Annotated in this window: 196 protein-coding genes, 1 tRNA gene, 1 other RNA gene and 2 pseudogenes; 99 read left to right on the top strand and 101 right to left on the bottom strand. The window is 66.4% G+C overall.

From position 1 onward, the window contains the following. Positions 1-691 precede the first annotated feature (691 nt). Together ACQR2C_RS20655 and ACQR2C_RS20650 are read left to right on the top strand one after the other, a co-directional pair. Positions 692-1,723 (top strand): alpha/beta fold hydrolase, encoded by a 1,032-nt coding sequence (locus ACQR2C_RS20655; RefSeq protein ID WP_434881982.1) that lies wholly within the window; start codon positions 692-694, stop codon positions 1,721-1,723. 14 nt (positions 1,724-1,737) lie between these two features. Then, entirely contained in the window at positions 1,738-2,700 is a 963-nt protein-coding gene (locus ACQR2C_RS20650) for a fatty acid desaturase (protein WP_434881981.1), read from the top strand. A gap of 238 nt (positions 2,701-2,938) precedes the next feature. On the opposite strand, the gene ACQR2C_RS20645 is transcribed toward ACQR2C_RS20650, so the two are convergent. Next, complete coding sequence (locus tag ACQR2C_RS20645; RefSeq protein ID WP_434881980.1) at positions 2,939-4,999, bottom strand: ATP-dependent helicase; 2,061 nt, start codon at positions 4,997-4,999, stop codon at positions 2,939-2,941. A 196-nt stretch (positions 5,000-5,195) separates the two neighbouring features. On the opposite strand from ACQR2C_RS20645, the gene ACQR2C_RS20640 reads away from it, so the two are divergent. From ACQR2C_RS20640 to ACQR2C_RS20595, 10 genes are all read left to right on the top strand, one after another. Further along, positions 5,196-7,508 carry a Tex family protein gene (locus ACQR2C_RS20640; RefSeq protein ID WP_434881979.1) on the top strand — a complete coding sequence of 771 codons (2,313 nt, stop codon included), beginning with the start codon at positions 5,196-5,198 and terminating at the stop codon, positions 7,506-7,508. Positions 7,509-7,673: 165 nt separating this feature from the next. Then, entirely contained in the window at positions 7,674-8,318 is a 645-nt protein-coding gene (locus ACQR2C_RS20635) for an NAD(P)H-binding protein (protein ID WP_315800549.1), read from the top strand. A 264-nt stretch (positions 8,319-8,582) separates the two neighbouring features. Next, on the top strand, positions 8,583-9,476 hold the full coding sequence (locus ACQR2C_RS20630; protein WP_434881978.1) for a TRAP transporter substrate-binding protein: 894 nt from the start codon (positions 8,583-8,585) through the stop codon (positions 9,474-9,476). Between the two features lie 35 nt (positions 9,477-9,511). Beyond that, positions 9,512-11,527 (top strand): methyl-accepting chemotaxis protein, encoded by a 2,016-nt coding sequence (locus ACQR2C_RS20625; protein WP_434881977.1) that lies wholly within the window; start codon positions 9,512-9,514, stop codon positions 11,525-11,527. Between the two features lie 59 nt (positions 11,528-11,586). After that, complete coding sequence (locus ACQR2C_RS20620) at positions 11,587-12,279, top strand: alpha/beta hydrolase family protein (protein WP_434846517.1); 693 nt, start codon at positions 11,587-11,589, stop codon at positions 12,277-12,279. Between the two features lie 109 nt (positions 12,280-12,388). Beyond that, a complete protein-coding gene (locus ACQR2C_RS20615) occupies positions 12,389-12,871 on the top strand; it encodes a hypothetical protein (protein WP_316183156.1) in 483 nt (160 codons plus the stop codon). A 190-nt stretch (positions 12,872-13,061) separates the two neighbouring features. After that, the gene (locus tag ACQR2C_RS20610) at positions 13,062-13,358 is read left to right on the top strand and encodes a hypothetical protein (RefSeq protein ID WP_434881976.1); all 297 of its coding nucleotides are present in this window, start codon (positions 13,062-13,064) and stop codon (positions 13,356-13,358) included. A 107-nt stretch (positions 13,359-13,465) separates the two neighbouring features. Beyond that, on the top strand, positions 13,466-14,467 hold the full coding sequence (locus tag ACQR2C_RS20605) for an ABC transporter substrate-binding protein (RefSeq protein WP_316239352.1): 1,002 nt from the start codon (positions 13,466-13,468) through the stop codon (positions 14,465-14,467). A 42-nt stretch (positions 14,468-14,509) separates the two neighbouring features. Then, complete coding sequence (locus ACQR2C_RS20600; protein ID WP_434881975.1) at positions 14,510-15,283, top strand: ABC transporter ATP-binding protein; 774 nt, start codon at positions 14,510-14,512, stop codon at positions 15,281-15,283. Then, positions 15,276-16,103 (top strand): ABC transporter permease, encoded by an 828-nt coding sequence (locus ACQR2C_RS20595; protein ID WP_316183152.1) that lies wholly within the window; start codon positions 15,276-15,278, stop codon positions 16,101-16,103. Before ACQR2C_RS20600 ends, ACQR2C_RS20595 begins: the two co-directional genes overlap by 8 nt. 10 nt (positions 16,104-16,113) lie before the next feature. On the opposite strand, the gene gtdA is transcribed toward ACQR2C_RS20595, so the two are convergent. After that, the gene (gene gtdA, locus ACQR2C_RS20590; protein ID WP_434881974.1) at positions 16,114-17,151 is read right to left on the bottom strand and encodes a gentisate 1,2-dioxygenase; all 1,038 of its coding nucleotides are present in this window, start codon (positions 17,149-17,151) and stop codon (positions 16,114-16,116) included. 102 nt (positions 17,152-17,253) lie between these two features. Here gtdA and maiA point away from each other — a divergent pair, with 102 nt between their 5' ends. Next, positions 17,254-17,886: a maleylacetoacetate isomerase gene (maiA, locus tag ACQR2C_RS20585; RefSeq protein ID WP_434881996.1), complete on the top strand. Its 633-nt coding sequence runs from the start codon at positions 17,254-17,256 to the stop codon at positions 17,884-17,886. After that, positions 17,876-18,385 carry a MarR family winged helix-turn-helix transcriptional regulator gene (locus ACQR2C_RS20580; protein ID WP_434881973.1) on the top strand — a complete coding sequence of 170 codons (510 nt, stop codon included), beginning with the start codon at positions 17,876-17,878 and terminating at the stop codon, positions 18,383-18,385. Before maiA ends, ACQR2C_RS20580 begins: the two co-directional genes overlap by 11 nt. 38 nt (positions 18,386-18,423) lie before the next feature. On the opposite strand, the gene ACQR2C_RS20575 is transcribed toward ACQR2C_RS20580, so the two are convergent. The 3 genes from ACQR2C_RS20575 to ACQR2C_RS20565 form a co-directional block, all read right to left on the bottom strand. Beyond that, on the bottom strand, positions 18,424-20,037 hold the full coding sequence (locus tag ACQR2C_RS20575) for a benzoate-CoA ligase family protein (protein ID WP_434881972.1): 1,614 nt from the start codon (positions 20,035-20,037) through the stop codon (positions 18,424-18,426). Then, complete coding sequence (locus ACQR2C_RS20570; protein ID WP_434881971.1) at positions 20,034-21,173, bottom strand: FAD-dependent monooxygenase; 1,140 nt, start codon at positions 21,171-21,173, stop codon at positions 20,034-20,036. Before ACQR2C_RS20570 ends, ACQR2C_RS20575 begins: the two co-directional genes overlap by 4 nt. 112 nt (positions 21,174-21,285) lie before the next feature. Then, positions 21,286-22,239: an ATP-grasp domain-containing protein gene (locus tag ACQR2C_RS20565; RefSeq protein WP_434881970.1), complete on the bottom strand. Its 954-nt coding sequence runs from the start codon at positions 22,237-22,239 to the stop codon at positions 21,286-21,288. A 288-nt stretch (positions 22,240-22,527) separates the two neighbouring features. Between ACQR2C_RS20565 and ACQR2C_RS20560 the strand changes: the two genes are divergently transcribed. The 6 genes from ACQR2C_RS20560 to ACQR2C_RS20535 all read left to right on the top strand — a co-directional run bounded on the left by ACQR2C_RS20560 (position 22,528) and on the right by ACQR2C_RS20535 (position 28,629). Then, positions 22,528-23,301: a ferredoxin--NADP reductase gene (locus ACQR2C_RS20560; protein WP_315715287.1), complete on the top strand. Its 774-nt coding sequence runs from the start codon at positions 22,528-22,530 to the stop codon at positions 23,299-23,301. A gap of 210 nt (positions 23,302-23,511) precedes the next feature. Then, positions 23,512-25,077, top strand: a complete 1,566-nt coding sequence (locus ACQR2C_RS20555) for an acyl-CoA synthetase (RefSeq protein WP_434881969.1) — start codon at positions 23,512-23,514, stop codon at positions 25,075-25,077. 213 nt (positions 25,078-25,290) lie between these two features. Further along, entirely contained in the window at positions 25,291-26,916 is a 1,626-nt protein-coding gene (locus ACQR2C_RS20550; RefSeq protein ID WP_316216793.1) for an FMN-binding glutamate synthase family protein, read from the top strand. Between the two features lie 81 nt (positions 26,917-26,997). Further along, complete coding sequence (locus ACQR2C_RS20545) at positions 26,998-27,684, top strand: RNA polymerase sigma factor (protein WP_434881968.1); 687 nt, start codon at positions 26,998-27,000, stop codon at positions 27,682-27,684. Positions 27,685-27,780: 96 nt separating this feature from the next. Then, the gene (locus tag ACQR2C_RS20540) at positions 27,781-28,302 is read left to right on the top strand and encodes a DUF4142 domain-containing protein (protein ID WP_315800533.1); all 522 of its coding nucleotides are present in this window, start codon (positions 27,781-27,783) and stop codon (positions 28,300-28,302) included. A gap of 9 nt (positions 28,303-28,311) precedes the next feature. Beyond that, positions 28,312-28,629: a cupredoxin domain-containing protein gene (locus ACQR2C_RS20535; protein ID WP_434881967.1), complete on the top strand. Its 318-nt coding sequence runs from the start codon at positions 28,312-28,314 to the stop codon at positions 28,627-28,629. Between the two features lie 11 nt (positions 28,630-28,640). On the opposite strand, the gene ACQR2C_RS20530 is transcribed toward ACQR2C_RS20535, so the two are convergent. The 6 genes from ACQR2C_RS20530 to ACQR2C_RS20505 form a co-directional block, all read right to left on the bottom strand. Continuing rightward, positions 28,641-29,942, bottom strand: a complete 1,302-nt coding sequence (locus ACQR2C_RS20530; protein WP_434881966.1) for an ABC transporter ATP-binding protein — start codon at positions 29,940-29,942, stop codon at positions 28,641-28,643. A gap of 14 nt (positions 29,943-29,956) precedes the next feature. Beyond that, complete coding sequence (locus ACQR2C_RS20525; RefSeq protein ID WP_434881995.1) at positions 29,957-31,690, bottom strand: ABC transporter permease; 1,734 nt, start codon at positions 31,688-31,690, stop codon at positions 29,957-29,959. A gap of 459 nt (positions 31,691-32,149) precedes the next feature. Further along, positions 32,150-33,460 (bottom strand): hemolysin family protein, encoded by a 1,311-nt coding sequence (locus ACQR2C_RS20520; protein ID WP_315800530.1) that lies wholly within the window; start codon positions 33,458-33,460, stop codon positions 32,150-32,152. Positions 33,461-33,856: 396 nt separating this feature from the next. Beyond that, positions 33,857-35,842, bottom strand: a complete 1,986-nt coding sequence (locus ACQR2C_RS20515; protein ID WP_434881965.1) for a carbohydrate porin — start codon at positions 35,840-35,842, stop codon at positions 33,857-33,859. A 349-nt stretch (positions 35,843-36,191) separates the two neighbouring features. Continuing rightward, positions 36,192-36,473 carry a hypothetical protein gene (locus tag ACQR2C_RS20510; protein ID WP_315752260.1) on the bottom strand — a complete coding sequence of 94 codons (282 nt, stop codon included), beginning with the start codon at positions 36,471-36,473 and terminating at the stop codon, positions 36,192-36,194. 147 nt (positions 36,474-36,620) lie between these two features. Further along, on the bottom strand, positions 36,621-37,463 hold the full coding sequence (locus ACQR2C_RS20505) for a creatininase family protein (protein WP_434881964.1): 843 nt from the start codon (positions 37,461-37,463) through the stop codon (positions 36,621-36,623). 109 nt (positions 37,464-37,572) lie between these two features. On the opposite strand from ACQR2C_RS20505, the gene ACQR2C_RS20500 reads away from it, so the two are divergent. From ACQR2C_RS20500 to ACQR2C_RS20470, 7 genes are all read left to right on the top strand, one after another. Beyond that, positions 37,573-38,562 carry an ABC transporter substrate-binding protein gene (locus tag ACQR2C_RS20500; protein ID WP_315800907.1) on the top strand — a complete coding sequence of 330 codons (990 nt, stop codon included), beginning with the start codon at positions 37,573-37,575 and terminating at the stop codon, positions 38,560-38,562. A 25-nt stretch (positions 38,563-38,587) separates the two neighbouring features. After that, a complete protein-coding gene (locus tag ACQR2C_RS20495) occupies positions 38,588-39,385 on the top strand; it encodes an ABC transporter ATP-binding protein (protein ID WP_315800528.1) in 798 nt (265 codons plus the stop codon). Positions 39,386-39,387: 2 nt separating this feature from the next. Beyond that, positions 39,388-40,194 carry an ABC transporter permease gene (locus tag ACQR2C_RS20490; RefSeq protein ID WP_315800527.1) on the top strand — a complete coding sequence of 269 codons (807 nt, stop codon included), beginning with the start codon at positions 39,388-39,390 and terminating at the stop codon, positions 40,192-40,194. Then, positions 40,194-41,180, top strand: a complete 987-nt coding sequence (locus tag ACQR2C_RS20485) for a 2-hydroxyacid dehydrogenase (protein WP_434881963.1) — start codon at positions 40,194-40,196, stop codon at positions 41,178-41,180. The genes ACQR2C_RS20490 and ACQR2C_RS20485 overlap by 1 nt, the downstream gene beginning before the upstream one ends. Positions 41,181-41,266: 86 nt before the next feature. Further along, a complete protein-coding gene (locus ACQR2C_RS20480; protein WP_315800906.1) occupies positions 41,267-41,863 on the top strand; it encodes an AprI/Inh family metalloprotease inhibitor in 597 nt (198 codons plus the stop codon). Positions 41,864-42,021: 158 nt separating this feature from the next. Further along, positions 42,022-43,674: a PAS-domain containing protein gene (locus ACQR2C_RS20475; protein ID WP_434881962.1), complete on the top strand. Its 1,653-nt coding sequence runs from the start codon at positions 42,022-42,024 to the stop codon at positions 43,672-43,674. A 106-nt stretch (positions 43,675-43,780) separates the two neighbouring features. Further along, complete coding sequence (locus tag ACQR2C_RS20470) at positions 43,781-44,110, top strand: hypothetical protein (RefSeq protein WP_434881961.1); 330 nt, start codon at positions 43,781-43,783, stop codon at positions 44,108-44,110. Between the two features lie 3 nt (positions 44,111-44,113). Here the strand turns inward: ACQR2C_RS20470 and ACQR2C_RS20465 are convergent. Further along, positions 44,114-45,570 (bottom strand): annotated as a pseudogene (locus ACQR2C_RS20465) (PLP-dependent aminotransferase family protein). Between the two features lie 103 nt (positions 45,571-45,673). Between ACQR2C_RS20465 and ACQR2C_RS20460 the strand changes: the two are divergent. Further along, positions 45,674-46,534 carry a DMT family transporter gene (locus ACQR2C_RS20460; protein WP_434881960.1) on the top strand — a complete coding sequence of 287 codons (861 nt, stop codon included), beginning with the start codon at positions 45,674-45,676 and terminating at the stop codon, positions 46,532-46,534. An 11-nt stretch (positions 46,535-46,545) separates the two neighbouring features. Here ACQR2C_RS20460 and ACQR2C_RS20455 read toward each other — a convergent pair whose 3' ends face one another. After that, a complete protein-coding gene (locus ACQR2C_RS20455) occupies positions 46,546-47,259 on the bottom strand; it encodes a hypothetical protein (protein WP_434881959.1) in 714 nt (237 codons plus the stop codon). A 90-nt stretch (positions 47,260-47,349) separates the two neighbouring features. Continuing rightward, complete coding sequence (locus tag ACQR2C_RS20450; RefSeq protein WP_434881958.1) at positions 47,350-49,023, bottom strand: PAS domain-containing protein; 1,674 nt, start codon at positions 49,021-49,023, stop codon at positions 47,350-47,352. Between the two features lie 560 nt (positions 49,024-49,583). On the opposite strand from ACQR2C_RS20450, the gene ACQR2C_RS20445 reads away from it, so the two are divergent. Then, positions 49,584-50,069 carry a Crp/Fnr family transcriptional regulator gene (locus ACQR2C_RS20445; RefSeq protein ID WP_316183133.1) on the top strand — a complete coding sequence of 162 codons (486 nt, stop codon included), beginning with the start codon at positions 49,584-49,586 and terminating at the stop codon, positions 50,067-50,069. Between the two features lie 89 nt (positions 50,070-50,158). Here the strand turns inward: ACQR2C_RS20445 and radC are convergent, their stop codons facing one another. The 3 genes from radC to ACQR2C_RS20430 all read right to left on the bottom strand — a co-directional run bounded on the left by radC (position 50,159) and on the right by ACQR2C_RS20430 (position 53,093). Continuing rightward, positions 50,159-50,872: a RadC family protein gene (gene radC, locus ACQR2C_RS20440; protein WP_434881994.1), complete on the bottom strand. Its 714-nt coding sequence runs from the start codon at positions 50,870-50,872 to the stop codon at positions 50,159-50,161. 70 nt (positions 50,873-50,942) lie between these two features. After that, the gene (locus tag ACQR2C_RS20435; protein WP_434838467.1) at positions 50,943-51,506 is read right to left on the bottom strand and encodes an MAPEG family protein; all 564 of its coding nucleotides are present in this window, start codon (positions 51,504-51,506) and stop codon (positions 50,943-50,945) included. A 36-nt stretch (positions 51,507-51,542) separates the two neighbouring features. Next, positions 51,543-53,093 carry an alpha/beta fold hydrolase gene (locus ACQR2C_RS20430; RefSeq protein ID WP_434881957.1) on the bottom strand — a complete coding sequence of 517 codons (1,551 nt, stop codon included), beginning with the start codon at positions 53,091-53,093 and terminating at the stop codon, positions 51,543-51,545. A gap of 147 nt (positions 53,094-53,240) precedes the next feature. Here ACQR2C_RS20430 and mddA point away from each other — a divergent pair, with 147 nt between their 5' ends. Together mddA and ACQR2C_RS20420 are read left to right on the top strand one after the other, a co-directional pair. After that, on the top strand, positions 53,241-54,020 hold the full coding sequence (gene mddA, locus ACQR2C_RS20425; RefSeq protein ID WP_434881956.1) for a methanethiol S-methyltransferase: 780 nt from the start codon (positions 53,241-53,243) through the stop codon (positions 54,018-54,020). Between the two features lie 212 nt (positions 54,021-54,232). Further along, on the top strand, positions 54,233-55,423 hold the full coding sequence (locus ACQR2C_RS20420; protein WP_434873447.1) for an MFS transporter: 1,191 nt from the start codon (positions 54,233-54,235) through the stop codon (positions 55,421-55,423). On the opposite strand, the gene ACQR2C_RS20415 is transcribed toward ACQR2C_RS20420, so the two are convergent. From ACQR2C_RS20415 to ACQR2C_RS20405, 3 genes are all read right to left on the bottom strand, one after another. Beyond that, entirely contained in the window at positions 55,424-56,227 is an 804-nt protein-coding gene (locus ACQR2C_RS20415) for an intradiol ring-cleavage dioxygenase (RefSeq protein ID WP_434881993.1), read from the bottom strand. It abuts the gene before it with no gap. A 97-nt stretch (positions 56,228-56,324) separates the two neighbouring features. Next, the gene (map, locus tag ACQR2C_RS20410) at positions 56,325-57,149 is read right to left on the bottom strand and encodes a type I methionyl aminopeptidase (protein WP_315800515.1); all 825 of its coding nucleotides are present in this window, start codon (positions 57,147-57,149) and stop codon (positions 56,325-56,327) included. A 98-nt stretch (positions 57,150-57,247) separates the two neighbouring features. Further along, the gene (locus tag ACQR2C_RS20405; protein ID WP_315800514.1) at positions 57,248-58,567 is read right to left on the bottom strand and encodes a mechanosensitive ion channel family protein; all 1,320 of its coding nucleotides are present in this window, start codon (positions 58,565-58,567) and stop codon (positions 57,248-57,250) included. A gap of 209 nt (positions 58,568-58,776) precedes the next feature. Here ACQR2C_RS20405 and ACQR2C_RS20400 point away from each other — a divergent pair, with 209 nt between their 5' ends. After that, positions 58,777-60,570 carry a potassium/proton antiporter gene (locus ACQR2C_RS20400; RefSeq protein ID WP_316183128.1) on the top strand — a complete coding sequence of 598 codons (1,794 nt, stop codon included), beginning with the start codon at positions 58,777-58,779 and terminating at the stop codon, positions 60,568-60,570. Positions 60,571-60,573: 3 nt separating this feature from the next. Here ACQR2C_RS20400 and ACQR2C_RS20395 read toward each other — a convergent pair whose 3' ends face one another. Next, a complete protein-coding gene (locus ACQR2C_RS20395) occupies positions 60,574-61,092 on the bottom strand; it encodes a hypothetical protein (protein WP_315800512.1) in 519 nt (172 codons plus the stop codon). 189 nt (positions 61,093-61,281) lie between these two features. Then, positions 61,282-62,223 carry a penicillin-insensitive murein endopeptidase gene (gene mepA, locus ACQR2C_RS20390; RefSeq protein WP_316216777.1) on the bottom strand — a complete coding sequence of 314 codons (942 nt, stop codon included), beginning with the start codon at positions 62,221-62,223 and terminating at the stop codon, positions 61,282-61,284. A 394-nt stretch (positions 62,224-62,617) separates the two neighbouring features. Between mepA and ACQR2C_RS20385 the strand changes: the two genes are divergently transcribed. Continuing rightward, the gene (locus ACQR2C_RS20385; RefSeq protein ID WP_434881955.1) at positions 62,618-64,831 is read left to right on the top strand and encodes a putative bifunctional diguanylate cyclase/phosphodiesterase; all 2,214 of its coding nucleotides are present in this window, start codon (positions 62,618-62,620) and stop codon (positions 64,829-64,831) included. Here ACQR2C_RS20385 and ftrA read toward each other — a convergent pair. Next, a complete protein-coding gene (gene ftrA / locus ACQR2C_RS20380) occupies positions 64,805-65,836 on the bottom strand; it encodes a transcriptional regulator FtrA (RefSeq protein ID WP_434881954.1) in 1,032 nt (343 codons plus the stop codon). The genes ACQR2C_RS20385 and ftrA overlap by 27 nt on opposite strands. A 96-nt stretch (positions 65,837-65,932) precedes the next feature. On the opposite strand from ftrA, the gene ACQR2C_RS20375 reads away from it, so the two are divergent. After that, positions 65,933-66,331 carry a rhodanese-like domain-containing protein gene (locus ACQR2C_RS20375; RefSeq protein ID WP_434881953.1) on the top strand — a complete coding sequence of 133 codons (399 nt, stop codon included), beginning with the start codon at positions 65,933-65,935 and terminating at the stop codon, positions 66,329-66,331. Between the two features lie 186 nt (positions 66,332-66,517). Here ACQR2C_RS20375 and ACQR2C_RS20370 read toward each other — a convergent pair whose 3' ends face one another. The 3 genes from ACQR2C_RS20370 to lepA form a co-directional block, all read right to left on the bottom strand. Further along, the gene (locus ACQR2C_RS20370; protein WP_434881952.1) at positions 66,518-68,485 is read right to left on the bottom strand and encodes a methyl-accepting chemotaxis protein; all 1,968 of its coding nucleotides are present in this window, start codon (positions 68,483-68,485) and stop codon (positions 66,518-66,520) included. Between the two features lie 79 nt (positions 68,486-68,564). Continuing rightward, complete coding sequence (locus tag ACQR2C_RS20365) at positions 68,565-68,726, bottom strand: hypothetical protein (protein ID WP_434881951.1); 162 nt, start codon at positions 68,724-68,726, stop codon at positions 68,565-68,567. 96 nt (positions 68,727-68,822) lie between these two features. Further along, complete coding sequence (gene lepA / locus ACQR2C_RS20360) at positions 68,823-70,634, bottom strand: translation elongation factor 4 (RefSeq protein WP_316183120.1); 1,812 nt, start codon at positions 70,632-70,634, stop codon at positions 68,823-68,825. Between the two features lie 116 nt (positions 70,635-70,750). Between lepA and ACQR2C_RS20355 the strand changes: the two genes are divergently transcribed. Beyond that, positions 70,751-72,355: a glycosyltransferase family 39 protein gene (locus ACQR2C_RS20355; protein WP_434881950.1), complete on the top strand. Its 1,605-nt coding sequence runs from the start codon at positions 70,751-70,753 to the stop codon at positions 72,353-72,355. A 60-nt stretch (positions 72,356-72,415) separates the two neighbouring features. Here the strand turns inward: ACQR2C_RS20355 and ACQR2C_RS20350 are convergent, their stop codons facing one another. From ACQR2C_RS20350 to ACQR2C_RS20330, 5 genes are all read right to left on the bottom strand, one after another. After that, positions 72,416-72,745 (bottom strand): HPr family phosphocarrier protein, encoded by a 330-nt coding sequence (locus ACQR2C_RS20350; RefSeq protein ID WP_315800505.1) that lies wholly within the window; start codon positions 72,743-72,745, stop codon positions 72,416-72,418. After that, entirely contained in the window at positions 72,742-73,143 is a 402-nt protein-coding gene (locus ACQR2C_RS20345) for a PTS sugar transporter subunit IIA (RefSeq protein ID WP_006611446.1), read from the bottom strand. Before ACQR2C_RS20345 ends, ACQR2C_RS20350 begins: the two co-directional genes overlap by 4 nt. A 195-nt stretch (positions 73,144-73,338) precedes the next feature. Next, entirely contained in the window at positions 73,339-73,800 is a 462-nt protein-coding gene (locus tag ACQR2C_RS20340; protein ID WP_315800504.1) for an HPr kinase/phosphorylase, read from the bottom strand. Next, positions 73,797-75,602, bottom strand: coding sequence for a stimulus-sensing domain-containing protein (locus tag ACQR2C_RS20335; protein WP_434881949.1), 1,806 nt, complete (start codon positions 75,600-75,602; stop codon positions 73,797-73,799). Before ACQR2C_RS20335 ends, ACQR2C_RS20340 begins: the two co-directional genes overlap by 4 nt. 226 nt (positions 75,603-75,828) lie before the next feature. Beyond that, positions 75,829-76,530 (bottom strand): response regulator transcription factor, encoded by a 702-nt coding sequence (locus tag ACQR2C_RS20330; RefSeq protein ID WP_006611449.1) that lies wholly within the window; start codon positions 76,528-76,530, stop codon positions 75,829-75,831. Between the two features lie 217 nt (positions 76,531-76,747). On the opposite strand from ACQR2C_RS20330, the gene ACQR2C_RS20325 reads away from it, so the two are divergent. From ACQR2C_RS20325 to ACQR2C_RS20315, 3 genes are all read left to right on the top strand, one after another. Next, positions 76,748-77,473: a HugZ family protein gene (locus ACQR2C_RS20325; RefSeq protein ID WP_316183117.1), complete on the top strand. Its 726-nt coding sequence runs from the start codon at positions 76,748-76,750 to the stop codon at positions 77,471-77,473. A gap of 298 nt (positions 77,474-77,771) precedes the next feature. Continuing rightward, positions 77,772-78,044 carry a hypothetical protein gene (locus ACQR2C_RS20320; protein WP_315800502.1) on the top strand — a complete coding sequence of 91 codons (273 nt, stop codon included), beginning with the start codon at positions 77,772-77,774 and terminating at the stop codon, positions 78,042-78,044. Between the two features lie 109 nt (positions 78,045-78,153). Beyond that, complete coding sequence (locus ACQR2C_RS20315) at positions 78,154-79,767, top strand: phosphoenolpyruvate carboxykinase (protein WP_434881948.1); 1,614 nt, start codon at positions 78,154-78,156, stop codon at positions 79,765-79,767. 252 nt (positions 79,768-80,019) lie between these two features. On the opposite strand, the gene ACQR2C_RS20310 is transcribed toward ACQR2C_RS20315, so the two are convergent. The 3 genes and pseudogenes from ACQR2C_RS20310 to ACQR2C_RS20300 all read right to left on the bottom strand — a co-directional run bounded on the left by ACQR2C_RS20310 (position 80,020) and on the right by ACQR2C_RS20300 (position 83,978). Continuing rightward, the gene (locus ACQR2C_RS20310) at positions 80,020-80,835 is read right to left on the bottom strand and encodes an acyl-CoA thioesterase (protein WP_434881947.1); all 816 of its coding nucleotides are present in this window, start codon (positions 80,833-80,835) and stop codon (positions 80,020-80,022) included. Between the two features lie 105 nt (positions 80,836-80,940). Continuing rightward, complete coding sequence (locus ACQR2C_RS20305; protein WP_434881946.1) at positions 80,941-83,448, bottom strand: glycogen/starch/alpha-glucan phosphorylase; 2,508 nt, start codon at positions 83,446-83,448, stop codon at positions 80,941-80,943. Positions 83,449-83,674: 226 nt separating this feature from the next. Further along, positions 83,675-83,978, bottom strand: a pseudogene (locus tag ACQR2C_RS20300) (GIY-YIG nuclease family protein). Between the two features lie 178 nt (positions 83,979-84,156). On the opposite strand from ACQR2C_RS20300, the gene ACQR2C_RS20295 reads away from it, so the two are divergent. Continuing rightward, positions 84,157-84,588, top strand: a complete 432-nt coding sequence (locus ACQR2C_RS20295; protein ID WP_315800497.1) for a hypothetical protein — start codon at positions 84,157-84,159, stop codon at positions 84,586-84,588. A 129-nt stretch (positions 84,589-84,717) separates the two neighbouring features. On the opposite strand, the gene ACQR2C_RS20290 is transcribed toward ACQR2C_RS20295, so the two are convergent. Both ACQR2C_RS20290 and pyrE read right to left on the bottom strand, forming a co-directional pair. After that, positions 84,718-85,533, bottom strand: a complete 816-nt coding sequence (locus ACQR2C_RS20290) for a DUF2865 domain-containing protein (protein ID WP_315800900.1) — start codon at positions 85,531-85,533, stop codon at positions 84,718-84,720. Positions 85,534-85,721: 188 nt separating this feature from the next. Beyond that, positions 85,722-86,279, bottom strand: coding sequence for an orotate phosphoribosyltransferase (gene pyrE, locus ACQR2C_RS20285; protein WP_316183115.1), 558 nt, complete (start codon positions 86,277-86,279; stop codon positions 85,722-85,724). A 167-nt stretch (positions 86,280-86,446) separates the two neighbouring features. On the opposite strand from pyrE, the gene ACQR2C_RS20280 reads away from it, so the two are divergent. Then, a complete protein-coding gene (locus tag ACQR2C_RS20280) occupies positions 86,447-87,073 on the top strand; it encodes a glutathione S-transferase family protein (RefSeq protein WP_315800495.1) in 627 nt (208 codons plus the stop codon). A gap of 222 nt (positions 87,074-87,295) precedes the next feature. Here the strand turns inward: ACQR2C_RS20280 and ACQR2C_RS20275 are convergent, their stop codons facing one another. The 4 genes from ACQR2C_RS20275 to ACQR2C_RS20260 form a co-directional block, all read right to left on the bottom strand. Further along, positions 87,296-87,931: a LysE family translocator gene (locus ACQR2C_RS20275; RefSeq protein WP_434881945.1), complete on the bottom strand. Its 636-nt coding sequence runs from the start codon at positions 87,929-87,931 to the stop codon at positions 87,296-87,298. An 85-nt stretch (positions 87,932-88,016) separates the two neighbouring features. Next, on the bottom strand, positions 88,017-89,216 hold the full coding sequence (locus ACQR2C_RS20270; RefSeq protein WP_434881944.1) for a glycosyltransferase family 87 protein: 1,200 nt from the start codon (positions 89,214-89,216) through the stop codon (positions 88,017-88,019). Positions 89,217-90,212: 996 nt separating this feature from the next. Beyond that, positions 90,213-93,290: a DNA polymerase I gene (polA, locus tag ACQR2C_RS20265; RefSeq protein WP_434881943.1), complete on the bottom strand. Its 3,078-nt coding sequence runs from the start codon at positions 93,288-93,290 to the stop codon at positions 90,213-90,215. Between the two features lie 282 nt (positions 93,291-93,572). After that, complete coding sequence (locus ACQR2C_RS20260) at positions 93,573-94,625, bottom strand: acyltransferase family protein (protein WP_434881942.1); 1,053 nt, start codon at positions 94,623-94,625, stop codon at positions 93,573-93,575. A 151-nt stretch (positions 94,626-94,776) separates the two neighbouring features. Here ACQR2C_RS20260 and ACQR2C_RS20255 point away from each other — a divergent pair, with 151 nt between their 5' ends. The 4 genes from ACQR2C_RS20255 to ACQR2C_RS20240 all read left to right on the top strand — a co-directional run bounded on the left by ACQR2C_RS20255 (position 94,777) and on the right by ACQR2C_RS20240 (position 101,053). After that, complete coding sequence (locus tag ACQR2C_RS20255; RefSeq protein ID WP_434846488.1) at positions 94,777-96,096, top strand: UDP-glucose dehydrogenase family protein; 1,320 nt, start codon at positions 94,777-94,779, stop codon at positions 96,094-96,096. Between the two features lie 129 nt (positions 96,097-96,225). Beyond that, positions 96,226-98,700 carry an ATP-dependent helicase HrpB gene (hrpB, locus tag ACQR2C_RS20250; RefSeq protein WP_434881941.1) on the top strand — a complete coding sequence of 825 codons (2,475 nt, stop codon included), beginning with the start codon at positions 96,226-96,228 and terminating at the stop codon, positions 98,698-98,700. Positions 98,701-98,861: 161 nt separating this feature from the next. Continuing rightward, positions 98,862-99,362 carry a TIGR02281 family clan AA aspartic protease gene (locus ACQR2C_RS20245; protein ID WP_434881992.1) on the top strand — a complete coding sequence of 167 codons (501 nt, stop codon included), beginning with the start codon at positions 98,862-98,864 and terminating at the stop codon, positions 99,360-99,362. A 191-nt stretch (positions 99,363-99,553) separates the two neighbouring features. Then, positions 99,554-101,053: a phosphomannomutase/phosphoglucomutase gene (locus ACQR2C_RS20240; RefSeq protein WP_434881940.1), complete on the top strand. Its 1,500-nt coding sequence runs from the start codon at positions 99,554-99,556 to the stop codon at positions 101,051-101,053. Between the two features lie 63 nt (positions 101,054-101,116). Here the strand turns inward: ACQR2C_RS20240 and ACQR2C_RS20235 are convergent, their stop codons facing one another. The 5 genes from ACQR2C_RS20235 to ACQR2C_RS20215 form a co-directional block, all read right to left on the bottom strand. Further along, the gene (locus ACQR2C_RS20235) at positions 101,117-102,583 is read right to left on the bottom strand and encodes a methyl-accepting chemotaxis protein (protein ID WP_434873461.1); all 1,467 of its coding nucleotides are present in this window, start codon (positions 102,581-102,583) and stop codon (positions 101,117-101,119) included. 20 nt (positions 102,584-102,603) lie between these two features. Continuing rightward, positions 102,604-102,933 (bottom strand): hypothetical protein, encoded by a 330-nt coding sequence (locus ACQR2C_RS20230; protein WP_315800486.1) that lies wholly within the window; start codon positions 102,931-102,933, stop codon positions 102,604-102,606. Positions 102,934-103,045: 112 nt separating this feature from the next. After that, on the bottom strand, positions 103,046-103,546 hold the full coding sequence (locus tag ACQR2C_RS20225) for an Lrp/AsnC family transcriptional regulator (RefSeq protein WP_315715344.1): 501 nt from the start codon (positions 103,544-103,546) through the stop codon (positions 103,046-103,048). 129 nt (positions 103,547-103,675) lie between these two features. Next, entirely contained in the window at positions 103,676-104,620 is a 945-nt protein-coding gene (gene nudC / locus ACQR2C_RS20220; RefSeq protein ID WP_434881939.1) for an NAD(+) diphosphatase, read from the bottom strand. Between the two features lie 3 nt (positions 104,621-104,623). Beyond that, complete coding sequence (locus ACQR2C_RS20215) at positions 104,624-105,043, bottom strand: HIT family protein (protein ID WP_315715346.1); 420 nt, start codon at positions 105,041-105,043, stop codon at positions 104,624-104,626. Between the two features lie 144 nt (positions 105,044-105,187). On the opposite strand from ACQR2C_RS20215, the gene ffs reads away from it, so the two are divergent. The 5 genes from ffs to ACQR2C_RS20190 all read left to right on the top strand — a co-directional run bounded on the left by ffs (position 105,188) and on the right by ACQR2C_RS20190 (position 108,737). Further along, positions 105,188-105,284: signal recognition particle sRNA small type (gene ffs, locus ACQR2C_RS20210), an RNA gene on the top strand. 146 nt (positions 105,285-105,430) lie between these two features. Continuing rightward, complete coding sequence (locus ACQR2C_RS20205) at positions 105,431-107,269, top strand: DNA polymerase III subunit gamma/tau (RefSeq protein ID WP_315800483.1); 1,839 nt, start codon at positions 105,431-105,433, stop codon at positions 107,267-107,269. A gap of 76 nt (positions 107,270-107,345) precedes the next feature. Beyond that, complete coding sequence (locus ACQR2C_RS20200; protein ID WP_315715348.1) at positions 107,346-107,666, top strand: YbaB/EbfC family nucleoid-associated protein; 321 nt, start codon at positions 107,346-107,348, stop codon at positions 107,664-107,666. 25 nt (positions 107,667-107,691) lie between these two features. Continuing rightward, positions 107,692-108,291, top strand: a complete 600-nt coding sequence (recR, locus tag ACQR2C_RS20195; RefSeq protein WP_315715349.1) for a recombination mediator RecR — start codon at positions 107,692-107,694, stop codon at positions 108,289-108,291. Between the two features lie 20 nt (positions 108,292-108,311). After that, complete coding sequence (locus tag ACQR2C_RS20190; RefSeq protein ID WP_434838668.1) at positions 108,312-108,737, top strand: hypothetical protein; 426 nt, start codon at positions 108,312-108,314, stop codon at positions 108,735-108,737. A 167-nt stretch (positions 108,738-108,904) separates the two neighbouring features. Here the strand turns inward: ACQR2C_RS20190 and ACQR2C_RS20185 are convergent, their stop codons facing one another. Together ACQR2C_RS20185 and ACQR2C_RS20180 are read right to left on the bottom strand one after the other, a co-directional pair. Then, the gene (locus ACQR2C_RS20185) at positions 108,905-110,287 is read right to left on the bottom strand and encodes an AmpG family muropeptide MFS transporter (RefSeq protein WP_434881938.1); all 1,383 of its coding nucleotides are present in this window, start codon (positions 110,285-110,287) and stop codon (positions 108,905-108,907) included. A gap of 43 nt (positions 110,288-110,330) precedes the next feature. Continuing rightward, positions 110,331-111,563 carry a DNA recombination protein RmuC gene (locus tag ACQR2C_RS20180; RefSeq protein WP_316239315.1) on the bottom strand — a complete coding sequence of 411 codons (1,233 nt, stop codon included), beginning with the start codon at positions 111,561-111,563 and terminating at the stop codon, positions 110,331-110,333. A 170-nt stretch (positions 111,564-111,733) separates the two neighbouring features. Between ACQR2C_RS20180 and def the strand changes: the two genes are divergently transcribed. From def to ACQR2C_RS20160, 4 genes are all read left to right on the top strand, one after another. Continuing rightward, positions 111,734-112,261, top strand: coding sequence for a peptide deformylase (gene def, locus ACQR2C_RS20175; RefSeq protein WP_315800481.1), 528 nt, complete (start codon positions 111,734-111,736; stop codon positions 112,259-112,261). Positions 112,262-112,398: 137 nt separating this feature from the next. Next, positions 112,399-113,334 (top strand): methionyl-tRNA formyltransferase, encoded by a 936-nt coding sequence (gene fmt, locus ACQR2C_RS20170; protein ID WP_434881937.1) that lies wholly within the window; start codon positions 112,399-112,401, stop codon positions 113,332-113,334. A 116-nt stretch (positions 113,335-113,450) separates the two neighbouring features. Further along, positions 113,451-114,188, top strand: coding sequence for a tRNA pseudouridine(38-40) synthase TruA (truA, locus tag ACQR2C_RS20165; protein WP_434881936.1), 738 nt, complete (start codon positions 113,451-113,453; stop codon positions 114,186-114,188). Between the two features lie 154 nt (positions 114,189-114,342). Next, the gene (locus tag ACQR2C_RS20160; protein WP_434881935.1) at positions 114,343-116,400 is read left to right on the top strand and encodes a methyl-accepting chemotaxis protein; all 2,058 of its coding nucleotides are present in this window, start codon (positions 114,343-114,345) and stop codon (positions 116,398-116,400) included. Positions 116,401-116,417: 17 nt separating this feature from the next. Here the strand turns inward: ACQR2C_RS20160 and dapE are convergent, their stop codons facing one another. From dapE to rpmH, 10 genes are all read right to left on the bottom strand, one after another. Then, a complete protein-coding gene (gene dapE / locus ACQR2C_RS20155; RefSeq protein WP_434881934.1) occupies positions 116,418-117,572 on the bottom strand; it encodes a succinyl-diaminopimelate desuccinylase in 1,155 nt (384 codons plus the stop codon). A 59-nt stretch (positions 117,573-117,631) separates the two neighbouring features. After that, positions 117,632-118,477, bottom strand: a complete 846-nt coding sequence (dapD, locus tag ACQR2C_RS20150) for a 2,3,4,5-tetrahydropyridine-2,6-dicarboxylate N-succinyltransferase (protein ID WP_315800476.1) — start codon at positions 118,475-118,477, stop codon at positions 117,632-117,634. A gap of 348 nt (positions 118,478-118,825) precedes the next feature. Continuing rightward, the gene (locus ACQR2C_RS20145; RefSeq protein WP_315800475.1) at positions 118,826-119,521 is read right to left on the bottom strand and encodes a pyrimidine 5'-nucleotidase; all 696 of its coding nucleotides are present in this window, start codon (positions 119,519-119,521) and stop codon (positions 118,826-118,828) included. A gap of 220 nt (positions 119,522-119,741) precedes the next feature. Beyond that, positions 119,742-120,800 carry a DUF1036 domain-containing protein gene (locus tag ACQR2C_RS20140; RefSeq protein ID WP_316239487.1) on the bottom strand — a complete coding sequence of 353 codons (1,059 nt, stop codon included), beginning with the start codon at positions 120,798-120,800 and terminating at the stop codon, positions 119,742-119,744. A gap of 125 nt (positions 120,801-120,925) precedes the next feature. Next, positions 120,926-121,822: an acetylglutamate kinase gene (gene argB, locus ACQR2C_RS20135; RefSeq protein ID WP_315800474.1), complete on the bottom strand. Its 897-nt coding sequence runs from the start codon at positions 121,820-121,822 to the stop codon at positions 120,926-120,928. Positions 121,823-121,897: 75 nt separating this feature from the next. After that, a complete protein-coding gene (locus ACQR2C_RS20130; RefSeq protein ID WP_434881933.1) occupies positions 121,898-122,269 on the bottom strand; it encodes a DUF423 domain-containing protein in 372 nt (123 codons plus the stop codon). Then, positions 122,266-122,925: a ribosome biogenesis GTP-binding protein YihA/YsxC gene (gene yihA / locus ACQR2C_RS20125; protein WP_315800472.1), complete on the bottom strand. Its 660-nt coding sequence runs from the start codon at positions 122,923-122,925 to the stop codon at positions 122,266-122,268. The genes ACQR2C_RS20130 and yihA overlap by 4 nt, the downstream gene beginning before the upstream one ends. A 184-nt stretch (positions 122,926-123,109) precedes the next feature. Further along, positions 123,110-124,975 carry a membrane protein insertase YidC gene (gene yidC, locus ACQR2C_RS20120; RefSeq protein ID WP_434881932.1) on the bottom strand — a complete coding sequence of 622 codons (1,866 nt, stop codon included), beginning with the start codon at positions 124,973-124,975 and terminating at the stop codon, positions 123,110-123,112. A gap of 22 nt (positions 124,976-124,997) precedes the next feature. Beyond that, positions 124,998-125,399, bottom strand: a complete 402-nt coding sequence (gene rnpA / locus ACQR2C_RS20115; protein WP_315800470.1) for a ribonuclease P protein component — start codon at positions 125,397-125,399, stop codon at positions 124,998-125,000. Between the two features lie 31 nt (positions 125,400-125,430). Beyond that, positions 125,431-125,565: a 50S ribosomal protein L34 gene (gene rpmH / locus ACQR2C_RS20110; protein ID WP_006609582.1), complete on the bottom strand. Its 135-nt coding sequence runs from the start codon at positions 125,563-125,565 to the stop codon at positions 125,431-125,433. A 500-nt stretch (positions 125,566-126,065) separates the two neighbouring features. Between rpmH and ACQR2C_RS20105 the strand changes: the two genes are divergently transcribed. The 3 genes from ACQR2C_RS20105 (at position 126,066) to hisC (ending at position 129,049) form a co-directional block, all read left to right on the top strand. After that, positions 126,066-127,541 carry a sensor histidine kinase gene (locus tag ACQR2C_RS20105; protein WP_315715364.1) on the top strand — a complete coding sequence of 492 codons (1,476 nt, stop codon included), beginning with the start codon at positions 126,066-126,068 and terminating at the stop codon, positions 127,539-127,541. Between the two features lie 270 nt (positions 127,542-127,811). Beyond that, positions 127,812-127,888 (top strand) — tRNA-Arg (locus tag ACQR2C_RS20100). Positions 127,889-127,981: 93 nt separating this feature from the next. Next, positions 127,982-129,049, top strand: a complete 1,068-nt coding sequence (gene hisC / locus ACQR2C_RS20095) for a histidinol-phosphate transaminase (RefSeq protein ID WP_434873465.1) — start codon at positions 127,982-127,984, stop codon at positions 129,047-129,049. 236 nt (positions 129,050-129,285) lie between these two features. Here hisC and ACQR2C_RS20090 read toward each other — a convergent pair whose 3' ends face one another. The 7 genes from ACQR2C_RS20090 to ACQR2C_RS20060 are packed head-to-tail and all read right to left on the bottom strand — an operon-like array spanning position 129,286 to position 137,800. Beyond that, positions 129,286-130,110, bottom strand: a complete 825-nt coding sequence (locus ACQR2C_RS20090) for an NAD(+)--dinitrogen-reductase ADP-D-ribosyltransferase (protein WP_434881931.1) — start codon at positions 130,108-130,110, stop codon at positions 129,286-129,288. After that, the gene (locus tag ACQR2C_RS20085; RefSeq protein ID WP_315800467.1) at positions 130,107-130,268 is read right to left on the bottom strand and encodes a hypothetical protein; all 162 of its coding nucleotides are present in this window, start codon (positions 130,266-130,268) and stop codon (positions 130,107-130,109) included. The genes ACQR2C_RS20090 and ACQR2C_RS20085 overlap by 4 nt, the downstream gene beginning before the upstream one ends. After that, positions 130,269-131,459, bottom strand: a complete 1,191-nt coding sequence (locus tag ACQR2C_RS20080; protein WP_434881930.1) for a VWA domain-containing protein — start codon at positions 131,457-131,459, stop codon at positions 130,269-130,271. Beyond that, on the bottom strand, positions 131,456-133,837 hold the full coding sequence (locus ACQR2C_RS20075; RefSeq protein ID WP_434881929.1) for a DUF5682 family protein: 2,382 nt from the start codon (positions 133,835-133,837) through the stop codon (positions 131,456-131,458). Before ACQR2C_RS20075 ends, ACQR2C_RS20080 begins: the two co-directional genes overlap by 4 nt. A 1-nt stretch (position 133,838) precedes the next feature. Beyond that, complete coding sequence (locus ACQR2C_RS20070; protein WP_434881928.1) at positions 133,839-134,942, bottom strand: ATP-binding protein; 1,104 nt, start codon at positions 134,940-134,942, stop codon at positions 133,839-133,841. A gap of 30 nt (positions 134,943-134,972) precedes the next feature. Further along, positions 134,973-136,367, bottom strand: coding sequence for a DUF5691 domain-containing protein (locus ACQR2C_RS20065; RefSeq protein ID WP_434838500.1), 1,395 nt, complete (start codon positions 136,365-136,367; stop codon positions 134,973-134,975). A 2-nt stretch (positions 136,368-136,369) separates the two neighbouring features. After that, complete coding sequence (locus ACQR2C_RS20060; protein WP_434881927.1) at positions 136,370-137,800, bottom strand: SWIM zinc finger family protein; 1,431 nt, start codon at positions 137,798-137,800, stop codon at positions 136,370-136,372. Positions 137,801-138,607: 807 nt separating this feature from the next. Between ACQR2C_RS20060 and ACQR2C_RS20055 the strand changes: the two genes are divergently transcribed. Next, a complete protein-coding gene (locus ACQR2C_RS20055) occupies positions 138,608-138,931 on the top strand; it encodes a hypothetical protein (RefSeq protein ID WP_434881926.1) in 324 nt (107 codons plus the stop codon). Positions 138,932-139,039: 108 nt separating this feature from the next. Here the strand turns inward: ACQR2C_RS20055 and ACQR2C_RS20050 are convergent, their stop codons facing one another. Beyond that, positions 139,040-140,596: a glycosyltransferase family 39 protein gene (locus ACQR2C_RS20050; RefSeq protein WP_315800460.1), complete on the bottom strand. Its 1,557-nt coding sequence runs from the start codon at positions 140,594-140,596 to the stop codon at positions 139,040-139,042. 433 nt (positions 140,597-141,029) lie between these two features. Here ACQR2C_RS20050 and ACQR2C_RS20045 point away from each other — a divergent pair, with 433 nt between their 5' ends. After that, on the top strand, positions 141,030-141,701 hold the full coding sequence (locus tag ACQR2C_RS20045; RefSeq protein ID WP_315800459.1) for a response regulator transcription factor: 672 nt from the start codon (positions 141,030-141,032) through the stop codon (positions 141,699-141,701). A 5-nt stretch (positions 141,702-141,706) separates the two neighbouring features. Next, positions 141,707-143,146: a sensor histidine kinase gene (locus ACQR2C_RS20040; protein ID WP_434863972.1), complete on the top strand. Its 1,440-nt coding sequence runs from the start codon at positions 141,707-141,709 to the stop codon at positions 143,144-143,146. A 31-nt stretch (positions 143,147-143,177) separates the two neighbouring features. Here the strand turns inward: ACQR2C_RS20040 and ACQR2C_RS20035 are convergent, their stop codons facing one another. Together ACQR2C_RS20035 and ACQR2C_RS20030 are read right to left on the bottom strand one after the other, a co-directional pair. Then, positions 143,178-144,341 (bottom strand): TAXI family TRAP transporter solute-binding subunit, encoded by a 1,164-nt coding sequence (locus ACQR2C_RS20035; RefSeq protein WP_315800457.1) that lies wholly within the window; start codon positions 144,339-144,341, stop codon positions 143,178-143,180. A gap of 280 nt (positions 144,342-144,621) precedes the next feature. Continuing rightward, a complete protein-coding gene (locus ACQR2C_RS20030; RefSeq protein ID WP_434881991.1) occupies positions 144,622-145,572 on the bottom strand; it encodes an aldo/keto reductase in 951 nt (316 codons plus the stop codon). A 249-nt stretch (positions 145,573-145,821) separates the two neighbouring features. Here ACQR2C_RS20030 and ACQR2C_RS20025 point away from each other — a divergent pair, with 249 nt between their 5' ends. Further along, a complete protein-coding gene (locus ACQR2C_RS20025; protein ID WP_434881925.1) occupies positions 145,822-147,066 on the top strand; it encodes an NF038122 family metalloprotease in 1,245 nt (414 codons plus the stop codon). 60 nt (positions 147,067-147,126) lie between these two features. Here ACQR2C_RS20025 and ACQR2C_RS20020 read toward each other — a convergent pair whose 3' ends face one another. Further along, the gene (locus ACQR2C_RS20020) at positions 147,127-148,314 is read right to left on the bottom strand and encodes a TCR/Tet family MFS transporter (RefSeq protein ID WP_434881924.1); all 1,188 of its coding nucleotides are present in this window, start codon (positions 148,312-148,314) and stop codon (positions 147,127-147,129) included. Between ACQR2C_RS20020 and ACQR2C_RS20015 the strand changes: the two genes are divergently transcribed. Beyond that, entirely contained in the window at positions 148,292-148,591 is a 300-nt protein-coding gene (locus ACQR2C_RS20015) for a hypothetical protein (protein ID WP_434881923.1), read from the top strand. The two genes, ACQR2C_RS20020 and ACQR2C_RS20015, sit on opposite strands and share 23 nt — an antisense overlap. 67 nt (positions 148,592-148,658) lie before the next feature. Here the strand turns inward: ACQR2C_RS20015 and ACQR2C_RS20010 are convergent, their stop codons facing one another. Further along, positions 148,659-150,728, bottom strand: a complete 2,070-nt coding sequence (locus tag ACQR2C_RS20010; protein ID WP_434881922.1) for an acyltransferase family protein — start codon at positions 150,726-150,728, stop codon at positions 148,659-148,661. Positions 150,729-150,928: 200 nt separating this feature from the next. On the opposite strand from ACQR2C_RS20010, the gene ACQR2C_RS20005 reads away from it, so the two are divergent. Further along, the gene (locus ACQR2C_RS20005; RefSeq protein ID WP_434881921.1) at positions 150,929-151,459 is read left to right on the top strand and encodes a hypothetical protein; all 531 of its coding nucleotides are present in this window, start codon (positions 150,929-150,931) and stop codon (positions 151,457-151,459) included. 308 nt (positions 151,460-151,767) lie between these two features. Here ACQR2C_RS20005 and ACQR2C_RS20000 read toward each other — a convergent pair whose 3' ends face one another. The 4 genes from ACQR2C_RS20000 to ACQR2C_RS19985 form a co-directional block, all read right to left on the bottom strand. Next, the gene (locus ACQR2C_RS20000; RefSeq protein ID WP_316183269.1) at positions 151,768-152,055 is read right to left on the bottom strand and encodes a type II toxin-antitoxin system RelE/ParE family toxin; all 288 of its coding nucleotides are present in this window, start codon (positions 152,053-152,055) and stop codon (positions 151,768-151,770) included. After that, a complete protein-coding gene (locus ACQR2C_RS19995; protein WP_316183268.1) occupies positions 152,052-152,342 on the bottom strand; it encodes a CopG family ribbon-helix-helix protein in 291 nt (96 codons plus the stop codon). The genes ACQR2C_RS20000 and ACQR2C_RS19995 overlap by 4 nt, the downstream gene beginning before the upstream one ends. A 931-nt stretch (positions 152,343-153,273) precedes the next feature. Continuing rightward, a complete protein-coding gene (locus ACQR2C_RS19990) occupies positions 153,274-155,298 on the bottom strand; it encodes a YgiQ family radical SAM protein (protein ID WP_434881920.1) in 2,025 nt (674 codons plus the stop codon). 117 nt (positions 155,299-155,415) lie between these two features. Then, positions 155,416-156,102, bottom strand: coding sequence for a hypothetical protein (locus ACQR2C_RS19985; RefSeq protein WP_315805265.1), 687 nt, complete (start codon positions 156,100-156,102; stop codon positions 155,416-155,418). 106 nt (positions 156,103-156,208) lie between these two features. Here ACQR2C_RS19985 and ACQR2C_RS19980 point away from each other — a divergent pair, with 106 nt between their 5' ends. The 4 genes from ACQR2C_RS19980 to ACQR2C_RS19965 all read left to right on the top strand — a co-directional run bounded on the left by ACQR2C_RS19980 (position 156,209) and on the right by ACQR2C_RS19965 (position 159,298). Next, positions 156,209-156,901, top strand: a complete 693-nt coding sequence (locus ACQR2C_RS19980) for an HAD family hydrolase (protein WP_316182805.1) — start codon at positions 156,209-156,211, stop codon at positions 156,899-156,901. Between the two features lie 121 nt (positions 156,902-157,022). Continuing rightward, the gene (locus tag ACQR2C_RS19975; protein ID WP_316182806.1) at positions 157,023-157,481 is read left to right on the top strand and encodes a hypothetical protein; all 459 of its coding nucleotides are present in this window, start codon (positions 157,023-157,025) and stop codon (positions 157,479-157,481) included. A gap of 131 nt (positions 157,482-157,612) precedes the next feature. Further along, the gene (locus tag ACQR2C_RS19970; protein WP_434847852.1) at positions 157,613-158,443 is read left to right on the top strand and encodes a hypothetical protein; all 831 of its coding nucleotides are present in this window, start codon (positions 157,613-157,615) and stop codon (positions 158,441-158,443) included. A 24-nt stretch (positions 158,444-158,467) separates the two neighbouring features. Then, entirely contained in the window at positions 158,468-159,298 is an 831-nt protein-coding gene (locus ACQR2C_RS19965) for a type 1 glutamine amidotransferase (protein WP_316182807.1), read from the top strand. 5 nt (positions 159,299-159,303) lie between these two features. Here ACQR2C_RS19965 and ACQR2C_RS19960 read toward each other — a convergent pair whose 3' ends face one another. Both ACQR2C_RS19960 and ACQR2C_RS19955 read right to left on the bottom strand, forming a co-directional pair. Continuing rightward, on the bottom strand, positions 159,304-160,014 hold the full coding sequence (locus ACQR2C_RS19960) for an LrgB family protein (protein ID WP_316182808.1): 711 nt from the start codon (positions 160,012-160,014) through the stop codon (positions 159,304-159,306). Continuing rightward, complete coding sequence (locus ACQR2C_RS19955) at positions 159,989-160,408, bottom strand: CidA/LrgA family protein (RefSeq protein WP_315805260.1); 420 nt, start codon at positions 160,406-160,408, stop codon at positions 159,989-159,991. The genes ACQR2C_RS19960 and ACQR2C_RS19955 overlap by 26 nt, the downstream gene beginning before the upstream one ends. 110 nt (positions 160,409-160,518) lie before the next feature. On the opposite strand from ACQR2C_RS19955, the gene ACQR2C_RS19950 reads away from it, so the two are divergent. The 4 genes from ACQR2C_RS19950 (at position 160,519) to ACQR2C_RS19935 (ending at position 165,475) form a co-directional block, all read left to right on the top strand. Next, complete coding sequence (locus ACQR2C_RS19950) at positions 160,519-161,400, top strand: LysR family transcriptional regulator (protein WP_315805259.1); 882 nt, start codon at positions 160,519-160,521, stop codon at positions 161,398-161,400. 192 nt (positions 161,401-161,592) lie between these two features. Next, positions 161,593-162,420, top strand: a complete 828-nt coding sequence (locus ACQR2C_RS19945) for a class II glutamine amidotransferase (protein ID WP_315805258.1) — start codon at positions 161,593-161,595, stop codon at positions 162,418-162,420. A 26-nt stretch (positions 162,421-162,446) separates the two neighbouring features. Further along, entirely contained in the window at positions 162,447-164,222 is a 1,776-nt protein-coding gene (locus ACQR2C_RS19940) for an N-acetylglutaminylglutamine amidotransferase (RefSeq protein WP_434881919.1), read from the top strand. Between the two features lie 20 nt (positions 164,223-164,242). Continuing rightward, positions 164,243-165,475, top strand: coding sequence for a carboxylate-amine ligase (locus ACQR2C_RS19935; RefSeq protein WP_315805256.1), 1,233 nt, complete (start codon positions 164,243-164,245; stop codon positions 165,473-165,475). A 7-nt stretch (positions 165,476-165,482) separates the two neighbouring features. On the opposite strand, the gene ACQR2C_RS19930 is transcribed toward ACQR2C_RS19935, so the two are convergent. The 3 genes from ACQR2C_RS19930 to ACQR2C_RS19920 form a co-directional block, all read right to left on the bottom strand. After that, positions 165,483-166,688 carry an amidohydrolase family protein gene (locus ACQR2C_RS19930; protein ID WP_434881918.1) on the bottom strand — a complete coding sequence of 402 codons (1,206 nt, stop codon included), beginning with the start codon at positions 166,686-166,688 and terminating at the stop codon, positions 165,483-165,485. 109 nt (positions 166,689-166,797) lie between these two features. Next, a complete protein-coding gene (locus ACQR2C_RS19925; protein ID WP_434881917.1) occupies positions 166,798-167,430 on the bottom strand; it encodes an alpha/beta hydrolase in 633 nt (210 codons plus the stop codon). Further along, positions 167,427-168,365, bottom strand: coding sequence for a ring-cleaving dioxygenase (locus tag ACQR2C_RS19920; RefSeq protein WP_316239438.1), 939 nt, complete (start codon positions 168,363-168,365; stop codon positions 167,427-167,429). The genes ACQR2C_RS19925 and ACQR2C_RS19920 overlap by 4 nt, the downstream gene beginning before the upstream one ends. Positions 168,366-168,500: 135 nt before the next feature. Here ACQR2C_RS19920 and ACQR2C_RS19915 point away from each other — a divergent pair, with 135 nt between their 5' ends. From ACQR2C_RS19915 to puuE, 3 genes are all read left to right on the top strand, one after another. Continuing rightward, the gene (locus tag ACQR2C_RS19915) at positions 168,501-169,406 is read left to right on the top strand and encodes a LysR family transcriptional regulator (RefSeq protein WP_316239437.1); all 906 of its coding nucleotides are present in this window, start codon (positions 168,501-168,503) and stop codon (positions 169,404-169,406) included. Positions 169,407-169,489: 83 nt separating this feature from the next. After that, positions 169,490-169,846 carry a hydroxyisourate hydrolase gene (gene uraH, locus ACQR2C_RS19910; protein WP_315805251.1) on the top strand — a complete coding sequence of 119 codons (357 nt, stop codon included), beginning with the start codon at positions 169,490-169,492 and terminating at the stop codon, positions 169,844-169,846. A gap of 5 nt (positions 169,847-169,851) precedes the next feature. Beyond that, complete coding sequence (gene puuE / locus ACQR2C_RS19905; RefSeq protein WP_316239436.1) at positions 169,852-171,279, top strand: allantoinase PuuE; 1,428 nt, start codon at positions 169,852-169,854, stop codon at positions 171,277-171,279. Between the two features lie 206 nt (positions 171,280-171,485). On the opposite strand, the gene ACQR2C_RS19900 is transcribed toward puuE, so the two are convergent. Next, a complete protein-coding gene (locus ACQR2C_RS19900) occupies positions 171,486-172,850 on the bottom strand; it encodes an amidase (RefSeq protein WP_434881916.1) in 1,365 nt (454 codons plus the stop codon). An 80-nt stretch (positions 172,851-172,930) separates the two neighbouring features. On the opposite strand from ACQR2C_RS19900, the gene uraH (ACQR2C_RS19895) reads away from it, so the two are divergent. Continuing rightward, positions 172,931-173,272, top strand: coding sequence for a hydroxyisourate hydrolase (gene uraH / locus ACQR2C_RS19895; protein ID WP_315805248.1), 342 nt, complete (start codon positions 172,931-172,933; stop codon positions 173,270-173,272). A gap of 550 nt (positions 173,273-173,822) precedes the next feature. On the opposite strand, the gene ACQR2C_RS19890 is transcribed toward uraH (ACQR2C_RS19895), so the two are convergent. The 8 genes from ACQR2C_RS19890 to ACQR2C_RS19855 form a co-directional block, all read right to left on the bottom strand. Further along, entirely contained in the window at positions 173,823-174,638 is an 816-nt protein-coding gene (locus tag ACQR2C_RS19890) for an ABC transporter permease (RefSeq protein ID WP_316216698.1), read from the bottom strand. After that, on the bottom strand, positions 174,635-175,504 hold the full coding sequence (locus ACQR2C_RS19885; RefSeq protein ID WP_434881915.1) for an ABC transporter permease: 870 nt from the start codon (positions 175,502-175,504) through the stop codon (positions 174,635-174,637). Before ACQR2C_RS19885 ends, ACQR2C_RS19890 begins: the two co-directional genes overlap by 4 nt. 4 nt (positions 175,505-175,508) lie before the next feature. After that, positions 175,509-176,555, bottom strand: coding sequence for an ABC transporter substrate-binding protein (locus ACQR2C_RS19880; protein ID WP_434881914.1), 1,047 nt, complete (start codon positions 176,553-176,555; stop codon positions 175,509-175,511). 25 nt (positions 176,556-176,580) lie between these two features. After that, positions 176,581-177,666, bottom strand: coding sequence for an ABC transporter ATP-binding protein (locus tag ACQR2C_RS19875; RefSeq protein WP_434881913.1), 1,086 nt, complete (start codon positions 177,664-177,666; stop codon positions 176,581-176,583). A 147-nt stretch (positions 177,667-177,813) separates the two neighbouring features. Further along, on the bottom strand, positions 177,814-178,563 hold the full coding sequence (locus ACQR2C_RS19870) for an aspartate/glutamate racemase family protein (RefSeq protein WP_434881912.1): 750 nt from the start codon (positions 178,561-178,563) through the stop codon (positions 177,814-177,816). Positions 178,564-178,628: 65 nt separating this feature from the next. Beyond that, positions 178,629-179,081 carry a DUF3429 domain-containing protein gene (locus tag ACQR2C_RS19865; protein ID WP_434881911.1) on the bottom strand — a complete coding sequence of 151 codons (453 nt, stop codon included), beginning with the start codon at positions 179,079-179,081 and terminating at the stop codon, positions 178,629-178,631. A 4-nt stretch (positions 179,082-179,085) separates the two neighbouring features. Continuing rightward, a complete protein-coding gene (locus ACQR2C_RS19860) occupies positions 179,086-179,265 on the bottom strand; it encodes a DUF2256 domain-containing protein (RefSeq protein ID WP_434881990.1) in 180 nt (59 codons plus the stop codon). Between the two features lie 205 nt (positions 179,266-179,470). Then, on the bottom strand, positions 179,471-180,946 hold the full coding sequence (locus ACQR2C_RS19855) for an amidase (protein ID WP_434881910.1): 1,476 nt from the start codon (positions 180,944-180,946) through the stop codon (positions 179,471-179,473). Between the two features lie 272 nt (positions 180,947-181,218). Here ACQR2C_RS19855 and ACQR2C_RS19850 point away from each other — a divergent pair, with 272 nt between their 5' ends. The 4 genes from ACQR2C_RS19850 to ACQR2C_RS19835 are packed head-to-tail and all read left to right on the top strand — an operon-like array spanning position 181,219 to position 187,108. Further along, positions 181,219-181,638, top strand: a complete 420-nt coding sequence (locus ACQR2C_RS19850; protein WP_434881909.1) for a hypothetical protein — start codon at positions 181,219-181,221, stop codon at positions 181,636-181,638. Positions 181,639-181,696: 58 nt separating this feature from the next. After that, positions 181,697-182,965 carry a divalent metal ion exporter subunit IhpA gene (ihpA, locus tag ACQR2C_RS19845; RefSeq protein ID WP_434881908.1) on the top strand — a complete coding sequence of 423 codons (1,269 nt, stop codon included), beginning with the start codon at positions 181,697-181,699 and terminating at the stop codon, positions 182,963-182,965. Then, entirely contained in the window at positions 182,962-183,948 is a 987-nt protein-coding gene (gene ihpB, locus ACQR2C_RS19840; protein WP_434881907.1) for a divalent metal ion exporter adaptor subunit IhpB, read from the top strand. Before ihpA ends, ihpB begins: the two co-directional genes overlap by 4 nt. Then, complete coding sequence (locus ACQR2C_RS19835; protein ID WP_434881906.1) at positions 183,941-187,108, top strand: efflux RND transporter permease subunit; 3,168 nt, start codon at positions 183,941-183,943, stop codon at positions 187,106-187,108. The genes ihpB and ACQR2C_RS19835 overlap by 8 nt, the downstream gene beginning before the upstream one ends. A gap of 61 nt (positions 187,109-187,169) precedes the next feature. On the opposite strand, the gene ACQR2C_RS19830 is transcribed toward ACQR2C_RS19835, so the two are convergent. Further along, positions 187,170-187,736 carry a hypothetical protein gene (locus ACQR2C_RS19830; RefSeq protein WP_434881905.1) on the bottom strand — a complete coding sequence of 189 codons (567 nt, stop codon included), beginning with the start codon at positions 187,734-187,736 and terminating at the stop codon, positions 187,170-187,172. Positions 187,737-188,078: 342 nt separating this feature from the next. Here ACQR2C_RS19830 and ACQR2C_RS19825 point away from each other — a divergent pair, with 342 nt between their 5' ends. Next, the gene (locus ACQR2C_RS19825; protein ID WP_316239429.1) at positions 188,079-188,474 is read left to right on the top strand and encodes a GFA family protein; all 396 of its coding nucleotides are present in this window, start codon (positions 188,079-188,081) and stop codon (positions 188,472-188,474) included. A 1,102-nt stretch (positions 188,475-189,576) separates the two neighbouring features. After that, the gene (locus ACQR2C_RS19820) at positions 189,577-190,833 is read left to right on the top strand and encodes an aminopeptidase (RefSeq protein ID WP_316239428.1); all 1,257 of its coding nucleotides are present in this window, start codon (positions 189,577-189,579) and stop codon (positions 190,831-190,833) included. 104 nt (positions 190,834-190,937) lie between these two features. On the opposite strand, the gene ACQR2C_RS19815 is transcribed toward ACQR2C_RS19820, so the two are convergent. Beyond that, positions 190,938-191,402 carry a DUF4399 domain-containing protein gene (locus tag ACQR2C_RS19815; protein WP_315805232.1) on the bottom strand — a complete coding sequence of 155 codons (465 nt, stop codon included), beginning with the start codon at positions 191,400-191,402 and terminating at the stop codon, positions 190,938-190,940. A gap of 327 nt (positions 191,403-191,729) precedes the next feature. Between ACQR2C_RS19815 and ACQR2C_RS19810 the strand changes: the two genes are divergently transcribed. Continuing rightward, on the top strand, positions 191,730-192,182 hold the full coding sequence (locus ACQR2C_RS19810; RefSeq protein ID WP_315805231.1) for a cupin domain-containing protein: 453 nt from the start codon (positions 191,730-191,732) through the stop codon (positions 192,180-192,182). Here the strand turns inward: ACQR2C_RS19810 and ACQR2C_RS19805 are convergent. Further along, entirely contained in the window at positions 192,179-192,997 is an 819-nt protein-coding gene (locus ACQR2C_RS19805; protein ID WP_434881904.1) for an MBL fold metallo-hydrolase, read from the bottom strand. The two genes, ACQR2C_RS19810 and ACQR2C_RS19805, sit on opposite strands and share 4 nt — an antisense overlap. Positions 192,998-193,104: 107 nt before the next feature. Between ACQR2C_RS19805 and ACQR2C_RS19800 the strand changes: the two genes are divergently transcribed. After that, the gene (locus ACQR2C_RS19800) at positions 193,105-194,010 is read left to right on the top strand and encodes an alpha/beta fold hydrolase (protein ID WP_434847829.1); all 906 of its coding nucleotides are present in this window, start codon (positions 193,105-193,107) and stop codon (positions 194,008-194,010) included. A 5-nt stretch (positions 194,011-194,015) separates the two neighbouring features. On the opposite strand, the gene ACQR2C_RS19795 is transcribed toward ACQR2C_RS19800, so the two are convergent. The 4 genes from ACQR2C_RS19795 to ACQR2C_RS19780 form a co-directional block, all read right to left on the bottom strand. Then, entirely contained in the window at positions 194,016-195,542 is a 1,527-nt protein-coding gene (locus ACQR2C_RS19795) for a permease (RefSeq protein ID WP_434881903.1), read from the bottom strand. Beyond that, complete coding sequence (locus ACQR2C_RS19790; protein ID WP_316182836.1) at positions 195,539-196,288, bottom strand: ABC transporter ATP-binding protein; 750 nt, start codon at positions 196,286-196,288, stop codon at positions 195,539-195,541. Before ACQR2C_RS19790 ends, ACQR2C_RS19795 begins: the two co-directional genes overlap by 4 nt. Before the next feature lie 145 nt (positions 196,289-196,433). Beyond that, positions 196,434-197,189 (bottom strand): transglutaminase-like cysteine peptidase, encoded by a 756-nt coding sequence (locus tag ACQR2C_RS19785; RefSeq protein WP_434881902.1) that lies wholly within the window; start codon positions 197,187-197,189, stop codon positions 196,434-196,436. Positions 197,190-197,424: 235 nt separating this feature from the next. Then, a complete protein-coding gene (locus ACQR2C_RS19780) occupies positions 197,425-197,658 on the bottom strand; it encodes a hypothetical protein (protein ID WP_434881901.1) in 234 nt (77 codons plus the stop codon). 137 nt (positions 197,659-197,795) lie between these two features. Here ACQR2C_RS19780 and ACQR2C_RS19775 point away from each other — a divergent pair, with 137 nt between their 5' ends. Together ACQR2C_RS19775 and ACQR2C_RS19770 are read left to right on the top strand one after the other, a co-directional pair. Then, positions 197,796-204,107, top strand: a complete 6,312-nt coding sequence (locus tag ACQR2C_RS19775) for an Npun_F0296 family exosortase-dependent surface protein (RefSeq protein WP_434881900.1) — start codon at positions 197,796-197,798, stop codon at positions 204,105-204,107. Between the two features lie 47 nt (positions 204,108-204,154). Next, positions 204,155-206,380, top strand: a complete 2,226-nt coding sequence (locus ACQR2C_RS19770) for a CHASE2 domain-containing protein (RefSeq protein WP_315805225.1) — start codon at positions 204,155-204,157, stop codon at positions 206,378-206,380. Between the two features lie 59 nt (positions 206,381-206,439). Here ACQR2C_RS19770 and ACQR2C_RS19765 read toward each other — a convergent pair whose 3' ends face one another. Beyond that, on the bottom strand, positions 206,440-206,835 hold the full coding sequence (locus ACQR2C_RS19765) for a hypothetical protein (RefSeq protein ID WP_315805224.1): 396 nt from the start codon (positions 206,833-206,835) through the stop codon (positions 206,440-206,442). Positions 206,836-206,917: 82 nt separating this feature from the next. Between ACQR2C_RS19765 and ACQR2C_RS19760 the strand changes: the two genes are divergently transcribed. Beyond that, positions 206,918-207,937 (top strand): hypothetical protein, encoded by a 1,020-nt coding sequence (locus ACQR2C_RS19760; protein ID WP_434881899.1) that lies wholly within the window; start codon positions 206,918-206,920, stop codon positions 207,935-207,937. A gap of 82 nt (positions 207,938-208,019) precedes the next feature. Here the strand turns inward: ACQR2C_RS19760 and ACQR2C_RS19755 are convergent, their stop codons facing one another. Continuing rightward, positions 208,020-209,615, bottom strand: a complete 1,596-nt coding sequence (locus tag ACQR2C_RS19755; RefSeq protein ID WP_434881898.1) for an ABC transporter substrate-binding protein — start codon at positions 209,613-209,615, stop codon at positions 208,020-208,022. Between the two features lie 247 nt (positions 209,616-209,862). Between ACQR2C_RS19755 and ACQR2C_RS19750 the strand changes: the two genes are divergently transcribed. The 10 genes from ACQR2C_RS19750 (at position 209,863) to ACQR2C_RS19705 (ending at position 221,306) form a co-directional block, all read left to right on the top strand. After that, positions 209,863-211,482, top strand: a complete 1,620-nt coding sequence (locus ACQR2C_RS19750; protein ID WP_316182841.1) for an ABC transporter substrate-binding protein — start codon at positions 209,863-209,865, stop codon at positions 211,480-211,482. Between the two features lie 170 nt (positions 211,483-211,652). Beyond that, a complete protein-coding gene (locus tag ACQR2C_RS19745) occupies positions 211,653-212,606 on the top strand; it encodes an ABC transporter permease (RefSeq protein WP_315805220.1) in 954 nt (317 codons plus the stop codon). A gap of 2 nt (positions 212,607-212,608) precedes the next feature. After that, complete coding sequence (locus tag ACQR2C_RS19740; RefSeq protein ID WP_315805219.1) at positions 212,609-213,511, top strand: ABC transporter permease; 903 nt, start codon at positions 212,609-212,611, stop codon at positions 213,509-213,511. Positions 213,512-213,733: 222 nt separating this feature from the next. Next, positions 213,734-214,783: an ABC transporter ATP-binding protein gene (locus ACQR2C_RS19735; RefSeq protein WP_434881897.1), complete on the top strand. Its 1,050-nt coding sequence runs from the start codon at positions 213,734-213,736 to the stop codon at positions 214,781-214,783. A 29-nt stretch (positions 214,784-214,812) separates the two neighbouring features. Beyond that, on the top strand, positions 214,813-215,010 hold the full coding sequence (locus ACQR2C_RS19730; RefSeq protein WP_315805217.1) for a hypothetical protein: 198 nt from the start codon (positions 214,813-214,815) through the stop codon (positions 215,008-215,010). Further along, the gene (locus ACQR2C_RS19725) at positions 215,007-216,419 is read left to right on the top strand and encodes an amidase (RefSeq protein WP_316216677.1); all 1,413 of its coding nucleotides are present in this window, start codon (positions 215,007-215,009) and stop codon (positions 216,417-216,419) included. Before ACQR2C_RS19730 ends, ACQR2C_RS19725 begins: the two co-directional genes overlap by 4 nt. Before the next feature lie 235 nt (positions 216,420-216,654). Beyond that, positions 216,655-217,638: an ABC transporter ATP-binding protein gene (locus tag ACQR2C_RS19720; protein WP_434881896.1), complete on the top strand. Its 984-nt coding sequence runs from the start codon at positions 216,655-216,657 to the stop codon at positions 217,636-217,638. A 124-nt stretch (positions 217,639-217,762) separates the two neighbouring features. Beyond that, positions 217,763-218,032: a GlsB/YeaQ/YmgE family stress response membrane protein gene (locus ACQR2C_RS19715; protein WP_316182845.1), complete on the top strand. Its 270-nt coding sequence runs from the start codon at positions 217,763-217,765 to the stop codon at positions 218,030-218,032. 194 nt (positions 218,033-218,226) lie between these two features. Then, positions 218,227-219,969 (top strand): type I secretion system permease/ATPase, encoded by a 1,743-nt coding sequence (locus tag ACQR2C_RS19710; RefSeq protein ID WP_434838535.1) that lies wholly within the window; start codon positions 218,227-218,229, stop codon positions 219,967-219,969. Continuing rightward, positions 219,966-221,306 carry an HlyD family type I secretion periplasmic adaptor subunit gene (locus tag ACQR2C_RS19705; RefSeq protein ID WP_315805212.1) on the top strand — a complete coding sequence of 447 codons (1,341 nt, stop codon included), beginning with the start codon at positions 219,966-219,968 and terminating at the stop codon, positions 221,304-221,306. The genes ACQR2C_RS19710 and ACQR2C_RS19705 overlap by 4 nt, the downstream gene beginning before the upstream one ends. A 211-nt stretch (positions 221,307-221,517) precedes the next feature. Here the strand turns inward: ACQR2C_RS19705 and ACQR2C_RS19700 are convergent, their stop codons facing one another. The 3 genes from ACQR2C_RS19700 to ACQR2C_RS19690 form a co-directional block, all read right to left on the bottom strand. After that, entirely contained in the window at positions 221,518-222,000 is a 483-nt protein-coding gene (locus ACQR2C_RS19700; protein WP_434881895.1) for a CinA family protein, read from the bottom strand. A gap of 87 nt (positions 222,001-222,087) precedes the next feature. Next, positions 222,088-223,398, bottom strand: coding sequence for an MFS transporter (locus ACQR2C_RS19695; RefSeq protein ID WP_316182847.1), 1,311 nt, complete (start codon positions 223,396-223,398; stop codon positions 222,088-222,090). A gap of 119 nt (positions 223,399-223,517) precedes the next feature. After that, positions 223,518-224,438, bottom strand: coding sequence for a transcriptional regulator GcvA (locus ACQR2C_RS19690; protein ID WP_434881894.1), 921 nt, complete (start codon positions 224,436-224,438; stop codon positions 223,518-223,520). A 113-nt stretch (positions 224,439-224,551) separates the two neighbouring features. Here ACQR2C_RS19690 and ACQR2C_RS19685 point away from each other — a divergent pair, with 113 nt between their 5' ends. Both ACQR2C_RS19685 and ACQR2C_RS19680 read left to right on the top strand, forming a co-directional pair. Beyond that, complete coding sequence (locus tag ACQR2C_RS19685) at positions 224,552-224,755, top strand: DUF1127 domain-containing protein (RefSeq protein ID WP_434881893.1); 204 nt, start codon at positions 224,552-224,554, stop codon at positions 224,753-224,755. Positions 224,756-224,832: 77 nt separating this feature from the next. After that, the gene (locus ACQR2C_RS19680; protein ID WP_315805207.1) at positions 224,833-225,453 is read left to right on the top strand and encodes a GNAT family N-acetyltransferase; all 621 of its coding nucleotides are present in this window, start codon (positions 224,833-224,835) and stop codon (positions 225,451-225,453) included. 260 nt (positions 225,454-225,713) lie between these two features. Here the strand turns inward: ACQR2C_RS19680 and ACQR2C_RS19675 are convergent, their stop codons facing one another. Together ACQR2C_RS19675 and ACQR2C_RS19670 are read right to left on the bottom strand one after the other, a co-directional pair. After that, complete coding sequence (locus ACQR2C_RS19675; protein ID WP_434881892.1) at positions 225,714-226,415, bottom strand: SDR family NAD(P)-dependent oxidoreductase; 702 nt, start codon at positions 226,413-226,415, stop codon at positions 225,714-225,716. Between the two features lie 95 nt (positions 226,416-226,510). Continuing rightward, positions 226,511-227,530 (bottom strand): glutathione S-transferase family protein, encoded by a 1,020-nt coding sequence (locus ACQR2C_RS19670; protein WP_434838537.1) that lies wholly within the window; start codon positions 227,528-227,530, stop codon positions 226,511-226,513. A gap of 110 nt (positions 227,531-227,640) precedes the next feature. Between ACQR2C_RS19670 and ACQR2C_RS19665 the strand changes: the two genes are divergently transcribed. Both ACQR2C_RS19665 and ACQR2C_RS19660 read left to right on the top strand, forming a co-directional pair. Continuing rightward, positions 227,641-229,425, top strand: a complete 1,785-nt coding sequence (locus ACQR2C_RS19665; RefSeq protein WP_434881891.1) for an acyl-CoA dehydrogenase family protein — start codon at positions 227,641-227,643, stop codon at positions 229,423-229,425. Between the two features lie 41 nt (positions 229,426-229,466). Then, on the top strand, positions 229,467-230,555 hold the full coding sequence (locus tag ACQR2C_RS19660; RefSeq protein WP_316239409.1) for a Zn-dependent alcohol dehydrogenase: 1,089 nt from the start codon (positions 229,467-229,469) through the stop codon (positions 230,553-230,555). The last annotated feature ends 131 nt before the right edge of the window (positions 230,556-230,686 follow it).

Genomic DNA, 230,686 nt, shown 5'->3' with positions numbered 1-230,686 from the left:
GTCTGTTGGCTTCAGGCACGTCATGCCCGGCCATGACGGTGGAGAGAGGGGGGAGAAGGCGGCTCCGGCCGCCGTGCGCGTGAAGGTCAAGGCGGCAAAAATAATTCTTTCGTTTTTCCAGAAAGTGTGCTCTATTGCATCTATCCTGCCTCATCGATGAGGGGCGTACGCGCGGTCGTCACGAGACGCGAGGCGGGGATGCGGTGGCCGCAGCGGGTCGCAGCGTGACTTTGTCGCGCCGACGAACGATCCGATGCGGACAGTCAAGTCGCGTGGTCCTGGCCTCCCGATGCTGAGGTCAAGCCGGATGGCGGTGCGGCAGCGCATCGCGCCGACGATGGGGGCAACACAGCCGGTCCCCAGGGAGATCGCGAAGCAGCTGTTAAGACCATCGCGCAGGGAAGGCCGGGATGTCTCAGCCGAACCTGTGGTTCCTGCCGCCTGCATTTTTTTCGCAGGCGGGCCATGGGGGCGGCGAGCTCCCGGTCTTCCCTGCGCCCTCACGTTTCGGAGGGCGAACGATCCGGACAAGGCTCGGGCTTGCGCGGCCGCGAGAGCGCGACCGCATGACCCCAGCCGATGCGATGGCCGCCTGCGCCTCTTGCGCGGTCATGCCATGCCAAAAAATGGGCGTGTGGCCCGGCCGCGCATCACCTAGGCTCTGTTCATCGATCAAAACGGGATGACGTGCATGGCGGCGGGCAGCGACTATCAGATCTTCGAGGCGGGCGACGTCGTGCTGCAATCGGGCGTGACGTTCCCGTCGCTGCGGCTTGCCTACAAGACCTACGGCACGCTGAACGCGGCCAAGGACAACGTCATCCTCTATCCGACCTCGTTCGGCGCCCAGCATGTCGACACCGAGTGGCTGGTCGCGCCCGGCGGCGCGCTCGATCCGAGCAGCTACTTCATCATCATTCCCAACCTGTTCGGCAATGGGCTGTCGTCGTCGCCCTCGAATACGCGCGAGCTGTTCGGCGACGCGCCGTTCCCGGCCATCAGCTATCACGATGCGGTCGCGGTGCAGCGCCGGCTCGTGGAAGAACAGTTCGGGATCAGCCGGATCGCGCTGGTCTATGGCTGGTCGATGGGCGGCATGCAGGCCTATCACTGGGCCGCCTGTCATTCGGACATGGTGGAGCGTGCTGCGGTGGTGTGCGGCAGCGCGCGCTGCTCGCCCTACAATCATCTGTTCCTCGACGCGGTGAAGGCAGCGCTGATGGCCGATCCTGCGTTCCAGAATGGCCGATTCGTGGAGAAGCCGGTGGCCGGCCAGCGCGCGATGGGGCGGATCTACGCGGGCTGGGCGATGTCCTATGAGTTCTACCGCGACGAGGTCTGGCGCGAGCAGGGTTTTGCCTCGCAGGAGGACTATCTCGCCGCGACCTGGGACACCGCGTTCGCGCATCGCGATGCCGACAATCTGCTGGCGCAGATCGCGATCTGGCAGGGCGGCGATATCAGCCAGTGCGCCGCGTTCGGCGGCGATCTCGATCGCGCACTCGGCGCGATCACCGCGCGGATGCTGCTGATGCCGGGCCGGACCGACCGCTATTTCGATTGGCGCGACAACGAGCGCGAGCTGCCCAAGCTGGTCGGTGCCCGCTCGGCGGAGCTGCGGCCGATCCCATCGATCCATGGCCATCGTGCCGGCAACCCGATCCGCATTCCCGCGGATCGCGACTTCATCAACGCCCACGTCTCGACCCTTCTCCAGAGCTGATGGCTGAGTTCGACATGACCGATGTGCCCGCCGACGAATTCGCGCCCCGCCCGAAGCTGCTGACACCGCAGGTATTGCAGCAGCTCTGCACGCGCTCCAACGCGCAAGGCGCGCTGCGCACGCTCAGCCATTACGGCGCGATCATCGGAGTGGGTGCGCTGATCGGAGTGATCGCATCAACGCATGGTGTGCTCTGGGCGCTGCCCTTGCTGCCGGTGCAGGGCGTGCTGATCGCCTTCCTGTTCATGGCGGTGCACGAGACCGCGCACAAGACCGCGTTCGACAGCCGCAGGCTCAACCTCGCGATCGGCAATCTCTCCGGTTTCCTGATCGGACTGCCCTATGACTATTACTGCCTGTTCCACTGGGAGCATCACCGCCACACCCAGGATCCCCTCCGCGATCCGGAGCTGATCGTCGGCCCCAAGCCGCGCTCGGAGACCCAGCTCGCCATCGCCTATTCCGGGCTGCTCCAGGTCGCCGGCCGGCTTCGGCTGCTGCTGAAGCATGCGGTGACGGGCGAGGTGACGGTGCCGTGGGTGCCTGCCGGTCGCCGCGCCACCATCGTACGCGAGGCGCGCGCCTATGCCATTGGCTACGCGCTGCTCCTGCTCGGCTCGGTCGCGCTGCACAGCGCGCTGCTGCTGTGGATCTGGGTGCTGCCGCTGCTGCTGGGCCAACTGATCCTCCGGCCCTATCTCTACGCCGAGCACACCGGCTGTGATCACACCAGGAGCGCCTTCCACAACACCCGCACCACCTTCACCACGCGGGTCGTGCATTGGCTCGCCTGGAACATGCCCTATCACGTCGAGCACCACGCCTATCCGGCGGTGCCGTTCCACGCGCTGCCGAAGCTGCATGCGATCGTCGACGGCGAAATCAAGTACCGCGGGCAGGGCTACATCGAAGTGACGCGGCAGACCTGGGCCTGGTTTCGCGATCAGTTTGATGGAACGAAGTTCGGAAGCAAATGAGTTTGTGCCCGACCTATCGCCGCGCAGACGGTGCACCCTCTCCCCTTGTGGGAGAGGGTGGCATGATCGAGCAACGCTCGATCATGCCGGGTGAGGGGTCTCTCTCCGCAGAGACGGTCTTGCTATGGAGAGGGACCCCTCACCCGAGCGAGTATGATGCTGATAGTATCGATGCCCTCTCCCACAAGGGGAGAGGGCGCAGTCATGAGCACCGTGCGAGCGCTGCTGCCCCGTTAGCTCACCGCCACCGCTCGCGCATGCGAGCACCAAGATCGATCCGCGGGCCCTGGCTCGCCACCGCCGCGCCCCTCTGCATCCGCGGCCAGCTGGTGCGCTCGAACAGCGGCACCAGGGCCTCCGGAATGAACCGCGTGCGCGAGGCATAGACATGACGATCGCCGCGCACCGGCTGGCCGTGGACGAAGAAGCGCTGCGGCACCAGGAGATGCAGATCGTCCTTGGCGCGGGTCATCGCGACATAGAGCAGCCGGCGTTCCTCCTCCAATTCGGCGCTGGAGCCGGCGCCGAGATCGGATGGCATGCAGCCGTCGACGACGTTGAGGACGTGTACGGAATTCCACTCCATCCCCTTGGCGGAATGGATGGTGGAGAGGATCAGATAGTCCTCGTCGAGCAGGGGCACGCCGGCCTGATCGGAGGTGGCGTCGGGCGGGTCGAGCGTCAGCTCGGTGAGGAAGCGCTCGCGCGAGGGATAGCCGCTCGCGATCTGCTCGAGCTGCAGCAAATCGGCGGTGCGGACCTCGGCGTCGTCGTGGACGCGCTCGAGATGCGGCTGATACCAGTGCCTGACGCGCTCGATATCTCCAGGCCATTGCGAGACGCGCAACTGCTCCAGCGTGCGCACGAACGCGGTCCAGTCCTCGCCGGCGCGCGCCGGCGTTGGCTGCTCGCACAGCCGCGCGATCGGGTCGGCGCTTTCACTCACGGCATCAAGCAGGCGCTGCGCCGACGCCGGGCCGATGCCCGGGATCAGATGCAGCACGCGGAAGCCGGCGATGCGGTCGCGTGGGTTGGCAACGAAGCGCAGGCAGGCCAGCACGTCTTTCACGTGAGCGGCATCGAGGAACTTCAGCCCGCCGAACTTCACGAACGGGATGTTGCGGCGCGTGAGCTCGAACTCCAGGGGACCGCTGTGCGACGACGTGCGGAACAGCACGGCCTGCTGTTTCAGCACGATGCCTTCCTCGCGCTTCGCCAGCACCTGCTCGACGATGTAGCGCGCCTGGTCGGTCTCGTCGCCGACGGTCACGAGCTGCGGCTTGCGCGAGCTCGTGCGGTCGGTCCACAGATTCTTGGTGAAGCGCTCGCGCGCCAGCCCGATCACGCCATTGGCCGCCGTGAGGATCGGCTGGGTCGAGCGGTAGTTGCGGTCGAGCGTGACGATGTCGGCGCGCGGGCTGAACTGATCGGGAAAGTCCAGGATGTTGCGCACCGTGGCGGCGCGGAAGGCGTAGATCGACTGCGCATCGTCGCCGACCACGGTGAGGCCCGCCCCAGTCGGCTTCAAGCCGAGCAGGATCTGCGACTGCAGCCGGTTCGTGTCCTGATATTCGTCGACCAGCACGTGATCGAATCGATCGCCGATCTCCCGCGCGATCGTGTCGTCCGCCATCATCTGCGCCCAGTACAGCAGCAGATCGTCGTAGTCGAGCACGGCATTGGCCTGCTTGGCCTCGACGTAAGCGGCGAACAGGCCCTTCAGCTCGCCGGCCCATTCCGCGCACCACGGAAAATGCCGCACCAGCGCTTCCTCCAGCGGCATGTCGGCGTTGACGCAACGCGAGTAGATCGCAAGGCAAGTGCCTTTGGTCGGGAAGCGCCGCTGCGTGTTGGACAGGCCGCGCTCATGCCGCACCAAATTCATCAGGTCGGCGGAATCCTCGCGATCATGGATCGTGAACACAGGGTCGAGGCCGACGCGCTCGGCGTAGTCGCGCAGCATCCGCGCGCCGAGGCCATGAAACGTGCCGGCCCAGGTCAGGCCCGCGGTAACGGCCTCGGCCTGGCCGCCCAGCACCTTGCGGGCGATGCGCTCGACCCTGCGGGTCATTTCGCTCGCCGCGCGGCGCGAGAACGTCATCAGCAGGATGCGGCGCGGATCGGCGCCATTGACGAGCAGATGTGCGACGCGATGCGCGAGCGTGTTGGTCTTGCCCGAGCCCGCGCCGGCAATGATCAGCAGCGGCGGGCCCGGCGCGGCGCAGGCACCGCCATGCTCGACGGCGCGGCGCTGCTCCGGATTGAGATCGTCGAGATATGTCGCAGCCGTGGCCTGCACGAATCGTCCCTCAGCCTGCAAGAATCAGTGATTTGCGCCGCATGTGCAACGCGATGGCCCGGTCGCGACAGCGTTTTACATGATTCGCAACCGGTCTTTTTTGCCACGGTTGCCCACAGAGCGTCCGCCAGCCGCTTGCGCTGGCGCGCGTGCACTCCTATCCAATCAGCCCCGTCACGAATCTCGGAAGAACACCGTGTCGAATTTTGCCTCCATCATTGCCGCTGAGCTCTCAGTCAAGGATGCCCAGGTCCAGGCCGCGATCGACCTGCTCGACGGCGGCGCGACCGTGCCGTTCATCGCGCGCTACCGCAAGGAAGCGACGGGCATGCTGGACGACACGCAGCTGCGCACCCTGGAGGAGCGGCTGCGATATCTGCGCGAGATGGATGCACGGCGCACCGCGATCATCGAGAGCATCAAGTCGCAGGGCAAGATGACGCCGGAGATCGAGCTGGCGCTGGCGACCGCCGACACCAAGGCGCGTCTGGAGGACATCTATCTGCCGTTCAAGGAGAAGCGCCGCACCAAGGCGCAGATCGCGAAGGAAGCCGGGCTCGAGCCGCTCGCCGACATGCTGATCGGTGATCCGATGAAGGCGCCGGAGGTCGAAGCCAAGGCATTCATCAAGAAGGACGGCGACAATCCGGTCAAGGACGTCAAGGCCGCGCTCGACGGCGCCCGCGCGATCCTGGTCGAACGCTTCGCCGAGCACGCCGACCTCGTCGGCTCGCTGCGCGAGGAGATGTGGACTCGCGGCGCTGTGAAATCGTCCGTGCGGCACGGCAAGAAGACCGAGGGCGCCAAGTTCGCCGACTACTTCGATTTCGCCGAGCCCTTCACCAAGCTGCCGTCGCACCGCATCCTGGCGATGCTGCGCGGCGAGAAGGAAGAGGTGCTGCAGCTCGATTTCGGCGATGGGGAGCCGGAGGATTCGAAGGATCCGTCGCTGTACGAGAACCGCATCGCGGTGACGTTCGGCATCTCGCGCCAGGGCCGCCCCGCCGATCAGTTCCTGTCGGACTCCGTGCGCTGGGCCTGGCGCACCCGCATCAAGACCTCGCTGGCGCTCGATATCCGCATGCGTCTTTGGCAGGAGGCGGAGAAGGAGGCGGTGCGCGTGTTCGCGGCGAACCTGCGCGATCTGCTGCTCGCCGCCCCCGCCGGCGGCCGCGCCACGCTCGGGCTCGATCCCGGCTTCCGCACCGGCGTCAAGGTCGCGGTCATCGACCGCACCGGGAAGTTCGTCGATCATGCGACGATCTATCCGCACGAGCCGCAGCGGCAGTGGAACGAGAGCATGCTGACACTGGCGCAGCTCTGCATCAAGCATCGCATCGATCTCGTCGCCATCGGCAACGGCACCGCGTCGCGCGAGACCGAGAAGCTGGTCAACGATTTGATGAAGTTGAAGCCGGATCTCAAGCTGACCAAGGCGATCGTCTCGGAGGCCGGCGCGTCGGTCTATTCGGCCTCGGAGTTCGCCGCCAAGGAATTCCCCAATCTCGACGTCTCGATCCGCGGCGCGGTCTCGATCGCGCGCCGCCTGCAGGATCCGCTCGGCGAGCTCGTCAAGGTGCCGCCGGCCTCGATCGGCGTCGGTCAGTATCAGCACGACCTCAACCAGTATGAGCTGGCCCGCGCGCTCGATGCCACCGTCGAGGACTGCGTGAACGCCGTCGGCGTCGATCTCAACACCGCCTCGGCGCCGCTGCTGGCACGGGTGTCGGGCATCGGCGAGAGCCTGGCGCAGAATATCGTCGCGCACCGCGATGCCAACGGTCCGTTCCCGACCCGCGACAAGCTCAAGGACGTGCCGCGACTGGGCCCGAAGGCGTTCGAGCAGTGCGCCGGCTTTTTGCGCATCCGCGATGGCGACAACCCGCTCGATGCCTCCGGCGTCCATCCGGAATCCTATCCGGTCGTGAAGAAGATTCTCGAGACGACCAAGAGCGACATCAAGGTGCTGATCGGCGACACCAAGACCTTGAAGACGCTCAATCCGGCGAAATTCGCCGACGAGCGCTTCGGTGTGCCGACCGTCACCGACATCATCAAGGAGCTGGAGAAGCCGGGCCGCGATCCGCGTCCGGAGTTCAAGACCGCGACCTTCCAGGAGGGCGTCGAGAAGATCACCCATCTCAAGCCCGGCATGATCCTGGAGGCGACCATCACCAACGTCGCCGCGTTCGGCGCCTTTGCCGATATCGGCGTGCACCAGGACGGCCTGATCCACATCTCGGCGATGTCCGAAAAGCGCATCAACGATCCGCGCGAGGTGGTGAAGCCGGGGCAGGTCGTCAAGGTCAAGGTGCTCGACGTCGATGTGCCGCGCAACCGCATCTCGCTGACGCTTCGGCTGTCCGATCCGCTGCCGGCGAAAGGCGAGAAGCGGACCAGCGCACGGCCGCCCGCGGCGCGCATGACCACGCGTGAGGAGAAGCCGTCCGGCGGCGGCGCGTTCGCCGCGGCAATGGCCAAGGCCGCAGAGCGGCGCAAGGGCGCCTGAGGCGGATGGTGATGAGGCGCCGCGGAGGGCATGTCTCGTCTGCGGCGCCATCTCTGCGGCGCCATGGCATTCGGCGTCGTGGCATTCGGCGTCGTGTCGTTGCCGCCTTCCCTATCTCCGCGGCCACGCGTACATTGGTCGGCGGGTTGTGAGTGGGGACCGCGCATGACGAACCGGACCGTGATCATGGCCGGCGCAACCGGGCTGGTGGGACGGGAGCTGCTTCGCGGTCTGCTCGCCGATCCGACCGTGGATCATGTGCACGTCGTCGGCCGCCGTGCGCCCCCTGACGTTTCACCCAAGCTGACGGCCCATGTCGTGGATTTCACCGCGCTGCCGTCCCTGCCGCCGGCCGACGAGCTCTATCTGGCTCTGGGGACCACGATCAAGGTGGCCGGGAGCCAGGCTGCCTTCCGCGCCATCGATCACGACGCAAACCTCGCCGTCGCCAGGGCCGCGCTCGCGAGCGGCACCAGGCGCGTCGGTCTGGTCAGCGCGATGGGGGCAGATAGCACGTCGCGCGTCTTCTATAGCCGGGTGAAGGGTGAGCTCGAGGATGAGCTCACCGCGCTGCCCTTCGAGGGACTGGTGATCGCGCGGCCTTCGCTGCTGGTCGGCGCGCGGACGGAGCTGGGACAGCCGAGCCGGCCGGGCGAGGAATGGGGCAACAGGCTGAACAACATCATCGGCTTCCTGATCCCGGCGAACTACAAGCCCATCGCCGCGGCGGACGTCGCCAACGCGCTGCTCATGGCTGTTCCTACAGTTGCCGGCAAGCGAGTGATGCTGTCAGGGGCCATGCGCCGATGATCGAGCCTGCCGCTCTTGCGTAGCGGCCTGGTCTCGCCATTTATGAAAAATCGAATTCGATTGGTGGGTTCGGCGATCTCCGTAGTTATACGGCTCATCGCCTGCGACTGTCGGGGTCTTAACATCTTAACCATATCTGGCTGTTAGTTGTGCATCGAGGAAAAACGAGCCCGGTGTTTCATGCGCAGACAGCTGCTTGAATTTTGTTTCTTGGCATTGGTGGGAACCCTGCTCGGATCCCAAGCGGCGACGGCGTCTCCGCGAATGGTGTCGCTGGTCTTCAACTCGCAGGTTCAGAATCCGCAGCAGGTCGGGTCGGACGAATTTCGCGTGAAGCTGCAGGCGCTGGCCGGCAAGCGGCTCATCATCGATGAGCGTGCGGGCAACGCATTCGGCAGCGAGGCGGCGGTGCTGGCTGCAACCCGGAGCGGCGCGGTGGACGTGGCCGTGGTGTCCGGCGGCATCGCCAGCGCGGTGGTGCCCGAGCTCGGCGTCTTCGACATCCCGTTCCTGTTTCGTGACACCGCGCATGCCAAGGCGGTTGCGCAAGGGCCTGTCGCCGCCGCGATCGGCGCCAAGTTCGCCGACAAGGGACTGGTGCTGCTGGCGCTCGGCAAGCAGGGCTTTCGCAATCTCACCAACTCAAAGCGTCCGGTCCGTACCGTCGATGACGTCAAGGGCCTCAAGATCCGCGTCATCCCCAATCCGGTCTACCAGATGACCTTCAAGGCGCTGGGCGCCGACGTGATGCCGATGGATTTCCCACTGGTCTATGCCGCGCTCAAGGACGGCCGGCTCGACGGTCAGGAAAATCCGGTCGCCACCATCGCGGCCAATCGCTTCGACGAGGTGCAGAAATATCTGACGCTCACCGGGCATTTCTTCGCGCCGATCGCTTTCGTCGCCAACCGCGCGATGTTCGACCATCTCGATGCGGCGGACCGTGATGCGCTGGTTGCCGCCGCCAAGGCGGCTGCGGAGGTCACCTGGCAGGCCCAGCTCGATGCGCAGAAGCTCGATGAGTTGCGCAAGGCCGGCATGGAGGTGATCGAGACGTTCGACCGCAAGACTTTCGTCTATGCGGTCAGGCCGCTCGATGCCGACTTCGAGAAGCGCTTCGGCAAGGAGCTGCTCGCCACCATCAGGTCCACTCCGTGAAACAGCCGGGCAAATCGATGAAACTGTCTTCTCTGATGTCTTGGATCGGTGTCCGCCCGCGAATCTTCGGCGGCTTCGCCCTAATCCTGAGCTTCCTGGTGTTGCTCGGCGTTTTCGCCATGATCCAGGTCGGGCGCATCGGCGGCACCGTGGATGAGCTCGTCACCAGCGCGGCCGGGGACGCCGGCATGTCGCAGGTGCGCGCCGCGCTGCTCGGTGCCAACGGCGCGGTCGAGAGATTCATCCGCACCTGGAACGTCGGTGACAAGGATGCGGCCAGCAAGGCGATCGACGCCGTCGGCGGTCTCGCCGATCAGGTCGAGAAGCAGTCCGGCCGTCTGAAGGTGCTGGCTGACGGCGTGGGACCGGTGCGAAGCGCGCTGGCCGCCTATCGCGCATCGTTCGTTGCCGCGGCCGAGGCCGTGGACCGGCTGCGCGCGGCGACCACCAAGACCGACGCATTGGGCGCCGTTGCCGGCATCAACATCGGCGGCATCCAGGTGGCCCTCGCCAATCGCGCTGGCAGCGAGCCGCTGATGAATCCGTTGCGTCTGGCCAGCGTCGTCGACGCGGTTCGCATCGCGGTGATGCGCTATACCAACACGTTGTCGAATGGCGATGCCGACGATGCCAGGCTCACCTTCGTCTATGCGAAGCTCGCGATTGCCGATACGGAAGCCGAGATCGCGGGTGTCGATGATGCCAAGCTGAAGGCGCTGGTTGCTGCGCTGAAAGAGGCTCTGACGGCGGATGCCGCTGCGCTCGAGGAAGTGATCAAGGTGGCCGCGGACCTGCGCGCCAAGCAGGCGGAACTCGCCAAGGCGAGCGCCTCGATCGATACCCAGGTCAGCCAGATCAACCGGCAGCTTGGGACCGCGCGTGCAGAGCAGGCCGCGAGGACCGGCGTCGCGGTCGAAGATACCAAGCAGACCGTCGTCGTGACGGCAGCCGCAGCGGTGATATTCGGAGCGGTGCTGGCCTGGCTGATCGGCGCCAGCGTGTCGGCGCCGATCCGCGGCATGACCGACCGCATGCAGTCGCTGGCGGCCGGCGAATTGGATCAGCCGATTCCCGGTGGTGAACAGCGCGACGAGATCGGCCGGATGGCGCGCGCCGTGGAGATTTTCCGTGACAATGCGCTTGCTGTCCGCCGCATGGAGCAGGAGGCCGCGGCACAGCGTGAAGTTGCGGAGGCCGAGCGCGCCCGCATGATGTCCGATCTGGCTGGCCGGTTCGAGCAGGGCATGCAGGGTGTCATCACCGGCGTCGGCGGGCGTGCGACCGAGATGGGCGAGAGCGCCAGCGAGCTGGCACGCGTCGCCGAACGCGGCCGTGGCCTTGCGGAAGCGGTCGCCAGCCGGGCCGAGCAGGCGTCCGTCAACGTGCAGACCGTGGCCTCGGCGACCCAGGAGCTCGCGGCCTCGATCAGGGAGATCTCCTCCCAGGTGCAGCGCTCGGTCACGGTGTCGACCCGGGCGACGCACGAGACCCAGCGGACATCCGAGCTGATCGACGGGCTGTCCAGCGCAGCGGAGAGGATCGGCACCATCGTGCAACTGATTCAGGCGATCGCGAGCCAGACCAACCTGCTGGCGCTCAACGCCACCATCGAGGCGGCGCGTGCCGGCGAGGCCGGCCGCGGCTTTGCGATCGTCGCGAGCGAGGTGAAGAATCTGGCGTCGCAGACCGCGCAGGCGACGGAGCAGATCTCGAGCCAGATCGCGACCATCCAGAGCGCGACGCAGGAGACGGTCGGCGCGATCGCCCAGTTCGGAACCACGGTGCGGGAGATCGCCGAGATCTCCAATGCGATCGCCGCCGCGGTGGAGCAGCAGGGGGCCGCAACCAGCGAGATCGCCCGCAACGTCGAACAGGCGGCCAGCGGCACGGCGGCGGTGACGCAGGAGATCGGCGACGTGCGCAACGTGGCCGGGCAGACCGATGCCGGCGCTGAAGCTGCGCTGGCGGCGGCCGCCGCGCTGCAGCAGCAGGCCGCTTCGCTGAGGAGCAATGTCGCCGACTTCCTGCAGACGATCCGGACCGCGGCCTGAGCCGCAAAGCCGGTGGTCACTGGAGTTGACGCAGGGAACGCCGGCTCGCACTCTGGGGCATGACCGAGCACCAGCCGCGCTCCCTTGCGCTTCCCGTCGACGGCGCGGGCGTCGTGTCCGCGCTGTTCATGGCCCCGCCTCGGCCGCGCGCCTGTTTCGTGTTCGCCCACGGCGCGGGCGCCGGCATGAGCCACGTCTTCATGAGCCAGACCGCCGCAAGCCTTGCCGCACGCGGCATCGCGACGCTGCGCTTTCAGTTTCCCTACATGGAGAAGGGAAGCAAGCGCCCTGATCCGCCCGCGCTCGCCCACGCCGCGGTGCGGGCGGCCGTGGCGGAGGCCGCGCGGCTCTGTCCGGGGCTGCCGCTCGTCGCGGGCGGCAAGTCGTTCGGGGCGCGCATGACGTCGCAGGCGCAGAGTGCAGCGCCGCTGCCGGGCGTGGCCGGGCTCGCCTTTCTCGGCTTTCCACTTCACCCCGCCGGCAAGCCCTCCATCGCGCGCGCCGATCATCTCGACGCGATCGAGGTCCCGATGCTGTTCCTGCAGGGGACGCGCGACAAGCTTGCGGAGATGGAGCTGCTCGCGCCCGTCGTGAGGCGGCTGGGACCGCGCGCGACGTTGCATTGGCTCGATCAGGCCGACCACGCCTTCCACGTGCCTGCGCGCTCCGGCCGGAATGATCAGGCCGTCATGGACGAATTGACGGGGGCATTTGCGGTGTGGCTTCAGGCGCTCGAAGCCCGTGCCGGCTGACGCCCCGCAGCGGCCGTTTCTGAAAAAGTGATATGAGAACAAAAATAGAACTTCCATGTCGTCAGAGGTTGAGGCATAGTCGTACTCAAGGGCATGGGAGGGGAGTCCGATGAAGTCAGCGGTGTTGGCAGTGTCGGTGTGTGCGCTCGGCGTGCTGATGCAATCTGCAACTCCATCGTTCGCCGATGCCCGGTTGACCGCCATGGTGACCGTGAAGGGAACTTGCCAGAAGCTCATCGTCGCTGGAAAGGATCGCAGCTCGGAATGCAAGGGCGCGCTGCTCAATACCGACTATGACGATCAGCGCACCGGCTTCTACTTCACCTTGCTCGACGGCAGCATCGTCACGTTCTCGAATCGTGGCGATCTGCAGGAGCAACCTGGCCCCGACAAGTTCGTCACACCGGTCGACATGATGATCTTTGGCCAAAGTCGGACGGCGATCAACAGGGTGATGGCCAAGGGGCAGTGCCGCCACGGCAATCCATTCAAGGGACCCGACCTGATCGAATGCGCGGCCGACAGCGAGATCGGCCGCTTTGAAGGGCTGTTTCTGTCCAATGGCGAGAAGCCGGTGATGCAGACGTTCTGAGGCCGTCACCCTGTGCACAAGCAGGATGAACCAGCGGGAGGCTTCGTCGCGACGTCGCCCATCGTCATTCGGCCACCGTGTGGTACTCGCGGCAAAGGACCGGACCGCCGACTGCAAGGGTGCCTTGCTCAATACGCGCTAGAGTGATGGACGAGCCGGCTTCTATTTCGTGATGCTCGACGGAGGGATGATGACCGTCTCGAGCCCCGGCGATGTCGAACAACGGCAGCCCGCGAACGCGCGCGCCTATCCCGTCGATATGATCATCTTCAAGGTGGATGGTGACATCCGCAAGCTCACGGCCAAGGGGATGTGCCGCGCGAAAAATATGGCCGGCGCTCTGTCGGGCTTGACCTGTCGGGCGGGCAGTGAAGCTGGGCGGTTCGAAGATGGGTTTTCCGCTGAGACCAAGGCAGTCGAGACCACGCCAACCGAGTCCAAGGCAGCCGGCACCAAGGCGGCTGGGAGCAAGATGCCCGGCCTCTGAGGCTGCGATCCCCTGAAAATTTGGCGCGACATCAGGCTCGAAATATTGCAACAAGTCGGCGTCATCGTTGGGCCGGGTGTGCGGGTCGCCAGATCTTGGAGAGTGTGATGTTCCGATGCGTTGGCTTCGTCCTGGGGCTGCTCTGGAGCCTCGTAGCAATCGGCACTGCGCTGGCCGACGACGCCAAGCTCCGGATCGGCGTTCTCCGGCTATCCTCGTCCGCGCCGGTGTTCATCGCGCTGGACAAGGGCTACTTCCGCGACGCCGGCCTCGACGTCGAGCTGAAGTTTTTCGATGCAGCGCAACCGATCGCCGTGGCGACGGCCACGGGCGACGTCGATGTCGGGGTGACCGCCTTCACCGCGGGATTGTACAACCTTGCAGGCAAGGGCGCGTTGAAGATCATCGCCGGCATGAGCCGCGACCGCCCGGGCTTTCCGCTGATCGGCTACTTTGCCAGCAACAAGGCCTATGAGGCAGGTCTCAAGACGCCGAAGGACATTGCCGGCAAGCGCGTGGCGATGACCCAGGTCGGGTCGAGCTTTCACTACTCGGTGGGGCTGCTGGCCGACAAATACGGCTTCAAGCTCGGCGACGTGAAGATCGTGCCGCTTCAGTCGATGTCCAACATGTCGGCCGCGATCAAGGGCGAGACCGTTGACGCGGCGCTGATGCCGGTTTCCGTCGCGCGCAAGCTGATGGAGGAGGGCGCCGTCAAACATCTCGGCTGGGTCGGCGACGAGACGCCGTGGCAGGTCTCCGGCGTGTTCGCCGGGCCGAAGACGCTGGCCAACACGGCCCTGGTCGGCAAGTTGCTGGCATCGCTTCAGCGCGCCGAGCGCGAGTATCATGATGTCGTGCTCGCCTCGGTCAAGGACGGCACTGCCGCCATCGACGACAAAACCAGGCCATTGCTGGAGATCATCGGCAAGTACACCAACCTGCCGGTTGAGCAGGTCGTGGGCAATTGCGCCTATATCGATCCCGACGGCAAGCTCGACGTGAAGAACATCGACAGCCAGATCAAATGGCTTCAGGCGCAGGGTTTCGCGGACCAGGGCTATGATGCGGCTGCGATCATCGCCAAAGACCTCGTGAAGCCGGATTGATGAAGGCAGGCGCGGTGCGGACCTGCAGCGGGATCGTCTGACATGGACCTGATCGCCGAGGCCATCAGCCACAGTTTCGACGCGCTCGAAGTGCTCGATGGCGTGTCGTTCACGGTGGGAGCCGGCGAGGTGGTGGCCATCGTTGGACCGTCCGGCTGCGGCAAGAGCACGCTGCTGTCGATCCTCGGCGGGTTGTTGCAGCCGAGCAAGGGGCAGGCGCTGCTGCGCGGAGCCCCGCCGCCCGGCAGCCTCAATCCCTTGACGTTCGTGTTCCAGGACTTCGCGCTGCTGCCGTGGGCGAGCGTCGCCGATAACGTCGCGTTTCCGCTCCTCCATACATCGCTGTCGACGCAGCAGCGCGCCGCCGCCGTCGACGATGCGTTGCAGCGGACCGGGCTGGCCGACTTCCGGACCGTCTATCCCAAGCAGTTGTCGGGCGGCATGCGCCAGCGGGTCGGCATTGCTCGGGCGCTGGCGGTCCGCCCGGCGATCCTGCTGATGGATGAGCCGTTGTCGGCGCTGGACTCGCAGACCCGCGAACTCTTGATGGAGGATTTCGTCGATCTCCTCGCGGACGGCACCATGGGGGCGATCTATGTCACGCATAATCTCGAGGAGGCGGTGCGGCTCGCCGATCGCATCGTCGTGCTGTCGCGCCGTCCTGGCCGCATCCGGAGGGTCGTCAGCGTCCCGGCGACGCGGCGCAGCCGCGGTGACGCCGGAGTGCGCGCGCAACTGCTGGACCTGCAGAACGAGCTCTGGGGGCTGATCCGGAGCGAGGCGATCGATGCCGAGCGCGAGGTTCAGAATGCTTGAACGGTCCCCGGCCGAACCGCCCGAGGTCGCCGGCAAGCAGGGCAAGAAGGTGCCGTTCCGCGGCGGCGGCTTCACGCCGGCCGCAAGCCGCTGGGCCGGCTGGCTGGCGCTCGCGGCGGTTCTCGGCCTGTGGCAACTGGTCGGCAGCCTCGGGCTGGTCAATCCCCTGTTCCTGCCGGCGCCGCTGACGATCCTGGGCGCGCTGTATCGATTGGCCGAAAGCGGCGCGCTCTGGCAGCATGTCTCGGCGTCGTTCGTGCGCATCGTATCCGGCTGGGCGCTCGGCACCGCCACAGGCATCGTCGTCGGCTTCGCGATCGGCCTCTGGCGCATCGCGCGCAGCATCGGCATCACGTTCGTCTCTGCGCTGTTTCCGATTCCGAAGATTGCCGTGCTGCCGTTGCTGATTCTCTGGCTCGGCATCGGCGAGCAGCCGAAGATCGCGACGATCGCGCTCGGCGTGTTCTTCTCGACCACGATCTCGGTCTATAGCGGCGTCGATGCGGTGCCGCGCAATTTGATCCGCATGGCGCAGAGCTTCGACGTGCCGTTCCCGACCATCGTCCGCCGCGTGATCTGGCCCGGGGCGCTGCCATCGATCCTCGCCGGTTTCCGCATCACCGCGTCGGTGGCGCTGATGCTGGTGGTTTCGGCGGAGATGATCGGCGCCGAGACCGGCATCGGCACTTTCGTGCTGCAGGCCGGCAACCTGATGCAGACCGATCAGCTGATGGCGGGGATCCTGATCCTGTCGCTGTTCGGCCTCGTCGTCGGCCGGCTGATCAGCATGCTCGAGGCGCGGCTGCTGCGCTGGCGGTGACGGACCGGCGTCACGCGTTGCCGCGATCCTCGCGGAACAGGTCGAGCTTCTGCTGCACCGGGCGATCCGAGAACGAGAACAGCACCGCATCCTCGTCCGGCTCGTGGCTGACCCATTGCCAGCTCGGAACGACGAACAGATCGCGCGGGCCCCATTCGAAGGTCTGGTCGCCGATGCGGCTGCGGCCCTTGCCCTCGATCGCGGTGAACACGGTCGCGTCGGTCGAGCGATAGCGCGCGGTCTTGAAGCCCTTCGGCAGCAGCTGGATGAAGGTGCCGATCGTCGGCATCGCAAAATCGCCGGTCTCGGGATTTGAGAATTTCAGCTTCAGCCCGTGGCAGGCATCCCATTCCTCGCTCCGCTTCGCGTTCTCCAGCGCCTCGCGCGTATAGACGTAGGGATAGTTGAAGATCGGCGATGTCCTGGATCTGCGCTTGGCGTCGACAGGCAGGAGGTTATGTCCGTAGCGCGCGAAGCTGTCGCCCGCGGGGCGCACGACCTTCTGCTGGTCCTCCTGCGCGCCCTGCGCGAACGATGCGTCGAGAAACTGCACCAGCGGAATGTCGAGGCCGTCCAGCCAGAACATCGGCTCGGTGGTCTCATTGCCGTGATCGTGCCAGGTCATCGACGGGGTGATGATGAAGTCGCCCGGCTCCATCAGGGTGCGCTCGCCCTCGACGGTCGTGAAGGCGCCCTTGCCTTCCAGCACGAAGCGCAATGCGGACTGGCTGTGCCGATGGGCGGGGGCGACGTCGCCCGGGATCACCATCTGAACGCCGGCATAGAGCGAGGTGGTGATCTTGGATTGCCCGCGCAACCCGGGATTCTCCAGGATGAGCACGCGCCGCTCGGCCTCCTTCGCCGTGATCAGCCGCCCGGCCTCGATCATATAGTCGCGGATCGCCGCGAACTGCCACAGATGCGGGCGACAGGCGCTCTTCGGCTCGGGCGTGATGAGATCGCTCATCACCGTCCACAGCGCCGTCATGTTTTCGCCGTCGATCTTCTTGTAGAACGCCTCGCGCTCTGGTGTCGAAACCGCGGCCATGCGTCCCTCCCATGATCAGATGTCGTTCTTAATTGACAGTATACTGCCAATTTGATTACCGTCAAATACAACCAGAGCCATCGCATCGGGAGGACTGCCATGATGAAGCTGCACGGCTATTTCCGCAGCAGCGCATCCTATCGCGTCAGGATCGCGCTCAACCTCAAGGGTCTCACGGCCGAGCATCTGCCGCATCACCTCCGCAAGGGCGAGCAGCGCGCGCCCGCCTATCTCGCGCTCAACCCGCAGGGGTTGGTCCCCGCGCTCGAGGACGACAGCGGCGTCGCGTTGATCCAGTCGCTTGCGATCATCGAATGGCTCGACGAGACCCATCCTGAGCCACCGCTGCTGCCGAAGGATCCGTTGCGGCGCGCCCAGGTCCGCGCCTTCGCGCAGGTGCTCGCCTGCGACACCCATCCGGTGCAGAACCTGAAGGTGCTGGCGCGGCTCCGGGAGCTCGGCCTGCCCGAGGACAAGGTCACGGCCTGGGCCGGCTGGGCCAATCGCGAGGGGCTCGCTGCCTGCGAAGCGCTGATCAAGCATGAGCCCGGACCATTCTGCTTCGGTGCCGCGCCGACCCTGGCGGATCTGTGTCTCGTGCCGCAGCTCGGCAATGCACGCCGCTTCGGCGTCGATGTCGCAGCGTTCCCTCGCCTGCTGCAGGTCGAAGCCGCGGCGAAGGCGCTGCCGGCCTTTGCCGATGCTGCTCCGGAGCGTCAGCCCGATGCCGAGTAGGCCGCCCGACATCACGATGGATGCAGTCTACACCAAGCCGGGCTATCTGTTCCGGCGGATGCAGCAGATTGCGGTGTCGATCTTCGTCGAGGAGTGCCGGGAGTTCGACCTGACGCCGGTGCAATACGCGGCGCTGGTCGCGATCCAGACGCACCCGGGCATCGATGCCACGCGGTTGTCGGCGGTGATCGCCTTCGACCGTTCGACGCTGGGCAGCGTGATCGAGCGGCTGGAGAGCAAGGGCCATATCGAGCGCAAGCCGTCGGCCGAGGACAAGCGCGTCAAGCTGCTTTATCTGACCAAGGCGGGCGGAGCACTGCTCCGTGCGATCATGCCGGCGGTCGATCGCGCCCAGGCCCGCATGCTGGCGCCGCTGAAGGCCGCGGATCGCAAGATGCTGATGGCCCTGCTGGCGCAACTCGTCGATCTCAACAACGAGGTCTCGCGGGTGCCGCTGCGCGCCGAGGATGCGCTGGAGCATCTCGGCAAGGCCGGCTGATCGCGGAGCTCCGCGGCTCTCGGGCGGACGGCGTCGATTCACAGCCGCATCACCGCCTGACGGTCGATCTTGCCCGTGCCCGTCTTCGGCAACTCGTCGAGGAACACGATCTCGCGCGGATATTTGTAGGGCAGCAGCTTCGTTTTCACGTAATCCTGCAGCGCCTTGACGGTTGCGGGCTCGTCCCTGGATCTGCCGTTGGTGACCACCACGGCCTTCAGGCTCATGCGACGATCCGGCAACTCGTGCGCAAACACGGCGCACTCCCGGATATCGGGATGCTCGGCGAGGCAGAGCTCGACTTCGAGCGGATAGACCCATTGTCCGGAGATCTTGACCAGATCGTCGGCGCGGCCGCGGAAGAAATGGAAGCCGTCGGCATCACGCACGAAGCGGTCGCCGGTGTAGATCCAGCCGCCATCGCGGATCGTCTCCGCGGTCTTGTCCGGACGGTTCCAGTAGAGCGGCGTGTTCGAGTCGCCGCGTACCCAGAGAATGCCCTCTTCGCCGGTGGCGACCTCGCGTCCTTCGCCGTCGCGCAGCGCGATCTCGTAGCCGGGGACGCGCAGTCCGGCGGCGCCGAGCTTCTTGCGGTCCTCGCGGTTCGAGAGATAGACGTGCAGCACCTCGGTCGAGCCGAGGCCTTCGACGATCTCCAGGCCGGTCAGGCTCTTCCAGCCGTTGAAGACCTCGGCCGAGAGCACCTCGGCCGCGGAGACCGCGAGCCGCAGTGACGAGAAGTCCGCCTCCTTCGCACCCTCGGCCTTGGTGAGCGCGGTGTAGAGCGTCGGCAGGCCGAAGAACACGGTGGGACGGAAGCGGCTGATCGCATCGAAGATGGCGGCGGGTTTCGGCTGGCCGGGCAGCAGCAGCGTCGTCGCTCCGGCCGAGAATGGAAAGGTGATCGCGTTGCCGAAACCGTAGGCGAAAAAGATCTTGGGCACCGAGAAGCAGATGTCGTCCGGCGTCAGCCGCAGCACGTTGCGCGCGAACGCCTGCTCGCTATAGGCCATGTCGTGCTGCAGATGGACGATGCCCTTGGGGCGACCGGTGGAGCCGGAAGAGTACATCCAGAACGCCATCTCGTCGCGGTGGGTGTCGGCCTCCGCCAGCTCATCGGTGAAGTCGGGCAGCCAGGCATCGGCCGCGACCGTCGTCGCGACGGCGGTGGCCGGCGCCTCGCCATTGACGACGACCAGCGTGCGCAGCGCGGTCTCGGCGCAGGCCTGCGCGTCGAACCGTGCGGCAAACTCGGCGTCGGCGACCGCGACCTTGGCGCCGGAATCAGCCAGATAGAATTGCAGCAGATCCGGCGGCGTCAGCGTGTTGATCAGCAGCGGCACGAAGCCGGCGCGGACTGCGCCGAAGAACGCGGCCGGATAGGCTGGTGTATCGTCGAGGAACAGCAGGACACGGTCACCGCGGCTGAGTCCGAGCGCGGTGAAGCCGTTGCCCCAACGGCAGGCGTCGGCACACAGCTCGGCATAGCTGCGCTGGCCGGCGGGACCGATCAGCGCAGCCTTGTCGGCGTTGCCTCTGGCGAGATTGTCGAACAGCACACGGCTGGCATTGTAGCGGGCGGGAATCGCGAAGCCGATCTCGCGCGCGCCGGCGCTGTCGCGCGGAACCTTGTCGGCGATCTCGTTCGTCATCCGTGCGCTCCCGTGCGCCGAGCTGCCTCGTAGCGGGCCATGAATTGCGGGGCCATCGCCCGCAGCCTGGAATCATCGATGCGCCCGGACCGGGTGATATAGCTGTAGGCGAAATCCAACAGGCCGAGCGTCATGTGGGCCGGGAAGGATTCATACCAGTCGCTACTGGTCCGGGCCGCCGTCACCAGCTTCTTCACGATTGGCTGCCGCTCGGCCTGATAGCGGGCGAGGCCGTCGGAGAGACTCCTCTCGGCATCGAGCGCCTTGGCGAGCGCGATCGCGTCCTCGATCGCCAGCCGCGTCCCGGAGCCGATCGAGAAGTGCGCGGTATGCAGCGCGTCGCCGATCAGCACCATGTTCCGGTGCCACCAGTGCTCGTTCCAGACCCAGGGGAAATTGCGCCATACCGATCGGTTGGAGACCAGCGCGTGACCATCGAGCGTGGCGGCGAACACCTGCTCGCAGACGCGCCGGGATTCATCGACCGACATCTCGGCGAAGCCATAGGCGTGCCAGGTGGCGCGATCGCATTCCACCAGGAACGTGCTCATGTCCGGCGCATAGCGATAATGGTGCGCGTTGAAGCTGCCGTGGTCGGTCGCGACGAAGGTCTGCGACAGCGTGGCAAATGTCTTCGACGTGCCGTACCAGGCGAACTTGTTGCTGGAGTAGGACACGGAGAAGCCGAAATCGCCTTCGAAGCTGCGGCGGACCAGCGAGTTCAGCCCGTCGGCAGCGACGATCAGATCGTAGCCTGCGAGCTGGTCCAGCGACTGGACGGTCGTGCCGTAGCGGGCGATGACGCCGACGCTCTCGGCGCGGGCCTGCAGCAGCTTCAATAGCTCGAGCCGGCCGATCGCGGAAAAGCCGACGCCGTCGATCTCGACGGTCTCGCCGCGCAGATTGAGCGTGATGTTGCGCCAGCTCTCCATGCGCGGCGCGATCGCATCCACCGTGTCGGGATCGTCGGCGCGCAGAAATTCCAGCGCCTGATCGGAGAACACGACGCCAAAGCCCCAGGTCGCTCCGGCCGGGTTCTGCTCGAACAGATCGACCACGGCGGCGGGGTGCCGCTTCTTCCAGAGATAGGCGAAATACAGCCCGCCAGGGCCGCCGCCGAGCACGGCGATGCGCAAGGGCGTCCTCCGAATTGACAGTATACTGTTTATTTTGGACCGGAGACTAATCCCTCATCTCGATCGAGGCCAGCGAAATCTTATTGTTGGAGATCGGGCCGCCGGCCGCAGGTCATTTCGGTGGGCCTCTGCCGAAGATCGCGTCGAGCGCGGCGAAATAGGTGCTCTCGACCAGCTCCGGCGCATGCCGGCCGAGCGCCTCCATCTTCACGCCCGAATTGATTTCGAGCACCTGCCAGCGTCCATCGGCGAGCACGAGGTCGACCGATGCGTAGCGGATGCCGATGACGCGGGCCGCCGCGGTGGCGAGCGCGGCACAGAGGTCCCGCTGTGCGCCGGGTTCGAGCAGCACGGGCTGAGCCCCGAATTCGAGATTGTGCCGCCAGCTCAGCAGGCGCTGCTCGCCGTGCGGCACGACGGCGCGCAGGGCAGACGCGTCGAATTCGGCGTCGAGGCGCCGCAGGAGTTGTGCGTGCCCCGCGGCCGGAGTGGCCGACAGCGCGAGGTCGAGCAGCGACTTCAGGCCGTCGCCGGTCACGATGGGGCGCAGCTTGCGATAGACAATCATGGATGCGTCATCGAGCTGCACGACACGGACCTCGTCGACGATATCCATGAGCGGCGCGATCGCGACGTTCGCGCCGGTCTCGAAAATGCCGTTCACCGCGTGCAGCAGCTCATCCTTCCCGGTGACGCGGACCACCGATCGTCCCGAGGTGCCCTCGTTGGGCTTGACCACCAGCCCGCGCGGATGGGTTTCGAGCAGCGCCAGCACGGCCTCGGCCGTCTGGCCGGACTGGCCGCCAAGGACCGGCGCCAGAAAGAATGCGTGTGGAACCGCGGCAATCCCGTCGGCTCTCAGCAGCGCCGAGGTCGCCGCCTTGTCACAGGCCAGTCTGTGCGCCACCGCACTGTTCAGGCCGAGATCATAGCCGAAGATCAGGTGACGCCGGGTGGCATCCTCGAGCACCAGCAACCAGCCGTCCTCCCGCACGTCGAGCGCGATGCCTCGTTCGACGCAATAGCGGGTGATGGCGGCGAGCTGGGTCTGCGGATGGTTAATCATTGCTCAAGGATTGGGCCGGAGATGCGGAATTAAAGTGCTGGAAAATCGGAATCTCGGCAAGTAAATTACCCATATCGTTTGTGTACGAATGAACGGTCGATCGAGGCGATTCCGGGCATCAGCCGGCATGCATTTGATCGTGATCAATGGTGCGTCCACGCGGGTTGATTATTCGCTGTTTTCACGTACATCAGGCGCCGAAATCGCTGGATCTATAGGGTTTTTGCGGTCCTGCCTCCGTCACGACTTGTTTCTTCCAACTTCAGCCCACGTGAAAAAACAAACGACATGAGCGCGTTCTATAAAGAGAAAGTTCTTTCCGTTCACCACTGGACGGACACCCTGTTCTCCTTCCGAGCCACCCGCGATGCGGGCTTCCGCTTCCAGAATGGTCAGTTCGCGATGATCGGCCTTGAGGTCGAGGGCCGCCCGCTGCTGCGCGCCTACAGCATGGCGAGCGCCAATCACGAGGAGGAACTCGAGTTCTTCAGCATCAAGGTGCAGGACGGTCCGCTGACCTCCCGGCTGCAGAAGATCAAGGAAGGCGACACCATCCTGGTCGGCCGCAAGGCGACCGGGACGCTGATCCCCGACAACCTGCTGCCCGGCAGCCGGCTGCTGCTGCTGTCGACCGGCACCGGCCTTGCCCCGTTCGCCAGCCTGATCAAGGATCCCGACGTCTACGAGCGTTTCGAGAGCATCGTGCTGGTCCACGGCTGCCGCCAGGTCGCCGAGCTCGCCTATGGCGAGAGCGTCGTCGCCAAGCTGCGCGAGGACGAGCTGTTCGGAGAGCTGCTCGACGGCAAGCTACAGTATTATCCGACCGTCACCCGCGAGCCGTTCCGCAACCGCGGCCGCATCACCGACCTGATCTCATCGCAGCAGCTGTTCAACGATATCGGCCAGCATGAGCTCGATATCGCCAAGGACCGCATCATGATGTGCGGCAGCCCGGCGATGCTGGAGGAGCTCAAGACCATGTTCGAATCCCGCGGCTTCCTCGAAGGCAGCGGCAACGAACCCGGCCATTTCGTGATCGAGAAAGCGTTCGTCGAGCGCTGAGCCGCCAAGCTTCCGACTTTGACACTTTCGAAAGAGCGCCTCGACGCAATCGGGGCGCTCTTTTCGTTGGCAATATCCTCCTTGCGCGTTTCGAAGCGGCCGTGCGATTTTCGGCAGCAAGACCGGACCTGCAGACGTCCGGCGCGACACAGGGAGGGGACTTGGATTGCCCGAGCGGCGGCCATCCCCGATACAATGAGGGGTACGGCCATGGATTCCATCGTTCGCAGACAGACGCTCGGTGACCTCCTGCGGCGGAGCGCGGCGCGCACGCCAGGCAAGACGGCGGTGATCTGCGGCGATACGCGTTGGACCTACGCCGAGTTCAACGCCATCGTCGACCGCCTCGCGGCCGGCCTCGCCGCGCGCGGCGTCGGCAAGGGCGAGCGGGTCGCCATCCTCGCGCGCAACTCTCATGCCTTTGCCGCCCTGCGCTTCGCGCTGGCGCGGCTCGGCGCTGTCCTGGTGCCGATCAATTTCATGCTCAAGCCGGAGGAGGTCGCCTACATCCTCAAGCATGCGGGCGCGCGGCTGCTCGCGACCGACAGCGGCTTTGCCGGCGTGGCACGTGCTGCCAAGGCGCTGGTGCCGGCGGTCGAGCAATTGATCTGGCTGCCGTCGGAAGGTTCGAGCGAGCGGCAGGCCGACATGATCGATTTTGCCGAGCTCGCGGCCTCGACGGCGACGGTGCCTGCCGCCGAGATCGCCGGAGGCGACGTCGCGCAGATCGTCTACACCTCCGGCACGGAGTCGCTGCCGAAGGGCGCGATGCTGACCCATGACGCCGTCATTTGGCAGTATGTCAGCTGTATCGTCGATGCCGGCATTTCCGCCGACGATGTCACCCTCCACGCGCTGCCGCTGTATCACTGCGCGCAGCTCGACGTGTTCTTCGGGCCGTCGATCTATGTCGGCGCCACCAACATCATCACCGCGTTTCCGACGCCGGACAATCTGCTGCCGCTGATCGCGAAATATCGCATCACCTCGTTCTTCGCGCCGCCGACGGTGTGGATCTCGATTCTGCGCTCGCCGCTGTTCGAGACCACCGACTTGTCCACTTTGCGCAAGGGCTATTACGGCGCCTCGATCATGCCGGTCGAGGTGCTGCGCGAGCTGGCGCAGCGGCTGCCGAAGGTGCGTCTGTGGAACCTGTATGGCCAGACCGAGATCGCGCCGCTGGCGACGATGCTCGGACCCGACGATCAATTGCGCAAGCCGGGCAGTTGCGGCCGCGCCGTGCTCAACGTCGAGACCCGGATCGTCGATGACGACATGAATGATGTCGCCCCGGGCGAGGTCGGCGAGGTCGTACACCGCTCGCCGCATCTGATGCTCGGCTACTTCCATGACGACGAGCGCACTGCCGCCGCCTTCCACGGCGACTGGTTTCATTCCGGCGATCTCGCGACCATCGACGACGAAGGCTACATCACCATCGTCGACCGCAAGAAGGACATGATCAAGACCGGCGGTGAGAACGTCGCCAGCCGCGAGGTCGAGGAGGCGCTGTATCTGATTCCGGAAGTGTCGGAGGTCGCCGTCGTCGGCCTGCCGCATCCACGCTGGGTCGAGGCGGTCGTGGCGATGGTCGTGGTCAAGTCCGGCTGCGAGCTGACCGAGGAGGTGGTGCTCAAGCAGGCCTCGGCACGGCTCGCCACCTTCAAGACGCCGAAACGGATCGTGTTTGTCGATGCGCTGCCCAAGAATCCCAGCGGCAAGCTCTTGAAGCGTCAGTTGCGCGAGGCGCATTCGGGGCTGTTTGCGGAGGGGTAAGCAGCTGCCTTTGGCGATCGCGTGTCTCGGCGGGGAGGCGCCGAGGCCGCTACGGCGCTGCGGACCGATCTCGCAGTGCCGCAGCCGATAGCCTGCGGCTATCGACGTTGTGATATCATCGATGGCCGATTGCGCGCGCTTGTGTAACGATTGCTTCGCGATATCAGTACTATCGTGACACCGGATCTTCCACGAGCTGCCCCGAGGCCTCCCATGGATACGCTGCTGCTCCCGTTTTCGCCGCGCTTCATCGTGCTGACGATCTGCGCCACGGCGACCGCTTTGCTGCTGATCCTCGGCATCTACGACCGCAAGATCTTCGATCTCGTCCTGATCCCGCTGCTGATCTTCGGTGCGCTCACCCTGCTCGGCATCCGCGATCTCGTGCAGAAGAGCCACGCAGTGCTGCGCAATTATCCGATCTCGGCACATATGCGGTTCTTGCTCGAAGAGATCCGGCCCGAGATGCGGCAGTATTTCTTCGAGAGCGAAAAGGACGGCATGCCGTTCTCGCGCGACACCCGCGCGGTGGTCTATCAGCGCGCCAAGATGGAGCTCGACAAGCGCCCGTTCGGCACCCAGGAGGACGTCTACCGCGAGGGCTACGAATGGATGCACCATTCGATCGCGCCCAAGCCGCATGCGGAGGAGAAGTTCCGCATCACCATTGGTGGTCCGGATTGCACCAAGCCGTATTCGGCCTCGGTGTTCAACATCTCCGCCATGAGCTTCGGCGCGCTGAGCCCGAATGCGGTGCGTGCCCTCAATGGCGGGGCGAAGAAGGGCGGCTTCGCCCACGACACCGGCGAAGGTGGCTTCAGTCCCTATCACGCCGAAATGGGCGGCGACATCATCTGGGAGATCGGCTCCGGCTATTTCGGCTGCCGGCGTCATGATGGCACGTTCGATCCCGAGGCGTTCACGCGGGTCGCGAGCCACGACCAGATCAAGATGGTGGAGCTCAAGATCAGCCAGGGCGCCAAGCCCGGCCATGGCGGGGTGCTGCCGGCCGCCAAGGTGTCCGAGGAGATCTCGAAGATCCGCGGTGTCTCAATGGGCGAGGACTGCATCTCGCCGCCGGCGCATCGCGCGTTCTCGACGCCCATCGGCATGATGCAGTTCATCAGCGAGATGCGGCGACTGTCGGGCGGCAAGCCGGCCGGCTTCAAGCTGTGCATCGGCCACCCCTGGGAATTCCTCGCGATCTGCAAGGCCATGCTGGAGACCGGCATCTATCCCGACTTCATCGTGGTCGACGGCAATGAAGGCGGCACCGGTGCCGCGCCGCTCGAGTTCATGGACCATCTGGGCATGCCGATGCGCGAGGGCGTCAGCTTCGTGCACAATGCGCTGGTCGGCCTTGGCATCCGCGACCGCATCAAGATCGGCGCCTCCGGCAAAATCGCCACCGCGTTCGACATGGCGCGCGCGATGTCGATCGGCGCCGACTGGTGCAACGCGGCGCGCGGCTTCATGTTCTCGCTCGGCTGCATCCAGTCCTTGAGCTGCCATACCGACAGATGCCCGACCGGTGTCGCCACCCAGGATCCGACGCGCGCTCGCGCGCTGGTCGTCCCGCACAAGCTCGACCGCGTCTACAACTATCATCACGCGACCCTGCATGCGCTGGCCGAGCTGCTCGCCGCCGCCGGTCTCGAACATCCGCAGGACCTGCGGCCGATCCACTTCTCACAGCGGACGTCGACCACTGAGGTGTCCTCGTTTGCCAAGCTGTATCCGGCGCTGCGTCCTGGCGAGCTGCTCGACGGCACCCAGGACGTCCGCTTCCGCGACGCCTGGGCGATGGCGCGAGCCGATACGTTCGCGGCGGTGCAGTAAAACGCCTTGCGTGATTGTTTTTGGGAACCTTCCGGCTCCAATTCCATCTAAGCCACGCGTGCTCAGCTTGGATGATCGACAATGCCTTGGACCACAGCGACCACAGTCTCCGCGGCGACGAGCGGCGAGGATGACCTGATCCGACGGGCAAAAGCCCGGGACGAGACCGCCATCCGGGCCATCCTCCAGGCCAACAACCGTCGCCTGTTCCGGATCGCCCGCGGCATCCTGTGCAATGACAGTGAGGCGGAGGATGTCGTGCAGGAGACCTATGTCCGGGCGCTCACCCATCTCGACGAGTTTCGCGGCCAGTCCAGCCTGTCGACCTGGTTGGTCCGCATCGCAATGAACGAGGCGATGGGACGCCTGCGCGGACAACGGCCCGCACTGCAACTGGATGTGCAGCACCAAGACAGGCCAGGGGCCGAGGTGATCCAATTTCCCGCCACGTCGAGCGATCCGGAGAAGTCTGTGGCGCAGCGCCAGATCCAGGCCGTCGTCGAACGGGCGATCGATGACCTGTCCGAGCCGTTTCGCCTGGTGTTCATCGCCCGCGTGATCGAGGAGATGAGCATCGACGAGACGGCGGACTTGCTCGGATTGAAGCCCGAGACCGTGAAGACGCGCTTGCATCGCGCCCGCGGCATGTTGCGCGAGAACGTCGAAAAGCAGATCGGTCCCGTCCTTCTGGACGCGTTTCCCTTCGCCGGCCCGCGTTGCGAGCGGCTGACCGACGCCGTGCTCGATCGTCTTCGACGTCCGGCGTGAAGATTCCCGGGAACGTCGGCTCCCGCTTTTCATCCAATCCCTGTGCAGCCATTCACCCGCCGGCCACGAGGTCCGGCGCCACAGGAGATGAGAACCATGTTCAAGCATATCGGCACGATCGCCGTCGCGCTCTGCGTCACGAGCAGCGCCGCCCTGTCGCAGGGCGCCAAGCTCAGCGATCCGCAGATCGCGCATATCGCCTACACAGCCGGCGAAATCGACATCAAGGCGGCGAAGCAGGCCTTGGACAAATCCGGGAGCAAGGAAGTCAAGGAGTTCGCCCAAGGCATGGTGCGTGACCACGAGGCGGTCAACAAGCAGGCCCTCGCCCTCGTCAAGAAGTTGAAAGTCACGCCTGAGGATAACGACACCAGCCGCGCACTGTCGAAGCAGGCGAGCGAGAAGCTCGACGAGCTCGGCAAGCTCAAGGGCGCGGCCTTCGACAAGGCCTATATCGCCAACGAGGTCGCCTACCACAAGACGGTGAACGGCGCGCTGGAGACGCAGCTCATTCCGTCCGCAACCAACGCCGAGCTGAAGGAGTTGCTGCAGACCGGCCTGAAGCTGTTCCAGGGCCACGAGCAGCACGCCGAGCATGTCGCGGCGGATCTGAAGTAGGACGATCCGATGCTGTCGGGACGCATCACTCTCGTGAGCATGGTTGTGCTCGCCGCCGTGAGCGTTCCGGCGCGCGCGGCCACGATCCAGATCGTGGTGGACAAGCTCGAATTCTCGCCGGCCGCGGCTTCGGCCAAGGTCGGCGACACCGTCGAATGGGTCAACAAGGATGCGCTGGCTCATACGGCGACGGCGCGGGATGGCGCATTCGATGTCATTTTGCCGCCGAGCAAGACGGTGAGTTCGGTCCTCAAGAAGGCGGGCACGGTCGACTACTACTGCCGCTTTCACCCCAACATGAAGGCGACCCTGACGATCGCGCCGTGACGCCGCTGGCCTCAATGCGGGTTTTCCAGGCTGAAGGTCTCGGATTGCTCGTCATAGGAAAACAGCTCGGCGTAGCGGCCCCATGATACGATGGTGTGCAGCGTCTCGTCGGCATAGTGCTCGGACATGTAGTCCTCGAGCTCGATGCGGAAGCGCGCGGCCGGCGCGGCGTGCGAGGGGCGGTCGTCGAGCACGCGGCGGATCAGCCCCATCAGCGGCACGTTCTCCATCAGATGCTGCGCGAACAGCTTCTTGCGCTCGTCGGTCTCCTGATGCGCGAACCGCCGTCCGGCCTCGGTCAGGGTCAGATCGCCTTCGCTGAGCTGGGCGAAGCGCAGGAGCTGCAGCGCCTCGGCCAAGGGAAAGATCTCGTCGACCTCGAGCTGCAGATGGCCCGCCAGCACCGGCAGGTCGGCATGCCCATTATAAGGTTCGCCGGCGAGCGTCTCGATCAGGCCCGAGATCGAGTTCGACGACACGTGGCTGAGCACCATGCCGACGCCGGCGCTGGCGGTGCTCGGCAGCTTCGGCTCGGGCCGCTGCGTCATGCGGGCATAGAGACTGTCGACGAGCTGGCGGAACGCCGGATCGAGCCGGTTGCGCGGATGCGGCAGGTCGACCTTGAACTCGGCGGCGACGCGGCCGGGATTGGACGAGAACACCAGGATGCGGTCGCACATCAGCACCGCTTCCTCGATGTTGTGCGTCACCATCAGCACCGACTTGATCGGCAGCCGCCCGTCGGTCCAGAGATCGACGAGGTCGGTACGAAGTGTCTCGGCGGTCAGCACGTCCAGGGCCGAGAACGGCTCGTCCATCAGCAGCAGGTCGGGATGCACCACCAGCGCGCGGGCGAAGCCGACGCGCTGGCGCATGCCGCCGGAGAGCTCCTTTGGAAAAGCGGATTCGAAACCGTCGAGACCGATCAGGTCGATCGCGGCCAGCGCGCGCTTGCGCCGCTCGGCGCTGTCGACACCGAGCGCCTCGAGGCCGAGCTCGACGTTCTGCAGCACGGTCAGCCAGGGAAACAGTGCGAACGACTGGAACACCATGGCGACACCAACGGGCGGGCCGGCGATGATCTCGCCGCGGCAGCGCGCTTCGCCCGAGGATGGCGACACCAGGCCGGCGATGATCCGCAGAAGCGTCGACTTGCCGGAGCCGGAGCGTCCGAGCAGGCCGACGATCTCGCCGGCGCGGATCGTGAGGTCAACCTTCTCCAGCACGACGAGATCCTCGCCGCTGCCCTTGGGAAACAGCCGGCTGACGCTCTTGATCTCGATCAGCGATGAGTCCTTGACCTGGTCGCGCATGACAATTCTCCCGGTCAGCCGAGCCGCAGCCGGCGTTCGCCGAAGGCATAGAGCGGCCGCCACAGCAGCCGGTTGAACAGAGTGACGAGAATGCACATCACGGCAATGCCGAGCACGACGCGCGGAAAGTCGCCGTGCTCGGTGGCCGCAGCGATGTAGGCGCCGAGCCCGCTTGCGGTGAGATGGGTATCACCCCAGCTCGCGACCTCGGCGACGATCGCCGCGTTCCACGAGCCGCCGGAGGCGGTAATGGCGCCGGTGATGTAATAGGGGAAGATTCCGGGCAGCACGACCTTGAACCACCAGCGCCAGCCGGTGAGATGCAGGCTCGCGGCGGCCTCGCGCAGGTCGGTCGGGAAGGCGCTGGCCCCGGCGATGACGTTGAACAGGATGTACCACTGCGTGCCCAGGATCATCAGCGGGCTCAACCAGACATTGGCGTCGAGGCGAAAGCGCACGATGAGCACGACGAACACCGGGAAGGCGAGGTTGGCCGGGAAGGCGGCGAGGAATTGCGCCAGCGGCTGGATGCGCTCGGCGAGCTTCGGCCGCAGCCCGATCCAGACGCCGACGGGCACCCACATCAGCGACGCCAGCGCGATCAGCACCGCGACGCGGATCAGCGTGATTAGGCCGTAGCCGATCGCGGTGAGGACGTCGGTGAGCGCCAGCGTCGCCGAGAGATAGAGATAGGTCTTCCAGCCGGCATAGACGCAGCCGAGGATGACCACGGCAAGCCAGAGACCGTCGACCATCTGCGACGGCGGCGCGTGGCGCACGGGGCCGCTCCAGGCTTTCGGCCAGTTGATCCGCAGGTTCGAGAAGGTGCGGTTGAGCGCAGCGAACGGCATCGACAGCGAGCGCAGGGCGCGGGTGCGCCGGAACAGATCGAGCATCCAGGAGGTGGGCGGATTGCCGGAGGCGGTCTGCTCGAAGCGGAATTTGTCGGCCCAGGCCACGATCGGGCGGAACAGCAGCTGGTCATAGGCGGTGATGACGAGCAGCATGGTCAGCAGCGCGGCGCCGATCGCCGCCAGATCCTTCTGCTGAATGGCGAGCGCGACATAGGAGCCGATGCCGGGCAGGGTGACGGTGGTGTTGCCGACCGTGATCGCCTCCGACGCCACGACGAAGAACCAGCCGCCGGACATCGACATCATCGCATTCCATATCAGGCCGGGCATCGCATAGGGCACGTCGAGCCGCCAGAAGCGCTGCCAGCCGGAGAGGTGGAAGCTGCGCGTCGCCTCCTCCAGGTCCTTCGGCACGTTGCGCATCGATTGGTACATGCTGAAGGTCATGTTCCAGGCCTGGCTGGTGAAGATCGCGAACACGCAGGCGAGCTCGGCGCCCAGCACCTGGCCCGGAAACAGGTTCATGAAGAACACGACGGTGAAGGTCAGGAAGCCGAGGATCGGTACCGACTGCAGGATGTCGAGCAGCGGGATCAGCACGATCTCGGCGCGCCGGCTCTTGGCCGCGAGCGCCGCATAGACGAAGGTGAAGACGAGCGAGCACGCGATGGCGAGCAGCATGCGCAAGGTGGTGCGCAGCGCGTAGAGCGGCAGGTTGGACGGATCGAGCAAGACAGGGGCGGTGTCGAGCGCGGACAAGGGCTGGGTGGTCTGCTCGCCGCCATAGACGATCAGCACCATCGCGCCGACCACGATGATCAGCGCGACGACGTCCCAGATATTGGGGCGCACGGTTTCGCGCAGCACGGTCGTCCTGATGTCCCGGAGCAGCATCGGCATGTCTCGTCTGGTCGGCCGCAACCATCGGCGGAGGCTGCGGACGTGGCCGTGTCATGGCTTGAGGGCTGGTCGGCCGGACAGTGCCGGCCGAATCCGCACCCTAAGTGCCCTGTGTGATGGTTTGATATCAAGCGGAGCGGTCGGGATCCGGCCTCTCGGTCCGGCCTATCAAAGGATACGCAGGCAGCCTCTTCACGTTCCCGCGACGAGGCTAGTCGAACGCAGATGCGGCTTGGCTTGGGGCTCCATCGGTACGGAGACGCCGGGTCACATCTGTCGCGCCGACGACGGTCAGCGCCTCCCCCGCTTGCGGGGGAGGTCGCATCGCATCGTCAGGTGCGATGCGGGTAGGGAATGCTCCGGGAGCGACTGCCGCTGTGGCGCCCCCACCCCAACCCTCCCCCGCAAGCGGGAGAGGGAGCGCACTGGTCGGGCCGCAGCAGTGGGGCTCAATCACCCCACGTTCGGCTCGCCGCCGTCCGGCGCGAGCCTCGTCGCCAGGATCTTGTCGATGCGGCGGCCGTCGAGGTCGATGATCTCGAAGCGCCAGCCTTGCAGCTCGAAGCTCTGGCCGACCTCGGGCACGCTGCCGAAGTGCTGCAGCACGAGGCCTGCGACGGTGTGATAGCCGCGATGCGGCGGCACCTCGATCGCCAGCACGTCGGCGAACTCGTCGAGTTGCATCCAGCCGGAGACCAGCAGCGAGCCGTCGTCACGGCGGACGCAGGCCGGCTCGGGCGGGCCCTCCTCGGAGGAGAACGCGCCAACGATCGACTCCAGGATATCCGCCGCGGTCACCACGCCTTCGAACGCGCCGTATTCGTCGTGCACCAGCCCCATATGCACGGGCGCCACCTTCAGGATGGCGATCACGTCGCGCGCATCGACGGTGGACGGAATGATCGGCACCTCGCGCACCAGGCTGCGCAGGTCCGGCGTCTCATCGCGCAGATACGCCGCCAGCAGGTCCTTGGCCTGCAGCACGCCGATCGGACGGTCGCGCTCGCCGTCCGACACCGGCAGGCGCGAATGCGGGCTCTTGGCGAGCAGTTCGCGAATGGCCTTGGGGTCGTCGTTGAGGTCGACGACGTCGACCTCGGGCCGCGGCGTCATGATGGCGCCGACCGGACGGTCGCCGAGCCGCATCACGCCGGCGATCATCTCCTTCTCGCCTGGCTCGAGCACGCCGGCGGTCTCGGCCTCGCGCACCAGATGATGGATCTCTTCCTCCGACACCTTCTCCTCGGCCTCGCCGGAGCGGCCGAGCAGCGTCAGGATCAGCTTGCCGGAAAGGTCGAGCAGCACCACCAGCGGCAGCGACACCTTGGCGAGCAACTGCATGGCCGGCGCGACGCGGACGGCAATCGCCTCGGGATCACGCAGCGCGAGCTGTTTCGGCACCAACTCGCCGACGATCAGCGTGGCATAGGTGATAATGGTGACGACGAGGCCGACGCCGACGATGTCGGCGACGGAAGCCGACAGGCCGAGCTCCAGCAGCGACTGCGTCAGGCGCTGGCCGAGCGTGGCGCCGGAGAATGCGCCGGAGAGCACCCCGACCAGGGTGATGCCGATTTGCACCGTCGAGAGGAACCGGCCGGGATCGGACGCCAGCGCGAGCGCCCGACGGGCGCCGGAAACGCCCTTTTCCGCCAGCAGCGCCAGCCGCGCGGGACGCGACGACACGATCGCGAGTTCGGACATGGATAACAGTCCGTTGACGACGATGAGGACGACGATGATGGCGAGTTCGACGGAGAGCATTTCGACCTTGTCTGGCGCCCGGAGGGGCAGGATGGGGACAGGTCCTAGCATATGGGGACGGCAAGCGCCCAATGCCGGTGTGCGGAGGTGGCGTGCATGGGAGGGCTGAAAGTGGGAGGCTGGTTCGCTTGAGGCACCGGCAGCTCCTGAACCTCCGGTGTGGTCCCGGCGAACGCCGGGACCCATACCGCGTGATCTATCGAAGGCACTCGGAACGGCGACGAATTGCCGCCACCACGGGCGCTGACGATCAGGCAGGACAACTGCCAGCGAGGTCCCTCGATGGCGTCCGCGGTATGGGTCCCGGCGTTCGCCGGGACGACACCTTTTGTGGAGCGCCAGTTTCGGCTCTCACTGGCGTCAGGCCGCAGGGCGCAACGCCTGCGCGACCGCTCCTCAGAAATCCCCGTGCAAGCGCCCCGAGAAGATCGACACCGGGCCGCGGTCGGCGTTGTAGGCGGGGTTGTTGACGAACTGGTAGTCGGCGGTGAAGGTCAGGTATTTGTTGATGGAATAGGCGTAGTAGGCCTCGATGATGCTCTCGCGCCGGTAGTTCAGCGCGCCGTCGCCGATCAAGGGGCCGAGGCCGCCGGCGGCGAGGAAGGCGCGGTGGTCGCGCGACAGGCCGTTGGTCACGCCGGCGAGGCCGATCGTGTCGTCGGGACGGCCCCAGCGGGTGCCCTTGATCGAGGTGCCCAGCGACAGGCTGTTGTCGATGTCGGTGAACGCCATGATCTCGGTCTTGCCGTCGTTCCAGCTCCAGCGCCCGAACAGGCCGACATCGTCCGTCACCGCCTGGTCGAAGCTGACGACATAGCCGTATTTGCTGCGGCCGCGACGGGTCTGGGTAATGTCGGCGTTGAGCGCGGGATTGTCGAGCGTCTCGCGGTAGCTGCCGGAGAAGGTATTGTTGAAGAAGCCGATGGTGCGCAGATGGCCGGGCTGCGAGAACAGTTGATAGCGCGTCTCCAGCTCGACGACGTAGCTGCCGCGCTTGAACACCTTCATGTCGAAATTGTTCGAGTTCGAGGTCGCGTCGACCAGAAAATAACCGGCGCGCAGCGCCCAGCTCTTCTGGTTGAGCTCGGCTGTCGCGCCGTAGGTCAGGCCGAGCTTGTCGGCGGCGTAGTCGAAGGCGCCGGGCGCCCACACCGACCAGTTCATGAAGTCCTTGCGCGCGTCCTTGGCGTAGGCATTGCCATCGAACACGTCGAGCACGGGGAATTTGCCGACCTGCACGGTGAGCCGCGAGACGTCCTGCTTGCCCGATAGCTGCAACTGGCCGCTGCCGAGCTGCTCCTGCTCGCCGCCGAAGCCGAAGGTCTGGCGCAGGAACAGGCGCGAGGTGTTGTAGTGGGGGTATGGAAAGTCCGACTTCTGCGCCTCGCCATTGGGGAAGCCGCCAAGGCCAACGGTGTTGCTGAGGCCGAAGCCCTGCAGCAGCTCGGGATTGTAATAGACCTCGCCGCCGTCCCACAGCCGCGCATTGATGAACAGGCTGTTGCTCCAGGTCTCCTGGAACTGGCGCGCGGGCGTCAGGCTGTTGGCGCCGGTGTAGGCGGCGCGGAACGCCGGATAGCCCTGGCCGATCACGGTCGCCTGGCCGTGGATCTCCCAGCGGTCGGATTCGGGATCGGACGGATCGCTCTTGAGCTTCAGATCGGGACCGCCGGCGAAGTCCAGCTTGCGGTTGAGCCCAACCCGCAGGGTCTGGAATTCGAGCGCGGAATTGTAGCTGGCACCGTTGGAGAAGCGGACGCCGGCGTTCTCGAAATGGCTGTAGAGATATTCGAGGCGCCAGCTCCAATGCGGCGCAAAGCTGCGCTCGATGCCGGCGCCGGCGGCCCAGCCGAGCCGCGTCGTCAGCAGCTTCTCGGTGTCGCCGGCCGCAGTGGTGTTGATGAAGCGGCCGCCGGTCCAGGCCAGGCCGCCGGTGGCATAGACCAGCCAGTCGCCCCTGACGTAGCCGACCCGGCCGCGGGCGGTGGCGACATAGTCCCACAGCTCGGAGACGTTCGAGCCGGGTGTGCCCAGCATCGCGACGGTGTGGTTGGAGGTGAGATAGTTCGGAAAGCTGAAATCGCCCTCGAGCCCGAGCAGCAGGCCGGAGCGGGTGACCCAGTTGTAGCCGGCCTGCGCGCCACCGGTGAGGCCGCTGAACGGGCTGCCGGCGCTGGCCGTCCCGCTCGGGTCGGTCAGGGTCGCCCGGGCATGGTCACGGGTATAGCCGGCATGGACGCCGACATAGAGGCCGGTCCAGTCGAACATCGTCTGTGCCATCCGGGCCTTGACCGGCAGGTCGGCGGCAGCAGCGGGGGCGGCGAGCGCGGCGATCATGGCGGCGGTCGCGATCGTCTCCCGGGTGCAGTTCGAACGGATCATGGCAGCAGATTCCCAAGGCGAGGCACACGACGACACCGGCAACGTCACACCTGATTGCCTGCGCACAGTCACGAGAAGATTACGGAGTAGATGATGTTCGATCGGAAGTGTGGATGAGCTGCGGCGATTTAGGGATGATTTATATTGCGATTAATTCGCAACAGCAAGCGCAGGGCTGGTTCATTCGGTTTCTGATTGCGGGTGTGGCGCCTGCGCAACAAAAAACCCGCCCGGGGCGGCCGGGCGGGTTGTCGAGATCGCGGATCGGGGCAGGTGGAAGCCCGGCCGTGGCGGATGGGGCGAGGCGGGCCTTGGCCGTGATTGGGCGGGGCGAGGCGAGCGCCCAGCATCAATAGCCGCAGGCCCTGACGCGGCCGACATACTGGCCGTAGACGTTGTACTGCGGCACCCAGCGGCAGTACCGATAGCCACCGCCGTAATAGTAGCCGTCGTTGCTGGCGGCGATGGCGCTGCCGACGACGGCGGCTCCGACGAGGCCGGCACCGACGCCCCAGCCCCAGTGATGATGGTGGAAGCCGTTGGCCGCAGCGGGCGTCGACGTCGCCGCGATGCTGCCGGTGACGGCGAGCGCGGTCAGTGCGAGGGCGGCAATCTTGGTCTTGATCGACATGGTCGAAGGCTCCTGTTTGCTATTGGGGCGGCCGGCGTCGGCCGCTTGCCAAATTGGACGGAGCCTTTTCGAAACCGGTTCGAATCGCCGGATGAGGTGCCCGGCGCCCTGAAAATTCGTTCGTTGATACAGGGGCTTGGCCTCGGTTCAGCAGCCCGGCAACGGGCCGCGGCGAAGCGTGTTCACGTCGAAGTTATCGACGTCCTCCAGCAGCGCGCAGAACGCCCGCGCGCCGTGGTCCAGCACGCGCTCGCCCTTCTCCGCCGACGCCTGCGTGGCATCGCCGACCGCACCGCTCGCATTCAGGTCCTGCGTCTGCCAGGCCATCGGCGCCGGCCGCTGCGTCGAGAGCACCTTGCAGGTGGTTTCGATTTCAGCGCCGCGCGAGGGGAAAGCGGCGATGGCATCGCTGCGCACCAGCGTGGGATGGCAGGCCAGCATGATCGAGGTCTCGACGGCGCCGCCGTGGATGCCGTGCCGCAGCTCATCGGCCGAGAACAACCCATCGGGCGCACCGAAGCGCGACCATGACGTCGTCACCACCAGCATGCGGTGATCAGCGCGCAGATCCTGCGCGACCAGGGTCATCGCAGCGCTGTTGCCGCCATGGCTGGTGACGATCACGAGCTTCCTGAGTCCAGCGCGCGCGACGCTGTCGCCGAGAGCACGCCAGCTCCGCAGCGCGACCTCCGTCGGCACGGTCAGCGTGCCCGGATAGTCGATATGCTCGGTCGAGATCCCCACGGGCTGCACCGGCAGCACCGTCACCGGCAGCGCCGGCGGCAGCAGCGCGCGGACGCGCGCGAGATAAGCCTCGGCAATGTAGACGTCAGTGCCGAGAGGCAGGTGCGGCCCATGCTGCTCGGTGGCGGCGAGCGGCAGCACCGCGATCCAGCGCGCGGTCTCGGGCGTTCCCGAGTCGGGCGCTCCAAAATCCGGCCAGTGCAGCTCGGTCCAGTCGCGGGGCGGCACGGTCATCGCGCGGGCCATTTCCTTCGTCCGTCGGGCAGGGTAGTTATCACCGATTGATCTTAGCATGTTCAGCCAGAAAGAACCGGGGAGACCAGACATGGCGCAGGCGCTTCTGTCGCGAACGTTAATGGCGGCATCGCTGGTCGTAGCCGGACTGATCTCGGCGGCTCAGGCCCAGATGCTGGACAAGGTCTCGTTCGGCACCAACTGGGTTGCCGAGGCCGAGCATGGCGGCTTCTTCCAGGCGGTCGCCGACGGCACCTACAAGCGCTACGGACTGGACGTGACGATCGTGCCGGGCGGTCCGAACGAGAACAACCGCATGCTGCTGATCTCCGGCAAGATCGAGTTCTTCATGGCCGCAAATACGCTGATGTCGTTCGACGCCGTCGCCAACAACGTGCCGGTGGTGTCGATCGCGGCGATGTTCCAGAAGGATCCGCAGGTGTTCCTGACCCATCCGGAGTCCAGGATCACCAAGCTCGAGGAGCTGAAGCCGCTGACCCTGTTCGTCTCCAAGGAAGGCATCTCCAGCTACTATCAATGGCTGAAATCGGAATACGGCTTCTCCGAGAAGAATGTCCGCCCCTACACGTTCAATCCGCAGCCCTTCATCGCTACGCCGCAGAGCGCAATGCAGGGGTATGTCACGTCGGAGCCGTTCGCGGTCGAGCGCGCCGCCGGCTTCAAGCCCGGCGTGATCCTGCTCGCGGACAACGGCTTCAACACCTATTCGACCCTGATCGAGACGCGGCGCGACCTCATCGAGAGCAAGCCGGACCTGGTGCAGCGTTTCGTCGATGCTTCGATCATCGGCTGGTACAATTACATCTACGGCGACAATTCCGCGGGCAACGCGCTGATCAAGAAGATGAACCCGGAGATGACCGATGATCTCCTTGCCTATTCGGTCGCCAAGATGAAGGAGTACGGCATCGTCGATTCCGGCGACAGCGTGGAGAAGGGCATCGGCGCCATGACGGACGAGCGCGTCGCCAGCTTCTTCGACAAGATGGTGCGGGCCGGCGTCGTCAAGTCGACGATCGACTATCGCAAGTCGTATACGCTGCGTTTCGTCAACAAGGGCGTCGGCATCGATCTCCGGCCGAAGAAGTAGGACGCTCGAGCGGCGCTTTCAGCAAATGAGCTCACCCCCTTCGTCCGAGCGCGCCGTTGCGACCGCGGTATGCCTGCGCGGCGTCACCAAGGTGTACGAGTCCGGCGTCGCCGCGCTGGGGCCGATCGATCTGACCATCGCCAAAGGCGAATTCGTCTCGCTGCTCGGCCCCTCCGGCTGTGGCAAGTCGACGGCGCTGCGCCTGATTGCGGGTCTGGTGGCGCCAAGCGCCGGGACGGTGGATGTCGCCGCCTCGTCAGAGGCGCATCCCGGCGATCGCGTCGGCTTCGTGTTCCAGGAGCCGACCCTGATGCCCTGGACCAGCGTGCGCGACAATGTCGGCCTGCCGTTGAAGCTTGCGCGGGTGCCGGCGAGCCAGGCGCGTCCAAGGATCGATGCGGCGCTCGAGCAGGTCGGTCTCGCTGATTTTGCCGACGCCTTTCCGCGCGAACTATCCGGCGGCATGAAGATGCGCGCCTCGCTGGCGCGCGCGCTCGTCACGCACCCCGGCATCCTGCTGATGGACGAGCCGTTCGCTGCCCTCGACGAGATCACGCGCTTCCGCCTCAACAATGATCTGCTGGAGCTGTGGCGCAGGCTGAACATGACGGTCGTGTTCGTCACCCATTCGGTGTTCGAGTCGGTCTATCTGTCGCAGCGCGTGCTGGTGATGACGGCGCGACCCGGCCGGCTCAGTGCCGAGATCAGGATCGACGCTGACCAGCGCGATGATGCGTTCCGTGCCTCGCCGGCTTATGCCGATGATTGCCGCCGGGTCTCTGACGCGCTCGCACCGGCCTATACCGGAGTGCATGCGCTGTGAGCATGCAGGGTCGAGAATCGTCCCTCTCGGGCGCGCGGCTTGCGAGCCTCGCCTTTCCCGCGATCGTGTTCGTCGCTGCGATGACGGCGTGGGAGCTGGTTGTGCGCCTCAACGGCATCCAGCCCTATGTGTTGCCCGGGCCGCTGCTGGTGCTGAAGACGCTTGTCGCCGATTGGGACATTCTCGCGCAATCGCTGCTGACGACCCTGATCACGACATTCGAAGGCTTCATCGCCGCAGCGCTCGGCGGCATCGCGCTGGCGCTGTTGTTCAACCAGTCGAAATGGCTGGAATGGGCGTTGTTTCCCTATGCCGTCGTGCTGCAGGTGACACCGGTCATCGCGATTGCGCCGATGCTCCTGATCTATCTGCCGCAGCAGACGGCGGTGGTCGTGTGCGCCTGGATCGTCGGCTTCTTCCCGGTGCTGTCCAATACCGCGCTCGGCCTCAACTCGGTCGATCGCAATCTCGCCGGGCTGTTCCAGCTCTATGGCGCCTCGCGCTGGCAGACCTTGCGCTATCTGAAGCTGCCGGCGGCGCTGCCTTACATTCTCGGCGGCCTGCGCATCGCCGGCGGCCTGTCGCTGATCGGCGCGGTCGTCGCCGAGATCGCGGCGGGCAGCGCTGGTGCCGGATCCGGTCTCGCCTATCGCATCGCGGAATCCGGCTATCGTCTCAACATACCCCGCATGTTCGCAGCGCTGGTGCTGCTGTCGGTCGCCGGGATTGTCATTTATGGCTTGCTGGCGCTAGTTTCGCACCTCGTTTTACGGCGCTGGCATGAGAGCGCGCTTGGAAAGGACAACTGATGGCGGCGACTTCGTCTGACAAGATCGATGTTCTGGTCTATGGGCCGCTGCGGCCGATCCTGGAAAAAGGATTCCCGGACAGCTTCAACGTGCACCATGCGACGACGCAGGCCGATCTCGAAGCGCTGCCGGCGGACGTGAAGGGCCGGATCCGCGGCATCGCCGTGACCTTCCACACCGTGAAGACCGACGCCGCCGTGATGGCGATGCTGCCGAAGCTCGAGATGATCGCAAGCTTCGGCGTCGGCTACGATCACATCGCAGCCGCGCACGCCGGACAGCACGGCATCATCGTCACCAACACACCGGACGTGCTGACCGAGGAGGTCGCCGACGTGGCGCTCGGGCTCCTGATCGCGACGTGCCGCGAATTCATCAAGGCCGATCGCTTCGTTCGTTCGGGGGAGTGGAGCGAGAAGCCCTATCCGCTCAGCGTCGGCTCGCTGCGCGACCGCACCGTCGGCATGGTCGGCATGGGCCGCATCGGCCAGGCGATCGCGCGCCGGCTCGAAGCGTCGCTCGTCCCCGTCGTCTATCACTCGCGCAACCCGGCGGCGGGCGTCGCCAACAAACACTATCCCGACCTGCTCGCGATGGCCAAGGACGTCGACACGCTGGTCGTCATCGTGCCTGGCGGTGCCGGCACCAACAAAATCGTCAGCGCCGAGGTGCTGAAGGCGCTCGGACCGCGCGGCGTCGTCGTCAACGTCGCCCGCGGCTCGGTCATCGACGAGCAGGCTCTGGTCGAAGCGCTGAAGTCCGGCACGATTCTCGCCGCCGGCCTCGACGTGTTCGAGAAGGAGCCGGCGGTGCCGGACGCGCTCAAGGCGATGGACAATGTCGTGCTGCTGCCACACATCGGCTCGGCTGCCATCGTAACCCGCAACGCAATGGATCAGCTGGTGGTCGACAACCTCAAGGTCTGGTTTGCCGGCAAGCCGCCGCTGACGCCCGTTCCGGAAACGCCGGTGAAAGATCGCCGATGAAACGTCCGCTCCCATTGCTGATCGCGCTGCTGTCGGTGGCGGGCGTCCCTGTCGTCGCACAAGACGCCGCCAGCCTGAAGAAGGCGATGATCGGGCAGTGGGAGCTCGCGACCACCGAGCGCAGCAAGACCTGCGTCGTGACCCTGAAGCCGGACGTCGCGCCGCGCGGGCAGAAGCTCGAGCTGGAGCCGAGCTGCGCCACGGCGCTGCCCTTCACCAAGGACATCGCCGGCTGGAACGTGAAGGGCCTCGACATCGTCAGCCTCCAGGCCGCCAATGGCGAGGCGGTGATCGATTTCACCGAGGTCGAGGCCGGCATCTTCGAAGGCCTGCGTCAGGGCGAGGGCGTCTACATCCTGCAGAACCTGGCGGCGGCGCGGTCGCTGGCGAAATCCATGGACCAGATGATCGGCGACTGGGCCATGGTCCGCGGCAACGGCGCCACGATCTGCAGCCTGGTGCTGACCAACAACGACGCCGGCAATGATAATTTCCAGGTGTTCGTGAAGCCGAAATGCGATCCCGCCGTCGCGGCGTTCGCACCGAGCCAATGGCGGCTCGAGCATGGCCAGATGATGCTGATGTCGGACCGTGGCGAGACCTGGCGGTTCGAAGCGGACGACAATGCGCAGTGGCGGCTCGTGCCCGACAGCGCCAATCCGCTGATCATGCTCAGGCAGTAGACGACACGCGCGCTGCTGAGCGTCCCTGCCCCGCGGCAGTCAGGCCTCGTCCGGCATCGGACTTGGTTAACGATTGGTTGCGTGCCTGTTCCACCAATCGGAACTTGTTGTTTACGCATCTTTCGTCTGATGGTTGCGCTTCATCGAGGGAGCCCGCCATGCGTGAGCTATTGCGCCGGTTCAACAGGTCGCTGCCGTCGTTCAGCCTGAACGACAAGATCTCGGCGGCTGCGGCCGCATTCGCCGTCCTGGTGATGCTGTCCACTTTGGGCGCGCTGTCGGCGCTGCGCGAGCAGCGCCTGTTCTACGACCGACTCGAAGCGCTTGCCGCGGCGTCCCGCAACACCGAGCGGACCAACGCGCTGATCTACGCGGTCGTGATGGAATCGCGCGGCATCTACATGTCGGCGGACCGCACCGTCGCGCGGCGCTATGCCGATGCGCAGCTCGTGAAGCTGGCGCAGCTGAGCAAGGTGGTGGAGGAGTGGGAAGCCCAGGTCGCCGACGGTGACGCCGCGCTGTTCGCCCCATTCAAGAAGCGGATCGAACAATTCGTCGCATTCCGCACCGAGATGGCCCGGCAGACGATTTCGGTCGGATCGTCCGCGGCGCGCGAGCTCGGCGACAATGACGAGAATCGCGCGGTGCGCACCGCGCTCAACGAGGACCTCGAGAAATTGTCGCGGCTCTATGCCGACCGCACCCGCGAGCTCGGCGAGACGGCCGATGCGCGCGGCATGGCCGCGTTCTATCTGGGGGCGCTCGGAGCGGTGATCATCACGCTGATCGCGGCCGCGGCGCTGGCGCTGCGCTGGGGCGTGCTGATGCCGCTGCTCGACATCGCCCGCGTCACCGACCGCATCGCCGCCGGCCGCATCAAGCTCAAGATTCCGCACGCGCGGCGCCATGACGAGATCGGACGGGTCGCGCAGGCCGTCGCGACCTATCAGGACGGTGCATTCCGCCTGCATGAGCTCGAGCAGCACGAGGTCGAGATCGAGCGCCAGTACACCGACATCCTGCGCCAGCACGAGCAGCTCGAGCAGGGCGCGATCAGCAGCCAGCAGCGGCTCGATGCGGCGGTCGCCAACATGGCCCAGGGCCTGATCATGCTCGACAGCTTCGGCTACGTGCTGATGGTCAACGACCAGTTCCGCAGGCTGTACAACGTTCCAGCTTCGATCGCAAAACCCGGTGCACATGTGCGCGAGATCCTCGCGCATCGCGCCAAGGTCGGTCTGCTGCGGGAGAAGCCGTCGGAATATCTCGCCGCGCTCCGCGAGCGCATGAAGGAGCGCCGGGCCGAGATCTTCGAGGTCGAGCTCGCCGACGGCCGCATCATCCGCATCTCGGAACGCCCTGTGGATGGCGGCGGCTGGATCGCCACGCACGAGGACTTCACCGCGCAGCGCCGGGCCGAGCGCAAGCTCGCGCGCGCCGAATACTTCCTCGCCGCACTGCTCGAGAACATCCCGCAGGCGGTGCTGGCCAAGGAGGCGCAGTCGCTGCGTTACATGTTCGTCAATCGCGCCGCCGAGCGTCTGTTCGGCGTGCCACGCACGGACATCATCGGCCGCACGCCGGCCGAGCTGTTCTCCCCGCCGACCGGCGCGATCCTCGAGGAAGCCGCCCGCGAACAGCTCGCAGGGCGCGGCGACGATGAGCCGCGAGCCCATAGCATTCTCACGCCCGGAAACGGTCCGCGCGACATCGTCGTGCGCCGGCTGCCAGTCTCGATCGGTGAGGGCGAGCCGAAATATCTGCTCAGCATCATCGAGGACCGCACGCAGGATCAGCGCGCGGCAGCATGATGCGTCACTGGCAACGTCCGGGATTCCCCCGCCTTGACGTCGCCTTGATCTGCATCAAGAACGGCCTCGCCGGGTGGAATAGCGTGCCCGAAACGGAGACCTGTTCATGATCCGACGTCTGGGGATTCCTTTCGCCACCCGCCTTGGCGCTGCCGCGCTGCTCACGCTTTCGGTCGCAGCGCCGCTGCATCAGGCTGCCGCGCAGGACGCGCTGGGTGGCGCCATCCTCGGCGGCGCCGGCGGCGCGATTCTGGGCGGCGCGATCGGCGGCGGCCGTGGTGCTGCGATCGGCGCGGTGATCGGGGCCGGCACCGGAGCTGCCATCGCGGCCGACGGCGAGCGCCGTCGTGGCGGTTATTATTCCTATCGCAACGGCTGCTATCTGCAACGCGGCGACGGCTCCTGGGTTCGCGCGCATCCGCGCTACTGCTACTAAGCCTTATCCGTCGGCCGAATTGGCCGCTTGGCCGCGCGATGAACGCGCGGCCGGCGACTTGGTTGCGCGCTCCAGCACCTGGATGACGCGCGGATCCTCGCAATGCGCGACGTTGAAGCGCATCATCGTCGCGGCGGATTGCGCCGCGCTGAAGACGTCGCCGGGCGCGAGCACCACGTGCTCCTCGAGCGCGGCCTGGGCCACCTCGATCGCCGTACAGCCGTCCGGCAACCTGCACCACAGATGAAAGCCGCCGCGTGGCATCAGCCATGGGGCGATACCGATGCGCTGCAGCCGTGCCGCCACCCGCGGCCGCGCTCGCGCAAGCCGTGCCCGCAGGTCCTCGACGTGCTTGCGGTAGCTGCCGCTGGTCAGCACCTGGGTCAACGTCTCCGCGGCGAATTGTCCGGGACCGCCGAAGCCGGTCGCGATCTGCAGGTCGATCAGCGGCTCCATCCAGTCCGCACGCGCCGCGATGTAGCCGCAGCGCACCGAGGCCGACAGCGTCTTGGAGAAGCTGCCGACCAGGATCACCCGCGCAAGCCCGTCGAGCGCGGCGAGCCGCGGCGACGGCGCGGGTTCGAAATCACCGTAGATGTCGTCCTCGACGATGATCGTGTCATGCGCTGACGCGGCGTTGAGCAGCCGGTGCGCCGTCTGCAGCGACAGCGTCGCCCCGGTCGGATTGTGCAGACCGGAATTGGTGATGTAGAGCCGCGGGCGCTCGGCCGCGAGCACTGCCTCGAACCGGGCGATGTCGGGTCCGCCCGGCGTCATCGGCACGCTGACGATCCGCGCCTGATGCGCGCGCAGCAGGCGAGGAAGTTGAAGTAGCAGGGATCGTCGACCAGCACGGCGTCGCCGGGACGCAGCAGCATGCGGCAGATCAGGTCGATCGCCTGCGTACCGGACGAGGTCAGCACCAGTTGCTCGCTGAACGCGTCGATGCCGATAGCGGCAAGGCGGCCCTGCAGCAACCGCCGTAGCGCTGCCGATCCGCGTGCAGCGCCGTAGTCGCTCAGCACCCGCCCGCCGCCGCGCGCCAGCGCGCGGACCGCGCGCCGCAGCGCGTCCTGCGGCATCCACTCGGCCGGCAGCCAGCCGCAGCCGGGCGTCAGCGTTCCCGGCCCGGCGTCGAGCGACTGCCGCGACACCCAAAACGGGTCGACCGCGCGCGGACGGCGCGGCTCGCGATCGCCGAGGGCCAGCGGCGGCAGCGCCGTATCGGCGACATAGAAGCCGGAGCCGCGCCGGGCGCGGATCACGCCTTCCGCGGCAAGTCGGTCATAGGCCTCGACGACGGTGGCTGGCGAGACCCCCATCGCCGCGGCGAAGGCGCGGATCGAGGGCAGACGCTGGCCGGCGCTGAGCGCGCGCGTCGCCAAGCGCTGCCGGATCGCATCGACCACGGCGATGGTCCGCGTGCCGCCCCGGCGGGAATCGCGCGTCACTTCTCCCAAGTGTGTCGCCCTTTGCACCAATACAGATTGTGGAAATTGTATCGGTCTGTCGCTGCCGCAACAAGCCTGGTCGGGCTATGGGATCTGCGAGGAGGAGCCGTGCATGAAGGGATCGATCGAAGGCTGGGGGAGCGGCATCGTCGGCATGACGATCTTCAGCGGCTCGCTGCCGGCGACGCGGGCGGCACTGGAGGGTTTTTCGCCGCTGTTCCTGACGGGCGCACGCGCGACGCTCGCGGCCGTGCTGGCCGCAATTTGTCTCATGCTGCTGCGTCAGCCGCTCCCCGGCCGGCGCGATCTGGTGTCGCTGGCAGTCGTGTCGCTCGGTGTCGTCATCGGTTTTCCGCTGCTCACCGCTCTGGCGCTCCAGCACATCACCTCGGCCCACGCGATCGTGTTCGTCGGTCTGCTGCCGCTGTCGACCGCCTTGTTCGGCGTGCTGCGCGGCGGCGAGCGGCCGCGGCCGTTGTTCTGGCTGTTCGCTGCGCTCGGGGCTGCGGCGGTCTCGGGCTTCGCCCTGTCGCAGGATGGCGTCGCGTCGCCGATCGGCGATCTCGCGATGATCGCCGCGATCATCGTCTGCGGCCTGGGCTATGCCGAGGGCGCCATGCTCACGCGCAGGCTCGGCGGCTGGCAGGTGATCTCGTGGGCGCTGCTGTTGTCCGCGCCGCTGATGCTGCTGATGGCGGTGCTGACGCTGCCCGCCGCATCCCGTGACATCACGGCCGCGGCGTGGCTGGGCCTCGCCTATGTCTCCGTCTTCAGCATGTTCGTCGGCTTCGCCTTCTGGTACCGCGGGCTCGCCCGTGGCGGCACTGCGACGGTGGGCCAACTGCAACTGCTGCAGCCCTTCCTTGGCCTCGGTTTCGCGAGCCTGCTGCTGCATGAGCCGGTGTCGGCAACGATGATTGCCGCAGCCGGAATCGTCGTCGTCTGCGTGGCGATGGCGCGCCGCTGGGCGTAAGCCGTCGGCGGCTATTTGCGATGATAGAGTCCGGTGAAGCTGACGCCGGCGCCGCCGCAATCATTGTTGTCCTCGACCAGCAGAAGCGCGCCGATTCGCTGCAGGCGCACGCGGCACTCGTCGCCGGCATTCGGCCGCTCGAACGGCGTGCTGCCGTCGTCGACAAAGGCTATGAGGCCGCCCTTCGGCTCTGCCGTGGCGCCGAGCGATCCGTCGCGCAACTCGCGCCCGGCCGGCAGCACCTGATCGCCTTCGATCCGGAGCCGGTTGCCGGCCTCTTTCCTGATCGTCAGCCCCCCTCCAGGGTGCTCCCAGCTTCCGGTCCAGTCGGCTGTCGTCGGCGCGGCCATCGGCTCGACGGCGGTGAGGGCAGCGCGCGGCAACCAGCCGGTGGTCCAGATCTGTGCCTTCGCATGCGGCTGCTGGTAGCTGACGCAGACGAAAGCGCCGCGGGTCCTGTCGACCAGCACGAGGTCGTCGCGGACGAGGTAAGCCTTCTTCCGGCAGGCGTCGGTCGCAGCGGGACAGCTGGCGGCCTTGAAGTCGTCGTCATAGGGGCTCTTGACGAAGTTCACCCGCGGCTGGCCGCTCACTTTGGCCACGACGAGCGGCCGCGCATCATCCCAGCCGACGCCACTGCAATTGGCGGGATCGTTGGCGTCGTAGGCGGCGGCCGCCGTGAGGGGCAGGACGCCCAGGATCAGTCCGATGAAGGCCGCGCGCATCCGTCGTTCCTCTCCACGCTTCGCCAGCATTAGCCGGCGCGGGAAGACGGCCGGTTCAAACCGGCCCGACGTTTCGTCTATCCCGCTCGTCTATCCCGCGGCGATCTTGGCGGCTTCGCTCGCCGCGCGCTGCATGCTGTTCGACATCTCGGTCGTCACCGTGCTCTGCTCCTCGACGGCCGCCGCCGTCGAGGTCACATACTCGCTCACATTGTGAATGGCCTGCTTGATCTCGCCGAGCGCCAGCACCACCTCGCCCGAGATGTTGTTGAGACCTTCGATCTCCTGCCCGATCTTGTCGGTGGCGTGCTTGGCCTGATTGGCGAGGCTCTTCACCTCGGAGGCCACGACGGCGAAGCCGCGTCCGGCCTCGCCGGCGCGGGCGGATTCGATCGTCGCGTTCAGTGCCAGCAGATTGATCTGCCCGGTGATGTTGTCGATCATCTCGACGATGCCGCTCATCGCTTGCGTCGCGGCGGAGAGATGCTGCGCCTGGGTGTCCGCCGCCCCGACGCGATCGACTGCGCCCATCGCGGTTTCCCGCGACTTGGTCATGGCCTCGGAGATCTCGCGCACGGAGGCGTTGAGCTCCTCGGCGCCGGCCGCAACCGATTCCATCATGCCGCGCACGCGCTCGTTGCCCATTCGCACCAGAACCTGCTTCGTGACGTCGGTCGCGTATTTGACGACCTTGAACGGCCTGCCGTTCAGATCGAGGATCGGATTGTACGACGCCTGGATGTAGACCTCCCTGCCGCCCTTTCCGATCCGCCTGTATTCGCCGGCCTGATATTCGCCTCGGTTGAGCTTGGCCCAGAAGTCGCGATAGCCGGCGCCGTCGCGCTCGATTGGCTCGACGAACATGCTGTGGTGCTTGCCGCTGATTTCGCCGAGTGCATAGCCGAGCGCGGCCAGGAAATTGTCGTTCGCCGTGATCACCGTGCCGTCCATGTTGAACTCGATCACCGCCTGCGACTTTCCGATCGCCGCAATCTGGCCGGCCAGATCGGCGGTCTTCAGCTTCGCGGCCGTGACGTCGGTCGCGAACTTGACCACCGCGAACGGCTTGCCCCGCTCGTCGAGGATCGGATTGTAGGACGCGAGAATCCAGACCTCCTTGCCGTTCTTGCCGAGCCGCTTGTACTCGGCCGCCTGGTATTCGCCGCGATTGAGCTTGGCCCAGAAGTCGCGATAGGCCGCGCTGTCGCGCTCGGCGGGCTCGACGAACATGCTGTGGTGCTTGCCCTGGATTTCCCGTAACTCATAACCCATGACTTTCAGGAAGTTTTCGTTGGCCGTGGTGACCGTGCCGTCCATGTTGAACTCGATCACGGCCTGAGAGCGGTCGAGCGCGGCGATCTTGCCACTGTCTTTGAGGTGGGCGATCTTCTTGGCCGTGATGTCGATGGCGATCTTGACGATCTTGCAGGGCTTGCCCTTGGCGTCGAGAACCGGATTGTACGAGGCTTCGATCCAAACCTCGCGGCCGCCCTTGCCGATCCGCTTGAATTCCGCAGCCTGGAAGTCTCCCTTGTTCAACGCGGCCCAGAACGCGCGATAGTCCGCGCTCTCGCGCTGATCCGCGGGCACGAACATCGAATGATGCTTGCCCTGAATCTCCTCGAGACGGTAGCCAAGTGCGTCGAGAAAGTTCTTGTTCGCCGTTCGGATAGTGCCGTCCATGTCGAATTCGATCATGGCTTGGGAGCGGCTGATGGCAGCGAGTTGAGCCTCTGCGCCTCCAGCGGTCTTGCGAGCGAACATCGAGCGGAGTCCTTCCAGATGGGAGCGAATTCGATGATGGTATTTGCGGGTTGTTAGCTGTACGCATCTACCGGCGGCAGAGAAGGGGACGGCTCGAACGAACGACCTGCCGTCGAACCTTCCGGCACACTGAACTAATTCAGCCGACAGCATCTCGGCTCTTAGCAGGGGAGATTCGCGTCGTTCGCGAGCCAGCTAACATCGACGAAAGTGGCGGAATCTTCTTAAGATTTGCGCTTCGGCGTTTAACGAATGTTATGCACTTGTGCTCGGGATCGTTCCTGATTTAATGCTGCCGTGATGCGCACAGAGAAGCGCCCCTGATGGGGAGACAGGACATCGGACCGCCGACGAGATGTGCCTCTTGTCCTGCCAGCGACAAGGGATTTTGCGGAGCTATCTTTGCGTCGTGCGGCGATCGAGCGGCTTTCAAGGAGCTGGATCAACGCTTCTTCACAGTCGCGGCCGGCCATCCCGTAGGAACCGACTCGGACATCATCGTCCTCTGCAGTGGATGGGCGTTCCGCTATCTGCCGTTCAGCGACGGCAGGCGGCAGATCGTGAAGTTCCTGTTCACGGGAGATTTTGCGTCCGTCCGGATGATCTTCTCGAACGTGCCGTCGCGTGCGGATTTTTCCGTCAAGTCGCTCTCGGATGTCCAAGTTTGCGCTTTCCACGCCGGCGCCTTGCGCAGGAAGTGCCTGACTGATCCCTCCCTGGTGGCGCTCGGGTTCGAGCTGCTCTTGCAGGAGAGGTCGGACGCGTATGAGCTCGCGAGCGTTCTGGGACAGCGCCCCGCCGAAGGCCGGATCGCCTTTCTCATTCTCAGCCTGATGAGACGGGCTAACGCGGGCCGGCTCGATCAATCTCGAAGATATTCGCTGCCGCTGCGCCAGCAGCACATCGCCGACACGGTCGGCCTTACCACCGTTCACGTCAGCCGCATCCTGGCGCAGTTTCGCGATCGTGGCATGCTGACGATCAGCGAGGGCAGCATCATCGTGCACGACCTGCCGGCGCTCGAGGACGCGGGTGCGCTGACATAGCCTGAGCCGCCTTCGCCGTACGAGGCATCGCAAATGCCGCTCGGAGCTGCGCCGCCGTCGGGCAGGAGGTCATCGCATCCGCGTAGCCTTCACATCACCCCGATGCTCTTCAGGCTGGTGTGGCCGTTCTTGCCGACGATGATGTGGTCGTGAACCGTGATTCCCAGCGGCTTGGCGATCTCCACGATCGTCTTGGTCATCCGGATGTCGGCCTGTGACGGCGTCGGATCGCCCGAGGGATGGTTGTGCACCAGGATGATCGCGGTGGCCGACAATTCGAGCGCCCGCTTGATCACCTCGCGTGGATAGACCGGCGTATGATCGACGGTGCCGGTCTGCTGCACCTCGTCGGCGATCAGCTGATTGCGCTTGTCGAGAAACAACAGCCTGAACTGCTCCTTGTCGGCGAACGCCATGCTGGTGCGGCAATAGGTGATGACGTCCTGCCAGGACGCCAGCGCGTGCTTCTGCCGCACCTCGCCCCTGGCGATGCGGTGCGCGGCGGCGGCGATCAGCTTGAGCTGGGTGATCGAGGCGTCGCCGACGCCGTCGATCTCGCGCAGCCGCGGCTCCGGCGCGTGGATCACCTCGGCGAACGATCCGAACGTTTTCAGCAGCGCCTTCGCCAGCGGCTTGACGTCGCGCCGCGGCAGCGCGGCGAACAGCACCATCTCCAGCAGCTCGTAGTCGTTGAGCGCGTCGGGGCCGGCGCTGTGAAAGCGCTCGCGCAGCCGCTGCCGGTGGCCGTGATAGTGCGGCGTGTCCGGCGGCATATCGTTGGAAGGAGGGGCTTTCTCGGGCATCGGCGTCAGCATGCCGTGATGCCGCATTTTTGCAACCTCGAAGTGCTCGCGCGCCATGGGGCGCGCCTTGCTAGGCCGCGCGTCCCGTCAGCACGACGGCGAGGCCGACGATGAGCGAAAACGCTGTGGGATAGAAGGTGAGCGCAAAGCCGAAGGCGCGGCCCGCCGCGCCCCAGGCATAGCCGAGCCAGAACAGCAGCCGCCCGAGGCCGAACAGGATCACGAGCGTGAGCAGCAGCGGCGCGGGATGAGGCAGCGTCGCCGCCAGGCCGAGATGCACCGTGACCGCGAGCGCGGCCTGCTCCAGCGTGTTCTGCAGGATCGCATTTCCCCTGCGGACCGCATCGCTCGCGACCGTGGTCGCGCTGCCGGCGATGTCCTGGGCCGAGAAGAAGCGCAGCCGGGCGACATTGCCGATCGCGGCGAGCAGCCAGACGATCACGAACAGATCGAGCCGCAGCGCGATGGCGAGGCGCTCTGCGGCGGGCTCCGCAGGGCCGTCGCCTCGCCACAGCGCGACGCCGATGGCCGCGATCGCGATCAGCGCGGCTGCGGCCATGCCGGCGGCGACCTGGGTTTGCTCGCGATGGAATGCTGCATCCTCGGCCATGGCGATCGAGTCCTCCTGGGGCACCGGACGACGTCCATTTTGCCAGTCCGGCGATCCTGCTTACAATGGCAGACCGCGGAGGAAGGCTTCGATGCTGGCGAGGACGGGCCTCTGGTCGCCGGCGAACATCCAATGGTCGGCGCCGTCGAGCTCGACGAAACGTGCGTGGCGGATCTGGCCGGCGAGATGCCGCCCGGCCCCGACGACCACCGCGCGATCGTGGCGACGGTGCAGCACCAGGGTCGGTGCGGATATCCGTGCGAGCAGGTGGCGCACGTCCATATCGCTGAAGGCTTCGAGCAGGCCCCTGATGGCGCCGGGGCTGGATGCTGCGCGAAGCAGTCCGGCCCACCAGGCGCGCGCCTGGGGATCGCCGGCCAGGCTCGGCGCGAACGTCTCGATGCCGGCCGGTCCGCCCCATCCGGCCACGAGCTGCCGCAGCCAGATGCCGTACTGGCCGGCCTGCAGCGCATGCGGATAGTCGGCCGCAGCGCTGCCCTTGGCGAGCGAGGCGAACAGGATCAGCCCGGCGACACGTTCGGGATGGTCGGCCGCGAAGGTGATGCAGGCCGGTCCGCCCTCGGAGGCGCCGAGCAGCACCGTGCGCCGGCTGCCGGCGGCGTCGAGCACGGTCGCGATGTCGCGCGCGGTCGCCTCGACGCTCGGGCTGAAACCGACCCGGTCGGAGAGCCCGATGCCGCGGCGGTCGAACAGGATCAGACGGCCGATTCTGGCGAGCGCGGACAGCAAGGCCCGGCAGCGCGGCTCCTCCCAGATCCGTTCGACATGCGAGACGAAGCCGGGCAGCAGCAGAATGTCCAGCGGACCGGCGCCGTAGGTCTGATAGGCGAGATGAACGCCGTCGCCGAGGACATAGCGCGTCGGCGGCGCGCTTTCGTCGTGGGCCGCGACGCCCTGCGCCAGCAGCGCCAGCGTCTCCGCCTCGGGGGGCACGCCGAGCTCGTCGCGCAGCCGCTGTGTCAGGGCGCCGAGATGGCGCTCGGCGGCGGCGCGGTCGCCGGCCAGCAGCAGGCTGCGGATCAGGGCGCGGCCATAGACCTCGCTGAGCGGATCGAACGCGACGAGGCGTGCGGCATGGACCGTGGCGGCGCCATGATCACCGGCCGCGCTTCGGTCCTGCACCACGCGCTCCAGCGCCTGGACTGCCCGGCCGCGCAGGGCTTCACGCCGGAAGAACGCCCATTCCTCGAACTGCGGACAGTCGCCGGGCGTGAAGCCGTCCAGGAAGTCGCCGGAATAGAGGCGGCAGGCCAGCTCGAATTCGCCGCGGTCGCAGGCCGTTTCGAACAACCCCGAGTCGACCTCCAGCTCGACCGCGGCGGCCCATCGAACCGTCGCGCGATCGATGGTGAGGCAGCCGTCGCCGAGCGTGAGCTGGAGCCGGTGCAGCAGGCGGCGCAGCCTTGCGCGCGCCACCTCTTCCGAACTCTCGGGCCAGAGCATCGTCGCCAGCACGTCCCGCGCGACGGGGCCTTTGGCTTCCGCCAGATAGACCAGCAGGGCGAGGCCCTTGCGCAGCGCCAGCGGGCATGGCTGACCGTCGCGATGCAGCTCGGGGAAGCCAAATGTCCGGACGCGGAACTGAACCATCGGGATGCGACCTGCATGGCTGCGTCCGGGGGACGCTCGGGGGACGGTCGATTGGTAAGGGCTCAGGCTCGCACGAGACGTGACCGATCCCAGGATCGGGCGTCTCGATCACGGCCATGCCGTCCTCGATGCAACAAGGAAACATTCATGTCCGGACGCCTCCTCATCATGCTCTACGCCATTACGAGCTATGCCGTCTTTCTTGGGTCGTTCGTATGGGCGGTCGGTTTCGTCGGCAATTACAACTATCTCACGGCCAAGTCGATCGACGTCGGCGTGTCCAGCGCCGTGACCGAGGCCGTCGTCGTCGACGTGCTGCTGCTCGCGCTGTTCGCGATCCAGCACAGCGTGATGGCGCGGCCGGCCTTCAAGCGCGCATTGACGCGCATCATTCCGGCCGCCGTCGAGCGCAGCACCTATGTGCTGCTGTCCAGCCTGATCCTGCTGCTGCTGTTCTGGCAATGGCGTCCGATCCCGAATCCGGTCTGGCACGTCGAGGGTGCCGCCGCGGGCGTGCTGACCGGCCTCCACTGGCTCGGCTGGATCATCGCGCTGTCCTCGACCTACATGATCGATCATTTCGACCTGTTCGGCCTGCGCCAGGCCGTGCTCGCCCTCCGCGGCAGCGCCGGGACAGCGCAGCCTTTCAGAACGCCGCTGCTGTATCGGCTGGTGCGCCACCCGCTGATGCTGGGCTTCCTGCTCGCCTTCTGGGCCACGCCGGAGATGTCGGTCGGCCACCTGCTATTCGCCGCCCTCAGCACGGCCTACATCCTGGTCGGGCTGCAGCTCGAGGAGCGCGATCTGGTCGCCCAGTTCGGTGACACCTACCAGCGCTACCGCCGGCAGGTGCCGATGCTGCTGCCGCGGCTGATCGGCGGCCGGCGGACCGCGGAGACCGAGACGGAGGCGCACGGCGCGCAGTAGCCGGCGCGGGCTCGACGTCGCCAGGGCCTCGTCGAGCGCGCTCGCCTTTGATTGCGGACTTGCTCGATGCAGCGCCCACGCAGACGTGAATTGGAGCGGGGGACCTCAGCACCTATGTCGGGCTTGAATGCTGCGATGCAAAATCGCAGATCGACAGCCTCCGTTCTCATCGGGCCCTATGGCCTGCCGTTCCTCCCCGAGAGAGATCCACGTTGACCACCATCACGTCCGATTCCGGCGACTCGCTGTCGGCCTGGATCACGCTGCTATTGGCCTTTTCCTGCGGGCTGATCGTCGCCAACATCTATTACGCGCAGCCGCTGATCGGGCCGATCAGCGCCGACCTCGGGCTGCGGCCGCAGCTCGCGGGACTGCTGGTGACGATGAGCCAGATCGGCTACGGCGCGGGTCTGTTGTTCGTGGTGCCGCTCGGCGATCTCATCGAGAACCGCAAGCTCGTCATCACGACCATCATCGTCGGCGCGGCCGCGCTCGGCTGCGCGGCGCTGGCGACGAGCCCGTCGACGTTCCTGCTCTCGGCGCTGCTGATCGGCTTCGGCTCGGTCGCGGTGCAGATCCTGATCCCCTATGCCGGGCACATGGCGCCGGAGGCGATCCGCGGCCGCACCGTCGGCAACGTCACCACCGGCCTGATGCTCGGCATCATGCTGGCGCGGCCGCTGGCGAGCTTCGTCGCGGCGCATGCGTCCTGGCACGTCATCTATGCGGCCTCGGCGCTCGCCATGCTCATCCTGGCCGTCGTGCTGCGCCTCGCGCTGCCGCCGCGCGAGCCGCAGGCGCGGCTGAGCTACGGCCAGCTGCTCGGCTCGATGGTCGAGCTCTATCGCGACACGCCGGCACTGCGCCGCCGCGCGCTGTACCAGGCCGCGCTGTTCGGCGGCTTCAGCGTGTTCTGGACCACGTCCCCGCTGCTGCTGGCCGGGCCCGATTTCCGGATGTCGCAGACCGGCATCGCACTGTTCGCGCTGGCCGGCGTCGCCGGCGCGATCATGGCGCCGGTCGCGGGCCGCATCGCCGACCGCGGCTGGACCCGGCCGGCGACGATCGCCTCGATGCTGATGTGCGCGCTCGGCTTCGCGCTGACATTGGCGGCACCGCTCGGAACCCATTGGTCGCTGGCGACTTTGGTGATCGCCGCCATCGCGATCGATTGCGGCGCGCAGCTCAGCCTGATCCTCGGCTATCGCGTGCTGTTCGTGCTCGGCGCCGGCCAGCGCAGCCGGCTGAACGGACTCTATATGACCACCTTCTTCGTCGCCGGCGCCGCCGGCTCCGGTCTCGGTGCCTGGGCATACGCCCATGGCGGCTGGACAGCCGCCGCCGCGCTCGGCACGGCGCTGCCGCTCGCCGCTTTGGCCTATCAGTTCACCGAGCCGAAATGATCAGAACGGGCTGCGCTTGAGCCCGGGCACCAGCGCCGCGAGCCGGTCCTTGATCCATGGCGCCGGCGGCAGCTTTCCGGTGGGCATCTCGACCGCGGCGGCCGGCTTGCGGCTCACGGCGAGCGTCAGGGTCGCGAGATAATGGTCGCGCTCCTCCTTCACCGCGCAATGCGCGCGGTGTTCGGGATCGGCTTCGGTCGCGACGCGGTCATTGGCATTGATGACGAGCCGCTGCTTCGGCCGTCCGGTGTAGTCGGGCACGTTGGTGTAGATGAACTCGTTCAGCGCCTCGGGAAAGAACGTCTGTCCGGTCAGCACCGTGGTCTCGTCGACAAACACCCTGAAGTGGATGTGGGTGGCACGGCCGGCATACCAGCCGGGATAAATCGTCCTGAAGCCGGCCCAGCCGGCGGCATCGGCCATCTGGGTGCCGCGCAGATACGTCTTGCTGCTCTGGTCGAGCTTGTGGGTGTCGCTCTGGCCGGGATAGCCCGAATAGATGCCGCGGGCGTCGCAGTGCCAGATGTCGACGCGCGCGCCTGGTACCGGCGCGCAGGTGCCGGCCTCGATGACGCGAAGGCGCAGCCTGAGCGGCACGCCCGGCCGGTCCTCGGCGATCTCGGCACGCACCAGCTTGGGATCGAGATAATAGGGACCGGATTCCGACTGCGGCGTCAGGAAGCAGGCCTCGTCGGCATTCGCCGACGCGGGAGCCGTCTCCGACGCTGCGCGGGCCGGCGGCGTCAGCAGCGCTGCGCCCGCCGAGAGCAGGCCGAGAACGCCACGGCGTGTTGCGTTGGTCAGAGCAGCCTCCCGCGGTCGCATGCGATGGAAGCGGCAGTCGATCAGCCCGGCATGGCAACAATCGGACGCCCGGTGACCATTGGGCCAGGCAGCCCGCTCACACCTGCGTCAGCGGCTTCTCGCCATGGCGCTCCGAGAGCGTGAAGATCTCGACGCCGTCATTGGTGACGCCGACCGAGTGCTCGAACTGTGCCGACAGCGAGCGGTCGCGCGTGACGGCGGTCCAGCCGTCGGACAGGATCTTCACATGCGGCTTGCCGAGATTGATCATCGGCTCGATGGTGAAGAACATGCCGGGCTTGAGCAGCACGCCCTCGCCGGGACGGCCGACATGGATGATGTTCGGCTCGTCGTGGAACAGCCGGCCGAGGCCGTGGCCGCAGAAGTCGCGCACCACGCTCATGCCCTGCGGCTCGACGAAGCTCTGGATCGCATGGCCGATATCGCCGGTGGTGGCGCCGGGCTTCACCGCGGCGATGCCGCGCATCATCGATTCGTAGGTCACCTCGATCAGCCGCTCGGCCTTGCGCGCGATCGGCCCGATCGCATACATGCGGCTCGAATCGCCGTACCAGCCGTCGACGATGAAGGTGACGTCGACATTGATGATGTCGCCTTCCTTCAGCGGCCGGTCGTTCGGCATGCCGTGGCAGACCACGTGGTTGATCGACGTGCAGGTCGAGTAGCGATAGCCCCGATACATCAGCGTCGCCGGATAGGCGCCATGGCTGAAGGCGAAGTCACGGACGAAATCGTCGATTCGCGAGGTCGGCACGCCCGGCTTGACGATGTCGGTGAGCGCATCGAGGCACTTCGACACCAGCGCGCCGGCCTTGCGCATGCCGGCAAAGCCGCTCGGGCCGTGCAGCTTGATCTGGCCGTTCTTGCGCGCAGCGGCGTCGGTCGCTTCGATATAGTTCATGGGCCTGTTTCGTTCTCGAACATGTCGCGGGGTGATCGTCTAATTTAATGATCGTGCCGCCCGGTGCAAGCCGGGTCTGTACGGTTGAATCTGCCGCCCTAGCCGGTCGGCACCTCGAGCGTGGTCTCGACCGGCAGCGCGCCGCCGCGAACGCGAAGCTCTCGCACCGGATACGGCACCCTGATGCCCTCGCGCTTGAAGGCCTCCCACAGCGCCAGCATCACCTCGCTCTTGACGCTGTCCATGTAGCTGGGATCGGCGATCCATGTGGTCAGCGAGAACTTCATGCCGGCCTCGGTGAACTCGGTCAGCAGGCAGTTCGGCGCCTTCGATTTCAAGGTGCGCGGCGTCTCGGCCGCGATCTCGGTGGCGAGTTTGCAGACGACGCGGGGATCGGCGTCGTAGTTGGTGCCGAAATTGACCTTCACCAGCGTGTTCTTGTCGGTGTAGGTCCAGTTGGTCACCTTCTGGGTGACAAGATCCTCGTTCGGGATCAGGAACTCGCGGCCGTCGCCGGCGGCGACAGAGATGTAGCGCGTGTTCATCGCGCTGATGCGCCCCGAGCTGTCGCCGATGGTGACGAGATCGCCCGGCTTCACCGATTTGTCAGCCAGCAGGATGATGCCCGCGACGAAATTGGCGACGATGCGCTGCAGGCCGAGGCCGATACCGACACCGGCGGCGCCGGAGAAGATCGCGAGCGCCGACAGGTTGATGCCGACCGCACTGATCGCAATCGCAACGCCGAGGATCATCAGGCCCATGCGGACCATCTTGATCAGGAGCACCTGGATCGACGGTGTCAGGTCGGTCGAACGCGTGATACGGCTCTCGACGAAATTGCTGGCGACGTTGGTCAGCCACAGCACCGCGAGCAGCAGCACGCCGAGCTTGATCACCAGCAGCGGCGTCAGCCTGAGGCCGCCGAGCACGACCGAGATGGAATCGAGCGCGTCGACCACATTGTCGAGCTGGCCGATGATGCTGAGCGCGGCGACCAGCCAGGCCGAGATCGACACGATCTGCACGATGAAGGTGCTGCGGATCACCGAAGTGATCAGCCGGATCACCAGCCAGGCCAGCGCCAGCTTGAGCGCGACGGCGAGCAGATAGCTGCGGCTCGGCCAGGTCCACAGCAACATGCCGGTGCGGGCGATCCGCATCAGGATCACGAACACGACCGTGGTGACGCTTTCCAGCAGCACCCGCAGCAGCTGGCGCAGCGGGCCCGGCCAGCCCATCGCCAGCGAGGTCATGTCGATGCGGGCGCGCACGGCAGCGCTGGCGGCAAAGGCGATGCCGGCGCCGCTCAGCACCAGCCCGAGCTGAAGATAGAACCACGGCGAAGTGACCTCGGCGCCGATCGAGCGGCCAACGGTCTGCAGGAATTCGAGAACGTCTTTCAGGTCGAGGTCCATCAGCGGGGTCTCGGAGGGGAACAGGGGCGCGGGTTGGCCGGATCAGCGGGATTTAGTTCGTTTTCGTCACGGGCGATTGCCGCGAAATATACCCCGAACGCGGGCAAGGATGGAAAAATGGGCATATCGCCGCGATAAGAGCAAATCCGGTTGGCGTGCAAGTGTGGCGACGATAAGGATGTAAAACTCGGATTCATCAACGTTTTTTCATGACATCCCTCGACGCCGTCAGCATTGCAATCCTCCTCGGTGCGGTCCTCGTCATGGCCGGCATCCTGTCGAGCCTGCTGGCGCTGCGCTTTGGCGCACCGCTGCTGCTGGTGTTCCTGGTGATCGGCATGCTGGCGGGCGATTCCGGCCCTGGTCATATCGAGTTTCAGGACGTTCGTACCACCTATCTGGTGGGATCCGTCGCGCTGGCGCTGATCCTGTTCGACGGCGGCCTGCGCACGCGTTTCCAGAGCATCCGCACCGTGCTGGCGCCCTCGATGGTGCTTGCGACCGTCGGCGTGCTGATGACCGCCTTCATCACCGCACCGGTGGCGAAATATGCCCTCGACCTCGGCTGGACCGAGGCGACGCTGGTCGGCGCCGTCATTGCCTCGACGGATGCGGCGGCCGTGTTCCTGCTGGTCCACGCCCAGGGCCTGCGGCTGCGCCCGCGCGTCGGCGCCACGCTGGAGGCGGAATCCGGCAGCAACGATCCGTTCGCGGTGTTCCTGACCCTGATGCTGGTCGAGCTGATCTCGGTCGGCCACGGCAGTATCGGACATTTCGTGTTCGAGCTGGTCCGCGAGGCCGTGCTCGGCACGCTGTTCGGCATCGTCGGCGGCCGCCTCGTCGTCATCGGCCTCAACCGGGTCTCGCTGCCGCAGGGGCTGCACGCGCCGTTCGTGACCACCGCTGCGCTGGTCATCTTCGGCATGGCGCAGATCGCCCACGGCTCCGGCTTCCTCGCGGTCTATCTCGCCGGCCTGATCGTCGGCAACCGGCCGACGCGGGCGCACAACTCTGTCGTCACCTTCCTCGATGCCGCGACCTGGCTTGCCCAGATCGTGATGTTCGTGCTGCTTGGGCTGCTGGTGTCGCCGCAGCGGCTGCTCGACAGCCTGCTGCCGGCGATTGCCGTCGCGCTGATGCTGATGCTGGTGGCGCGACCCGTCGCGGTGTTTCTCTGCCTCTATCCGTTCCGGTTCAACTGGCGGGAGAAGGCGTTCATCGCCTGGACCGGCCTGCGCGGCGCGGTCGCGATCTTCCTGGCCTCGATCCCGCTGCTGGTCGGCCTGTCCAACGCCTATCTCTATTTCGACGTCGCGTTCGTGGTGGTGATCATCTCGCTGCTGGCGCAGGGCTGGACGCTCGGCATTGCCGCGCGCAAGCTGCACGTGGCGCTGCCGCGCACCGATCGCGGCCCGCGCCGCATCGAGCTCGATCTGCCCGGCCAGCTCGAGCAGCAATTGGTCGGCTATTCGATCCGCTCCAAGAGCCTGTACTTCCGCCGCGGCCTGATCCCGTCCTGGTCGAAGCCGACCCTGGTGATCCGCAACCAGCAGATCCTGTCGCCGCCCGAGGCCGAGCCGATCGCGCCGGGTGACTACCTCTATCTGCTGGCGCCGCCGGAAAAGGCCGAGTCGCTCGACCGCTTCTTCGTCGACATGCCGCCGTCGGCGGCGCCCGACCCGCATCTGCTCGGCGACTTCATGGTCTCGGCCGAGCATACGCTCGACGAGGTCGCCGGCATCTATGGCGTCAAGCTCGGCGAGGGCGAGGACAAGCTGACGCTGGCCGACTATTTCGACATTCACCTCGACAACGCGCCGAAGGAAGGCGCGACCGTGGCGCTCGACACCATCGTGCTGGTCGCCCGCTCGATCTCCGGCGGCCGCGTCAACGTGGTCGGCCTGCGCCTGCCGGAGGACGAAGAAGAGGTGCCGGTGCTGACGCGCAAAGAGCGGATGAAGCGCAGACTGGCCGAAGTCTGGTCGTCGGTTGCGGGAGTGTGAGCGTCACTCTGCCGCGGGCAGGACCGCGATCGAAATCGCATTGTCCGGCGCGCCGCTGACCTGCAACACCAGGGGATGCGATCCCAGCTCGTACTTCAGGGTCTTGCGGATGCCGTCGCAATCGGTGGCGCCGCTGAAGCCGGCGGGTTTGAGGATCTTGCCGTCCTGCACGACGTCGATCCAGGCCGCGGCCGACAGGCTGATCGTGTACACGCCCGCCTTGGGCGCTGCGGTGATCCGCGTGAGGCCGGCGAAGGTGCCGTCCTTGGGCGCGCGTTCCGGTGGCATCGCCAGCCTGGCCTCGGCCGTCGGACGCAGCTCCAGCACCATGCCGGTGGCCGGGATGGCGGCGATCTCGGCGCCCGATACCAGCTTCTCGCGGTTGGCCGCGGTCAGAGCGGCACGCTCGCGCGCGATGTCCCATTTGAATTTGTCGCAGCCGCTCGGTTCGGCGGCAACCGCAGCCGAGCTCGCGGCCAGCGTGAGGAGGAAGGCAGTCGTGGCGGGACGGATCAGGATCATGACGGACTCGCGACTGTTGCGCCGCGCAGCGGCGCGCGGCATTTCGATACCGCGATAACAGGAGGTGGAGGGACCGTCATCCCCTTCGATCGTCGCGCTCACGGCGCGAACGATGTCATTCTAAAGCAATCCAGCCTTACTGCGATTCAGCCTTACTGCGATTCCTGCGCCGCGTCAGCCGTCGCTGAATCAATTCTTGGCGTCCGGCGCATGCAGCACCGCTCGGCAGCCAGGCGGCAGTTGCGCCATCGTAATCGGTTGCGGCGGCTTGGGTGGCTCTTTCGGCGGCAGCGGATGCAGCACCGCGTCCGAGAACCAATAGTCGAGGTCGCCGCAGCCATCGCCGCCCTCCTGGTTGGTCTGGCCGTGGCAGTCCGGGTTGCCCGGCGGGCACACCATGCGGATGTGGAAGTGATAGTCGTGTCCCCACCACGGCCGCACCTTGGTGAGCCAGCTGCGGTCGCCCCTGGCGTCCCGGCATAGCGCCTTCTTGATCGCGGCGTTGACGAAGATGCGCTGCACCGACGGCTCCTGGGCGGCGGCCCGGATCACGGCGAGGTGGCCCTTCGTGAACACGCGCGGATCGACATCGAGGCGATCGGGCCGAACCATCATGACCGCCGACATCTCCTCGCGCTCGTTGCGCGACAGCCTGTGGTCGGGCATCGGCGTCAGCCAGATGTCGGCGTCGAGCCCGATCTGATGGCTGGCATGGCCGCTCAGCGCCGGACCGCCGCGCGGCTGGCCGATATCGCCGACCAGGATGCCGGGCCAGCCAGCATCCTTGTGCGCGCGGGTCGCCAGCCGCTTCAGCAGCGCGATCAGGTTGGGATGGCCGAAATTGCGGTTGCGCGACAGCCGCATCACCTGCCAGCCCTCGCCATTGATCGGCATTCGCTCGGCGCCGGCGATGCAGCCGCGATTGTAGGTTCCAATCACCTTGGTCGGTTGCGCCGACGGCAGGATCCTGCGAGCGAACAGCTCCTTGGCCGGCGTATTCGGATCGTCCGGATGCGCCAATGGCGGCAGGGCCTTTGGCTCGACGCTGCCCTTGTCCTGGGCATGGGCCGGGGTCGCCGCGGCAATGACGGCCGAACTGATGATGGCGACCAGAATCAGGCGGACATGCATGAAGCCAGTGTAGCGTTTGCCGACCGGCCGAGTTGCCCAATTCTACGTCAACAGCAGGTCATTCAAGCTATTTTAACCTGGCTCTAACCCTGCTGCCGGATTGGCGGAACTGGCTGAACTCGGTTCAATTGCGTGAGTTCGTTCGGTAAATGAACAATAAGCGCAAGGCCACTGCACGGTATGCGGGTCTTTTCTGGCCGGTGGCAACCGACGTCACATATCGCTGGTTGTATCGCAGCCCTTGGTTGATCCTCGGCGCAAGGCTCAACTCTCCAAATACGCGAGTGCATCTCCCTGTTCCCGTAACCAATGGCTGTCGTGTTCTGCATCAAGATACCATTTTTTCAGAAACGTGGCTGAAAACTGCCTTTCGAGAAGGAGAGTGAGGCACGCGATGCGGCCCGTTCGGCCACCCACGGCAAAAAAGCGCAATCGCGTGCCAAGCGCCCGCGATGCAGTTCACCCGGTCAAGCCAAGCCCGAAATTGCGGCGGCACAACCTGCGCAAGCTTGGCCCTGTCGATGGGAGCAAGTGCGCCGAAATGGCGATGGCGGAGGCGAAGAAGGCGCATGATCGGCTGATCGAAGCGATCGACCTTCTTCCCGAGGGGATCGTGTTCCTCGACGCCGACGGCCGTTACATCCTCTGGAACAAGAAATACGCCGAAATCTACAACCGCAGCTCGGACCTGTTCGAAGCCGGCGCCCGGCTGCAGGACACGATCCGGATCGGCGTCGCCCGCGGCGACTATCCGGAAGCCGCCGGCCGCGAGGAGGAGTGGATCGCCGAACGGCTCGAAAAGCTGTTTCATCCGAGCGGTCGCCACGAGCAGAAGCTGTCGGACGGCCGCACCATCCTGATCGAGGAGCGTCTGACCGGCGATGGCGGCATCGTTGGCCTGCGCGTCGACATTACCGAATTGAAGCAGCGCGAGGAGTCGTTCCGCCTGCTGTTCGACGGCAATCCGGTGCCGATGATCGTCTGCGCGACGGATGATGGGCGCGTGCTCGGCGTCAACGAAGCGGCGGCCCAGCATTACGGCTATAGCCGGGACGCCTTCGAGCGGCTCAGCATCCGCAGCCTGCAGGCCTATGACAGCGAGCCGCCCTGGGCAGGCGAGCAGTCCAGCGAGGAGCAGGCGGCGCGCACCTGGAAGCATGTCCGCGCCGATGGCGCCCTGATCGATCTCGCGATCTATTCGCGCCATCTCGTCCACAACGCCCAGCCCGCGGTGCTGCTGGCGCTGATGGACATCACCGAGCGCAAGCGCGCCGAGGCGCGGCTCGCCTTCCTGGCCCAGCACGACGCACTGACCGGCCTGCCGAGCCGCAACCTGCTGCGCCAGAAGATCGATGACAAGCTTGCCCAGATGCGGCGCGGCTCCGAGAAGATCGCCGTGCTGGTGCTCGGCCTCGATAATTTCAAGTCGATCAACGACACCCTCGGCCACGCGGTCGGCGACCGGCTGTTGCGCGGGGTCGGCAAGCGGCTGCGCTCGGTCCTGCGTCAGGAGGACATCGTCGCGCGACTGAACTCCGACGAGTTCGCGGTGGTGCAGGGAGGGCAGGCGCGGCCGGAGGATGCGGCCCAACTCTGCCGCCGGCTGCTGGAGGCGATCGCCGATCCCTATCTCATCGACGGCAGCTCGGTGACGATCGGCGCCACGATCGGCATCGCCATGGCGCCGAACGACGGCGACGACGCCGAGAAGCTGCTCAAGAATGCCGACATGGCGCTGTCGCGCGCGAAGAACGAGACGCGCGGCACCTTCAGCTATTTCGAGTCCGGCATGGATGCGCGGGCGCAGAGCCGGCGCAAGATCGAATCCGAGCTGCGCGAGGCCATCCAGCGCGACGTGCTACAGCCGCATTATCAGCCGCTGATCGACCTCTCGACCGGACGCATCACCGGCTTCGAGGCGCTGGCGCGCTGGCCGCATCCCGAGCGCGGCATGATCCCGCCGTCGGAGTTCATCCCGGTCGCCGAGGAGACCGGCCTGATCTCGGCGCTTGGCCGCGCGATGTTGCGCCAGGCCTGCAACGACGCGGCGAAATGGCCGGACGACGTCCGTGTCGCCGTGAACATGTCGCCGCTGCAGTTCCGCGTCGGCAATGTGCTGTCGCTGGTGATGGACGTGCTCAAGCAGTCGGGCCTGCCGGCGAGCCGGCTCGAGCTCGAGATCACCGAGACGCTGGTGCTGGAGAAGAGCGGCCAGGTGCTGGCCACCCTGCATGCGTTGCGCGCGCTGGGCGTCCGCATTTCGATGGACGATTTCGGCACCGGCTATTCCAGCCTGAGCTATCTGCGCAGCTTTCCGTTCGACAAGATCAAGGTCGATCAGTCCTTCATCCGCGGTCTCGCCGCCAATCGCGAGGCGCAGGCGATCGTCCGCTCGATCGTCAGCCTCGGCAAGGGGCTCGGCGTGACGATCACGGCCGAGGGTGTCGAGACGGAGGCGGAGCTCCGCTGTCTGCGCGCCGAGGGCTGCCATGAAGGGCAGGGCTATCTGTTCAGCCGGCCCCGGCCCAATGTCGACATCGTCCGGCTGTTGCAGGCGCAGCGGGACGCCATGGACGGCGCCTCACCCGGCAACGCGCTGGTGGCTTGAGCGAGCGACGCTGGCCGCTGTTGGACGCGCCTCGAAGCGCCGCCGATAAGCCGCGGGTGATGTTCCGACGATGCGCCGGAAAGCGACGCGAAAGGTTTCGAGCGACCGGTAGCCGCACTGCGCCGCGACGTCCGCCAGGGAAAGCGTCGCGTTCTCCAGCAGCTCCCGCGCCCGCGCCATGCGCTCCTGCTGCAGCCAGGCCGCGGGGCCGGCGCCCGTGCTGTCCTTGAAAGATCGTAGCAAGGATCGCTCGCTCATCCCGGCGCGCTTGGCCATCGCACTGATCGCGATCGGCTGCGCCAGTCGCGCGCGTGCCCAATCCATGACGTCGCCGATTGTCCGTCCCGGGCGGATCTGGACCGGTGCGACGACGTATTGCGCCTGCCCGCCGTCCCGGTGCGGCGGCATCACCAGCCGCCGGGCAACGCTGTTCGCAACCTTGCTGCCGAAGTCGCGCCGGACCAGATGCAGGCAGGCGTCGATGCCCGCCGCACTGCCGGCCGAGGTGACGACATTGCCCTCGTCGACGTAGAGCGTGTCCTCCTCGATGCGAATATTCGGATAGAGTCGCTTCAGGTCGGGGATGTGCCGCCAATGCGTGGTGGCGCGCCTGCCGTCGAGCAGCCCTGCCGCCGCCAGAACGAACACGCCCGAGCAGATCGACAGGCACCGCGCCCCGCGCGCCGCCGCCTGCGCGATGGCGCGCAGCAGGCGCTCGGGCGGCCGCTCGTTGTGATCGCGCCATCCCGGCACGATGATCGTGCTGGCATCCTTCAGCCGCGCAAGCGGCGCGCCGGCCTCCACCACGATGCCGCCGATGGCGCGTGACCTTCGTCCCTCGGCCGAAACCACCTTGAACCGGTACCACGGGAAATCGAACTCCGGCCGTGGCAGCCCGAAGACTTCGACCGCGATGCCGAACTCGAACGTGCACAGCCCGTCATAGGCGATGACGGCGACGAGGCCGGGATCGTGCGGAGGGCTGCTGGCTGCGGCTGACGGCATTGGCGGAAACCTACCGGACTTTGTCCGATCCGTCACTTGGGTCGCCCGGCGCAGCGCGCGAGATTGGAGCTCACGCAACGTCGCAGGAGAGAGACGATGACGACCGATGTCACCGAGGTGCCCGCAGCCCCGTCAGCCCAGGCGCTCGCCCATTTCGAGGCGATGCTCTCATTCGAGACCGATTGCTGGGACGTGCACGAAAGTCTCCATGCCGCGGCTCCGGACTTCATCCTGGTGGATGTCAGGGGTCCGGCCTCGTTTGCCAGGGGGCATATCGCCGGCGCCATCAACATCCCGCACCGGACCATGACCGCGGAGCGGATGGCCGAGTACGCGAACCACAGGCTGTTCGTGGTTTACTGCGCCGGCCCGCACTGCAACGGCGCCAACCGCGCCGCGATCCGGCTTGCGCGGCTCGGGCTTCCCGTGAAGATGATGATAGGCGGCATCACCGGCTGGCAGGACGAGGGCTTTGCGCTCACGACCGGCGATTGAACCTGAGCACCCGGTTCTTACGCCATCCTCCGTCTCGTCCCGGCGAACGCCGGGATCCATACCGCGGGAACTATCGAGGGACGGGGGCTGGCAGTTGTCTGCCTCACGCCAGCCGGTGGCTATGGATCCCGGCTCAAGGGGCCGGGACGACACCGGTTTTCGGAGGCGCAGCGTCGGCAACTATCACTATGCCGCCTTGCGCAAGCCCGCGAGGAAGGTGTCGACGCTCTTGAACAGGTCGTTCGCACGCTTGCCGAGGTCGCGCGTCGCGACCATGACGTGATCGGCGAGCTGGCGCGACTGCTCGGCCGCGTCGCTGGCGCCGACGACGTTCTGCGACACCTCGTTGGTGCCGGACGCTGCCTGCTGGACGCTGCGGGCGATCTCGCGCGTCGCCGAGCCCTGCTGCTCGACGGCGGCGGCGATGGTCGCGGCAATGCCGCTGATCTCCTGGATCGTGCCGCTGATGCCGCCGATGGCGCTGACGCAGTCGGACGTCGCGGCCTGGATCGAGGTGACCTGGCCGGCGATCTCTTCCGTCGCCTTGGCGGTCTGACCCGCCAGCTCCTTGACCTCGGCGGCGACGACCGCAAAGCCGCGGCCCGCCTCGCCGGCGCGCGCCGCCTCGATGGTGGCGTTGAGCGCGAGCAGGTTGGTCTGGCTCGCGATCGCGTCGATCAGGCGCAGCACGTCGCCGATCCGCTCGGCGGCGGCGGCGAGGCTCTCGACCATCTCGGTGGTCTGCCGCGCCTTGACCACGGCGCCGTCGGCGACCTTGCTGGAATGCGCGACCTGGCGGCCGATCTCGGTCACCGAGGAGGCGAGCTCCTCCGAGGCCGCGGCGACGGTCGATACGCCGCTGGAGGCTTCCTCGGACGCCGCCGCCGCGGCCGCCGTGCGCTGCGAGGTGCCGTTGACGCTGACCGTGATCTCGTGGACGACGCGCTCCATGTCCGCCGTCGCCTTGGCGACCGAGGACACCACGCCCTTGACGTCGGCCTCGAACCGGTCGGCCATCTGCCGCTGTAGCGCCTGCTTCTCCTGCTCGGCGCGGTGTTGCGTCGCCTCCTGCGACTCGCGCAGGCTGGCCGTCTCGATCATGTTGCGGCGGAACACGTCGACCGCCTGCGCCATCGTGCCGAGCTCATCCTTGCGCTGGCCGCCGGGGATTGCGACCTCGGTGTCGCCGCTCGACAGCCGGTGCATGACGGCAGTGATCGCGACCAGCGGACGCGAGATGCCGCGGGCGACGAACAGCGCAACGATGACGGCGAGCAGCAGGATCACGACCGTGCCGATGATCAGCTGCTGCTGCGCGCTGGCGGCGGCGGCCTCGTAAGCCGTGGTGTCCTTGATCAGCTCGAGCACGGCGATCGGGTCGCCGGCGTAGTTCCTGATCTGGCCGGCATAGACCGCGGCGGGCTTGCCGGCCAGGGTGGCATCGCGCAGCAGCGCCGTGCCCTTGAACACTGCGAGCACCTCGTCCGGGGTGGCGACGGTCTCGTCGCCGAACGTCGAGGACAGCCGCTTCGGCTGGCCGTCGTTGATCCAGTAGACGGCGAGATCGATGCCGAAGCGCTGCTTGGCGCGCTCGACGAATTCCTTGCCGAAGGCGGCGCCGACGTCGACGGTCGCGATCACCTTGCCGTCGCGCACGATCGGGGTCATGCCGAAGATGCCGAGCGACAGCCGGCTCTGCTCGACGCCGGCGATCAGGCGGCCGGTCTGGTTGGCCTGCACCACCGTGATGCGGCGCTTCGAGGTGTCGTCGCCGAACACCTTCGGCTCATGCACGCGATAGAAATTGGTGGCCGGCGGCGCCCATACGTTCACCAGCGGAATGCCTTGCGCCTTCAGCGACGTCATGGCGCCGCCGAGCAGGGCGCCGAGCGCGTCGCGGTCACCCTTGAGATAGGCATCGGCGATCGGCGGCAGCGCCGCCAGGGTGGAGCTCACCGCCAGCGCGGCGCGGCCTTCATAGTCGATGCCTGCCGACACGCTGTCGAACTGCAGCTTCAACTGCTGCTCCAGCGCCAGTCGGGTCAGGGCGCGCTGCTGGATGACGGAGAAGGTGCCGAGCACGGCACAGGCGATGGCGACGGTGAGCGAGAGCGCGATGATCAGGCGGGCGGAGATCGATCGGAGGCGGGACATTGGGGCATTCCTTGCTTTGCAGCAAGGGTCCCAGAATACCATTAAGGAACAGATACCGTAGTTGTACGGGAACACCAATTCAGCCGAGGGCGTCCCACGTTCCGCGTTCCCGTCGATCGCATTGGACGATCGGGGTGTCGTGGTCTTCCGTCGCGACGTCGTCATGGCCGGGCTTGTCCCGGCCATCCACGTCGTTCGGCACGCTGACAACCACGTAGATGCCCAGGGCAAGCCCGGCCATGGCGGAGTAACTAATTGGCAGGATGGCTCGTCGCGACTGCCCAGCCGTTCTATGGGCGATAGCCCTGCGGTCGATCGAGCGGGTGGCGATCCGCCCTCAGCTATCGACCTTGAGCGCGGCGATGAAGGCTTCCTGCGGGATGTCGACCTTGCCGAACTGCCGCATCTTCTTCTTGCCTTCCTTCTGCTTCTCCAGAAGTTTTCTTTTGCGCGTGATGTCGCCGCCGTAGCACTTCGCCGTGACGTCCTTGCGCAGCGCGCGCACGGTCTCGCGCGCGATCACCTTGCCGCCGATCGCCGCCTGGATCGGGATCTGGAACATGTGCGGCGGGATCAGGTCCTTCATCTTCTCGACCATGGCGCGGCCGCGCCCTTCGGCGCGGGTCCTGTGCACCAGCATCGACAGCGCATCGACCGGCTCGTTGTTGACGAGGATCTGCATCTTGACGAGGTCGGCCGGCTTGTAGTCGGTCAAATGATAGTCGAACGAGGCGTAGCCCTTGGAGACCGATTTCAGCCGGTCGTAGAAATCGAACACGACCTCGTTCAGCGGCAGGTCGTATTTGACCATCGCACGGGCGCCCACGTAAGTGAGCTCCTTCTGATTGCCACGGCGGTCCTGGCACAGCTTCAGCACGCTGCCGAGATATTCGTCCGGTGTCAGGATCGTGGCCTCGATCCAGGGCTCCTGGATCTCGGCGATCTTGACCACGTCGGGCATGTCCACGGGGTTGTGGATCTCGATCTCCTCGCCGTCCGTCAGCTTCATCTTGTAGATGACGCTCGGCGCCGTGGCGATCAGGTTGAGATCGAACTCGCGCGACAGCCGCTCCTGGATGATCTCGAGGTGCAACAGGCCAAGGAAGCCGCAGCGGAAGCCGAAGCCGAGCGCGGCGGATGTCTCCATCTCGAACGAGAAGCTGGCGTCGTTGAGCCGGAGCTTGCCCATCGCTGCGCGAAGCGTCTCGAAATCGTCGGCGTCGACCGGGAACAGGCCGCAGAATACGACCGGGATGGCCGGCTTGAAGCCCGGCAGCATCTCTGAGACCGGCTTGCGGTCGTCGGTGATGGTGTCGCCGACACGGGTGTCGGCCACCTCCTTGATCGCGGCGGTGATGAAGCCAATCTCGCCGGGCCCAAGCTCATCGACCTGCTGCATCTTTGGCGTGAAGAAGCCGACGCGCTCGACGTCATAGGCGGCCCCGGTGCCCATCATCCGGACGCGCTGGCCCTTCTTCATGACGCCGTCGACGATGCGCACGAGAACGACGACGCCGAGATAGACGTCGTACCAGCTGTCGACCAAGAGCGCCTTCAGGGTCGCATCGCGGTCGCCCTTCGGCGGCGGCAGCCGGGTGACGATCGCCTCCAGCACGTCGGGAATCCCGAGGCCGGTCTTGGCCGAGATCATCACCGCGTCGGAGGCGTCGATGCCGATGACGTCCTCGATCTGCTGCTTGATCTTCTCGGGCTCGGCGGCCGGCAGGTCGATCTTGTTGAGGACCGGAACGATCTCGTGGTTGTTGTCGAGCGCCTGGTAGACATTGGCGAGCGTCTGCGCCTCGACGCCCTGGCTGGCGTCGACCACCAGCAGCGAGCCCTCGCACGCCGCCAGCGACCGCGACACCTCGTAGGCGAAGTCGACGTGGCCGGGCGTGTCCATCAGGTTGAAGATGTAGTCCTTGCCGTCCTTGGCGCGGTACTGCAGGCGCACGGTCTGCGCCTTGATGGTGATGCCGCGCTCGCGCTCGATATCCATCGAATCGAGCACCTGTTCCTTGCCCGCCATCTCGCGGTCCGACAGGCCGCCCGTCATCTGGATCAGGCGGTCGGCGAGCGTGGACTTTCCATGGTCGATATGGGCGACGATGGAGAAGTTGCGGATGTTGGGAATGGGGACGGTCGTCATGGGTCGCGCAGATAGCATCCCGAGCCCCCAACCAGCAACCATATTGCTGAATTTCCAGGGCCTTTCTTCACGCCAAGCTGATTCCCCGTGGCCCGAAAACAGGCTACCGAGGGCGGATGTCGAGTACCTCTCTTCCGCCTCTCGCGGCGCGCATGCGCGGCCGTCTCGGACCGCGGCGAATCTCCGCCTGGCTGGTGGCGCGCGCCACGGCGCCTGCAACGTCGGCCTGGGTGGTCATCGCCTTCGTGGTCGTCCATGCCGTGCTGTGGACCGCGATCCTGACCAATCTGAAGGCGGCGCAGGACGTCCACATGGACGTTGCCGAGGCCTATGCCTGGGGCAGCCGCTTCCTGTTCGGTTACGGCAAGCATCCGCCACTGTCGGGCTGGATCGCCGGGCTGTGGTTCGCGGTGTTCCCGGTCAAGGACTGGGCGACCTATGCGCTGGCGATGGCCGTGAACGGCAGCGGCCTCGTCATCGTCTGGCTCGCCAGCCTCAAGGTGGTCGACCGCCGCCGCGCCTTCTTCGTCATGGTGATGGTCGCGCTGTACCCGATCTTCAATTTCAAGGGCTTCAAGTACAACGCCGACCTGGTGCAGCTGCTGACCCTGCCGCTGCTGGTGCTGGCCTATCTCAACGCGTTCGAAAAGCGCAGCGCCGCCTCCGGCCTGTGGCTCGGCCTCGCCGGCGCGGCCGCGCTGATGACCAAATATTGGGTGCTGACCATGATCGGCGCCATCGGCCTTGCCGCGCTGCTGCACCCGGAACGGCTGCGCTTCCTGGCGTCGCCCGCGCCGTGGGTCGCGATCGTCACCATGCTGGTGGCGATGATCCCGCATCTGGTGTGGCTGTGGCGGGTCGATTTCGTCGCCATCACCTATGCCGGGGATGTCTATACGCTGTCGGACCGCGGCCGGGCCGCCGAGCTCGTGCTCGGCTATGTCGGCCACAATCTGGCGCTGCTGGCTTTGCCGTTGGCGCTGGCGGCGCTGGTGATGGCCTGGCCGCCGCGCTTCGCCTTCCGCAACTGGCGCGGCGGTCCCAATCCCGGCGTGAATGTGAGCCAGGCGATCAATGTCTGGCTGGTGCAGGCGATCGTTGCCGTCGGGCCGCCGCTCGGCGGCCTCGCCTTCACGATCTACATGAAGACCGATTGGGGCATCTCGCTGTTCTTCCTGGTGCCGCTGGCGCTGGTCGCGATCCCCGCGCTGCGGCTGCGATCGGTCATGCTGCCGCGGCTGGCCGCCGTCTGGCTGGTGCTGTCGCTGCTCACGCTGATCGCCTCGCCCTGGATTGCCCGGCGCGAGATGGCCGCCAATCCGAACGGCGCCACCGGCTACGGCGCCCGTTCGGAGCTGGCGCGGGAATTGACCAAAGCCTGGCACGCCCGATTCGGCTCGCCGTGGCCGCTGGTGGCCGGCTTTTCCGAGATGAACACGCCGATGACCTTCTACAGCCCGGACCACCCGCGGCCGTTCACCGTGCCCTACACGGCAGAGGAAACCTGGAGTTCCGGCCTGAGCACGCTGGAAGACCTCGAGCGCGAGGGGTTCATCGGCATCTGCGACACCACCGACAACCGGATCGCGGCCTGCGAGGCCTGGATGGCCAAGGAGGCCCCGAAGGCCGAGCCGCTGGTGATGACCACCCAGCGCTTCTTCCACGGCCAGGCGGGCCCTGCAATCGTTTGGAAGGTGTATATTCAGGGACCGGGCAGGTAACCCAGAGCACGTCATTCCGGGTTCGTGCTTCGCGCGCCCCGGAATGACGATCCTAGGTGGTCACACGCCTTCTTCGTGGAACTTGTCGTTCACCAGGTCGGTGATCGCCTGCAGCGCGGCGTCGGCCTCGGGGCCGGTGGCGGAGACCAGGATCTTGGTTCCCGGCGCCGCCGCCAGCATCATCAGGCCCATGATCGAGCGCCCGCCGACAGTCTCGCCGCCGCGCGTCACCCAGACCTCGGCCTGGAACTTCTCGACCATCTGCACGAATTTCGCCGAGGCCCGCGCATGCAGGCCGCGTTTGTTGGTGATCAGCAGCTCTCGCGAGAGGGCTCCGGCAGGGACGGCCGGGCCGGCGACGTTGTCCTGCGGAGCATCCTCGTCGCTCATTTGCCGGCGAGCACGCGGCTGGCGATGGTGACGTATTTGCGGCCCGCCTCCTGCGCCATGGCGATGGCGTCGGGCAGCGAGCGTTCCTCGCGCACCTTGGCGAGCTTCACCAGCATGGGCAGGTTGATGCCCGCGAGCACCTCGACCTTGGGCCGGCTCATGCAGGAGATGGCGAGGTTCGACGGCGTGCCGCCGAACATGTCGGTGAGAATGGCGACACCGTCGCCGGTGTCGACGCGGTTCACGGCTTCGATGATGTCGCTACGACAGAGATCGGAATCATCGTCGGCGCCAATCGTGACCGCTTCGATTTGTTTTTGAGGACCCATGACGTGTTCCAGCGCCGCCCTGAACTCGTCGGCGAGGCGCCCATGGGTCACCAGTACCAGGCCAATCATCGGATACTCCTCGCGGGCGCCTTGGGTGCACCGCACGAACGCGCCACTTTGACCATCCGGAGCCCTCGCGCAAGGGGGCATATTCGCGAGTCTCCCGGATTCTGGCATACAGAATGGGAGCTGGCGGCGGTCTAATCGGTCGCGATAGTGGGGCTGATATGGTTACCAATTTGCTCCACACAATCGGCCGAAAGATTACCGGAACATGAAAGTCTGGGTGGTAATAAGTGCCGCCACAACCATCGGGAAGGGTGAAAAACCCGGCCCCACGGGTATCCGTGGCAATTCGATACCGTTGAGGTGAATCCGAAGCGATTCGGCGTTCGGCAGGCGGGCAGCGTCCTCGGCCATCAGGTCAACCACAAGCCCAAGTTTCGCCTCCGACACATGGTCGCAGGCGCGGATTCCAAGGCCGCGGATCTCGATCAGCCCGGCCAGGGCGGGCGCGGGGCTCACCCACATTTCCCCGCTGCGTGTGGCGAGATGAACACGGTCGTCGCCCACCAGAACCGTTGGCGGCAGCTGCCCCGCGCGTCCGGCGAGGATCAGATCGAAGGCGAGTCGGGATTTGCCGGAACCGGAGGGACCCCGGATCAGGACGGCCTGCTCCCCCACCTGGACGGCAGATGCATGGATGCTCGCCGTTTCGTTCGTCACGACGCCGGCAGCCGGACGATGAAGCGAGCCCCGGCCGAGGTCGGATGTCCGTCGGCGTCGACAGGGCCGGGCCGGTTCTCGGCCCAGATCCGCCCGCCATGAGCGTCGATGATCTGCTTGGAGATCGACAGGCCCAGGCCGGAATTCTGGCCGAAGCCCTGGTGCGGCCGGTCGGTATAGAAGCGCTCGAAGATGCGCTGCAGGGCGTCCTCGCGAATGCCGGGACCGTCATCATCGACGGTGATCTCGATCTCCGAGCGGACGCGCCGGCAGGTGATGCGCACCTTGCCGCCGGCCGCGGAGAACGATTGCGCGTTCGACAGAAGGTTGGAGATCACCTGGCCGAGCCGCGAATCGTGGCCGGGCACCGAGAAGGTGTCATTGGCGCCGCGGCCCTCGAAGCGGACCTCAACGGTGACGTCGGTGCCGAGCTTGGTCTCGTTGGCGACCGAGGTCAGCGTGTTCAGCAGCCGGCGCAGATCGACCAGGGTCATGTCCTGGCGCTGCAGCTCGGCATCGAGCCGGCTGGCGTCGGAAATGTCGGAGATCAGCCGGTCGAGCCGTTTCACGTCGTGCTCGATGACGGCCAGCAGGCGGGCGCGGCTGTTGTCGTTGCGGGCCAGCGGCAGGGTCTCGACCGCCGAGCGCAGCGAGGTCAGCGGGTTCTTGAGCTCGTGGGCGACGTCGGCGGCGAACATCTCGATCGCCTCGATGCGGTTGTAGAGCGCGTCCGTCATGTCGCGCAGCGCGCCGGAGAGATGGCCGATCTCGTCGCGGCGGCGGGTGAAGTCCGGGATCTCGACGCGGGTCTTGATGCGGCGGCGGACGCGCTCGGCGCTGTCGGCGAGCCGGCGCACCGGACCTGCGATCGTGCTGGCGAGCAGGAGCGACAGCACGATCATGACCGCGGAGGCAACGCCGCCGACCTTCAGAATGGCAAGACGCTCGGCGGTGACCATCTGGTCGATGTCGTCGCCCTGCGTCGACAGCATCAGGGCGCCGTGGATGGTGCGCGAGCGCTGCACCGACACCGCGACCGAGACGATCACTTCGCCGCGCGAGTTGACCCTGACCATGCTGCGCTTCTGGCCCTTCAGCGCGTCGGCGACTTCCTCGTAGCCGTTGCCGTTCTCGGGGCCGTATTCGCGGTACAGCGGCAGGTCGCCGCGATTGAGCCAGGTGCGCACCGAGATCAGCGCGCGCTCGACGAAGCCGGGCTTCTCGCTCGACGGCGGCGGCAGGTCGAACCGCAGCACGTTCTCCAGATTGCGGCTGTCGAGCAGCAGCCCGCCATTCGGATCGTAGATGCGCGCGCGCGTCTTGGTCGGCGAGATCAGCGTGCGCAGCACCGGCGCGACGCGTTCCGGATTGATCGGGAAATCGAGCGGCGAATATTCGTCCGGCGCGCCGTAGCTCTCGCCCGGCTTGAGATCGAGCAGGCGCTCGGGGTCGATGGTGATGGTGTTGGTCTGCACGGTTGCCGAGGCGGCGATGGCGCCGGCGATGATCTCGGCCTGCACCAGCAGACTCTGCGCGCGCGCGTCGATCAGGCCGGCGCGGAACTGCGACAGATACAGAATGCTTGCAACCAGTGCGAGCAAGCCGGCGATGTTCAGCGAGACGATGCGGCGGGTGAGGCTCGAGAACGACAGCGCGAACAGGAACTGTCCGGCGCGGCGCAGCCAGCTCAGCGGACGCTGCCAGCCGGAGACCCTCGGGGTCTCCTCCGCCGCGTCGGACGCGATCGTCGCCGCGGCGTCGTGGCCATTCACTGCTAGGTCAAGCTGCGTGCGATCGAGCAATGTGAGTGCTCCGATTCCGAATTTCGTAGGGGTTGTGCGGCGAATTCCCGTGAGAACTCGACTTGCCGCACCCGAATTCGCCGCAACAATGGCCCCGTTCCGGCATCTGCGCCCGGATAAACGCGCAGGAGGCGTAGCCTATCCAATCGAGACCGCGACGTCAGCGCGCAATTTCGCATGACGTCGCGCAAGGCAATGCTTCAGGTCCCTGCTTCAGGCCTTGGCTTCAGGTTTCCTTGAAGCGATAGCCTACGCCGTAGAGGGTCTCGATCATCTCGAACTCCTCGTCGACCATCTTGAACTTCTTGCGCAGCCGCTTGATGTGGCTGTCGATGGTGCGGTCGTCGACATAGACCTGGTCGTCATAGGCCGCGTCCATCAGCGCATTGCGGCTCTTGACCACGCCCGGACGCTGCGCCAGCGCCTGCAGGATCAGGAACTCGGTGACGGTCAGCGTAACCGGCTCGTTCTTCCAGGTGCAGGTGTGGCGCTCCGGATCCATGCGCAGCAGGCCGCGATCGAGCGCCTTGGCGTCGTTCTCCTTCGGCAGCGCCGTCGGATCCTTGGGCTGCGAGCGGCGCAGCACGGCCTTGACGCGCTCCACCAGCAGGCGCTGCGAGAACGGTTTGCGGATGAAGTCGTCCGCGCCCATCTTCAGGCCGAACAGCTCGTCGATCTCCTCGTCCTTGGAGGTGAGGAAGATCACCGGCAGGTCGGACTTCTGGCGCAGCCGCCGCAGGGTCTCCATGCCGTCCATGCGCGGCATCTTGATGTCGAGGATGGCGAGATCAGGCTGGCTGGTCCGAAAACCGTCGAGCGCCGACGCACCATCGGTATAGGTCATGATCCGATAACCCTCGGCCTCGAGCGCGATGGAGACGGATGTCAGAATGTTGCGGTCGTCATCGACCAAGGCGATTGTGGGCATGAGCCTGCTTTCAGAGTCTGGTTACGCCGAGACTTCGAGAATCAAGATAAGGGCCGCGTATTTGGGCTTCGAACATGGTCAACGAGCAATGCAAGCTGGGCTGAAGTGTGACCGAGTTCCACAAATACCATGGCAAAGTCTTGTGCCGTGCCCAGGTTTGTGGCCCGTTTAGCCGAAAAAAGGCCTTCATTGCAACTGGATGGACGAGGGAAAGACGATGTCTGCGAGCTTTAACCCTAACCGCGTCACGCATTCCCTGCTGCGCCGAAGCCGGCAGGGCGCCCTTGCGACCTTGATGGTTGGTTCTGGCGATCCCTACTGCTCCCTCGTCAACGTCGCCACCGCGTCCGATGGTGCTCCGATCATCCTGATTTCGCGATTAGCTGTGCACACCAGAAATCTACTTGCCGATTCGCGCGTGTCGCTGATGCTCGATGAACGCGCGCCGGGCGATCCGCTCGAGGGATCTCGCATCATGCTGTCGGGCAAGGCCGAGCAGGCCGCCGACGACAATCGCGAGGTGCTGCGCCGTCGGTATCTCAATGCGCATCCGTCCGCTGCGGACTATGCTGAATTCGCCGACTTCTCGTTCTTCGTGATTCGTCCGTCAGGCGCGCATCTCGTCGCCGGATTCGGCCGCATCGTCGATCTCAAGCCGGAGCAGTTTCTCACGGATATATCCGTTGCTGACGAACTGATTCTGGCAGAGCAGGGCGCCGTCGATCACATGAACGAAGATCACCGCGAGGCGCTCGCCCTCTACGCGACGAAGCTGCTCGGCGCCGAAGCAGCGGAGTGGCGGTGTAGCGGCTGTGACCCGGAGGGATTGGATCTGATGGCCGACGGCAGGACGCTGCGGCTCGAGTTTCCCGAGCGCGTGACCACGCCCGGGGCGTTGCGCAAGATGCTGGTGCGGCTTGCTGACGAGGCCCGCGCGAAGTGAGGTGTAGTTCGAGCCCACTTTGATGACTGTGCTCATCTCCCGTGACGGAAGACGGCGAAGTTCACGCATGAAGGCAGCTTGTGGTGAATCTCGATGTGCGCGCTCCATGTCCTGCAGAGGGTGAGCGTCGCGCAAACTTCGTGGCGTGGGCGCGAGTGAGCTCGTTGACGTCGCGGCCGGGAGAATCGGACGATGTGATCCCGCAGGCGCGAGGCCATCGTGAAGGGAAGCTGGCTGATCGGGTGTGGCGACGACACGGCCGATCACCGGCACATTCCGTCGGCTCGGGCGGCCTCCCTTGATCGGTTTCCGCGAGGCGCTGCGACAGCCGCTGCCGGATGCTCGGTCGTCGCTTGGTCTTCGTTTGCCTGCGCGAATCCGTCGATTCGAGCGTCGTTCGTCGTTCCTCGTGAAACCCAACCGCGCTGATATATCTGTTGCGTTGCAGCATCTCAGCGCGGCGCAGGTGGCTGCTGCTGGAATGTGCATGGCGCGGCAAAAGATGAGCTACGTGCATCACGAATTGCCAATAACCAATTGGGCCGGATCGTCTTGGCAAGACCAGCGTTGATCAGTATTAGGTCGGCGACCGCGCTTCGATAAGGCGATGTAACGGCAACGGTCACCGCGCAACGCGCGCGACTGCGCGCAACGGACGCGGGCTCTCAGGAGGGATCTTCGTGCAAGAGACGGGTATTCGCAACGGCGCCTTCGGTGCCGACAAGTTCGGCTTAAAGAACCTCAAGCAGGTGCACTGGAATCTCGGCGCTCCCCAGCTCTATCAGTATTCGCTGGCGGCGGGCGAGGCGGTGCTGTCGGCCGACGGGGCGCTTTGCGCGGATACTGGCGAGTTCACCGGTCGCAGCCCGAAGGACAAGTTCACGGTGCGCGACGCCTCCACCGAAAAAATGTGGTGGGCGGGCAACCAGGCGATCACGCCCGAGCAGTTCGAGGCGCTGCATCAGGATTTCATCAAGCACGCCGAAGGCAAGACCCTGTTCGCGCAGGATCTCTATGGCGGCGCCGACCCCACCTTCCGCATCAAGACGCGCGTTTTCACCGAGCTCGCCTGGCACTCGCTTTTCATCCGCACGCTTCTGATCCGCCCCGAAAAGATCGAGCTCGACACCTTCGTGCCGGAGCTCACGATCATCGACATGCCGAGCTTCCGCGCCGACCCGAAACGTCACGGCGTGCGCTCGCAGAACGTCGTCGCGATCGATTTCGCCCGCAAGATCGTCCTGATCGGCGGGTCTTATTATGCCGGCGAGATGAAGAAGAGCGTGTTCACGACGCTCAACTACTATCTGCCCGCGCGCGGCGTGATGCCGATGCACTGCTCGGCCAATGTCGGGCCGAAGGGCGACACCGCGATCTTCTTCGGCCTGTCCGGCACCGGCAAGACCACGCTGTCGGCCGATCCGAACCGCACCCTGATCGGCGACGACGAGCACGGCTGGGGCCCGTCCGGCGTGTTCAACTTCGAGGGCGGCTGCTACGCCAAGTGCATCAAGCTGTCGAAGGAAGCCGAGCCGCAGATCTTCGCGGCGTCGACCCGTTTCGGCGCGGTGCTCGAGAACGTGGTGCTCGACGAGGACAACCGCGTCCCCGATTTCGACGACGGCTCCAAGACCGAGAACACCCGCTCCGCCTATCCGCTCGACTTCATTCCGAACGCTTCGCGCACGGGCCGTGCGCCGCATCCGAAGAACGTCGTGATGCTCGCCGCCGACGCCTTCGGCGTGCTGCCGCCGATCGCAAAGCTGTCGCCGGCGCAGGCGATGTACCACTTCCTGTCCGGCTACACCGCCAAGGTCGCCGGCACCGAGCGCGGCCTCGGCAACGAGCCGCAGCCGGAGTTCTCGACCTGCTTCGGCTCGCCGTTCCTGCCGCTCGATCCGTCGGTCTACGGCAACATGCTGCGGCAGCTGATCGCCGAGCACAATGTCGACTGCTGGCTGGTCAACACCGGCTGGACCGGCGGCAAGTACGGCACGGGCTCGCGCATGCCCATCAAGGTGACGCGTGCGCTGCTGACGGCGGCACTCGACGGCTCCTTGCGCAACGTCGAGTTCCGCACCGACAAATATTTCGGCTTCGCGGTGCCGACCGCGCTGCCGGGCGTGCCGAGCGAGATTCTCGACCCGGTCAACACCTGGAAGGACAAGGCCGAGTTCGACAAGACCGCGCGCGCGCTGGTCGGCATGTTCCAGAAGAATTTTGCCAAGTTCGAAGCCCAGGTCGACGCCGAGGTCCGTAACGCCGCGCCGGATCTGAAGCTGGCGGCGGAGTAGGGCTGCAAACGCAAATGGGCCAGCCGCATTGCGGCTGGCTCTTACTATTTTCCCGCTCCCTCTGCTGATGCACGAGAGGGGCGAACTCAAGCCCCATCCACCGCTGTCGTCCCGGCGAACGCCGGGACCCATAACCACAGGGCGGTGTGATGCGGCATGCTAGCCGCTCCAGCCTTCGCCAAATTGCCGACGGTGGTTATGGGTCCCGGCTCAAGGCCGGGACGACACCGTTCATTTTGCCGGCGTCCAGGCTCACGCCTTGAAATACGCGATCTGCGTCGTCGTCGCGAGCAGCCGGCCGGACGGCGACCACAGCTCGCCATGCTGGTCCTGGTAGCTGCGGTTGAACACCTTGGCGTCTGCGGTCGCGAGCACATGCGTGATGTCCTCGGCGGCCAGTTCCTCGCGGCTGACGTGGAAGTAGGTGGTCAGCGACACCGTGCCGAACGGAATCAACTCGCCACGGACATGGAACGCGCGGCCGAAGAAGGCGTCCGACATCGACAGCAGCGACAGGCAATCCAGCTTGCGCGGCTTGCGGTCGGAGATCCACAGCCGCGAATAGGCGCTGCGCGGTTCGTCTGAACGACTGCCGAAGTCCGGCCGTCCCTCCACGAAGCGGAAGTCGTATTGTTTGGTCCAGGACATTCCCGCATCAGGATAGCGCCTGACCTGATCGAACGGCGGCGCGTCGGGCTTGACGGCCGGCTGGTGCGACCACGATGGCCGGCGCTCGGCGAAGACAGCGGTCGCCAGCGTCGCCGCGTCAGAGTCGCCCTGGCTCAGCTCGACGCACCAATGCTGCGACGACCGGTTGGCCTTCACCAGCCGGACGTCGAGATCGAACGGTCCCTCCGCGATCGGCGCGCAGTAGTTGACCGTCATCGCCAGCGGATCGCCGGCGATTTGCGGATGCTGGATCAAGGCGCGCAGCACGGTCGCCGCCGTGACGCCGCCGAACGGGCCGACGAAAGCCCAGTAATCCGGGCTGGTCCTTCCCTGCCAGCGGCTGTCGCCGGCAGTGACGCGGGTGGCCTCGTCGAACAGGTGAACTGGCGGTTCGGTCATGCATTTCTCCCGACGGTCATCGTATGATGGCCGTCAGGTGAAACGCAATGGAACGCCTCTGCAATGACGTCATGGGTCATTGCCGAAGGCGAGGGGAAGGGCCCGTCACGCCCGCTGCGCGTGCGCCGGTGCCATCACCGGGCCGACCGGCACGTTCCAGATGTCGTCGGCATATTCGCGGATGGTGCGGTCGGAGGAGAACCACGCCATGCGCGCGACGTTGAGGATCGAGGCGCGGGTCCAGGCCGGCACGGTCTGCCAGCGTGCATCGATGCCGCGCTGGGCCTCGTAGTAGGAATCGAAATCGGCCGAGACCATGTAGTGGTCGAGATGGCGCAGCGCATGTGCGATGGGCTCGAACCGGCCGGGCTCGTCCGGCGAGAACGCGCCGGTCGCGATCGCATCGATCGCGCGCGCCAGCCGCGGTGACCGGTGGATCACGTCGGTCGCGTCCAGCCCCTGCTTGCGGCGGAGCATGACCTCGTCGGCCTCCATGCCGAAGATCGCGATGTTGTCGGCGCCGACATTGTCGCGGATCTCGATATTGGCGCCGTCCAGCGTGCCGATGGTAAGCGCGCCGTTCAGCGCCAGCTTCATGTTGCCGGTGCCGGAGGCCTCCATGCCGGCGGTCGAGATCTGCTCGGAGAGATCCGCCGCGGGAATGATCGCTTCGGCCAGGCTGACATTGTAGTCCGCCATGAACACGACCTTCAGCTTGCCGCCGATCGCGGGATCGTTGTTGACGACCTCGGCGACGTCGTTGATCAGCTTGATGATCAGCTTGGCGTAGCGGTAGCTCGCCGCGGCCTTGCCGGCGAAGATCTTCACCCGCGGAACCCAGTCGCGCTGCGGATCATCTTTCATGTCCTGGTACAGGGCGACCGCTTCCAGGATGTTCAGGAGCTGGCGCTTGTATTCGTGAATGCGCTTGATCTGCACGTCGAACAGCGCGCCCGGATCGAGGCGCACGTTCATGCGCTCGCCGATCAGGCGCGCCAGCAGCACCTTGTTGTGGTGCTTCACGCTGCGGAACTTCTGATGGAAGCCGGCGTCGGCCACGTAGCTCTCGAGGCTCGAGAGCAAGGTCGGATCGTCGACGACGGCGTCGCCGCAGGCCTCGCACAACAGGTTCGTCAGCTTGGGATTGGCCAGGGTCAGCCAGCGGCGGAAGGTGATGCCGTTGGTCTTGTTGGTGATGCGGCCGGGATAGAGATGATTGAGATCGTGGAACACGGTCTCCTTCATCAGGTCGGAATGCATCGCCGAGACGCCGTTGATGCGGTGCGAGCCGACGAAGGCGAGCTGGCCCATGCGCACGCGGCGGCCGCTCTTCTCGTCGATCAGGGACACCGAGGCGCGGTAGTCGATGTCACCCGGTGCGCGCTGCTCGGCGAGCGCGAGATGCTGCGCATTGATGCGGTAGATGATCTCGAGATGGCGCGGCAAGAGGCGCTCGAACAGCTCGACCGGCCAGGTCTCGAGCGCCTCCGGCAGCAGCGTGTGGTTGGTGTAGGACAAGGTCGCGATGGTGATCTTCCACGCCTCGTCCCAGCGGAAATTGTGCAGGTCGACCAGGATCCGCATCAGCTCGGCGACCGCGAGCGAAGGATGCGTGTCGTTGAGCTGCACCGCGGCCTTCTGCGCCAGGCTGCGCAGCTGGCCGTCGGAGCCGAGATGGCGCTTGACGAGGTCCTGCAGCGAGGCCGAGACGAAAAAGTATTCCTGGCGCAGCCGCAGCTCGCGGCCCGCCGGGCTCTCGTCGTTCGGATACAGGAACTTGCAGATCGCCTCGGCGCGCGCCTCTTCGGCGGAGGCGCCGAGATAGTCGCCGGAGTTGAACACGTCGAGCTTCAGCGGATCGGGCGAGCGCGCCGACCACAGCCTGAGCGCATTCACATGCTGGCCGCGCCAGCCGACGATCGGCGTGTCATAGGCGACCGCCTGCACGGTTTCGCCGGGATGCCAGATCGCGCGGTCGCGGCCCTTGTCGTCGACATGCTCGACGCCGCCGCCGAAATGGACGTGATAGACCACCTCGGGGCGCTGGAACTCCCAGGGATTGCCGAACGACAGCCAGACGTCGGGATATTCGTGCTGCCAGCCGTCGACGATGACCTGGCGGAACAGGCCGAAATCATAGCGGATGCCGTAGCCGATCGCCGGGATCTGCAACGTCGACATGCTTTCCATGAAGCAGGCCGCCAGTCGTCCCAGGCCGCCATTGCCGAGCGCGGCATCCGGCTCGCATTTGCGCAGGTCCATCAGGCCGACGCCGAGATCGCCGAGCGCGGTCTCGAACACCTTCATCAGGCCCATGTTGTTGAGCGCGTCGGTGAACAGACGGCCGATCAGGAATTCGAGGCTGAGATAATAGACCCGCTTGCGCCCGGCATCGTAGCTCTCCTTGTCCGCGGTCAGCCAGCGATGCACGATGCGGTCGCGCAAGGTCAGCGCCGCGGCGTGATACCAGTCCTGTTGCGTCGCCTGGCTCGCCTCCTTGCCGATGGCGAGGCGAAGCTTGGCCAGGATGTCGCTCTTGATCTCAGCGACCGCCAATTCGTCGACGGGCTGGCCGGTGCTTACGAAGCTGCGCTGGGACGGCTGATCTGTCACCTTGGAAACCTGTGATGCTACGAGGAACCGGTAAAAGCATACGATGGTTGCGCGCGGTCCGAAACCCGGGGAAAGGCTGGTCCGCACAGCAAGGTGATGGAAAATGATGCAAAGTTCAGGCCGGGTTCCGGGCAGGGAACGCGGAAGGCTGTTGCTGCGGGTGCGTGGGAGAGATGGATCGAGGTCTCTCGACCGTCGTCATCCCGGCGAAAGCCGGGATCCAGACTCACCGGCCTAAGATCAGGCCCGACAAGTCACTCCAATCAGGGTTGTCCGTCTCAATCAGCTCGACCTTCCAGTCGCGATGCCAATTCTTGAGCTGCTTCTCGCGGGCGAATCGCCTCTAGCGGGCGCGCGAAACGTTCGACATAGACAAGCCGAAAAACCTTGTACCTGCTGACGAACTTGGACCCTCGCCCGGCACGGTGGTCTTCAAGGCGCTTCCTGACATCGTTGGTCACCCCGATGTACAGCGTGCCGTGGTGGCCACTGGCAAGAATGTAGACCGGCCATGCGGCCTCAGTGCTCATAGCGCGTGCCAAACAATCGGCTGCGGTGGGTTTGGGTCCCGGCTCGGGGGCCGGGACGACGACAATTGACTTCCTTTTTCAAATAGAACAAATTAAGAACAATTTAGCAAGCGATCGTTATCCCTACAGCGATTCGATCCGCCAGCCCCCGGCATCAGTGCATCCCGCGAGGACACCCATGTCCAATATCGCCTTCGATCCTCTGGCCCTGACCCGCATTGCCGACTTCGCGCGCAGTCTGACGCGGCTGCACAAGACCGCGCGGCGGCGGGCCGTCGACGACGACCAGATCGACCGCGCGTTCAATGCTGTGTGCATGTCGGTCTGGGGCTACACCACCGACGACATTTCCGACGACCTGTTCTCGGCCACCGACCACACCTTCCTCGATGGCCTGGACGAGGCGCGGGCGCGCATCTTTGCCGCCGAGCAAGGCTACGACCTGGTCGACGACGAAGGCATGCTGTCGGACTGGTGGGGCTTCTGCTGGATGATCCTCGCGGAGAAGCGCGGCCTGCTGACGCCGGACAACCGCGCCGCCGCGCGGGCGGCGATCGAGGAAAAGTACCTGGAAGCGCCGAACGTCATCGGCGTGATCGTGGGACGCTAGGTCAGCGTTCCGTCATTGCGAGCGCAGCGACGTGTCCGCCGAAGCCCGCAGGGCGAAGGCGGAAGCATCCAGGGTGGAGTGCGAGACTCTGGATTGCTGCGCTGCGCTCGCAATGACGAGGACTAAAATTCAATCCACGTCCGCGCGTTTGGCGCGGCCCGTGGCCGGCTTCGGCGCGATTGCCATCGGCGGCGCGACGCTGACATTGCCGGCATTGGCCTCGGGCGGCGGCATGGCGGCGAGCGCATCGGCCGCCAGCATCTCGGCGCGCACCGGCGCCACCTTCATCTCGCTCAGCTTGGCCCGCGTGTCCGAGGTCAGCCCGGGATAGGAGGCGACCGGCTTGAAGTCGGCCGGCTGGCCGCCGCTGCCGCGCGTGCCCGAATAGGCGACGAGGCCGTCGCTGGTGGCGACCACGTCGCCGGGACGCAGCGAGGTGTCGAGCGACAGGTCGACCGGCGCCAGCCCGGCCGGATCGCGGCCGTTGCAGGTGCAGTCGGCGCGCAGCGCCTGCCGATAGGCGAACGCGGTCTCGCTGTCGGCATAGCGCTCGCCATTGCTTGCGGTCGCGTAGTCGATGTTGGAGCCGTAATAGATCCTGGTCGGGCTCGCCGGGCAGAACGCCTGGCACATCTGCGCCGGCGAGGCGAGGCCGCGCGTCAGCGGAAAATAGCGGCCGTCGCAGGTGCGCACGCAGAACGCCGCGCCTGATCCAGACGCCACGCGCGGCTGTGGGGCGGCCTGCGGGTTGGTGCCGAACGGATCGAAGGAGCTGCCCTGCGCTGGCCGCTGCGATTGCGGCTTGTTGAAGCCGCCGAACAGGAAGTCGAACAGGCCCTGGGCCGACGCCATCCGCGGCGCCAGCGCGCCGGCGGCGACGAGGCCGACCGTCGCCGCGACAGCGACGTGGCGGGACCTCCGCCGAAACGACAACACGCTACGCAACGCCCGCTCCATCGCCAGGATCTTCACCGCAAAGCCACGCCGTGACGCGGCAACCCACGTCGCCCGATCATGTGCGATCGAACGCGCCATGCCCAAGGCACGGCGCCATCAGCTTTGCGGTAACCTTAACGGGCGTTGGTAAATGAGCGGTATGCGCGGGCAGTGAATTGCGCCGCGCGCCAGGCGCCTCAGAGGAATTCGCGCGCCTTGTAGAGCGCCTGGAACGGCAGGCCGGCCTGGGCGAAGGTCTCGGCGGCGCCTTCCTCGCGATCGACCATGGTGAACACCAGCGCCACTTCGGCGCCGGCCTCGCGCAGGGCTTCCACCGCCTTCATCGCCGAGCCGCCGGTGGTGGTGACGTCCTCGACCACGACGATGCGTTTGCCCGCCAGGGTCTCGTCCCGGGCGAGGCCCTCGATCGCCAGCCTGGCGCCGTGCTCCTTCGGCTTCTTGCGCACGAAGAAGGCCGCGATCGGATGGCCCTTGATCCAGGAGATCTGGGCGATGGCGCCGGCCAGCGGCACCGCGCCCATCTCCAGGCCGCCGATATAATCGAAGCCTTCGTCCTTCAGCGCCTCATAGGTGAGCTCGGCGAGCAACGTGGCGCCCTCCGGGTCCATCATGGTCGGCTTCAGGTTGAAATAGAAGTCGCTCTTGCGGCCGGAGGCCAGCGTGATCTCGCCACGGCCGAACGAGCGCCTGCGGATGATCTCGAGGAGGCGGGCGCGGGAGGCGGATTTGGACACGGCGTTTCCCCTGAGGGTGGATTCTTGGGTGGCGCAATCTATCGGGGGCGGGCGGCGGAGACCAGCCGCCACGATGTCCCATCAACAACGCTACGTTTGAAGCCGGATGCAGTTTCGAGCTAATGGGAGCCCGCGACCAAGCAAGGACGATTGGGAAGGATGCCCGTATGACGATCGAGCTGTACACCTGGAACACCCCGAACGGGCGCAAAATCTCGGTCGCGCTGGAGGAGATGGCGCTGCCCTACCGCGTCATTCCGGTCGACATCACCAAGGGCGCCCAGATGGCGCCGGAGTTCCTGGCGATCAGCCCCAACAACAAGATCCCGGCGATCGTCGATCCCGACGGCCCGGATGGCAAGCCGGTCAGCGTGTTCGAGTCCGGCGCCATCCTGCTCTATCTGGCCGAGAAGACCGGCCAGTTCCTGCCGGGATCCGTCGCCGAGCGGATCCCGGTCTATGAATGGCTGATGTGGCAGATGGGCGGTTTCGGCCCGATGCCCGGCCAGGTGCACCATTTCATCGCGCTGACCGACGAACAGGACCGCGCCTACGGCCTCAAGCGCTACATGGCCGAGACGGTCCGGCTCTATGGCGTGCTCGACCGCCGGCTGGCGCAGCACGAGTTCGTCGCAGGCGCGCTCTCGATCGCCGACTTCGCCATTCTCGGCTGGGCCTGGCGCCACCCGCGCCACAAGGTCGATCTGGCCGACTTCCCCCACGTCAAGCGCTGGTACGATACCCTGATGGCCCGCCCCGCCGTGAAGCGCGGCATGGAGGCGAAGCTGGATTGATGGCCGCTGCTCTGTCGCTGGGGGGCGACGCTGTCTTCCGCGCCGGCGGTGCGCTCCCTCTCCCGCTTGCGGGGGAGGGTCGGGGAGGGGGAGCCACGCGGGCGGTATCGCTCTAGCGCGAACATGCCCGCCCCGTCGCATGCCGGCGCGTGAGCCGGCCTCCTCCACATCCCCCGTCGCTAAAGGGAGCTTCGGCGGACAGGACGGAGGAGCCGATGGAAATCACCCGCGCCGCGCCTCCAGCGCCATCCGCACCGCAAGTCCCGCGAGCACCGTGCCCATCAGATAGCGCTGTACCAGCGCCCAGCTCGGCCGTGTCGCCAGGAACAGCGCGATCGATCCCGCCGCCATGGCGATCATGGCGTTGACGCTGACGCTGATCACGATCTGGATCGCGCCCAGCACCACCGACTGCGTCAGCACGCTGCCGACAGCGGGATCGATGAACTGCGGCAGCAGCGCCAGATACAGCATCGCGATCTTCGGGTTCAGCAGGTTGGTGACGAGCCCCATCAGGAACAGCCGACGCGGGCTGTCGATGGCGAGCTTCCTCACCTGGAATGGCGAGCGTCCGCCCGGCTTCACCGCCTGCCAGGCCAGATAGAGCAGGTAGGCCGCGCCGGCGAGGCGCAGCGCGTCATAGGCGAACGGCACGGCAAACAGCAGCGCCGTGATGCCGAACGCCGCGGCCAGCATGTAGGCCAGAAAGCCTGTGGCGACGCCGCCGAGCGAGATCAGGCCGGCGGCGTGGCCCTGCGTGATCGAGCGCGAGATCAGATAGATCATGTTCGGCCCGGGCGTCAGCACCATGCCGAGCGAGACGAGCGCGAAGGCGAGCAGGGACGATGTGTGCGGCATGACTGGCTCGATGATCGGGATCTCTGCCGCCTGCTTTAGCGCGGACGATCACGCATCGTCATCCGATCGATTGCACCGAGAGCAATCAGCCCGCCGGCGGCGGCGCGGCGTTCAGCGCCGGCAGCCGTCTGCCGGAGCGGTCGAACACACCGGCGATGCTCAATGCCAGCAGCACCAGCAGAATGGCCGCCGCGAGCGGCACGGAGTGCCCGATCATGGCGAGCAGGCAGGCCCCCAGCGCGATCACCACGCCGATCTCCAGCGGCGCGATCGGCTCTCCGGCGTCGCTCCGCGCCTTCCAGTGGATCGCGATCCCCGCCGCCGCCATCGGCATGTCATAGATCATCGCATAGGGCGTGGCGATGATGCTGCCGACCGCGACCAGCGCGATCGCCTGCTGCGTTGAGCCGCGTCGCCAGGCATCCCAGACCATCACGACGATGGAGCAGGACAACAGCAGCTGAACCAGGTAGCCGATCGGCGGCGGCGCGCCGAGCGTGTGCAGGCCCGCGATGACCGTCGGCATCATGTGATCGAGGCTGGGCTGGTTGGCCTGCAATTGCGCCTGATAGCTCGGAAACTTCACGATCCATTCGAGCCAGATCCACGGATCGAGCGCAGCGCTGGTAACGACCGCGACGATCACGGTCGTGGCGATGGCCGACAGGATGGCGCGCCAGTTGCGCGACGCCAGCAGCACGACCGGCATCAACAGCACGAATTGCGGCTTGTAGGCGAGCAGGCCGAGCAGGACGCCGGCAATGACGGGATGGCGCGCGAGCAGGCGCAGTCCGCCGATCAGCAAGGCCGCCGAGAGAAAACCGTTCTGGCCGGTGATCGCGTTGATCAGCGTCGTCGGCGCGGCGAGCAGCGCAAGGCCCGACAGCGAGCGCCAGTCGCGGCCGAGGGTCGCCAGGCCATACAGCGCGAACGTCACCGAGATCCAAGAGACATAGGCGACAGGCAGCGCCAGCATGCCCAGCGGGATCAACGCCAGCAGGAAGGTCGGCGGGTAAGGATAGGGAAATCCGCCGCCGCCGAGGGCGGGATCCAGCGTCTGCTGGTAGCGCGCGAGCGCGACAGGATCGTAGATGCCGGCGCCAGACAGCGCGGCATACTTGCCGAACGACCACAGGCCGAAGAAGTCACCGAACGCCGGCTGCGGCGAGGACAGCGCCCAGCTGACGAGATAGGCGCCGTTGTAGAGCACGAGCCCGATCAGCAGGATCAGCAGGGCGCGCTGGTCGCGCATCTCAGGGTGGGCTGCGGATGAGATCGCGGTCATGGGAGCCGGTCGAGGCCAGGGTGTTCGGCGCCATCGGCGCACTCGTGACGTAGGGGTGGTCGATGCCGTCGCGCGATCACGCGCACGCGGTGCCCCTCCAACTCTGCCAGGGGACCCTGCACGCCGTGTTACCGGCCGTCCCGATGACGATGCCCGATCTCATCGTGCCTAACGACAGGTAAAATCGCCGCGGGGGCCGAGTGACCTCGGTTGGGGGCCGGCGTCGCCGCCGCATCAAGCAACGTTCTCGCCCCAAAACTTTCTTGTTGCTATTTTTCCGAAATCATGGTTTGATCCGTGCATCCCGTCCTCATGCAGAGGGGCGTACGCGTCGTCACGATACGTAGAGGCGGGGAGCGGTGGCCGCGGGCCTGTCAGGTGCTGATGCGCTGGACGATTGGCAGCTCGCGGACGTTCAAGCCGTGTGGTCCTGGCGCCCCGAAGCTGGCGCCAAGCCTGCGTGACATCACGTGTCGCGCTGGTGACGGGGGCAAACAAGCCGGTCCCCGGGGAGAGCGCGGAGCAGACGTTCAACCCATCGCGCAGGGAGGGCCGGGTCTGCCCGGCTGAACCTGTGGTACCTGCCGCCTGCATTTTTTTCGCAGGCGGGCCACGGGCCTCAGTCGGGGCCTGGCCTTCCCTGCGCCCTTTGCGCCGTTGCAAAAGGGCCGACTGATCGCAAGCCTCGGGCACGATGTGCCGCGAGAATGCAAAGCCTTGTCCTTATTCTGTCGTCAGTTGTTTGAAACGTGAATGCGTCTTCTCGCCCCGCTGTCGTCCCGGACAAGCCGTGACGCGCGCCAGCGCGGCACGGCGCCGATCCGGGACCCATACGCCGCGGCGGTCGTGTCGGGCAAAGGGCCAATGACCAGTGCGCCTCAAACCATTCCCTGGGGGTATGGATCCCGGCTCAAGGCCGGGACGACAGAAGGGGGCGGCGATACAGCGAGGCCTCCACCAACCGTCGATGATGCAGGAGGGCGCCGTGTTATCAGCTCAATGCGCCTCGTCCCAATTATCAGCCGCGCGTGCGTCGACGTGCAGCGGGACCGACAGCAGCACGGCCGGGAACGGCGCGTCCTGCATGACGTGCTGCACGACCGGCAGAGTTGCCGCGACCTCGTCGTCCGGGACCTCGAAGATCAATTCGTCATGCACCTGCAGCAGCATCTGAGCCGACAGCTTCTTTTGCGCCAGCGCCTCTTCCACCCGCGTCATGGCGCGGCGGATGATGTCCGCAGCCGTGCCCTGCAGCCGCGCGTTGATCGCGGCGCGCTCGTTGAAGGCGCGGACCGAGGCGTTCGACGCCTTGATCTCCGGGTAATGGCACTTGCGGCCAAACAGCGTGACGACATAGCCGTTCTTGCGGCAGAACTCGCGGGTCTCGTCCATATAGTCGCGGATGCCGGGGAAGCGCTCGAAATAGCGCTTGATGTAGGCCGAAGCCTCCTCGCGGGCGATGCCGAGCTGGTTGGCGAGGCCGAAGGCGGAGATGCCGTAGATGATGCCGAAATTGATCGCCTTGGCGCGGCGGCGGACCTCGCTCGGCATGTCCTTGATCGGCACGCCGAACATCTCGGATGCCGTCATCGCGTGGATGTCGAGCCCGTCCTTGAACGCCTGCTTCAGCACCGGGATGTCGGCGATCTCGGCCAGCAGCCGCAACTCGATTTGCGAGTAGTCGGCGGAGACCAGCTTGTGCCCGGGCGTCGCGATGAAGGCGCGGCGGATCTTGCGACCGTCCTCGGTCCGGACCGGGATGTTCTGCAGGTTCGGCTCGTTCGACGACAGCCGTCCCGTCGTGGTCGCCGCCAGCGCGTAGGTGGTGTGCACGCGATGTGTCTGCGGGTTGACATAGGTCGGCAGCGCGTCGGTGTAGGTCGATTTCAGCTTCGAGACCTGGCGCCATCCCAGGATCTTGCGTGCGAAATCGTTGCCCTGCTCGGCGAGGTCGTCGAGAATCGATGCGGATGTCGACCAGGCGCCGGTCTTGGTCTTGGTGCCGCCCGACAGGCCCATCTTGCCGAACAGGATGTCGCCGATCTGCTTGGGGCTGCCGACATTGATCGGCTCGCCGGCCAGCTCCTGCAGCTCGGCCTCGACGCGCGCCGCCGTCTGGGCAAAGTCGCCGGACAGGCGCGACAGCACCTGCCGGTCGATCGAGATGCCGCGCCGCTCCATGCGTGCGAGCACGGAGACCAGCGGCCGCTCCAAGGTCTCGTAGACGGCGGTCATGCGCTCGGCCGTGAGGCGCGGCTTCAGCACGCGCCAGACCCGATGGATGACATCGGCGGCTTCCGCGGAATGCGCGGTGGCGCGATCGATTGCGACCTGCTCGAAGGTCAGCTTGTTCCGGCCGCTGCCGATCAGCTCGCTCTCGCTGAGCAGCGCGTGGGCGAGCACATGCTCGGCCAGCGAGTCGAGCTTGTGCGAGCCGCGTCCGGCGTCGAGCGCGTAGCTCATCAGCAGGATGTCGTCGACATTCGCAAGGATGATGCCGTGTTGCGCCAGCAGCACGGCGAGGAACTTGATGTTGTAGCCGATCTTCAGCAACCCGGCCGATTCGAGGATCGGCTTCAGCGCCGCAAGCGCATCGCTCTCCTTGATCTGGTCGGGCGCGAGCCCGGCATCGAACAACCCGCCGCCATCGCCGGCCTGGCGATGCGCCAGCGGGATGTAGCAGGCCTCGCCCGGCGCCAGCGCCAGCGAAAGGCCGCACAGGCTCGCCTGCATCGGGTCGATCGAGCTGGCCTTCACATCGATCGTGACACGGCCGAGATCGTGCACGCGCGCCAGCCAGTCGTTCAGCTCAGGCAGGCTGCGGACAGTCTGATACTTGTCGCGATCGATCCGCGCGCTCTTGGCCGCCTCCGCCCTGGTCTCGGCGAGACCAGCGGGCGTGCCCTTGCTCATCGCGGACTTGTCTATCCGCGGATCTCCGGTGCGAGGGCTCCCTCCCCCCTTGTGGGGGAGGGTTGGGGAGGGGGGTGCTCCGGAGGGACCGCTCGTGGAGCGCCCCCCTCCCTGACCCTCCCCCACAAGGGGGGAGGGAACGGAGGGAGCAGTGCCTGCGCCACTTTTCAACTGCTCATCCGCCGTCACATCCGCCGGATCGATCTGCGAATACTCCGCGACGCGTCGCGTCAGCGTCGAGAACTCCATCGCCTTGAGGAAGGCGATCAGCTTGCGCGGATCGGGCTCGTGGATGGCCAGATCGTCCAGCGGCACCTCGAGCGCGACCCTGTCGTCGAGCAGCACCAGCTGGCGCGAGATCCGCGCCTTCTCGGCGTTCTCGATGAGAGCCTCGCGTCGCTTCGGCTGCTTGATCTCGCCCGCGCGCGTCAGCAGGCCTTCGAGGTCGCCATAGTCGGTGATCAACTGCGCCGCGGTCTTGATGCCGATGCCGGGCACGCCCGGCACGTTGTCGGTGGAATCGCCGGCCAGCGCCTGCACCTCGACCACCTTCTCCGGCGGCACGCCGAACTTCTCGATCACCTCGGCGACGCCGATGCGTCGGTCCTTCATCGTGTCGTACATCGTGACGCAGTCGTTGACGAGCTGCATCAGGTCCTTGTCGGAGGACACGATGGTGGTGGTGGCGCCGCGCTCGCAGGCGAGCCGCGCATAGGTCGCGATCAGGTCGTCGGCCTCGAAGCCCGACTGCTCCAGGCACGGCAGGTCGAAGGCGCGGACCGCCTCGCGGATCAGCGCGAATTGCGGGATCAGGTCGTCGGGCGCCGGCGGCCGGTGCGCCTTGTAGTCGGCATAGATCTTGTTGCGGAACGTGACCTCGGACTTGTCGAACACGATCGCCAGATGCGTCGGTCGGTCGGTCTCGGGCATGTCGCGCAGCAGCTTCCACAGCATGTTGCAGAAGCCGAGCACGGCATTGAGATTCAGACCGTCGGACTTGCGGTTGAGCGGCGGCAGCGCGTGATAGGCGCGGAAGATGTAGGACGAGCCGTCGACCAGGAACACATGATCGCCTTTGGCCGCGCCCTTCGCCAAATTCTTGGCGGCGGCAGGCACAGGGGCGGCGGGCGTGGCGGCGGCTTTCTGGGGAGCTTTGGGCATGGCCGCAATGTAGGGAATTTGGCCGGGATTGACACCCTCGGAACGGCAGAATCCGGCGCGTTCCCCACGCAAATCGGCGCCGGCTGCGAGCCGTGCTCGCGCCAAAAACTCCGCTGTCGTCCCAGGCAAGCCCCGACGGCGCGAAGCGCTGGCGGGGCGCCGACCCGGGACTTACACTCCCAGGCGGTGATGAGGCGGCATGCTGGAGCCACAGCGTGCCTCACATGGAGGACGGCGGTTATGGGTCCCGGGTCTTCGCCCGGGACGACACCATGGATGTGGCTACTCCGCCGGCTGCAACACAGCCTTCGGCTTTGGCGGCGCGATCCAGAACGCGATCGGGCGTTCGAACAGGAAGCGGGCGCCGGTACGCAGCGCGAGGCGCCAGATCGCGAGCGCGCCGAGCACGCCGGCGATGGTGACGAGCAGCGAGATCGTTCCGATGTCCGTGATGATCCCGGTCTTCAACAGCACCGTACGCGTCGCCGCCATCGGCAGGAAGAAGGCGAGATAGATCACGATCGAATGCTCGCCGCAGAACCGCAATGCGTTGAGGAGCTGCGCGCGCGCCAGCAGCGTGCCGGCGATGATGATGGCGACGGCGCCGGCATAGCCGAGCATGAGGGAGACAGCCGGCCACTCGCTGACGCCGAGGTTCACCAGCGACTGGTTGATGACAGCCCAGGCGAGCAGGCCGATGATCGCGAGCATGGGCTGCGCGCGGGCCCGGTCCGACACTGCGAAGATGTAGGTCGCGAACAGATAGCCCGAATAGATGTAGACGAAGCGGGCGCAGAATTCGTCGATCACGGTCCAGCCGGTAACGATGTGCGCCATTTCGAGGCCGGCCGCGATGCCCCAGATCACCGGCGCCGGCAGCTTCCGTGTCAGTTTGATGACGACGAAGAAGATCGGCAGCAGATAGATGAACCACAGCGTGCCGAACGGCTCGATGAAGGATTCCAGATACAGATAGCCGGCGTGCGGCCAGCCGGACGCGGCGGCGAAGCCGGGCGCCTTGAAGCCGAACTGGATGGTTACCCACAGCACGTAGAAATAGGCGAAATGCACGACCTTGCGGTCGAGATAGGTGCGCCAGTCGCGGTTGATCACCAGTGGCAGAAACAGGCCGGAAATCAGGAAGAAGTCGGGCATCCGGAACGGCTTGGCGAAGGCGACGACGGCGTGCATGAAGCCGGTCTCGCCGGCGGCGAGCTCGACGCCCAGCACCGAATGCATCATCACCACCATGATGATGCAGATACCCTTGGCGTAGTCCACCCAGTCGATGCGCGTCTCGGTTCCGGCCGTTTTCGGCGTACCATTCGCGGTCATGCTGTCCCTCTTTGGCGCGGAGCTGCCGCATTGTCGGGCAGAGCCGTTAATACTCCTCTCTGTCATCCAAACGTCATGCCGTTTTCTAAATTCCCCTTGAACCGCAAATGGTTTAAGACGCGAAAGTATTAACCTTGAAGGATGGGTTTCGATGCGAATTGCGATGATCGGCACGGGCTATGTGGGTCTGGTGTCCGGTGCCTGCTTCGCCGATTTCGGTCACCAGGTGACCTGCGTGGACAAGGACGAGAGCAAGATCGCCGCGCTGCATCGCGGAGAAATCCCGATCTTCGAGCCCGGGCTGGATGCGCTGGTCGCGGCCAACGTGAAGGCCAAGCGGCTCGATTTCACCACCGATCTCAAGCAGCCGGTCGCGGAAGCCGACGCCGTGTTCATCGCGGTCGGTACGCCGTCGCGGCGCGGCGACGGTCACGCCGACCTCACCTACGTCTATGCCGCGGCGCGCGAGATCGCCGCGTCGCTCACTGGCTTCACGGTCGTCGTGACCAAATCGACCGTGCCGGTCGGTACCGGCGACGAGGTCGAGCGCATCATCCGCGAGACCAATCCGGCGGCCGACGTCGTGGTCGCCTCCAATCCGGAATTCCTGCGCGAGGGTGCGGCGATCCGCGACTTCAAATGGCCCGATCGTATCGTGGTCGGTACCGACGATGAGCGCGGCCGCAAGGTGCTCGGCGACATCTACCGGCCGCTGTCGCTGAACCAGGCGCCGGTCATGTACACGGCGCGGCGCACCGCCGAGCTGATCAAATACGCCGCCAACGCGTTTCTCGCCACCAAGATCACCTTCATCAACGAGGTCGCCGATCTCGCGGAGAAGGTCGGCGCCGACGTGCAGGAGGTGGCGCGCGGCATCGGTCTCGACAACCGCATCGGCGCCAAGTTCCTGCACGCGGGTCCCGGCTTCGGCGGCTCGTGCTTCCCGAAGGACACGCGCGCACTGATCAAGATCGCGCAGGACTACGATACGCAGTTGCGCATCGTCGAATCCGTCCTGGCCGTCAACGACAACCGCAAGCGTGCGATGGCGCGCAAGGTGGCGCATGCCGTCGGCGGCAATCTGCGCGGCAAGACAGTCGCTGTGCTCGGCCTCACCTTCAAGCCGGAGACCGACGACATGCGCGAGGCGCCGTCGATCCCGCTGGTGACCGGGTTGCTCGACATGGGCGCCAAGGTGCGCGCGCATGATCCCGTCGGCATCGAGCAGGCCAAGAAGGAGCTGCCGGAGATCGCCTATTACGACGATCCCTATGCGTGCGCGACGGGCGCCGATGCGATCGTGCTGGTGACCGAATGGGTGCAGTACCGCGCCATGGATCTCGATCGCCTCAAGGAGGTGATGGCCAGTCCTGTCGTCGTCGACCTGCGCAACGTCTACCGCCCGGATGAGATGGCGGCGCACGGCTTCGTCTACGAGAGCGTGGGCCGGCCGGGCGTGAAGGGCGCGTGATGCGGCGTGCGTGACATGGCGTTGTCATGTTCCGCGAAGGCGGGGTATCCAGGGCGCCCGATCTTCGTCGTCCGCGAGATCGCTGTTTACTGGATTGCCCGCCTTCGCGGGCAATGACGGGTTCGACGATTGCCCCTTCGCTTCGACACGCCGCTGCCCATCGATGCCGTGCTGGACGAACTGTCCGGCACGCTCGCACGCAGCAACACCGCCGTGCTGGTGGCGCCGCCCGGCGCCGGCAAGACGACCCGTGTACCGCTGGCGCTGCGCGATGCGCCGTGGGTCGGGACCAACAAGATCATCGTGCTGGAGCCGCGCCGGATCGCCGCCCGCGCCAGCGCCGAGCGGATGGCGAAGTCGCTCGGCGAGCGTGCCGGCGAGACCGTCGGCTATCGCGTACGATTCGGCTCGAAGGTCTCGCGCGCGACCCGCATCGAGGTCGTCACCGAAGGCATCTTCACCCGGCAGATCCTCGACGATCCCGAGCTCACCGGCGTCGCCGCCGTGCTGTTCGACGAATTCCACGAGCGCTCGCTCGATGCCGATCTGGGCCTCGCTTTGGCACGCGATGCGCAGCAGGGCTTGCGCGAGGATCTCCGCATCCTCGTGATGTCGGCGACGCTCGACGGCGCCCGCGTCGCCAGCCTGCTCGGCAATGCGCCGGTGGTCGAGAGCGAAGGCCGCGCCTATCCGGTCGAGACGCGCTATGTCGGCCGCAAGCCGGATGCGCCGGTCGAACGCCAGATGGCTGAGACCATCGCGGCCGCGCTGCGCGCCGACGCGGGCTCGGTGCTGGCGTTCCTGCCGGGGGCCGCCGAAATCCGGCGCACCCAGACCATGCTGGCCGAGCGCGTCCACGATGCCAGCGTCGAGATCGTGCCGCTGTTCGGCGCGCTCGATTCCGCCGTGCAGGACCGCGCCATCTCGCCCGCCCCGAAGGGGCAGCGCAAGGTGGTGCTGGCGACCTCGATTGCCGAGACCTCGCTGACCATCGAGGGCGTGCGCATCGTGGTCGATTCCGGCCTCGCCCGGGTGCCGCGCTACGAGCCGGACATCGGCCTGACCAGGCTGGAGACGGTGCGGGCTTCGCGCGCCGCCGTGGATCAGCGCCGCGGCCGCGCCGGCCGCACCGAGCCTGGCGTCTGCTACCGGTTATGGGACGAGCCGCAGACGGCCTCGCTGGCGGCCTATACGCAGCCGGAAATTCTCAGCGCCGACCTGTCCTCGCTGGTCCTCGATCTGGCGCAATGGGGTGTCAGTGACCCCTCCACGCTGAGCTTCCTCGATCCGCCGCCGCAACCGGCTTGGAAGGAGGCGAGGGACCTGCTGCGCGAGCTCGATGCGCTCGATGCCGATGGCAGGCTGACCGACGAGGGCCGGCGGCTGCGGGCGCTGGCGCTGCCGCCGCGGCTGGCGCGGATGATCGTCGATGCCGCCGACCACGGCGCGGCGGCGCAGGCCGCCGACATCGCCGCCATCCTGACCGAGCGCGGGCTGGGCGGCGACAGCGTTGATCTCGAGGTGCGGCTCGATCAGTTCCGCCGCGACCGCTCGCCGCGCGCGCAAAGTGCCCGCGACCTGGCGCGGCGGTGGGCGCAGCAGGTGTCGTCCGCGTCCGCCCCCGCCGGAGAAGCGGATATCTCCACCGGCCTGATGCTCGCCTTCGCCTTTCCCGACCGGGTGGCGCGCAATCGCGGCAATGGCAGCTTCGTGCTCGCCAATGGCCGCGGCGCTGCCGTCGACCCAACCTCGTCGCTGGCGCGCGTGCCCTATATCGCGGTCGGTGAGCTGACGGGAACGGCGGCCAGCGGCCGTATCCTGCTGGCGGCCCCGCTGGCGATCGAGGACATCGAGCGCCACTTCGCTGCGCATATCGAAGCCAAGGACGAGGTCAGCTTCGATCATGGCGCGATGGCATTGCGGGCGCGCCGCAAGCGCAAGCTGCACGCGATCACCATGGCCGATGCGCCGGTCGCGCTGACGCCTTCGGAGGAGACCGCGCGCATCTTCGCGGAAGGAATCTGCGCGGCCGGGCTCGACCGGCTGCCCTGGTCGAAGGCCGCCAGGCAATGGCGCGATCGCGTCGCCTTCCTGCGCAAGGCGGAGGGCGACAGCTGGCCGGACCTGTCGGACGCGGGCCTCGCCGAGCGGCGGGAGGAGTGGCTGGTGCCGCTGCTGGCCGACAAGACCTCGCTCAAGGACGCCTCGCCCGGCGACGTCTCCGATGCCGTGATGGCGCTGCTGCCGTGGGATCTGCGCGCCCGGCTCGACCGGGAGGCGCCGACCCATTTCGAGGCGCCGACCGGCACCATGCTGGCGATCGACTACGAGGCTGAGCAGGGGCCCACCATCGCGGTCCGGCTGCAGGAGCTGTTCGGTCTCAACGTCCATCCGTCTATCGCCAGGGGGGCCGTGCCGCTGGTGCTGGAACTGCTGTCGCCGGCGCAGCGGCCGGTGCAGGTGACGCGCGATCTGCCCGGCTTCTGGCGCGGCTCCTATGCCGCGGTCCGCACCGATCTGCGCGGCCGCTATCCGCGCCATCCCTGGCCCGACGATCCCGCCCATGCCGAGCCGACCCGGCGGGCCAAGCCGCGGGGGACATAGCTCATGCAAATTGTACCGCCGCCGTCGTTGTCGTTAACGCTTCACTCATCGTTTTCGCCAAAATGGCGGCGGCAGCCGGTCACTCGCAGTCGCCCGTCAGCGGCTTTGATGGTCAAATCGGTTGCGGGGTAAAGTCGGGCGTTTGCGTCATGCGTAACATAATGATCTTTGCGGCCGTTCTCGTCGGTCTCGGCACCTTCATGGCGCAACTGGCCGATCGCCTGACCCCCGCGTCGGCATCCGCGACACCGTCCGCGCGGGTTGCCACGGTGGGATCCTCTGCCGCGGGCCAGCGCAGCCTCAGCATTCCGACCGACCGTCGCGGTCACTTCCGCGCCGACGGCCGCATCGACGGTCAGCGCATCAGCTTCATGGTGGATACCGGCGCCTCGATGGTCGCGCTGAACGAGAGTTCGGCCGCCCGCTTCGGCCTCCGTCCGGCGCGCGGCGACTACACCGCCACCGTGACCACGGCGAACGGCACCGTGAAGGCGGCCCGCGCCAGGCTCGCGATGGTCGAGCTCGGCGAGCTCACCGTGCGCGACGTCGATGCCCTGGTGCTGCCCGATACCGCGCTGTCGGAGAACCTGCTTGGCCTGTCCTTCCTGTCCAAGCTGAAGCGCTTCGCCTACGCCAACGGCCAGATGGTGTTGGAGCAGTAGGCTGCGCCTTCACCGCATCTTGGTGCATGCAGTGACGGCCCCCATATACCGGCAGGCGGATTGGTTCAGCGGACGGGGCGGTCCCGCCTGATTGTTGCCTGCATTCATCTGCCTTCTGCCATTGTCGTCCGACGTCGTATCAGGCACGACTGCATTCTTCCGTTGATGTGATTTCCCGAGGCCGTCTCCTGATGTTTCCGAAACCCAAGCCCGTCCTGGTTCCCAATACCTACGCCTTCGAGTCCGAGCCGATGGTGAAGCCGACGGGCTTCCGCGAATATGACGCGCGCTGGCTCTTCAACAAGGAAATCAACTTGATGGGGGTGCAGGCGCTCGGGATGGGGCTGGGCGCGCTGATCGCCGAACGCGGCGTCAAGCGGGAGATCGTGACCGGGCACGACTTCCGCGGCTACTCCGCCTCGATCAAATACGCCCTGATCTCGGGCCTGATGGCCGCCGGCTGCAAGGTGCACGACATCGGCCTTGCGGTGACGCCGATGGCCTATTTCGCCCAGTTCGATCTCGATGTGCCCTGCGTCGCCATGGTGACCGCCTCGCACAACGACAATGGCTGGACCGGCGTGAAGATGGGTGCCAACCGCCCGCTGACCTTCGGCCCCGAAGAGATGACCCGGCTGAAGGAGATCGTGCTCAACGCCGAGTTCAAGAACGCCGGCGGCGGCTCCTATCAGTTCCACGAGAATTTCCCGGCGCGCTACATCGCCGACCTCACCAGCAGGCCCAAGCTGAAGCGCAGGCTCAAGGTCGTCGCGGCCTGCGGCAACGGCACCGCCGGCGCGTTCGCGCCTGAGGTGCTCGAGGCGATCGGCTGCGAGGTCATTCCGCTCGACACCGAGCTCGATCACACCTTCCCGAAATACAATCCCAATCCCGAAGACATGGAGATGCTGCACGCCATCCGCGATGCCGTGCTCGCGCATAAGGCCGATGTCGGCCTCGGCTTCGACGGCGACGGCGATCGCTGCGGCGTAGTCGACAACACCGGCGAAGAGATCTTCGCCGACAAGGTCGGCGTGATGCTGGCGCGCGACATGTCGGCGATCCACAAGGATGCGCAGTTCGTCGTCGACGTGAAGTCGACCGGCCTGTTCATGACCGATCCCGTGCTGCAGGCGCAGGGCGCGAAGACCGCCTACTGGAAGACCGGCCATTCCTACATGAAGCGCCGCACCAACGAGCTCGGTGCGCTCGCCGGCTTCGAGAAGTCGGGCCACTTCTTCTTCAACCGCCCGTTCGGGCGGGGCTATGACGACGGTCTGGTCTCGGCGATCGCGATCTGCGAGATGCTCGATCGGGCGCCGGGCAAGTCGATGGCCGACCTGAAGGACGCGCTGCCAAAGACCTGGTCGTCGCCGACCATGTCGCCGCATTGCGGCGACGAGGTCAAATACGGCGTCGCCGACGCCGTCGTGAAGCACTTCCAGGCGCTGCAGCAGCAGGGCGGCAAGGTGGCGGGGCAGCAGATCCGCGATCTCGTCACCGTCAACGGCGTCCGCGTCACGGTCGAAGACGGCAGCTGGGGTCTGGTGCGGGCCTCATCGAACAAGCCCGAACTCGTGGTGGTGGTCGAAAGCCCGGTGTCCGAGCGGCGCATGCACGACATGTTCGAGGCGGTCAACGAGGTGCTGCGGACGCATCCCGAAGTCGGCGCCTACAACCAGACGATCTGAGGCCGCGTTGATGATATCCCGCTAGGGTCGATGCTCGCGCCGATCCCATCCCATTCGATGGGATCAAGCGGCCCTCAGGGAGCTCAGGAACTGATCGACCTCGGATTTGAGCCGGCTCGATTGCGAGGTGAGTCCGTTCGCGGATTCCAGCAGCCGCGAGGCGGCGCTGCCGGTCTCGTCGGAAGCGCGGGTCACGCTGCCCATGCTTTGGCTGACCAGCCGCGTGCCTTCGGCCGCCTGCTGTACGTTGCCGGAAATTTCCCCGGTGGCGAGGCCCTGCTGCTCGACCGCGGTGGCGATCTCCTTGGAGATGTCGTCGATCTCGGCAATCGTTCCCCCGATCGCCTGGATGGCGGAGACGGCGTCACCCGTTGCGCTCTGGATGCTCTGCACCTGGCTGGAAATTTCCTCGGTGGCCTTCGCGGTCTGATTGGCGAGCGCCTTGACCTCGCTTGCCACGACGGCAAAACCCTTGCCGTGCTCGCCGGCGCGCGCCGCCTCGATGGTGGCGTTCAGCGCCAGCAGGTTGGTCTGGCTGGCGATCGTCTGGATCAGCGTCACCACCTCGCCGATCTTCTGGGTGCCGGCAGCCAGGCTCTCGACCACCGTGTTGGTGCGGCGAGCCTCGTCCGCAGCTTTCGCGGCGATCTCCGCCGACCGCGTCACCTGCTGTGAGATATTGTTGATCGACGCGGTCAGCTCTTCCGTTGCGGCAGCGACCGTCTCGACATTGGTCGACGCCTGTTGCGAGGCGCCGGCCGCGGCCGACGTCTGGCGCGAGGACTCCGCGCTGCTCCGGCTCATCGACGAGGACAGGCTCTGCATCTCGTTGGCGGCGACGGCCACCGCCTCGACGATGCCGCCGATCTTGCGCTCGAAGCCTTCGGCGAGCTCGCGACGGGCAAGATCGGCCTGCTGCTTGACGCGTTGCTCGGCCTCGAACCGCTCGGCGTTGGCGCGCGCTTCGGCAGCGATCGCCGATTCGGCTTCCGCGGTCTTGCGCGCGCTGGTTTCGAACAGCTGCGTCAGCTTGAGCGCAAGGGCGATGAGAACGCCGGCCTCGATCAGCAGGATGACCGCATGCAGCACAACGCGGCCGAAATCAGCGCCGCCCGGGTAGATCGCTGCAGGAAAGACGAAGTTGAGGACCAGATGATGAAGCGCGACGGCGACCGTGCCGGCCAGGATCGGCCGGTAGTCGCAATATGCGACCAGACAGGCGAGCGCGGCGAAAAAATACATGTGCATGTCGATCTGCCAGGGATGTCCGGACATCTGGTAGACGAGCACGGATACGCCGCCCATGACGGCGACTGCGACGGTGAGCTGGGTCGACAAGGCGTCGCCGGCGCTGCGCCAGGAAAGGGTTGCCACCACGGCCATGACGATCATGAGCATGGTCGGCATCAGCCAGTCGCCGCGCGACAGCCCGATGATGAGGGAGAGCGGAACGTGAACCCAGAGCATCGCCAGCAGAAGCTTGCTGGTCGTGTGCCGGAGGGTTGCCAGATCGCTGGTCTCGACGTTCATTTCCGATTCCCCCAAAGAGATCATTTTGCAAAGCAGGCAGAGACCGCCTGCGGATCGATGATGAGCCAGGCTCCGGCCTCGCGCAGCCGCGCCGAGCCGTCGTGTTCGCCGGGACGAACGACCAGCAGCGATGAAATGGCCGTTGTGCGCACGAGCGCGGCGTCAGCCGAGGCCGCGGCGAGCATCGCGTGTTGCGCGCTCCACCAGGGTGGGAAAGCGACGGCCACGATTTCGCTCCCCGCGCGCACTTGGAGTGACAGCGCGGCGACCGCGACAAAGCTCGCGATCAGAAGCGCCGTGGCATTGAGCCACGGGCGCGAAGACTGAGGTATGGTTGCACCGGACGTCATCGCATCCAAGAATAGAGGGATGGGAATAACTTCCGGTAAACGTTCGTTAGGGATGACGACTGAGATTGGGGACGCTAGCGCTGCAACATCGAAGCGGCCCGGAATGCTCGGCTCAGACCGGCGGCACCGGCAGCGCCGTGACCGACTTGATCTTCTCCATGGCGAAGCGCGAGGTGACGTTCTTGAGGGGCACCGCGCTGATCAGCTTCTTGTAGAAGACATCGTAGCTCTGCATGTCCGCAACGACGACGCGCAGCATGTAGTCGACGTCGCCGGCCATCCGGTAGAACTCCATCACCTCCGGCATCGAGCTGACCGCCTCGGCGAATTTGCGCAGCCAGGCCTCGGAATGGTCCGCGCTCTCCACCGACACGAACACGGAGATGCCGAGCCCGATCTTGTTCTGATCGACCAGGGCCACCCGGCGCAGGATCACGCCATCGGCCTCCAGCCGCTGGATGCGCTTCCAACACGGTGTCGACGACAGTCCGACCCGATCGCCGATCTCGGCGACGGACAGCGATGCGTCCTCCTGCAGGACCATCAGAATCTTGCGGTCAATCGCATCGAGCCGGCGATTGGCCTCGGAGCCTTGGGCGGCGACATCGGTCATGGAGAAATTTGTTCCATATGAAGGCTATATGACCCTCATATAGAGAAAATCGTTCCAAGACAAGGGTTGGCCGTTCAGCCCTTTGCGGCCGGGGCTGACGGTTTCCGCGGCGGGTGGGGTGGTTTCCTGCTACCGCTCGTCGTTCTCTTTCAACCAGCGGCCGACCAGATGATGAGCAATGGCGAACGGATGCGGTCCTGCCAAGCCATCCGGATGCTGCCGCAGCAGCATCTGCCGGGCCTCGTCGCGGCTGAACCAGCGCACGTCCTCGAGCTCGGTGCGGTCGATGATGATGTCTTCGTTGAGTGCCCGGGCGCTGCAGCCGATCATCAGCGACGACGGGTAGGGCCAGGGCTGGGTCATGTAATAAGTCACGTCGGTGCAGCGAATGCCGGATTCTTCGAACACCTCGCGCCGGACGGCGTCCTCGATCGTCTCAGCCGCCTCGACGAAGCCGGCGAGGCAGGAATACATGCCGGTCGGAAACTGCTTCTGCCGCCCGAGCAGGCACTTGTCGCCGGAGGCGACCAGCGAGATCACGACCGGATCGGTGCGCGGGAAATGCTCCGTCTTGCAGCTCGGGCATTCGCGCTTCCAGCCGCCCTCGCGCATGGCGGTCTTGGCGCCGCAATTGGCGCAGAAGCCGTGGCGCTGATGCCAGGACACCAGGGACTTGGCCATCGCGATGGTGGCGAGCTGGTCGACCGGGATCGCGCCCTGCATCGCCATGCCGCGCAACTCGGTCACGGACACGTCCTCCCGCCCGGCGAGCTTCTCGACCGCGGCCGGCGAGATGCCCATGCCGAACACGGCCGCTCCGTCCTGCAGCCCGAGGAAGATCGTTCCCGGATTGGCACCGAACTTCAGCGCCTCGTCGATCGACAGCAGCGCGCGCAGCTGGTCGCCCTCGCGCTTCAGCACCAGCGAATCGCGATGCACGACATAGGCCCGCGTCGACGGCTTGCTCTCGAAGGCAATCAGCTTGTCGTCGTGGAAGCGCAGATGGGCGGCGCGATCGATCGGATGGCCGACGAAGGCCGGCTTGCCCAGCGGAAACAAGTCGAATGGCGACATCTCTCACCCTAGCCAGATCTTGCGCCTGATAGCGCTGATGAACTGCTGCACCTCCTGCGCATCGTGGGGCACAGGCGGCGCGGCGCCCCACACCGGTCGCGGCCAGGCCACGTCACTTGTGCGTCGCGCGATGATGTGGACGTGCAACTGCGGCACCATGTTGCCGAGCGCGGCGACGTTGAGTTTGTCGCATTTGGTGATCTCTTTGAGCGCGCGTGACGCCCGCGTGATCTCGGTCATCAGCTGCGCCTGCGCGACCTCGTCGAGATCGATGATCTCGACCGCGCCCTCGCGCCGCGGCACCAGCAGCAGCCAGGGATAGTTCGCGTCCTTGATCACCAGCACGCGGGACAGCGGCAGGTCGCCAATGTCGATCGTATCCTTCGCAAGTTGCGGATGCAGCGACCAGGCTGATTCGGGCATGCGGCGGTTCCTGGCGGATGGTCAGGCGGGAGCTCGACGGCACCTAAAGCCTTTCCGAGCTGCGGCACAAGCCCGCGGGGCGGTAGAGCGGGCCGGCGAAGCTCGCGCTTGCTTTCCGGACCATTTGGCCCCAAATAGGCAGCGGGAGATTGGCGGTGGACGAGCCACTCGCCAACCGGGTCAGGTCCGGAAGGAAGCAGCCCTAACGAGGTCCGGATCGGGTCGCTCGTCAGTCTCCTACCTGTTTTTTCGAGCGAATCGCGCAAAGATGGCGGGGACCCCGCGCAGGGCGGGCGCTCGACCGCGCTCCGGTTGATTGCGTCGAGGCTGATGGCGTCGACGATCGCGATCGATGCCGGACTGGAATGCTCACTTGCGGATCGCTCGATGACTGACGCTGGCGCCCCACCTGTTCCGCCTGACAGCGCCGACGCTCCCGCCAAGCCCTACCGGGTGCTGGCGCGCAAATACCGCCCCTCCAGCTTCGCGGATCTGATCGGCCAGGAGGCCGTGGTGCGCACGGTCTCGAACGCGTTCGAGACCGGCCGGATTCCGCAGGCCTGGATCCTGACCGGCGTCCGCGGCGTCGGCAAGACCACCACCGCCCGCATCCTCGCCCGCGCCCTGAACTACGAGCTGCCCGACGGTTCGGTGAAGGGCCCGACGATCCACATGCCGGTGCTCGGCACCCATTGCCAGGCGATCATGGAAAGCCGGCACATGGACATCCTGGAGATGGACGCGGCGTCCCATACCGGCGTCGACGACGTCCGCCAGATCAACGACAGCGTCCGCTATGCGCCGGCCAGCGCGCGCTACAAGGTCTACATCATCGACGAAGTCCACATGCTGTCGACGGCGGCGTTCAACGCCTTCCTGAAGACCTTGGAGGAGCCGCCGGAGCACGCCAAGTTCGTGTTCGCCACCACCGAGATTCGCAAGGTCCCGGTGACGGTGCTGTCGCGCTGCCAGCGCTTCGACCTGAGGCGGGTCGAGGCCGACGTGCTGATGAAACATCTTTCGGGCATCGCGACCAAGGAAGGCGTGACGATCGAGCCCGAGGCGCTCGGCATCATCGCGCGCGCCGCCGAAGGCTCGGTGCGCGATTCCTTGTCGCTGCTCGATCAGGCGATCGCGCACAGCGCCGGCGAGGTCCGTGCCGACGATGTCCGGCAGATGCTCGGCCTCGCCGACCGCACTCGCGTCATCGACCTGTTCCACCATCTCGCCAGCGGCGACATCGCCGCCGCCTTCAAGGAATTCCGCGAGCAATATGACGTCGGCGCCGACCCCGTGGTCGTGCTGTCGGACCTGGCCGAGTTCGTGAACTTCGTCACCCGGGTGAAGGTCGTGCCGGCCACGGCTGACAACGTCGCCTTCAGCGAGACCGAGCGGCTGCGCGCGCGCGACTTCGCCACCAAGCTATCGATGCGCGTGCTGTCGCGGATGTGGCAGATGCTGCTGAAGGGCATCGCCGAGACTCAAGGTGCGACGCGCCCGGCTGCAGCGGCGGAAATGGTGCTGGTGCGGATTGCCTACGCGGCCGATCTGCCGACGCCTGACGAAGCCATTCGGATGATCGACCAGAACGGTGGTGGCTCGCCGATCGTCACGAACGGCGGCGGGGCACGTCCTGCGCCGGCATCCACCATGAGCGCGGGAACGCCGCCTGTGATGACGTCGGCGCCGATGCAGGCGCCGCGCGCGCAAGGCCCGACGCTCGCCGCGGTCGGCGGTTCGATGCGCCCGCAGGCGATGTCATCGCAGCCGTCACCGGCATCGCAGGACCAGCCCGCGCTGCGCTTGGCGAGCTTCCAGGAACTCGTCGCGCTGGCCGGCAAGAATCGCGACCTGATCACCAAGAGCGCGCTGGAGATGGACGTGCGGCTGGTCCGCTTCGAAGAGGGACGGCTGGAGATCGCGCTGGAACGGACGGCGCAACGCTCGCTTGTCTCGGACCTCGGCCGCAAGCTGGAAGACTGGACCGGCCGGCGCTGGACGGTGATCGTTTCCAACGAGCCGGGTCAGGCGACCTTGCGCGAGCAGAATCTGCGCGCCAAGAGCGAGCGCGAGGCGGCGGCGGAGGCCGATCCGCGCGTACAGGAGATCCTGGCGCGGTTCCCGGGCACCAAGGTGGTCGAAGTGCGCCGGCTCGCCCCCGAGCCGCCCGAATCGGACGCCAGTGCTGTCGAGCCGCCCGACGAGTCCGACGATGACGATTTCTAGAGCATGATCCGGAAACGTGGAAACCGGTCTTCCGAAAGATCATGCTCAACAAGAAGGCTGATGATGAGGTGCTCCGATGGCTGACTTTCTCGGCATGATGAAACAGGCGGCGCAGCTGCAGACGAAGATGCAGGAAATGCAGGAGGAGCTCGGCAACGTCGAGGTCGAGGGCATCTCGGGCGGCGGTCTGGTCGCCGTGCGCATGACCGCCAAGATGGACGTGAAGAGCATCAAGATCGATCCGTCGCTGCTCAAGCCGGAGGAGGCCGAGATCCTGGAAGACCTGCTGGTCACCGCGCACGGCGACGCGCGGCGCAAGGCGGAAGCCGCGATGCAGGAGAAGATGCAGGCCATCACCGGCAAGCTCGGCCTGCCGCCAGGCTTCGGTTTTGGTTAGTTGACCCGATGACATTCGTGAACTGATGGCCGTCGCCGGTCCTGAGATCGAACGCCTGATCCAGCTGCTTGCGCGCCTGCCCGGCCTCGGGCCGCGCTCGGCGCGGCGTGCCGCGCTCCATCTGATCAAGAAGCGCGAGGCGCTGATGGTGCCGCTCGCCTCGGCGCTGCAGGTCGCGATCGACCGCATCCAGGTCTGCAAGACCTGCGGCAACATCGATACCCAGAATCCCTGTACGGTGTGCACCGATCCGCGGCGCGATCCCGCGATGATCGTCGTCGTCGCCGATGTCGCCGATCTCTGGGCGCTGGAGCGCGCCAAGGCCTCGAACGGCCGCTATCACGTGCTCGGCGGCACCTTGTCGCCGCTCGACGGAGTCGGTCCGCAGGACCTCACCATCGACGCGCTGGTGCAGCGCGCGCATGCGCCGGAGGTGCAGGAGATCATCCTCGCATTGAACGCGACGGTCGATGGCCAGACCACCGCCCACTACATCACCGACCTCCTGCAAGAGGCGAACGTCAAGGTCACGCGGCTGGCGCATGGCGTGCCGGTCGGCGGCGAGCTCGACTATCTCGACGAAGGCACGCTCTCGGCCGCGATGCGGCAGCGGACCTTGTTCTAGGCACAGACGAAAGTGGAATGATGACGAAACGCGGATTCGGCAAACGGCTGGCTTTGGGCGCGATTCTGGCGGTACTCTCGGCGCCGTCGGTGCTGGCGCAGCAGAGCGAGGCATCGCAGAAGGCGGGGCGTCCGCTCAATGCCGGTGACGTGCTGTCGGGCGAGCTGACGGCGCTGAAGCTGAAAGGCGCCAAGCCGGGCCAGCCCTCCGCGGCCTATCAGATCACCAGCGAGCCGCGCCGTCTGCCGCCGCCGAGCGGGTTGTGCAATCTCGAGACCGGCCCGGAGACGTTCCAGCTCGTCACCGCGAACACGGCTCAGGCGTCTCAGCTCAAGGGGCTGCTCGGCAAGCAGATCGCGGTCAAGGTCGACGAGATCGCCTGCGCCCAGGATGCGGGACAGATGAGCGAGGCGGTCGTGACCAAGTGGAGCTTGGTGAAGCGTTGAGGCCGCTGGGAGCATTCACGCGAAAGCAGCGCCACGATTTCCGCTGTCATCGCCTGGCTTTGACCGGGCGATCCAGCACGCCGCGGCCTCGCGGTTGATCGCCGACGTCTCTGCAATCCCGGATCACCCGCCTTCGCGGATGATGACAGTCTAACCCCAGGCGGCAGCTAGACCTTCACTGGCCCCAATTCATCGAAATGGCCGCGCCTCTGCAGCCAAGCAAGCAGCACGAGGCTCGGGATCGCGACGAGTGCGCAGATGACGAAGAATGTAGGCCAGCCGGTCGCTTTCGCCACATAGCCCGCGCCCGATGACAGGTAGGTTCGTCCAACCGCGGCGAGCGCGGTGAGCAGCGCATATTGGGTCGCGGTGTGCAGCGGGTTCTGGCACAGCGCAGAGAGATAGGCGACGAAGATCACGGTGCCGATCGCGCTGGTGAAGTTCTCCGCAGAGATCGCCAGCGCCAGCGCCCATTGATTGACGCCGACGATGGCGAGCCATGAGAACGACAGGTTGGCCAGCGCCTGCACGATGCCGCCGATCCACAGGCTGGTGGCGAGCGAATAGCGCCGCGCGACGAAGCCGCCGGCAAAGCCGCCGGCGAGCGTGGCGGCGAGGCCGACGCCTTTCACGATCGCGGCGTAGTCGACCTTGCTGAAGCCGAGATCGATCACGAACGGCGCGGTCATCGTGCCGGAGAAGGCGTCGGTGAACTTGAACAGCACGACGAAGGCGAGCACCGTGAGCGCATCACGTCGGCTGAGGAACTCGACGAAGGCTCCGGCGGCCGCATGCATCACGCGGGTGAGCGCGGTGTCCGCGCCCATCGCGGCCTCCGCCTGCTGCGACTGAGCCGGCTCGGTCGCCGCGAGGGCCGTGATCGTGCCAATCAGCACCATTCCGGCCATCGCGACATAGCCCCACATCCAGGACGACGGACGCGTCAACCCCGAGTTCTCGAATGCACTGACCACCACCAGCGCGCCGGCGGTCGAGACCAGCATGCCGATGCGGTAGGCGGCGACATACGCCGCCATGCCCGCGGCTTGCTCGCTCTCCGGAAGGCTCTCGACGCGGAAGGCATCGACCACGATGTCCTGGGTCGCCGACATCGCGGCGACCAGCAGCGCGGCCAGCGCGACCATGAACGGCGCATGCGCCGGGTCAGTCACGGCCAGCAGCAGGATGGCCGCGATCAGCAGCAATTGCGCGAACACCAGCCAGCCGCGCCGCCGCCCGAAGGCGCGCGTCAGCAGCGGCACGTGCAGCGCGTCGACCAGCGGCGCCCAAAGGAATTTCAGCGTGTAGGGCGTGCCGACCAGCGCGAACAGCCCGATGGTCCCGAGATCGACGCCGAGCTCGCGCATCCAGATCTGAAGCGTCGAGCCGGACAGCGCCAGCGGCAGACCTGAGGAGAAGCCGAGGAACAGCACCACGAGCACGCGCGGCTGCAGGTAGACGGCCATGCTCTCGCGCCAGGTGGGGGCGGGCTTGGCCTCAGGCTTTGCAGCGGTTGCTCTGATGTCGGAGGCGGCGTCAGGTGCGGTCATCGGTGGGTGGTAGCAGATCTGGACAGCTTTCGCGACGCCGCGGTCATTCCCCCGCCTGCATCCGCCCCGCCAGCGGAAACAGGTCCGGCGTCGCGCCCGCGCCCGGCGCAATGCGCGGAGAGTCCGCCGGCGCATCCGGCTTGCTGAAATCGAGCTCCTCGATCCGCGCGGCGCGCTTTTCGATCTTGTCGGCGGAGATGAGGATCTGGCGGATGTCCTCGCCGACATCGCCAAAATGCTTCTGCAGCTTGAGCACGCGCTCGCGCAGGCGGCCGAGGTCGTCGCCCAAATGGATCACCTCGTTGCGGATCTGGTCAGCGGCGTCGCGGATGCGCGCGTCCTTCATGATCTGCTGCATGACCTGGATCGCGAGCATCAGCAGCGACGGCGACACCAGCACGACACGGGCGCGATAGGCTCTCTGGATGACGTCGTCGAAGCCGTCATGGATCTCGGCGTAGACCGATTCCGACGGCACGAACATCAGCGCCGTGTCCTGCGTCTCGCCGACCACGAGGTACTTCTCGGCGATGTCGTTGACGTGGCGCAGCACGTCGGTGCGCAGCCGCTGCGCGGCGGCGCGCTTTTCGTCCTCCGTCTCCGCGTCGTGCAGCGCGGTCACTGCCTCGAGCGGAAACTTGGCGTCGATGCACAGCGGCCGCGTGTCGGGCAGGAACACGACGCAGTCCGGCCGCTTGCCGCTGACGAGCGTGTACTGGAAGGCGTAGCTGCCCTTCGGCAGCCCGTCCTGGACGATCGCCTCCATGCGCGCCTGGCCGAATGCGCCGCGCGACTGCTTGTTGGCGAGCACGTCGCGCAAGGTCGTGACCTGTGTCGTGAGCTCGCTGAGATCGCGATGCGCGTTGTCGATGATGCCGAGCCGCTCGTGCAGCACGCGCAAGGAATCCATGGTGTGGCGCGTGGTCTGCTCCATCGATTGGCCGACGCGATGGGTGACGGCGTCGAGCCGCTCGTTGACGCTGCGCGCCAGGTCCACCTGCCGCCCGGCAAGCAGCTGCGCCATCGCGTCGACCCGGCCGGAGGCCTCGCTCTGCACCCGGATCATCTCGCCGAACCGCTGTTCGATCTCATCGGCGCGCATCGCCTGCTGGGCCGCGAGCTCGGCGCCGCGCCGGCCGGAGCGCACCACGGCCGCGACGATCATCAGCAGCAGGAGCAGAACCAGCACGCCAAACCCGATCAGCGCGTCGCTGGCGCGCACGGGCAGATCGCCGATCATGACGACGACAGGATTGAGGGACTGGCTGGCGGTCATCACCCCCCATCTATCCGATTCGCAAGAGCTCGCGAACGAAGAGAGAACATTTATGGTTAAGGCCGGGTAAAGAATCATGGTTAACGAGACATTGAAATTCATGGTTAGCGAAGTCTTAACTGCGAGCCATCACATTGACCGCGCCGGTTCCGCGGCTTAAATCGCGCGCCATGTCCCTAAGAGAAATCATCATCCTGCCGGACCGGCAGTTGCGGCTGGTGTCCAAGCCGGTCGAGAAGGTCACGCCGGAGATCCGGCAGCTGGTCGACGACATGTTTCAGACCATGTACGACGCGCCAGGCATCGGGCTCGCAGCGATTCAGGTCGCGCAGCCGCTGCGCGTCATCACAATGGATCTGGCCAAGCCCGACGCGAACGGGGAAGGCAAGCGCGAGCCGCGCGTCTTCATCAATCCGGAGATCGTTGCCAAGTCGGACGAGCTGTCGGTCTACGAGGAAGGCTGCCTGTCGATCCCCGAATATTACGAGGAGGTCGAGCGGCCGGCGCGTGTGCGCGTACGCTTCACCGATCTCGACGGGCTGGTCCGCGAGGAGGATGCGGAGGGGCTCTACGCCACCTGCATCCAGCACGAGATCGACCATCTCAACGGCGTGCTGTTCATCGACTATCTGTCGAAGCTCAAGCGCGACCGCGTGATGAAGAAGTTCACCAAGGCCGCCAAGCGCGCCGGCGAGTAACGATCAACTCTCTCCTCCGTCATGCCCGGGCTTGACCCGGGCATCCACGTCTTGCCTCTCGCGTTGGCATTGCGACGTGGATGGCCGGGACGAGCCCGGCCCATGACGGCAGGATGAAGCCTCGAGGGGCGCACCAGATGCCGCTTCGCCTGATCTTCATGGGCACGCCGGATTTCGCCGTGCCGACCCTGCTCGAGCTCGCCGGCCACGGCCACGAGATCGTGGCCGTCTACACGCGCGCGCCGAAGCCCGGTGGCCGCCGTGGCTTGGCCTTGGTCCCGACTCCGATCGAGACCGAGGCGCGGCGGCTCGGCATTCCCGTGCTCACGCCGAAGACGCTGAAGACCGAGGACGCGCTGGCTGCGTTCCGCGCCCACCAGGCCGACGCCGCCGTCGTCGTCGCCTATGGCATGATCCTGCCGCAGGCGATTCTCGATGCACCAAAACTCGGCTGCTACAACCTCCACGCCTCGCTGCTGCCGCGCTGGCGCGGCGCTGCGCCGATCAACCGTGCCATCATGGCAGGGGACGCCGAAAGCGGCGTGATGGTCATGAAGATGGATGTCGGTCTCGACACCGGCGACGTCGCGATGGCCGAGCGTCTGCCCATCACTGACGCGATGACGGCGTCCGACCTGCACGATCGCCTGTCGCGCATCGGCGCCGACCTGATGGTGCGGGCGATGGCGGCGCTGGCGCGCGGCGGGCTGACGTTGACGAAGCAGGCCGAGGGCGGCGTGACCTATGCGGCCAAGATCGAGAAGGCCGAGGCGCGGATCGACTGGACGAAGCCGGCGCATACGGTGCTGCGTCACATCCACGGCCTGTCGCCGTTCCCCGGCGCCTGGAGCGAGGTCACCCTCGATGGCGAGGCGGCGCGTTTGAAGATCCTGCGCTGCGCGCTCGCCGACGGCCGGGGCGAGCCCGGCGCCGTGCTCGACGAGCAGCTCACCATCGCCTGCGCCGACGGCGCCATCCGCGTGACCGAGCTGCAGCGCGCCGGCAAGGGCCCGATGAAAGCCGCGGATTTCCTGCGCGGCACGCCCGTCGCGCCGGGCCTGCGCTTCGGCTGACCAATTCAGCTCGTCATGCGCGGGCTTGACCCGCGCATCCATCTCGCGAACAAGCTTCGTCCATGGATGGATTGCCGGGTCAAGCCCGGCAATGACGGCCAAACGCGATCGAGGCGATGCCCCGCTACAAGCTCACCATCGAATATGACGGCGCGCCGTTCTGCGGCTGGCAGCTGCAGGCGACCTTGCCGTCGGTGCAGGGCGCGCTGGAAGCTGCGGTGCAGGCGACCTGCGGCGTGCCGACGCGCGTGCACGGTTCTGGCCGTACCGACGCCGGCGTCCACGCCATGGGGCAGGTCGCGCATTGCGACATCGCCAAGGAGTTCCGCCCCGACAAGCTGCGCGACGCACTCAACGCGCATCTGCGGCCGAACCCGGTTGCGGTGCTCCATGCCGAGATCGTGCCCGACAGCTTCGAAGCGCGGTTCTCCGCGCGGAAGCGGCACTACCGCTATCGCATCGTCAATCGCCGCTCCAATCTTGCGCTCGAGGTCGGCCGCGTCTGGCGCGTGCCGCAGCGGCTGGATTCGGAGGCGATGCATGCGGCGGCGCAGCGGCTGCTCGGCAAGCATGATTTCACGACCTTCCGCGATGCGGAATGTCAGGCGAAATCGCCGGAGAAGACGCTCGATCAACTCGATGTCGTGAGGGACGGCGATGCGATCACCATCCTCACCTCCGCGCGCTCCTATCTGCATAGCCAGGTGCGCTCGATGGTCGGCTCGCTGGTGTGGGTCGGGCAGGGCCGCTGGACCGCAGATGATCTCGCCGCCGCGCTCGCCGCGCGCAATCGCGCCGCCTGTGGCGTCGTCGCGCCACCGGAAGGGCTCTATCTCGTGAAGGTCGACTATTGAGGTCGTTCCCGCGTGGAAACCGGCCCGTCGCGTACCGCGACGAGAGTCTGTCCTAATTAGTTGCTGCTTCGAGTTGCGCGATAGGCCTCATTAACTTCAAATTGAATCCCTCCCTGCTATCCGGACCTCAGGCTGCTCTCCAGCGAGGTCGATCGTGCGCATTCGTCAAGTCTTCCTGCTCTCTCTGCTGCTCGGGGCCGTCATCGGCCTGCTCGCCACCGTGCTGTTCGCCTGGCAGCAGCTGACCTCGCTGCAAGCGGCCCGGACCGCGGGCGCCGATGCGCAACTGCTGGCCGCCATGCTGCGGCTCCCGGAAAAGCTCAATGTGGAGCGCGCCTGGATCAATCCGCGACTGGCATCGGCCAACCCGGCGACGGCGGAGGAGCTCGCGGGGCTCAAGAAGATCACCGGCGGCTCCGATGAGGCGCTCGCCAAGGCGCGCAGCCTGGCGCAGCTTCGCGAGGACGTCGCAGCGCTCGATTCGATCGAGCAGAAGCTGCGCACGCTGCGCGGCGCGGCGCTCGATGCCGTGGCCGAGCCCAAGGCGTCCCGGTCGGAGGCCGTCGTCCGCGACTACGTGCCGCAGATGTTCACGGTCCAGGAAGCCACCGGCAGCCATGTCGAGGTGATCGTGCGCCGGATCAATGCGGCCAACCCCGCGGTCGGCCAGGCCGCGCGGCTCGCCGTGATCGGATGGGATCTGCGCGACTGGGCCGGCCGCGCCACCACGACGCTCATCCGCATGATCGCGACCAAGCAGCCGATGGCCGGCGAGCCGGCCGAGGCGCTCGCCGCGTTCAAGGGACGCATTGAGCGGATCTGGGCGACGGCTAAGCTTGCCGCTGCCGAGATCGATCAGAAGCCGATCTTCGCAGCGATGACCGGGGTGGAAAACGGCTATTGGGCGCGCGGCGGCGAGCTGTATACGTCGCAGGTGGCGCCGAATCGCGGCAAGGTGCTCGAGCTCGACCCCGATCAATTCCTGCGGTCGCTGTTTCCGATCCTCGACACCATCCTGCCGCTGCGTGATGCCGCGCTGACCGAGGCGCTGCGCCAGAGCGAGGCCGCGCTCGGCGACGCCCAGCTCCGCTTCGTGCTGGCGCTCATTCTGCTCGTCGTCAACATTGCCGCCGCTGCGCTCGGAACACTCTGGTTCAACGCTCGGGTCATCAAGCCTCTGTCCAACCTGACCGAGCTGATCGGGCGCATCGCCAGCGGCGCGCGCGATGTGGAAATCGCCTACCGCGACCGCACCGACGAGGTCGGTACGCTCGCCCACGCCATCGGCGTTCTGCAGGAGAAGTCGGCCGAGGCCGATCGGCTGGCGTTGCAGGGTGCCGATGCCGAGGCGCGGCGCGATGCGCGGCGGCAAAAGATCGAGGCGCTCACCCGCCGCTTCGGCGACGTCATCGACACGCTTTGCGGCCGGTTGAGCGACGCCGCCAGTGGCCTGAAACTCTCGGCCGAGACCCTCGACGGCTCCGCCAGCACCACGGCGTCACGTGCCACCGCCGTGGCCGATGCGGCGGCGCAGGCAACCTCCGGCGTCAACACAGTCGCGGCGGCCTCCGAGGAGCTCGACGCCTCGATGAAGGAGATCACCCGGCAGATCGCGGAAGCCGCGTCGGAATCCTCCAACGCGACCAGCCAGGCGCTCGACACCACCGACAAGGTCCGCACGCTGGCCGGCAGCGCGACACGCATCGGCGACGTCGTCCAGCTCATCCGCGCCATCGCCTCGCAGACCAATCTGCTGGCGCTCAATGCCACGATCGAGTCGGCGCGCGCAGGCGAGGCCGGCAAGGGTTTTGCCGTCGTCGCATCCGAGGTGAAGAGCCTGGCGTCGCAGACCAGCAAGGCTACCGAAGAGATCGAGAGCCAGATCGCCGCGATTCAGGACGAGACCGGCAGCACGGTCGCCGCAATCGAGAAGATCGCAGCCGTGGTGAATACGATCAGCGGCGTCACGGGAGCTGTCGCGACGGCCGTGGCCGAGCAGAGCGCTACGACACGTGAGATCGCCCGCAGCGTGCAGCAGACGGCGAGCGGTACCAACGACGTCTCGTCGTCGATTGCGCTGGTCAGCGCGGCCGCAGCCGAAACCCGCGGCTCGGCGCGCTCACTGCTCGATTCTGCTGCCAGCCTAGCCGGCCAGGCGACGGATTTGCGCCGCGAGGTCGATCAGTTCCTGGCGGAGGTGAAGGCCGCCTGATCGGAGCGGCACGCCGCTCACGCGAAGTAGCGATCGAGAATGCCGCGATAGATATTCGTCAGGGTGGCGATGTCGGCGACCGAGGCGCGCTCGTCGATCTGGTGCATGGTCTGGCCGACCAGGCCGAACTCGATCACCGGGCAGTAGCTCGAGATGAAGCGCGCGTCCGAGGTGCCGCCGGTGGTCGATAGCTCGGGCTTGCGGCCCGTCACGCTCTCGATCGCGGCAACCGCGAGGTCGGTGAACGGTCCGGGCTTGGTCAGGAACACGTTGGAGTTCGACGGCATCCAGTCGATGCGGGCGCGGATGCGGTTGCCGCAAGCCTTGGCCAGCCGCTGCTCGACCAGCGCGCGCAGCGACTCCTGCGTATGGCAGTCGTTGTAGCGGATGTTGAACTTCGCCCGCGCCAGTCCCGCGATGACATTGGTCGCGGTGTTGCCGACGTCGACCGTGGTGAATTCGAGGTTCGACGGCTGGAATTGCGCGCTGCCATGGTCGAGCGGCTCGTCCGAAAGCGCGACGATCAGGCGCGAGATATCCGGGACCGGGTTGGAGGCGCGGTGCGGGTAGGCGACGTGGCCCTGCTTGCCCTCGACGATCAGGGTGCCGGACTGCGAGCCGCGGCGGCCGATCTTGATGCAGTCGCCCATGACTTCTTGATTCGACGGCTCGCCGAGCACGCAATGGTCGAAGCGCTCGCCGCGCTCGGCCGCCCATTTCAACAGCTTGATGGTGCCGTTGATCGAGACGTCCTCCTCGTCGCCGGTGATCAGGAACGAGATCGAGCCCTTCGGCCGTCCACCATTGTCGCGCAGATAGTCGAGTGCAGCCGCCACGCTGCAGGCGATGCCGCCTTTCATGTCGACGGCGCCACGGCCATAGATGTAGCCGTCCTTGACCTCGCCGGAGAATGCGCCAAGGCTCCACGCAGCCTCGTCGCCGGGCGGCACCACGTCGGTGTGGCCGGCGAACGTGATGTGCGGCCCCTCGGTGCCGATCCGGGCGTAGAGATTGTCGACGTCGGCGGTGCCCGCTTCCGAGAAGGTCACGCGATGGGTCTGGAAGCCGGCTTGCTTCAGCAGGTCCTCGAGCACGCCGAGCGCCCCGGCATCGGCGGGGGTCACGGAGGGACAGCGGATCAGGTCGCGGGTGATGGTGAGGGCATCGGTCATGCCCTCGCTTAACATGGGCGTTCGGGCGGCGGCTAGTGCGGCCGCCCGGACGTGGACGATCAGTCGCGCAGCAGCTCGTTGATCGAGGTCTTGGAGCGGGTGCGCTCGTCGACGCGCTTGACGATGACGGCGCAGGCGGTGGAGGGGCCGATCTGGCCGTTCTTCATCGGCTTGCCCGGCAGCGCGCCCGGCACCACGACGGCATATTCCGGCACCTCGCCGACGAAAACCTCGCCGGTCTCGCGGTCGACGATCTTGGTCGACGCGCCCAGGAACACGCCCATCGACAGCACCGCGCCCTTGCGCACGACCACGCCCTCGGCAACCTCGGAGCGCGCGCCGATGAAGCAGTCATCCTCGATGATCACGGGACCGGCCTGCAGCGGCTCCAGCACGCCGCCGATGCCGACGCCGCCGGAAATGTGCACGCGCTTGCCGATCTGGGCGCAGGAGCCGACCGTCGACCAGGTGTCGACCATGGTCGCCTCGTCGACATAGGCGCCGAGATTGACGAAGGACGGCATCAGCACGACGTTCTTGGCGATGAAGGCCGAGCGGCGCACGATCGCGCCGGGCACGGCGCGGAAGCCGGCGTCACGGAAACGGTTCTCGCCCCAGCCCTCGAACTTCGACGGCACCTTGTCCCACCACGACGCCTGGCCGGGGCCGCCGGGGATCACGCTCATGTCGTTGAGGCGGAACGACAGCAGCACCGCCTTCTTGAGCCACTGGTTGACGCTCCACTTGCCGTCCGTGCCCCGCTCGGCGACCCGGGCCTCGCCCTTGTCGAGCAGCTCCAGCGCGCTCTCCACGGCGTCGCGGACCTCGCCCTTGGTCGTGGTCGAGACGCCATCACGGGCATCGAAGGCGCTGTTGATGGTGGATTCCAGGGCGGACAGTGACATCGGTCGATCCTCGCTTGGTCCCGGGCCGACCGGGATAGACTTGTAGAAGCTGGGGGCAGGGCGGCTTTTTCCGGGTTTGGGGTAAGGGAGTCAAGGCACCCACCGGCGTCGTCCCGGACAAGCGGAGCGCCCGGCTGTCGCTATTGAGACGACTTTATATCGCGAGCGCCGATCCGGGACCCATAACCACAGGGAGACGTGTTGGGCACATCCTTAGCCACTTGCGTGCCCACACATCCGCCGGTGGTTATGGGTCCCGGGTCAAGCCCGGGACGACACTGAGTTTGTCGGACGCCCATCGCACCTCAGGACCGCCGGCGGCTTCGCTTGTCCGGACGACAGCGAGGGTTAGGCCTTCACCAGCCGCTGCAAGAACCCGGTCAGATCGTCCGTCACATGATCCACATGCGGATCATCGCGGCCCGACAGCTCCCAATCCTCGCGCACCACCTCCTTGGTGCCGTCCGGTACGACGAGCACCGTGGTCATGCCGAGGTCGTGCGGGACGACGAGGTTGCGGGAGAGGTCCTCGAACATTGCGGAGCGCGTCGGATCGACATCGTGCAGCCGGACGAATTTGTCATAGGTCTCGCGCGCGGGCTTCGGTGTCAATTCGGCGGCGATGATGTCGAACACGCCGTGGAAATGGTCTGCGATGCCGAGCCGGCTCAGCACCGCGCCGACATGGTCCACCGAGCCGTTGGTGAGGATCAGCTTGCGTCCAGGCAGTCGCTCGATCGCCGCGCCCATCGCCGAGTTCGGCTCCAGCGGCGAATGGTCGATCTTGTGCACGTAGGCCAGGAAGTCGTCGGCATGCACGCCGTGCTCGGTCATCATGCCGCGCATCGTGGTGCCGTAGCGGCGGTAGTAGTCCTTCTGGATGCGGCGCGCTTCGTCCGCATCGACCTTGAGCCAGTTGGACACGAATTCGCCGATCCTGGCATCGACCTGCTGCCACAGATTGACGTGATGCGGATACAGCGTGTTGTCGAGATCGAACACCCAGGTGTCGACGTGATCGAAGGCGCGGGGGGACTTTGTCATGTGTGCCTCGGTCCATCATGCGTGGGTTCATTCGGCCACAGTGGCGCGGCATATTCCGCTGTCGTCCCGGCGAACGCCGGGACCCATACCGCGTGATCTGTCTTGAGGCAGGATGGCTGACGCTGGCGGCCCAAACCACGGCCGGTGGCTATGGATCCCGGCGTTCGCCGGGATGACGGCGGAATTTGTTGCGGTATCCCGGGACTCATCGATGCGTCCATCACGGCAACGCAAACCGCAGCGTCTTGCCGCCGCGGGTGATGTCGACCGAAGTGAAGCCGGTGGCCGCGAAGCCGCGGCTCGGGCAGTCGCCCTGCTCGGAGGTCTCGAACTTGTTCTCGCGGGTGCAGAGCTGCACCAGGCCGCCCCAGTTCAGCGGCTTGTTCTTCAGCTTGATGGTGCGGTTCTCATCGTCGACCGCCTCGGCGAAGCTGTAGACCTTCTTCGGCTGTCCGGTGATGTCGGGATGCAGGCACTTGCCGGCATCGATCCGGTACCAGCCGCGGCTCACCACGGTGCGGCCGTCGTCGGTGCCGACCGCCGCCATGACCTTGTGCGGTGTGTCGTTGCACCAGGTCAGTCCCACCGGGGATGGTGTCTGCACCGCATCGACCATCGTGGCGAAGAAGCTCGGCTGCGACACGACATCAGAAGACAAGCCGCGGCTTTTCAGGAACGCCGCGAGCGCGGCCTGCGTCTTCGGTCCGTCGACGCCGTCGATCGGTGAGGCGTCATAGCCGGCGATGCCGAGCAGCCGCTGGATGCCGGCGAGCCGCGCCTGCTCGTCGTCATATTCGGCGCTCTCGGCGAGATAGGCGATCAGGGTGCCGTCATCGGTCTTGCTCGGCGTGACCTGTGTGAAGGCCGCCGGCGTCTGCCCGGTGCGGCACTGCCGGGCGGCGGCGATGACGAAATTGTCAGGCGCCACGCACAGCTGGTCGTTGCCGTTCTCGGCGAGCGGCGACGCGCCGTAGAGGCTGAGCGCACGCGCATGCAAGAGAATGCGGTCGGCGGTCAGCGTCCCCTGCAGCACCACGCGGCAGGTCGCCGGATCGAGCCGGAACCAACCGCGCGTCGCGGTCGCCGCCTTCTCGTCGATGCCGATTGCGGCCTCCACAACGTAGCTCATGCGATTGCAGAGCTTGAGGTCGGCGCGGGCAGGGGTGGTGAAGGCGAGGAGCGGAAGGAGGACCGTTAGGGCAAGTAAAGCGCGCGCCAGGATGGACTTCGCTCGTCCACCCTCTCCGCCGTCATGGCCGGGCTTGACCCGGCCATCCATCTTTTTGCGAGCACCAGAGAGTAAGGCGTGGATGCCCGGGCCTTCGCCGCGCCGAAGCGGCTTCGGCCGCGCAGGCGGGTCAAGCCCGGGCATGACGACCTTTAATGTGGTGGCGGCCGTATCCATCACTTGTGGATCAGCGTGCCCGTGCCCTGGTTGGTGAACAGCTCGAGCAGCACCGCGTGCGACACCTTGCCGTCGAGGATGACGACGCCCTGCACGCCCTGCTCGAGCGCGTAGATGCAGGTCTCGACCTTGGGGATCATACCGCCGGAGATGGTGCCGTCGGCGATCAGCTTGCGCGCGTCCTTGATCGAGATTTCCGGGATCAGCTTCTTCGACTTGTCGAGCACGCCGGGCACGTCGGTCAGCAGCAGCAGCCGCTTGGCCTTCAGCGCGCCGGCGACGGCGCCGGCGAAGGTGTCGGCATTGACGTTGAAGGTCTGGCCCTCCTTCGAGGTCGCGAGCGGCGCCAGCACCGGGATCAGCTCGTAGCCGATCAGCTGGTTCAGCAGCGTGAGATCGACCTTGTCCGGCTCGCCGACGAAGCCGAGATCGACCACCTTCTCGATGTGGCTGTCGGGATCGACCATGGTGCGGGTCGCCTTGACGGCGCGCACCATGTTGCCGTCCTTGCCGCACAGCCCGACGGCCTTGCCGCCAGCCTCGTTGATGTAACCGACCAGCTGCTTGTTGATCGAGCCGGCCAGCACCATCTCGACGATCTCGATGGTCGCGGCATCGGTGATGCGCAGGCCGGCCGCGAATTCCGAGACGATGCCGAGGCGCTTGAGCATGGTCGCGATCTGCGGCCCGCCGCCATGCACCACCACCGGGTTGATCGCGGTCTGCTCGAGCAGCACGATGTCGCGCGCAAACGCCTTCGCGGTGTCCTCGTCACCCATGGCGTGGCCGCCATATTTGATGACGATGGTTTCGTCGTCATACTCCTGCATGTGCGGGAGTGCTTCGGACAGGATGCGGGCCTGATCGAGCGGGCTGATGGTGGTCGCGTCGGTCATGTCTGGGAGGTCTCGGCTGTCAGGGGCGTCGCGCCGCGTTCTAGCCGATTGGAGCCCGCGGCGCAAAGCGCCGGATCAGACCCGCCGCGGCCACAGCGCGCAGACCGCGAGTGCGAGCCAGCTCGCGATCTGCAGGCTGCCGCCGATCGGTGCTGCGAACGGAAACAGCCGGTCGCCGGTGAACTGGCGCATCAGGAGGTCGCCCGCGAACAGGGCTGGGCCGAGCACGAAGCCGATCGCCGTGGCCAGGCCGATGCGCCTCGCGACGACGCCGCGTTCGGCCAGCGCGATGGTGCCGAGCAGGGCGCAGGCATGGAACAGCAGCATGGTCGAGGCGGTCGCGAGCCGGGATGCATCGGGATCGTGCGCGGCCTTGGCCGCCAGCGCGACGCCGGCGGCGCCCATCAGCCCGGCCATTGCGACCAGGATTCGCCACGGCGTCATCATGTGCTCCGCTCTTCCAGCAGCCGCACCATGGCGGCGCGCAGCTCCGGCATGCCGGTGCCGGATCGTGACGACGTCGCCAGCACCTGCGGGAACGCCGCCGGATGCTTGGCGAGCGCGGCCTCGGTCTCGGCGATCCGGCTTGCGAGCTCGGCCGGCTTGATCTGATCGGCCTTGGTCAGGACGAGCTGATAGCTGACGGCGGACCGGTCCAGCGTCTTGAGGATCTCCTGATCGACTTCCTTCAGCCCATGACGGGCATCGATCAGCACATAGACGCGGGCGAGCGAGGCGCGGCCGAGCAGGAATTTGTGGATCAGCTCGGTCCAGGACGCGACCTTGGTCTTCGCCGCGGCGGCATAGCCATAGCCGGGCATGTCGACCAGCCGCAGCGGCGCATGCTCGGGCCCCTCGAAGAAGATCAGCTCCTGGGTGCGGCCCGGCGTATGCGAGGTGCGCGCCAGCGCGTTCTGGCCGGTCAGCGCGTTGATCAGGCTGGACTTGCCGACATTGGAGCGGCCGGCGAAGGCGACCTCGATCGCCCCCATCGGCGGTAGGCTTTCGATCGACGGCGATGCGTGCGTGAAGCGCCACGCCTGCGCAAACAGCTTGCGGCCTTTCTCGATTAGGCGGTCGTCTGCATCGGCGCTGGTGGTCATGACAAGCCTTCGCTCTTCGTCATGCCCGGGCTTGACCCGCCTGCGGGGCCGAAGCCCCTTCGGCGCGGCGAAGGCCCGGGCATCCACGCCCATTGCGCGGGATATCAAAACGTGGATGGCCGGGACAAGCCCGGCCATCACGGTAGATGGTTCGTTGCGTCAGCGGCTCACACCGCCTTGGTCGTCACGCCGCTTTTCTTCGGAACGTGCCGCGGATGTTGTCGAACAGCTCCACCTTGACGCCGTTGCGGCGCATGATGAAGCCCTGCTGCAGCACCGACAGCGTGTTGTTCCATGCCCAGTAGATCACGAGACCGGCCGGGAAGCCTGCGAGCATGAAGGTGAAGATCAGCGGCATCCAGTTGAAGATCATCGCCTGGGTCGGATCGGGCGGCGTGGGGTTCAGCTTCATCTGGAACCACATCGTGATGCCCATGATGATCGGCCAGATGCCGAGCGCGAGGTAATGCCCGAACAGCGGCAGCTGGGTCGGATCGAAATGCAGGAGCCCGAACAGCGTGAACAGATTGGTCGGATCCGGCGACGAGAGGTCCTTGATCCAGCCATAGAACGGCGCGTGTCGCATCTCGATGGTGACGAACAGCACCTTGTAGAGCGAGAAGAACACCGGGATCTGCAGCACGACCGGCAGACAGCCGGCGACCGGGTTGATCTTCTCCTTCTTGTAGATCTCCATCATCTCCTGCTGCTGCTTCATCCGGTCGTCCGGATAGCGCTCCTTGAGCGCCTGGAGCTGCGGCTGGATCGCCTTCATCTTGGCCATCGAGGCGTAGGACTTGTTGGCGAGCGGGAAGAACAGGAGCTTCACCAGCACCGTCACCAGCAGGATCGAGATGCCGAAATTGCCGAAGAAACGGAAGAAGAAGTCGAGCGCCAGGAACATCGGCTTGGTCAGGAAGTAGAACCAGCCCCAGTCGATCAGGAGATCGAAATGGTTCAGCCCGAGCTTCTGGTTGTAGCCGCCGAGGCCGCCGATCGGGAAGTTGATGCCGACGACGCCGGCCTCCTTGGCGCCGGCGAACAGCCGCGTGGAGACGCTGGTCGAGCCGCCGGCCGGCACCGTCTGCGGGGTCTCGACATAGTCCGTCTGGTAGCGATGCTGGTTGTCGACCAGCTTCGACGAATAGTTCGCCTGCAGGCGGGCATCCGTCATCGGCAGCAGCGCCGCCGCCCAATATTTGTCGGTGATGCCGAGCCAGCCATTGGTGACGTCGAACTTCGCCGCCTTCTCGTCGTCCATCTTCTTGTAGGTGAATTCCTGCAGGCCCTTCTCGCCGAGATAGCCGATCAGGCCTTCGTGCAGGATGTAGTAGCCGGACACGTGCGGCGTGCCGTGGCGCGAGATCAGGCCGTAGGGATACAGCGTCACCGGCGCGTTGCCGGCATTGGTGACGTCATCCTTGATGGTGAAGAGATAGTGGTCGTCGACGGAAATGGTGCGCTGGAAAGTCAGGCCGTCGCCGTTGGTGGTGGTCAGCTTCACCGGGGTCGACGGCGTCAGCGCATTCGAGCCGTCCTGCTGCCAGACCGTGTTCTGGTCGGGCACCTGCACCTTGGCGCCGGCGGCGTTCACCCAGCCGAACTCGGCGTAATAGGGTTCGGCGGTGTTGGACGGCGAGAACAGCACGATCGCCGGCGATTTCGGATCGACCGTCTCGCGGTACTGCACGAAGGCCAGATCGTCGATCCGCGCGCCCTTGAGCGAGATGCTGCCGGTCAGCCGCGGCGTGTCGATCTTGACGCGCGGCGTGGCGGCGATGGCGGTGTCGCGCGGCAGCACGCCGGTGCTGGTCACGGCGCCGCCCGGCGCGCTCGGGCTGCCGGTCGCGGTCGCGCCCGGCTGCGGGGTGGCTGACGGCGCGGCGCTGTCGGGCTGGGTTGCCGGCGCCTGCTTCTTGGCGAGCTCGGCCTGCATCTGCGCCTGCGCGCGCTGCTGCTCCATCTGCGGGCCGTTGTAGAAGACCTGCCACAGGATCAGCACGAGGCCGGATAGAATGACGGCGAGGATGGTGTTGCGATTGTCGGTCATCGTTTTCTTATCGTCTCGTCGTTCAATCCGGTTTGCGGGAATGCGCGTCCGGAGCGGAAGCGTTCTGCTGGTTCAACTTGCGCGGCTGCGGCTTGGCCTGCGGCCGGTCGAGGCGGCGGAGCGTCGCCTGGAGGTCGGCGAGCATGGTCTGGAAATCGCGTGACAGGGCATCCCGCCGGCCGACCAGCACGTAGTCACTGTGCGGCCGCATCGACAAGGGATCGAGCCGTTTCACAAGCTCGCGCAACCGCCGACGGATGCGATTACGCTCCGTGGCGGTGCCATTCTTCTTGGTGACGGTAAAGCCGATCCGGACCGGGCCCTGGTCCGGCCGTTCCCGGCGCTGGACCACGAAGGCAGGGCTGTTCGCCCGCACGCCATCGGCAACGGCGAGGAAGTCCGCCCGCTGCCGTAGCCGATCCATGATGGAAATCTCCGGGACAGACGCCCTGGCTTCAGGCGCTGAGACGCTTGCGGCCCCGGGCGCGACGCGCGGCAAGGACCTTGCGGCCGCCGGTGGTGGCGAGACGGGCGCGGAAGCCGTGACGGCGCTTGCGCACCAGTTTGCTGGGTTGATAAGTCCGCTTCACGGGTCGTTCTCCGCTGACGGGCAATTTGCCAGTTGACAACTTGCCTGCTTGAAATGTCGATTGATGTCCGGTGATGCTTCCGGGCCCGAAATGGACCGCTGCCGGCCCTGAAATCGAGCCGCTCCCGGGCGAGCCGGGTCATCGCGGACGGTTGGCGCGGCTTATAAGGGAGCGTCCCGCCTTCGTCAATCGCGGCAAGGCGTCATAGGCGGTGCAGGGATCGACGACGCCGAGATTTCGTAAAGACCTTCGTCACCAGCCGCGGGTCAGCGTCGCGAACGACACGAGGCAGGACGAGAACGCAAGACCCTGCGCACAAGACGAAGGCAAGAATAGCCTCGGCGCGGCGGGGTTGAAGATGTCAGAGATCGTGCAGTTTTGGGTTCCATTATGAACGATTTGGAAACCGGAACATGAGCGATCCGTAATTTGACCGGACTCCGGTGCAGTCCCATCTTGCGGTCCCGTAAGGGTGGGGGTGTCTCTTACAAGGGCGATACGTGACCGAGAGCGACAACCAGCCAATCCTGGAGCGTCTGCGACCGAAACGGTCGCGCCGGCTCGGCTTGTCTGGAAAGCTGCTGCTGTTGACCATTCCGCTGGTGATGATCGCGGAAGTGCTGATCTACGTGCCGGCGATCGCCAATTTCTGGACCAACCGGCTCAACGACCGCCTGGCGGCCGCCAATACCGCTGCGCTGGTGCTCGACGCCGCACCGTCCGGCATGGTGCCGGATTCGCTGGCGCGGCAGATCCTCACCTCCATCAACGCGCGCGGCGTCGCCATCAAGATGGGCCAGCAGCGCCGTCTGCTCGCGAGCGCCGACCTGCCCGCCTCGATCGACCACGACTTCGACATGCGCGACATGACGGCGTGGTCGTCGATCGTGAATTCGCTGACGATGATGACGGAGACCGGCGATCACACCATGCGGGTGATCGGGCCGGCGCCGGGCCGGGCCCAGTTCATCGAGGTGGTCACCGACGAGAAGCCGCTGCGCAAGGCGATGTACCGGTTCTCGCGCAACCTGCTCGGCGTGTCGCTGCTGCTGGCGGTGCTGACCGCGGCGCTGGTCTATCTTGCTCTGCATTTCCTGTTCGTGCGGCCGATGCGGCGCCTCACCGCGAGCCTCGTCGGCTTCCACGAAAATCCGGAGAGCGTGGCGCGAATCATCGTGCCGAGCCAGCGTTCCGACGAGATCGGCGTCGCCGAGCGCGAGCTCGCCGACATGCAGCGCGACCTCGTCTCGATGCTGCATCAGAAGAGCCGGCTCGCCGCGCTCGGCCTCGCCGTGTCCAAGATCAACCACGACCTGCGCAACCTCCTGGCCTCGTCGCAGCTGCTGTCGGACCAGCTCGCCAGCGTGCCCGATCCGCGGGTGCAGCGCTTCGCGCCGAAGCTGATGCGCTCGCTGGAGCGCGCCATCGCGTTCTGCCAGTCGACCTTGTCCTACGGCAAGGTGCAGGAGCCGGCGCCGGACCGCCGCATGGTGGTGGTCGAGCCCGTCGTCGCGGAGGTGCGGGAGACCGCCGGCCTGTCGCCGGATGCCTCGATCACCTGGATCGCGGCGATCGAGCGCGGGCTGAAGATCGATGCCGATCCCGACCAGTTGTTCCGCGTGCTGCTCAACCTGGTGCGCAATGCCGCCCAGGCCCTGGACAGTCTCGCGGCGGATGCCGGCGTGCGCCAGATCCGCATCACTGGCCGCCGCGAGGGCGGGGTGGCGATCCTGGAGGTCTCGGACACGGGTCCCGGTGTCCCGGCGAAGGTGCGAGAGCACCTGTTCGAGGCCTTCCGCGGTGCCGGTCGTCCGGGCGGCTCGGGGCTGGGCCTTGCGATCGCGGCCGAATTGGTCCGGGCCCATGATGGCGACATCCAACTGGTCGAAGGGACCCTGGGGGCCACCTTCCGAATCACGATCCCTGACCGCCCTGTCGAGCTGCAGACCTTCTGGACCGAGCGCGCCAGCGCCTGAACCGGACCGGCCCACCTGCCATTCCGGCGGGCGATGCCGCAGGCGTCGAGCCCGGAACTCCCGTTGTGTCGGAACGAAGCCCGTCCGCTCCGGCCATGCCGAACCGCGCCGGCGCGTCTGCGGAAAAATGGTCGCAAAATGTCCCGCTCCAGCCTTGCCAAGCGGTCTCCGAGCCGTTAGTCAGAGGCCCTTCGCGAGGCCTGCCGGCGTTTGCCGCTCCGGCCTTCCGGGATCCGGCCCCTGGCCCGGAGCCTGCCAAATGCGAAAAACGCGCCCGTAGCTCAGCTGGATAGAGCATCAGACTACGAATCTGAGGGTCGGACGTTCGAATCGTTCCGGGCGCGCCATTTGCCGATGATCCACACCACGTTCAGTTCGCACGTCCATCGCTTCCGATCGATGCGTCGATCGGCGGGACTCGGGTGCGCAGGAGAACAATCGTGAGTCGCTTCTGGTCAGAGCTCGTTCATGGGCTGTCGCCCTATGTGCCCGGCGAGCAGCCGCAGATCCCGGGCCTGGTCAAGCTCAACACCAATGAGAGCCCGTTCGGACCCTCGCCCAAGGCGATCGAGGCCATACGGGCGGCCGCTGCCGACACCTTGCGGCTCTATCCGGATCCGCAGGCAACGCAGCTGCGCGAGGCGCTCGCGGCCTATCACAAGGTCTCACCGGAGCAGGTGTTCGTCGGCAACGGCTCGGACGAGGTGCTCGCGCATGCCTTCGCGGCGCTCCTGAAGCAACCCGCGCCGCTGCTGTTCCCCGACGTGACCTACAGCTTCTATCCCGTGTATTGTCGCCTGCTCGGCATCGACTACACGACCGTTCCGCTCAATGCCGAGATGCGCGTGCGTATCGACGATTATGTCGGTCGCCCCGGCCCGGTGATCATCGCCAATCCGAACGCACCGACGGGCATCGCGCTGCCGAGCGCCGAGATCGCGCGACTCGCGGCGGCGCGTCGCGACGCGGCCGTCGTCATCGACGAGGCCTATGTCGATTTCGGCGCCGAGACCGCGATTCCCTTGATCCGTGACTACCCCAACCTGCTGGTGGTGCAGACGATGTCGAAATCGCGCGCGCTCGCAGGACTCCGCGTCGGCTACGCGATCGGCGATGCCGCGCTGATCGAGGGCCTGACGCGGGTCAAGGACAGCTTCAACTCCTACCCGCTCGGCCGGCCCGCCCAGGCCGGCGCGATCGCCGCGATTGAGGACGAGGCGCACTTCCAGCAGGCGCGCTCGGTCATCATGAAGAACCGCGCCGACCTCACCGCTGCGCTGGTTCGGCTCGGCTTCGAGGTGCTGCCGTCCAGCGCCAATTTCGTCTTCGCCCGGCATCCGGACCATTCCGGCCAGGCGCTGTCCGCAGCCTTGCGCCAGCGCGCAGTGCTCGTCCGCCATTTCACCGCCCCGCGGATCGCGAACTATCTGCGCATCACGATCGGCTCGGAGACGGAGCTTGCGCGGCTGACGGACGCGCTGCGCGAGGTGCTGGCGAAGAACGGTTGAGGGCCGTGGCTGAGACGACGATCGGTCGGAGCGGATCCGCCACGGCCGGCACACTCTGCGACGTCTGGATGCCCTTGCTCCAAGACATCAGGCCCGAAGCGCGCGCAATCTCCAGCAGCCGGGACACCTGCACGTGAATGTCCGCCGTCACGTCGCGGTCGAGCCTGTCGCGCCAGCGCGCAGGAATGGCCGCCAGCGCGCGTTCCTCGACGTCAGGCGCGTCATGCGGAGCCTGCTCACACATAGTCGACGCTCACGCGGTAGTCGCCGCCGATCACGAGGTATTCGCCTTCGCCCTTCAGCGCATGTGACGACAGCAGGCCGTTGAAGAACACGATCTTGCTGACGGGAATCCTCGCGGTGAGAATCATGTCGCCGAAGCAGCCCGCAGTGTCGCGGTCGGAGGAGAACGAGACGAGGTTGTTGAGCCGGACCACCGCCTCGCGCCGTGTCGTTCGCTCCACGATCCAATGCTCGTCGAACGAATTGACGCCGCGATGCAGCGTCAGATGCGTCTCGTCCGGAAAGGCGAAGCGGCGGATCGCCCATTGGCAGAATTCGAACAGCAGATCGAGTTGCACCCAGATCGCATTGTTGTGGAAGCGGCTCGACATCTTCTCCTGGACATAGGTCGTCCAGGCCCGGCTTGCCACGCGTTCGATGATCTCCTTGTGGTAGGACGGACCGAGGCCGAACCGGCTCTCGACCCAGCCCTTGAGCACGGCGCCTTCCGGGCCGTTGCTGTCGAAGCCCCAGCCCTGGATCAGCCGCAGGAAGGACGAGCGGAAGCGCCGCTGGCCGCCGGACGTCGCGGCGCGTTGCTCGGGATCGAGGCCGAACATCGCCATCATGTAGGTGGTGAAGGCTTCGCCGGCTTCGGCGAGATGTTCGGCCTGATCGAGCATCGTGAACAGGCTGGGGTTCATCTCCGTGACGCCCCAGATGTGCAGCGGCACGGCGCTGTCGTTGAAGGCACAGCTCGCCAGCCACGCGGAGGGACGCCCGACGAGATTGGTCGAATGGCCGATGCCGCGGTGGGCGCGCTGTGCTGCGTCGTTCATGGCCGGCATGATGCCGTGTGGCAGGCCGAGAGCGCAATCCTCGTGGAGTCGTCGAGGAGCATCAGCCAGATGACCAGCAATCCGCCGGCCAAACCGACCACGGGCAGGACCGCATAGCGCCCGAGTTGCAGGATGCAGATGAGAACCAGGCGCTTCATTCACACGCCCGAGACGCCGTCCTCCGGCCGCACCAGCTTGATGTCCTGCGCTGCGGCCCACGACCAGATGTCCTGGCGCTTCAGCGCGGTTGCCATCAACTCCGGAAACTGGTGCGGCGTGCAGGCGAACACCGGGCAGCCGAGCGAGGCCAGGATTGCGGCATGCTTGCCGTCATAGGCCGGACGGCCGTCGTCGTTGAGCGCCAGCAGCACGATCAGGTTCACGCCCGACGAGACCAGCGCCTTGGCGCGGGCCAGCATCTGCTCGGCGATGCCGCCCTCGATGAGATCGCTGATCAGCACCATGTGCGTCCGCGCCGGCTCGCGGACCAGGCGCTCGCAATAGGCCAGCGCCTGATTGATGTCGGTGCCGCCGCCGAGCTGCACCGAGAACAGCACCTCGACCGGATCGGCCAGCTCCTCGGTGAGGTCGATGATGTTGGTGTCGAACACCACGAGCTTCATCGCGATCGCCGGGATCGAGGCCAGCACCGCGGCGAAGATCGAGGAGTAGACGACGGAGGTGCCCATCGAGCCCGACTGGTCGACGCAGAGGATCACCTCCTCCAGATTGGTCCGGCGCGCGGCGCGCGCGTGCCCGATCAATGTCTCCGGCACGATGGTGCGATGCTCGGCCTGCCAGTGGCGCAGATTCCTGCCGATCGTGCGCGGCCAGTCGATGTCGCCGGCGCGCGGCCGGCGGGTGAGGCGGCGGCGGTCGACCGCGCCCCGGATCGTCTCGGTGGTGCGGGCGTCGAGCTTTTCCATCAGCTCCTTCACCACCTTGGCGACGACCTGGCGCGCCGTCGCCTTGGTCTTCTCCGGCATCACCGCGCGCAGCGCCATCAGGTCGGCGACGAGATGCACGTCGGCTTCGAGGGCGGCGAGGAACTCCGGCTGCAGCAGCATCTCCTTCAGGCCGAGCCGCTCGAACGCGTCCTTCTGGATTACCTGCACGACCGGCGCGGGAAAGAACTCCCTGATGTCGCCGAGCCAGCTCGCCACGCGCGGCGCCGAGCCGCCGAGGCCGCCACGTCGGCCCCCGCCGCGCTTGCCGCCGGAGCCGGCGTCATAGAGTCCGGCCAGCGCCGCATCGAGCCGCCGATCGCGATCGGACAGGCCGGCCTGGTCGTCGCCGCCGAGCACGAGGCGCCAGCGGCGGTTGCGCTCGGCAGCAGCGTCGTCGCTCATCGATTAGCCTCCTTGATCGGCCGGTCGGCGCCCAGGATGGTCAACAGCAAGGGCAGAGCCGCATCGAAGCCGGCAGCGCTGGCCGACAGCGCTGCGAGCGGCTGCAGCGGACTCGCATCTGAAGTGGAAGCGACGGCCAGCGGCCGCTGCCTGGCCAGCTCGTCGAGCAGGCGCCGCCGCTCGTTGCGGTCGAAGCTCGCGAAGGCACGGCGCATCACCGGCAGCAGGTTGTTGAACGCCTCGTCGTCGATCGCAGCCAGCCAGCCGTCGATGATCCGGCGCAGCATCTGGTCGTGCAGCAGCACCTGGCCGCTCTGGCCGAGAAACCCGTCGAGCCAGTCGCCGGCCTCCAGGGTCGGCACGCTGTGGGAGAGCGCGCGCGACAGTGCCAGCGCGGCCTGCTCCGGTGAGACGATGCCCTGATCGTACAGCAGGCGGCCCGCCAGGCCCTTCACCAGCGGATGCGCTGCCGCATCGGCGGCGACATGCAGCAGCGTGCGGCTCCAGCCGTCGCGCAGGCCGCGATCCTCGATCAGCCCGATCGCGACGTCGAGCCGCGCCAGCCTGCCGCGCAGATCGGCGGCGACGTCGGCCTGCAGGTTGCGGCAGGCATAGACGAGGCCGGCACAGATCGCCTCGACGAGGCTGGTCACCAGCAGGCGCAGCGCCTCGGTCGGCAGCGCCCGCGCGGTGCCGTAGCGCAGGATTTCGGCGAGCGGCGGCACGGCCTCGGTGAGGTCGGCAACGTCGCTGGTCGCAGCCGAGCGCTGTTGCAGCAGCACGATCGTCGTTTCGGCCGCCTCGCTCAGACCCGCTTCGAGACAGCCGCGCACGAGGTCCGCGACGGTGTTCAACGAGGTCGCCGCCTGCGCGTGGGTGACGGCGGCGTTGCCTGCGGCCTGCGCGACGGTCGTGCCGTGCACCAGCGCCTCGACCAGACGCACCGAGAATTCCGGCTCCCAGCGCAGCCGCCAGTTCTCGCGAAAGGTGCCGCGGCTCTGTCCCGATCCCTGCAACCGTCCCCACGGCACCTGGATCAGCGCGAGGCGATGCAGGAGCTGCGACTTGGCAAGCCCAGCCTCGCTGCGCAGGTCGAGCGCCATGTCGGTGTCGAGCGCCTCGGGCTTCAGCTTCAGCTTGCGCTGCCAGCGCGCGAGATCGGCGGCGAGCGGCATCTGCGGCACGCTGTCGTCGATCTCGCCGACACGTTGCCCGATGATGAGCTGCTGGTCGATCAGGCGGAACGGCGCCGTCTCGCCTTCGCAAAGCGTGGCAAGGCTCGCCTCGCGCATCTCGGCCAGTCCCGGCAAAGCGACGTCGCGCAACGCGGCCAGCGTGATCGCCAGTCGCGACGCCTCGATCACGGAGGCCGTCGATGCCGGCCGGCCATTCCGGCGCAACAGTTCGGCGACGCGCGCCTGCCAGCGGGTCGTGAAGCCGGTAGCGTCGAGCGCGGCGATCTGACCGTGCTGCAATCCTTGCCAGAGATGCGCGTACCAGCCGGGCGAGATCACGCCGGCGCCATAGCCGGAGCTCGCGGCGAGCCGCGTCTCGGTCCAGGGCACCCACGTCGCGGTCACCTTGATCTGCGGCAATCCCTTCAGCAATGCGCGATCATCCTTCAGCGCGACCTTCTTGCGCAGCGCCGGCACGTGCCAGGCGCCGCAGATAACGGCGACCGTGCCGTCCTGCGCGCTCAGCGCCGCTGCGATTTCCAGGCGCATGTGCGCTTCGCGGCGCAGCTCGCGGCGGGCTTCATCGGCCGGCTGATAGGGCAGGGGATCGATCGTCTCGCGCAACGCCGCGATGGCAGCTTCCAGCGCCGCAAAGATCTCCGGTCCATGCGTGCCCTGCTCGACGATCGCGTTCCACCAGGACTCGCTGTCGTCATAGCCGGCGAGCGTCGCGAGATAGGCCAGCGGATCGCGCCGGATCTGTGCCAGCTCCGGATCGGTGGCCTCGGGCTGCTCCTGCGCAGCCGCGTTGGCGTCCTCCGGCGTGGCCTTGCCTTCATCGCTCTCCGGCTTCGCCGCCTTGGCCCGTTCGGCCAGCCGATGCGATGCCGGCAGATCGATGAAGCGGACCGGTCGCTGCTTCGCCAGCGCCCAGCGGATCGCCTGCCATTCCGGCGAGAACACCGCGAACGGAAAGAAGCTGGCGTTGCTCGCATCGTCCTGCGCATGCACCAGCAAGGCGATGGGCGGCACCATCGCCGGCGAGGCGGCGAAGGAGATCAGCTCATCGGCATCCGGCGGTCCCTCGACCAGCACGACCGCGGGATCGGCGGCGTCGAGCGCCGCCAGCACGGCGCGCGCCGAGCCCGGCCCGTGATGCCGGATGCCCAGGAGGTGCAGGCGATCGGGCGAAGCTGCGGCCACGTCACATCACTTCGCGCATAGCGCCGTAGAGATCGGCCCAGGGCTTGCGCTCGCGCACCACTGTTTCAAGATATTCCTGCAGCACGACCTTGTCCTGCACCGGGTCCTTGACGATCGCGCCGACCAGGTTGGCGGCCATGCTCTGCGCATCGATCACGCCGGAGCCGAAATGGCCGGCCTCCGCCCAGGCGCCGATCGTCACCGCGATGGCCTCCGCCGTCGAGAGCGAGCCGGACGGCGACTTCAGCTTGAGCCGGCCGTCGAGCGTCTGGCCGTCGCGCAGCTCGCGGAACACCGTGACGATGCGCATGATCTCCTGGTGGGCCGGCGCGATTGTCGGCAGCTCCAGCCCGCCGCCGATCTCGCCGACCCGCTTGGTGACGATCTTCACCTCCTCATCCAGGTCGGCGGGCAGCGGCAGCACCACGACATTGAAGCGCCGCTTCAGCGCCGAGGACAATTCATTGACGCCCTTGTCGCGCGCATTCGCCGTCGCGATCATGTTGAAGCCGCGCCGGGCGTGCACGGCGTCGTTGATCTCCGCGATCGGCATCAGCTTCTCCGACAGCACCGTGATCAGCGTGTCCTGCACGTCCGACGGCATGCGCGTCAGCTCCTCGAAGCGCACGATACGTCCCGCCTCCATCGCGCGCATCAGGGGCGTCGCCACCATGGCTTCGCGCGACGGGCCCTTGGCGAGCAGCAACGCGTAGTTCCAGCCGTAGCGGATCTGGTTCTCGTCGGTGCCGGCCGTGCATTGCACGATCAGCTCGGACGAGCCGGAGATCGCGGCGGCGAGATGTTCGGAGACCCACGATTTCGCGGTGCCGGGCACGCCCAGGATCAGCAGCGCGCGATCGGTCGCGAGCGTCGCCACGGCGGTCTCGATCAGCCGGCGGTTGCCGATATATTTCGGCGTGATCTCGACCCCTGATTTGGTGCGGCCGCCCATCAGATAGGTCACGACCGCCTGCGGCGACAGCCGCCACTGTGCCGGCCGCGCCCGCGTGTCCTCTTGCGCCAGCGCCTCGAGCTCGTGGGCATGCAATGCTTCCGCGGAGCGGCGCAACTGGCCGTCGGTCGGGCTCGCATCGGCATTTGTCATGGGTGTGCTCCCGGACATTTTGATTGCGCGTTACGTCGGCAACGCGAGAACGAGGTCGGCGAAATCCTTGGCCGCCCGCGCGGTGGCGGGGGACAGCGGCGTGAGCGTGGCGATGAAGGTGGGCATCGTCGCGCGCGGCATCAGCGCAGCCATGAGCACCAGCCGGCCGTCGTCCTTCTGCGCCGCCGGCGTCGTCGCGTCGGCGAGGTCCTGGATCGCCTTCTGCCAGACTTGCGACCCAAGCACGCGTTCGGCGACCTCCGCTGCGAGCGGCTGGCGTGCCTTCGCCGCGAGCGACATCAGCGCATATCCGTGCAGCGCGTCGCCGCCGCAGAGGCGCGCGCCGATGATGCGCAGCACGGTGTTGTCGTCGCCCTCGGCTGCGGCGGCATCCGTCAACAGCATGAGCACGCGGTGCTCGGATGGCGGCAGTGCGGCGATCAGCGCCTCGGGCGACACGCCGACCGCCCCGGCGAGAGCGGTCAGTTGCAGTCCGCCGAACAGCCGCTCGCGCAACGCCTCGGCCTCCTGCCATTTCAGGCCGTCGGCCGGCAGCTTGAAGGTCACTGTCGATGCCGAGCCGAGGCCGATCTTGGCGAGGAACGAGCCCGCGCGCTGGAAGCACTGCGCGGCCTCGGTCAGCCGGGTGCCGCGCTGGGCGCGTTCGGCGATGCGCGTGAGGAGCTGTGCGGCGATCTGCTTGATGCTGTCGGCGCGATCGGCACTCAGGCTCTCCAGAAACGGCTGGTCGTCGGGGCCGAGGCCGACCATCAGCGCATCGAGCAGCGCAGCGCGGACCGGCGCGGGCTCGCTCTTCCACACCGATTCGATCAGCGCGCGGCCGTCGGCAGGATTGTTGCGGCGCTGCTCCGCGACGAAGGCGCGGCGCTGCGCCTTTGGGAAGGTGGTCCAGTTCTCCAGGGTGATGCGTTCGAAGAACAGGCCCTTCGTCGCATCGTCATCGGCGTCGGAGGCGATCAGCGCCAGATAGGCGCGCTCGGCGAGGCCCTGGTCCTCGGCGTTGGCCTTGATGTGCGGCACGAGATCCGGCAAATCGAACGGATGCGGCCGGCAGCCCGCGGCCTGGATCCGGCGCAGCGCGAGCGGCAACGCGCTCGGCGCGAGCGACTTCTCGACGCTGCGCGTCAAGGCCTTGAGCGCGCGCCGCGCCGGTTCGGGCAGGATGGGCCGCGCGTCCTGGTGCAGCCGCAGGGCGGCATCCGCCAGGGGATCGGCGACAGGCGCCGTCGCGCCGGCAAAGCGCTGCCATTGCGCCGCCAGCGCCAGCAGCGGCAGCGCCGGCTCGCGTCCTTGCGGCAACAGCTCGGCGATCGCAGGCGGGGTCGTCAAGGGCTGCCGCGCCAGGCCAAGCAGGAAGGATTGGCGCAGGCGGGCATGGCTCTGGGGATCGATTGCGCTCGCCATCGTCAGCCCTCTTGATGCCAGCGGCCGAGCGCCGTTTCGGCGGCGAGCACCTGCGCAACGCGGCCGTCCCACAGACACAGCAGCGACAGGTCGTCGAGGCCGAGCAGCGGGGTCAGCTGGTCGAACTGGCTGCGTTCCACCGCGATCGCATCTCCGGCCTTGTCGGTGATGGCGAGCGCGCCCTTGCCGGCGGTGTGGAGCGTGACGCCCGCAAGCAGCAGCGGCCAGCGATCGAGCCACGGCAGGGCGGCGAGCCGCGCGGTGTAGTCCTGCAGCGCTGGTGCGAGCCCCGGCAGCGGCCGCGGCCAGGTCGCGGTCGCCGCCGTCTTGCGGCTCGCCAGCAGCCCGCGCAACGGCGCGGCGGACGGATAGAACACGACCTCGCCGTCGATGGTCTCCCCGGGCGCGAACGGAAATCCGGCGCCGCCGCCGGACACCGGCACGAAATCGACCAGCACCGCGGCGCGCGGCTGGCTGAGGTCATCGCCAGTGTTGACGAGCCATGTCTCGAGCCTGCGCAGCTTGTCCGGCTGCACCTCGGACAGGTTGGCGGCAACGATCCACACGCTGCTTGCGCGCGGCGCCGCGGCGTCCGCCAGCAGCTCCTCGCGGCGCGGCGACCAGCCGACCGCGCGTCGGACATCCTCGCGCAGCGGCGCCGGCAGGCGGTCCTGATGCCGGTAGGCCGAGGCGATCAAGGTCATCGTGCCGAGCTGCTCGATGGCGAGATCGGCGCGGCGATCCTCGCGGACACGAAACAGTTCGGACGAGAGCTGATCGAGCCGCGCAGCGAGGCCGCCGGCCTTGGCATCGACCAGCCGTGTCGACAGCGTGCGCGCGGCGGATGCGGCGCGGGTAGCGAAATCGGCAAGCCCCTGGTTGAGCTGATCCGCGATCCAGCGCTCCAGTTCGTCGAGCCCGGCGAGGATCGCGGCCTCGCGCTCGGCCCTGATGCGCTGGCGTTGCGCCTCGGCGCGCGCGGCAGCCTTTGGATCGGCGGGAGCAATCGTCGCGGTCTCTGCCAGCGCAGCATCGAGCGAAGGCGGCGCGCCCGCATCATCGCCCTCCGGCTTCGGCTTGCCCGGCGCGCGGCCGCTCGAGCCGCGCCGCCGCGCGCTCCAGTCGTCGACCCATTGCGGCGGGCTGGTGGTCTCGAACCGCTCCGGCTTGTCGACCCGCAGCCACAGCACCGCCAGCACATGTTTGCAGGGAAACTTGCGGCTGGGGCAGGTGCATTTGTAGCCGCTGCCTTCGGCTGCCGTGACCACGCGATACGGTGTCGCGCCGGAGCCCTGGCATTCGCCCCACAGCACCTCGGCATCGCTGCTCGCGGCGAGCACCGGCCAGTTCGCCGGCTTCACCAGCTTCAGCGCTGCGGCGAGTGAGGCCTGATCAGGCGCCAGCCCTTCGATTCGTTCGCGTGTCAGAGACACCCACTCTCCCAACCGGCTGATCGCGCGATGCCGCACTCCCTAGCAGATGGCGACGGAGCCACACAACAATTCAAGCGCGACGCCTGCCGATTTCCTTTCGCGTCGCACGGAACTGGGCGAACTGTGCAACGCTCGGCTTGTCACGCGCACGTCGGCGGAATTGCGCAATTTCCTGGGCGCGCATGCGGCGGACGTCGATGCTTCCGACGCTGTAGCTCAAACGGAACGACATCGCCGCTGCGCAGGCGAAACAGTTGGCGTGTGAAGGGCAGTAGCGCGCTGCCTGGCTCGTCGTCGTCCATCACGTCGAAGCCGGCTGTTCAAACGCGCGGGAATTGTTCCCGGTCATGCACTGATGAGATGCCCGGATCGTCTGCGTCGGACTGTAATCCTGCGGTAAGGCGCGTGACGCTAACTCCGAAGCGTCCTTACGACCGACATCACATCGGTTTCGCCATCGACAGCGGGTCATGATGAGCCAATGCTCGCCGTCTCTCGATGTGATGCCCGATCGGAAAGACATTGGAGCGGCGTCGCAGCCCTGAAGCCCGACCAGATCAGGTCGGCTCCGTCCCGCCTGCGGCACCTTCCATCATGAGCTGGCGCCGCATGGCTTCGAACGTCGTCGGAGTCCAGTGAGTGGGCCGTTCGGTTTGTGTCCCAGCCCCACACGTCCGAACGGCCTGCCATGATGGACCTGGCGTCACGCTCGCGCTCACACTCTCGCTGCGCCGTTTGTAATGATGCTGTAAGCCGCAGCCACGAGTCTCCCGCAACGACGGCTGAGCCGATCGCAAGGAGAACCCAATGAAACGAATTTGCGCGCTCATGATCGGGGCCTCGACCATCGCGGGCACGATCGCCACGCCGGCCAACGCCGGCGGAAATCGCGGAGCGGCGGTCGCCGCCGGCGTCGTCGGCGGTCTGGCGATCGGAGCCCTGATCGGGTCTGCGGCAACCGCCCGTTCCGCGCCGACCTATGTCGACAGCTACGAGGACTATCCGCCGCCCCGGGTCGTCTATCGTGGTCACCGCGTCTATGAGTATGACGCGGACTACGGCAACTATGGCGACGGCTATCTGTCCGGCTACCGCGACGGCTATTCCGACGGCTCCTGGGACAACGACTGAGACCGCCGCCCGAGCATACGATGCGAGGCCCCGCCGATGCGGGGCCTTGCTTTTTATCTGTATGCTCGGATCCGTTGACGCTGTTGCGCGTCCTTCGTTGCGTCAGCCCTATGGTTCGCTCGGCCGTGTCACCAGGAAGGCCACCACCGTTCGTGTGCAACCCGTCCAGCCGAGCAGCCGCGCCTGCACCGTGAACTCACGCCTGACGTAGTTGCCGGATCGGGCGGCCGCCGCTTCCGCGGCGCCGATACAATCCGCCTGGTCGCGAAAGCACAGCGAAATCCAGCCTTCGCTGCCAGAGTCCGCACCGGTCTTGTGGGCTGAGATAGGCAGACCGTAAGCGGGATGGTCAGCGCTGTAGAAGGCGGTCGCGAGCGCAAGGCTCTCGGTGCCGCCGACATGCGCGAGCGGTGTTCCTGTCAGATCCCGCCATAGCCGCGTCGCCTCCTGTGCAGTCTGCTGGTAGAAGGTGCGGCCTTCCTCATAGCCGTGCCGGTTGCGGTAGAAGGCGTGCAGCGGCGCCGCGACGATCGCGGCCAGGACGGCGATCCCGGCCGTCAGCACCGCGATGTTGACGGTGTGGAAGCGGGCAATCGGATAGCTTGCGCCGCAGACGACCACCACGACGAACAGGAACAGTCCCTGCAGCGCCCATAGCGATGGCAGGTCGGTCCCCATGATCAGCGCGTTGACGACGGGCAGGCCGACCGTGCCGATGGCGATGTACGACAACAGCCGGAGGCCGTCGTTCAGCGTGGTCATCTCCGTGGCGAAGGACCTGATCCTGGCGCCGGCGACGATCAGCCAGGTGACGGCTGGCACGGCCATCGCGGCTGCGAGCCCCAAGAGGAAGAACAGGGCATCCCGCGACGACGTTGCCAGGGTGGAGCGCGCGTGCATCAGCGCGTGCTGGATGGGCGCGGCGTCATGTCCGACCAGCCAGTCGAGATGCATCGACAGCGCGGCGAGGCCGGCGACCGTGGAGATCCATGGTGAAGCCGACGTGAAATAGGCGCGCCGCTGCGGATGCGCTATGGCGGCGAAGGCAAAACTCATCACCAGGAAGATCGAGTAGTACTTGCCGAGCACGGCGAGTGCGGTCGTCAGGCCCGCGGCGGCAGCCCAGGACGTCGTTCGCGTTTCGAACGCGCGCAGGAAGCAGTAGGTGGCGAGCGGCCACGTCGCCAGCTGCACCGAGTTGGCGTTGAAGCGCTGCGCGTGAAACTGATAGGCCGGCGTCAGCATCAGCAGCAGCAGCACGATCACCCGCTTGTCGCCGCCGACGAAGCGGCGCGAGACGAGATCGACGAACCACAGCGCCAGCGCCGCATTGGTCATCGCCATCAGGTGGAACGACCAGTCGGAAAGCGGGAAGACGGCGGTCCAGGCGCCGGCGATCCAGCCCATCAGCGGCGGATGCTTGTCGTAGCCCCAGGCGAACGTCCGCCCGAACGTCCAGGTCTCGATCACGTCAGGATGCAGGCCGGCACCGGCATAGGCGATCGAAAGATAGACCGTCCACACGGCCACGAAGCACGCCAGCAGCAGCGGCACGGCCCAGCCGGCCTCGATGCCGTCCAGCCAGCGCAGGAATGGACGACGCCAGGCCGCCGGATGACAGTCCGACCGTTCGGCGACGGTCGAGAACGCAAAGTCATAGAACATGTCGATGTCGATCAATGATGAGGCAACGGATGTGACGCGCGATCGACGCCCCCGGCCGATTAGGAATGGCGGATCGCCCGGTATGTCCGGTCGATCATGCGGCAGGCTTCATGCGGGCGAATCCTCGGCGCGTGTTTGAGCGCGCCAGTCTCGGCCAAGACGATTACGAAAGGCTGACGTTACCGGCCTGCCGGCTGATGGAAAATCGGATGTCCGCGGCCTGGCCCGTCATGCGACTGCAATCGCGCCGGCCGAGAAACCGTTCAGCTTGCAATCGGAGATGTCGCGACAGGCGTGCAATCGGCCTTGTCAGAACCAGTCAACTTCGATTGAGCCACGAAAAACAACGGTACCAGAACGCCGCCACGTAATCCTATTGTAATCCGTCAGTAATGATAGGAACAGCCGATTGTCGGTGATGCGGGAGGATGGCGTGCGCGTTCTGGTCGTTGAGGATGATCCCCAGCTCGGGCTCTGGCTGCGGGATGCACTCGCGACGGCGTTCGGCTCGTCGGACATCGTCACGACGCTCGACGAGGCGCGGGCGGCGATCGCGGTGCGCAATTTCGAGCTCGTGGTGATCGACCGCGGTCTTCCGGACGGCGACGGGCTGGCGCTGCTGCCGGATCTGCGGCAGCAGAAGCCGAGCCCCGCGACCGTGGTGCTGACGGCGCTCGACGATCCCGCCGACATCGCACGTGCGCTCGACGAGGGCGCGGACGACTATGTCGCCAAGCCATTTGAGCCTATTGAACTGGTGGCACGGGCGCGGGCGGTGCTGCGCCGTCTATTTCTCGACCGCGGCGCGATGGTCTCGATCGCCAATCTGGGATTCGACATCGTCAACCGTGCGGTCTGCGTCGACGAGGCGCCGATCGTGGTGCCCAGGCGCGAACTTGCGATCCTCGAGGCGCTGGTTCGCCGCAGCGGGCGGGTCGTGCTGCGCGAGACGTTGGAGACCGCAGCCTACGGCTTCGAGGACGAGATCCAGTCGAACGCGATCGAGGCCCATGTGTCGCGGCTGCGGCGCCGCCTCCGCGAAGCCAATTGCAAGGCCACGATCAGGCCGGTGCGCGGCCTTGGCTATCTCCTCAGCGGCGAGTGACGCAGATGAGGTGGCAGAAGCTGAGCCGCATCCGGCGCTCGATCACGCTGCTCTCCGCGACGCTGATTGCGGTCGTCACCACCATCATGCTGATCTGCGCCGCCGCCTTGCTGATCCGCTTCGGCGGCGACGATGACGGCACGTGGGGTGCGGCCGACGTCGCCGACGCGCTGAAGGAGGCCGTGGCCCGCGATGCCGGCGGCCAGCTGATCGTCAAGCAGACGCCCCGCCTCGACACGATCATGCAGGACTTTCCGACGTTCTGGTATGTCGTCTCCGACAAGAGCGGCGAGGTGAGCTATGGGCCGATTCCGAAATGGCGGCCGCACAAGGGGCCGTCCTCGCGGGACGGCACCAGCTTTCTTGCCTATGCGATCGACGGCGAGACGAGGCGCCTGAAACGGATGACGGCGGTCCGGAATACGCCGGTCGGCGAGGTCTGGATCGAGACCGGCGGCGTCGCCTACACGTCGACGCAACTGATGACGGGCACCTTGACCGATGCGACGATCGTCGCGCTCCCGATCATCCTGGTCCTGGTCGCGACGGTGCTGGCGGCGCTGCTGTTCGTGCCGACGCTGATCGCGCGTCCGGTGCGCGCGGTCGCGCGCGCGGCCGAGATGATCGACGGCGTGCCCGACGGCCGAAGGCTGCCCGAGCGCGACGCGCCGGCCGAACTGCTGCCGCTGGTCACCGCCTTCAATCGTGCCCTGACGCGCATCGACCACGCCGCCGAGGCGCAGCGCAACTTCCTGTCCAACGCGGCCCATGAGCTGCGGACGCCGCTGACCAACGCCCGCACCATGCTGGAGGCGGTGCCGGATGCCGGCCTGCGCGCGAAGCTCGTCGGCGAGAACCAGAAGCTGTCGTCGATCGTCACCATGCTGCTGCAACTGGCGCGGATCTCGATGGAGCCGGACGAGCCGGGCGAGATCGACCTGGTCGCGCTGGCGCGGCGCGTCACCGCCGAGCACGTGCCGATGGCGCTGCAGGCCGGGCTCGAGATCGGCTTCGCCGGCTGCGATGCGCCAGTCCGGATCCGCGGCTCGGAGCCCGCGATCGCGGTCGCGCTCTCGAACCTGATCAGGAATGCGGTCGCGCATGCTGGCGCGGGCGGTCCCATCCTGGTCGAGGTCGACTCCGCTGCCCGCCTGCGCGTGATCGATTCGGGGCCCGGCCTGCAATCCGATCAGCCCGAACGCCTGCTGCAGCCGTTCGAGCGCGGCCACGCCCGCGGCGAAGGCATGGGGCTTGGGCTCTCGATCGTGTCGCAGGTCATGGCGACGCATCAGGGCCGCGTCGCGCTGCGCGAGACGCCGGGCGGCGGCACCACGGTCGAGCTGAGCTTCGCGCGCGCCGCGCCTCAGCACGGCGGCGCTGCGAATGCGGCCCTGCCGGCCGTCCGGCGCACGGCCGAGCAGGCGGGATTGCTGCCGCCCTCCTGACGCCGGGACGTCGCTTCCGGCGGTTCGGTGCTCAGCGTGGCTCCCTGCTGCGCTGCCACTTTAGGAAGTCGCTGTAGAGTCTCGCGGCCTCGTCCGGCGACATCCGCGCCTGCGCCTTGCGCTCGTCGAGAAACTTGCGGAATTCGGCCGGGTTGGCGTCCTGGCCCGGCGACTGCATCGCGCGGGCGCCGTCGAGCCATTCCTGCGCCGCCTTGAAGCGGATCATGCCCTGCACCGGCGCCGACAGCACGGTGTCGCGCCATTTCGGATGCCGCGGCGGCGACTGCAGCACCTGGATCTTGCCGAACAGCGCGTCGACGAACCGCGCGGTGCGGCGATAGCGCTCGCTGTTCTCCGGCCAGTTGTAGACCATCAGCACGGTGGAGGCCGCGACCGCGTCGACCTTCGTGCCCGGCGGCACCAGGTTGGGATATTCCTCCGACGAGAACGTCGTCGGCAGATAGATGTCCTGCAGCACGCGGTCATACGGGACCGGCAGCAGATGCAGCCGACCGCCCTCGTTCTTGATGCCCTTGATGATCGGCGCGTCCTTCGACACCGAGGCGATCCAGGCATCGCCCTGGCCGTCGATCAGCTTCTGCAGGCCGCCGGTCGGGTCGGTCTGCGAATCGATGTCGGCCTGGATGCCGAGCCGCCGGAAGATCGTGCGCGCCGCCGGGAGGCCGATCGAGCGCTCGGCGAACACGCGCTTGCCGTTGAGATCAGCGAGCGAGCGGATCTCGCGCCGCGCGATGATGTGAACGTCGTTGTGGAACAGCTTCGCGATGTAGCGCACGCGCTGGGCGATGTCCGGAATGTTGTATTCCGTCTTGACGAATTCCAGCGCGTCGGTGGCGACGAAGCCCATGTCGATGTTCTTCAGCATGACGATGTCGATGAGGTTCTGCGCCGAGCCCTTGCCGAGGATCGGCAGCACGCGCAGGCTCTCGCCATCATCGAGCACCGCCGCCATGTCGGAGCCCATCACCGACATCGGCCCGCCGATCGGCGCGGTGATCACGGTGACGGTGCCGGAGTTCAGCGCCTCGCGGTCCGGCAGCGTGCCCACCGGGGCGCCGGCCGGCGCGCGCTGCGGTGATTGCTGCGCCCGGGCGCTGCCGGTCGGCGCCACGAGGGATGACAGAACCGATGCAAATACGAATGCGCCAACAGCTACGCGCGCGACACGATTCACCGAACGCTTCCTCGATACATTCTAAATTAGAGGTGGACTTAGCAGTTCGATCCCGGCCGAAGTTTGGCCGCGAGGTGACGATCCGCGAAATGCTGCAAAGTCGCCCGGCCCGCTGCACGGCTGTGCTGAAAATGCGGTGCAGGAGCGTGATCGCGTGCGAGGACAGCTGTTGGCAGCGCCCTGTCCTCGATCACAGGCCGTGTCCGGTGGAGAACGACCGTCCTGCGTGCGTGTCGAAACGCCGCACGCCTGGTTGAATGATGACGCTGTTCGTGTGCGCTCACGCGCTCGCCGCGTCGAGCCGCGCGACCTGATCCGCGGTCAGCGCGAGCTGCGTCGCCGCCACGAGGGTGTCGACCTGCTCGGGCCTGGTGGCGCTGGCGATCGGCGCCGTCACCGACGGCTTGGCCAGCAGCCACGCCAGCGCGATCGAGGCCTGCTGCGCTCCGGTCTCCCTCGCGACCGAATCCAGCGCGGCGAGGATGCGCATGCCGCGCTCGTTCAAGTATTTCGGAATGCTGCGCTGGCCGCGCGGGCTCTTGCCGAAATCGGCCTCCGAGCGGTACTTGCCGGTGAGGAAGCCGGCGGCCAGCGAGAAGAAGGTGATGACGCCGACGCCGTTGTCCTCGCAGACGCGCTGCAGCGCGCCTTCGTAGGATGCGCGCTCGGCGAGGCTGTATTCCGGCTGCAGGCTCTCATAGCGCGGCAGGTTGTTCGCCTTGGAGATGTCGAGTGCGGCCTGCAGCCGCTCCGCCGAGAAGTTCGAGGCGCCGATGACCCGCACCTTGCCGGCCTTGATCAGTCTGTCATAGGCCGCCAGCGTCTCCTCCTGCGGCGTCGCCTCGTCGTCCTTGTGCGACTGGTAGAGATCGATCACGTCGGTCTGCAGCCGGCGCAAGCTATCCTCCACCGCGCGCGCGATGTAGTCGGCCTTCAGCCCGACCTTGCCGTCGCCCATGTCCATGCCGACCTTGGTGGCGAGGATGACGCGATCGCGGTTGCCGCGCAGCTTCATCCATTTGCCGATGATGGTCTCGGACTCGCCGCCGGTGTGGCCGGGCACCCAGCGCGAATAGACGTCCGCCGTGTCGAGGAAGTTGAGCCCGGACTCCAGCACCTTGTCGAGCAGGCGGAACGAGGCTGCCTCGTCCACCGTCCAGCCGAACACGTTGCAGCCGAAGCAGAGGGGCGGAACGTTGAGGCCGGACCGGCCGAGCGGGCGCATCTTCATGGGGAGGCTCTCGATGATGATGTTGGATCGATCTGTGGCGGACGCCTGCCGCAGATTGCCGTCATTCGCCGCGCGTGACCAGCGCGGCAGGAGCATGGCGGGGCTTCCCGGCCGCATCCAAACCATGGCGCGGCTGCCGCGAAGAGGGTCCGGCCGCGTCAGACTTTTCACTCACTTGCCGATGATGGTCGCGGCTTGCGAACGCCTCGCAGCTGGAGACGCGGGGGCCGTGATCGAGGAGTCCGTCTGATGAACACGCTGACCTATGACCAGCTCGGGCTGAGCTCGGAGGGCCTGATGATGCCGGACCCGGCCGCGGCGGCGAAGACCACGACCACCAACACGGCCGCGGCCGCCTCGCCGTTCGTGCTGCCGCCCGGCGCGGTGTCGGATCCGGTGGTGCATGCCGACGGCTCCGAGACCGTCGCGGTTCACACCGGCGGTCTGACCTTCAACCTCACCTTCGATGCCGCCGCTGCGGCTGCGCCCGAAAGCTTCCGCGCCGGCGTCGAGCAGGCGGCGGCGATCCTGTCCTCGGCGATCACCGATCAGGCCACGGTGAACCTCGCGATCGATTTCGCCGGCACCGGCGGCGGCGCCGGCGCCAATGTCAGCAACGGCGTGCTCGCCAACTACACGCAGCTCCGAGCCGATCTGCAGGATCACGCGGCGGCCGGGGACACCGTGTTCGACAATCTGCCGACGACCAGGGCGGTGCAGGGCCATTCCCAGGTGTTCGTCGCCAACGCGCAGGCCAAGGTGCTCGGGCTGATCGATCCAAACAACACGACGACGGAGGACGGCTTCGCCATCTTCAACACCGACATCCCGACTCAGTCCCTGGTCGGCGTCGCGCTGCACGAGCTGTCGCATGCGCTCGGGCGCGTACCGTCGCCGGGCAATCTCGACATCTTCGACCTGTTCGATTTCACCAAGCCGGGACAGCATCTGATCAACAACAACATCGCGGCCGGCGCTCCCGCCTATTTCTCGCTCGACGGCGGCGTGACCAAGATCGCCGATTACGGTCAGATGTCCGACCCGGCCGACTTCCTCAACACCGGCATCCAGGGCGCGCGCGATCCCTTGAACGAGTTCTACAACCCCACCACGTCGCAGACGCTGTCGCCGATCGATCTCGTGGTGCTGGAGACGCTCGGCTACAACATCAAGACGCCCGACACGCAGGCGCTGCTGGTCCAGATCCCGCAGGCCGCAGGCGTCGCCGCGCCGGTGCAGACGCCGGCGCAGGCCGCCGCCATCGCCTCGGCGGTGGCGGCCGAGACCGCCGCCAGCCTGACCAAGCTCGGTGACGCCGCAGGCGCTGCGCAGGTGCTGGCGAACGCGCAGGCCGATGCGACCGCGGCCAATGAGAGTGGCAGCACCCATGCCGCCGGCACCATGCACGAGGCCGCAGTCCACGACCCCTATGCCGGCAACTCCCACTACGACTCCATGATGGCCCTGCATCTGCACAGCATCACCGCGAACTGAGAGGCGTGCGGGCGAGCGCCGTCCCCGGGCACGGGCGGCGCAGGCGATCGCTCCGAGACGTCAGGGCACGGACGCCGGCTTGGCCGGGCGCAGGGTGACAACGACGGGAATGGCGAACGCGTAGATGGCGACGACCGACAGCCAGATCGCCCCGGGCCATTGCTCCCTGACGGCGAAGTACAGGCTCGAGAAGCCGAGCGGCGCAACGATCGAGGCGAGGCTGACGGTGGCGGCGAGCACGCCCTGGAACTGGCCCTGTAAATTCTCGTCGACCTGCCGGGTGGCGAGCGACTGCAGGGCCGGCATGCCCATGCCGCCGAGGGCGAACAGCGGCATGGCGCCAAACACCATCCAGCTCTGCCTCGCGAACGCCATGGCCGTGAGAGCCGTGCAGACACAGGTCACCCCGGTCAGGATGGCGCCGCGCTCGGTCAGCAATCTCACCGCCGGACCGGGAAGGAATATCTGGGCCAGCATCTGGCACACGCCGAAGGCGCCGAGCGACAGGCCGATCCAAAGACCGCTCCAGTGGAAGGTGTCGCCACCCCACAGCGCCCAGCAGACGCCATAGGCCTCGCCGGTCGCGCTGAACAGGAAGAAGAGGAGAACCACCGGCAGCAGGCTCTTGACGGCGAGCACCCAGCGCAATGGCCGCAGCGGGTTGAGGACCGCGATCTCGATCCTGCCAGGGTCCGGTGGTCGCGATTCCGGCAGCATCAGCAACGCCAGCAGCGCGTTGCATCCGTTCAACGCCGCCGCCGCGACGAACGGCAGCCGCAGCCAATGGTCGCCGAGCGCGCCGCCGAGCACGGGCCCGATGATGAATCCCATGCCGAACATCGCATTGAGGAGTCCGAAGCGGCGGGCTCGCTCCTCCTCGGCAGAGATGTCAGTGATGTAGGCCGTGGCCACCGAGACGTTTGCGCTGGTGACGCCGGCGATGGCGCGGCCGAGCAGGAGCATCCAGAGATCGGACGCAGCGGCCAGGAACAGGTAGTTGACGATGGCGCCGGTCAGCGAGACCAGCAGCAGCGGGCGCCGGCCGAGCCGATCGCTCAGCGAGCCCAGCACCGGCGCGCAGATGAACTGCATCGCGGCGTAGAGCGCCGTCATGACGCCGAGAAGGGACGCCACGTTGTCGGCGTGCGTCACGTCGTGCAGCAGCGACGGCAGGATCGGAAAGATCAGCCCGATGCCGGCGGCATCGAGCACGATGGTCAGATAGATGACGGCAACAGCCCTGGTCATGGCGCGCTCCGGTCCACGCGAGCCGATGGCGCAGATACGCGCGACCGCTCGCTGGAGCCTGACGATCGGTCAGGCGATTGATGTGTGGGAGACGCTGGGCCGGTCCATGCCAGAACGGCAGATGGACGGCTTGTACTCGGCCGCAGGCAACGGCCGCTTTTCGCGACAGGCGCCGTCTATACGTGACGATCGGGCAGCGCAAGCGGCTTTTTCCGAACGACGATCGGCGCGTTCAATGCATATTCATCGACACGACGCCGGAGCTCTGGTCGGGTGATGGCAGGCAGACGTCGATGGGCTGTCCCGGGGCGTTTCGTGATCCGCTCCAGCAATGCGCCGTATCTTCACTGCACGGCCGGCCGGTCGTCGAGAGCCCCCGTCCTGCCGCGTTGCGGCTGCGCGTCGTCACGCAGGCCCAGCGGTCGGACGTCGCGTTGGATCAACGGGGTGAGCAGGTGCTCGGCGAGATAGAGGGACGCGAGGGGTCGCAGGTGCGCATTGTCGAAGCTCACGAGACCCTCGCGCCGGTTGCGATCGAGATAGATCAGGCAGCCTTCTCGATTGCAGAAGAAGTCATGAAGGCTCTGATACTCGAACGGTTCGTCGGCCTGGAGCTCGTTTCGAAATGCCTTGTCGATGCCGAGCGCATGCTGGTCCAGGTGCGTCGCGATACGTGCCGGCGTGAACTGCCAATAATGCTGCATGACCACCTTGAAGAGGAACGGCTCCCAATGAGGCGCCAGTCCGAGCACGATCACCCGTTTCACGCCGATCCGCTTGATCTCCCGGGATGCTTCGCGCAGGTACTCCGTATCGAAGGAATTGTTGAACGAGATGACCACGACATCGGGAACGACATTCTTGATCGTCGACAGCGCAAATGAGTTGGACATCTCGCAGTAATCCGTCGTCAACTTGGCCAGATCGATCGGGTGTGGACGGCACCCCGACGCATAGACCAGCAGCAGGGACGTATCGGCCGGCAGCGTCTTCCGTAAGCCGTAGAAGAGATGGGCCGAATGAGAGTCGCCCCAGAGCAGCACCGTTCTGCGGGAGTGGCTGGTGTAGCAGTCCGGGCTGATGCCGTCCCGCGGGACGCGCGTGGGAAGCGCGCTCTCGAAGTTGTAGAAGTTGCATTGGTTCTGGTTGATCTCCACCAGCTCTTCCCGGGCCGGCGACACGCCCGTGCGGAACGAATCGAAATAGGCTGCGTAGCTGTTCAGATCGCCCGGCTGAAAGGTCCAGCCGTAGGTCATGGCCAGGGCGCCGATTCCAGCGAGCGTCGCCAGGGCACCGCCGAGCAGTGGGAGCGAGCGCAAGGGCGATTGCCCGAACCGGATTGGACGTTCGAGAAATCGATAGGTGATCCAGGCCAGACCGGCGCTCAGCGCGACGACGCCGCAGCGCAGCGGCGCGGAGCCCGCCTCGCCCATCCAGGCCCGGGTCAGGACGAGCAGGGGCCAGTGCCAGAGATAGAGCGGGTAGCTGATCAGCCCGATTCCGACCAGGACAGGATGCGAAAGAATCCGGCGGGCGACCCAGCTAGACGGTCCGGCGCCGACGAGCATGCAGGTCGCTGCGACAGGCAGCAGTGCCGCCCACCCGGGAAATGGCGTATTTCTCGAAATCAGGATCAGGCTCGCCGCCAACAGGACTATTCCCGACGCCGCGAGCCGATTGGAAATGGGGGATCGATGCCCCGTGTCAGGGACGGCGCCGAGGAGCGGCCTGGTGTATGGCGACGATGCGATCGCCAGCAGACCGCCTGCAAACAGCTCCCATGCGCGCGTGAGCGGGGAGTAGAACGCCTCGGTCGGGCTCGTGCCCATGGCTCTGATGTTCAGCAGAAATGACCCGACGAGCAGCAGCCCCACGAGGTACGGCAAGGCGCGCTTCCTTGTCCGCCAGCACAGCCACAGCAGCAGCGGCCAGAGGATGTAATATTGCTCTTCGATGCCGAGCGACCACAGGTGAAGCAGCGGCTTCGTTTCCGCGGCCAGGTCGAAATAGTTGGCCTCCTTCCAGAACAGCAGGTTCGCGGCAAATCCGGCGCTCGCCGCGACCTGCTTGCCGAGCTCCTTGTATTCGTCGGTGTACAGAAGAATGCACCCGAGCAGGAGGACGGCCAAGAGAACTACGATGAGGGCAGGGAAGATGCGCTTGACACGGCGCGCGTAGAAGGTCCGCAGACGAAATGATCCGTTCGCCAGATCCGCAACGATGATCGAGGTGATCAGGAACCCGGATATGACGAAGAAGATGTCGACTCCGACGAACCCGCCGCGAAGCGCATGCGGAAAGGCGTGGAACACGACGACGGACATCACTGCGACAGCTCTCAGTCCGTCGATCTCCGGCCTGTAGGCCGTGCCGACCACGGGAACCGGTTTCGAGCCGGCCGCTGGCGCATGCATGTGCGCTCTCTCCCCAAAAGAACGTTCGGCTTGCAATGGTCTTGGCTGCCGTCAATTGCGCGAAAATTTCTATTTCACAATTATGACGGATGGCGCGGGCCAAACGCAATCACGAATGAGCGTCGTGAGGAGGTGATCGTGAGGTCGGTCGCGAACGTCGAAGCCGTCCGGGGTGAGCCGGCCCGCGCTCATGATGCCGCGTGGCTATTGTCTGTCTCCCGCAAAACGACGTATGTGAATCCGGTGGCACGATGATCGCTCGGGGCGATGCGATCGATGGCGCAGGGGGATGGACGATGGGGATCAAGGCAGCTCTGCCTGCGGCGGCGATCGCCGTTCTGATGGCCGGTGGATGTGCGATGTCGCCGGAGGGCTTGAATTCGCGCGACGTCGCCGACAGCAGGAGCTTTTCCGAAAGCTATGAGGAGATCTACCGCCGCCTGATCGAGACCGGCAAAAGCTGCAATCCGCCCGTCCGGGTCTTTGGCAATCCGGCCAACCCGGGCGGGGGACAGATCGAAGCCGAAGGCGAGCTGCACCGCGACCGCGGCTTCGCGGAGTTTCGCCTGGTCGCAGGCAGCTATGGGGTCCGGATGAACTACTTCGTCGCGGCGCGCATCGAAAAGTCCGGCTCAGGCTCGCGCGTGACCATCAAGGTCAGCAACCCCCTGGGAGCAGGCCCCTTGAGCAGCCGCATCTACCGCTGGGCCGGTGGAGATACGAGCTGCTAGCTGGGGCGTTTTCGCCGAAATTCGCCTGCGATTGCAGCAGTCGACTCCCGGGCCGTGGACGTCGTTCATCGAAAGCTCGGACAGCTGCGTCGGCTCCAGCTTCATACGAACCGCCAAAACGGACATCTCTCTGACGGGAGCAACGGCGGATGACCAGGAATTCATCGCGCGCGCCCGAATGGGTGTCGAACGGCTGGTCGACTAAGTCGAACGCTTGCGCCGGATCTCTTAAGCGACCAAGAGTGGACGCCAATGCATCATGATGAGGCTTTGCGCAAGCATTCTCCTGACCCTTGACAGAATGTGCTTCAAAGGGAATCGGGCCAACGCCGGGCGCTGTGAAGCACGCGCAGGATTTGGATTGCATCGTTGGACAGCCGGTACGGCACGATGTAGGGCGTCTTCGGAATGACGAGCTCACGCGTGCCCTGAACGCGGCCTGGCCGTCCCATTTTCGGGCGATTGGCCAACAGCGTCTCGACATTCCGAAGAATATGGAGTGCGACGCGCTGAGCTGCCGCCGGATCGTCTTGTGCGATGTAGGCCCTCAAGGCGACGAGGTCGGCGATCGCCTCAGGGGACCAGATCGGGGTCATGATCCCTTCGAGGCAGCCTTGGTCGTGCTACCGGGGACTGCCTTCTCGGTTTCCGTTCCCCAAGACGCAACCCAGTCCCTGACCTCATGATGTGGAATGCCCTCGCCACGATCGAGCGACGAGATGGCTTGCTGGATGCTCTCCACCTGCCACTCATACACATCGAGAGAGCCGTTGATCAGCTCGGCAGCGACGACGTCGCGGCTCCGGCCCGTACTTTTGGCTAACCGTTCGAGGCGCTCGTTGACGCTCGCATCGACGTGCACGGTCAAGGTGGTCGAGGGCATCACGCAGTCCTTCGGCTCAGGCAAGCATCGAATATAGGACCGACGATTGTGCTGCGCAATTGCTGGCCAAGACCACTCGTTGAGCGCCGTTCTCTGCCCGACGAGCAATCCCCGTAGTCCTCTCATGCGCAAACTGCCCGTCGAGCCAGTTTGTCGCATGCTGCGCGCCTTGTGTCGTCGGGCAAATCAAGTGGATGCTCTCGGCCATCCCGTTTGCGATGAAGAGGGACGTTTCGGCCGATCGTCACGGAGCGTAGCAGCGGGGAGCGGTGGACGTGTCGGGCTCGGGGCTTTCGCGCAAGCGGGCCGGCGAATGAGCCTGGGACGTACGGTCAAGTCGCGTGGTCCTGGCCTCCCGACGCTGAGGTCAAGCCGGTCGATGATGCGGAAACGCGTCTCGCCGGTGATGGGGGCAAGAAAGCCCGGTCCCCAGGGAGATCGCGAAGCAGCCGTTCAAACCACCGCGCGGGGAAGGCCGGGTCGTCCGGCTGAACTCGTGGTACCTGCCGCCTGCATTTTTTTCCGCAGGCGGGCCACGGGCCTCAGTCGAGGTCCGGTCTTCCCCGCGCCCTCTCATCTGTCGAGGGCGATGTCGGCAGCATCACCTGGGCGCGGATGGCGTCGCGGGAGTGCGGTGGGCTGTTCGGAAAAATTGTGGAGTGGATGTGGTGGCGGGAACGGGGGTGGATGCGTCACAGACGCCGGCGCTTCCGGTGCGCATGCGTTGGCGAGATGGCGGCAACAAATTCGGTGTCGTCCCGGGCTTGACCCGGGACCCATAACCACAGGCGGATGTGTGAGGCAGGCTGGTGCTTCAGGATGTGCCCAACACGTCTTCCTGTGGCTATGGGTCCCGGGTCAAGCCCGGGACGACAGCGGAGAACGAGGCGGGTGCGTGCCCATGCCATCAAGCTTGGCGCGCGCTCGACAACTACTTCCTGATCTTCACGCCCTTGGTCGTGAAGCGCTGCGGCCGCTGTTCGGGTCGCACAGGCCGCCGCGTGACGGCAGCCTTTCCCGTCCCCGGCGGCTGATGTGCGGGCACCAGCTGATCCGGGCGCGAGCCGATCAAATCGGCGCGGCCCATGGCGCGCAGCGCGTCCCGCAGCACCGGCCAGTTGTCCGGGTCGTGATAGCGCAGGAACGCCTTGTGCAGGCGGCGCTGCTTCAGGCCCTTGATCGCCTCGACCTTGTCGCTGCCGCCATGGCGGACGCCGCGCAGCGGGTTGACGCCGGTGTGGTACATCGCGGTGGCCGTGGCCATCGGCGACGGCAGGAAGGTCTGGACTTGATCCGCGCGGTAGCGGTTCTTCTTCAGCCACAGCGCGAGGTTCATCATGTCCTCGTCGGACGTGCCGGGATGGGCGGCGATGAAATACGGGATCAGATAGTACTTCTTGCCCGCCTGCGCCGCGGCCGCATCGAACATCTGCTTGAAGCGGTGATAGGTGCCGATGCCCGGTTTCATCATCTTGTCGAGCGGACCGCGCTCGGTATGTTCCGGCGCGATCTTCAGGTAGCCTCCGACATGATGCGTCACGAGCTCCTTGATGTAGGCCGGGCTCTCGACCGCGAGGTCGTAGCGCACGCCGGAGGCGACCATCACGCGCTTGACGCCCTTGACCTCGCGCACCTTGCGATAGAGCCGGATGAGATCGTCATGCGAGGTGTTGAGGTTCGGGCAGATCTCCGGGAAGACGCAGGACGGCCGGCGGCACGCGGCCTCGACCTTCGGGTCCTTGCACGCCATCCGGTACATGTTGGCGGTGGGGCCGCCGATGTCGGAGATCACGCCGGTGAAGCCCGGCGTCTTGTCGCGGATGCGCTCGATCTCCTGCAGGATCGAGCCTTCCGAGCGGCTCTGGATGATGCGGCCTTCGTGCTCGGTGATCGAGCAGAAGGTGCAGCCACCGAAGCAGCCGCGCATGATCGTGACCGAGAACTTGATCATGTCCCAGGCCGGGATCTTGGCGTCGCCATAGGACGGATGCGGCGCGCGGGCGTAGGGCAGGTCGTAGACGCTGTCCATCTCGGCCATGGTCAGCGGGATCGGCGGCGGGTTGAGCCAGAGGTCGCGGTCGCCATGGCGCTGCACCAGCGGACGTGCATTGCCCGGATTGCTCTCCCGGTGCAGCACGCGCGAGGCGCGGGCATAGGCTTCCTTGTCGGCCTCGACCTGCTCGCAGGACGGCAGGCGGATGACGACGTCGCCCTTCTCGCGCGCGGCGCCTTCGTCGGCGGAGTCGAGATCGTCGGCGTGCAGCTCGACGAAGCCCTCTGGCACTTTGCGGAACAGCGCGGTGCCGCGGACCGACTGGATGTCCTTGGGCGCTTCGCCGCCGGCGATCCGGTGCGCGACCTCGATCACGGCGCGCTCGGCATTGCCGTAGATGAGAATGTCGGCCTTGGCGTCGGCCAGCACCGAGCGGCGAACCTTGTCGGACCAGTAGTCGTAATGCGCGATCCGGCGCAGCGAGGCCTCGATGCCGCCGAGCACGACGGGCACGTCCTTGAACGCCTCGCGGCAGCGCTGCGCATAGACCAGCGTGCAGCGGTCCGGCCGCCTGCCGCCTTCGCCATTGGGGGTATAGGCGTCGTCGCTGCGGATGCGGCGGTCAGCCGTGTAGCGGTTGACCATGGAGTCCATGTTGCCGCCGGTGACGCCGAAGAACACGCGCGGGCGTCCGAGTGCCTTGAACGGCTCGGCCGAATGCCAGTCGGGCTGCGAGATGATGCCGACGCGAAAGCCCTGGGTCTCGAGCAGCCGGCCGATGATCGCCATGCCGAAGGAGGGATGGTCGACATAGGCGTCGCCGGTCACCAGCACGATGTCGCAGACGTCCCAGCCGAGCGCGTCCATCTCCTTGCGGCTCATCGGCAGGAATGGCGCAGGCTTGAGGTCGGCGCGGTGGCGCGGCCAGGAACTCAACGGGGGGGCGGTGAGGGCGATGTTCATCGCCCACGCATAGAGCCGCGGCGCTGCGAGTTCAACCAAAGCCCCGGTCGCAGACGAGGGCCGGTGGTCAAATTGTCCGGAATGGTTCCCGCGGCTTTGCGCGGCCGACCAGCCGTCTCAGTTGAGGTGATGCGACGCGCCGTTGCGGCGCTTGAGCCAGCCATGGCCGAAATAGGCCAGCAGCGCGGCTGCGGCGAGCATGATCCAGATCGAGGGCATCTTCGAGCGCGGGCTGCCGCCGGCCTCGCCGACCGTGACCGGCCCGGTGCCGGGCTCGGTCATCGATACCAGCCGCAGGCCGGCAGCGTCGGTCGCGCGCCGCATGTCGGCGATGGCGGAATGGGGCAGCGGGTCGGCGGCGAACGGCCGACCAGTCGCCGGCGCGGGCTCGTCGGACGCGGCGAGGTCGCCCGGCGGCGGCTCCATCGCGGATTGCGCGGCGTGGCTGCCGGCGGGCAGCTGGGCGAAGGAGTTCAGGTTCGCCGGCCGATGCGGCTTCGGCCCATGCTGCGCCATCCGGTCCGGCTTCTCGGCCTTGTCCATCTTTTTCGGCGTCATGCTCTGCGGCACCGCGACCCGCACCTGCGGCCGCGAATAGGACGCGGGCTGGGTAACGGCCAGCATGCGGTCGGACCAGGCCATATAGGCCTTGCAGAGATCGTTGCAGTATTGGCCGTTGACCATGTCGGCGGATCCGGCCTGCGCGGCGCCGGGCGCGGCAACACAGATGATCGAGACCAGCGCGGCGGCCGCTCCGAGCCTCGACGATGTCAAAACAGGCAATGCGCTCAACTGGCCGATCATCGCAATTTCCCCCGTCGCGGTTTCACGCCGTTTGGGGAATAACGACAGCCGGTCTGGTCGAGAGTTGGATCAGATCGCGTCAACATCCGGATGAGTTGAGGTCAATTTGCTGATGCGAGGCGTTATCAATAAGCGGCGGGCTTTGCTGTTCGACATCGACGGCACGCTCGCCGATACCGACGCGCTGCACCTGCAGGCCTTCAACGCGGTGTTCGGGCCGTATGGCCATGTGTTCGACCGCGCGCGGGCGGCACGCGAACTGCTCGGCCGATCCAATTTGTCGATCTCCGCCCAATTTCTGCCCGATGAGCCGCCCGAGCGGCGCGCGGCGGTCATGGCGCAGAAGGAGGAGGTGTTTCGCAGCCTCGCCGCCGGCGCGGTGCAGCCGCTGCCGGGCCTGATGGCGTTGCTCGATCGGGCCGCGGCGGCGGCGATTCCGGTGGCGGCCGTCACCAACGCGCCGCGCGCCAATGCCGAGCTGATCCTGCACGGGCTCGGGCTGATGGACCGGTTTCGCGTCGTGATCATCGGCGACGAACTGCCGCACGGCAAGCCGCACCCGCTGCCCTATCTGGAAGGCCTGCGCGCGATCGACGCCGTGCCGGAATGGTCGGTCGCCTTCGAGGATTCCCGCGCCGGCATCGCGGCGGCGACGGCGGCTGGCATCGCCACCGTCGGCATGCGCACCAATCTCGCTCATGACGAGCTGATCGCGGCGGGCGCGGCGCTGACCGCGGCGGCGTTCGATGACGCCGACGTGCTCGATCTGGTGATGGCGCGGCTGGGAGAGCGACTGTGAGCGACGCCGCGGAGCTGACATGTCGCTGACATCAGGCAACAGCTTGCGGTCACCGCGCTTGCGCGATGGTCTCGACCAACGCGGCCGCTCGCTTGGCCGTCACGAGATCAAGGTGAGACGCATGCGCAAGTTGTTGATCGCGGCCGGCCCCTCGGAACAGCCGTTCCGGCTGATGTTGCAGGTCGATGACGAAGGATCAGTATCCAATCAGCGCGGCCGTCGCGGCAGTGGAGCCGGGCGAGCCAAGCGCGGCCGCGCCAAGCGTTCGGCCCGGCCGTTTCGCTGGGCGCAGCCGTCGCGCGCAATGGCCGCCATCCTTCGCGGCTTGCGGGCGACGCTGCTGGCTCTCTCTCCCGTGGAGATCCGGAACGATGTGAGCGTACGGCAGGAGGCCTTGCGGGACACGTCGCCGGTCGTGCCACGGCTTCGCGCCGTCAGCGGCTGCGGAGGAGCGCGCGAGGCCGCCGCCGCGCCGGCCGGCGCGCCCAACGCGGTCTTCTGCGCTGCGGCCACGCCGCGCCATCACGTCCGGTCGATGGAATCGCCGCGCGCCCAGCGCCGGCGGCTGCGGGCGCGCTGATCGCATCACCGCATGGGTGCCCTGCATGCTCCGTCCGTCGCCCCTTGCTTGTCCGCAGCCCGATGCCGTGATTGAAACGGACGGTGCGCGCCAGGCTCGCTGGGCTCGCCTCGCAGGAGGACGGATCGATCATGTTCGTGGCGCGTGTCGTGCCGATCGCCGTCGCCTTTTTCTGCGCGACCGCCGCCCTCGCGGCCGACAAGCCCGGCGAGACCAAAGGCACGGTGCTGGAGCCGTCGCCCGCCAATCTGGCGCTGACGTGGAGCGGGGCCAACCTGGTGTTGCCGGCGACGCTCGCCGGCGGACGGCGCTGGGAGGGCCGTGCGGAGGACGCGCCCGACGTGATCGGGATCGCGCCGCTCGCGATCGTGATGCACGGGTCAAGCGGCGTGGCGCCGGCCGTGAAGGAGTTCCAGGCCTGGCTCGCCGACGAGCTCGGCGTGGCGTCGGTGGCGCCCGACAGCCTCGCGATTCCCGACCGGCTGACCTACACCTCGCCGGTCGACGTCGCGACCTATGAGCGTGTCCACGCCCTGCGGCTGGCCGAGCTCGAGAACGCGCTGAAGGCGTCGCGCGACTGGAGCTGGGTCGACCGGCTGCGGATCGTGCTGGCGGGCACCAGCGAGGGTGCGGTGGCGGTCGGCCGCTACGCCGGCAAGGACGTGGCGGCGCGGCTGATCTATTCGTGGTCGTGCGAGGACAACTACTTCGTCAGCGCGGCCCGGCTCGGCATCGGTCCGAACGAGCCGGTGCTGAACGCGATTTCCGCGCGCGATCCGTATTTCACGGCCGCCAATCCCTGGAACAAGGACCGCGCCGTCACCGGCTCCTGCGCCGCCGCGCTCAAGGACGACGCCAAGGCGGAGGTGATGGTGATCGATGCCGACGTCCATACGATCCTGAACCGGCCGGAGGTGCACGAGCGGAGCGCGCGATTCCTGCGCGGCGTGTTGGAGCCATGATCGGCCGGGCGGAGGATTGACGACGTGCTGAGACTGCTCGTGCTCGAAGGCAATTCGCTGGACGGAAGGCGCCGCTGGGCCGAGATCGCAGGTGCCACGCCGTCGGAGAGCTACGCCGACGTGCTGCGCGCGCTCGCGCCAGAGGCGGCGATCGACATCGCCACGCCCGCCGATGCCGATGCGCGCCTGCCGCAGCCGATCGAGGCCTATCAGGGCATCGTCATCACGGGATCGGCGCTCAACATCTATCAGCGCGAGCCGGAATCGCTGCGCCAGATCGAGCTGGTGCGCACGGTCTTCGCGCGGGGCGTGCCGATGTTCGGCTCATGCTGGGGACTTCAGCTCGCCAGCGTTGCGGCCGGCGGCGAGGTGTCGCTCAATCCGGCCGGCCGCGAGGTCGGCTTCGCGCGCAAGATCGCGCTGACGGAGGCGGGCCGCGATCATCCGATGCATGCGGCGCGGGGCGCCGTGTTCGATGCACCGGCGATCCACAGCGACATCGTCACCAGGCTGCCGCCGGATGCGACGGTCACCGCGCGCAATGCAATGAGCGAGGTGCAGGCCGCGGAGATCCGCAGCGGCCGCGGCCGGTTCTGGGGCGTGCAGTATCATCCCGAATTCAGCCTGCAGGACATCGCCTGGGTGATCCGCCGCATCGGCCGGCCGCTGGTCGAGGAGGGGTTCTTCGCCGATCCGGCGGAGCTCGAGCGCTACGCCGCCGATCTCGCGACCCTGCATCATGACCGCGCCCGGCGCGACATTCTGTGGCGGCTCGGGCTCGATCAGGACGTCGCGAATGACCGGGTGCGGCAGGCCGAGATCAGCAACTGGATCGTCTCGCTCGGGCGGGGCTGAGCGCTCTACCGCATGAACTGAATGATGAGCGGCGCCAGCGTCACGTTCATCAGCCCGACCAGCACCATCACGAGGCCGGCGACCGCGCCTTCCTCGCGGCCGATCTGGTGGGCGCGTGCGGTGCCCGCGCCATGCGCGCCGACCCCGAACAGGGCGCCCTTGGCCAGCGTCGAGCGCAGCGGCAGCCGTGCGAGCACGACGTCGCCGACGGCCGCGCCGATGATGCCGGTGAGCACGACGAACACGGCGGTGAGATCGGGGATGCCGCCGATCTCGCCGGAGACTTCCATCGCGAACGGCGTGCTGATCGAGCGCGGCAGCAGGCTGAGGCGCAACTCGCCGTCGATGCCGAGCACATAGGCCAGCGCCCAGCTGGTCGCCACCGCGGTGAGGCTGCCTGCGACCATGCCGGCCAGCAGCAGCGGCCAGCGGCGGCGGATCAGAGCCCGCTGCTCGTAGATCGGCACGGCGAAGGCGACGGTGGCCGGCCCGAGCAGCGCCACCAGCCAATGCGTGCCGCGGATGTAATCGCGGTAGGAGACGTTGAGCGCGAGCGCCGCGATCATCAGCAGGGCCGGCGCCACCGCGAGCGGCATCAGCCACCAGCGCGGCCAGCGCCGGTGCACGCGCTTGGCGAGCAGATAGAGCAGGATCGTCGCGAGCGACCAGACCGCCGCCTGGATCAGCGGCTCACGCCACAGCGCGGCGAGGGTCATGACGCTCGGTCCAACGGTAGCAGAGGTCGATTGTGAGCGCGGTCACGCACATCACGGCGGTGGTGCTGACGACGATCAAGGCAAAGATCTTCAGGCCGAGCAGGCCAAACAGCTCACGATGGTCGAGCAGCGCCAGCACCGCCGGCACGAAGAACAGCAGCATCTCCGCCAGCATCCAGTTCGCGCCGCGCTTGATGCTCGCGACCTTCAGTCCGCCGGCCAGGATCAGGACGAGCGCCAGCGCCATGCCGATGATGCCGCCGGGCAATGGCAGGCCGGTCGTCCGGACCAGCGCCTCGCCGACGGCCCAGAACAGGCCGAGCAGACCGATCTGCGCCAGCCGGTTGCGGCGGATCAGGCGATGAACCCCAATGGAAATGCTGCGATGCATCATGCGGTGGCGTCCGAAAAGTGATTGCGCTTGCAATGTATGCCGCATCGCAGCATGTAGAAAGCGAATTGAATGAATGATAATAAGTCGAATATGGAATATTGGGCCTGATTATGGAACTTCGTACCCTCAGGACCTTCGTCGAGGTCGTCCGCCAAGGCGGCTTCTCCCAGGCCGCCAAGGTGGTGTTCGCGACCCAGTCGACCGTGAGCAAGGCCGTCAAGCAGCTCGAGGACGAGCTGGGATTGCCGCTCTTGGACCGGCTCGGCCACAAGAGCCGCATGACCGCCGCCGGCGAGATCGTCTATCGCCGTGCCATTCGTCTGCTGGCGGAGCGCGATGATCTGCAGGCGGAGCTCGCCGAGCTGCGCGGCTTGAAGCGCGGCGTGCTGCGTCTCGGCCTGCCGCCGATCGGATCGAGCACGCTGTTCGCGCCGTTGTTCGCGCTCTACCGCCAGCTCTATCCGGAGATCGAGATCCGGCTGGTCGAGCACGGCAGCGACCGGCTCAGCGAATTGCTGGCTGCAGGCGACATCGATTTCGCCGGCCTGCTGCCGCCGATCGCCGACGAGTTTGCCGCGCAGATCGTGCGCCGCGAGCCGCTGATGGCTCTGGTCGCGGTCGATCATCCGCTGGCCCGCCGCGAGACGATCACGCTCGCGGAGCTGCGCGAGACACCGTTCGTGCTGTTCGAGGCCGGCTTCGCGCTCAATCGCATTCTTCGCGAGGCGTGCCGCCGCAACGGCTTCGAACCTGTCGTGGCGGCGCGCAGCACCCAGATCGATTTCATCGCCGAGCTCGCCGGCGCCGGTCTCGGCGTCGCCTTCCTGCCGCGCATGATCGCGACCCAGCGCACGCAGGTGCCGATCAGCCTCGTCCTGCTCGATGAGCCCGGCACCGAATGGACATTGGCGATGGCCTGGCGCCGCGGCGCCTATCTGTCGCCTGCGGCCGCGGCGTGGTTGAGGCTGGTGCGCGAGCGCGGCGAGGCTTGAGCAATCACTGCGACGATGTCGCTTCAACGGTGAGGGACGTGCGGCAAGGGATCCCAGTCCTACGGCCTGACTCACAGCGCGCGACTCGCAGCGCGGAACCAGCTCTGCTCCGAAGGCGTTTCCGCATGATCCGAAAAGAACGTGACACGTTTTTGCGTGCCTCGAGCTCATTCATTGAACCGGAGGGCAAGGATGTGCCGTTGGATCGCCTATCGCGGAGAAACGACCGCCTTCGAGCATTATGTGACCGAGCCGGAACATTCCCTGGTGACGCAGAGCATCCGCGCGCTGGAATCGACCGCGGGCACCAATGGTGACGGCTTCGGTCTCGGTTGGTACGGCGATCATCCAGAGCCGGGGCTTTATCGCGAGACGCGGCCGGCCTGGTCGGATGAGAATCTCCGCTATCTCAGCCGGCATCTGCGCTCGCATCTGTTCTTCGCTCATGTCCGCGCCGCGACCGGCACGGCGGTCACTCGCCAGAACTGCCATCCCTTCGCCTGCGGCCGCTGGCTGTTCATGCACAACGGCTTCGTCGGCAGCTGGAACAGGCTGCGGCGCAAGGTCGAGGCGCTGATCCCGGACGCGCTGTATCCGTCGCGGCTGGGCACGACCGATTCTGAAGCCGTGTTCCTCGCCATTGTCGGTGCCGGCATTGATCCGGACCCGATCGGCGCGACGCGCAAGGTGCTGCGATCACTCTGTGAGCTCGTCAATGAGGATGGTCTGCGTGAGCATCTGCGCTTCACCTCGGCGCTGTCCAACGGCCACGATCTCTATGCGTTTCGCTTCGCCGAGAATGACCGCGCCAATTCGCTGTATTTCCGCGAAGACGGCAATCAGGTGATCGCGGTCTCCGAGCCGTATGACAAGGAGCCTGACTGGATCGAGGTGCCGCCGGACCACGTGCTGGTCGCGCGCGCGGCAAAGCCCGCCGAAATTGTTCCGCTATTCGCCGCAGGGACTGCTGATTTTGCTGCGGAACGCAAGCGATCACAACGGGTTGTCGGAGGTACTTAGAACAGCAGGAACTGAAAGATCCCGCGATGTGCGGCATTTGTGGCGAAATCAGCTTTTCCGGAAGGCCCTCATTGTCCACGCTCGGCCGCATCAACGATGCGATGCAGGCGCGTGGTCCTGATGCGGCCGGCCTCTACGTGCAGGGCGGGCTTGCGCTCGGCCATCGCCGCCTGAGCATTCTCGATCTCTCGGCTGCGGCCCAGCAGCCGATGATCGACGCGGCGCTAGGTCTCGGCCTGGCATTCAACGGCTGCATCTACAATTTCCGTGAACTTCGCGACGAGCTGAAGGCGAAGGGCTATTGCTTCTTTTCCGACGGCGACACCGAGGTCATCCTCAAGGCCTACCATGCCTGGGGCAAATCCTGCGTGCAGCGCTTCAAGGGGATGTTCGCCTTTGCGCTGTGGGAACGCGACAGCGGGCGCGTTCTGCTGGCGCGCGACCGTCTCGGCATCAAGCCGCTCTACTACACCGATGGTCCTCACGGCTTTCGCTTTGCGTCGTCATTGCCGGCGCTGCTGGCGGGCGGCGAGGTCGATACGGCGCTCGATCCGATCGCCTTGCATCACTTCTTCAGCTTCCACGCCGCCGTTCCGGCGCCGCGCACGATATTGCGCGGTGTGAAGAAGCTCGAGCCTGCCACTCTGCTCACGATCGAGCCCGACGGCACGCAGCATCGCGAGCGCTACTGGCATTTCTCGGTCGGGGAGCAGCGTCCGACCGATCGCGCCATGAGCCAGCAGGAGTGGTCGGAGGCGCTGCTCGAGGCGATGACGACAGCGGTCGACCGCCGGCGCGTGGCCGACGTGCCGGTGGGCGTGCTGCTGTCCGGCGGCCTCGATTCGTCGCTGCTGGTCGCGCTGCTGTCGAAGCTCGGACACGAGGACATCCGCACCTTTTCGATCGGGTTCGATGCGGTGGGCGCGCATTCCGGCGACGAGTTTCGCTACTCGGATATCATCGCGCGGACGTTCGGGACCAATCACGAGCAGATCAGGATCGGCGGCGACCGCGCGCTGCAGGCGCTCCCCGGCGCCATTGCTGCCATGTCGGAGCCGATGGTCAGCCATGACGCCGTCGCGTTCTATCTGCTGTCATCTGAGGTCGCCAAGCGCGTCAAGGTGGTGCAGAGCGGACAGGGAGCCGACGAGGTGTTCGGCGGCTACAGCTGGTATCCGGGCTTCCTCTCGGCCAATGATCCCGTTCAGCAATATCAGAACGCCTATTTCGACTGGACGCATTCCGACCTGCAGCGGTTGCTGGCACCGGAGATGCTTGGCGACGACGACGCGAGCCTGGCATTCGTGGAGCGCTTCTTCGCAGCTCACGCTGGAGCTTCGGCGGTCGACAAGGTCCTGCAGATCGACACCGAGATCATGCTGGTCGACGACCCCGTGAAGCGGGTGGACAACATGACGATGGCGTTCGGGCTGGAAGCGCGGGTACCGTTCCTGGATCACGAGGTCGTCGAGCTGGCCGCGCGCATGCCCGCCGAGCTGAAGGTGAAGAACGGCGGCAAGCATATTCTCAAGGAGGCGGCACGCCGCTGCGTGCCGGCGGAGGTGATCGACCGCCCGAAGGGATATTTTCCGGTGCCTTCGTTGCGCTATCTGCGCGGCCCGTTCCTCGACTACGTCCGCGACGTGCTCAACGACGACAAGGCGCGCGCACGCGGTCTCTACCGACGCGATTTCATCGACCACATGTTGCAGCACCCCGAGGCCGAGATGAGCCCGAAGGGGCATTCGCGGTTGTGGCAGGCGGCCCTGCTGGAGGCATGGCTGCAGACTCACGGCATTTGACGTCGGAGAGGATTGATCACATGGGATTGGATCCACGCATCCTGGAGAAGCTGCGGCTCGGCCTGAGCGATGACGAGCGGCGTCTGGTGATCCGCTCGGCCACCGGCAGCGAGGAGGTCACGGAATATTCGTTCGGCATCGAGGAGGAGTACTTTCTCGTCGACGCGCAGACGCGCGATGTCGCGATCCGGACGCCGGACGACCTGTTCGAGGCCGCCAACTGGTCGACCGGCGGACAGGCGATGCGCGAGATGCTGCAGGCCCAGCTCGAGGTCGCCACCAACGTCCATGTCGATGTCGGCGATGCGCGCGAGGAGCTGAAATTCCTGCGGCGCGAGGTTGCCAGCGTGGCGAGCCAGTATGGCCTGACCATCCTGGCCTGCTCCACGCATCCGACCGCGACGTGGCGCAGCTCACTGCCGAGTCCCAAGCCGCGCTACGCGGAGATGATGGAAGACCTGCGGATCGTCGGCCAGCGCAACATGCTGTGCGGCATGCATGTGCATGTGCAGTTGCCGGACCCGGACCTGCGCTTCGCGGTGATGCGGGCGATGCTCCCCTACATCCCGGTGTTCATCGCGCTCTCGGCGTCCTCGCCATTCTGGAATTCGCGCGAGACGGGCCTGAAGGGCTATCGGCTCGCCGCCTACGACGAGCTGCCGCGCAGTGGCCTGCCCGAGCTGTTCACCTCGAAGCAGCAATATGATCGCTATGTGGCGGCGCTGACGAAGTCCGGCGTGATGCCGGACGAGAGCCATGTCTGGTGGGCGATGCGGCCGTCGCTGCGGCATCCGACGCTGGAGCTGCGTGCCCCCGACGTCTGCACCGCGGTCGACGACGCCGTCGCGATTGCCTCGCTCTATCGCGCCTTGGCGCGCCATCTGTACCTGAATCCCGATCTTGCCGAGGCCGTCGGCAACGTCGAGCGTGCGATCGCGGTCGAAAACAAGTGGCGGGCGCAGCGCTATGGCACCGACTGTCTGTTCGTGACCGAGGACGGTCCGGTGACGGGCCAGGAGATCCTGAACCGCATGATCGCGGACGTCGCGCCGCATGCGGAGGCGCTGGGATGTCTCGCCGAGGTCGAGCACTGCCGCATCATCATGCAGTTCGGCAGCTCGGCCGACTATCAGCTGCAGGCCTATCGCGAGTCCGGCGGGCAGTTGTCGGCGGTGACGCGCTGGATCGAGGCCGCCACCGTGTCGCGCGCCGAGCCACCGCGCCGGCAGGCACCGGTCGAGCCAGCCCAATGACGCCGGCCTAGATCGGTTGCCTGATCACACGGCCGTCGCGCGCCACGAGGCGGCCGTCCTTGTAGACCGAGCGGCCCTTTGGCAAGGCGACGACGGCCTGCGGAACGTGCTCGGCATCGAGGGTGACAAAGTCGGCCCGCGCGCCAGCGCGCAGGCCGTAATCGGCAAGCCTCAAGACCTTGGCGCCGGCCTCGGTGACGAGGTCGAAGGCCATCCGCAACTCGTCATCGACATAGAACCCGGAGCGGTAGCCGACCATCATGGCGCGGTTCAACAGATCGCCGTCGCCATAGGGCCACCAGGAGTCGCGGATGTTGTCGTTGCCGCTGAACACGGTGACGCCGGCCGCGCGCAGCAGCGCCACCGGCGGGAAGGGCCGCGCGCCCGGCGCATTGGTCATGATGGCGACGCCAGACGCCGCCAGGACGTCGGCAATCTTCTTCAGCGGGTCGGCGGGCAGGTCGCCGAGCGCATAGGCGTGGCTGACCGCGACGTGGCCCTGCATGCCGAGGGCGCGCGTGCGCGCCGCGATCTGCTCCAGCTCGAACAGCCCGAGCATGCCCGGATCGTGCAGATGGATATCGACGTCGACGCCGTGTTTCTGGGCTGTGCCGAACACGACGTCGAGATGCTTCTCGACGTCGCGGTCGAAGCTCGCGGGATCGAGCCCGCCGACGAGGTTGGCACCGAGCCTGATGGCCTCGTCGAGCAGCTCGGGCGTGCCCGGGCTCTTGAGGATGCCGCTCTGCGGAAAGGCGACGAGCTGGATCTCGATCAGCTCGCGATACTCGTCGCGTACGCGCAGGATCGTTTCCAGCGATGTGAGGCCGACGGAGCCGTCGACCATGACGTGGCTGCGCATCCGCGTGGTGCCGTGGCCGATGCAGAGATCGAGCTGGTTGCGGGCGCGCACGTCCATCGGCGCGGCCGCGGCCATGTTCTGGGCCTGGAAGGTGACGCGCTCATGCACGTCGAAGCCGTTGGTGCAGGGTTTGTGCGGCTTCCACGCATCGCCATAGAAGCTGGTGTCGAGATGGATGTGGCCCTCGACGAAGCCGGGCACGACCAGCGCGCCGCCGAGATCGACCACCTCGCGCGCCTCGGGGCGCTCGGTCTCGGCGAGAAGGCCGCTGATGCGGCCGCCGTCGACCGTGATCGCATGGCGCGCGCCGCGGTCGAGCCGCGCATTGATGAACAGCTTGTCGACGGCCATGCCCGAGATCCTTCCCATTCGTCCGCCCGGCATCGGAGCCGCATGACTGCGGTCCGATGCGCGATGAGACGATATTCTTGGTCAGGAGCGGCCGGAGCCGCAAGCATCTTCAGGCGGCAATCGCGTGCGGCAGTCCGGCGAGCCAGTCGCGCGCCAGCGCGATGTCCGCCTGCGACAGCTGGTGCCCCGCCGGCAGCGTCGTGTGAGTCACGTCCGCGCCGGCCTCGGTGAGCTCAGTGCACAGCTTTGTCGCATTGCTGGCGGGCACGATCGGATCGGCGAGCCCCGACAGCATCAGCACCGGCTGACGCGTCAGCTTGACCGCCGGTGGCTGGCTCAGCGGCACCATGGCTCGGAACAGCACCGCGCCCGCCAGCGTCTCCGGCTGCAACAGCAGGAGCGCTGCGGCGATGTTGGCGCCGTTGGAGTAGCCGACCGCGACCGGCGCTCCGATCCCGTAATGCCGACGCGCCTCGCCGACGAACGCGCCGAGCTCCCGCGCGCGGCGGCGGACGTCGTCCTCGTCGAATATACCTTCCGCCAGGCGGCGGAAGAAGCGCGGCATGCCGTGCTCGAGCACCTGCCCGCGTGGCGAGAGGAGAGCCGCGCCGGGCGAGAGCGTGGCGCCGAGCGGCAAGAGATCGTTCTCGTCGCCGCCGGTGCCGTGCAGGAGCAGCAGCGGCGCTGCGCCGGCCGCGCTTGCGGGCTGGAAGCGGTGGGTGAAGGACAATGTGGCGGTCATGATGCGGCCTCCTCGAGGTTGGGCAGCACGCCCTCGATCTGCTTGCGATGCGATTCGAGGAAAGCGGGCAGCTTCAGGTTTTGTCCGAGCTCGGCGACCGGCTCGTCGACCGCGAAGCCCGGGATGTCGGTCGCGATCTCGAACAGCACGCCGCCCGGCTCACGGAAGTAGATCGAGCGGAAGTAGTTGCGGTCCTTCTGCTCGGTCGGGTGCAGGCCGTGGCGATCGACCAGCCGCTGCGCCATCATGCCCTGTGCGGCGTCGTCGGCGGCGCGGAAGGCGATGTGGTGCACCGAGCCCGCGCCCTGCGCGCCGCGCAGGAAGCCCTTGGCCTCGTAGATGTCGACCACGCTGCCTTGCGCATCGCCCGGCGCCTTGAACCGGATCACCGAGCCTTCGCGGCCCGTCTCGGCAAAGCCGAACACGTCGGTCAGCACGGCTGCGGTTTTCTCGGCGGAGTCGAGCAGCAGCGTGACGCCATGAAAGCCGCGGATGGCGTGCTCGGCCGGGATGTCGCCGTTGCTGTAGCCGGGCTCGCTCTCGGCGCCGGGGACACCGACGAGCGCCAGCGCCATGCCGTCGGGATCGGTGAACGGCAGCACGGATTCACCGAAGCGCTTCTCCAGCGCCTCATAGGCGATGCCCTTCTCGGTCAGGCGCTGCGTCCAGTAGCCGAGCGAGCGCTGCGGCACGCGGAACGCGGTCTGGTGGGTCTCGCCGACGCCGCGGCGGCCCGGCCGCACGCCGGCCCAGGGGAAGAAGGTCAGGATGGTGCCGGGGCGGCCGGTCTCGTCGCCGTAATAGAAGTGATAGGTGCCGGGATCGTCGAAATTGACCGTCTTCTTGACGAAGCGCAGCCCGAGGTCGCGGGTGTAGAAGCCGAAATTGCGGATCGGGTCGCCGGCGATGGCGGTGACGTGGTGAAGTCCGGGCATGTGGATCTCCTGTCGGTAGGCCCAGAGGGCCGCTTGATTTCCTGGACGCCATATTGGTCCGCTTTGATTTGGAGACAATCCGTGGTCTTGTGACGTCTCTGTCTACGATTTGGCGACAATGACGGTCCGGGGACCATGGACAAGCTGAGCAGCCTGCGGGCCTTCGTGAAGGTGGTCGAGAGCGGCAGCTTCGCCGAAGCCGGCCGGCAGCTGCGGCTGTCGCGCTCGGCGATCTCGAAATATATCGGCGAGCTCGAGCAGAGCCTCGGCGTGCAGCTGATCGTCCGCACCACGCGCCATGCCAGCCCGACCGAGACCGGACAGCTCTATTTCGAGCGCGCCGTCGCGATCCTCGCCGAGCTCGACGCCGCCGATCAGGCGGTCAGCCAGTCGCAGGCCGCGCCGCGTGGGCTGTTGCGCGTCAATGCGCCGATGTCGTTCGGCACCATGCGGCTCGGTCCGGTCGTCGCCGATTTCATGGCCCGCTATCCCGAGCTGCAGTTGCAGATCGTGCTGAGCGACGACCTGCTCGATCCGGTCCAGGACGGTTTCGACGTCACCTTGCGGATCGCCGAGCTGGAATCGTCGAGCCTGGTGGCGCGGCGGATCATGCCGGTGGAGCGCGTCATCTGCGCCGCGCCGGCCTATCTGGCGCGGCACGGCACGCCAGAGAGCCCGGAGGAGCTGCGCCGCCACACCTCGCTGACCTACGGCTTCCTGCTGACCGGCAATCAGTGGAAGCTCACCGGCCGCGACGGCGACCACTGGGTCCAGCCGGCGTGGTCGTTGTGCGTCAACAATGCCGAAGTGCTGCGCGATGTCGCCATCAAGGGACAGGGCGTTGCGCTGATCCCGCGCTTCATCGCGGCGGACGCGCTCGAGAGCGGCGCGCTGGCCGCGATCCTGTCGGACTATGCCGCGCCGCCGCTGGCGCTCTATGCGATCTATCCGCCGACGCGGCACCTCTCGGTCAAGGTGCGGCTGTTCATCGACTTCCTGGTCGAGCACTTCGGCAGGGAGCGCGACGTGACCAGCCCCTAGGCTGCAACTGAACGGCAAATCGCCTCGAACCTTTAACCGGGCGCTGATAGGGTTCCGAGCCGGCAGCAGAGAGGGAACGATGCATGGGGCGGCTGAGCACGCATATTCTGGACACGGTCAGGGGCAAGCCCGCGGCCGGCGTCGCGATCGATCTCGATGTCCTCGAACCCGACGGCTCCTGGCGCCGCGTCAAGCAGGTGCGGAGCAATGCGGACGGGCGGACCGATCAGCCGATGCTGGCGGACGATGACTTCGCCACCGGCACCTACATGCTGACCTTCCATATGGGAGCTTATTTCAAGACCCATGGCCTCGCCTTGGGCGACCCGCTGTTTCTCGATCTGATCCCGCTCCGCTTCTCCGTCGCCGATGCCGGCGCGCACTACCATGTGCCGCTGCTGGCGACGCCCTGGAGCTACCAGACCTATCGCGGGAGCTGAGCCGGATGAGTGCTGACGTCTATCCGCGCGACATGGTCGGCTACGGCCGCACGCCGCCGCATCCGCGCTGGCCCGGCGATGCCCGCATCGCGGTGCAGTTCGTGATCAACTACGAGGAGGGCGGCGAGAACAACATCCTCCACGGTGACGCTGCCTCCGAAGCCTTCCTGTCCGAGATCGTGGGCGCCCAGCCGTGGCCGGGCCAGCGCCACATGAACATGGAGTCGATCTACGAGTTCGGCTCGCGCGCCGGCTTCTGGCGGCTGTGGCGGATGTTCACCGCCCGCAAGCTGCCGGTCACGGTGTTCGCGATCGCGAGCGCGATGGCGCGCAATCCTGATGCTGTCGCCGCGATGAAGGAAGCCGGCTGGGAGATTGCCTCCCACGGCCTGAAATGGATCGACTACCGCGATGTCCCCGAAGCCGACGAGCGCGCCGATATCGAGCAGGCGATCCGCCTCCATGCCGAGCTGACGGGCGAGCGGCCGCTCGGCTTCTACCAGGGCCGCACGTCGGAGCGCACGCTCGACATCGTCCTCAACCAGCAGGGCTTCGTCTACAGCGCCGATTCCTATGCCGACGAATTGCCGTACTGGATCGCGGGGCCGCACGGCCCGCAACTGATCGTGCCCTATACGCTCGATGCCAACGACATGCGCTTCGCCACCCCGCAGGGCTTCAACTCCGGCGACCAGTTCTTCGCCTATCTGAAGGACAGCTTTGATACGCTCTACGCAGAGGGCGCGGAGAGCCCGCGCATGATGTCGGTCGGACTGCACTGCCGGCTGGTCGGCCGCCCCGGGCGCGCGGCCGCGCTGGCGCGCTTCCTCGACTACATCACGGGTCATGACAAGGTCTGGGTCGCGACCCGGCTGGACATCGCCCGGCACTGGATCCGGACGCATCCGCCGGCTGGCGTATGGCGGCCGTCGCAGATGTCGCGCGTGCTGTTCGTCGAGCGCTATGGCGACATCTTCGAGCACTCCCCGGAGATTGCCGACCGCGCCTATCGTGCCGGCCTGTCCGCCTTCGACGACGCCGCGGATGCGCTGCATACGACGCTCATGAACGTCGTCCGCGCCATGAGCCGCGACGAGAAGCTGAAGCTGATCCGCGCCCATCCGGAGCTCGCCGGCCGCGAGGCGCTGGCGGGTGAGATGACGAACGACTCGATCGGCGAGCAGGGTCGGCTCGGCTTCACCGCGCTCTCGCGCGCCGAATTCGAGCGCGTCGCCGACATCAACCGCCGCTACCGCGACAAGTTCGGCATGCCGCTGATCGTCGCTCTGGCGCTGCACGCCGACCGTCCCTCGGTCATCGCCGAGATGGAACGCCGCATCGGCAACGATATGGATACCGAGATCGCCAACGCGATCGACCAGATCGGCCACATCACGCGGGCGAGATTGGCGAAGAAGTTCGAGCAGGGGTGAGCAGGCGGGCTGGTGTCGTCGCCTGTTAGTTGGTTCGGTGCGCGCGCCTCGCAGCCGGTGGGCTCCCTCTCCCCGTTCTTACGGGGTGAGGGGCAGCCGCACGAGTGGTGTTCGTTGTTGGACCTGTACCCCCTCACCCGGATTGCATCTGGCGATGCAATCCGACCTCTCCCCGCAAGCGGGGCGAGGTTAAGACCGCCGTGAGCTCATTCAAACGAACCAAGCAACACTCTCTCCGCCCGCGCCGCCACGTCCAGCAGCATCCGATCGCGCCCGCGTGCGGCGATCAGTTGCAGGCCGAAGGGCAGGCCCTGCGAATTGGTCCCGCACGGAATCGAGATCGCCGGCACGCCGGCGTGGTTGGCGTAAGGCGTGAACACCGCGTGCGCCCGCGGCATGGCGGGTTTGCCACCAATCTCCGCTGGGCCGAGCTGCGTGAACGGCCAGGCGACGCAGGGCACGGTCGGCGCGAGCAGCACGTCGACCTCGGTGAAGAACGCCGCAAACGCGCGCGCGATCTGCGTGCTCGCTTCCATCGCGCGCGCCACGTCTGCGCCGCTCAGGCCGAGGCCGCGCTCGATCTGTTTGGCGATGTCCGGGTCGAACTGCGTGGGATCGCTGCGAAAGCCTTCGCCGTAGAGTGCGGCCAGCCCGGCGTGCTGCAGCGGCATCACCGCATCTTCGGCAAGCCCTGCCGGCCAGATCGGATTCTTGTCCTCGATTGTCATGCCACTGGCGCGGAGCCGGGCGACGGCCTGCTGCAAGCCGGCACTCACCTCGTGATCGACGGCGACATCCAAGCCGAGCCGCGGCGAGAATGTCACGCGAAGCGGCTTCTCCTGATCGGCCGCGGCCACATCGAACGCATCGGGATCGCGCGGATCGGCACCGGCCATGACCTCGAACGCAAGCCTGGCATCGGCGACATCGGCGGCGATCGGCGCGATCACCGAGATGCGCCAGAACGGCTCGGCAAAGCCAGGCCCATAGGGGATCGCGCCGTAGGACGGCTTGAATCCGACCACGCCGACATGGGCCGGCGGCCGGCGGCTCGAGCCGCCGGCATCGGTGCCGATCGCGAGCGGCACGAGCCCGGCCGCCACCGCCGCAGCCGGCCCGCCGGACGAGCCGCCGGGCGTGAGCTGCTGATCCAGCGGATGGCGGGTCGGCCCGTACAGGAGCGAGGTCGTCACGCCCTTGCAAGCGAATTCGGAGGTCGCGCCGATGCCGACAATGACGGCGCCAGCGCGCCGCAGCCGCGCGATGGCGATCGCATCCTCTGGCGCAATGAAATCGGTGAACAGCCGCGAGCCCTGCGTGATGCGCCAACCCTCGACCCAGATGTTGTCCTTGACCACGATCGGCACGCCAGCCAGCGGGAGCTGCTCTCCGACTGCAACACGCGCGTCGACGGCATCGGCCTCAGCGTACGTACGTTCGGGATCGATCGTGACGACGGCGTTGAGGTCGCGCGCCGCGGCAATGCGCGCAAGCGCCTGCTCGGCCGTCTCTCTGGCCGACGCCTGCCGTTCCAGGACAGCGCTTGCGATCTGGGATGCCGTCACGGACATGATGTCTCAGTCCATTGCGTGGCTGGCGCGACGACCGATTTCGCGTCTATCATCGCAGCAAAGACAGGATGAGGTGGGTGATGGCCGGCGGGATCTCGGTTCATGCGGTTGACGTGGCGAACGGGCGCCCCGCGCGTGGCCTGCGCGTCGCGATTTGGCGCCTGACGCCGGATCGCACGCTGCTCGCGGAGGGACAGCTCGGCGCCGACGGCACGCTGCAGGCGCCTGTCGTCAAGGGCGAGGGCGTCACGGCTGGCGAGTATGAGGTGCTGTTCCATGTCGGCGAGTTCTTCGGGGCAAACGCTCAAACGAAATTCCTCACCACTGTGCCGTTTCGCTTCGCGATCGACAAGGTCGAGGAGCATTTTCACCTGCCGCTGAAATTCACGCCCTGGGGCTATTCGATCTTTCGTGGGGCCTAGTGCGTCGCGCGCGGCCGTCCTTCGAGACGCCCGCCTGCGGCGGGCTCCTCAGGATGAGGGCTGATTTCGCGGCGAGATATTCACCCTCTCCATGAACACACGGCTCATAGTTCACGTGTAGCTCCAGCTTCGGCGCCGGACTCTCTTCTCGCTTCCCGATCTCTGGTCTTTTGATGCAACCTCCGCAACGCTGCGCGATGCAGTGCCCTCGCCCCTTGTGGGAGAGGGCATCGCCGGCTGATCCTCAGGCTCGGTCGGGTGAGGGGTCCTCTCCGCGAGCGCAACTCGTTGAGACAGACCCCTCACCCGACCGAGATCGTTGCGCTATTGTACATGCCCTCTCCCATAAGGGGCGAGGGCGCAGTCACGGCCGTCCCGCCCGCGGCAAGGTCGATCGGTTTCTCGCTTCTCCATGAGGTTGCTCTCCATGAACACGCTGACAGCATGTTCATGGTCCTCTGTGCAGCGGCCGCTCCGCCGCTTGACCCTCATGGTAAGGAGCGCCGCCTCGCGGCGCGTCTCGATCCATGAGGCCCCCGACCTCGCGCCACTAACCCGTCAGCCGCTTCGACAGTCCCGTCGTCCTCTCCATGATCGCCATCAGCGCGATCGTGGCGATGATCAGCACGCTCGACAGTGCAGCGATGGTGACGTCGAGCTTGCCTTCGAGGTCCTGCCACATCCGGATCGGCAGCATGTCGGTGGCGGCATCGCGCAGGAACAGCGACACCGGCACGTTGTCGAACGACGACATGAAGGCGATGAACGCGCCGGAGATGATGCCGGGGCGGATCAGCGGCAGCACGATGCGGCGGAACGTGTAGAGCCTGCTGGCACCGAGGATCGCCGAGCTTTCCAGCAAGGTCGGCTCGAGCTGGGCCAGGGCGGCGACGGTGTTGCGGACGACGTAGGGCACGCAGACGATGGTGTGGCCGATGACGAGTGTCAGCAGCGACACCGGCAGGCCGACCAGCGAGAAGAACATCAGCGCCGCAAGCCCGAAGGCGAGCGCGGGCAGCACCAGCGGCGACATGAACAAGGAGTCCAGGAGCTTTGCGGTCAGCGTCTTGGAGCGCGAGATCGCCAGCGCCGCGGCGACCCCGAGCACGATCGAGAGCCCCGTCGACCACAGCGCGACGACGACGCTGTTGCGCGCGGCGAATTGCAGTTGCCAGGCGTTCCACAATTCGACGTACCAGCGCGTCGAATAGCCGGGCGGCGGGAATTTGAGCGAAAAGCCCGACGTGAACGAGACGATGACCACGACCAGCGACGGCGAGACGATCAGGATCAGCGCCATGATGGCAATGACCGTCATCACGATCTGGAAGCTCAGCGCTTCCCAGTTTTTTCGCCGCCTGCTCATCGCGCCTCTCCATAGCCGCGGGCACGCCGCCCGAGCATCGAGAACAGCGCGACGATGGCGAGCACCGCGAACAGGAAGATGATCGAGATCGCCGCCGCGAACGGCCAGTTCTGCAGGGTCGAAGCCTGCTGGTACAGATACATCGGCATGAACAGCATCTGGCCGCCGCCAACCAGCGACTGGGTGATGAAGGCGGTGATCGCCGCAGCATAGGTCAATGTGCAGCCGGCGATGATGCCGGGCATCGACAGCGGCAGCATCACCTTGAAGAAGGTGCGCCAGCTGCCGGCGCCGAGCGAGGCCGAGGCGTCGGAGAGGTTGGGATCGATGCGGCCGATCGCCGTGATCAGGGGCAGCACCATCAGCGGCATCTGCACCTGCGCAAGCGCGGCGATGAGCCCGCCTTGCGTGTAGATCATGCGCAGCGGCGTGCCGATCAACCCGAGTGATTGCAGAACGGAGTTGATGATGCCCTGCCGGCCCAGGATCACGATCCAGGCGAAGGTGCGGACGACGACGCTGGTGAGCAGCGGCAGCAGCACGATCATGATGATCAGGGTCTGCACCCGGCTGCCGGAGCGCTGGTACAGCCAGGCGATGGGATAGCCGAGCACGAGGCAGGCGAGCGTCACCTCGGCGCCGAGCAGGAGCGTCGAGCCGAGCACGGCGAGGCTGAAGGGATCGGTCAGGAACTTGATGTACTGGCCGAGCCCCCACACCGTCGCCGCGGTGTCGTTGTGCAGCGAGAGATAGAGCAGTTGCGCCAGCGGCAGCACGAAGAAGATCGCGAACACCAGCCCCAAGGGCAAGGCAAGCCCCAGGGTGAAGCTGGTCACGTCATCAGGTGCTGTCGTGGCGCTCTTCATCGTTTCAGATCTTGATGTCGCGGTTGAACTTCTCGATCCAGGAGGCGCGCTGCTCGTTGATCTTCTTCCAGTCCTGGAACACGAACTTCTTCTTCAGCTCGGCGGTGTCCTTGGCCAGCACCTTGGCGATCTCGCCGGACATCGCGACCTTGGTGTTGGTTGGCACGATCAGATAGGGCGGATTCATCAAGGTGGTCTGCACTTCCGGCGACAGCGCCGCCTCGATCAGCTTGAAGGCGAGCTCCTTGTTCGGCGAGTTCTTGACGACGTGGATCGTGGTCTTGAAGGCGATCGCGCCTTCCTTGGGCGCCACGAACTCGACCGGCACGCCGCGCGCTTTCAGGATCTGGATGGCGTTGAAATTGCCGGGCGAGATGTCGATCTGGCCCTGCTGGAACAGGGTCGCCAGCGCGCCGGGATTGGCGGCGACGGCGGCGAGGTTCGGCTTCAGCTCCTCCAGCGCCTTGAAGCCTTCGTCGACATTGGCCTCCGACCCGCCGCGCATGCGCGCGATCTCGACCAGCCAGCCGGTGCCGAGCGTGGAGTTCAGATTGGTGATGCCGACCTTGCCCTTGAACTCGGGCTTCCACAGATCGGCCCATGAGGTCGGCGGCGTCTTCACCGTCTCCGGATTGTAGGTGAGGCCGACGACCTGGAAGAACGGCGCCGGGCCCATCGCGTCCTGCGCTTCCGGGATCAGGTCCTTGAAATAGGCGCTCTTGTCGGCCGGGAACGGATCGACGAGGTCCTGGCCGATCGCGACCAGCGCCGGACCCGGGTCGTGCAGCATGACGTCGATCGGCGGATTGGCCTTGGCGGCATTGACCTTGGCGATCTGGTCGACCGACAGCATCGGATCGAGCACGATCGCCGCATCGGCGTTGGCCTTGCGGAAGGCAGGGACGAGCACGGCTTTATGTGCTTCTTCCCAGCTGCCGGTGAAGGTCGCGAACACCAGCGGCCGCGCCTGCGCAAGGCTCAAGCCCGGGAAGGCGTGCATGGCTCCCAGCGTCAGGGCGCTGGTCAGGAGCCGGCGGCGATCAAGCATCATGTTTCACTCCGATGTGTTGGTTTGTTCATTGCGGGAAGACAGTGGCCAACCCCGGCGCGAGCGGTGCGATGCGCACCGGCGTGCCGGCCTCGCGCAGCGGCGTGCCGCCGGTGCGGGCTTGCGAGATCTTGATGCTGGATCCGTCCTGGGCCTTGATCTCGTGCACGACGGTGGCGCCGAGCGGCAACGCCATGCCGATCTCGCCGGCAAATCCGGTGTCGTCGCTGACGAAGGTGAGGTGCTCGGGACGCAGGCAGACGGTGACCTTGTCCGAGGCACTGACCGGCTTGGGCGCGCGGGCGATGATCTCACCGCCGGCCTCCAGCGCGACCTTCACGCCATCAGCAGCGGTCGCAAGCACCGTACCCTTCATCCTGTTCGCGGTACCGACGAAGCTGTTCACGAACAGAGTCTGTGGCTGGTCGTAGATCTCGCTGGGCGTGCCGAACTGCTCGAGGTGGCCGTGGCTGAGAACCGCGACACGATCGGCCATCGACAGCGCCTCCTCCTGATCATGAGTGACGATCAGGGTGGTGGTTCCGGCCATGCGCTGCAGCCGCTTGACCTCGATCTGCATGTCGAGCCGCAAATTCTTGTCGAGCGCCGCGAACGGCTCGTCGAGCAGCAGGATCGACGGCTTGATCGCCAGTGCGCGCGCCAGCGCCACGCGCTGCTGCTGTCCGCCGGACAACTGCCGCGGCAGCCGCTCGCCGAACGGGCCGAGCTGCACCATGTCGAGCAGCCGCTGCGCTTCCTTGTTGCGCGTCGCCCTGTCGACGCCGCGCGCGGCGAGGCCGTAGCCGACATTCTCGGTGATCGAGAGATGCGGAAACAGCGCGTAGTTCTGGAACACGATGCCGACGGCGCGGCGGTTGGGCGGCAGCGCGTCGACGACGTCGTTGCCGATGATGACGCGCCCCTCGCTTTGGCCGATGAAGCCGGCGATGATGCGCAAAAGCGTGGTCTTGCCGCAGCCCGAGGGCCCAAGCAGGGCGATGATTTCGCCGCCTTTCACGTCGAGATTGATGTCGGAGACGGCCATCGTGCCGCTGGCGAAGCGGTGCGTGATCCGATCCAGAACGAGCGACTTGGCTTCCGATACGCTGGCCATGGGCTTCCTGCTCTATTCGTTTGAAAAAGCAAGAAGCGTGCCGCCTTTTCAGGCAACGAAGGTGGTTTGTGTACAGAAGAGGACGTGGGGTACGGGAGTAGGACGAGTTTCGGCCCGCGCGCCAGCTAACAAGATTGCTCGGCCCAACTACCCGTCGCGGTGCTCCAGCCGTGCGGCCAGCGCCTCGGGCAAGCCCGTCGTCGGCTTCGCGGCCGGGCGGCGGAAGGTGCCGGCGGTGGCTTTGCACATCTTCAAGGCGAGCAGTGCTTCGGCCTGCTTCACCGCGGCGATCACCTGATCGACCACGGGGACGGGAATGCGATGCGCGACCCGGGCGGCAAGCCCCGACAGTGGCGCGCCGGCGAAGATCAGGACGTCGGCGTCGTTCTCCTCGACCGCGCGCAGCGCCAGCTCGACCAGCAGCTCCTCCTTTTCATGCTGCACGTCGGAGATCTGCTTGAAGCTGCCGTCGAGCATGCGGATGCCGGCGCAGCGCTCCATCAGCCCGTGCATGCGCACGCACTCCTCGTACCAGGGGCCGAGCGCCTGGGCGAAGGTGACGATTGCGAAGCGCCGTCCGGCCATGCAGGCCGTCAGCATCGCGGCCTCCGCAAGCCCGATCACCGGCACGTCGAACAGCTCGCGCGCCGCGAACAGGCCGGGATCGCCGAACGCGGCGATGATCGCAGCGTCGAAGGTGCCGTGACGCTCCGCCAGCATCTCCAGTGCGACGGCGCCGCCGATCTGCGCCTCGGCGCGGGTGGCGATGTAGGGCACGCCGCGCGGCGCGGTGCAGGGGATCAGGGTGGTGCCGGGCGCAGCAGCCTCCCGGCCGACCTGCAGCATCAGGTCGGTGATGTCGGTGCGGATGTTGGGATTGAGCAGCAGGATGTTCATGGCGCCTCGCGAGTGGATAAGCGAGCTTGCCCGAGGGATTGCCGCATTGTCCAGAACGGTGGCCGTCAGAGCGCGCCCTTGACCACGATGCCTATCAGCGTGGCGAGCAGAGACAGTATTGCACCAAGGCTGAGCAGCCGCCGCAGCTTCAGGAACCAGGCCCGTCGATCGTCGCCGCCGAAGCTGAACTCATCGTAGACCAACGCGGTCAGCAGCGCGGCTGCGAGCAGCACCAACGCGGGCAGCGGCGGCAGCAACAGCGCGACCCAGCCGAGCAGGGACGGCGTCACCCCCCAGCTCATGCGCGGCCAGCCTGCCAGCGCCGGCATCTGCACGGCGACGCCCCAATGGATCGCACCGAGGAAGCTCACGGTGACCGCGCCATAGCCGATCTGCGCGCGCAGCGCGGCCTGCCGCATCGGATCGTCACCAGCGATCACAAATGCGGCGAGGCCCGCGAACGGAATCAGCCCGGCGAAGCCGAGAATGCGCATCGGAGCGGGGACGCCGGACATCATGACGCTAGCCTCCGCGGCTCTTGGCGATCGCAGCGGGCGTCCGGCCGCGGTCGGATCGGCAGCGGTCCGAGCAGTATCTCACCTCGTCCCAGTCGCGTGCCCATTTGCGCCGCCACGCAAACGGGCGGCCGCACGCAGAGCATATCCTGGTCGGCAAGTCGGCCTTGCGCCGCATCTTCGGCATGGCGTCACCGCGGGACCCGCATGCCGCGCCGGGGCGGGGCGGCATCTGCCGCCTCCCTGCCGGAACGCGTCGCGGTCCGCTCGTCCGTCACGTTCGCCCTCGCCGATCAGTGCGACGCGCCGGCTCAGGCCGGCAACGTCCACGCTGAACAACGATCGATGGGCGCCGCCGGATCAGTGGTCCGCGGGGCGCTCGTGGTTGCGGCTCAGGCTTTGGTCACGTGCACGGCGGGCGTGGCACCGCCGTTCCACTTGCCCTCGATCGCGCGCTCGATCTGGGCCGCGAGCTGCAGCAGCAGGCCGTCGTCGGCCTGCTTGCCGATCGCCTGGATGCCGAGCGGCAGGCCGTGCTCGTTGGTCGCGAGCGGCAGCGAGATCGCCGGAATGCCGCAGAGGTTGGCGAGCGGCGTGAACGCGAAGTTGCGCCAGAGGTTCTCGAACCAGTCGAGCACGTCCGGATTGTCGCTGATCGTCAGGTATTCGGTGGTGCCGATCTTCGGGGTCGGCAGTGCGGTGATCGGCGTCAGGATGATGTCCCAGTCCTCGAAGAAGGTACCGAAGGCGCGCGAGGTGGTGTTGAACGCCGTCTGCATCGCCGCGCGCTCGGCGAAGCTGGTGCCGCGGCCCGCCTCCCAGATCCGGATGTTGATCGGCTCGATCAGCTCGGCCGGCGGCCGCTCGAGCTTGCGTGACGCGAGCAGGTTGTTGATGACGATCGCGAAGTTGGAGATGTAGCAGGTGGTCTGCGCCGCGAATGCGGCGCGATAGTCCACGTCGGGCAGCGCGTAGCCGACGTGGTGGCCGAGGCCCTCGAGGAACTTGCCGACACGCGCCAGCTCTGAAGCGATGTGCGGCGTGGCGCGATAGTCGCCCCATTGATGCGACAGCGCGATCCTGAGCTTGCCGGGATCGCGCTTGATCAGCTCGACGTAAGGCTCCGGCGTGGTCCAGTACGGCATGAATTCGCCCGGCGCGCCGCCGCGGCAATGGTCGACGAACGCCGCGGTGTCGCGCACGCTGCGCGACTGGCAGCCCTGGATCGAGACCAGCCCGGTGAGATCCGACAGATGCGGCGCGATCGAGAATACGCCGCGCGAGACCTTCAGCCCGATATTGCCGTTGACGCCTGCGGGAATCCGGATCGAGCCGCCGCCATCGGTCGCATGCGCGATCGGCACGACGCCGGCGGCGACCATCGCCGCGCTGCCGGCCGACGAGCCGCAGGTCGTGTAGTCGGTATTCCACGGATTGCGCGTGACGTAGACGGCCGGGTTCTCGGCCGAGCTGCAGACGCCGAACTCCGGCGTGGTGGTGCGGCCCATCAGATTGAGGCCGGCCTTGCGCATCTTCGCCGTCAGGTGCGTGTCGGCGGCGGGACGGTTGCCGCGCATGAACAGCGAGCCCTGCTCCTGCAGGCGCCCGGCCATGGTCGGCCCCAGATCCTTCATCAGGAACGGCAGGCCGGCGAAGGCGCCGTCGGCATTGGCGCCCGCCTTGATGGGATCTTCGACCGCATCGGCGAAGACTTCAACCACGCCCGAGAGCGCCGGATCCACCTTGGCAATGCCTTCAGCCGCCTGCCGCGCCAGCTCCGCCGCCGTCAGCTCGCCATTGCGAACGCGCGCCGCCAGCGCCATGCCATCATGCCGGGCCCACTCGTCCCAGCTCATCGCCAACGTCATCTGTCTTCCGATCCTTCGCGCGGCGCATCGCGTGTTCGATGAGTCCGTGCCCCGCATGTTCCGCGGCGCGAACCTTAGTTTGCGAAGGCGGCGAGTCAATCAAGCACGCTGCATGCCGCCAATACGGCGCGCTCATGCGCCACGGCTCACCGGTGATCGCACGGCCCACGCGCGTTCCGGAAATCGGCACTCGGGCACGCCTTCGGCCGATCGCGGCGGATGCACGCTGTGCCGCGCCAGACGCGCCGTTCCCGGTTCCTCTTGTTACATTGTTGCTGATCGACAACCGCGCCGGCCGCGTGCTATCCGCTGGCCGAACAGGGGGCGCGGTGCGCAGCATTGGCAAACGAGACATCACGAGCCGTCCGCGCATGCTGCGCCGGATCGTGGCTGCCTGCCTGATGCTCGCCTATGTTCTCGCCGGCGCGCTGCACGGCGCCTGTGACATCGACGTCGCCCATCCCTCCGCCGGCAAGCCGGAGATCGCGTCGCTGCTCGACCGGGCGGGCCACACCGATCAGCGCGGCGTCGCCGACCATCATTGCCATGGCTGCTTCTCGGTGGCCGTGCCGCAGCCGCAGTTTGCCGCCGTCCCGGCCGAGGTCGTGGCCGCGACCGGCTGGGCCGTTCCCCTGCTCAGTGCAGGCATCCTTCCCGAGTCCGAGTCTCCGCCGCCAAGACACCTGAGCTGACGCAACGTGCCGGACGGCCGACGCCGTCCATCCTTGCCCGTCCAGACAGGTTCATCTCATGCCATTCCCCGGGATGGCTGCGCGCGCCATCGGCGCCGCAGCCCTGCTCGCTCTGTCCGTGCACGCGTCAGCGGCGCAGACGCTGACCCTCCGCGCGGCGCTCTCGCGCGCGCTCGCCGCCAATCCGCGGCTGTCCGCCGCCGACCGCGACATCGGCATCGCCTCCGGCCAGCGGCTGCAGGCGGGCGCGCTGCTCAATCCCGAGCTGTCCTACGAGCAGGACAATTCGCTTGGCTCGGGTCAATATCGCGGCACGCGCTCGGCCGAGACCACCTTGCAGATCAGCCAGGCGTTCGAATGGTTCGGCAAGCGCGACGCGCGCATCGTCGCCGGCCAGGCCGGCGTACGGGTCGCCGAGATCCAGCGCCAGGCGGTGCGGCTGGAAGTGCTGTCGGAGACCGCGATCGCCTTCGTCACCGTGCTCGCCACGCAGCGGCGCATCCAGATCCTCGACGATCAGGTCGCAGCGCTCGATCGCCTGACGCCGCTGCTGCGCCGTCGCGTCGAGGCCGGCGCGTCGTCGCCGGCGGAGACCGGCCGCGCCGAGGTCGCCTCGGCGCTGGTGCGGGCCGATCGCGAGCGCGTCAAGGCGACGCTGTCGAGCGCGCGCCGCGAGCTCGCCGTGCTGATCGGCGACAGCTCGGCGAAGCTGCCGGCCGTCACCGGCCGGTTCGACGCGACCGGCCAGCCGCCGGCGTTCCAGACCGTGATCGCGGCCATCGATGCCAATCCGCAGCTCGTCCGCTGGACCGCGGTCTACGCCCAGCGCAATGCCGAGCTGCTGCTGGCCCGGCTCAAGCCCTATCCCGACGTCCGTGTCGGCGCCGGCTGGCGGCACTTCAACGACACCCAGGATGATGCCGTCAGGCTCAGCGTCTCCGTGCCGATCCCGGTGTTCGACCAGAACCAGGGCAACATCCTCTCGGCGCAGGAAAGCCTCGCCAAGACCGAAGCCGAGCGCAAGGCCAACCGCAACGCGCTGCTGGTGATCGCCGGCCGCGCCTACGACTCGCTGCAAAGCTCGCTGCGGGAATTGTCGGTGTTGCGCGAGATCGCGATCCCCAGGGCGCAGGAGGCCGCCGACGAGATCGCGCAGGGCTACAGCGCCGGCCGCTTCTCTTTGCTCGAAGTGCTGGACGCGCAGGCGAGCGTGGCGCAGGCGCGCCTGCGCGAGCAGGAGGCGCTGCAGAACATCCATGTCGCCGTGGCGACGATCGAAGGCCTGGTCGGCCGTCCCTTCACCCTGGCACGGGAGAGCGCGCGATGAGACCGTTCACCATCATCCTGATTGCCGTCCTCGCTGCCGCGGCCGGCGCCGGCGCATCGCGCCTGCTGGGCGAGGCGGAGCCGCATGCCGACGCAACGGTCGGCCATGCCGATCATGCCGAGAAGGCGGCGCCGAAGGATCGTGTCGAGCAGGACGAACATGGCGCCGACCGCATCCGCATCAGCAACGTGAAGCTCGCCGCGGCCGGCGTCGCGCTCGCCGAAGCCGGACCCGCGACCTTGTCGGATACGCTATCGTTCAACGGCGTGCTGCGCGCCAACCAGGAAGCATTGGTGCAGGTGACGCCGCGCTTTCCCGGCATCGTCCGTGCCATCAAGAAGCGCATCGGCGACACCGTCGCCAAGGACGAGCTGCTCGCCGCGATCGAGAGCAATCAGAGCCTGACGGCGTATGATCTCAAGGCGCCGATCGGCGGCACCATCATCGACCGCCAGATCTCGCTCGGCGAATACGCCTCCGAGCAGAAGCCGGCCTTCGTGGTCGCCGATCTCTCCACGATCTGGGTCGACCTGTCGATCTACCGCCAGGACCTCAGGCGCGTCCGGCTCGACGACGAGGTGCTGATCGACCCCGATGACGGACGCGGCGCGATCCGCGGCCACGTCTCCTACATCGCGCCGGTCGGCGCCAGCGAAACGCAGACCGCGCTCGCCCGCGTCGTGCTGGCCAATCCCGACGGCCGGCTGCGTCCGGGCCTGTTCGTCACCGCGCGGCTGGTTCTCGCCAAGCGCAGCGTTGCCGTGGCGGTCCGCGCCAGCGCGATCCAGACCCTGGAGAACAAGACCGTCGTGTTCGTGCGCGAGGAGGGCGACAAGATCGAGGCGCGTCCCGTCGCGCTCGGCGAATCGGATCCGACCTATGTCGAAATCCGCGACGGTCTCTCTGCCGGCGAACACTACGTCGCCGAGAACAGCTTTGTGGTGAAGGCGGAGATGGGCAAGGGGGAGGCCGAGCATGATTGACGCGCTCCTTGCCTTCGCCGTGCGCCAGCGCTGGCTGGTGCTGCTGGTCGCGCTCGCCGCGGCCGGCTTCGGCGCCTGGAATTTTACCCGGCTGCCGATCGACGCCGTGCCCGATATCACCAACGTGCAGGTGCAGATCAACACCAAGGCGCCCGGCTACTCGCCGCTCGAGACCGAGCAGCGCATCACCTTTCCGGTCGAGACCGCGATGGGCGGCCTGCCGAAGCTGGATTACACCCGCTCGCTGTCGCGCTATGGGCTGAGCCAGGTCACCGTCGTGTTCCAGGACGGCACCGACATCTATTTCGCGCGCCAGCTCGTCAACGAGCGCATCCAGCAGATCAAGGACCAGCTGCCGCCGGGCGTCGAGGTCGCGATGGGACCGCTCTCGACCGGGCTCGGCGAGATCTTCATGTATGCGGTCGAAGCCAGGCCCGGCGCCAAGACGCCTGACGGCGCGGACTACTCGCCGACCGATCTGCGCACCATCCAGGACTGGATCATCCGGCCGCAACTGCGCGGCGTGCAGGGCGTGATCGAGGTCAACACCATCGGCGGCTTCGAGCGCCAGTTCCACGTGCTGCCGGATCCCGGCCGTCTCATGGCCTACAAGATCAGCTTCCGCGACGTCATCGCCGCGCTCGCCTCCAACAATGCCAATGTCGGCGCCGGCTATATCGAGCGCAATGGCGAGCAATATCTGGTGCGTGCGCCGGGCCAGGTCGGCAGCGCCGCCGAGCTGAAGGACATCGTGATCGGCGCCCGCGGCGGCACGCCGGTGCGCATCGGCGACGTCGCCGAGGTCAGCGAAGGGCGCGACCTGCGCACGGGCGCCGCGACGCTCAACGGCGAGGAGACGATCCTGGGTACGGCGATGCTCCTGATCGGCGAGAACAGCCGCGCCGTGGCGCGTCGCGTCGCGGCCCGGCTTGACGACATCGCCAAATCGCTGCCCGAGGGCGTGGTCACGCGCACGCTCTACGACCGCACCCATCTGGTCGAAGCGACGATCCGCACCGTGGAGAAGAACCTGCTCGAAGGCGCCGCGCTGGTCGTCGTGGTGCTGTTCCTGCTGCTCGGCAACATCCGGGCCGCGCTGGTCACCGCCTGCATCATCCCGCTGTCGATGGCGATGACCATCACCGGCATGGTCGAGAGCAGGGTCAGCGCCAACCTGATGAGCCTCGGCGCGATCGATTTCGGCATCATCGTCGATGGTGCCGTCATCATCGTCGAGAACTGCCTGCGGCTGCTGGCCCAGGCGCAGCATCGCAAGGGCGGGCTGCTCACGACCGCCGAGCGGTTGCAGACCATCGTCAGCGGCGCGCGCGAGGTGATCGGCCCGAGCCTGTTCGGCACCGGCATCATCGCCGTGGTCTATCTGCCGGTGCTGACGCTGACCGGCGTCGAGGGCAAGATGTTCACGCCGATGGCGCTGACGGTGCTGATGGCGCTCGGCGCCGCCGTGCTGTTCTCGATCACCTTCGTGCCGGCAGCGGTCGCGATCTTCGTCACCGGCAAGGTCTCCGAACAGGAGAATTTCGTCATGCGCGGCGCGCGGCGGATCTACGCGCCGCTGCTGCGCGGCGTGATCGCGCACCGCCTGATGGTCGCGGCCATAGCCGTGGTGATCGTCGCGGCGAGCGGCTTTGCCGCGACGCGCATGGGCGGCGAGTTCATCCCGAGCCTCGACGAGGGCGATGTCGCGCTCGCGGCGTTGCGCATCCCGGGAACGAGCCTGACCCTCTCGGTCGATCTGCAGAAGGCGCTGGATGCGCGGCTGCGGCTGATACCCGAAGTGAAGGACGTCTTCACCCGCATCGGCACGGCGGAGGTGGCGACCGATCCGATGGCGCCGTCGCAGGGTGACGGTTACATCATGCTGAAGCCGCGCGAGGAGTGGCCCGACCCTGCGAAGCCGAAGGCGCAGCTCGTCGCCGAGATCGAGGCGGCGGCCGACGAGATCCCCGGCAGCAACTACGAGATCTCGCAGCCGATCCAGTTGCGCTTCAACGAGCTGATCTCCGGCGTGCGCAGCGACGTCGGCATCAAGATCTTCGGCGACGATCTCGACATCCTGCAGGGGGCGGCGCGCCAGGTCGAAGCCGCGATCCTCGGCGTCAATGGCGCCACCGACGTCAAGACCGAGCAGGTCGCGGGCCTGCCGATCCTGACGGTCAGGATCGACCGCCAGGCGCTGTCGCGCTACGGCCTCAGCGTGGCCGAAGTGCAGAGCGTGGTCGAGATCGCGATCGGCGGCAAGGCGGCCGGAAAGCTGTTCGACGGCGACCGCCGCTTCGACATCGTCGTCCGGCTCCCCGAGCGTCTGCGCGGCAATCTCGATGCGATCCGCGCGATCCCGATTCCGCTGCCGGCGGGTGAGGAGGCGAATGTCGCGCCGCTGCGCACCGCATTCTCCTCGGCGGCACAGCCGCGCTACGTGCCACTGTCGTCGGTGGCCGCGGTCGCCTCGGCGCCGGGGCCGAACCAGGTCAGCCGCGAGAACGGCAAGCGGCGGATCGTCGTGTCAGCCAATGTTCGCGCCCGCGACCTCGGCTCGTTCGTGACCGACGCGCAGGCCGCGGTCGCCGAGAAGGTCAAGCTGCCGCCGGGCTATTGGATCGGCTGGGGCGGCCAGTTCGAGCAACTGGTGTCGGCGACCAAGCGTCTCACGATTGTGGTGCCGATCGCGCTGGCGCTGGTGTTTCTGCTGCTGTTCATGAGCATGGGCTCGTTTGCCGACGCCGCGCTGGTGTTCTCCGGCGTGCCATTGGCGCTGACCGGCGGCATCGCCGCGCTGCTGCTGCGCGGCCTGCCGCTGTCGATCTCGGCCGGCGTCGGATTCATCGCGCTGTCAGGCGTCGCCGTGCTCAATGGCCTGGTCATCATCGCCTTCATCGAACGGCTGCGCCAGGAGGGCCGCTCCGTCCGCGCGGCGGTGGAGGAGGGCGCGCTGGCGCGATTGCGGCCGGTGCTGATGACGGCACTGGTCGCCTCGCTCGGCTTCGTGCCGATGGCGATCGCGACCGGCGCCGGCGCCGAGGTCCAGCGCCCGCTCGCCACCGTCGTCATCGGCGGCATCATCTCGTCGACGATGCTGACGCTGCTGGTGCTGCCGGCGCTCTACGTGCTGTTCAGACGCGAGGCGCGGAGCGTGTAGGCGGAAGCGGCATGCAGCTCGCGACTTCGTAGCTGCATGCCGCGCGCGCTGGCGTCGAGACCTAGTTGAACGCCATCGGCGCCGCGCTGGCCATCCAGCCGTCGGTCCGTGCATTGCGGGCGAACCGCTGATATCTCGGCGCACGGGCTTCGCGCGTGACACGCGCCGCTGCGCCGAACATCGTGGAACCGCCCGTCGGGTTCACGATCGTGTAGCCGGCAATCGAGCGCGGATGCTCGCGGGTGACGTGACCGCCGGAATTGCCGTCATGCACATACCAGATGTTGCCCGCAACCTGCTGCTGCAGGATCATGACGTGGCCGGAGCGGACCGCAGCCATGCCCGGTGCGGGAGCCGCGCGTGGAAAGCGACGCCAGTTGGATGCGAGATTCAACTCGGGAATGACCCGGCCGAACGTATAGAGCGACGCTTCGCAGCCACAGAAGGCATGCGGGCATCCCGACGGCCGGCCACCGACAACGCGGCCCTCGCCGGGGATCGAGGCCATGGCGTTCATGACGGAGTGATGGTGACGGTACGAGTAGTGATGATGATGGTGACGAGGACGCGCCTCGGCTTGAACGGAGAGAGCCAGCAATGCGGCGACGACAATAACAACGCGGTACATTTGGAGGACTCCTGTACGCTGTGAAATCCCCCTGCCGCGCGCCAATCAACCTCTAAACATGTCCTCAAAGTGACCGAATCCCCTGTGAGCCATGCATTTGCGCGACAGCGCTGTCCGGTCATCCCGGTTCCAATTCATCAGGAGTGATTGACTCTCGATGTCGAGGATGACTCACAAACAGTCGAGTGTTCCGCGTGGGAAGACCATGCTACCTACTAACAATGCGGCGACCGAGGCGGGCCTTCAGTCGTCCTGATAGCTGCAAGGATGCAGTCGGTATAAGTAACATCCTCCACGCGTGCGGCGCTCTTGGTCATTCCAGCGCACTCATAGGAGATCGTCATGACCACGTTCCGCGGCAGTTGCCTCTGCGGCCGGGTCGGCTTCGAGGTCGATGGGCCGTTCGACAAATTCCTCAATTGCCATTGCTCGCGCTGTCGCAAGGCCAGCGGCGCGGCGCACTCCTGTGAGGTCGTCGTCAAGGCGGCGGCGCTGCGCTGGCTGGGCGGCGAGACGAACGTCACGCGGTTCGACCTGCCGCAGGCGCGCAGCTTCGCCACGGCCTTCTGCAGCACGTGCGGCAGTCCGGTGCCGCATCTGACGCGCAGCGGCCGAGAAGCGATCATTCCTGCCGGCGGCTTCGATGAGCCGCTCGGCACCGTTCCCGATCGCCACGCGCACTGGGCGTCACGCGCCGACTGGTACGTTGATGGTGGTGGGCTGCGCGTCGACGACTGACGCGATCGAGAACGCCGCCCGTCGGGCGACTCATGCCCTCGCGCTGAGATGAACAAGCTCGTTCCAGCCCCTGATCCGTTCGATCGCTGCTGCGTCTGGAGACTGATTTCACGAGCAGGTTCAGGCTGATTTGGGCTGTCCAGTCCCGGCAGAAAAAATATCCTGCTTGGCGGTTTCGGAAAATCATGATTGTTTGTCGCTGTCCCGCCTCATCGACGAGGGGCGTATCGCGGTCGTCACGACACGTGGAGGCGGGATGTGATGGGCGGGCCGGTTTGCAGCGTGGTCATTCGCGCGGACGAACAACATCGGCTCGCACGGTCAAGTCGCGTGGTCCTGATACTCCGATGCCAGTATCAAGCCTGCGTTGGCGCCAATGGCGCCGCGTGGGTGACGGTGACCAAAAAGCCCGGCGCACCGGGGAGAACGCGAAGCAGCCGTAAAGCCATCGCGCAGGGAGGGCCGGATCATCCGGCTGGACCTGTGGTACCTGCCGCCTGCATTTTTTGAGCAGGCGGGCCACGGGCCTCAGTCGAGGTCCGGCCTTCCCTGCACCCTTTCGTTTGAAGAGGGTGAGACCACTGTATCACTCGGACGCCTGGGGCGCCGCGAGGCCATGGACGCACATCCCCATATGCCGCTCAAAATTGTTGATCACGACGCGCCACTGGCTCAGTGCCGACCCTCCCCCTCCAGGGCAGGGCTATCGCATATGGAGATACAGGGCCATCGCGACGAACGATTCTGCAGGTTAGTTACTCCGTCATGCCCGCCTTGCCCGGGCATCCACGTCGTTCTCAGCATGATGACGCGGAGAGAGGTAAGCGCAAAACCTCGATCGCCATATGTGATAGCCCTGCCCTCCGAGGGAGAGCGGCTCCGAGCCCGCGGCTCAGCTTTGGAAAGCGACGGGTGCGGACCCACAGGGCCGTTTTGAGGTGTCAGCCATGTCTCCGAACGCCTTCACGGCAGTTGTCAGCGCCATGCTCGGCGGCGACAAGGGCGGAGAGGCGATGCCGGAGTCGCCCCCGTTCGCCATTGACCGCCCGACCGTTTGGCCTATCTCTTCAACACTGCAAAGAAACGGAACTGGACCCTCCTGATGACCGCACATTTCAGCAACTTCGATGCCGCCATCGATCCCGTGAAGCTCGACCGCCTGGCTGAGGTCGCGGTGAAGGTCGGCTTGCAGCTTCGGCCCGGTCAGGATCTGCTGCTGACCGCGCCGTCGGTGGCGCTGCCGCTGGTGCGCAAGGTCGCCGAGCACGCCTACAAGGCCGGCGCGGGGATCGTGACGTCGTTCTTCTCCGACGAGGAGCTGACCTTGGCGCGCTATCGTTTCGGCCATGACAACAGCTTCGATCGCGCCGCCGACTGGCTCTATCAGGGCATGGCCAAGGCGTTCTCGGAGAACACCGCGCGGCTCGCCATCGTCGGCGACAATCCGATGCTGCTGTCCGGCCAGGATCCGGCCAAGGTGGCGCGCGCCAGCAAGGCCAACTCCAAGGCCTATCAGCCGGCGCTGGAGAAGATCACGAATTTCGAGACCAACTGGAACATCATCGCCTATCCGAGCCTCTCCTGGGCCAAGCTGGTCTTCCCGGATGTCCCGGAAGAGGTCGCGGTGGCGAAGCTCGCGGACGCGATCTTCGCGGCGTCGCGCGTCGATCGCGAGGATGCGGTGTCGGCCTGGGAGCGCCACAACGCGGTGCTGCGCGAGCGCACCGAATGGCTCAACGGCCAGCGCTTCAGTGCGCTGCATTACACCGGACCCGGCATGGACCTGACGATCGGTCTCGCCGACGGCCATGAATGGGAGGGCGGCGCCTCGACCGCCAAGAACGGCATCACCTGCAATGCCAACATCCCGACCGAGGAAGTGTTCACGACGCCGCATTGCCGTCGCGTGTCGGGTCACGTCGTCAGCTCCAAGCCGCTGTCCTATCAGGGCACGCTGATCGACAACATCCAGGTGAAGTTCGAGGAGGGCCGCATCGTCGAGGCCAAGGCCTCGAAGGGCGAGGAAGTGCTGAACAAGGTGCTCGACACCGACGAGGGCGCGCGTCGGCTCGGCGAAGTCGCGCTGGTGCCGCACTCCTCGCCGATCTCCAAGAGCGGCCTGTTGTTCTACAACACGCTGTTCGACGAGAACGCCGCCTCGCACATCGCGCTCGGCCAGTGCTACTCGAAGTGCTTCGTCAACGGAACGTCGCTGTCGCCGCAGCAGATCGCCGCCCAGGGCGGCAACCAGAGCCTGATCCACATCGACTGGATGATCGGCGCGGCCGACACCGACATCGACGGCCTCCATGAAGACGGCCGCCGCGTGCCGGTGTTCCGCAAGGGCGAGTGGGCTTGAAGGACGAGTGGGCCTGACGCATGACGGGCCGGCGCCACGCGTGCACCGGCCCGAAGCGGGCCGCGAGCGATGCTCGCGGCGGGGTCGTCGTCGGTCGAACGGTCCTACTGCTTGGCGCTGCCGGTGGTGGCCTGCACGTCGATCGTGATCCGTTCCGACATGACCGGCTTGTTGTGCGGGATATGGCTCCAGTCGCCGAGCACGAGCTGCAAGGTGTGCTTGCCCGGCGTGAGATTGACCGAGGCTTCGGTCTGGCCCTTCCCGAAATGCACGTGGCCGGCATCGACCGGGATCGCCTCGTTGAGCGCATCGCCCTCGAGCGCGGGCGCGTCGATCAGCAGATGGTGGTGGCCGGTGTTGGGAGCCTCGGTGCCGGACGGCGCGACGCCCATGCCGGACAGGCCGAAGCGGATCAGCACCGGCGAGGAGACGGTGTCGCCGTCCTTGAGGTTGATGAAGTAGGCCTTGGCATTCTCGGGGGCGGGCGTTTCGCCCGCCATGACGACGCCGGTGGTTGCAAGGGTGGCGGCAGACAGCGTGAGGGCGAAGGCGAGGCTCAGTCGGCGCATCCTGGGAAATCCTTATCTCTGCGAAGGCGGCAAATCTCTAAAGGTGACGGCACAACTCAGGATGGGCAGGGCGACCGGAGGGGCGCCTGTCCGCATCTTGCAGTGCGGCTAAACAGTAGATCAGCAGGTTTGGCGAGGCCGCGAACAAATTGCGGCGTTCGCGTGAAGTTTATAGCGCTGGCGTGGTTGTGATGCGACGGCTGGTCGCGGCGATTGGTTCAAATCTTAACGACTGCGGAAAGCAGCCATTAGGTGCAACCGGCTACGGTCGCAGGCTCATGCCGGCGTTCGCCCGGTCATTTCAGTCCCATGCATTTGAGGTCCACGATGTCGCCGTCCTTGATCGAAACCGCCAATCTCACCGTCGACCTGGCGCCCGCTCCGATCGAGCCATCCTGGATCATCGAGGGCAATCCGACCGCGACCTCCTGCACCATCGCGCGCAGCAGCGACGGGCTGGGCTCGACCATCGTCTGGCATTGCACCGAGGGCAAGTTCAACTGGTATTACGATTTCGACGAGACCATCCTGATCCTCGAAGGCGCGATCACGCTGGAGAGCGATGGGCTCCCGGCGAAGCGCTATGGGCCGGGCGACGTGATCTTCTTCCGCGACGGCGCGCATGCCAAATGGCATGTCGAGGGCCACGTCAAGAAGCTGGCCTTCTGCCTGAAGACGCAGCCTTATGTGCTCGGCCTCGCGGTGCGCGTGATCAACAAGCTCAAGCGCATGTTCCTGACGCCGGAAGGCCGCCGCGGCACCAGCCTCGCGGGCGCCTAGACGCCGTCGAGGATGATCACCGTCGGCATCGACGGCAGCAGCTCGCGCGACATCTTCAACGTCCGCTCGCCGCGCCGGTCGATCTCGAACTGCTGGCCGATCCTGCGCATGAACTCGTCGAGCGGCGTCGCGAAGCGGTGCATCGGCAGCACCACCGAGGCGCGCAGGCGCTTGGTGATCTCGGAGATGCCGTCGAGCGACATCGTGTAGGTGCCGTCGATCGGCACCATCACCACATCGAGCCGGCCGATCGCGGCGAAATGCGTCTCGTCCAGCTTGACGTGCAAATGGCCGAGATGGCCGATGCACAGGCCGGCAACCTCGAAGATGAAGATCGAGTTGCCGTCCTTGATCATGTCGGCGCCGATCGAATCGCTGAAATAGCGCCGGATGTCGGTGGTGATGTTGCGGATCAGCACGTCGCCGATCCGCTCGTAGATCTGGGCCGGCTTGCCGTCGTCGCCCCAGCCATGCAGCACGTGCGGGATGCGCGGATCGGGCGCCAGCGTGTAGTGCGTCGAATGCGCCCGGTTCATGGTGATGACGTCGGGCAGCCGCCCGACCTGATAGGCGCCGCTGTAGTCGGTGGCGATGCGGATGCCCATCGGCGTGTCGATGAAGTAGGTCGAGTGGCCGGCATAGGTGATCGTCACCTCATTGCCGGCAGCCGCCGTCCGGCGCAGGCTGACCGGCATGGCGCGCGGCGGGTTGCCGGCCATCGCCAGGCACTCGCTGGTGCGCGGCCCCGATTGCGCCACCGCGGGCGATGCGAACGCGACCAGGACGGCAAGCAGCGAGACCAGCGAGCGCAGCATGGCAGTTCCCCTCCAACAGCGCGTGCGAGTGTAGCGGGGAATTTCGATCAGAACTATCCTCGGCGCTGCGCCCGGCTCGAGAGCGCGGCGCGATGCGGGAGGATGGCATGACGGATCAGGTGTTGCAGCCGCTGCGCGAGATCGACGCAGGCGTGCTCCGCATTGCCTATTTCGAGGGCGGGCCGGCCGACGGTCCCGTCGTCATCCTGCTGCACGGCTATCCCTACGATATCCACGCCTATGTCGAGGTCGCGCCGCGGCTCGCGGCACAAGGCTGCCGCGTCGTCGTGCCCTATCTGCGCGGCTATGGACCCACTCGTTTCCGCGACGCATCGACGCCGCGCTCGGGCCAGCAGGCCGCGGTCGGCGCCGACCTGATCGCGCTGATGGATGCGCTGGCGATCCCGCGCGCGGTGTTCGCCGGCTATGATTGGGGTGGCCGCGCGGCCTGCGTCGGCGCGGCGCTGTGGCCCGAGCGCTGCACGGGTCTGGTCTCCGTGAACGGCTATCTGATCCAGGACATCGCGCGGGCGCTGGAGCCGGCGCCGGTGACGCGCGAGTTCGCGTTCTGGTATCAATGGTACTTCCAGACCGAGCGCGGACGGGCCGGGCTCGCGGCCCACCGCGCCGAAATCGCACGGCTGCTGTGGCAGCAATGGTCACCGCACTGGCGCTTCGACGATGCGACCTTCGCGCGCGCGGCGGAGGCGTTCGACAATCCCGATCACGTCGATGTCGTGATCCACAGCTATCGGCATCGCTACGGGCTGGCCGAGGGGGACCCGCGCTATCAGGACATCGAGCAGCGGCTGGCGAGCCTGCCTGTCATCGCGGTGCCCACGATCACGCTCGATGGCGACGCCGACGGCGTGATCCCGGCGACGGACGGCCAGGCGCATGCTGCGAAGTTCAGCAACCGGATCGGCCATCGCGTGATCCCTCGGGCCGGCCACAATTTGCCGCAGGAAGAGCCGGCGGCGTTCGCCGCCGCCGTGATGGAGGTGCTGCGCTGAACGCTTCAGGTCCGTGCCGGGCTCAGCTTCCAGGCCGCGAGCAAGAGGCCCGCGGTCATCAGGCCGCAGACGATCGCAGCCTCGGGCAGCGCGAGCGCCAGCGCCGCGGTCGCCGCCCAGCCGATCGAGGAGAAGGCCTCGGCAAAGGTCGCCAGCCGCGACGAGGTCTGGCGGCGCCGGAACTGGCTGCGCCGCGCCTGGATCCGGAACCAGAGCTGGATGGCCGTGGAGGAGACGGTCGCAACCAGCACGGCCACCGCTGTGACCACCGCCTGCGCCGGCGCGACCCAGCCGAGCGCGAGCACGAGAGGCGCAAAGATCATCGCGATCGTGATCAGCACGACCTCGACCTTGGCGCGCACGATGCGCGTCCCCGGCAGCGGCGCCGTCGCCACCAGTTCTGGCGCGTCCTCGCCGGAGATGGTGAGCCAAGCGAGGCCGCCCGCGAGCTGGCCCGCCGCCATCACGACGACCGGCGTGATCAGGAACACCGCCTGCGAGCTGTCGGAGTAGCTGCGCCACAGCAGCAGCGCCGGAGGCACCAGATAGAGCAGTTGCATCAGCGTCTGCGAGATCAGCCAGGGATCGCGCCGCAGCAGCATGAACTCCTTGCGCCGCAGCGCCTGCTGCCGCGAGCCGCCGCGAAACGACCTGACGCGTGCGCCGGCGCGGCTGGAGACGCCCTGGGCCGCGGCGCTGATCGCGGTGTCGGCGAAACGCGGCGAGAACATGATCATGACGACGCCGAGCAGCAGCAGTCCGGTGGCCAGCAGAATCAGCAGCGCCTGGCCGTCGCCGAGCGCCGCTCGGGCCGGCAGCCAGACAAAACTGTCGGGATCGGGCGCGATGGCGGCCGCGGCATCCGAGGTGAGGACGGCGAAGCGCGACAGCGTGCCATAGGAGACGATCGCAGCGATCTGCAGCACGATGACGAAGCCGGCGCCGATCACGGCCGCCAGGATCTGGGCGACCAGCCGCGTTCGCGCCGGGCCGATCAGGCGGAACAGGACGATCGTGATGGCGATGGCGATCGCCGCCGCCGACAGGCCGACGGCTGCGACCACGACGAACGCCGCGAGCCAGCGCGCGCCACCCTCGATCAGCAGCACGTCGACGAAGGGGGTCGCGAGCAGCAGCGCCATGCTGGTCACGGAGAGCGCGATCGCCGCGATCCGGACGGAGAAGATCTCGGCCAGCCGCACCGGCGACGACATGATGAGATCGAGGTCGGCTCGGGCGTAGAACACGCGGGTGACGGATTCGATCGCCTGCGACAGCATCAAGGCCCAGGACAGCATGATGGTCGCGGTGATGACGATCAGCGCGGTCTTGTCGAGCGGCGGCGCGAGATCGGCGTAGCGGCCGACCACGACCCAGGCCGGCAGATGCATGAGGGCGCCGAACAGCACGAGACCGATGATGGCGGCCCGCGTGCGGTGCCGCCGGCCGGCCGTGATCATGCCGAGCCATTCCCGCCAGGCGAGCCGGAGCTCGTGACGGGCGAACCAGGCGAGCGTCGCCGCCCGCGTCATGCCGCGGACTCGACGTCGACCAGCGCGATGAACAGCTCCTCCAGGCTGGTGTCGGTGCGCCCGTTCTGCTGGCGGAGCTCGGCGAGCGTGCCCTCGGCGACGACGCGTCCGGCGGCGATGACGCCAATCCGGTCGGCCATGCGCTCGGCGACTTCGAGAATGTGCGTGGTCATGATCACCGTGCCGCCGCGGCGGACGCGCTCGGCCAGCAGGCCCTTGACGTGCCGCGCCGACACCGCGTCCAGGCCGGTCAGCGGCTCGTCCAGGATGATCAGCCGCGGGTCGTGGATCAGCGCGCCGGCGAGCGCCACCTTCTGGCGCATACCCTTGGAGAAGCCTTCGCAGCGCTCGTGCAGATGCGGCTCCAGCCCGAGCGAGACCAGAAGCTCGGTTGCCGCCTCACCTGATCTCGCGGGATCGATGCCCCACAGTCCGGCGACGAATTCGAGATATTCGAGCGGCGTGAGCTTGTCGTAGATCATGGGCTCGTCGGAGACCCAGGCCATCACCTGCTTGGCCGCGATCGGGTCGCGCAGCGCGTCGATGCCGAAGATCTCGATCCGCCCGGCATCCGGCCGCAGCAGGCCCGCGACCATGCGCAGCGTGGTCGTCTTGCCGGCGCCGTTCGGGCCGACCAGTGCGTAGAATTCACCCGAGCGCACCACGAGGTCGAGCGCATCGACCGCCGGCCGCTCGAAACATTTCGTCAGTCCTCGCACGGCGAGGGCGGGGCTGCCTGGGATCATGACGGCACTATCGCCTCGTTCGGTTGGCGTCTGCAATGTGGATGCAACTCGTTGCGGCGTGGTGAACGGACCAGCGGTGTCGACCAATTCCGCGCTCCCGCCGTGGTCCTGCGCCACTGGAGAGCTGCACCGCTGCGGGCGATGGTCAATGGTTCACGGAACCCGTGCTCTCAGGCGACAGCACCCGGGCCTCTGCCATCAGCGGCAAGGCCTGATACCGGGAGATGCCGGTCTCGTCGATCACGAACAGCGGCCGAACCTGCCGCGCGTCGCTGTCCTGGACCATTGCCATGCGCTGATTGTCGAGCACGAGCCAGCGCCCGTCGAGGCGCGCGGCCGCGACGGCGTGATCTTCGCCGCGGACGACGTCGTGCAGGATCACGATCCGCAGATCGTCGGCGGCAATGCCGGCCATCTGAAGCGCGACGAACTTGGCGATCGCGTAGTCCTCACAATCGCCGGCCCGGCGTTCGAACGTCATGAGAGGAGAGGCCCAGACATCCATCTGGCCATATTGAGCGAGGTCGCTGGCGGGGCGGATGGCCAGGTTGATCGCGCGATTGATCTGGCCGAGCCGTGCCCGCCCCTCGCGGAGACGGCCCTGATCGATGATCGTGAGCAGGCTGAGGGCGGCGGGGGAAACGCAGCGCTCGCGGTCGCCATCGCACAGCGCAAGCTGCACGCGCTCGTCCTCGAGCTTGCGCGCGAGCGCCAGCCACTTGTCGCGCAACGCGCCGGCGTCGAGGACGACCCGCGGCAGGGCGAAAGGCTCCGCATCATCGATGGCGGCGAGCCCCAATGGCCGCGCGGCAGGACCGGCGCTCGCCGGACTGCCGATCCACATGGCGGCGCTGGCGGCCGCGGCCGCCAGCGATGCGCGCATCAGCGCGAGAAAATTCATGTGACGCCCCGTGCCCGGATCTCGGTCGGCGCGATGCAGCGCCTGACGGAACCGGATGCTTGTTGGCGATCAGCATGGATGTGGAGGCTTGGCCTCTGCTTAAAACCGGCACGCGGGCGATCAAATCGCAGGATTTACGCTGAACGTTGTGTTGCTCCGATGCGACAAATCCTAGCGAAAGCTGAGCGATGGTCGCGAAGGTCGGAGGGGTTCGCGGTGAAGTTGTGCTTTGAACTCAGCCGCCGCTCCCGCCAAATTGATGCAATTCGTCGATTCTTGTTCTCCCACCCACAGTCCTGCACTTGAAATCCGTTGTCAGGGGTAAGCCGGTGCGGATGTCGATGTCGGCAAAGGTATTGGCTGGTCTATGAATACTTGGAATTACTTCTATTTTCTGGAGAGACGTGAATTTTGACTTGGCCAGTTCCGCCCAGAGCCAGCTGTAAAGAGGGCAGAAACTCGACAACATCGTAGCGATCCCGCGGAGGCCGCCGTTTTTGGCCACCTGAAGCACAAGCTGAAGGTGGTTCCGCCAGACACTTGCCAGTGATATGCACGCCTTGAACACTCATTCTTATGTATTCATTAACCATAGTCGGTGGCCCCGTGAATTACGCTGGCAATTCTGACGCCGCGCTTTTCTCCGACGGCCGGGGCGCCTCCTCGCACGGTCACGTGCGACTGGAGGCGCCGCATGCCCATGCGCCGACGGACGCGATCGTCGTTCCGGACGCGCATTTTCTGTTCAACGCCGATTTCAAGCGGTCCGGCCTCGACCTGATCCTCTCGTCCGATGGGCGCGAGATGGTGCTGCCGGACTATTTCAAGGGCGAGAAACGGGCGCCCCTGGCGTCACCCGATGGTGCGCATCTAACCGGCGACCTCGTCAATGCGCTCTCCGGCGCGGTGCAGGTCAGCCAGGCCGGGGCGGCTGCGAGCGTGAGCAAGGTCATCGGCCATGTGACCAAGCTGCAGGGCACCGCGACGGTCATCCGCAACGGCGTTTCGATTCTCCTGCACAACGGCGACAACGTCGAGAAGGGCGACGTCGTCCAGTCCGGATCGGATTCGACGCTCGGCATCACCTTCATAGACGGCACCGTGTTCGGCCTGTCGTCAAATGCGCGGATGGTGCTGAATGAGATGGTGTACGACCCCAACGGGTCGAACAATTCCTCGCTGATCAGCCTCGTCGCCGGCACGATCTCGTTCGTGGCCGGCGAGACCGCCAAGCACGGCGACATGAAGGTCGACACGCCCGTGGCGACCATGGGCATTCGCGGCACGGCGGTGCTGGTCGAGATTGATTTCACAGTGCCGGGGCAGGGCAGTCTGCCCGATGCCAAGTTCCAGGTGCTGGTCGAGCCGGACGGCCACACCGGCTCCTACGTCCTGTTCGACAAGACGACGCTGCAGCCGATCGCTGTGGTGAATCAGGCCGGACAGCAGATCCAGATCAGCAACGGAATCGTGAATCAGAGCGCTGTCCCGCTCACGCCGGACATCCAGAAGCTCATCAACGACGTCTTCTCGATCAAGTTCACCGACAACACCAATCCGAAGTCGAACACCCACTTCACCGATATCGGGGTGCCGCAGACGCTGACGCCGCTGACCTTGCCCAACGGCACCAGCGCAACGCCGGTGGTTCGCGTGGTCGACGACACCGGCCCGACGACCGGGACTGGCCAGACCGGCGAGCAGCCGTCGCACATCCCAGGTCCGCCGGACGTCAGGATTCTCGATGCCGGCGGCCGGCTGACGACGGCCTTCGGATTGATGGAGCGTGCCGGTCAGACCGGGAACGGCACCGATCTCGACACCGTTCTCAGCCGCATCAATTTCGTCGACATCAACGGCATCGACCGGCCGACGGTGTCGGTGAGCTTCAAGTCCTATGCCTACAAGAGCGCGCAGCAGACTGATGTCACGGGCTCGTTGAACGCCCTGCAACTGCAGGACGTCATGGCGACGGCCGTGAAGATCGCGGTCACGCCCGATCCGAACAACAAGAACTATGGCACGGCGACGCTGACCTACAGCGTTCCCGACAACTACTTCGACTTTCTCGCGGCAGGCGAGACGCTCACGCTGACCTACCTCGTACGCGTCGACAACAATTTCGCGCCGTCCAATGAATTCACCGTGGTGCCGATCACGATCACGGTGACGGGCACCAATGACAAGCCCGAGATCGTCGCAACCGTGCAGACGATCGCGTTCGAGGGCGGCACCAGCGTGCCCGGCGGGCCGCTGACCTCGGACGATCCGACCTCGGGCACGCTGACCTTCAAGGATGTCGACCTCACCGACAGCCATACCGTCTCGGCCAAGCTGACCGGCGCGGTTCTGGAAGGCGGCGGAAGCATTCCGCCGGCCCCACTGGCGCTGTTCGAACAGGCGCTGACGGCCTCTGTGGCCTCCGACAGCACCGGGAGCGGTACCGGCAAGATCAATTGGAGTTTCGCCAACCTGCCGGTCTATGTCGCGGATTTCATTCCCGCAGGCCAGACGCTGACGCTCACCTACACGGTGACGGTGACGGACTCCCACGGCGCGACGTCGACGCAGGCGGTCACGGTCACGATCACCGGCACCGACGAACCGGCGGTGGTCTGGATCGCTACGGCGCAGCCCGGCGAGAGCAGCGGCGGGCAGGTTCATCTGTGGAGCGACGGCGCGAACTGGGCCACCGGTCTGGCTCCGACCGCCGCCGACGACGTCATCGTCATCACCGATCAGCTGCACGGCCTGACGCCGGCCTTCCCGGTGACGATCGATGACGGCGCCTACGCCTCCGCCAAATCGGTCACGCTGAATGACTTTGGCGGTGGAGCCGTCCCCGAGCTCGACAATCACGGCTTGCTGACGATCGGCGGCGGGCTGACGGCAAAGGCCGACTCTCGCATCTTCAATTTCTCGGGCGCCACGATCACCGTGAATGGCTCGGCGCAGATCCTGGATCAGAGCGAACTGCACAATGCCGGCGCCGTGGTGCTGGATGGCGGGGGCGTCTTCGGGGCTGCGGCCAGCATCATCAACACCGGGACGGTCGAGCTGTCCGCTGGCACGCTGACCGTGCATGGCGACGTCGCGAATGCCGATGAGGACAGCTCCGGCCTGATCAGGGTCGATCTCGGCGCCACCTTGACGCTCGATGGCGGCAGCATCGATGGCGGGACCATCCTGATCGAGGGCGTGCCGATCGTTCAGAATGTCGGCACGCTGGACGAAGGTGGGCAGACGCCACCGCAAGCCAACGGCCTGCTCGCCCTGAAAGACGGGGCCGAGATCAGCAATGGCGAACTGACCAATTTCGGTACGATCGATGTGTCTGGCGCCGGAAATGCCATCTCGAACGAGATCGTCACGAACGCCGGCCTGATCGACATCAAGCCGGATGGCGCGCTCGCGCTCGACGACGACACCAGCGTCGACAATACCGACGGTACGATCACGGTCGAAGACGGCGCGACGCTGACCCTCTCGCAGGCGCGCATCAGCGGCGGCACGCTGACCAATGAGTCCGGTGGAACCGTCGCCCTGACCGGCGCAGGCGCGCTGATCGGCGGCACGCTCGACAATTCCGGCATCGTCGCCGTGTCCGTTAGCGGCAATACGTTCGAAGACGAGACGATCACGAATGCGAGCGCCGCCGCGATCACCATTGCGGTGAGCAGCGCGTTGTCTCTGTCCGGCACGAGCATCGCCGGCGGCGCTATCAGCAACGACGGGACGGTCTCCGTCGATGGCGACAGCACGATCGACGGCAGCGCCGTCGCGGGCGGCGCGCTATTGATCGGCGAGACCGGTCCGCTCGCGGAGATGACGGCCATCCTCACCGTCCAGGGTGGCGCGTCGTTGACCGGCGTCGACGTCACGATCGGCGACGGGTCGAGGCTCGAGGTCGCCGCAGAGGAGAGCGCCACCCTGGTCGGCGTCACCGTCGACAATTTCGGCACGGTCCAGGTGGACGAAGCCGCGCTGCTGCTGATCGAGCACAGCACGATCACCGGCGGCGATCTCATCAACCACGGCATCGTGCATGTCGAGACCGAGGCGGCGACCACCTTCGACAATGTCACCATCGATAACACCGATGGTCAGATCATCATCGATGAGGACGGTGTGGTTCCGGTGGCATCGACCCTGGTGCTCGATGGGAGCACGACTCTCACCGGCGGCACGTTGGAAATCCGGATCGCCGGCACGCTGGAGATTGCCGGCCATGACGTGGTGACCTTGGCGGGCATGGAGGTCGCCAACGTCGGCAAAATGACCGTCGATCTCGGCGCGATCCTCGATCTCGCCGGCACCACGGTGAGCGGTGATGGCAAGCTCTATATCTATGGGGCGATCACGGCGAGCGGCACGAGTGGACTCAGCGGAACGATCTACAACGACGGCACGATCGAGATCACGGCCGGGACGTTCGAGATCAACGGCGATGTCACCGGCTCGGGACTGATCAAGGTCGATGCCGGCGCGACGCTGACCGTCGATGGTCACGTCGATCAGGTCATCGACTTCAGCAGCAAAGGGAGCAGCGAGATTGTCATCGACGACGCCAGCTTCTCCGCCATACTCGCCGGCCTCGGAGCAGACGACAAGATCGATCTGCAGACAATCAAATGGAGTGACGCGACGACGGCGTCCTATGATGCTGACACGGGCGTGCTCACCGTCATCGACGGCCAAGGGCACAGCATCGCTCTGACCCTCGTCGGCGATTTCAGCGACTTGCATTTCGCCGGCAGCAAAGACGCCAATGGCGGGACGTTGATCACGGTGACGGCCAAGGACGACGTGCCGGTGGTTACAGATCCCGGCAAGCCGGGTGCGTTGACCGAAACGGGGGCTCAGACGGGCTCGTCTGATCTGCAAAGCGTCACCGGGACCATTCATTTCAGCGACGTTGACCTCACCGACCGCCCGACAGCGTCGATCCTGCCTCATGCGCAGAGCGTGACATGGGTCGCGGCCGATGGGCACACCGACTTGTCCAGCCAGCTCATGCCGGAGCAGATCGCCGCGTTCGAGCAGGCGCTGCAACTGAGCCAGGGCGGCAATGCCAACAATGGCAAGGTCGACTGGACCTATGCCATCGCCGACGGCAAGCTCGATTTTCTTGGCGCCGGGCAGACCATCAAGGTCACCACCACGGTGACACTCGACGATCATCATGAAGGCGGGACCGCGACGTCGACGATCGTCGTCACCATCACCGGCACTAACGATCTGCCGGTCGTGACGAGCGAAGCGCAGGCGGCCGTCGTCGCGGAGCGTACGGCCAGCTCCGGCTCGGATCTGCCCGACACGGCGAGCGGCACCATCACTTTCACGGACGCTGATATTACCGACACGCATGTCCTGAAGGTGATCGGCGACGTCGTGACATCAGGCAATGACGGCGGCCTGCCGTCGGACATGTCCGTGCTCAAGAGCTGGCTGTCGCTCGGCGCGCTCACTGAATCCGGCAAGGGGACGGGATCGCAGGCCTGGAGCTTCGCTGCCGGCGACAAGGCGTTCGACTACCTCGGCGTCGGCCAGCAGGTGACGCTGACCTACACGGTTGCCATCGATGACGGCCATGGCGGCGTGGTCGAGGTGCCCGTCACCATCACCGTCAATGGTGCCGAGGATGCGCCCGTCATCACCGGTGAGACGAACCCGCCGGTCCAGACTGTCATCTTGGCAGAGCAGGCGAGGGTGCTGGCGAGCTCCGCCAAAACGAACACGGAGGGCATGCCCACCGAGACGTTCGATCACGTGTCGGAAGGCGCGATCTCCGACAACGGACGCGGCCACGGCAGCTTCTACAGCCAGGCGCTGCACGCGACGTTCACGGCCTCCGGCAATGCGGGAATCGTGCACGGCTCGTCGCCGGTATCCGCGGCGCCCTACATGGTCGACGGTGCGGACAAGACCAACTATCTCAGCATCGGCAGCCAAGCCCAGGAGACGATCACCTTCGACAGCGTCAAGAACAGCTTCGGGCTGTATTGGGGGTCGGTCGACAGCTACAACAGCATCTCGTTCTACAACGGCAACAAGCTGGTGGCGTCCTACTCGGGCAGCGACGTCGCGCCGCTGCTCGCCAATGGCGGGCAGGCGTCGCTGGCCTCGAACGGCTATGTCGAGTTTCTCGGGCTGTCGCCGTTCAACAAGGTGGTGCTCGCCAGCAGCCAGAATGCGTTCGAGCTCGACAACGTCTCGGCGGGCACCATCGCCGATCAGCCGGTGAAATCGGCGAGCGACATGTCCGGCACCTTGACGGTGCTCGACAAGGATGTCGGCGACACGCTGACCGCTTCGGTGCACGACAATGGCGTGATCAAATACAATGGCTCTCTCAGCCTGCCCTCGAATGCCCATGTCCAGGCGCTGGCCGATGCCCACGCGATCACCTTCGACAGCGCGACATCCGATGGCGGTGCCGATGTCCTGCACTGGACGTATCATCCGGCCGACGTGAACCTGGATTTCCTCAATCCCGGCGACACGCTGACCGTGACCTATCAGGCGGAGGTCAGCGACGGCCACGGCGGCACTGCGAGCAAGGCACTGACCGTCACGTTGGCCGGCAACGGCGCCTCGACGATCAACGGCACCGATCAGAACGACAATTTCGTCAATGTCGGCGGCGGTGTCACGATCTTCGGCAAGGGCGGTAACGACACCTTCGTCTTCAATCCGCATTTCGGCAGCGCCACGATCGGCGATTTCGATCTCAACAAGGACATCGTCGAGCTCGATCATTCGCTGTTCGCCAGCGTGGACGCGATGGTGGCCGCCGCGCAGTCGGCCAACAACGGCCACGACACCGTCATCACCGATGCGGCGCATGATACGCTCACGCTCAAGGGCGTGACGCTGGATCAATTCAAGGCGCATCACGACGGCTTTCACCTGGTCTGAGTCCGCGGCGTTCGGGCTGCAGGCCACGGTGTGATATCGGTTGCTGCATGAAGCGATTGAGAGCAGTTCCCCGGTGGTTTGCACGCAGGTTTGGCTATGCGCGCCTGATCTGCCTGCTGCTGCTGGTCGCGTTCGCGGCGCTGCGCGTCGCTGATCCGGCCCTGGTGCAGGAGTTGCGTCTTCGCACCTTCGATAATTTCCAGGCGCTCAGTCCGCGGCCCAAGACGGTTCGCCCGGTCACCATTGTCGACATCGACGAGAAGAGCCTCGCTGATCCCAAGCTCGGCCAGTGGCCATGGCCGCGGACGCGCATCGCCGAGATCATCGAGAAACTGACCCAGCTCGGCGCCCTTGTCATCGCCTTCGACGTCGTGTTTGCCGAGCCCGACCGGCTCAATCCGGCTATCGCGGCGGATACCTTCCCCGGTCTGGATGAGGTGACACGTGAGAAGCTGAAGGCGTTGCCGTCAAACGATCAGGTGTTCGCCGAGACCTTGCGAAGATCGCGCATCGTGCTCGGTGAGACGGCCAGCCTCGAGAAGCGCACCGATCTGGACAAGACACTGCCCGTGACCGGCTTTGCGATGCTGGGTGACCCGATCCCGTTCATGGAGCCGTTTCCTGGGCTGCTGCGCAACGTGCCGGTGATCGAGCATGCGGCGGCGGGGCGTGGCCTGTTCACGATCCCGCCCGAGCGCGACGGCATCATCCGCCGGGTGCCGATGATCATGCGGGCACAGGACGTCACGATGCTGGCGCTGAGCTTCGAGATGCTGCGGGTTCTGACCGCCACGGACACGGTGTTCGTCAAGGCTGAGGAGGGCGGCATCACCAGCCTTGGCCTGCGTGGGTTTCAGATTCCGACCGACGGCAACGGCAAGATCTGGGTGCACTACGCCAATCATGATCCATCCATCTATGTCTCTGCCATCGACGTGCTCGAGGGCCGCGTGTCACCGGAGAAGATTGCGCGGAAGCTGATCCTGATAGGCCCGTCCGCCATCGGGTTGAACGACATCAAGACCACTCCGGTGTACTCGGCCATGCCGGGCGTCGAGGTACACGCCCAGGTGCTGGAGTCGGTGCTGACAGGCTCAATTCTGACACGGCCTTATTGGGGCGTTGTGGTCGAGTTCCTTGGGGCCGTCCTGCTCGGTTTTCTCGTCATTGTGTTCGCGCCGCAGCTCGGCGCCATCACCCTGGTGATGGTTGGGGGACTGTTCGCGAGCGCGCTGCTCGGCCTCTCCTGGTACTTCTACACCCAGCACCGGCTGATGATCGACTTCACCTATCCGATGCTGTCGACAACCGCGGTCTACCTGACGCTGATCTTCGCCAATTTCGTCCGCGAGCAGGAGCAGCGCCGGCAGATGCGCTCCGTGTTCGGGCAATATCTATCGCCCGTTCTGGTCGAGCAGTTGGCGGACTCGCCGCCCAAGCTCGGCGGCGAGGAGCGCGAGATCACGGTCATGTTCTCGGACGTGCGCGGTTTCACCACGATCTCGGAGAGCTACAAGCACGATCCGCAAGGCTTGACCCAGCTCATGAACCGGTTCCTGACGCCGCTCACCGACGCCATCATCGCCCGCAAGGGCTATGTCGACAAATATATGGGCGACGCCATCATGGCGTTCTGGAACGCGCCGCTCGCCGACAAGGACCATCAGATCAACGCCTGCGAAGCCGCGCTCGACATGCTCGACCGGATCGACCGGGTGAACGGCGAGCGCGAGCAGGAGGCCGCGCATGGCGGCCACGTCTACATTCCGCTCAAGGTCGGCATCGGCCTCAACACCGGCATCGGCGTGGTCGGCAACATGGGCTCCGATCTGAAGTTCAACTATTCGGCGCTCGGCGACAGCGTCAACCTCGCCTCCCGCCTCGAAGGACAATCCAAGGAATACGGCTTCCCGATCATCGTCGGCTCGGCGACGGCCATGGCAGTCAAGGACAGGCTCGCCATCCTCGAGCTCGACTTCATCATGGTGAAGGGCAAGACCGAGCCGGAGGTGATCTATGCCATCACCGGCCGCGAGGACGTGATGCATTCCGAGCGCTTCCAGCTGCTGCGCAACCTCACCATCGAGATGCTGGCCGCCTATCGCAACTGCGACTGGGACGAGGCGCTGGCTGCAATCGAACGAGGGCGGAGGAAGGACGAGGCGAAGGAGCTGGCTAAGCTCTACGATCTCTACGAGGCGCGCATCCGCCACTATCGGGTCGATCCGCCGCCCGAGGATTGGAACGGCGCCTACGCGCTGTTGACGAAGTAGCAATCCGTCGAAGGATGGACCCGGCCGCGCTGACGGGCATGGCGCGGCGACGATGGTAATCAATTGCAGATCACATAGGCCGAATAGGGCGGGCAACGCGTGCTGCGTTTCTCCGTGCCGGGAGCGTGGCGGGCGGGACGCGACGGCGGAAGGCTCCGTTTGATACGCGGTGGCTTGCCTCCCTCGTGCGCCAGCGGCGATGGCGCGACGACGTTGCCAGGCTTCGTGGAGGATGTCTGCGCGTCCACCACCGCGATATTGCCGGCAAGCGCCAGCGTGACGACAACGAGTTTGACTGAACGAAAGCGCCTCCGGCGCTGCAGGATCGGCACGGCGTCGGCGCGATCCAGCAGATGTCGAGCGCTTGGCGTTTGTTGCGCGGCTGCAACAGCGGGATAGGAAAGATTCGGGAGCATGTGCGTCGGATTGTACTCGTTATAGACGTGCAATACCATAATGAACCACTTAAGGTGGCAAAATGCTGCAAATTGGGGGGCATTGATGCAGTCTTTCGAGGATACAAGTGCGGCTGCTCCAATGAAGGAGAAGCCGGCATGGGGGCCAGTCAAGCGTTTCGCTCCGCCATATCGTTTCACTCGGCCACACTGGGGCAGCCTCATCGCGGCGGCAGCGTGTATGCTTGGGGCCAGCGGGGTGTCCGCTGCGGATCTTCCGGTCAAGGCGCCGCCGGCGCCGGTTTCGCTGTGGGAGTTCGAGGTCGGCGCTCGCTATTTCTACAGTTCGGGCCGTACCCGTTACACGCTGGGTGATCCTTTCGTCGCAGGCCAGATCAATTCCCAGCTGACCTACAAGAATCTCAACAGCCATGCCGGCGAAGGCTTCGCCAGGGTCGATCACAATGTCGGCTTCTTCGCCAAGGGCTTTGCTGGCGGCGGAAACATCTTCAGCGGCACGCTCAACGACGAAGACTATCCGCCGGCAGTCATTCCATACTCAAACACGGTCAGCGACGTGAACAGCGGCAGGCTGTGGTACGGCACGATCGACGCCGGCTACAATTTCTGGAGAGGGCCTGCGTTCAAGGTCGGCGCCTTCATCGGCTACAACCATTTCTATGAGACCGTTAACGCGTACGGATGTACTCAGGTCGCGACCAACCCGTTCATCTGTGGTCTCGCTCCGGTTGCCGGAGGCGTGCTGGTGCTCAGCAAGACCGAGAACTGGGACTCGCTTCGTGTGGGGTTGAACGGCGTCTTCCATCTGGGTCAGAACTGGAACGTCACCCTCGATGGCGCCGTTCTGCCCTATGTCCGGCTGAGCGGATTCGATAATCATTGGCTGCGGCCCGACATCAATCCGCTTCCGCAGTCCGGAAACGGCTGGGGCTATCAGCTCGAAGGTATCGTGTCTTACGACGTGACGAGAAACTTCAGCGTCGGTCTCGGGGGGCGCTATTGGTACGCTCGGACGACATCCGGGACCACGCAATTCCCGGGCGTCCCGGGATCGCCCACGACATTCAGCTACGAGCGGTACGGCGGCTTTCTCCAAGCATCATACAAATTTGACTCGGGCGCGTTCGTCGTCGGCAAATGACATATTGGCTGTTGTGCTGAAGAAGAAGCCCGGCAGACGGCCGGGCTTCTTTGCGAGTGCGACGGCAACCGGCGCCGAACCGCTACTCCACGCCGATCGTGGTCAGGTCCTGGAACCAGTGCTGGGCCTGCACGAACTTCTTCACTTTGGGCGACAGCGCGTGCGGGTTGGTGTCATGGACGACCCACACCAGCGCGGCATCGTCGACGACCAGCGCATGCGCCTGTGCGATCAGCTCGTCCTGCTTCGCCGGATCGAAGGTCTGCTTCGCCTCGCTGATCAGCGCATCGACCTTCGGGTTCTTGTAGCCGCCCCAGTTGACGCCGGTGGGCGCGATCTGGTCGGAGGCGAAGAAGCGCACGATCGCGTAGAGCGGATCGGAGGTCACATAGGCGATGTTGTTGGCGGTGATGCCGGCGTTCATCTCGTCGGCGGCGCCCTTGCGCCAATGCGTGTACAGCGTCTCCAGCTCGACGACCTTGAAGTCGATGTCGATGCCGATCTCCTTGAAGCTCTGCTGCAGATATTCGTTCATCGGCAGCGACAGCATCTGGCCCGTGCCGCCCTGTGCGATGATGAAGGTCGTCTTCAGCGGTTTGTCCTTGGAGTAGCCGGCATCCTCGACCAGCTTCTTTGCTGCGGCGAGATCATATTTCAGGTCGAAGGTGGGCTTGCCGAACCACGGGCTCGACGGGTCGACCTGGCCCTTGGCGGGCTTCGCCAGGCCGTTCATCAGACCGACCACCTCGTCGCGATTGATCGCGAGGTTGAGCGCCTTGCGCAGCCGGATGTCGGTCCAGGGCGATCCCGGCAGCACGCTGAGATGATAGTTCCAGACGTGCGGCGTGACGTTGTCGACCAGCTTCATGCCGGCGGCCTTGAGCTGCGGCACGGCGTCGGGCGCCGGCGTTTCGATCAGATCGACCTGGCCGGCCAGCAGCGCGTTGGTGCGCGTCAGCGCCTCGGGCATCGGCACCAGCACGAGCTTGTCCGTCTTCGGGATGCGATCCTTGTTCCAATATTCGGAATTCTTCGTGAGCTCGGCCAACTCGCGCGGCACCAGCTTGGTCAGCTTGAATGGACCGGTGCCCGCGGGCTGGCTGGCGAACTTGTCCCAGTCCTTGCCGAGCTTCTCGTATTGCGCCGGGCTCGAAATCAGGAACCACAGCATCTGATAGGGGAAGAACGAGTCGACCGTCTTGGTCGTGATCTCCACTGTGGAGTCGTCGATCTTGGCGTAGCTCGCCACCGACGGAAGCCGCGTCTTCACCTGCGCGCTCTGCCGCTTGTCGAACTGAGGTGCCTTATCGTTGAGCACCTTGTCCAGATTCCAGATCACCGCGTCGGCATTGAAGTCGCTGCCGTCGTGGAACTTGACGCCCTTGCGCAGGGTGAAGCGCCACTTCGTCTTGTCGGCGTCGTCGACCTTCCATTCGCTGGCGAGGCCCGGAACGAGCCTGCCCGGTTTGTCGGCGACGCTCATGTCCCAGGCCACTAGCGGATCATAGATCGTGTAGCCGGTAAACTGATAGGCGCCGGCGCCGCGATCGGGCTGGCCCGTCGTCAGCGGAATGTCCGCCATCGAGATGCCGTAACGCAGGACGGTTTCGGCGCGCGCGGCAACCATGGAGAGGCCGAGGGCAAGCGCCGTGGCGAGCAGGGACAATCTAGTACGCATCAGGATGAAGCTCCGTGGGGACCCGGATCAAATTCGATGCCAAAATCCTGCAATCCGGGTGCCAAAGCTCAAAACGGATCATTTGAGTACAAACGTTGTGACCTCGCGTCGCAGGGCGACGGTCCGGCGCAGCGCTGGCATAGCCGTTGCATAACGCTGCACAGAATTTAGCCAGCTGATCGGAGATAAGATCGTGCTCTCGCGTATTGCGACTTCAATCGACAAACATGCAGCCGTTGCGGCCGCGATGATGACGACCGTAGCGGTCCTCGCGCTACCGGCAACGGCCGGCGCGGAATCGGTGCTGCGCATCGGCATGACTGCCGCAGATATTCCGCGCACGCTCGGCCAGCCCGATCAGGGCTTCGAGGGCAACCGCTTCACCGGCCTCACGATGTACGACGCGCTGACGATGTGGGACCTGTCGTCGGCGGAGAAGCCGAGCGTCGTCATTCCCGGCCTCGCCAGCGAGTGGAAGGTCGACGAGTCCGACAAGACCAAGTGGACGTTCAAGCTGCGTCCCGGCGTCACCTTCCATGACGGCGCGCCGTTCAATGCCGACGCCGTGGTGTGGAACGTCGAGAAGGTGCTGAAGCAGGACGCGCCGCAGTTCGATCCGAGCCAGGTCGGCGTCACCGCCTCGCGCATGCCGACGCTGGCGTCGGCGCGCAAGATCGACGATCTCACCGTCGAGCTGACGACCAAGGAGCCGGACAGCTTCCTGCCGATCAACCTCACCAATCTGTTCATGGCGAGCCCGACGAAGTGGCAGAAGCTCTATGAGTCCGCGACCGGCGCCGACGACAAGGCGAAGTCGCAAGCCGCCTGGGCCGCCTTCGCCAAGGACGCCTCAGGCACCGGTCCGTGGAAGATGGCGAAGTTCACGCCACGCGAGCGGCTGGAGCTCGTCAGGAACGAGGCCTACTGGGACAAGGCACGCATTCCCAAGTCCGACAAGATGATCCTGCTGCCGATGCCGGAGGCGAACGCGCGCACCGCGGCGCTGCTGTCCGGCCAGGTCGACTGGGTCGAGGCGCCGGCGCCTGATGCGCTGCCCGAAATCAAGCAGCGCGGCTTCAAGCTCTACGCCAATGAGCAGCCGCATGTCTGGCCGTGGCAGTTCTCGCGCATCGAAGGCTCGCCGTGGAACGACATCCGCGTCCGCAAGGCCGCCAATCTCTGCGTCGATCGCGAGGGTCTGCGCGACGGGCTGCTTGCCGGCCTGATGGTGCCGGCGACCGGCACGTTCGAGAAGGGCCATCCCTGGCGCGGCAACGTCACCTTCGAGATCAAATACGACAAGGCGGCCGCGCAGAAGCTGATGCAGGAGGCGGGCTTCGGGCCGAACAAGAAGCTCGAGGTCAAGATCCAGACCTCGGCGTCGGGCTCGGGCCAGATGCAGCCGCTGCCGATGAACGAATACCTGCAGCAGGCGCTGGCGGAGTGCTATTTCGACGTCAAGCTCGACGTCATCGAGTGGAATACGCTGTTCACCAACTGGCGGCGCGGCGCTAAGGATCCGTCCGCCAACGGCGCCAACGCCACCAACGTGACCTATGCTGCGATGGATCCGTTCTTCGCGCTGGTGCGCTTCCTGCAGTCGTCGATGGCGCCTCCCGTCTCCAACAATTGGGGCTTCATCAACAATCCGAAGTTCGATGAGCTGGTGAAGAAGGCGCGCCAGACCTTCGATCCGGCCGAGCGCGACAAGGCGCTGGCGGAGCTGCATGCGGCTTCGGTCGATGACGCCGCGTTCCTCTACGTGGCGCATGACGTCGGTCCGCGCGCGATGAGCCCGAAGGTGAAAGGCGTGGTGCAGCCGAAGAGCTGGTTCATCGACTTCTCGCCGATCTCGGTGGAGCCGTAAGCATCCACCATCTACACTTCATCATGGCCGGGCTTGACCCGGCCATCCATGCTTGACCCGCGGAGGGAGCGGTGTGGATGCCCGGGCCTTCGCCGCGCCGAAGCGGCTTCGGCCGCGCAGGCGGGTCAAGCCCGGGCATGACGATCGATAGACTTTCAGTAAGGTGACTCGTGCTTTCTTATGCTGCCAGGCGGATGGTCTATGCGATCCCGATCATCATCGGCGTCGCGCTCGTCTGCTTCATGCTTGTTCACATCACGCCCGGTGATCCGCTCGTCGCGGTGCTGCCGGCCGACGCGTCGCAGGAGCTCGCGCAGCAGCTGCGCGTCGCCTACGGCTTCGACAAGCCGCTGCCGGTGCAGTTCGGGCTGTGGCTGTGGCGCGCCGTCAATGGCGATCTCGGCAGCTCGATCGCGACCGGCCGGCCCGTGCTCGCCGAGGTGCTGCGCGCGGTGTCCAACACCGTGACCCTGGCGATCGCAGCGGCCATCATCGGCTTCTCGCTCGGCCTGTTCTTCGGCCTCGTCGCCGGCTATTTCCGCGACAGCTGGATCGACAAGGTCGCGACCTCGATCGCGATCGCCGGCGTGTCGGTGCCGCATTACTGGCTCGGCATGGTGCTTGTCATCATCTTCTCGGTCGAGCTGAACTGGCTGCCCGCGGTCGGCGCCGGTCCGTCCGGTTCGGGCGCATGGTCGTGGGACTGGGCCCATATCCGCTTCCTGGTCCTGCCCGCGATCACAACATCGGTGATTCCGATGGGCATCATCACCCGCACCGTGCGCGCGCTGACCGGCGACATCCTCAGCCAGGATTTCGTCGAGGCGTTGCGCGCGAAGGGCCTGCGCGAAACCCAGGTGTTCCGCCATGTGCTGAAGAACGCCGCGCCGACCGCGCTGGCGGTCATGGGCCTGCAGCTCGGCTACATGCTGGGCGGCTCGATCCTGATCGAGACGGTGTTCTCTTGGCCCGGCTCGGGCCTGCTGTTGAACTCGGCGATCTTCCAGCGTGACCTTCCGCTCTTGCAGGGCACGATCCTGGTGCTGGCGATGTTCTTCGTCATCCTCAATCTCGTGGTCGACATCGCGCAGGCCGCGATCGATCCGCGCATCAAGCGAGGCTAACGATGAGCGTCAGTCCCCCCGGCGCCATCGACGACGCCTCGCTGCAGGCCGCGCCGGTCGCGAACGCACGCGGCTATTGGGCGACCGTCGGTCGCCGGATCGTCCGCGACAAGGTCAGCATGGTCTGCGTCGCGATCCTGCTGCTGATCTTTCTCTCGGCGCTATCAGCGCCCTATCTGCATCTCGCCGATCCCTATCAGGGCTCGATGATCCGGCGCCTGCGCCACATCGGCACGCCGAACTATCCGCTCGGCACCGACGAGCTGGGACGCGACATGCTGGCGCGGCTGATCTATGGCGGCCGGCTGTCGCTGCTGATCGGCATCTCGCCGGTCATTCTCGCGTTCGGCATCGGCACCATGCTGGGCCTCGTCGCCGGCTATGTCGGCGGCTGGGTCAACACCGCGATCATGCGCACCATCGATGTGTTCTACGCGTTCCCCTCGGTGCTGCTGGCGATCGCGATCTCCGGCGCGCTCGGCGCCGGCATCACCAACTCCATCGTCTCCTTGACCATCGTGTTCGTGCCGCAGATCACCCGCGTCGCCGAGAGCGTCACCACGGGCGTGCGAAACCGCGACTTTGTCGAGGCTGCGCGGGCCTCCGGCGCGAATGCCTTCACGATCATGCGCGCGCATATGCTCGGCAATGTGCTCGGGCCGATCTTCGTCTACGCGACCGGCCTGATCTCGGTGTCGATGATCCTCGCCGCCGGTCTCTCCTTCCTCGGCCTCGGTACCAAGCCGCCGGAGCCGGAATGGGGCCTGATGCTGAACACCTTGCGTACCGCGATCTACGTCAACCCCTGGGTGGCGGCGCTGCCCGGCGTGATGATCTTCGCGGTCTCGATCTGCTTCAATCTGCTGAGCGACGGCCTGCGCAGTGCGATGGATATCCGGAGCTGATGGGCATGGTGATTTTAAACAACGGTCGAACGGCATCGGCAGTGCACCTCTCCCCGCCTGCGGGGAGAGGTCGGATCGCATCGCAAGATGCGATCCGGGTGAGGGGGTACAGGTCTCACCACATACACTTCCCGTGCGGCTGCCCCTCACCCCAACCCTCTCCCCGTAAGAACGGGAGAGGGAGCGCAGCGGCATCTGCCGCACCTACCTGGGTCTATCGCTATGAGTGAAGCAACAGCTGTCATGGGTCTTGCCCCGATCGAGGATCTCGGCGGCAAGGCGCAGCCATTGCTGCGCGTTGATGGGCTCACGAAGCACTTCCCGGTGCGCGGTGGCCTGTTCGGCGCGCGCAAGACGGTGCGCGCGGTCGATGATGTCTCGTTCGCGATCGGCAAGGGCGAGACGGTCGGCATCGTCGGCGAGTCCGGCTGTGGCAAGTCGACGACGGCGCGGCTCCTGATGCATCTGATGGACCGCGATGCCGGCGAGATCATCTTCGACGGCCGGCAGGTCGGCCAAGAGATGTCCCTGCGCGAGCTGCGCCGCGGCATGCAGATGGTGTTCCAGGACTCCTATGCTTCGCTCAATCCGCGACTGACGATCGAGGAGTCGATCGCGTTCGGGCCGAAGGTGCATGGCATGGCGGATGGCGCGGCGCGCGCGCTTGCCCGCGATCTGCTCGGCAAGGTCGGGCTGCGGCCCGCAACCTTCGCCAACCGCTATCCGCACGAGATCTCCGGCGGTCAGCGCCAGCGTGTCAACATCGCGCGCGCGCTGGCTCTCTCGCCACGGCTCGTCATCCTCGATGAGGCGGTGTCGGCGCTCGACAAGTCGGTCGAGGCGCAGGTGCTGAACCTGCTGATGGACCTGAAGCGCGAGTTCGGCTTGACCTATCTGTTCATCAGCCACGACCTCAACGTCATCAACTACATCTCCGACCGCGTGCTGGTGATGTATCTCGGCGAGGTCGTCGAGCTCGGCCCGGTCGAGCAGGTCTGGGCCAAGCCGGCGCATCCCTATACACGGGCGCTGCTGGCGGCGATGCCGTCCTCCGATCCCGACAGGCGCACGGAGGTGCCGCCGCTGTCCGGGGATCCGCCCAATCCGATCGATCCGCCCGCCGGCTGCCGCTTCCACACCCGCTGTCCATTTGCCGAGGCGCCATGCGCGAATGTCGCGCCAAGGTTGACGGAGCTGGATACAATGGGCCATCAGGCCGCCTGCCACATGGCGATCCCCGGCTCGGGACACAGCCGGGCGCCGGCCGCCTGACGAGCGGACACCAGCAGCGAGAAGCGTCAATGACCAGACCCACGCCCCAGCAAGTCCAAGCCATCGCGGAGGCCTCCGGCCTGCCCGTCGACAAGGAGGTTGCGACCCGGATCGCCGACTCGATCGGACCGGCCTTCGACAACTTCGCGGCCGTTGCCGGCACCCTGCCGTTCGACCTGGAGCCGGCGAGCTACGTCGTGGCGCAGACGCTTAAGGTGGGCCGATGAGCACCGAACCTGCCTTGATGACCCTGATGGACGTCGCGAAGGCGATCGCGGACAGGAAGCTCTCTTCGGTCGAGGTGACGCGCTCCTGTCTGCATCGCATTGCGCAGTGGCAGCCGAAGCTGAACGCCTTCATGGCGATCGAGTCCGAGCCGGCGCTGAAGGCCGCCGCCGAGGCCGATGCCGCGCTTGCCAAGGACGGCCCCAAGGGTCCGCTGCACGGCGTTCCGCTCGCGCACAAGGACATGTATTACGAGGCCGGCCACATCTCGACCTGCGGCTCGCTGATCCGGCGCGACTTCGTCGCAACGACGACCTCGACCGCGCTGCAGCGGCTGAAGGATGCCGGTTCGATCCGGCTCGGCACCTTGCAGATGGCCGAATTCGCCTACGGCCCGACCGGGCACAACGCGCATTATGGTCCGGTGCACAATCCCTGGAAGCTCGGCTACGTCACCGGCGGCTCGTCGTCCGGCTCCGGCTCGGCGGTCGGCGCGCGCCTGACCTTCGCGGCGCTCGGCTCCGACACCGGCGGCTCGATCCGCATGCCCGCGAATTTCTGCGGCGTCACCGGCCTGAAGGTGACCTGGGGCCGCGTCAGCCGCGCCGGTGCGATGCCGCTGTCGCAATCGCTCGACACGGTCGGGCCGCTGGCGCAGACGGCGGAGGATTGTGCGCTGATTCTCGGGCTGATGGCTGGTCCCGATCCCGAGGATCCCACCGCCAGCGCGGCGCCCGTGTCGGACTATGTCGCCGCCACCCAGGCCTCGATCAAGGGTCTCAGGATCGGCGTGCCCAAGGCGTTCTATGTCGACGACCTCGATCCTGAGGTGGCGCGCTGTCTCGATGCGACGATCGCGGTGCTGAAGACCGAGGGCGCCGATGTGGTTCAGGTCGAGCTGCCGGATCAGCGCCAGCTCACCGCAGCCTGCCAGCTCGTGCTCGCGGTCGAAGCGGCGGCCTTCCATAAGCGCTGGATGATCGAGCGTCCGCAGGACTATGGCCCGCAGGTGCTGATGCGGCTGCAGAACGCTCTGGCCGTCTCCGGCGTCGCCTATCTCGAAGCGTTGCGCTGGCGCGGTGCGGCCCTGGCGGCGCATGTCGCGGCAACCTCCGGCGTCGATGCCGTGATCGCGCCGGTGTCGCCGCTGGTGACGCCGTCGATCGCCGACAGCGATGTCGGCGGCGCGCCCGGCGCGGAAGCCGTGATCCAGCGCATCACCCGCTTCACGCGCCCGGTGAACTATCTCGGCCTGCCGTCGCTGGCGATCCCGACCGGCTTCACGTCGACGGGACTTCCGGTCGGCATGCAATTGATCGGCCGCTCCTTCGATGAAGCCACCATCCTGACCATCGGCGCCGCGTTCCAGCGCGCGACGGATTTCCACGCCAGGGTGCCGACGCTGCCATGAAGCGTAGCGCTCGCTCCTCACATTCGGTGTCGTCCCGGCCAAGCCTGACGTCGCGCAGCGACGGCAGGCGCAGAGCCGGGATCCATAGCCACCGGCCGTCGTTTTGCGATGGCTCGGAGTGGCGATGGTGCCGCAATTGTGGATCGGGAGTATGGGTCCCGGGTCGGCGCGCGACGGCGCGTTGCGCCGCCGTGCTTGCCCGGGACGACACCGAGTTTGTCAGGATCAGATTGCCATGACCAACCTCGTCGAGATCGACAACCTCACCATCCGCTTCACCGGCGAGCGCACCGTGCATGCGGTGAACGATGTCAGCCTGTCGCTCGGCGATGGCGAGGTGCTCGGGCTGCTCGGCGAGTCCGGCTCGGGCAAGAGCGTGACGATGCGGGCGCTGATGCGGTTGTTGCCGAAGAAGCGCACGCAGATCGCAGGCCACGTCAAGGTGCTGGGCCGCGACGTGCTGGCGATGAGCGATGACGAGCTGTCGCAGTTTCGCGGCCGCTCGGTGTCGATGATCTTCCAGGAGCCGGGGCTGGCGCTCGATCCGGTCTATACGATCGGCCGGCAGATCGCCGAGACCGTGATGCGCCACGAGGGCAAGAGCTACGCGGAAGCCTCCGCGCGGGCGCTGGAGATGCTCGACGTCGTCCGCATTCCCTCGGCCAAGCGGCGGCTGGAGTCCTATCCGCACGAGATGTCCGGTGGCATGCGGCAGCGCGCGATGATCGCGCTGGCGCTGGCGTGCCGGCCGAAGGTGCTGCTCGCCGACGAGCCCACCACCGCGCTCGACGCCACTGTCCAGATCCAGATCCTGCTGCTGCTGCGCGAGCTGCAGCGCGAGTTCGGCATGTCCGTCATCTTTGTCACCCACGACATCGGCGTCGCCATCGAGATCTGCGACCGCGTTGCCGTGATGTATGCCGGAGAGATCGTCGAGCAGGGCAACTTGCGCGACATCGTCCGCCAGCCCGTGCACCCCTATGCCCGGGGCCTGCTGGCTTCGACCATTCACGGCGCAAAACGCGGCGAGCGGCTGCAGACCATCCCGGGCACGCCGCCCTCGCTCGACCGGGCGCCGCGGAGCTGCTCGTTCGCACCGCGCTGCGGCCTGGCGCAGCCGCGCTGCGCGGAGGCGCCGCCGCCGAACGTCGCGCTCGGCCCGCAGCGGCTGGCGCGCTGCATCCTCGCGGAAGCTTCGGCAGGTGTGGCGGCAACGTAACGGTTGGCCCGAAACGCTCCATTCCCAGGCCGGAACTGTGCATCGCGTGTCGAAGCGTCGCGGTCGCCTCGCTAAGGTGCGGCAATGCGCGCCCTCGATCGGCCGCGCCGGTTGAGGACATGCCATGCACGTATCGAACGAAGGTATCTTGGTCATCCTGTTTGTCGGTCTGATCGCTGGCTGGCTGGCTGGCAAGATCGTCCGCGGCACCGGCTTCGGCCTGGTCGGCGACATCGTGATCGGGGTGCTCGGCGCCTTGGTCGCGAGCCTGATCTTCCCGCGGCTCGGAATCCGGATCGGGACCGGCCTCGTGTCGGAAATCGTCTATTCCGCGCTCGGCGCCATCATTCTCCTGCTGGTGGTGCGGCTGGTGCGGACCGGCGGGCGGCTCTAGGGCTCGCGATCCTGCGCGGCTGAACGTTTGCACCGGGCTATGCGACATACCCGAACACATCACTAATTTACGCTAAAGTGAGCATCGTTGGACGCTCACCGCGGGAATCAGTATATTTCGCCTTGTTTGCCGCCAGTTTGTGCCTTTGATCGGCGGTCATGCAGCTCATTTGATCAATTGAAGAGATGGTGGTGATGGCGGCCGCACCTCACGTGAGGCAATCCGAGCTCAGCGATGCCTTGCGCGGTTGCCGCAGCGCCTTCATCGGCGTCGGGGTGATGAGCTGCATCATCAACCTGCTGTATCTCACCGGCTCGATCTTCATGCTCGAGGTCTACGACCGGGTGCTGCCGAGCCGGTCCGTGCCGACGCTGATCGGCCTCATCATCATCGCCGCCGGGCTGTACGCCGCCCAGGGCGCACTCGACATGATCCGCAGCCGCATTCTCGGCCGGATCGGCACCGCGCTCGACGAGAGCCTGAACGCGCGGGTGTTCGACACCGTGGTGCGGTTGCCGCTGTCGGCGGGCGGCCGCAACGAGGGCCTGCAGCCGCTGCGCGACCTCGACAACATCAGGAGCTTCCTCGGCAGCCAGGGGCCGGGTGCCTTCTTCGACCTGCCGTGGCTGCCGCTGTATCTGGCGATCTGTTTCGCCTTCCACGTCATGCTCGGCGTCACCGCGCTTGCAGGGGCCATCATCCTCGTCACCTTGACGCTGATCACCGAATTCCTCACCCGCTCGCCGGCCAAGGAGGCGATGGGGCTCGCCGCGCGCCGCAACGATCTGGTCACCGCAAGCCGCCGCAACGCCGAGGTCCTGGTCGCGATGGGCATGACCGGGCGCATGCTGTCGCGCTGGAGCGAAACCAACGAGAAATATCTCGCCGGCAACCAGCGCGCCAGCGATGTCGCCGGCGGCCTCGGCGCCATCGCCAAGGTGCTGCGCATGATGCTGCAATCGGCGGTGCTCGCGGTCGGCGCCTATCTCGTGATCCACCAGGAGGCGACCGCCGGCATCATCATCGCCGGCTCGATCCTGAGCGCGCGGGCGCTGGCGCCGGTCGATCTCGCGATCGCGCATTGGAAGAGTTTCGTCGCCGCGCGCCAGAGCTGGCGCCGTCTCAGCCATCTGTTGCAGACGATGCCGCAGCGATCGGCGCCGACCCTGCTGCAGCCGCCGGTCGGCAAGCTCTCGGTCGAGGCCATCTCGATCGTCGCTCCGGGGGATCAGAAAGCGATCGTGCAGGACGTCAGCTTCGCGCTGTCGGCCGGCAACGGCCTCGGCATCATCGGTCCGAGCGCGTCGGGCAAGTCGTCGCTGGTGCGGGCGCTCGTCGGTGTCTGGCGTCCGGTGCGCGGCCATGTCCGGCTGGACGGCGCCGCGCTCGACCAATGGTCGACGGATGAGCTTGGCCGCCATGTCGGCTATCTGCCGCAGGACGTCGAGCTGTTCGCCGGCACCGTGGCGCAGAACATCTGTCGCTTCGACCCGAATGCCTCGGCCGAGGGCATCATCGCCGCTGCCAAGGAGGCCGGCGTGCATGACATGATCATCAAGATGCGCGAGGGCTACGATACAGAGATCGGCGAGCAGGGCGCGGCGCTCTCCGCAGGGCAGGCGCAGCGTGTGGCGCTGGCGCGCGCGCTCTATGGCAACCCGTTCCTGATCGTGCTCGACGAGCCCAACTCCAATCTCGACACCGAGGGCGACGAGGCGCTGTCGCGCGCCGTACGCTCGGCGCGGGCGCGCGGCGCCATCGTCGTCGTCGTCGCGCACCGGCCGATCGGCATCGAGGCGGTCGATCAGGTGCTGGTGATGAAGGACGGCCGGGCCCAGGCGTTCGGTCCGAAGGAGACGGTGCTGGCGCAGGTGCTGCAGCCGCGTGCGCCGTCGCCGATCAAGATCGTCTCGGAAGCCGGAGTGGCGAAGCCATGAGCAGTCAGGTCATTGCCGGTCCACTTCCTGGCGGCCGCAAGACGGAAAGTGTGCGCGAGTCGATCCGCCGCCACCTGCTGATCGGCATGGGCGTCGTCGTCGCGGTCGCCGGCGGGTTCGGCGGCTGGGCCGCAACGCAGCAGATCTCCGGCGCGCTGATCGCGCCCGGCCAGATCGTGGTCGAGTCCAACGTCAAGAAGGTGCAGCATCCGACCGGCGGCGTGGTCGGCGAGCTCCGGGCGCGCGACGGCGACGTCGTCAAATCCGGCGACATCGTTGTCAGGCTCGACGACACCGTGACCAAGGCAAGTCTCGCCATCGTCACCAAGAATCTCGATGCGCTGCAGGCGCGCGCCGCGCGGCTGGAGGCCGAGCAGCGCGGCTGGGCCAAGATCCTGTTTCCGCCGCAGCTGCTGCAGCGCATGAGCGATCCCGAGGTCAAGAGCCTGACGGCGAGCGAGACCAAGCTGTTCGAGGTCCGCGTCAACGGCCGCATCGGCCAGAAGGCGCAGCTGCGCGAGCGGGTCACCCAGCTGAACGAGGAGATCGAGGGGCTCTCGGCGCAGGTCAGTGCCAAGGACCAGGAGATCGCGCTGGTGCAGAAGGAGCTCGACGGCGTGCGCCAGCTCTATGAGCAGCATCTGGTGCAGCTGTCGCGCCTGACCACCTTGGAGCGCGACGCCGCCCGGCTCAACGGCGAGCGTGCGCAGTTCATCGCGGCGCGGGCGCAGGCCAAGGGCAAGATCAGCGAGACCGAGCTGCAGATCATCCAGGTCGATAAGGACATGGTGAGCGAAGTGTCCAAGGATCTGCGCGAGACGACCGACAAGATCGGCGAGTTCGTCGAGCGCAAGGTGACCGCCGAGGATCAGCTCCGCCGCGTCGACATCCGCGCGCCGCAGGACGGCATGGTGCTGCAGTCGTCGGTGCACACCGTTGGCGGCGTCATCACCGCCGGCGATACCATTATGCTGATCGTTCCGCAGAGCGACGACCTGCAGGTCGAGGCCAAGGTCAACCCGCAGGACATCGACAAGCTGCAGGTCGGCCAGAAGACCCTGCTGCGGCTGTCCGCCTTCAACCAGCGCACCACGCCGGAGCTGAACGGCGTCGTCAGCCGCGTCTCGCCGGATGTCACCACCGACCAGCGGACCGGCCAGAGCTACTACACCATCCGCGTGTCGATGCCGCCGGAGGAGATCGCACGGCTCGGCGACGTCAAGCTGATCCCGGGCATGCCGGTGGAAGCCTTCGTCCAGACCGGCGACCGCACCGTGATCTCCTACCTGATGAAGCCACTGCACGACCAGCTGATGCGCGCGTTCCGGGAGAAGTGAGATCGTCGGCCGGTCGCTGAGTGGCCACTGGCGGCGCCCCAATTTCGGTGTCATCCCCGCGAATGCGTGGATCCATAGCCACAGGGGGAAGTCGGTTTGCGCAACCGGCGCAACTCGCAGCCTGCCCCAAGACAGATCACGCGGTATGGGTCCCGGGTCGGCGCCCGCCGCCGCTTCGCGTCGCCGGGCTTGCCCGGGACGACAGCGGAGGCTATTCGCCGAGCTTCTCCAGCAACAACTCCAGCGCGCTCTTCGCGAACAAACGCATATTGGCGAAGCGGTCGTTGCTGCCGCTTTCCAGTGTCACCACCGCCGACGCTGGCCCGGCCACGGCAAAACACGCATGGCCCGCCGCATCACCGTAGCGATTGCCGGTAGGACCCGCGGCGCCGGTCTCCGACACTCCCCAATCAGTGGCAAAGCGCGTCCTGATCTGCCGCGCCAACAGCTCCGCATACGGCTCGGACGCCGAGCGGATCCCTTTCATCGCGTCGTCCGGAATGTCCATCAGCACCCGACGCGCGTCGCGGGTATAGACCACGGCGCCGCCGAGGAAATAGGCCGAGGCGCCGGGCACCGCGAGCAGCGACGCCGCGATCAGGCCGCCGGCGGAGGATTCCGCCACCGCGATCGTCTGCTTGCGTGCGACCAGCCGCGCCGCGACCTGACCGGCGATGGCAATCAGTTCATCCATGGCAAACCTCGCTCCGGCTCCCGCCGCACCGTCAAAAAAATGGGCGGCATCCGATGATGCCGCCCGCGACGTGAACAGACAACCCGATCAGGCGGCCACGGGTTCGCGCGCCGCGACCGCCTGGCGGCCGCCGCGATAGACCGTCATTGCCGCGATGATGCCGAGCACGGCGGCGCACATCAGCCAGTAGCCGGGCGAGGCCTTGTCGCCGGTCTTGTTGATGAGCCAGGTCGAGACCGCAGGCGTCGCGGTGCCGAACAGCCCAGCTGCCAGCGCAAAGGCGATCGAGAAGCAGGTGGTGCGGACATGCGCAGGCACGATCTCGACCAGGCAGCCCAGCATGGTGCCGCTATAGACGCCGAAATAGAACGAGAACAGCATTTCGACAGTGAGCAGCTTGCCGAAGCTCGGCGCCGCCGCGAGCCAGTGCAACGCCGGGTAGGCGGTGAGGAATGCCAGCGCCGCGATGGTCACGAGCACCGGCTTGCGTCCGATCCGATCCGACACCGCGCCGCCGACCGGATTCCAGAGAAAGTTGGTCACGGCGACCAGCAAAGTGACGAGCAGTGAATCCGACGCCGACAGCTTCAGTTGCTTGCCGAAGCCGGGACCGTAGACGGTGATGAAGTAGAACATCGTCGTGGTCAGCACGGCGATCATCATGCCGAGGATCACGATGCGCCAGTTCTCCAGCGCCGAGGCGAATACTTCGCGCGCGGTCGGGTGCTTCTTCATCGCGAGGAAGGCCGGCGTCTCTTCCAGCGTGCGGCGCAGGAAGAAGATCAGCGGAATGATCAGGCAGCCGATGAAGAAGGGAATGCGCCAGCCCCAGGCGGCCACGATGTCCGCCGGCATGGCCTGGTTGAGCACGTAGCCGATGACCGACGCGACGAAGATCGCGACCTGCTGGCTGGACGACTGGAACGAGGTGTAGAGGCCGCGATTGCCGGGCGTGGAGATCTCGGACAGATAGACCGACACGCCGCCGAGCTCGACACCGGCCGAGAAGCCCTGCAACAGCCGGCCGAGCAGCACGATGATCGGGGCCGCGATGCCGATCGTCGCATAGGTCGGGCAGAATGCGATGACGATCGTGCCGATCGCCATGATGCCGAGCGTCACGATCAGGCCCTGGCGTCGTCCGATCTTGTCGACATAGGCGCCGAGCACGATAGCGCCGACCGGTCGCATCAGGGCGCCGAGCCAGAACACGCCATAGGCATTGAGCAGCGATGCAGTCTCGTTCTCCGATGGGAAGAACGCCTTGGCGATGATCGGCGCGTAGAAGCCGAACAGGAAGAAGTCGAACTGCTCGAGGAAATTGCCGCTGGTGGCGCGCAGGATCGCGCCGATGCGCGAATGGATCGTGGCCGGCTGCGGGATTGACGTTGAGGACACGCGGGGAGACTCCTACCGTCGAGAGGCTCGTGCGGAGGATTTCTACGCCGGCCGATGGGAAAGGTGCGACAATCTGCCACGTCGAGCCCTGGCGGCCAATAGCTTTGCGCCGAAGGAGCCTAGGCTTGAACAGAATTGGCGGCGGCCGATTTCTGCTGCATTGCACCCTTCAGCCATTGCCGGAACGCCTTCAGCTTCGGCGGATCGGTCCGACCCTCCGGCGTCACCAGATAGAAGCCGGCATCGCTCGGCAGCGTCATCTTGAACGGCACCACCAGCCGGCCCTTGGCGATGTCGTCCTGGACGTAGGCGGTCCGCCCGATCGCAACGCCGAGGCCGTCGATCGCGGCCTGGACGGTCATCAGCGACAGGTCGAAGCTCAGCCGGCCCTGCCGCGACATCTCCACCGGCAGACCCGCCGCGGTCAGCCAGAGCCGCCAGTCGTCGTCATAGCCGCCGCTGGCCTGCAGCAGCGTGTGATGCGCGAGATCCGCCGGACAGCGCAGCGGCTTGTCGCCCTGCAGCAGCGCCGGACTGCATACCGGAAACAGCTCGTCGGCCATCAGCCATTCCGCCCGCACGCCCGGCCAGTGGCCGCGGCCATAGCGGATCGCGGCGTCGACGTCGTCCTTGCGAAAATCGACCAGGCCGGTCGAGGTCGTGATGCGCACGTCGATGCCGGGATGGGCCTCCTGAAAGGCCGTCAGCCGCGGCAGCAGCCATTTCGCCGCCAGCGAGGCGATGGTCGAGACCGTCAGCACCTTGGCGTTGTCCTTGCGAACCAGCCGTTCCGTTGCCAGCCGGAGATCGTCGAATGCGGCGCGCACGAGCGGAAGATAGTCGCGGGCCTGTGGCGTCAGCGCGAGGCTGCGGTTCTGGCGGACGAACAGGCGGATGCCGAGCTCGTCTTCCAAGCGCTTGATCTGATGGCTGATGGCGGTCTGCGTCACGTTCAGCTCGGAGGCCGCGCGGGTGAAGCTCAGATGCCGCGCCGCAGCCTCGAACGCCCGCAATCCATTCAGCGACGGTAGCCGGGCCATTCGCGGCCTCCCGGTTCATGATGTTATTTCATCCGAAACGGTAGTAAATGTCGTTTGTGGATGAAGCGCAAGCGCTCGATATTGCAGCCTCAAGGAATTTTCAGGAGGCTTTCATGTCCGTCTACGTCTCCTCGTCAATGACGAAACATCATGGCCCGGGGTTCTGGTCCGGCGTCGTGGAGCTGCTTGCGGCCTGGCGCTTCCGCTACCGGACCCGGCACGAGCTCGGGCAGTGGTCGGAGCGCGACCTGCACGATCTCGGCCTGTCCCGCAGCGATATCGCCGCCGAGATCGATAAGCCTTTCTGGCGGGGTTGATCCCCCTCACTCATCCCGCCGCGCCGGCGCCGCTCCGCAAAGGAGGGCGCCGGCAAGCTTCCCCGTTGGAGCCGCGCATGCCGACGCCCGCCATTGCCGATCTCGCTGCCGGCTCCAACACCATTCACACGCGGCGCGGTGAGGAGGTGCGCCTGCGCTTCGTCACACCTGACGACGCCGAGGCGCTGCAGAGCTATGTCCGGTCCTTGAGCCAACGCTCGCGCCACAAGCGTTTCCTCGGCGCGCTCAACGAGCTGCCAAAGGCGGTGCTCGAGGATTTCGTCGCGCTCGGCCGCAACGACCGGTACAGCCTGATCGCGACGATGGACCATGACGGCGTCGAAGGCATCGTGGCCGAGGCGCGCTATGCGCTGGACCGCGCCACTGGTCGCGTCGAGTTCGGCCTCTCGGTGCTCGACCGCTGGCACGGCCACGGCATCGGCCCGGCCCTGATCGCAAATCTCGAGCGGCGCGCCCGCGCGCTCGGCGGCGCCACGCTGTCAGGCGACGCGCTGCGTACCAACGACGTGATGATCGCGCTCGCCCGCAAGGCCGGTTTCACGATCCAGCCGCATGCGGATGACTGGACGCTGGTGAGGTTCGAGAAGGGGCTGAGCGGCGTGGTGGCGGATTCACCGAGTGCAGATTTTCAACTTATCAGTCGCGGGCTGCAAGCCGTGATGTTCGACAACAAATAGCGGTCGTCATGTCCCGCGAAGGCGGGGCATCCCGTACGCCGCGGCGTTACAGTGTCATCGGCTATCAGTTGCGATTGCTAAATCGCTCGATCCAGCCGGGCGATGACAGTCGTTGTGAGGCGCCGACCTATCCACGTCATTGCGAGCGAAGCGAAGCAATCCAGAGTCCTTGCTCGGCCCTGGATTGCTTCGCTTCGCTCGCAATGACGAGGTGAGAGAGCGGTGCTCGAAACAGCTACAGCTCCGAGCGACATCAGCTCTCAAAACGTCTCGACCCATGGCCGCAGCTCCATCTCCCAGCTCCAGGCGCTGCGCGGCTGCTGCAGCACGCTCCAATAACTCGCGGCGATGGCATCCGGATCGAGCATCGAATTCGGTCGCTCCGCCGGCTCCTGGCGTTCCGCGCTCCTGATCGCGCCGTCGATGACGAAATGCGCGACGTGGATGCCCTGCGGCGACAATTCGCGCGCCATGCTCTGGGCTAGGCCGCGCAGCGCGAACTTGCCCATCGCGAACGGCGCCGACTGGGCGTAGCCCTTCACGCTGGCGGAGGCGCCGGTGAACAGGATGGCGCCGTGCTCGTTCGGCAGCATGCGCTGTGCCGCCTGCTGCGCCACCAGGAAGCCGCCGAAGGCGCTGATGGCAATCGACTGCTGCACGTCGGCCGGCACGAGATCGGTGAGCGCTCCGCGCGCCCGCGCGCTGGCGTTGTAGACCACGAGATCGGGCGCGCCGATCTCGCGCTCGACGATGCCGAACAGCCGCTCGACCTCCTCCGGATTGGTCGCATCGCAGGGGTAGGCGCGGGCGCCGGTTTCGTTGCAGAGCGCTCCGAGCTTCTCGATCTTGCGGGCGGCCAGCGCCACGCGGATCTTCTCGCGCGCGAACAGCCGCGCCAGCGAGGCCGAGAGCCCTTCGCCGGCACCGACGATGAGGGCGATCTTGTAGGCAGGGATGTCCATGGGCATGTCCTTGAGCCAGAGCGTCCGCAGACATCAAGCTAGTGCACCGGCGGCCGACTTCCTACGGCTCGTCCCCACATTTTTGCTGCGCGTCCTCAGGTGGGACGCGGCTGCAATCCGGCGAGGCAGCCGATCTCCTCCAGCACGACATCGAGCCGGCTGCGATCGTGCAGGAAGGCATATTTGCCGCGGAGCATCGCCAGCGAGCGCGCGTGATATTTCTGCGGCTTCTGCATCCACGTGAAGTCGCCGAACTGGACGCGAAAGGCATCGCGTTTCTCGGCCAGCGCCTGTTCATTGGCGAGCGTCCACGGCATGAACAGCGCGCCGACCTGGCGGGTCAGGATCGGCATCAGGGTCAGCGACAGTTCCGGCCACAGCTCGAACTCGCCTTCGGCGCGCGGCCACAGCATGCGGTGGATCCAGGCCAGCACGTGCGGCGCGCGGCCCTCGATCAAAGCGCCTGCGGTCGGATCAGTCCACAGCTCGTAGAACTGGGCCCACAGTCCGAAATCGCCATAGGCCGGACGCCGGCCGAACAGATACGGCCTGACCGAGAGATGCCGTTCGAGCAGGTCGAGCATTTCGGCAAAGCCCTGCTCAATCTGCGGCGCGTTGATCTCGTTCGAGCCGACGTACCACAGCCGCTCGACCATGCGCGCGCGGATCTTCTCGGCCAGTTCGCCGACCTCGATCTCGTCCGCCTTGGGGGCGCGGATGCGGGCGATGCGCCCGGCTGAGGCGCGCTGGTCGAGATCGCGGGCCCAGCGATAGTGGAACATCCACTTGTTGCCCCACTCGTCGCCGAACTCCTCGATCAGGGCCGAGATGAAGCTCGTCAGCGCGTCGCCTGGATGAATCGTCGGCTGCGGAAAGTCGAGCTCGAGCGCATCGATGATCGGCGTCGAATCCTGCATCGGCACCTCGTCGGGAGCGACCACCAGCGGAATGATCGGCATCTTGGCGTGCCGCGCGAACTCGGTCTCGCTTTCCGCGTTGCGCAATATCCAGTGATGCGGAATGCCCTTGTAACGCAGATACGATCGCACCTTGACCGAATAGGGCGACATCTCCGCCCCGAAGATGCGATAAACCTCCGTCGGCTGATTGGTCATGGATCTGCTCCCGGTTCGGCGCACGCCGCTGCCTGTTGTGTATCCGATCAGGCGCAACCTGTCGAAGAGTCCATCAGAGACTTGCGGAAACGAACGAGGGCTTAACGATCATGCATCAGTTCCTGAAGCGCGATGACGTGATGACCGGCGGCGCGAGGCCGGAGCTGCTGGCGCCCGATACCACCGGGCTGAACTTCTATCGCGCCGACCCCGCGCTCGCCGATCTCTTGCGCATCCATCTGCCCGAGGCGCTGTTTCGGCACCTCGTGCCGCATCTCGACCGTCTCGGCGAGCTCGCCGGCTCCTATCTCGACGAATGCGCCCGCCTGGCTGACCGCCATGGCCCTGTGCTGCACCAGCGCGACCGCTTCGGCCGCGACGTGCAGTGGGTCGAGTACCATCCGGCCTATCGCGAGCTCGAGCGCGCCGCCTTTGGCGAGTTCGGCATCCACGCGATGTCGATCCGCAAGGGCATTCTCGGCTGGCCGACCAAGTATCCGGTCACGGCCAAGCACGCCTTCACCTTCCTGTTCAACCAGGCGGAGTTCGGTCTGGGCTGTCCGATCAACGTCACCGACGGCTGCGCCAAGCTGCTGGCGAGCTTCGGCAGCGACGGGCTCAAGGCCAAGTACCTCGATGGCCTGACCCAGACCGACATGAGAAAGCTGACCCAGGGTGGCCAGTTCATGACCGAGAAGGAAGGCGGCTCCGATGTCGGCACGTTGACGACGGTCGCCGTGCCGGAGGGCGACCATTGGCGCCTGCATGGCGAGAAATGGTTCTGCTCCAATGCCGACGCGAAAGTGGTGATGCTGCTGGCGCGGCCACAAGGTGCCGAAGCGGGAACGCGCGGCGTCGGCCTGTTCCTGATGCCGCGCTTCCTCGATGACGGCAGTCAGAACCACTATCGGATCGTGCGCCTGAAGGACAAGCTCGGAACGCGCTCGATGGCCTCGGGCGAGATCAAGCTGGAGGGTGCCGTCGCCTATGCGGTCGGGAGGCTCGATCGCGGCTTCGTGCAGATGGCCGAGATGGTCAACTCGTCGCGTCTCTCCAACGGCGTCAAGTCGACCGCGCTGATGCGGCGCGCCTGGCACGATGCCATCACCGTCGCGCGCAATCGGGTGGTGTTCGGAAAGCCAATCGTCGATCTGCCGCTCGGGCGGCGGCAATTGCTCAAGATCCTGCTCCCGACCGAGCAGGCGCTGTCGATGAGCTTCCTCACCGCCGACGCGCTCGACCGCGCCGAAGCGGGCAGCCAGGATGCCGCGGCGCTGCTGCGAATCCTGACGCCGACCCTGAAGTTTCGCGCCACGCGCGACGCGCGCAAGGTCTGCGGCGATGCGTTGGAGATGCGCGGCGGCATCGGCTATGTCGAGGAGTTCGTCACCGCGCGGCTGCTCCGCGACGCCCATCTCGGCTCGATCTGGGAAGGCACCGGCAACATCGTCGCGCTCGATGCGTTGAAGCGCGCCGTGGGCCGGCACGGTGCGGAGGCCGCGCTGGCGGCAGATCTACATGCACGGCTCGACGACAGCGCCGCCGTGCCGCAGGCCTGGCGCGACCAGCTGCATCGATTCGTGGATCGGGCCGTGGGCTTTGCGCGCGAGGTCGCGGGACGCGCCGACAATGAGTCCGAAGCGCGCCGCGCCACCAGCCTGCTGTATCACGTGGCGAGCGCCGTCTCGACGACCTGGGAAAGCGCGCGCATCCACGCGATGCGCGGCGACGCGCGCAGGCTGTTGCTGGCGAAGCTCGTCGTCGCGCACCGGCTGACGCCGTCCGATCCGTTCCGGCTCGCGGAAAATAGGATGGATGATGCCATCGCGACCCTGCTGCTCGGCGAACGTGCCGCTGACATGGAGGAGGTTGGCGAACTGCTGTCAGCGGCGTAGGCTTGCCGCGACCAACAACAAACAAGATCGGGAGAACGCCAATGAAAGCCGCCGTGCTGATGGAGGTCAACAAGCCGCTCGTCATCGAGGACGTCAGCGTGCCAAAGCCGGGGCCGCGGGAAGTGCTGATCCGCACGGCGGTGGCCGGTCTCTGTCATTCCGACCTCCACTTCATCGAGGGCCTGTATCCGCATCCGCTGCCTGCGGTGCTCGGCCATGAATCGGCTGGGATCGTCGAGCAGGTCGGCTCCGACGTCACCTATGTGAAGCCGGGCGATCACGTCGTCACCTGCCTCTCGGTGTTCTGCGGCACCTGCGACAACTGCACGACGGGCCGCCCGGTGCTGTGCACCGATGCGACGGTGAAGATGCCGCCCGGCGCCTCCAACCGGCTGTCATGGGCGAGAGCTGAGAAGCTGCATCAGTTCCTCAATTTGTCGTCCTTTGCCGAGCAGATGCTGGTGCACGAGAATGCGATCGTGAAGATCCGCCCGGACATGCCGCTCGATCTCGCGGCGCTGATCGGCTGCGGCGTCATCACCGGCTATGGCGCCGTCGTCAACACGGCGCGGGTAACGGCCGGCGAGACGGTGGCCGTGATCGGTTGCGGCGGCGTCGGCATGGCCGCGATCAACGGGGCGGAGATCGCGGGCGCGGGCCGCATCATCGCCATCGACACCAATCCGGCCAAGCTGCAGCTTGCGACGAAACTGGGCGCGACCGACATCATCAATCCCACTGAGGGCGACGTCGTGGCCCAGGTGCGCGAGCTCACCAAGGGCGGCGTGCATCACGCCTTCGAGGTGCTCGGGCGCAAAGAGACCGCCGAGCAGGCGTTCGCGATGCTGGCGCCGGGCGGCACCGCGACCATCGTCGGCATGATCCCGTTCGGCCAGAAGATCGAGCTGCACGGCTTCGACTTCCTGCGCGAGCGCCGCATCCAGGGCTCGTCGATGGGCTCCAACCATTTCCGCGTCGACATGCCCCGACTCGTCGAGTTCTACTTGCGCGGCAAGCTGCACCTGGAGGACTGGATCTCCGCCAAGCTGAAGCTGTCGGAGATCAACGAGGGCTTTGCCAACATGAAGGCCGGCAAGACCTTGCGCAGCGTGATCATGTTCGACGCATGAGGTGAGGGGTCGGGTGTGAGGCAGGTGGTCCGGCGGATCTGCCTATTCGTTACCCGTCATGCCCGGGCTTGACCCACGGCTGTCCGGTTCAGACAGACTGGACATGGTGCATGGCGTGGATTCTTCTGCGG

The sequence above is a fragment of the Bradyrhizobium sp. HKCCYLRH3061 genome (assembly GCF_051168015.1).
In the GTDB taxonomy this organism is placed as follows: Bacteria; Pseudomonadota; Alphaproteobacteria; order Rhizobiales; family Xanthobacteraceae; genus Bradyrhizobium.
Note: the sequence above shows the minus strand (reverse complement) of the source record. Positions and strands in the feature narration are given on the sequence as shown.

Coding starts and splice junctions, on each gene's coding strand:
- ACQR2C_RS20655 (WP_434881982.1), top strand. CDS start 692: ATGGCGGCGGGCAGCGACTATCAGATCTTCGAGGCGGGCGACGTCGTG.
- ACQR2C_RS20650 (WP_434881981.1), top strand. CDS start 1,738: ATGACCGATGTGCCCGCCGACGAATTCGCGCCCCGCCCGAAGCTGCTG.
- ACQR2C_RS20635 (WP_315800549.1), top strand. CDS start 7,674: ATGACGAACCGGACCGTGATCATGGCCGGCGCAACCGGGCTGGTGGGA.
- ACQR2C_RS20630 (WP_434881978.1), top strand. CDS start 8,583: ATGGTGTCGCTGGTCTTCAACTCGCAGGTTCAGAATCCGCAGCAGGTC.
- ACQR2C_RS20625 (WP_434881977.1), top strand. CDS start 9,512: ATGTCTTGGATCGGTGTCCGCCCGCGAATCTTCGGCGGCTTCGCCCTA.
- ACQR2C_RS20620 (WP_434846517.1), top strand. CDS start 11,587: ATGACCGAGCACCAGCCGCGCTCCCTTGCGCTTCCCGTCGACGGCGCG.
- ACQR2C_RS20615 (WP_316183156.1), top strand. CDS start 12,389: ATGAAGTCAGCGGTGTTGGCAGTGTCGGTGTGTGCGCTCGGCGTGCTG.
- ACQR2C_RS20610 (WP_434881976.1), top strand. CDS start 13,062: ATGACCGTCTCGAGCCCCGGCGATGTCGAACAACGGCAGCCCGCGAAC.
- ACQR2C_RS20605 (WP_316239352.1), top strand. CDS start 13,466: ATGTTCCGATGCGTTGGCTTCGTCCTGGGGCTGCTCTGGAGCCTCGTA.
- ACQR2C_RS20600 (WP_434881975.1), top strand. CDS start 14,510: ATGGACCTGATCGCCGAGGCCATCAGCCACAGTTTCGACGCGCTCGAA.
- ACQR2C_RS20595 (WP_316183152.1), top strand. CDS start 15,276: ATGCTTGAACGGTCCCCGGCCGAACCGCCCGAGGTCGCCGGCAAGCAG.
- gtdA (WP_434881974.1), bottom strand. CDS start 17,151: ATGGCCGCGGTTTCGACACCAGAGCGCGAGGCGTTCTACAAGAAGATC.
- maiA (WP_434881996.1), top strand. CDS start 17,254: ATGAAGCTGCACGGCTATTTCCGCAGCAGCGCATCCTATCGCGTCAGG.
- ACQR2C_RS20580 (WP_434881973.1), top strand. CDS start 17,876: ATGCCGAGTAGGCCGCCCGACATCACGATGGATGCAGTCTACACCAAG.
- ACQR2C_RS20575 (WP_434881972.1), bottom strand. CDS start 20,037: ATGACGAACGAGATCGCCGACAAGGTTCCGCGCGACAGCGCCGGCGCG.
- ACQR2C_RS20565 (WP_434881970.1), bottom strand. CDS start 22,239: ATGATTAACCATCCGCAGACCCAGCTCGCCGCCATCACCCGCTATTGC.
- ACQR2C_RS20560 (WP_315715287.1), top strand. CDS start 22,528: ATGAGCGCGTTCTATAAAGAGAAAGTTCTTTCCGTTCACCACTGGACG.
- ACQR2C_RS20555 (WP_434881969.1), top strand. CDS start 23,512: ATGGATTCCATCGTTCGCAGACAGACGCTCGGTGACCTCCTGCGGCGG.
- ACQR2C_RS20550 (WP_316216793.1), top strand. CDS start 25,291: ATGGATACGCTGCTGCTCCCGTTTTCGCCGCGCTTCATCGTGCTGACG.
- ACQR2C_RS20545 (WP_434881968.1), top strand. CDS start 26,998: ATGCCTTGGACCACAGCGACCACAGTCTCCGCGGCGACGAGCGGCGAG.
- ACQR2C_RS20540 (WP_315800533.1), top strand. CDS start 27,781: ATGTTCAAGCATATCGGCACGATCGCCGTCGCGCTCTGCGTCACGAGC.
- ACQR2C_RS20535 (WP_434881967.1), top strand. CDS start 28,312: ATGCTGTCGGGACGCATCACTCTCGTGAGCATGGTTGTGCTCGCCGCC.
- ACQR2C_RS20530 (WP_434881966.1), bottom strand. CDS start 29,942: ATGCGCGACCAGGTCAAGGACTCATCGCTGATCGAGATCAAGAGCGTC.
- ACQR2C_RS20525 (WP_434881995.1), bottom strand. CDS start 31,690: ATGCTGCTCCGGGACATCAGGACGACCGTGCTGCGCGAAACCGTGCGC.
- ACQR2C_RS20520 (WP_315800530.1), bottom strand. CDS start 33,460: ATGCTCTCCGTCGAACTCGCCATCATCGTCGTCCTCATCGTCGTCAAC.
- ACQR2C_RS20515 (WP_434881965.1), bottom strand. CDS start 35,842: ATGATCCGTTCGAACTGCACCCGGGAGACGATCGCGACCGCCGCCATG.
- ACQR2C_RS20510 (WP_315752260.1), bottom strand. CDS start 36,473: ATGTCGATCAAGACCAAGATTGCCGCCCTCGCACTGACCGCGCTCGCC.
- ACQR2C_RS20505 (WP_434881964.1), bottom strand. CDS start 37,463: ATGGCCCGCGCGATGACCGTGCCGCCCCGCGACTGGACCGAGCTGCAC.
- ACQR2C_RS20500 (WP_315800907.1), top strand. CDS start 37,573: ATGGCGGCATCGCTGGTCGTAGCCGGACTGATCTCGGCGGCTCAGGCC.
- ACQR2C_RS20495 (WP_315800528.1), top strand. CDS start 38,588: ATGAGCTCACCCCCTTCGTCCGAGCGCGCCGTTGCGACCGCGGTATGC.
- ACQR2C_RS20490 (WP_315800527.1), top strand. CDS start 39,388: ATGCAGGGTCGAGAATCGTCCCTCTCGGGCGCGCGGCTTGCGAGCCTC.
- ACQR2C_RS20485 (WP_434881963.1), top strand. CDS start 40,194: ATGGCGGCGACTTCGTCTGACAAGATCGATGTTCTGGTCTATGGGCCG.
- ACQR2C_RS20480 (WP_315800906.1), top strand. CDS start 41,267: ATGATCGGGCAGTGGGAGCTCGCGACCACCGAGCGCAGCAAGACCTGC.
- ACQR2C_RS20475 (WP_434881962.1), top strand. CDS start 42,022: ATGCGTGAGCTATTGCGCCGGTTCAACAGGTCGCTGCCGTCGTTCAGC.
- ACQR2C_RS20470 (WP_434881961.1), top strand. CDS start 43,781: ATGATCCGACGTCTGGGGATTCCTTTCGCCACCCGCCTTGGCGCTGCC.
- ACQR2C_RS20460 (WP_434881960.1), top strand. CDS start 45,674: ATGAAGGGATCGATCGAAGGCTGGGGGAGCGGCATCGTCGGCATGACG.
- ACQR2C_RS20455 (WP_434881959.1), bottom strand. CDS start 47,259: ATGCGCGCGGCCTTCATCGGACTGATCCTGGGCGTCCTGCCCCTCACG.
- ACQR2C_RS20450 (WP_434881958.1), bottom strand. CDS start 49,023: ATGTTCGCTCGCAAGACCGCTGGAGGCGCAGAGGCTCAACTCGCTGCC.
- radC (WP_434881994.1), bottom strand. CDS start 50,872: ATGCCCGAGAAAGCCCCTCCTTCCAACGATATGCCGCCGGACACGCCG.
- ACQR2C_RS20430 (WP_434881957.1), bottom strand. CDS start 53,093: ATGGTTCAGTTCCGCGTCCGGACATTTGGCTTCCCCGAGCTGCATCGC.
- mddA (WP_434881956.1), top strand. CDS start 53,241: ATGTCCGGACGCCTCCTCATCATGCTCTACGCCATTACGAGCTATGCC.
- map (WP_315800515.1), bottom strand. CDS start 57,149: ATGAACTATATCGAAGCGACCGACGCCGCTGCGCGCAAGAACGGCCAG.
- ACQR2C_RS20405 (WP_315800514.1), bottom strand. CDS start 58,567: ATGGACCTCGACCTGAAAGACGTTCTCGAATTCCTGCAGACCGTTGGC.
- ACQR2C_RS20400 (WP_316183128.1), top strand. CDS start 58,777: ATGACATCCCTCGACGCCGTCAGCATTGCAATCCTCCTCGGTGCGGTC.
- ACQR2C_RS20395 (WP_315800512.1), bottom strand. CDS start 61,092: ATGATCCTGATCCGTCCCGCCACGACTGCCTTCCTCCTCACGCTGGCC.
- mepA (WP_316216777.1), bottom strand. CDS start 62,223: ATGCATGTCCGCCTGATTCTGGTCGCCATCATCAGTTCGGCCGTCATT.
- ACQR2C_RS20385 (WP_434881955.1), top strand. CDS start 62,618: ATGCGGCCCGTTCGGCCACCCACGGCAAAAAAGCGCAATCGCGTGCCA.
- ftrA (WP_434881954.1), bottom strand. CDS start 65,836: ATGCCGTCAGCCGCAGCCAGCAGCCCTCCGCACGATCCCGGCCTCGTC.
- ACQR2C_RS20375 (WP_434881953.1), top strand. CDS start 65,933: ATGACGACCGATGTCACCGAGGTGCCCGCAGCCCCGTCAGCCCAGGCG.
- ACQR2C_RS20370 (WP_434881952.1), bottom strand. CDS start 68,485: ATGTCCCGCCTCCGATCGATCTCCGCCCGCCTGATCATCGCGCTCTCG.
- ACQR2C_RS20365 (WP_434881951.1), bottom strand. CDS start 68,726: ATGGCCGGGCTTGCCCTGGGCATCTACGTGGTTGTCAGCGTGCCGAAC.
- lepA (WP_316183120.1), bottom strand. CDS start 70,634: ATGACGACCGTCCCCATTCCCAACATCCGCAACTTCTCCATCGTCGCC.
- ACQR2C_RS20355 (WP_434881950.1), top strand. CDS start 70,751: ATGTCGAGTACCTCTCTTCCGCCTCTCGCGGCGCGCATGCGCGGCCGT.
- ACQR2C_RS20350 (WP_315800505.1), bottom strand. CDS start 72,745: ATGAGCGACGAGGATGCTCCGCAGGACAACGTCGCCGGCCCGGCCGTC.
- ACQR2C_RS20345 (WP_006611446.1), bottom strand. CDS start 73,143: ATGATTGGCCTGGTACTGGTGACCCATGGGCGCCTCGCCGACGAGTTC.
- ACQR2C_RS20330 (WP_006611449.1), bottom strand. CDS start 76,530: ATGCCCACAATCGCCTTGGTCGATGACGACCGCAACATTCTGACATCC.
- ACQR2C_RS20325 (WP_316183117.1), top strand. CDS start 76,748: ATGTCTGCGAGCTTTAACCCTAACCGCGTCACGCATTCCCTGCTGCGC.
- ACQR2C_RS20310 (WP_434881947.1), bottom strand. CDS start 80,835: ATGACCGAACCGCCAGTTCACCTGTTCGACGAGGCCACCCGCGTCACT.
- ACQR2C_RS20295 (WP_315800497.1), top strand. CDS start 84,157: ATGTCCAATATCGCCTTCGATCCTCTGGCCCTGACCCGCATTGCCGAC.
- ACQR2C_RS20280 (WP_315800495.1), top strand. CDS start 86,447: ATGACGATCGAGCTGTACACCTGGAACACCCCGAACGGGCGCAAAATC.
- ACQR2C_RS20275 (WP_434881945.1), bottom strand. CDS start 87,931: ATGCCGCACACATCGTCCCTGCTCGCCTTCGCGCTCGTCTCGCTCGGC.
- ACQR2C_RS20270 (WP_434881944.1), bottom strand. CDS start 89,216: ATGACCGCGATCTCATCCGCAGCCCACCCTGAGATGCGCGACCAGCGC.
- polA (WP_434881943.1), bottom strand. CDS start 93,290: ATGCCCAAAGCTCCCCAGAAAGCCGCCGCCACGCCCGCCGCCCCTGTG.
- ACQR2C_RS20260 (WP_434881942.1), bottom strand. CDS start 94,625: ATGACCGCGAATGGTACGCCGAAAACGGCCGGAACCGAGACGCGCATC.
- ACQR2C_RS20255 (WP_434846488.1), top strand. CDS start 94,777: ATGCGAATTGCGATGATCGGCACGGGCTATGTGGGTCTGGTGTCCGGT.
- ACQR2C_RS20245 (WP_434881992.1), top strand. CDS start 98,862: ATGATCTTTGCGGCCGTTCTCGTCGGTCTCGGCACCTTCATGGCGCAA.
- ACQR2C_RS20240 (WP_434881940.1), top strand. CDS start 99,554: ATGTTTCCGAAACCCAAGCCCGTCCTGGTTCCCAATACCTACGCCTTC.
- ACQR2C_RS20235 (WP_434873461.1), bottom strand. CDS start 102,583: ATGAACGTCGAGACCAGCGATCTGGCAACCCTCCGGCACACGACCAGC.
- ACQR2C_RS20230 (WP_315800486.1), bottom strand. CDS start 102,933: ATGACGTCCGGTGCAACCATACCTCAGTCTTCGCGCCCGTGGCTCAAT.
- ACQR2C_RS20225 (WP_315715344.1), bottom strand. CDS start 103,546: ATGACCGATGTCGCCGCCCAAGGCTCCGAGGCCAATCGCCGGCTCGAT.
- nudC (WP_434881939.1), bottom strand. CDS start 104,620: ATGTCGCCATTCGACTTGTTTCCGCTGGGCAAGCCGGCCTTCGTCGGC.
- ACQR2C_RS20215 (WP_315715346.1), bottom strand. CDS start 105,043: ATGCCCGAATCAGCCTGGTCGCTGCATCCGCAACTTGCGAAGGATACG.
- ACQR2C_RS20205 (WP_315800483.1), top strand. CDS start 105,431: ATGACTGACGCTGGCGCCCCACCTGTTCCGCCTGACAGCGCCGACGCT.
- ACQR2C_RS20200 (WP_315715348.1), top strand. CDS start 107,346: ATGGCTGACTTTCTCGGCATGATGAAACAGGCGGCGCAGCTGCAGACG.
- recR (WP_315715349.1), top strand. CDS start 107,692: ATGGCCGTCGCCGGTCCTGAGATCGAACGCCTGATCCAGCTGCTTGCG.
- ACQR2C_RS20190 (WP_434838668.1), top strand. CDS start 108,312: ATGACGAAACGCGGATTCGGCAAACGGCTGGCTTTGGGCGCGATTCTG.
- ACQR2C_RS20185 (WP_434881938.1), bottom strand. CDS start 110,287: ATGACCGCACCTGACGCCGCCTCCGACATCAGAGCAACCGCTGCAAAG.
- ACQR2C_RS20180 (WP_316239315.1), bottom strand. CDS start 111,563: ATGACCGCCAGCCAGTCCCTCAATCCTGTCGTCGTCATGATCGGCGAT.
- def (WP_315800481.1), top strand. CDS start 111,734: ATGTCCCTAAGAGAAATCATCATCCTGCCGGACCGGCAGTTGCGGCTG.
- fmt (WP_434881937.1), top strand. CDS start 112,399: ATGCCGCTTCGCCTGATCTTCATGGGCACGCCGGATTTCGCCGTGCCG.
- truA (WP_434881936.1), top strand. CDS start 113,451: ATGCCCCGCTACAAGCTCACCATCGAATATGACGGCGCGCCGTTCTGC.
- dapE (WP_434881934.1), bottom strand. CDS start 117,572: ATGACCGATGCCCTCACCATCACCCGCGACCTGATCCGCTGTCCCTCC.
- dapD (WP_315800476.1), bottom strand. CDS start 118,477: ATGTCACTGTCCGCCCTGGAATCCACCATCAACAGCGCCTTCGATGCC.
- ACQR2C_RS20145 (WP_315800475.1), bottom strand. CDS start 119,521: ATGACAAAGTCCCCCCGCGCCTTCGATCACGTCGACACCTGGGTGTTC.
- ACQR2C_RS20140 (WP_316239487.1), bottom strand. CDS start 120,800: ATGGATGGCCGGGTCAAGCCCGGCCATGACGGCGGAGAGGGTGGACGA.
- argB (WP_315800474.1), bottom strand. CDS start 121,822: ATGACCGACGCGACCACCATCAGCCCGCTCGATCAGGCCCGCATCCTG.
- ACQR2C_RS20130 (WP_434881933.1), bottom strand. CDS start 122,269: ATGATGACGCCGTGGCGAATCCTGGTCGCAATGGCCGGGCTGATGGGC.
- yihA (WP_315800472.1), bottom strand. CDS start 122,925: ATGACCACCAGCGCCGATGCAGACGACCGCCTAATCGAGAAAGGCCGC.
- yidC (WP_434881932.1), bottom strand. CDS start 124,975: ATGACCGACAATCGCAACACCATCCTCGCCGTCATTCTATCCGGCCTC.
- rnpA (WP_315800470.1), bottom strand. CDS start 125,399: ATGGATCGGCTACGGCAGCGGGCGGACTTCCTCGCCGTTGCCGATGGC.
- ACQR2C_RS20090 (WP_434881931.1), bottom strand. CDS start 130,110: ATGAACGACGCAGCACAGCGCGCCCACCGCGGCATCGGCCATTCGACC.
- ACQR2C_RS20085 (WP_315800467.1), bottom strand. CDS start 130,268: ATGAAGCGCCTGGTTCTCATCTGCATCCTGCAACTCGGGCGCTATGCG.
- ACQR2C_RS20080 (WP_434881930.1), bottom strand. CDS start 131,459: ATGAGCGACGACGCTGCTGCCGAGCGCAACCGCCGCTGGCGCCTCGTG.
- ACQR2C_RS20070 (WP_434881928.1), bottom strand. CDS start 134,942: ATGACAAATGCCGATGCGAGCCCGACCGACGGCCAGTTGCGCCGCTCC.
- ACQR2C_RS20065 (WP_434838500.1), bottom strand. CDS start 136,367: ATGGCGAGCGCAATCGATCCCCAGAGCCATGCCCGCCTGCGCCAATCC.
- ACQR2C_RS20055 (WP_434881926.1), top strand. CDS start 138,608: ATGAAACGAATTTGCGCGCTCATGATCGGGGCCTCGACCATCGCGGGC.
- ACQR2C_RS20050 (WP_315800460.1), bottom strand. CDS start 140,596: ATGTTCTATGACTTTGCGTTCTCGACCGTCGCCGAACGGTCGGACTGT.
- ACQR2C_RS20040 (WP_434863972.1), top strand. CDS start 141,707: ATGAGGTGGCAGAAGCTGAGCCGCATCCGGCGCTCGATCACGCTGCTC.
- ACQR2C_RS20030 (WP_434881991.1), bottom strand. CDS start 145,572: ATGAAGATGCGCCCGCTCGGCCGGTCCGGCCTCAACGTTCCGCCCCTC.
- ACQR2C_RS20025 (WP_434881925.1), top strand. CDS start 145,822: ATGAACACGCTGACCTATGACCAGCTCGGGCTGAGCTCGGAGGGCCTG.
- ACQR2C_RS20015 (WP_434881923.1), top strand. CDS start 148,292: ATGACGGCAACAGCCCTGGTCATGGCGCGCTCCGGTCCACGCGAGCCG.
- ACQR2C_RS20020 (WP_434881924.1), bottom strand. CDS start 148,314: ATGACCAGGGCTGTTGCCGTCATCTATCTGACCATCGTGCTCGATGCC.
- ACQR2C_RS20010 (WP_434881922.1), bottom strand. CDS start 150,728: ATGCATGCGCCAGCGGCCGGCTCGAAACCGGTTCCCGTGGTCGGCACG.
- ACQR2C_RS20000 (WP_316183269.1), bottom strand. CDS start 152,055: ATGACCCCGATCTGGTCCCCTGAGGCGATCGCCGACCTCGTCGCCTTG.
- ACQR2C_RS19995 (WP_316183268.1), bottom strand. CDS start 152,342: ATGCCCTCGACCACCTTGACCGTGCACGTCGATGCGAGCGTCAACGAG.
- ACQR2C_RS19990 (WP_434881920.1), bottom strand. CDS start 155,298: ATGAACATCGCCCTCACCGCCCCCCCGTTGAGTTCCTGGCCGCGCCAC.
- ACQR2C_RS19985 (WP_315805265.1), bottom strand. CDS start 156,102: ATGATCGGCCAGTTGAGCGCATTGCCTGTTTTGACATCGTCGAGGCTC.
- ACQR2C_RS19975 (WP_316182806.1), top strand. CDS start 157,023: ATGCGCAAGTTGTTGATCGCGGCCGGCCCCTCGGAACAGCCGTTCCGG.
- ACQR2C_RS19970 (WP_434847852.1), top strand. CDS start 157,613: ATGTTCGTGGCGCGTGTCGTGCCGATCGCCGTCGCCTTTTTCTGCGCG.
- ACQR2C_RS19960 (WP_316182808.1), bottom strand. CDS start 160,014: ATGACCCTCGCCGCGCTGTGGCGTGAGCCGCTGATCCAGGCGGCGGTC.
- ACQR2C_RS19955 (WP_315805260.1), bottom strand. CDS start 160,408: ATGATGCATCGCAGCATTTCCATTGGGGTTCATCGCCTGATCCGCCGC.
- ACQR2C_RS19950 (WP_315805259.1), top strand. CDS start 160,519: ATGGAACTTCGTACCCTCAGGACCTTCGTCGAGGTCGTCCGCCAAGGC.
- ACQR2C_RS19945 (WP_315805258.1), top strand. CDS start 161,593: ATGTGCCGTTGGATCGCCTATCGCGGAGAAACGACCGCCTTCGAGCAT.
- ACQR2C_RS19940 (WP_434881919.1), top strand. CDS start 162,447: ATGTGCGGCATTTGTGGCGAAATCAGCTTTTCCGGAAGGCCCTCATTG.
- ACQR2C_RS19935 (WP_315805256.1), top strand. CDS start 164,243: ATGGGATTGGATCCACGCATCCTGGAGAAGCTGCGGCTCGGCCTGAGC.
- ACQR2C_RS19930 (WP_434881918.1), bottom strand. CDS start 166,688: ATGGCCGTCGACAAGCTGTTCATCAATGCGCGGCTCGACCGCGGCGCG.
- ACQR2C_RS19925 (WP_434881917.1), bottom strand. CDS start 167,430: ATGACCGCCACATTGTCCTTCACCCACCGCTTCCAGCCCGCAAGCGCG.
- ACQR2C_RS19920 (WP_316239438.1), bottom strand. CDS start 168,365: ATGCCCGGACTTCACCACGTCACCGCCATCGCCGGCGACCCGATCCGC.
- ACQR2C_RS19915 (WP_316239437.1), top strand. CDS start 168,501: ATGGACAAGCTGAGCAGCCTGCGGGCCTTCGTGAAGGTGGTCGAGAGC.
- uraH (WP_315805251.1), top strand. CDS start 169,490: ATGGGGCGGCTGAGCACGCATATTCTGGACACGGTCAGGGGCAAGCCC.
- puuE (WP_316239436.1), top strand. CDS start 169,852: ATGAGTGCTGACGTCTATCCGCGCGACATGGTCGGCTACGGCCGCACG.
- ACQR2C_RS19900 (WP_434881916.1), bottom strand. CDS start 172,850: ATGTCCGTGACGGCATCCCAGATCGCAAGCGCTGTCCTGGAACGGCAG.
- uraH (WP_315805248.1), top strand. CDS start 172,931: ATGGCCGGCGGGATCTCGGTTCATGCGGTTGACGTGGCGAACGGGCGC.
- ACQR2C_RS19890 (WP_316216698.1), bottom strand. CDS start 174,638: ATGAGCAGGCGGCGAAAAAACTGGGAAGCGCTGAGCTTCCAGATCGTG.
- ACQR2C_RS19885 (WP_434881915.1), bottom strand. CDS start 175,504: ATGAAGAGCGCCACGACAGCACCTGATGACGTGACCAGCTTCACCCTG.
- ACQR2C_RS19880 (WP_434881914.1), bottom strand. CDS start 176,555: ATGATGCTTGATCGCCGCCGGCTCCTGACCAGCGCCCTGACGCTGGGA.
- ACQR2C_RS19875 (WP_434881913.1), bottom strand. CDS start 177,666: ATGGCCAGCGTATCGGAAGCCAAGTCGCTCGTTCTGGATCGGATCACG.
- ACQR2C_RS19870 (WP_434881912.1), bottom strand. CDS start 178,563: ATGAACATCCTGCTGCTCAATCCCAACATCCGCACCGACATCACCGAC.
- ACQR2C_RS19865 (WP_434881911.1), bottom strand. CDS start 179,081: ATGATGTCCGGCGTCCCCGCTCCGATGCGCATTCTCGGCTTCGCCGGG.
- ACQR2C_RS19860 (WP_434881990.1), bottom strand. CDS start 179,265: ATGCCGAAGATGCGGCGCAAGGCCGACTTGCCGACCAGGATATGCTCT.
- ACQR2C_RS19855 (WP_434881910.1), bottom strand. CDS start 180,946: ATGACGTTGGCGATGAGCTGGGACGAGTGGGCCCGGCATGATGGCATG.
- ihpA (WP_434881908.1), top strand. CDS start 181,697: ATGCCATTCCCCGGGATGGCTGCGCGCGCCATCGGCGCCGCAGCCCTG.
- ihpB (WP_434881907.1), top strand. CDS start 182,962: ATGAGACCGTTCACCATCATCCTGATTGCCGTCCTCGCTGCCGCGGCC.
- ACQR2C_RS19835 (WP_434881906.1), top strand. CDS start 183,941: ATGATTGACGCGCTCCTTGCCTTCGCCGTGCGCCAGCGCTGGCTGGTG.
- ACQR2C_RS19830 (WP_434881905.1), bottom strand. CDS start 187,736: ATGTACCGCGTTGTTATTGTCGTCGCCGCATTGCTGGCTCTCTCCGTT.
- ACQR2C_RS19825 (WP_316239429.1), top strand. CDS start 188,079: ATGACCACGTTCCGCGGCAGTTGCCTCTGCGGCCGGGTCGGCTTCGAG.
- ACQR2C_RS19820 (WP_316239428.1), top strand. CDS start 189,577: ATGACCGCACATTTCAGCAACTTCGATGCCGCCATCGATCCCGTGAAG.
- ACQR2C_RS19815 (WP_315805232.1), bottom strand. CDS start 191,402: ATGCGCCGACTGAGCCTCGCCTTCGCCCTCACGCTGTCTGCCGCCACC.
- ACQR2C_RS19810 (WP_315805231.1), top strand. CDS start 191,730: ATGTCGCCGTCCTTGATCGAAACCGCCAATCTCACCGTCGACCTGGCG.
- ACQR2C_RS19805 (WP_434881904.1), bottom strand. CDS start 192,997: ATGCTGCGCTCGCTGGTCTCGCTGCTTGCCGTCCTGGTCGCGTTCGCA.
- ACQR2C_RS19800 (WP_434847829.1), top strand. CDS start 193,105: ATGACGGATCAGGTGTTGCAGCCGCTGCGCGAGATCGACGCAGGCGTG.
- ACQR2C_RS19795 (WP_434881903.1), bottom strand. CDS start 195,542: ATGACGCGGGCGGCGACGCTCGCCTGGTTCGCCCGTCACGAGCTCCGG.
- ACQR2C_RS19790 (WP_316182836.1), bottom strand. CDS start 196,288: ATGATCCCAGGCAGCCCCGCCCTCGCCGTGCGAGGACTGACGAAATGT.
- ACQR2C_RS19785 (WP_434881902.1), bottom strand. CDS start 197,189: ATGAATTTTCTCGCGCTGATGCGCGCATCGCTGGCGGCCGCGGCCGCC.
- ACQR2C_RS19780 (WP_434881901.1), bottom strand. CDS start 197,658: ATGTTGTCGAGTTTCTGCCCTCTTTACAGCTGGCTCTGGGCGGAACTG.
- ACQR2C_RS19770 (WP_315805225.1), top strand. CDS start 204,155: ATGAAGCGATTGAGAGCAGTTCCCCGGTGGTTTGCACGCAGGTTTGGC.
- ACQR2C_RS19765 (WP_315805224.1), bottom strand. CDS start 206,835: ATGGTATTGCACGTCTATAACGAGTACAATCCGACGCACATGCTCCCG.
- ACQR2C_RS19760 (WP_434881899.1), top strand. CDS start 206,918: ATGAAGGAGAAGCCGGCATGGGGGCCAGTCAAGCGTTTCGCTCCGCCA.
- ACQR2C_RS19755 (WP_434881898.1), bottom strand. CDS start 209,615: ATGCGTACTAGATTGTCCCTGCTCGCCACGGCGCTTGCCCTCGGCCTC.
- ACQR2C_RS19750 (WP_316182841.1), top strand. CDS start 209,863: ATGATGACGACCGTAGCGGTCCTCGCGCTACCGGCAACGGCCGGCGCG.
- ACQR2C_RS19740 (WP_315805219.1), top strand. CDS start 212,609: ATGAGCGTCAGTCCCCCCGGCGCCATCGACGACGCCTCGCTGCAGGCC.
- ACQR2C_RS19735 (WP_434881897.1), top strand. CDS start 213,734: ATGAGTGAAGCAACAGCTGTCATGGGTCTTGCCCCGATCGAGGATCTC.
- ACQR2C_RS19730 (WP_315805217.1), top strand. CDS start 214,813: ATGACCAGACCCACGCCCCAGCAAGTCCAAGCCATCGCGGAGGCCTCC.
- ACQR2C_RS19725 (WP_316216677.1), top strand. CDS start 215,007: ATGAGCACCGAACCTGCCTTGATGACCCTGATGGACGTCGCGAAGGCG.
- ACQR2C_RS19720 (WP_434881896.1), top strand. CDS start 216,655: ATGACCAACCTCGTCGAGATCGACAACCTCACCATCCGCTTCACCGGC.
- ACQR2C_RS19715 (WP_316182845.1), top strand. CDS start 217,763: ATGCACGTATCGAACGAAGGTATCTTGGTCATCCTGTTTGTCGGTCTG.
- ACQR2C_RS19710 (WP_434838535.1), top strand. CDS start 218,227: ATGGCGGCCGCACCTCACGTGAGGCAATCCGAGCTCAGCGATGCCTTG.
- ACQR2C_RS19705 (WP_315805212.1), top strand. CDS start 219,966: ATGAGCAGTCAGGTCATTGCCGGTCCACTTCCTGGCGGCCGCAAGACG.
- ACQR2C_RS19700 (WP_434881895.1), bottom strand. CDS start 222,000: ATGGATGAACTGATTGCCATCGCCGGTCAGGTCGCGGCGCGGCTGGTC.
- ACQR2C_RS19690 (WP_434881894.1), bottom strand. CDS start 224,438: ATGGCCCGGCTACCGTCGCTGAATGGATTGCGGGCGTTCGAGGCTGCG.
- ACQR2C_RS19685 (WP_434881893.1), top strand. CDS start 224,552: ATGTCCGTCTACGTCTCCTCGTCAATGACGAAACATCATGGCCCGGGG.
- ACQR2C_RS19680 (WP_315805207.1), top strand. CDS start 224,833: ATGCCGACGCCCGCCATTGCCGATCTCGCTGCCGGCTCCAACACCATT.
- ACQR2C_RS19675 (WP_434881892.1), bottom strand. CDS start 226,415: ATGGACATCCCTGCCTACAAGATCGCCCTCATCGTCGGTGCCGGCGAA.
- ACQR2C_RS19670 (WP_434838537.1), bottom strand. CDS start 227,530: ATGACCAATCAGCCGACGGAGGTTTATCGCATCTTCGGGGCGGAGATG.
- ACQR2C_RS19665 (WP_434881891.1), top strand. CDS start 227,641: ATGCATCAGTTCCTGAAGCGCGATGACGTGATGACCGGCGGCGCGAGG.
- ACQR2C_RS19660 (WP_316239409.1), top strand. CDS start 229,467: ATGAAAGCCGCCGTGCTGATGGAGGTCAACAAGCCGCTCGTCATCGAG.